At 62.0% G+C, this 166014-nt stretch carries 163 protein-coding genes and 4 pseudogenes (1 of these 167 cut by a window edge); 79 read left to right on the top strand and 88 right to left on the bottom strand.

Annotated features, from left to right (window positions below):
• The 8 genes and pseudogenes from ATN38_RS11485 to ATN38_RS11450 form a co-directional block, all read right to left on the bottom strand.
• Window positions 1–781: Clp protease N-terminal domain-containing protein (locus ATN38_RS11485; RefSeq protein ID WP_306300974.1), on the bottom strand; the 781-nt coding region annotated here is incomplete at its 3' end.
• Window positions 763–1092 (bottom strand): chaperone modulator CbpM, encoded by a 330-nt coding sequence (locus tag ATN38_RS11480; RefSeq protein ID WP_020971358.1) that lies wholly within the window; start codon window positions 1090–1092, stop codon window positions 763–765. The genes ATN38_RS11480 and ATN38_RS11485, both read right to left, overlap by 19 nt.
• Complete coding sequence (locus ATN38_RS11475; RefSeq protein WP_064113708.1) at window positions 1089–1994, bottom strand: DnaJ C-terminal domain-containing protein; 906 nt, start codon at window positions 1992–1994, stop codon at window positions 1089–1091. The genes ATN38_RS11480 and ATN38_RS11475 overlap by 4 nt, the downstream gene beginning before the upstream one ends.
• Before the next feature lie 6 nt (window positions 1995–2000).
• A complete protein-coding gene (locus ATN38_RS11470) occupies window positions 2001–2525 on the bottom strand; it encodes a nucleotide exchange factor GrpE (protein WP_064113709.1) in 525 nt (174 codons plus the stop codon).
• An 8-nt stretch (window positions 2526–2533) separates the two neighbouring features.
• Complete coding sequence (gene dnaK / locus ATN38_RS11465) at window positions 2534–4408, bottom strand: molecular chaperone DnaK (protein WP_218747998.1); 1875 nt, start codon at window positions 4406–4408, stop codon at window positions 2534–2536.
• 1072 nt (window positions 4409–5480) lie between these two features.
• Window positions 5481–5894: a heme-binding protein gene (locus tag ATN38_RS11460; protein ID WP_007735555.1), complete on the bottom strand. Its 414-nt coding sequence runs from the start codon at window positions 5892–5894 to the stop codon at window positions 5481–5483.
• A pseudogene (locus ATN38_RS11455) lies at window positions 5891–6022 on the bottom strand (DJ-1/PfpI family protein); the annotation flags it as partial. The pseudogene ATN38_RS11455 and the gene ATN38_RS11460, both read right to left, overlap by 4 nt.
• Before the next feature lie 85 nt (window positions 6023–6107).
• A complete protein-coding gene (locus ATN38_RS11450) occupies window positions 6108–7247 on the bottom strand; it encodes a glutathione-independent formaldehyde dehydrogenase (RefSeq protein ID WP_024487877.1) in 1140 nt (379 codons plus the stop codon).
• A gap of 350 nt (window positions 7248–7597) precedes the next feature.
• Between ATN38_RS11450 and ATN38_RS11445 the strand changes: the two genes are divergently transcribed.
• Window positions 7598–7894, top strand: a complete 297-nt coding sequence (locus ATN38_RS11445) for a putative quinol monooxygenase (protein WP_020971354.1) — start codon at window positions 7598–7600, stop codon at window positions 7892–7894.
• 328 nt (window positions 7895–8222) lie between these two features.
• Here ATN38_RS11445 and ATN38_RS11440 read toward each other — a convergent pair whose 3' ends face one another.
• The 7 genes from ATN38_RS11440 to ATN38_RS32715 all read right to left on the bottom strand — a co-directional run bounded on the left by ATN38_RS11440 (window position 8223) and on the right by ATN38_RS32715 (window position 15240).
• Window positions 8223–8495: a hypothetical protein gene (locus ATN38_RS11440; protein WP_020971353.1), complete on the bottom strand. Its 273-nt coding sequence runs from the start codon at window positions 8493–8495 to the stop codon at window positions 8223–8225.
• Between the two features lie 1334 nt (window positions 8496–9829).
• The gene (locus tag ATN38_RS11435) at window positions 9830–10357 is read right to left on the bottom strand and encodes an AAA family ATPase (protein WP_064445142.1); all 528 of its coding nucleotides are present in this window, start codon (window positions 10355–10357) and stop codon (window positions 9830–9832) included.
• A 365-nt stretch (window positions 10358–10722) separates the two neighbouring features.
• Entirely contained in the window at window positions 10723–10920 is a 198-nt protein-coding gene (locus ATN38_RS11430; RefSeq protein WP_020971351.1) for a hypothetical protein, read from the bottom strand.
• 188 nt (window positions 10921–11108) lie between these two features.
• Window positions 11109–11537 (bottom strand): limonene-1,2-epoxide hydrolase family protein, encoded by a 429-nt coding sequence (locus ATN38_RS11425; RefSeq protein ID WP_225989546.1) that lies wholly within the window; start codon window positions 11535–11537, stop codon window positions 11109–11111.
• An 8-nt stretch (window positions 11538–11545) separates the two neighbouring features.
• Window positions 11546–12682: a PDR/VanB family oxidoreductase gene (locus ATN38_RS11420; protein WP_218747997.1), complete on the bottom strand. Its 1137-nt coding sequence runs from the start codon at window positions 12680–12682 to the stop codon at window positions 11546–11548.
• Window positions 12679–13584 carry a metal-dependent hydrolase gene (locus tag ATN38_RS11415; protein ID WP_158170699.1) on the bottom strand — a complete coding sequence of 302 codons (906 nt, stop codon included), beginning with the start codon at window positions 13582–13584 and terminating at the stop codon, window positions 12679–12681. The genes ATN38_RS11420 and ATN38_RS11415 overlap by 4 nt, the downstream gene beginning before the upstream one ends.
• A 78-nt stretch (window positions 13585–13662) precedes the next feature.
• Entirely contained in the window at window positions 13663–15240 is a 1578-nt protein-coding gene (locus ATN38_RS32715; RefSeq protein WP_308256082.1) for a TetR family transcriptional regulator, read from the bottom strand.
• A 134-nt stretch (window positions 15241–15374) separates the two neighbouring features.
• On the opposite strand from ATN38_RS32715, the gene ATN38_RS11395 reads away from it, so the two are divergent.
• Window positions 15375–16235 carry a haloalkane dehalogenase gene (locus ATN38_RS11395; protein WP_218747996.1) on the top strand — a complete coding sequence of 287 codons (861 nt, stop codon included), beginning with the start codon at window positions 15375–15377 and terminating at the stop codon, window positions 16233–16235.
• 141 nt (window positions 16236–16376) lie between these two features.
• Here ATN38_RS11395 and ATN38_RS11390 read toward each other — a convergent pair whose 3' ends face one another.
• Window positions 16377–16553 (bottom strand): hypothetical protein, encoded by a 177-nt coding sequence (locus ATN38_RS11390; protein ID WP_218747994.1) that lies wholly within the window; start codon window positions 16551–16553, stop codon window positions 16377–16379.
• 29 nt (window positions 16554–16582) lie between these two features.
• On the opposite strand from ATN38_RS11390, the pseudogene ATN38_RS11385 reads away from it, so the two are divergent.
• From ATN38_RS11385 to ATN38_RS11375, 3 genes and pseudogenes are all read left to right on the top strand, one after another.
• Window positions 16583–17005, top strand: a pseudogene (locus ATN38_RS11385) (DnaB-like helicase C-terminal domain-containing protein); the annotation flags it as partial.
• 225 nt (window positions 17006–17230) lie between these two features.
• A complete protein-coding gene (locus tag ATN38_RS11380; RefSeq protein ID WP_218747992.1) occupies window positions 17231–18307 on the top strand; it encodes a DEAD/DEAH box helicase in 1077 nt (358 codons plus the stop codon).
• A complete protein-coding gene (locus ATN38_RS11375) occupies window positions 18304–20397 on the top strand; it encodes a helicase-related protein (protein WP_218748025.1) in 2094 nt (697 codons plus the stop codon). Before ATN38_RS11380 ends, ATN38_RS11375 begins: the two co-directional genes overlap by 4 nt.
• Before the next feature lie 498 nt (window positions 20398–20895).
• Here ATN38_RS11375 and ATN38_RS11370 read toward each other — a convergent pair whose 3' ends face one another.
• From ATN38_RS11370 to ATN38_RS11335, 8 genes are all read right to left on the bottom strand, one after another.
• Window positions 20896–21069 carry a hypothetical protein gene (locus ATN38_RS11370; RefSeq protein WP_218747990.1) on the bottom strand — a complete coding sequence of 58 codons (174 nt, stop codon included), beginning with the start codon at window positions 21067–21069 and terminating at the stop codon, window positions 20896–20898.
• Between the two features lie 614 nt (window positions 21070–21683).
• Window positions 21684–22121 carry a hypothetical protein gene (locus ATN38_RS11365; RefSeq protein WP_218747988.1) on the bottom strand — a complete coding sequence of 146 codons (438 nt, stop codon included), beginning with the start codon at window positions 22119–22121 and terminating at the stop codon, window positions 21684–21686.
• A 634-nt stretch (window positions 22122–22755) separates the two neighbouring features.
• Window positions 22756–23739 (bottom strand): nitronate monooxygenase family protein, encoded by a 984-nt coding sequence (locus tag ATN38_RS11360; RefSeq protein ID WP_218747987.1) that lies wholly within the window; start codon window positions 23737–23739, stop codon window positions 22756–22758.
• A gap of 80 nt (window positions 23740–23819) precedes the next feature.
• Window positions 23820–24956 carry a CaiB/BaiF CoA-transferase family protein gene (locus ATN38_RS11355; RefSeq protein ID WP_218747986.1) on the bottom strand — a complete coding sequence of 379 codons (1137 nt, stop codon included), beginning with the start codon at window positions 24954–24956 and terminating at the stop codon, window positions 23820–23822.
• Window positions 24953–26050, bottom strand: a complete 1098-nt coding sequence (locus ATN38_RS11350) for a hypothetical protein (RefSeq protein ID WP_218747985.1) — start codon at window positions 26048–26050, stop codon at window positions 24953–24955. The genes ATN38_RS11355 and ATN38_RS11350 overlap by 4 nt, the downstream gene beginning before the upstream one ends.
• A gap of 52 nt (window positions 26051–26102) precedes the next feature.
• Entirely contained in the window at window positions 26103–27059 is a 957-nt protein-coding gene (locus ATN38_RS11345) for an ABC transporter substrate-binding protein (protein ID WP_210377844.1), read from the bottom strand.
• 90 nt (window positions 27060–27149) lie between these two features.
• Window positions 27150–27923, bottom strand: a complete 774-nt coding sequence (locus ATN38_RS11340) for an ABC transporter ATP-binding protein (protein ID WP_256931619.1) — start codon at window positions 27921–27923, stop codon at window positions 27150–27152.
• A gap of 11 nt (window positions 27924–27934) precedes the next feature.
• A complete protein-coding gene (locus ATN38_RS11335) occupies window positions 27935–28807 on the bottom strand; it encodes an ABC transporter permease (protein ID WP_218747984.1) in 873 nt (290 codons plus the stop codon).
• A 233-nt stretch (window positions 28808–29040) separates the two neighbouring features.
• On the opposite strand from ATN38_RS11335, the gene ATN38_RS11330 reads away from it, so the two are divergent.
• The 3 genes from ATN38_RS11330 to ATN38_RS11320 all read left to right on the top strand — a co-directional run bounded on the left by ATN38_RS11330 (window position 29041) and on the right by ATN38_RS11320 (window position 31901).
• Window positions 29041–29931 carry a LysR family transcriptional regulator gene (locus tag ATN38_RS11330; protein WP_007735587.1) on the top strand — a complete coding sequence of 297 codons (891 nt, stop codon included), beginning with the start codon at window positions 29041–29043 and terminating at the stop codon, window positions 29929–29931.
• Window positions 29928–30854, top strand: coding sequence for a LysR family transcriptional regulator (locus ATN38_RS11325; RefSeq protein WP_007735588.1), 927 nt, complete (start codon window positions 29928–29930; stop codon window positions 30852–30854). The genes ATN38_RS11330 and ATN38_RS11325 overlap by 4 nt, the downstream gene beginning before the upstream one ends.
• 186 nt (window positions 30855–31040) lie before the next feature.
• Window positions 31041–31901, top strand: coding sequence for an acetylxylan esterase (locus ATN38_RS11320; RefSeq protein WP_065456473.1), 861 nt, complete (start codon window positions 31041–31043; stop codon window positions 31899–31901).
• Between the two features lie 63 nt (window positions 31902–31964).
• On the opposite strand, the gene ATN38_RS11315 is transcribed toward ATN38_RS11320, so the two are convergent.
• Both ATN38_RS11315 and ATN38_RS11310 read right to left on the bottom strand, forming a co-directional pair.
• The gene (locus ATN38_RS11315) at window positions 31965–32453 is read right to left on the bottom strand and encodes a hypothetical protein (RefSeq protein ID WP_065456474.1); all 489 of its coding nucleotides are present in this window, start codon (window positions 32451–32453) and stop codon (window positions 31965–31967) included.
• Between the two features lie 67 nt (window positions 32454–32520).
• Window positions 32521–33420, bottom strand: coding sequence for a LysR family transcriptional regulator (locus ATN38_RS11310; protein WP_136471073.1), 900 nt, complete (start codon window positions 33418–33420; stop codon window positions 32521–32523).
• 119 nt (window positions 33421–33539) lie between these two features.
• Here ATN38_RS11310 and ATN38_RS11305 point away from each other — a divergent pair, with 119 nt between their 5' ends.
• The 5 genes from ATN38_RS11305 (at window position 33540) to ATN38_RS11285 (ending at window position 38381) form a co-directional block, all read left to right on the top strand.
• A complete protein-coding gene (locus ATN38_RS11305) occupies window positions 33540–34766 on the top strand; it encodes an MFS transporter (RefSeq protein WP_136471071.1) in 1227 nt (408 codons plus the stop codon).
• 38 nt (window positions 34767–34804) lie between these two features.
• Complete coding sequence (locus ATN38_RS11300; RefSeq protein ID WP_218747983.1) at window positions 34805–36247, top strand: amidase; 1443 nt, start codon at window positions 34805–34807, stop codon at window positions 36245–36247.
• Window positions 36248–36318: 71 nt separating this feature from the next.
• Complete coding sequence (locus ATN38_RS11295; RefSeq protein ID WP_003943230.1) at window positions 36319–36837, top strand: MarR family winged helix-turn-helix transcriptional regulator; 519 nt, start codon at window positions 36319–36321, stop codon at window positions 36835–36837.
• A 121-nt stretch (window positions 36838–36958) separates the two neighbouring features.
• Window positions 36959–37459: a hypothetical protein gene (locus ATN38_RS11290; protein ID WP_007735596.1), complete on the top strand. Its 501-nt coding sequence runs from the start codon at window positions 36959–36961 to the stop codon at window positions 37457–37459.
• 10 nt (window positions 37460–37469) lie between these two features.
• Window positions 37470–38381 carry an NmrA family NAD(P)-binding protein gene (locus tag ATN38_RS11285; protein WP_256931618.1) on the top strand — a complete coding sequence of 304 codons (912 nt, stop codon included), beginning with the start codon at window positions 37470–37472 and terminating at the stop codon, window positions 38379–38381.
• Between the two features lie 42 nt (window positions 38382–38423).
• On the opposite strand, the gene ATN38_RS11280 is transcribed toward ATN38_RS11285, so the two are convergent.
• Window positions 38424–38669, bottom strand: coding sequence for a DUF3253 domain-containing protein (locus ATN38_RS11280; RefSeq protein ID WP_151098477.1), 246 nt, complete (start codon window positions 38667–38669; stop codon window positions 38424–38426).
• Window positions 38670–38777: 108 nt separating this feature from the next.
• Between ATN38_RS11280 and ATN38_RS11275 the strand changes: the two genes are divergently transcribed.
• Both ATN38_RS11275 and ATN38_RS11270 read left to right on the top strand, forming a co-directional pair.
• Entirely contained in the window at window positions 38778–39404 is a 627-nt protein-coding gene (locus ATN38_RS11275) for a class I SAM-dependent methyltransferase (RefSeq protein ID WP_021333254.1), read from the top strand.
• 115 nt (window positions 39405–39519) lie between these two features.
• Window positions 39520–39987: a hypothetical protein gene (locus tag ATN38_RS11270; RefSeq protein ID WP_058227801.1), complete on the top strand. Its 468-nt coding sequence runs from the start codon at window positions 39520–39522 to the stop codon at window positions 39985–39987.
• 18 nt (window positions 39988–40005) lie between these two features.
• Here the strand turns inward: ATN38_RS11270 and ATN38_RS11265 are convergent, their stop codons facing one another.
• From ATN38_RS11265 to ATN38_RS11255, 3 genes are all read right to left on the bottom strand, one after another.
• Window positions 40006–40443: an SRPBCC family protein gene (locus ATN38_RS11265; RefSeq protein ID WP_007735601.1), complete on the bottom strand. Its 438-nt coding sequence runs from the start codon at window positions 40441–40443 to the stop codon at window positions 40006–40008.
• Window positions 40444–40539: 96 nt separating this feature from the next.
• The gene (locus ATN38_RS11260) at window positions 40540–41226 is read right to left on the bottom strand and encodes a hypothetical protein (RefSeq protein ID WP_218747982.1); all 687 of its coding nucleotides are present in this window, start codon (window positions 41224–41226) and stop codon (window positions 40540–40542) included.
• Window positions 41223–42143 carry a LysR family transcriptional regulator gene (locus ATN38_RS11255; protein WP_210377839.1) on the bottom strand — a complete coding sequence of 307 codons (921 nt, stop codon included), beginning with the start codon at window positions 42141–42143 and terminating at the stop codon, window positions 41223–41225. The genes ATN38_RS11260 and ATN38_RS11255 overlap by 4 nt, the downstream gene beginning before the upstream one ends.
• 168 nt (window positions 42144–42311) lie before the next feature.
• Between ATN38_RS11255 and ATN38_RS11250 the strand changes: the two genes are divergently transcribed.
• From ATN38_RS11250 to ATN38_RS11240, 3 genes are read left to right on the top strand one after another with little or no spacing between them, the layout of a single operon-like run.
• Window positions 42312–43442 (top strand): YbfB/YjiJ family MFS transporter, encoded by a 1131-nt coding sequence (locus ATN38_RS11250; protein ID WP_256931617.1) that lies wholly within the window; start codon window positions 42312–42314, stop codon window positions 43440–43442.
• A gap of 45 nt (window positions 43443–43487) precedes the next feature.
• Entirely contained in the window at window positions 43488–44516 is a 1029-nt protein-coding gene (locus tag ATN38_RS11245; RefSeq protein ID WP_125052388.1) for a nitronate monooxygenase family protein, read from the top strand.
• Window positions 44513–45217, top strand: a complete 705-nt coding sequence (locus ATN38_RS11240) for a hypothetical protein (RefSeq protein ID WP_125052386.1) — start codon at window positions 44513–44515, stop codon at window positions 45215–45217. The genes ATN38_RS11245 and ATN38_RS11240 overlap by 4 nt, the downstream gene beginning before the upstream one ends.
• A 55-nt stretch (window positions 45218–45272) precedes the next feature.
• On the opposite strand, the gene ATN38_RS11235 is transcribed toward ATN38_RS11240, so the two are convergent.
• Both ATN38_RS11235 and ATN38_RS11230 read right to left on the bottom strand, forming a co-directional pair.
• Window positions 45273–47108, bottom strand: coding sequence for an acyl-CoA dehydrogenase (locus ATN38_RS11235; RefSeq protein ID WP_116057659.1), 1836 nt, complete (start codon window positions 47106–47108; stop codon window positions 45273–45275).
• 397 nt (window positions 47109–47505) lie between these two features.
• Complete coding sequence (locus ATN38_RS11230) at window positions 47506–48528, bottom strand: zinc-dependent alcohol dehydrogenase family protein (protein WP_030537173.1); 1023 nt, start codon at window positions 48526–48528, stop codon at window positions 47506–47508.
• Between the two features lie 134 nt (window positions 48529–48662).
• Between ATN38_RS11230 and ATN38_RS11225 the strand changes: the two genes are divergently transcribed.
• Window positions 48663–49559, top strand: coding sequence for a helix-turn-helix transcriptional regulator (locus ATN38_RS11225; RefSeq protein ID WP_029256657.1), 897 nt, complete (start codon window positions 48663–48665; stop codon window positions 49557–49559).
• Window positions 49560–49586: 27 nt separating this feature from the next.
• On the opposite strand, the gene ATN38_RS11220 is transcribed toward ATN38_RS11225, so the two are convergent.
• A complete protein-coding gene (locus ATN38_RS11220) occupies window positions 49587–50795 on the bottom strand; it encodes an MFS transporter (protein ID WP_256931615.1) in 1209 nt (402 codons plus the stop codon).
• A gap of 178 nt (window positions 50796–50973) precedes the next feature.
• Here ATN38_RS11220 and ATN38_RS11215 point away from each other — a divergent pair, with 178 nt between their 5' ends.
• On the top strand, window positions 50974–52059 hold the full coding sequence (locus tag ATN38_RS11215; protein ID WP_136471045.1) for a sorbosone dehydrogenase family protein: 1086 nt from the start codon (window positions 50974–50976) through the stop codon (window positions 52057–52059).
• Window positions 52060–52249: 190 nt separating this feature from the next.
• Entirely contained in the window at window positions 52250–52573 is a 324-nt protein-coding gene (locus ATN38_RS11210) for a DUF4259 domain-containing protein (protein WP_308256098.1), read from the top strand.
• A gap of 25 nt (window positions 52574–52598) precedes the next feature.
• On the opposite strand, the gene ATN38_RS11205 is transcribed toward ATN38_RS11210, so the two are convergent.
• The gene (locus ATN38_RS11205) at window positions 52599–53282 is read right to left on the bottom strand and encodes an SDR family oxidoreductase (protein ID WP_007735616.1); all 684 of its coding nucleotides are present in this window, start codon (window positions 53280–53282) and stop codon (window positions 52599–52601) included.
• A gap of 77 nt (window positions 53283–53359) precedes the next feature.
• Here ATN38_RS11205 and ATN38_RS11200 point away from each other — a divergent pair, with 77 nt between their 5' ends.
• Window positions 53360–53968 carry a TetR/AcrR family transcriptional regulator gene (locus ATN38_RS11200; protein ID WP_211097547.1) on the top strand — a complete coding sequence of 203 codons (609 nt, stop codon included), beginning with the start codon at window positions 53360–53362 and terminating at the stop codon, window positions 53966–53968.
• Between the two features lie 93 nt (window positions 53969–54061).
• Here ATN38_RS11200 and ATN38_RS11195 read toward each other — a convergent pair whose 3' ends face one another.
• Window positions 54062–55027, bottom strand: coding sequence for a hypothetical protein (locus ATN38_RS11195; protein ID WP_047272359.1), 966 nt, complete (start codon window positions 55025–55027; stop codon window positions 54062–54064).
• A gap of 283 nt (window positions 55028–55310) precedes the next feature.
• Here ATN38_RS11195 and ATN38_RS11190 point away from each other — a divergent pair, with 283 nt between their 5' ends.
• Entirely contained in the window at window positions 55311–56207 is an 897-nt protein-coding gene (locus tag ATN38_RS11190; RefSeq protein ID WP_007735622.1) for an SDR family oxidoreductase, read from the top strand.
• 39 nt (window positions 56208–56246) lie between these two features.
• On the opposite strand, the gene ATN38_RS11185 is transcribed toward ATN38_RS11190, so the two are convergent.
• Window positions 56247–56873 carry an FMN-binding negative transcriptional regulator gene (locus tag ATN38_RS11185; protein WP_030537447.1) on the bottom strand — a complete coding sequence of 209 codons (627 nt, stop codon included), beginning with the start codon at window positions 56871–56873 and terminating at the stop codon, window positions 56247–56249.
• Between the two features lie 79 nt (window positions 56874–56952).
• Between ATN38_RS11185 and ATN38_RS11180 the strand changes: the two genes are divergently transcribed.
• Together ATN38_RS11180 and ATN38_RS11175 are read left to right on the top strand one after the other, a co-directional pair.
• Complete coding sequence (locus tag ATN38_RS11180) at window positions 56953–58287, top strand: aminotransferase class I/II-fold pyridoxal phosphate-dependent enzyme (protein WP_223257969.1); 1335 nt, start codon at window positions 56953–56955, stop codon at window positions 58285–58287.
• Window positions 58288–58395: 108 nt separating this feature from the next.
• Window positions 58396–59100 carry an SDR family oxidoreductase gene (locus ATN38_RS11175; protein WP_042448150.1) on the top strand — a complete coding sequence of 235 codons (705 nt, stop codon included), beginning with the start codon at window positions 58396–58398 and terminating at the stop codon, window positions 59098–59100.
• 50 nt (window positions 59101–59150) lie between these two features.
• On the opposite strand, the gene ATN38_RS11170 is transcribed toward ATN38_RS11175, so the two are convergent.
• The gene (locus tag ATN38_RS11170; protein ID WP_042448254.1) at window positions 59151–59519 is read right to left on the bottom strand and encodes a hypothetical protein; all 369 of its coding nucleotides are present in this window, start codon (window positions 59517–59519) and stop codon (window positions 59151–59153) included.
• Between the two features lie 25 nt (window positions 59520–59544).
• Window positions 59545–60891 carry an APC family permease gene (locus ATN38_RS11165; protein WP_042922927.1) on the bottom strand — a complete coding sequence of 449 codons (1347 nt, stop codon included), beginning with the start codon at window positions 60889–60891 and terminating at the stop codon, window positions 59545–59547.
• A 146-nt stretch (window positions 60892–61037) separates the two neighbouring features.
• Here ATN38_RS11165 and ATN38_RS11160 point away from each other — a divergent pair, with 146 nt between their 5' ends.
• Together ATN38_RS11160 and ATN38_RS11155 are read left to right on the top strand one after the other, a co-directional pair.
• Entirely contained in the window at window positions 61038–61709 is a 672-nt protein-coding gene (locus ATN38_RS11160) for a DNA alkylation repair protein (protein ID WP_030537444.1), read from the top strand.
• A gap of 99 nt (window positions 61710–61808) precedes the next feature.
• The gene (locus tag ATN38_RS11155) at window positions 61809–62924 is read left to right on the top strand and encodes an ABC transporter substrate-binding protein (RefSeq protein ID WP_230691780.1); all 1116 of its coding nucleotides are present in this window, start codon (window positions 61809–61811) and stop codon (window positions 62922–62924) included.
• Between the two features lie 8 nt (window positions 62925–62932).
• Here the strand turns inward: ATN38_RS11155 and ATN38_RS11150 are convergent, their stop codons facing one another.
• Complete coding sequence (locus tag ATN38_RS11150; RefSeq protein WP_136471041.1) at window positions 62933–63877, bottom strand: GlxA family transcriptional regulator; 945 nt, start codon at window positions 63875–63877, stop codon at window positions 62933–62935.
• Between the two features lie 205 nt (window positions 63878–64082).
• On the opposite strand from ATN38_RS11150, the gene ATN38_RS11145 reads away from it, so the two are divergent.
• From ATN38_RS11145 to ATN38_RS11130, 4 genes are all read left to right on the top strand, one after another.
• The gene (locus ATN38_RS11145) at window positions 64083–64757 is read left to right on the top strand and encodes a DJ-1/PfpI family protein (RefSeq protein WP_136471039.1); all 675 of its coding nucleotides are present in this window, start codon (window positions 64083–64085) and stop codon (window positions 64755–64757) included.
• 34 nt (window positions 64758–64791) lie between these two features.
• Window positions 64792–65262, top strand: coding sequence for a DUF2269 family protein (locus tag ATN38_RS11140; RefSeq protein WP_003943264.1), 471 nt, complete (start codon window positions 64792–64794; stop codon window positions 65260–65262).
• A gap of 82 nt (window positions 65263–65344) precedes the next feature.
• Window positions 65345–66010: a HEAT repeat domain-containing protein gene (locus ATN38_RS11135; protein WP_192712704.1), complete on the top strand. Its 666-nt coding sequence runs from the start codon at window positions 65345–65347 to the stop codon at window positions 66008–66010.
• Window positions 66011–66023: 13 nt separating this feature from the next.
• The gene (locus ATN38_RS11130) at window positions 66024–67058 is read left to right on the top strand and encodes a HEAT repeat domain-containing protein (RefSeq protein ID WP_218747980.1); all 1035 of its coding nucleotides are present in this window, start codon (window positions 66024–66026) and stop codon (window positions 67056–67058) included.
• A gap of 44 nt (window positions 67059–67102) precedes the next feature.
• On the opposite strand, the gene ATN38_RS11125 is transcribed toward ATN38_RS11130, so the two are convergent.
• A complete protein-coding gene (locus ATN38_RS11125) occupies window positions 67103–67474 on the bottom strand; it encodes an SdpI family protein (RefSeq protein ID WP_047272349.1) in 372 nt (123 codons plus the stop codon).
• 375 nt (window positions 67475–67849) lie between these two features.
• On the opposite strand from ATN38_RS11125, the gene ATN38_RS11120 reads away from it, so the two are divergent.
• The 3 genes and pseudogenes from ATN38_RS11120 (at window position 67850) to ATN38_RS33370 (ending at window position 68790) form a co-directional block, all read left to right on the top strand.
• On the top strand, window positions 67850–68326 hold the full coding sequence (locus ATN38_RS11120) for a hypothetical protein (protein ID WP_083745013.1): 477 nt from the start codon (window positions 67850–67852) through the stop codon (window positions 68324–68326).
• A gap of 133 nt (window positions 68327–68459) precedes the next feature.
• Window positions 68460–68618: pseudogene (locus tag ATN38_RS33375) on the top strand (mini-circle protein); the annotation flags it as partial.
• 79 nt (window positions 68619–68697) lie between these two features.
• Complete coding sequence (locus ATN38_RS33370) at window positions 68698–68790, top strand: DUF664 domain-containing protein (RefSeq protein WP_370852753.1); 93 nt, start codon at window positions 68698–68700, stop codon at window positions 68788–68790.
• A 62-nt stretch (window positions 68791–68852) separates the two neighbouring features.
• Here ATN38_RS33370 and ATN38_RS11110 read toward each other — a convergent pair whose 3' ends face one another.
• Window positions 68853–69314, bottom strand: coding sequence for a DUF6389 family protein (locus ATN38_RS11110; protein ID WP_050654953.1), 462 nt, complete (start codon window positions 69312–69314; stop codon window positions 68853–68855).
• Window positions 69315–69670: 356 nt separating this feature from the next.
• Between ATN38_RS11110 and ATN38_RS11105 the strand changes: the two genes are divergently transcribed.
• Window positions 69671–70327 (top strand): response regulator transcription factor, encoded by a 657-nt coding sequence (locus ATN38_RS11105; RefSeq protein ID WP_030537435.1) that lies wholly within the window; start codon window positions 69671–69673, stop codon window positions 70325–70327.
• A 27-nt stretch (window positions 70328–70354) separates the two neighbouring features.
• Here the strand turns inward: ATN38_RS11105 and ATN38_RS11100 are convergent, their stop codons facing one another.
• Entirely contained in the window at window positions 70355–70729 is a 375-nt protein-coding gene (locus ATN38_RS11100) for a response regulator transcription factor (RefSeq protein ID WP_030537434.1), read from the bottom strand.
• Window positions 70730–70804: 75 nt separating this feature from the next.
• Between ATN38_RS11100 and ATN38_RS11095 the strand changes: the two genes are divergently transcribed.
• Window positions 70805–72631 (top strand): ATP-binding protein, encoded by a 1827-nt coding sequence (locus ATN38_RS11095; protein WP_030537433.1) that lies wholly within the window; start codon window positions 70805–70807, stop codon window positions 72629–72631.
• A gap of 120 nt (window positions 72632–72751) precedes the next feature.
• Window positions 72752–73573, top strand: coding sequence for an alpha/beta fold hydrolase (locus ATN38_RS11090; RefSeq protein ID WP_030537432.1), 822 nt, complete (start codon window positions 72752–72754; stop codon window positions 73571–73573).
• 111 nt (window positions 73574–73684) lie between these two features.
• On the opposite strand, the gene dmpG is transcribed toward ATN38_RS11090, so the two are convergent.
• From dmpG to ATN38_RS11075, 3 genes are read right to left on the bottom strand one after another with little or no spacing between them, the layout of a single operon-like run.
• Entirely contained in the window at window positions 73685–74713 is a 1029-nt protein-coding gene (gene dmpG, locus ATN38_RS11085) for a 4-hydroxy-2-oxovalerate aldolase (RefSeq protein WP_020909650.1), read from the bottom strand.
• Entirely contained in the window at window positions 74710–75654 is a 945-nt protein-coding gene (locus tag ATN38_RS11080; RefSeq protein ID WP_003943168.1) for an acetaldehyde dehydrogenase (acetylating), read from the bottom strand. Before ATN38_RS11080 ends, dmpG begins: the two co-directional genes overlap by 4 nt.
• On the bottom strand, window positions 75651–76478 hold the full coding sequence (locus ATN38_RS11075) for a 2-keto-4-pentenoate hydratase (RefSeq protein ID WP_007735684.1): 828 nt from the start codon (window positions 76476–76478) through the stop codon (window positions 75651–75653). Before ATN38_RS11075 ends, ATN38_RS11080 begins: the two co-directional genes overlap by 4 nt.
• A gap of 69 nt (window positions 76479–76547) precedes the next feature.
• Between ATN38_RS11075 and ATN38_RS11070 the strand changes: the two genes are divergently transcribed.
• Complete coding sequence (locus ATN38_RS11070; RefSeq protein WP_218747979.1) at window positions 76548–77309, top strand: IclR family transcriptional regulator; 762 nt, start codon at window positions 76548–76550, stop codon at window positions 77307–77309.
• On the opposite strand, the gene helR is transcribed toward ATN38_RS11070, so the two are convergent.
• Window positions 77271–79493, bottom strand: a complete 2223-nt coding sequence (gene helR, locus ATN38_RS11065; protein WP_007735685.1) for an RNA polymerase recycling motor ATPase HelR — start codon at window positions 79491–79493, stop codon at window positions 77271–77273. The genes ATN38_RS11070 and helR overlap by 39 nt on opposite strands.
• A 281-nt stretch (window positions 79494–79774) precedes the next feature.
• Between helR and ATN38_RS11060 the strand changes: the two genes are divergently transcribed.
• The 4 genes from ATN38_RS11060 to ATN38_RS11045 all read left to right on the top strand — a co-directional run bounded on the left by ATN38_RS11060 (window position 79775) and on the right by ATN38_RS11045 (window position 83447).
• Window positions 79775–80239, top strand: a complete 465-nt coding sequence (locus tag ATN38_RS11060; protein ID WP_225320190.1) for a hypothetical protein — start codon at window positions 79775–79777, stop codon at window positions 80237–80239.
• Window positions 80240–80541: 302 nt separating this feature from the next.
• On the top strand, window positions 80542–80778 hold the full coding sequence (locus ATN38_RS11055) for a CsbD family protein (RefSeq protein WP_003943084.1): 237 nt from the start codon (window positions 80542–80544) through the stop codon (window positions 80776–80778).
• Between the two features lie 143 nt (window positions 80779–80921).
• Window positions 80922–83090 carry a catalase gene (locus ATN38_RS11050; protein WP_003943216.1) on the top strand — a complete coding sequence of 723 codons (2169 nt, stop codon included), beginning with the start codon at window positions 80922–80924 and terminating at the stop codon, window positions 83088–83090.
• Between the two features lie 87 nt (window positions 83091–83177).
• Window positions 83178–83447 (top strand): Rho termination factor N-terminal domain-containing protein, encoded by a 270-nt coding sequence (locus tag ATN38_RS11045; RefSeq protein WP_003943161.1) that lies wholly within the window; start codon window positions 83178–83180, stop codon window positions 83445–83447.
• Window positions 83448–83504: 57 nt separating this feature from the next.
• On the opposite strand, the gene ATN38_RS11040 is transcribed toward ATN38_RS11045, so the two are convergent.
• Entirely contained in the window at window positions 83505–83810 is a 306-nt protein-coding gene (locus ATN38_RS11040) for a hypothetical protein (protein WP_007735689.1), read from the bottom strand.
• 160 nt (window positions 83811–83970) lie between these two features.
• Between ATN38_RS11040 and ATN38_RS11035 the strand changes: the two genes are divergently transcribed.
• The gene (locus ATN38_RS11035) at window positions 83971–85119 is read left to right on the top strand and encodes a glutamate--cysteine ligase (RefSeq protein ID WP_064113548.1); all 1149 of its coding nucleotides are present in this window, start codon (window positions 83971–83973) and stop codon (window positions 85117–85119) included.
• Window positions 85120–85196: 77 nt separating this feature from the next.
• Window positions 85197–85724, top strand: coding sequence for a CinA family protein (locus tag ATN38_RS11030; RefSeq protein WP_007735692.1), 528 nt, complete (start codon window positions 85197–85199; stop codon window positions 85722–85724).
• A 298-nt stretch (window positions 85725–86022) separates the two neighbouring features.
• Here the strand turns inward: ATN38_RS11030 and ATN38_RS11025 are convergent, their stop codons facing one another.
• On the bottom strand, window positions 86023–86874 hold the full coding sequence (locus ATN38_RS11025) for a PHP domain-containing protein (protein ID WP_073512494.1): 852 nt from the start codon (window positions 86872–86874) through the stop codon (window positions 86023–86025).
• 38 nt (window positions 86875–86912) lie between these two features.
• Entirely contained in the window at window positions 86913–87602 is a 690-nt protein-coding gene (locus ATN38_RS11020) for a TetR/AcrR family transcriptional regulator (RefSeq protein ID WP_007735696.1), read from the bottom strand.
• Between the two features lie 228 nt (window positions 87603–87830).
• Here ATN38_RS11020 and ATN38_RS11015 point away from each other — a divergent pair, with 228 nt between their 5' ends.
• The 3 genes from ATN38_RS11015 to ATN38_RS11005 are packed head-to-tail and all read left to right on the top strand — an operon-like array spanning window position 87831 to window position 91332.
• Window positions 87831–89201, top strand: a complete 1371-nt coding sequence (locus ATN38_RS11015) for an MFS transporter (protein ID WP_007735697.1) — start codon at window positions 87831–87833, stop codon at window positions 89199–89201.
• Window positions 89202–89215: 14 nt separating this feature from the next.
• Entirely contained in the window at window positions 89216–89680 is a 465-nt protein-coding gene (locus ATN38_RS11010) for a MaoC/PaaZ C-terminal domain-containing protein (RefSeq protein WP_003943225.1), read from the top strand.
• Between the two features lie 14 nt (window positions 89681–89694).
• Entirely contained in the window at window positions 89695–91332 is a 1638-nt protein-coding gene (locus ATN38_RS11005; RefSeq protein ID WP_064113550.1) for an AMP-binding protein, read from the top strand.
• Window positions 91333–91339: 7 nt separating this feature from the next.
• Here ATN38_RS11005 and ATN38_RS11000 read toward each other — a convergent pair whose 3' ends face one another.
• From ATN38_RS11000 to ATN38_RS10990, 3 genes are all read right to left on the bottom strand, one after another.
• Complete coding sequence (locus tag ATN38_RS11000; protein WP_225320185.1) at window positions 91340–91702, bottom strand: hypothetical protein; 363 nt, start codon at window positions 91700–91702, stop codon at window positions 91340–91342.
• 88 nt (window positions 91703–91790) lie between these two features.
• Entirely contained in the window at window positions 91791–92228 is a 438-nt protein-coding gene (locus ATN38_RS10995; protein WP_064113551.1) for a hypothetical protein, read from the bottom strand.
• The gene (locus ATN38_RS10990) at window positions 92225–92950 is read right to left on the bottom strand and encodes a TetR/AcrR family transcriptional regulator (protein WP_007735703.1); all 726 of its coding nucleotides are present in this window, start codon (window positions 92948–92950) and stop codon (window positions 92225–92227) included. Before ATN38_RS10990 ends, ATN38_RS10995 begins: the two co-directional genes overlap by 4 nt.
• A 100-nt stretch (window positions 92951–93050) precedes the next feature.
• Here ATN38_RS10990 and ATN38_RS10985 point away from each other — a divergent pair, with 100 nt between their 5' ends.
• Window positions 93051–93428, top strand: a complete 378-nt coding sequence (locus ATN38_RS10985; RefSeq protein WP_030537422.1) for a glyoxalase/bleomycin resistance/extradiol dioxygenase family protein — start codon at window positions 93051–93053, stop codon at window positions 93426–93428.
• Here the strand turns inward: ATN38_RS10985 and ATN38_RS10980 are convergent.
• Entirely contained in the window at window positions 93416–95032 is a 1617-nt protein-coding gene (locus tag ATN38_RS10980) for an AraC family transcriptional regulator (protein WP_064113552.1), read from the bottom strand. The genes ATN38_RS10985 and ATN38_RS10980 overlap by 13 nt on opposite strands.
• Window positions 95033–95137: 105 nt before the next feature.
• Between ATN38_RS10980 and fepB the strand changes: the two genes are divergently transcribed.
• Genes fepB through ATN38_RS10955 form a run of 5 tightly spaced genes read left to right on the top strand, consistent with a single transcriptional unit; the run spans window position 95138 to window position 99967 of the window.
• The gene (gene fepB, locus ATN38_RS10975) at window positions 95138–96151 is read left to right on the top strand and encodes a Fe2+-enterobactin ABC transporter substrate-binding protein (protein ID WP_007735706.1); all 1014 of its coding nucleotides are present in this window, start codon (window positions 95138–95140) and stop codon (window positions 96149–96151) included.
• On the top strand, window positions 96144–97202 hold the full coding sequence (locus ATN38_RS10970; protein ID WP_064113554.1) for an iron ABC transporter permease: 1059 nt from the start codon (window positions 96144–96146) through the stop codon (window positions 97200–97202). The genes fepB and ATN38_RS10970 overlap by 8 nt, the downstream gene beginning before the upstream one ends.
• Window positions 97199–98254: an iron chelate uptake ABC transporter family permease subunit gene (locus ATN38_RS10965; protein ID WP_082900930.1), complete on the top strand. Its 1056-nt coding sequence runs from the start codon at window positions 97199–97201 to the stop codon at window positions 98252–98254. Before ATN38_RS10970 ends, ATN38_RS10965 begins: the two co-directional genes overlap by 4 nt.
• A 24-nt stretch (window positions 98255–98278) precedes the next feature.
• The gene (locus ATN38_RS10960) at window positions 98279–99103 is read left to right on the top strand and encodes an ABC transporter ATP-binding protein (protein WP_218747978.1); all 825 of its coding nucleotides are present in this window, start codon (window positions 98279–98281) and stop codon (window positions 99101–99103) included.
• A 21-nt stretch (window positions 99104–99124) separates the two neighbouring features.
• Window positions 99125–99967, top strand: coding sequence for a siderophore-interacting protein (locus ATN38_RS10955; RefSeq protein ID WP_054188306.1), 843 nt, complete (start codon window positions 99125–99127; stop codon window positions 99965–99967).
• Window positions 99968–99984: 17 nt separating this feature from the next.
• On the opposite strand, the gene ATN38_RS10950 is transcribed toward ATN38_RS10955, so the two are convergent.
• Window positions 99985–101334 (bottom strand): lipase family protein, encoded by a 1350-nt coding sequence (locus ATN38_RS10950; RefSeq protein WP_064113558.1) that lies wholly within the window; start codon window positions 101332–101334, stop codon window positions 99985–99987.
• Window positions 101335–101627: 293 nt separating this feature from the next.
• On the opposite strand from ATN38_RS10950, the gene ATN38_RS10945 reads away from it, so the two are divergent.
• Window positions 101628–102269: a TetR/AcrR family transcriptional regulator gene (locus ATN38_RS10945; protein ID WP_058038428.1), complete on the top strand. Its 642-nt coding sequence runs from the start codon at window positions 101628–101630 to the stop codon at window positions 102267–102269.
• 82 nt (window positions 102270–102351) lie between these two features.
• Here the strand turns inward: ATN38_RS10945 and ATN38_RS10940 are convergent, their stop codons facing one another.
• From ATN38_RS10940 to ATN38_RS10920, 5 genes are all read right to left on the bottom strand, one after another.
• Entirely contained in the window at window positions 102352–103089 is a 738-nt protein-coding gene (locus ATN38_RS10940; protein ID WP_050654964.1) for an SDR family oxidoreductase, read from the bottom strand.
• On the bottom strand, window positions 103086–104561 hold the full coding sequence (locus tag ATN38_RS10935; protein WP_218747977.1) for an aldehyde dehydrogenase: 1476 nt from the start codon (window positions 104559–104561) through the stop codon (window positions 103086–103088). The genes ATN38_RS10940 and ATN38_RS10935 overlap by 4 nt, the downstream gene beginning before the upstream one ends.
• A 133-nt stretch (window positions 104562–104694) precedes the next feature.
• Window positions 104695–105879 (bottom strand): winged helix DNA-binding domain-containing protein, encoded by a 1185-nt coding sequence (locus ATN38_RS10930; RefSeq protein WP_064113559.1) that lies wholly within the window; start codon window positions 105877–105879, stop codon window positions 104695–104697.
• Entirely contained in the window at window positions 105879–106520 is a 642-nt protein-coding gene (locus tag ATN38_RS10925; protein ID WP_064113560.1) for a histidine phosphatase family protein, read from the bottom strand. The genes ATN38_RS10930 and ATN38_RS10925 overlap by 1 nt, the downstream gene beginning before the upstream one ends.
• 14 nt (window positions 106521–106534) lie before the next feature.
• Window positions 106535–107941, bottom strand: coding sequence for an FAD-binding oxidoreductase (locus tag ATN38_RS10920; protein WP_064113561.1), 1407 nt, complete (start codon window positions 107939–107941; stop codon window positions 106535–106537).
• A 140-nt stretch (window positions 107942–108081) separates the two neighbouring features.
• On the opposite strand from ATN38_RS10920, the gene ATN38_RS10915 reads away from it, so the two are divergent.
• Window positions 108082–108981 carry a LysR family transcriptional regulator gene (locus ATN38_RS10915; protein ID WP_054188300.1) on the top strand — a complete coding sequence of 300 codons (900 nt, stop codon included), beginning with the start codon at window positions 108082–108084 and terminating at the stop codon, window positions 108979–108981.
• A 22-nt stretch (window positions 108982–109003) separates the two neighbouring features.
• Here the strand turns inward: ATN38_RS10915 and ATN38_RS10910 are convergent, their stop codons facing one another.
• Together ATN38_RS10910 and ATN38_RS10905 are read right to left on the bottom strand one after the other, a co-directional pair.
• Window positions 109004–110083 carry a helix-turn-helix domain-containing protein gene (locus tag ATN38_RS10910; RefSeq protein ID WP_231915871.1) on the bottom strand — a complete coding sequence of 360 codons (1080 nt, stop codon included), beginning with the start codon at window positions 110081–110083 and terminating at the stop codon, window positions 109004–109006.
• Between the two features lie 9 nt (window positions 110084–110092).
• Entirely contained in the window at window positions 110093–111064 is a 972-nt protein-coding gene (locus ATN38_RS10905; protein ID WP_007735725.1) for an alpha/beta hydrolase, read from the bottom strand.
• Window positions 111065–111157: 93 nt separating this feature from the next.
• On the opposite strand from ATN38_RS10905, the gene ATN38_RS10900 reads away from it, so the two are divergent.
• The 3 genes from ATN38_RS10900 (at window position 111158) to ATN38_RS10890 (ending at window position 113618) form a co-directional block, all read left to right on the top strand.
• Window positions 111158–111751: a hypothetical protein gene (locus ATN38_RS10900; RefSeq protein ID WP_064113563.1), complete on the top strand. Its 594-nt coding sequence runs from the start codon at window positions 111158–111160 to the stop codon at window positions 111749–111751.
• Between the two features lie 161 nt (window positions 111752–111912).
• Entirely contained in the window at window positions 111913–112341 is a 429-nt protein-coding gene (locus ATN38_RS10895; protein ID WP_007735729.1) for a YciI family protein, read from the top strand.
• Between the two features lie 2 nt (window positions 112342–112343).
• Entirely contained in the window at window positions 112344–113618 is a 1275-nt protein-coding gene (locus ATN38_RS10890) for an RNA polymerase sigma factor (RefSeq protein ID WP_042922905.1), read from the top strand.
• A gap of 60 nt (window positions 113619–113678) precedes the next feature.
• Here the strand turns inward: ATN38_RS10890 and ATN38_RS10885 are convergent, their stop codons facing one another.
• The gene (locus tag ATN38_RS10885) at window positions 113679–114092 is read right to left on the bottom strand and encodes a hypothetical protein (protein WP_003942828.1); all 414 of its coding nucleotides are present in this window, start codon (window positions 114090–114092) and stop codon (window positions 113679–113681) included.
• Between the two features lie 154 nt (window positions 114093–114246).
• Here ATN38_RS10885 and ATN38_RS10880 point away from each other — a divergent pair, with 154 nt between their 5' ends.
• The 4 genes from ATN38_RS10880 (at window position 114247) to ATN38_RS10865 (ending at window position 117585) form a co-directional block, all read left to right on the top strand.
• Window positions 114247–114417, top strand: coding sequence for a hypothetical protein (locus ATN38_RS10880; protein ID WP_003943130.1), 171 nt, complete (start codon window positions 114247–114249; stop codon window positions 114415–114417).
• A 58-nt stretch (window positions 114418–114475) separates the two neighbouring features.
• A complete protein-coding gene (locus tag ATN38_RS10875; RefSeq protein ID WP_080961262.1) occupies window positions 114476–115168 on the top strand; it encodes a TetR/AcrR family transcriptional regulator in 693 nt (230 codons plus the stop codon).
• A 145-nt stretch (window positions 115169–115313) separates the two neighbouring features.
• Window positions 115314–116747, top strand: a complete 1434-nt coding sequence (locus tag ATN38_RS10870) for a lipase family protein (protein WP_218747976.1) — start codon at window positions 115314–115316, stop codon at window positions 116745–116747.
• A 139-nt stretch (window positions 116748–116886) separates the two neighbouring features.
• On the top strand, window positions 116887–117585 hold the full coding sequence (locus tag ATN38_RS10865; protein WP_030537402.1) for a type 1 glutamine amidotransferase domain-containing protein: 699 nt from the start codon (window positions 116887–116889) through the stop codon (window positions 117583–117585).
• A gap of 81 nt (window positions 117586–117666) precedes the next feature.
• On the opposite strand, the gene ATN38_RS10860 is transcribed toward ATN38_RS10865, so the two are convergent.
• The 3 genes from ATN38_RS10860 to ATN38_RS10850 are packed head-to-tail and all read right to left on the bottom strand — an operon-like array spanning window position 117667 to window position 120466.
• On the bottom strand, window positions 117667–118971 hold the full coding sequence (locus ATN38_RS10860) for an HNH endonuclease signature motif containing protein (protein WP_218747975.1): 1305 nt from the start codon (window positions 118969–118971) through the stop codon (window positions 117667–117669).
• A gap of 59 nt (window positions 118972–119030) precedes the next feature.
• Window positions 119031–119885 (bottom strand): alpha/beta fold hydrolase, encoded by an 855-nt coding sequence (locus tag ATN38_RS10855; protein WP_064113565.1) that lies wholly within the window; start codon window positions 119883–119885, stop codon window positions 119031–119033.
• Window positions 119882–120466: a TetR/AcrR family transcriptional regulator gene (locus tag ATN38_RS10850; RefSeq protein ID WP_230359246.1), complete on the bottom strand. Its 585-nt coding sequence runs from the start codon at window positions 120464–120466 to the stop codon at window positions 119882–119884. Before ATN38_RS10850 ends, ATN38_RS10855 begins: the two co-directional genes overlap by 4 nt.
• 116 nt (window positions 120467–120582) lie before the next feature.
• On the opposite strand from ATN38_RS10850, the gene ATN38_RS10845 reads away from it, so the two are divergent.
• Entirely contained in the window at window positions 120583–122016 is a 1434-nt protein-coding gene (locus ATN38_RS10845) for an amidase (protein ID WP_064113566.1), read from the top strand.
• Here the strand turns inward: ATN38_RS10845 and ATN38_RS10840 are convergent.
• The 4 genes from ATN38_RS10840 to ATN38_RS10825 are packed head-to-tail and all read right to left on the bottom strand — an operon-like array spanning window position 122013 to window position 123985.
• Window positions 122013–122648: a DUF5701 family protein gene (locus ATN38_RS10840; RefSeq protein ID WP_064113567.1), complete on the bottom strand. Its 636-nt coding sequence runs from the start codon at window positions 122646–122648 to the stop codon at window positions 122013–122015. The two genes, ATN38_RS10845 and ATN38_RS10840, sit on opposite strands and share 4 nt — an antisense overlap.
• Window positions 122649–122658: 10 nt before the next feature.
• On the bottom strand, window positions 122659–123303 hold the full coding sequence (locus ATN38_RS10835; protein WP_054188290.1) for a TetR/AcrR family transcriptional regulator: 645 nt from the start codon (window positions 123301–123303) through the stop codon (window positions 122659–122661).
• Window positions 123291–123554, bottom strand: a complete 264-nt coding sequence (locus ATN38_RS10830) for a hypothetical protein (protein WP_007730221.1) — start codon at window positions 123552–123554, stop codon at window positions 123291–123293. Before ATN38_RS10830 ends, ATN38_RS10835 begins: the two co-directional genes overlap by 13 nt.
• Window positions 123551–123985, bottom strand: a complete 435-nt coding sequence (locus tag ATN38_RS10825) for a hypothetical protein (RefSeq protein WP_054826733.1) — start codon at window positions 123983–123985, stop codon at window positions 123551–123553. The genes ATN38_RS10830 and ATN38_RS10825 overlap by 4 nt, the downstream gene beginning before the upstream one ends.
• A 140-nt stretch (window positions 123986–124125) precedes the next feature.
• Between ATN38_RS10825 and ATN38_RS10820 the strand changes: the two genes are divergently transcribed.
• On the top strand, window positions 124126–125454 hold the full coding sequence (locus ATN38_RS10820; protein ID WP_064075088.1) for a diacylglycerol kinase family protein: 1329 nt from the start codon (window positions 124126–124128) through the stop codon (window positions 125452–125454).
• On the opposite strand, the gene ATN38_RS10815 is transcribed toward ATN38_RS10820, so the two are convergent.
• From ATN38_RS10815 to ATN38_RS10805, 3 genes are all read right to left on the bottom strand, one after another.
• On the bottom strand, window positions 125435–126820 hold the full coding sequence (locus ATN38_RS10815) for an FAD-binding oxidoreductase (RefSeq protein ID WP_161120502.1): 1386 nt from the start codon (window positions 126818–126820) through the stop codon (window positions 125435–125437). The genes ATN38_RS10820 and ATN38_RS10815 overlap by 20 nt on opposite strands.
• Before the next feature lie 118 nt (window positions 126821–126938).
• Window positions 126939–130334, bottom strand: a complete 3396-nt coding sequence (locus ATN38_RS10810; RefSeq protein ID WP_218747974.1) for a BTAD domain-containing putative transcriptional regulator — start codon at window positions 130332–130334, stop codon at window positions 126939–126941.
• Between the two features lie 76 nt (window positions 130335–130410).
• Window positions 130411–131856, bottom strand: a complete 1446-nt coding sequence (locus ATN38_RS10805) for an MFS transporter (protein ID WP_218747973.1) — start codon at window positions 131854–131856, stop codon at window positions 130411–130413.
• Window positions 131857–132029: 173 nt separating this feature from the next.
• On the opposite strand from ATN38_RS10805, the gene ATN38_RS10800 reads away from it, so the two are divergent.
• The 4 genes from ATN38_RS10800 to ATN38_RS10785 all read left to right on the top strand — a co-directional run bounded on the left by ATN38_RS10800 (window position 132030) and on the right by ATN38_RS10785 (window position 136732).
• Complete coding sequence (locus tag ATN38_RS10800; RefSeq protein WP_058226809.1) at window positions 132030–132689, top strand: response regulator; 660 nt, start codon at window positions 132030–132032, stop codon at window positions 132687–132689.
• Window positions 132686–134380, top strand: a complete 1695-nt coding sequence (locus tag ATN38_RS10795; protein WP_218747972.1) for a two-component system, sensor protein — start codon at window positions 132686–132688, stop codon at window positions 134378–134380. The genes ATN38_RS10800 and ATN38_RS10795 overlap by 4 nt, the downstream gene beginning before the upstream one ends.
• Window positions 134381–134454: 74 nt before the next feature.
• A complete protein-coding gene (locus tag ATN38_RS10790) occupies window positions 134455–135132 on the top strand; it encodes a GAP family protein (protein ID WP_054188372.1) in 678 nt (225 codons plus the stop codon).
• Between the two features lie 25 nt (window positions 135133–135157).
• Complete coding sequence (locus tag ATN38_RS10785; RefSeq protein WP_030536200.1) at window positions 135158–136732, top strand: carboxylesterase/lipase family protein; 1575 nt, start codon at window positions 135158–135160, stop codon at window positions 136730–136732.
• 4 nt (window positions 136733–136736) lie between these two features.
• Here the strand turns inward: ATN38_RS10785 and ATN38_RS10780 are convergent, their stop codons facing one another.
• Window positions 136737–138695: a BTAD domain-containing putative transcriptional regulator gene (locus tag ATN38_RS10780; RefSeq protein WP_218747971.1), complete on the bottom strand. Its 1959-nt coding sequence runs from the start codon at window positions 138693–138695 to the stop codon at window positions 136737–136739.
• 114 nt (window positions 138696–138809) lie between these two features.
• On the opposite strand from ATN38_RS10780, the gene ATN38_RS10775 reads away from it, so the two are divergent.
• Window positions 138810–139688, top strand: a complete 879-nt coding sequence (locus ATN38_RS10775; RefSeq protein WP_003942926.1) for an alpha/beta fold hydrolase — start codon at window positions 138810–138812, stop codon at window positions 139686–139688.
• Between the two features lie 97 nt (window positions 139689–139785).
• Window positions 139786–140244, top strand: a complete 459-nt coding sequence (locus ATN38_RS10770; protein ID WP_218747969.1) for a hypothetical protein — start codon at window positions 139786–139788, stop codon at window positions 140242–140244.
• Between the two features lie 32 nt (window positions 140245–140276).
• On the opposite strand, the gene ATN38_RS10765 is transcribed toward ATN38_RS10770, so the two are convergent.
• Entirely contained in the window at window positions 140277–141254 is a 978-nt protein-coding gene (locus ATN38_RS10765) for an ABC transporter substrate-binding protein (RefSeq protein WP_003942949.1), read from the bottom strand.
• A gap of 244 nt (window positions 141255–141498) precedes the next feature.
• Here ATN38_RS10765 and ATN38_RS10760 point away from each other — a divergent pair, with 244 nt between their 5' ends.
• The 3 genes from ATN38_RS10760 to ATN38_RS10750 are packed head-to-tail and all read left to right on the top strand — an operon-like array spanning window position 141499 to window position 145397.
• A complete protein-coding gene (locus tag ATN38_RS10760) occupies window positions 141499–143052 on the top strand; it encodes an MBL fold metallo-hydrolase (RefSeq protein ID WP_003942885.1) in 1554 nt (517 codons plus the stop codon).
• A gap of 14 nt (window positions 143053–143066) precedes the next feature.
• Window positions 143067–143732 (top strand): YoaK family protein, encoded by a 666-nt coding sequence (locus tag ATN38_RS10755; RefSeq protein ID WP_003943143.1) that lies wholly within the window; start codon window positions 143067–143069, stop codon window positions 143730–143732.
• Between the two features lie 39 nt (window positions 143733–143771).
• Window positions 143772–145397 (top strand): sodium:proton antiporter, encoded by a 1626-nt coding sequence (locus ATN38_RS10750; RefSeq protein ID WP_218747967.1) that lies wholly within the window; start codon window positions 143772–143774, stop codon window positions 145395–145397.
• Here the strand turns inward: ATN38_RS10750 and ATN38_RS10745 are convergent, their stop codons facing one another.
• On the bottom strand, window positions 145398–145835 hold the full coding sequence (locus tag ATN38_RS10745; protein WP_007730272.1) for a DUF2867 domain-containing protein: 438 nt from the start codon (window positions 145833–145835) through the stop codon (window positions 145398–145400).
• Between the two features lie 53 nt (window positions 145836–145888).
• Here ATN38_RS10745 and ATN38_RS10740 point away from each other — a divergent pair, with 53 nt between their 5' ends.
• Window positions 145889–146461 carry a TetR/AcrR family transcriptional regulator gene (locus ATN38_RS10740; RefSeq protein ID WP_050654987.1) on the top strand — a complete coding sequence of 191 codons (573 nt, stop codon included), beginning with the start codon at window positions 145889–145891 and terminating at the stop codon, window positions 146459–146461.
• A gap of 179 nt (window positions 146462–146640) precedes the next feature.
• Window positions 146641–146769 (top strand): hypothetical protein, encoded by a 129-nt coding sequence (locus ATN38_RS32700; protein ID WP_003943237.1) that lies wholly within the window; start codon window positions 146641–146643, stop codon window positions 146767–146769.
• A 61-nt stretch (window positions 146770–146830) separates the two neighbouring features.
• Here ATN38_RS32700 and ATN38_RS10735 read toward each other — a convergent pair whose 3' ends face one another.
• A complete protein-coding gene (locus tag ATN38_RS10735; RefSeq protein ID WP_218747965.1) occupies window positions 146831–147715 on the bottom strand; it encodes an SDR family oxidoreductase in 885 nt (294 codons plus the stop codon).
• 56 nt (window positions 147716–147771) lie between these two features.
• Between ATN38_RS10735 and ATN38_RS10730 the strand changes: the two genes are divergently transcribed.
• On the top strand, window positions 147772–148098 hold the full coding sequence (locus ATN38_RS10730; RefSeq protein WP_019745900.1) for a helix-turn-helix domain-containing protein: 327 nt from the start codon (window positions 147772–147774) through the stop codon (window positions 148096–148098).
• A gap of 8 nt (window positions 148099–148106) precedes the next feature.
• Here the strand turns inward: ATN38_RS10730 and ATN38_RS10725 are convergent, their stop codons facing one another.
• The 7 genes and pseudogenes from ATN38_RS10725 to ATN38_RS32690 form a co-directional block, all read right to left on the bottom strand.
• Window positions 148107–149168 carry an alpha/beta hydrolase gene (locus tag ATN38_RS10725; protein WP_082845714.1) on the bottom strand — a complete coding sequence of 354 codons (1062 nt, stop codon included), beginning with the start codon at window positions 149166–149168 and terminating at the stop codon, window positions 148107–148109.
• Window positions 149169–149251: 83 nt separating this feature from the next.
• On the bottom strand, window positions 149252–150721 hold the full coding sequence (locus ATN38_RS10720) for a cellulase family glycosylhydrolase (RefSeq protein ID WP_058038483.1): 1470 nt from the start codon (window positions 150719–150721) through the stop codon (window positions 149252–149254).
• Window positions 150722–150801: 80 nt separating this feature from the next.
• The gene (locus ATN38_RS10715) at window positions 150802–152925 is read right to left on the bottom strand and encodes a phosphocholine-specific phospholipase C (RefSeq protein ID WP_218747963.1); all 2124 of its coding nucleotides are present in this window, start codon (window positions 152923–152925) and stop codon (window positions 150802–150804) included.
• 104 nt (window positions 152926–153029) lie between these two features.
• On the bottom strand, window positions 153030–154775 hold the full coding sequence (locus ATN38_RS10710; protein ID WP_207624044.1) for an Ig-like domain-containing protein: 1746 nt from the start codon (window positions 154773–154775) through the stop codon (window positions 153030–153032).
• Window positions 154776–154804: 29 nt separating this feature from the next.
• Window positions 154805–155947 (bottom strand): Ig-like domain-containing protein, encoded by a 1143-nt coding sequence (locus tag ATN38_RS10705; protein ID WP_030536192.1) that lies wholly within the window; start codon window positions 155945–155947, stop codon window positions 154805–154807.
• A gap of 269 nt (window positions 155948–156216) precedes the next feature.
• The gene (locus ATN38_RS32695; RefSeq protein ID WP_042922970.1) at window positions 156217–156726 is read right to left on the bottom strand and encodes an O-acetyl-ADP-ribose deacetylase; all 510 of its coding nucleotides are present in this window, start codon (window positions 156724–156726) and stop codon (window positions 156217–156219) included.
• A 585-nt stretch (window positions 156727–157311) separates the two neighbouring features.
• A pseudogene (locus ATN38_RS32690) lies at window positions 157312–158154 on the bottom strand (ADP-ribosylglycohydrolase family protein); the annotation flags it as partial.
• Window positions 158155–158232: 78 nt separating this feature from the next.
• Here ATN38_RS32690 and ATN38_RS10695 point away from each other — a divergent pair.
• The 3 genes from ATN38_RS10695 (at window position 158233) to ATN38_RS10685 (ending at window position 160575) form a co-directional block, all read left to right on the top strand.
• Entirely contained in the window at window positions 158233–158913 is a 681-nt protein-coding gene (locus ATN38_RS10695; protein ID WP_003943269.1) for an NUDIX hydrolase, read from the top strand.
• A 61-nt stretch (window positions 158914–158974) separates the two neighbouring features.
• Window positions 158975–160099, top strand: coding sequence for a dihydrodipicolinate reductase (locus ATN38_RS10690; RefSeq protein ID WP_218747959.1), 1125 nt, complete (start codon window positions 158975–158977; stop codon window positions 160097–160099).
• The gene (locus ATN38_RS10685) at window positions 160096–160575 is read left to right on the top strand and encodes a carboxymuconolactone decarboxylase family protein (protein ID WP_003943220.1); all 480 of its coding nucleotides are present in this window, start codon (window positions 160096–160098) and stop codon (window positions 160573–160575) included. Before ATN38_RS10690 ends, ATN38_RS10685 begins: the two co-directional genes overlap by 4 nt.
• Before the next feature lies 1 nt (window position 160576).
• Here ATN38_RS10685 and ATN38_RS10680 read toward each other — a convergent pair whose 3' ends face one another.
• The 5 genes in view from ATN38_RS10680 to ATN38_RS10660 are tightly spaced (at most 19 nt apart) and all read right to left on the bottom strand, a layout consistent with a single transcriptional unit that may run on beyond the window.
• Window positions 160577–161365: an SDR family NAD(P)-dependent oxidoreductase gene (locus tag ATN38_RS10680; protein ID WP_003942873.1), complete on the bottom strand. Its 789-nt coding sequence runs from the start codon at window positions 161363–161365 to the stop codon at window positions 160577–160579.
• Window positions 161355–163100, bottom strand: a complete 1746-nt coding sequence (locus tag ATN38_RS10675; RefSeq protein ID WP_218747957.1) for an amidohydrolase family protein — start codon at window positions 163098–163100, stop codon at window positions 161355–161357. Before ATN38_RS10675 ends, ATN38_RS10680 begins: the two co-directional genes overlap by 11 nt.
• A complete protein-coding gene (locus ATN38_RS10670) occupies window positions 163097–164758 on the bottom strand; it encodes a class I adenylate-forming enzyme family protein (protein ID WP_218747955.1) in 1662 nt (553 codons plus the stop codon). Before ATN38_RS10670 ends, ATN38_RS10675 begins: the two co-directional genes overlap by 4 nt.
• Before the next feature lie 19 nt (window positions 164759–164777).
• Complete coding sequence (locus ATN38_RS10665) at window positions 164778–165818, bottom strand: NAD(P)-dependent alcohol dehydrogenase (RefSeq protein WP_030536186.1); 1041 nt, start codon at window positions 165816–165818, stop codon at window positions 164778–164780.
• Window positions 165815–166014: the 3' portion of a serine hydrolase gene (locus tag ATN38_RS10660; protein WP_007730288.1), read on the bottom strand. Its footprint extends 955 nt past the window's final position; the window shows 200 of its 1155 coding nt (coding positions 956–1155); its start codon lies beyond the right edge, outside the window; it ends in the stop codon at window positions 165815–165817. The genes ATN38_RS10665 and ATN38_RS10660 overlap by 4 nt, the downstream gene beginning before the upstream one ends.

Below are 166014 nucleotides of genomic sequence, written 5' to 3'. Positions count from 1 at the left end.
CGAACTCGCCGCGGTACTTCGCACCGGCCACCAGAGAACCCATGTCGAGCGAGAAGATCGTCTTGTCGCGTAGGCCCTCGGGCACGTCGCCGCGGACGATCCGCTGGGCGAGACCCTCGACAATCGCAGTCTTACCAACACCGGGGTCGCCGATCAGCACCGGGTTGTTCTTCGTTTTCCGGCTCAAGATCTGAGTTACCCTGCGTATCTCGGCATCCCGGCCGATGACCGGATCGAGTTTGCCTGCCCGCCCCTCGGAGACGAGGTCGCGCCCGTACTTCTCCAATGCCTCGTACGCCCCCTCCGGGGTTGCCGACGTGACACGCTGATTGCCGCGCACCTTCGTCAGCGCTGTGAGGAAGGCGTCCCGTGTGACCCCGTGACTGGCGAGGACCCGCCCGGCCGCGCTGGCCGATCCTTCCTCGGAAAGGGCCATCACAAGATGCTCCACCGACACGTAGGAATCCTTGAGTCTCTTCGCCTCCCGCTCTGCGGCATCGAGCAGCTTGGCCAGACGCTGGGTGATCATCACCTGACCGGGGGTCACGCCGGGGCCGCTGACCTTCGGCCTACGCGACAGTTCACGATCCAGATCGGATCGAAGTGCTTCGACATTCGCGCCGGCCTGTTCGAGCAGTCGGGGCACCAGCCCATCCTGCTGATCGACCAATGCGAGCAGCAGGTGCTCTCCGTCGACTTCGGTGTGGCCCATTCTGGTCGCAACATTCTGGGCTTCCTGCAAGGCTTCTCGTGACTTTTCGGTCAAGCTGCCGGTGTCCATGAGGATGTCCTCCTTCTGCGGGCCGCTGTTTCGAGCCTTTCGATTCGATCCAGCAGATCGAGCACGAGCCCGATTGCCGAGTAGTTGAGACCCAGACCCGTCCGCAGTCGTTGGATGCGTGCGGCGTGGGTCACTTCGGATGGGTCGAACGACATCTCTCCGCCGGCGTAGCGGTGGGCGTCGAGCAGTCCGAGAGCCACGAGTTTTCGTGCCAGATCCGGGTGCAGGCCAGTACGTTCGGCGAAGGCGTCCGGCGACAATCCGGTACGGCGAACCAATACGTACTGAGTGATCGGCGTTGAGGTGCTCATGTCTCTTTCCTCGGATTGAAGTTCGATTCGGCGCCCAACTGCTCGAACAGTTCGCGTTCACGTGCTGTCGGTTTCGACGGAACCATCACCTTGATTTCGGCGTAGAGGTTGCCGTTGGCACCGCGCGGATTCGGCATTCCCTCTCCGCGCAGGCGCAGCTTCCTACCAGTCGAAGAGCCAGGCACCACTTTGACTTTCGCCTCTCCGCCCGGTGTGGGAACGACGACTGTCGACCCGAGAACCGCCTCCCATGGCGATACGGGAAGATCGACGTAGATGTCCCGACCCTGCACGCGGAACCGTGAATGCGGTTTGATCCGCACCACGAGGTACAGATCCCCAGGCGGCGCGTCACCGTTGCCTCGGCCTCCTTGCCCGGCCAACCGGATTCGCTGGCCGTCCAGGACGCCGGCTGGAATGTCGACGTCATACTGCCGTCCGTCCAGTCTGAGAATGCGTTTTCCGCCCTGATAGGCCTCTTCCAGAGCCAGTTCCAGTTCGGCCTCCTGATCGGCGCCGGGAATCGGTCCGAACCCACCGCCTCCGCCGAACATCTGCCCGAAGAGGTCTTCGAAGTCGACGGCACCCTCACCACCGACACCGTGGCCGAAGTGCACCCGTCTCCCGCCACCGCCGTACCCGGCGGCGTTTGCCCGCACCCGTTCGTCGTAATCCTCGGGTACATGCCGGAAGTCGTCACCGAATCGGTCATAGCGTTTCCGGGTGTCCGGGTCGGACAACACCTGATAGGCCTCGTTGACCTCCTTGAACCTGTCCTCCGCAGTGGGATCCTTGTTCACATCGGGGTGGTACTTGCGGGCCAGCTTGCGGTACGCCTGCTGAATTTCGTCGGTGCCGGCGCCCTTCGGTACGCCGAGTACTTCGTAGTAGTCACGGGCCATCGGTGCTCACCCCTCTGGGCGGCTGACGACCACCGCGGCGGGCCGCAACTGTCGCCCGTCCTCTCCATAACCCGGGCGCAAGACCTCGACCACGGTCCCGGACGGAAGGTCGGGTCGGGTTACCACACTGACCACTTCGTGGAGTTCCGGGGAGAACGGCACACCGGCCTCGTCGTGGCGCTCGAAGCCGAGTCGTGAGAGCACCTGTACCGCCTGGTCCCGGATCGCCTTCACACCTTCGACGACGGCCTGCGGATCGCTGCCTGCGTGTGCAAGCGCAAGCTCCAAGTTGTCCAGTATCGGCAGCCACGCCGCCGAAACCTTCGCTACTTCCGCGGCGCGTTCACGGTCCAGATCTTTGGCGTATCGCTTGCGCAGGTTGTCCAGATCTGCGACGGCCCTGCGCCAACGGTCCTCGAGTTGAGACAGCTCGTCTGCCGTCTCGGCGCGATCGGACTCGGTCTTGCTTTGATCCGTGTCGGCGCTGTTGTCAGTCGGCTCAGTCGTCGAATGATCTGCAGACATTTCCATCGTGCGCCTCAGCTTCGATCGAATTCGGCGTCGATCACGTCGCCGTCATCCGACGACGCAGCATCAGCGCCGCCTGCTTGCCCGTCGTCCGACTGGTCCGGCACAAGTCCGTAGAGCAGCTGTTGCAGCTCCGAGGTGAGTGGCTGAACCTCCGCGGGTGAAGCGCCGTCCTGCACGGCCTTTCGGGCGTCGGCAACCAGCATCTCGGCCCGCGCCTTCTCATGGGGCGGGGCACTGTCACCGAGTTCGGCGAGTCGCCGCTCCACTTGATACGCAACCGAATCGAGCCCGTTGCGCGCGTCGACCGCCTTGCGCAGCGCCTCGTCCTCACCCCGGTTCCGTTCGGCCTCCGCCAACATGCGCTCGACCTCACCCTGATCCAGGTTGCCCTGTTCACTGATCGTGATGCTCTGTTCCTTGCCGGTATCCTTGTCGCGAGCGGTGACGTTCAGGATGCCGTTGGCGTCGATGTCGAAAATGACTTCCACCTGGGCCTCGCCACGTGGCGCGGGGCGGATGTCTTCCAGCCGGAACCGGCCCAGCACCCGGTTGTCGGCCGCACGTTCGCGTTCGCCCTGCAACACCACGACGTCTACGGCGGACTGATTGTCTTCCGCCGTGGAGAACACTTCGCTGCGCCGTGCCGGGATCGTCGTGTTCCGCTCGATGATCTTCGTCATCACCCCGCCCTGCGTCTCGACGCCGAGGGACAGTGGGGTGACATCGAGTAACAACACATCGGAAACCTCGCCTTTGAGCACGCCTGCCTGGACTGCGGCTCCGAGGGCAACGACCTCGTCCGGGTTGACGCCCATGTGGGGGTCCTTGCCGCCGGTCAGCCGGCGAACCAGCGCCTGTACAGCCGGAATACGTGTCGAACCGCCGACCAGTATCACTTCGTCGATGTCGTTGGCGGCGACCTTGGCGTCACTCATGGCCTGCTTCACCGGGCCGAGGCACCGTTCCACCAGATCGGCAGTCAAATCCTCGAACTTCGATCGCATGATCGTAGTGGTGAGATGTTTGGGACCATTCGCGTCAGCGGTGACGAAAGGCAGGTTTACCTGGGCCTGGGTCACCGAGGACAGCTCAACCTTTGCCTTCTCCGCGGCCTCGAACAGTCGTTGCAACGCCTGCGCATCCTTACGCAGATCGATGTTCTCCGCGCGCTGGAATTCGTCGGCGAGGTAGTCCACCACGCGTCGATCGAAGTCGTCGCCGCCCAAGTGGGAGTCGCCGGCCGTGGAACGAACCTCGACTACCCCCTCTCCGACGTCCAGCAGGCTCACATCGAAGGTTCCGCCGCCGAGGTCGAAGACCAGTACGGTTTCGTGGGTCTGTTTGTCCATGCCGTACGCGAGTGCCGCAGCGGTCGGCTCGTTGATAATCCGCAAAACCTCGAGGCCCGCGATCCGGCCGGCGTCCTTGGTGGCGTTTCGTTGCGCGTCGTTGAAGTAGGCCGGAACGGTGATGACCGCTTCCTTCACCTTCTCGCCGAGGAACTTGCTCGCGTCGTCGACGAGCTTGCGCAGCACGAGAGCGCTGATCTCCTCCGGTGCGTATTTCTTGCCGCGCACGTCGAAGCGGGCCTCACCGTTGTCACCCGCTACGACGTCGAAGCTGACCGCTTTGGCTTCCTCGGAGATCTCGTCGTAGTGGCGTCCGATGAAGCGTTTCGCCGAGTAGATCGTGCCCTTCGGATTCAAGATCGCCTGCCGTCGGGCAAGCTGGCCCACCAGACGCTCACCGTTCTCGGTGAACGCCACCACCGAAGGCGTCGTCCGTGCTCCCTCCACATTGGAGATCACCACCGGCTCGCCGCCTTGCCAGCTTGCGATGACCGAGTTGGTTGTGCCCAAGTCGATGCCTACAGCAGTTGTCATGACTCAATTCCTTTCGATCGGCCCGGCCGTTGAGCAAGTGCGATTCCGCCCGCAACTTCGCTCGATGTCGGCAAGGACTTCGTAGTTCCCTGGTTTTGGCGAGTGGATTGGGTGAAGTCACGGAGACCGAGCGGGGCGCCGATAACGGCGCCCGACACCAATCCGTGGATGGCGGGCGTGAGGCTCGAGAGCGGCCGAGGGTAAGGGTTTCCGCCACTGTGCTTTGACATCACGCCCCTCAGCGTTGATGTTGTGGGGTTCGCCGGGCCTGTGTGTACTGACAGGGCCCGACCGCCGGTCAACCGGTTGAGCTCACGAACCACCCAGCCATGATGAGTCTTTTCGTCCACCTAAAGGGCGTCAACAACATTCGCCTGATGGGCGGGGCGCAACGGGGCAGTGGCGACCACACCTGCCCTTGATCGAAGATGCCCGCCGGAACCCGATCGAAGCGGCCATCGCATGAAACTCCGAGTATCGGCTTCGACACGAAAACTCGAGTGTCGGCCGCTACTGCGGTACGTCCACACTACCGCGGCGCATGCAAAAGGAGAACTCCCTTTGCGAAAGATCGTCACAGTCAGTGAACAGCAGCTCCGTTGAACCCGGACGAGATTCATTGTAGTTCTATCGAATCTCCTTGTGACAGAAAGGTAATGAGCCACTACTGGTCGGTTCCAATTGGTTGCGAGTAGGTGGCGCACACCCGCGTGCTGCACGGTTCAACGTCCCGTTCTGTGGCTGGTCAACAGACCGCTCAGGCGGGAGCTATTGCAATTCAACATGTTTCGGCCACCGTCACTACGGGACTTACGTGGTTCTCGTCTATTCCTGTGCTACATCCTTTGGCAGGATTTCGATCGAGGGGTCGGTTTGCTCTCGCCCCCGTGGTGGCGCAGGTGTGCCAGGTCTGGCCGTGGTTGTGTTCGTCTCGGCTCGGAGCCGCCTCAGGGATGCAGTACGACTTTGGTCCAACCGTCGTCGTGAGCGTCGAAATGCTGGTAGCCGGATTCGGTTGCGCCGAGCGGGCTTGGCCGGCGTCAATTCACCTGACGCGCGGATGAAACAGAGCTCACAGCGCCGCCACGGCCGCCTCGGCGACGGTCTTGTCCTGCTCCCCGGTGCCGCCGCTGACGCCGACAGCGCCCACGACCTGGCCGTTGTGCCGCAGAGGCACACCGCCTGTGAAGATCATGATGTGTCCCCCGTTGGAGGCGTGTATCCCGTAGAACTGCTCGCCCGGGCCCGCGTTGGCCGCGAGGTCCTCGGTCGAGACGTCTAATGCCCGCGCGGTGAACGCCTTGTTGATCGAGATGTCGATGCTGGCGATCCAGGCACCGTCCATTCGCACGTGAGCCACGAGGTTGCCGCCGGCATCGACCACCGCAATGTTCGACGGCGACTCGATCTCGGTGGCTTTGGCCTGTCCTGCGGCGATGACCCGCTGCGCATCGTCGAGGGACACCGAGGTCTGGTTCACGGTCATGACGCACCTGCCCCGAGCTTCGCGAACTGCTCGACGATGGCCTGACGGAACGCAGGAAGGTCGTCGGGCGAGCGGCTCGAGATCAGGTTCCCGTCGATCGCGACCTGTTCGTCTACGACTTCTACTCCTCCGGCCCCGTCGGCAGTCGGTATCGCTATCTGCTTGCCCTGCAGTGGAATTGGCATCGTTGTGCTCCTCTCGGTTCTGGCCGTGTCAGGGATGCAGGACGACTTTGGTCCAGCCGTCGTCGCGAGCGTCGAAGTGCTGGTAGCCGGATTCGGCTTCGGCGAGCGGGAGTTCGTGGGAGATGATCCAGGAGGGCTTTGCACGGTCTTCGTGGATGAGGTCGCGCAGTTGCCGGTTGTAGTGTTTGACGTTCGCTTGTCCGGTGCCGATCTTCTGGCCCTTGAACCAGAATTTGCCCATGTCGAAGGCGATCTTGCCGTTGCGCTCGAGTTCGTCGGGGCCGTTCTGGTCCTGGGGAAGGAAGATGCCGACCACCCCGATGTGGCCGGTGAAGCGCACCGAATCCACGAGCCGGTTCATCGTCATGGCGGCGTCCTCGTGGCCTTGCGGGTCGTGTGCCTGATAGCCGACGCACTCGCACCCCTTGTCTGCGCCTTTCCCGTTGGTTTGCTCGAGGACCTGCTCGACGGGGTCGCCCTTCGAGTCGTCGATGGGGACGACGCCGATCTCTTCGGCCAGGCGTAGCCGGTCGGGGTGGCGGTCGACGATCATCACCTTGCTCGCTCCCTGGATCATCGCCGAATACGCGGCCATCAAACCGACTGGGCCAGCGCCGTAGACCACCATCGAATCGCCGGGTTGCATGTCGGCCAGGCGGGTGCAATGCCATCCGGTGGGAAAGATGTCCGACAGCATCACGTAGTCGGTTTCCTTGTCCTGGGCATCCTCGGGCAGTCGCAGACAGTTGAAGTCGCCGAACGGCACTCGCAGATATTCCGCCTGTCCGCCCCAGAACGGGCCCATCCCCGCGAAACCGAATGCAGCGCCGGCCATCTTCGGATCGGGGTGCACCGTCAGGCAGAATGCAGTCAACCCTTCCTCGCAGTTTCGGCAGAAGCCGCAGCCGATGTTGAACGGCAAGCACACTCGATCCCCTGGCGATACTTTGACCACTGCATTGCCGACTTCGGCGACGATGCCCAAGTTTTCGTGGCCGAGGACCATTCCGGGCTCCAGATCGGTGCGGCCTTCGTACATGTGTAGATCCGACCCGCAGATGTTGGTGCTCGTGATCTTCACCAGCACATCTGTCGGATTCTCGATCCGCGCATCGGGCACGTCCTTGACGTGGACCTCTCGAGGCCCGTCGTATACAAGCGCTTTCATCGCGGCACTCCCTTGTCTTGTAGCTGCGGCTTTCCGGTTTATCTCGTCGGCCGCAGGCGTCCACGCGTGAGCGACCGACCGAATGAATCGTGCTGTTCGGGGAAGGTCCACGGCGCGCAGAAGTGAAGACCGCACCAAAATGTCGGCGCACCAACATTTTTCCTGCCATCGACGCAACTGCGGCTGCATCCAGGCATCGCATTCCCTTACCATGGAGTCTCCTCCTTCGGCTCCACGATCGCTAGGGGGTTGGGATCGGTTTCCTCGAACGGTGGGTTTGGGTACCTTCCATTAACCGATGGATGGTGTGATGCTTGACAGTGTTCACCACCTCGAAGAGGAGATCCGATATGGCCACCAAGGCGCTGCTGGTCCGACTTGAAGCGAAGCCCGGCAAGGAAGAAGCGGTCGAGGAATTCCTCCGATCGGCACTGCCGCTCGTCGAGCAGGAGCCCGGCACGAAACCCTGGTTCGCGGTGCGGTTCGGGCCCTCGTCGTTCGGCATCATCGACGCATTCCCGGACCAAGCTGCCCGCGAGACACATCTCAATGGTCCGGTCGGCAAGGCCCTCGGCGAACGCGCCGACGAACTCTTCGCTGCGCCGCCCGAAATCAGCTACCTCGACGTTCTCGCTGAAAAAGTCTGAACAACCGACTGGAAAATGTTTTGTCGATGCCGGTCACATTCGGTTGTGAATACAGTTGTGCCACAGCCATACCCGAATCACGGTAGCTTTGCCGGCGTGCGCGGCTGTGGCGTACTGTCCGTCGCTCGCTTCCACCCAGGTATCGGTAGATCACGAGCAGGGACTCAGTCGAGCCAACTCGCTACCCGTGTAGGAAGAGCATTTCAAACTCGTTTCATTGCAAAGTGTCTCGAGTTTGAGGTGACCTTCCTGGAGTGAAGTAGGACTCCTTGTTCTTGGAGGAGGGCTTAGTGGAGCACCACGGATCATCGAGCAAGGACGATTGGTGCTAGTCCTGTTGGAAAAGATGGTCATAGACGATGGCAAAGGTGAGGTCGGATGGATTCACCATCACCGTGCGCCGGTCACCGACCTGGGGTGGCACGTTACCTTTGGGCGCCTCGCAGTCAGCGTCGAACGTGTCCAAACCCGGGCCGCTGATACGGACGGTCAGTTCGGCGGTGTCTTGGCCCTCGTTGAGGTCCCGGATGCGGTTGACGGCGAAAATTTCTGCAGTCGCTGCGATACCGACGGTCCGGAATCGCTTTCCTCCCAGCGCCATCCATAGGTACTGACTGCAAGCCCGATTCCGATCGGGAAGGTGAAGACTCCCCACTACACGGCCGGTCGATCGAGTACGTCAACATCCCGGCGGCGAACCGATGAGTTCGACCTGCCGCGGTTTGTCCGTGTTCTTGTTGGACAAACCGACACCCTAAGTGAGGGGGTGGTTTTCGGGTGGCTGTTTCAGGATTGAAAAGCGGTGATGCCGCGTCCCCGTGTGGTTGGCGTCGGAGCGGTGTGAGCCCGGATTGCCGTGGACTGAATATTGTTGCAGTCGTTAGCTGTTCGCCGTTTGATGCGATCTCGTTGTGTGCGGTTTTGTTGGTTGCCGACCATATCATGTTGCCGTTGTTGCAAAGCGCCAGTAGGTGTTTGTTGGCATCAACGACGGCTGAGGTTGGAAACGACATGGACGATCTCCGCTGGCAAAGTATGTAAGGGGTGGTGGGTGCCCCTTGGAGCGCTCGGAATGCTCGTGGGAAGTCGCGGCCACACCTGTTGCCACAGAACCATGGCGATAGGTCACCTGTCGGGTCGGGGCCTGGTGCTGGAAAGGTTCGAACCTAGTCAACAGTTTCCGTCGGCAGTCACTCCCGGTCCTCGACACACTGGTGAATCCTGACACCCCGTGCCTCGTTCGTAGCTCCGTTGCTAACGGTTTCATCCCGTCGAGTCCAGGGAGAGGGGCAGTGTTGACCGACTGCTGGTGGATTGTTCTCAGCTGTCGAAAAGGCCATCTTTGCCCGGAATTTGAGCGCCAACTGTCGCGTAGTTTTTCGAAAGTCGCAGGTTGATCTGACAAATAGATCGGAATCTACAGCCGCCATCGCCTGAAGGTTGGACAAGAATCGGTCGTGGTGGGATTCGGGGCGAGCACCAGCGATTATGTCGATGTTGGGCGGCTGCCGAGCGGTTACGGTGTTCGTCGAATCAGTCTCGGAGCCCGACGAACATCCGGCCACGACAAGTGCGACCGTAGCGAGAATCGCAACAGTAAGGATGGGTACGCGGCGACTGTCACGCTGGACTTCCGTTTCCTCGGTTTCGCGAAAATTGCCAGGACAACCGGCTCTCAGAATTCACTCTGAGCCACGAGATGCCTGTTTTCGATACCTTCCGCCAGAGAGTGAGCCCGGGAACGCGCGTTGGTGAGCAGCGCTCTGCGGGGCGGCAAACTGAAGGGGCGTCAGCACCAGCTCACCCGAGAAGACGTACATCCCTTGCGATTTTAGAGACCGGCCAGCCATGAACCGAAGTTTCGCCAGGTCGATCATCACGAGTAACGATCAGTGCCAGCATCTTTCGAACGCACCCAGCTCGACGATTCCGGTGTCACTGCAAAGCCGAGAGAACCGTGTCGACCCGCCCACGGAGTGGGCCGTCAAGCTCGACAACTACCAGGGAGTCACACACCTGCATCGGATCGGCGTACACCAAATCCAGCAACGCGTCGTTCACCGCGCGCTGCAGCTCCGGCATCCCCACCGCAGGCAACTTCTGCACTGTTTCGACGGTAATCGGCACCACGACCAGCACGTCGAGAGTACGTAGCGCGGACCTCACAATCGCCGCCTCAATTTCTGCCTCCGGATCGACACCACACGCCGACAAGTACGCCAGGAAGTCGAGCGGCGTGCGATCGAATACAACACCAGAAGAAGGTGTAGTCAGCAATCGCAGTGAACGACGAAGCTGCGCACGGTAATCATCAGCCGAGGGCGGAAACTCGAACTCGCGCCCCTCCTCTTCGAGCACGAAATACGGTTCATCGACCCGAATGTGTCCCGCGAGGCGGCCACACAACTCGTCGACCAGCGTGCTCTTGCCGGTCCCGTGCGGGCCGGATACTCCAATACGCATTAGTGGGGCCCTCTCGAAGAAAGTTACGGAACTACTCGTCAGTTGAGCACCCGTCGAACGCCGGCTCAATACCGACCCCTGGATGCCCCGACCCGTCGACAATTCTCGTTGCACCTCGGTCGAGTCGTACTGAGGGTACAGAGGTGAGATCGGATCACCGTGGTGATCTGCTCGGAGTCGGTGGGCATCTTCGACGACTGCCTGCCCTCGGTAGTGGGATCTGCTGAACTGATCGTGCATCCCGAGAGCAGCAGTGCTGCAAGGGCTCCGCCGAGGAGGATCGATTCCACCGATCGCCGGCGGTAGTGGTTTATGGGTGGATTCACCGAAACTCCTTTATTCGTGAACATGTTGCGCCCGGAAAGTCATCCAGCCGGCGGCCAGAAGACAAACGCGGCGGACAGCAGAGCAAGGGTGAGGACCGCGGTGGCATTGGCGGCGCGAACAAAGACGTACTGCTCCGCATCCTCGGTGCCGAGACACAGCGGGGTCAGCTGCAAGGCCAGCGACAACATCCCGGTACCGAGCGCGCCGAGGGCGAACAATTGTCGAGCATCCATCATCGGTATCCAATCCCGTTGCAGTCCAAAGGAACAACGAGCTGGTCACATGCGCGAACGTAGACTCGGCGAGAGTTCTCCGCACCAGCGGCCGAACTCCTGAACCGAGGATGCAGTCGAGAAGCTGCAGGGGGAGATTTCAGCATCTGGTGAGGACTCCCCGGCAAAATGCGACACAAAACGTCGCTACTTCAGGTGGTTGGGCCGAATCGCAATCCGCGGAGCAGTCGGCGGTAGGAGAAGCGGTCGTCCCAAATGCGAAGCAGGCCGTTTGCGAATGTGTAGTGGCCGTCTACGTCGAGGTGCATGGCAAACCATCCGATGCGGATGATCTCTCGTCGCCGGGAGGACACGGTGTTGTGGTCGGTGGTCATCGTGAGCACTTCCACGACCTCGTACCTGGTGATCAGGCGAGAGACGATCGTGAGCGCCCGTTCGACGCGTTTGCTTCCACGCACGCTGGGCAGGCCGGTGTTGCGCCATTCGATGTCGGGATCGACGAGTGCGCGCACGGCATCGGCGTCCATTTCCTCCAGTGCGATCAGCAGGTCCACCACCCGCGATGTCAGTTGATCGTCGTTCAACAGGTACTCCGGTCGTCTGGAATTGTGTTTTCTCATCGGTGGATTCATGTGGTGACCGTCAGGCAGGGACTGTTGCTCCGCGAAACGCACAGGAGCATCTTGCCGGCGGCGCGCTCGGCTGGGCTCAACGAATTGTCACGATGATCGACGTCGCCGTCGCTGACGTGGACCATGCAGGTGCCGCAGAAGCCCTGACGACATGAATAGGGGGCTTTCGGGTTCACACGCAGCACCGCGTCCAGTGCGGTCTGGTCGGCGGCGACATCGATGACCTGACCGGTGCGAGCCAGTTGGATGCGGAAGGGTCGTCCATCGACGACCGGTGCGGCGGAGAAGCGTTCGGCGTGCACTTCCACACCGGGCTCGTTGCGCACACAAGCTGTGATCAGGTCCATCATCGGGACCGGACCGCAACAGTAGATCGCGTCGCCGCTTCGGACATTCGGCGGGAGAAGATCGCTCGCTGCGGGTAGGCCGTACTCGTCGTCGGTGCGGATGGTGACCCGCTCGCCGAACTGCGTCACTTCCTCGAGGAACGGTAGTGTGCGGCGCTCGCGACCGACGTACATCAGCGACCAATCCAGGCCCATGCGCTCCGCCTCGCGGACCATCGGCAGTATCGGTGTGATGCCGATGCCACCCGCCACGAAGTGAACGCGCTTCGCGCGCTCGATTCGCCCGGGTTCGACGAACCCGAACGCGTTGCGTGGACCGCGAACGCCGACGACGGTACCGACTGGCAACTCGTCGTGCACCTCGTTCGATCCGCCGCCACCATCAGGAATCCGGCGTACCGCGATCCGGTAGCAGCGTCGATCGGCGGGATCGCCGCACAGCGAGTACTGACGTATCCGTCCCGAGGGCAGGTACAGGTCGAGGTGTGCCCCGGGATACCACCGTTCGAGGTCGCTGCCGTCAGGTGCTCGCAGTTCGAGACTGACCACGTCGTTGTCGGTGGCCACCGTCGTGCGCTCCGACACCGTGAGCGTTGTCTTGTACTCGTCGATCCGGTTTTCCGGTGGCTCGTCGCGATGAATCAAGACCGCCAACTTGACCTGCGTGGAGACCAGGACGTCCAGAATGCGCAGAATCGAGTCGCGGCGCTTGCCGCGACGTAGGTCGACCGGGATCTCGCGGGGGGCCGGCCACCGCTGTGTGAGTTCGGGCGCGTTGGGTGTCATGTGTTGACCCGCTTGGCCGCTGGCGATTGCGCGACGTAGGCGAGGGCCTGGGCGGTGGACCCCACACTGTCGGGGTGAAATCCCGGCACGAACGTCGACACACCGCTCCAGAACCATTTCGATACACCAGGCACCAGTCCGCGGCGTCCGGCGCGGACGAATTCCAGTAGCAATCGTGGATAACCGATGTTCGGCGTGTTGGGGTCGTTGCGACTCAGATACATCGCAGCACGGAGCAACCACCCCAAAAAGATTGGCCACGTGATGATCATGGAGATACAGCGGCGAAAGTAGCCGACTCCGAAGTACGTGGCGACCTCGTGTGCCACGGCACGATGCTCGACCTCTTCGGCCCCATGCCACCGATAGAGGTCAAGCATCTGCGGATCCGCGCCGAATTTCTCCAAGTCCGCGTTCAACGCCCAGTCGCCCACGAACGCGAACATATGCTCCGAAGACGCGCAAATCCCGAGACGCTCGATCAGACGCTGCCGGACGGCCTGCGGATCGGAGTCGTCACCGATGCCCAAAGTGCTACGGAAGAAATACTGCATCTGGCGGTTGAACGGGGCCGGGTCGATCCCGTGCCGTGTGAACACCTGATTCATGACCTCGTCATGCGCCTCTGCGTGCAGCAGTTCTTGACCCATGAAACCGAGCATGTCCTCGCGAAGCTTCTCGTCGTGCACGTCCGGGAGGGCCTGCTCGAAGGCCTGGATCATCATCCGTTCGCCCTCCGGGATGACGAGGTTCATCGAGCTGAGGAGGTATGAGGCGATCGGCTCGTTCGGCAACCACACCAAAGGCGCTTTCTCCCAGTCGAAATCGACTCGCCGCGGACGGATCGCTACCCGGCCGGGCGGTGCGATCGGACTCTGTGTCAGTCCACTCGTAATTCGCATGACCACTCCTCATTCATAAGTACGCAACAGTACTTATGAATGAGCATGGCGATCTACCCTTGGCTTGTCAACACCGGACTACGAAGGGTCGGGCGAGAGATCCAGTACCCGTTCAAGGAAGGACATGATCGGCGCATGAAGATTCATGTACGAATTCGACCCGTCAACCACCTGGCGGTAGAACAACTCGTTGCAACCGCCGATCGCCGCGAGAAACACTTCACGCCCCGGGGCTTCTGAAGACTTGGACGAGTAGCCGACGAGCAATGCATCGGCGAGCAGTTCCACGTACTCGTTGCGCTTCGCCACCCCGGCCGGGCCGGCCACAGGTAGGTCCACCACCCAAGCTCGCACGAACTCCGGTTCGGACGAACACGTCTCGAGATACTTCTCGATGACAGCCGAAAGCTGTTCGTGTAGAGATAAATTGGCGGTCGAGCTTTGTGTCGAGGTGATGTTGGCGACGATCACCTCGATGCCGGCGTCGATCGCCGCGATCAAGCACGCTTCTTTGCTCTCGAACTGCTTGTAGAAAGCTTGGCGAGACACCCTGGCACGCCCGACGACATCGGCGATCGTGGTCGAGGCGATCCCCTTCTCCGCCGTCGACGAGATCACCGCACGCAGAATGCGATCGCGTTGCGCGTCTTGGACCTCGTCCACAGCCAGTCGGCCGCGGCCACGCGGCAACCCGGGGAGGTCACGATCGAACGATCCAGCCAGCCTGCGCATACCGAAATCGTAGCCCGCCTGGCGCCATCGGTTCTCTCGCTCACCACGTCTGTGGACCAACAGCCATGCGAGTGGGCCGATGTCGAGTGGAATTGCCCCTGAGGCAATCTCCCATCGCGACACGGTTGCGTCCAGTTCGTCGTTTCTCCGTGGTGGGGCTAATCCTGCGAGAGGAAGCACGACTACACGGTCATAGGTCTTGGCGCCGGCATTGTGCGAATTCGGCTCCATGAGTCCTGGTAGGCATGGGTCCGTGGCGGAAAATCGACGACGGGTCGGTCTAGGCACCTCGGTTACGTCGATCGGGTCGCACGAATCTCCGGCGGGGAAGGCTATGCCTCGCAAATAGGCGGCGAGGATGGATTCAGGGGATGTGCTCTCTTGGATGATCGTTCGCTGAAACACCAGCGCATCCGTGAGGGCGATCAACTCCTCGACTCGTTCGTTGGACTTTGCCAGACCTGCTCTGTCGAGAAGCATCGCTGTCACTTCTCGGCTTATGGCGTGAACCTCGGACTGGTTTGTCAGCCTTCTTCGAAGCAGTGGTTCGTCACCGAGTTCGAGAACAAGAGCGTAGCGCGCTTTCATGTCGTCGCGGCGGACCGAGAGTGTCTCGACAAGTTCGGTGATCACGCCCGCCAGACCAGAAATGCTCAGTTGGTGCTCATCTTGCGCCGTTGCATTGAGAAAGGCTGCAGCTTGTTTGGCGTCAGCTATCGCGCGTTCGGTAAGGGTGTTGACGATGAGTTCGAGGAGCGCGAGTCGGGTTCTTGCATGGTGCGAGGTCGCGCCCTGTGGGATTCCGGCTTCGATATCGACCACTCGGTGAGTGAGCGCGCGAACTCCGTCACGGGCAATGACGCGAATGGCGCTGGTGGCGATCAACTCTCGACGTTCATGGCTTCCAGTCGCTTGTGTAGACACGATTCGATGCTACAGGTGTAGCGTATCTAACACGCTGCTGCTACAGGTGTAGCGAAGATGGCATGCGTGGTATTCGAATACGCGCTGGGTCTACTGCGCGACGTGGAGAGATAGGTCGGACAAGGAGACACCACTTGATGATCGATTTCGTTCCAGACGAGAATGTGTACCCGTTCGAGTCGCGCTGGTTCGACTCGTCTGCCGGTCGGGTTCACTACATCGACGAGGGGACGGGTCCGCCGATTGTGTTCTGCCACGGCTCCCCTACATGGAGTTTCCTCTATCGGAAAGTCGTGGCGGGACTGCGCGACCGGTACCGGTGCATTGCGGTGGACTACCTGGGTTTCGGGTTGTCCGAGCGGCCGCAGAATTTCGGATACAGAATCTCAGAGCACACGACGATTTTAGGTGAACTGATCGACCATCTTCAGTTGGACGGCTTTGTCTTGATGGGGCAGGACTGGGGTGGACCTATCGGACTGGGCACGGCAACCGAGCGGGCAGATCGAGTCAGAGGGATCGTGCTGGGCAACACGGTGTTCTGGCCGATCGAGCCACTGGCCAATCAAGCATTCAGCGTGATCATGAGTAGCCGACCCATGCAACGCCGCATACTCGAACAGAATCTCCTTGTGGAGCGATTCTTGCTCGGGGAACTTGGCCGCACGCTAACCGAGGAGGAGGCTGACCATTATCGCAATGTGCAACCTACAGAGGAATCGCGGCGTGGACTCGCGGTCATGCCCAAGGAAATCCGTGCCGCACGAACACAGTTGGCCCAACTCGCCCAGGACGTGCCCGCGCTACTGGGGGACAAACCGGCACTCGCAGTGTGGGGGATGCGGGATATGGTGTTCCGTCGGAAAGCGTGTATCCCACGGATACGCGAGACGTTCACCGACCTTGACGTCGTCGAACTACCTCATGCGCGGCATTTCATCCAGGAACACGCACCCGGTGAAATCATCTCGGCCATCGCAAATCGATTCCCGTGAGTTGTGACAGTTGCAGGCTTCCGCTGAACTCAGAGTTCAGCTCTCGGCCCTCGAACAAATGACCACTACGTTGGCCACGATCGAGCTGCACAACGGCGTGGAACCGATTCGGTCGGTGGCATGAGCGGGCCGGGGTACGTGTCAGGTCCAGGCAGGGTGGATATCGCGCCGCACTGGAAGTCCGTTCCGTTCGGTGAGCGGGGCGGACTGCCACCACCAATCGGGATCGGAGTGAACGCCTTCGGCGGAGGTTCGTCCGGTGAGGGTGAGAAGTAGTTCGGGCGCGTCGGCCAACGTCGGGTCAATCCACGGAGCCACTCGCGACACTTCAGCAAACGGATCAACGCCCTGGCCTCCGAGAATCCGTGAAGCTCGTTGTCGTGGACTCACTTCACCTGTTCAATGCCCGTACCGTCCTGCCCTGCGAGAACCGAGAACGCAAGGTTGGGGAGGTTGTCCGGAAGTTGAAAAAGCTGGCGCTGGACTCGAACACCGCAGTAGTCGTCACTTCTCAGCTGTCCAACAATCCCGGCCCGCGGCAGCCGATACCAAGGCCGCCCACCCTCGCTGGTTTTCGAGACACTGGTTCCATCGCACACGTCGCGGACAAAGTCATTCTGCTGCACCGACCGGATACCTCCGATCGCAATGACCCCCGAGGAGGGGAGGCGGACATCATCGTGGCCAAGCACCGATTCGGTTCCGCCGTGACTGTGACAGTCGCACATCAGCTGCACTACAGCAGATTTGTCGACATGGCCCGTGGTTGAGCTTGTAGACGTCGAGATGCAGCGAAGTTTAGCCATGAACCGGAGGGCTGGCCCTGTGTTGCTGCCCGATGTGGAGTGTCGTCAGATCCGTGCCCACGGCGTCCAGAGCAGACGTATTCGAAGAACTCGCGTTGGCGTGTCTGGCGCAGAACCTGGTGTACGACGGGCGATACTGCGGGCCATTGATCTCTTTGAGAGCTATCTGAAGTGGTAGGAGATATGTCGATGTTCACCACCGCGAGTGTGTGGGCCACGCCGATCACAATCGCGGGCAACACGGTGAAGCAGCTCCTCGTGCCCGCCGGTGCACTTAATGTCGAACTGGCCGCCGACGGTGTTCACAAGGTTTTTAACGAGTACGGCGCATGGCTTGCCACCCGCGGCGTCGCTTCAGAGGACGGCCCTCTCGTTGCTTGCCTGCCGACACTCGGCGACAGCGGCCGTTTAACATGGATGGGTTCTCCTGCACTGACCGACCCGGCCGACGTTCTGGAGTCGTACAGAGGTGCAATTGGGTTTCGTAGCCACGACGAGGCAGGCAGTCTGCGCCGCCCGCAGATCGGTGCGCTGCACTCAATTGTGGGGTACCGTGCTTCGGGGGTGAATGACCCAGGAATCGTCGTAATGCCTACTGGGACAGGCAAAACCGAAACGATGCTCGCAGTTCTCGTCGCCGCACGACCGCGCCGCGTGCTCGTCATCGTGCCCACCGTCGCACTACGCGAGCAGGTCGCGTCGAAGTTTGAGACCCTCGGGGTCCTGCAGAAGTTCGGGATCGTCGGACGTGATGCGATGCGACCTACCGTCGGGCGCCTTGAACACGGGATTTCAACTGAAGAAGACGCGCTGCGGTTCGTTCAGGCCTGCAACATTGTGATCGCCACCCCGAATGCCCTCACCACCTGCACACACGATGCGAGACAGGTGATTCTCAATGCGTGCACCGATCTCATGGTCGACGAGGCGCACCATTCGGCGGCCCCGACATGGGCATCGATCATCGAAGCGTTCGGTGGTAAACCGACGCTGTTGTTCACGGCCACCCCGTTTCGCGAAGACGGACGCTCGCTAGCGGGCAGAATCATCTTCAGGTTTCCGCTGCGCGAGGCGCAGAAAGACGGCTATTACACCCGCATCGACTACCGGGCGATATTGAGCCTCGATGACACTGACCAAGAACTAGCGCAAATCGCCACTGAACGCCTGCGTAGCGATCTAGGGGCGGGCTACGACCACATACTTCTTGCACGCGTCGACTCGATCGCAGCAGCGAAGAAGATCGCCCAGATCTACGTGAGATAGCCGCAGACCTCGGTCCGAGAGCCATCCATCAAGGAGTATCCGGGGCTGAACGCCGCAACCTGTTCGCATCTCTCAGAGACAGAACTTGCCGCATCATCGTCTGCGTTGACATGCTCGGCGAAGGATTCGACCTACCTGAGCTCAAGGTCGGGGCGATCCACAGTGTGAGGAAGAGCCTGAGCCCGATGATTCAGTTGATTGGTCGGTTCACGCGAACCACGAGTGACAACAAGCTCGGAACAGCGTCGGTTTTCGTCATTCGCGGTCCTGCTGCCGCCCTCTCGCCGGTACGTGAATTGCTACGCGAAGACGTCGACTGGAACCTGCTACTTCACGACATCACCGAACGCAAAGCTACTCAGGCCGAAGAGCTCAGTGAGTTTGATATGTCGTTTACCGACACACCCGGAGACGTTCCTATCACGCTGCTACAACCCAAGGTCAGTACCGTCGCCCACCAAACACCCTCTGAAGACTGGGATCCGCGCGCGGCGCTTGCCGTCTACGGTGAGGCGAACGTCGTCGGTGGGGAAGTCGCGGTCGGCGCCGGAGACACTGTCGCGTGGTTGATTCTCGATCTGCGGTCTGAACCTCGGTGGGGTCGCGTACCTGGGCTCGAAGACCGCAAGTTCGAGTTGATCGTGATGTACTTCGATCGAGCGCGAAAACTGCTGTACATCCACGGATCGGCAACCTCCGATGACTACAGAGACCTCGCGGAAGCCGTCGTTGGTGAGGGCGCACGGGTGATCGCCGGCAACGATGCGTTCCGTGTCTTTCACGGCCTTGACCGGTTGATACCGAGCAACGTCGGTCTGAAGGACGTCCGCGATCATTTCAAGCGGTTCTCCTTGTTCGTGGGCAGTGACGTCAACGAAGCTCTCGATCCCACAGATAGTTACGGCAAGTCTCAGACGCACATCGCTACCTCCGGGTTCGATAGGGGGGAGCGGGTCACGGTCAGTGCCGCGGTCTCTGGGCGAGTCTGGTCGATGCGGTCTGCTAAGAACCTCAAGGATTGGGTTGACTGGTGCGATATCCAGGGCGGGAAAATGATCGATCCGAGTATCGGTGTTGCCGAGCTGTTCTCCAAACTCATTATTCCCGAACCGCTGGAGGCTCGCCCGCCACATGCGCTGCTAGGGCTCGACTGGCCGTGGGAGATTTACCTGGGCGCGGGATACACCCGAACGATCGAGTACGACGGTGCCGAGGTGCTGATGGCATACGCATATTGGGAAGTCGATGATTTCGAAACTGAGGGGCCGTTCAAGTTCTCGCTAGTGGCACCCGAGTGGCGGATCAAATACCAGGCGACGATCGAATCCGCACACCTTGTGTTCGAGGCGATCTCGGATGAAGCGACGACGTCAAGCCGCGGTCACTCAGTCCGCCTGTCCGTTTGGTTGAACAAAAACAAGCCCACACTGTTCCTCGCTGGTGACCGCATGATCGACGGTGACCGATACCTGGCGCCGCAACATGACCTGCCACCGATCGACCCGTCCCGCCTTACCGCCATCAATTGGGACGGCGTCAACTTCCGCGTCGAATCGCAGACCTCACAACGCAAACCGGAGTCAATCCAGGCATTCATGTCCTCCTACCTGCGTGCGGAGGAACAGTTCGACGTTCTCATCGACGATGACCGCTCTGGTGAAGCAGCCGACCTCGTAGGACTGCAGGTCGACCGGTCTGAACTTGTTGTGACGCTGGTGCATTGCAAATATTCGTCCGCAGTCATTCCAGGTGCCCGGCTGGCTGACTTGTACGAGGTGTGCGGGCAAGCGGTCCGCAGTGCGAAGTGGCGGCAGAAGGGCGCGGACCCGCTGTTGAGCCACCTCGCTCGCCGCGCGCGGGACTTCAAAGCGCGAACGGGGATATCTCCCTTCGAGGTGGGTAACCTCGCTCAGCTGACGCGCATTCAGGAACTAGCGCCGCTTCTGCGCCCGCGGTTCCGCATAGTCATTGCGCAGCCGGGCCTATCGATAGCGTCATGCAAGGAGGAGCACCTTCGCCTGATCGCAGGCGCGGACTCGTACGTGAAGGCGGTGACGAAGGGCGTGCTTGAGGTGTTCTGTTCTCCCTAGGATCCGAGCCGCCGCGGATGGATGCGGGAGGGTTTGCCGGAGTCAGTTGGGCTGCAAGTTCGGTCGAGATCTAAAGCTCGATCGACTTCCGTTGCCACGAGTACATTATCGACGCGTTTCGACTCGCCCGGGATCTGCCAAAGTTGCGCGGCGTGTCCTGTCAATTTGGTTGCATCTCGACAACTGCCACAGCTGTAGATACCGGATCTAAATGAGGGATTCCGGGCCTATCTGTTTCGTAGTTGCGATAGTTTCGTTCTGGTGTCTACCGGTGGAAATGCTTCGCGTATTGCGGGCTTTTCGACCGAGCCAAGCCGTTGAAGGACTACACCTCGGATGAGCTGGATCTGTTCCTCTACGCAGACGGTGTGGTTCCCCCATCCCGACCCGCGTTCCGAATTCGGCGCGCTTCGATGGTGTCATCACGCGTATGTGTGACGTCTACTTGAGAACCGACTTGCCAAATGTCGCAGAAGGTGGCGCAGGAGTTGGACCGCGTCACCACTGAACGGATGTGACTGGAGTGCCAGTTGCGCGTGTCAACGCCGCCGCTCGCGCGGTAATCGAGCGCGCGGCGTCCGGTGTTGCTGCAACCTGGTCTGTCAACCGTTCGAGCAGTCCTGCGGTCAACGTCGCGCGGGGAGTTGTCGAGGTGTCGGTCCATGTGGTCATGACTGCGTACTCCTGAGATGTGGGGGCGATCCGACGTGTCAGCGAACGGACAACTGACCGGCATATGCAGAGCGGCCTGGGACGAGGTCGTGGAATCGAACATGATCGTGCGGATAGGCCGGAGTGCGCGAAGATCGTCCGACATCCGGCCGTCTCCGACTGTCAAATCGACCCCACTGGGAAACACCGATGTTCCGCTGGCGCGGATGTTGGTTTGGTTGAGAGTCGATAGCCAGGCTCCGTTGTGGAGACTTTCATTCCCTCTTCGAACTGCGTCTGCTTAGGGGTCGGTGCCGATAGGGAGGCTGTGACTAGTCGTCGCCAGGCATGCTCGTGTCTGCGGAAAAGGTCATCTTCGCCCGGAATTTCAGCGACAGCTGTCGCTGAAATATCGGAAATCGCAGGTCGATCGGACAAGTAGATCCGGAACCTACAATCGTTGTCGAGATGCAGCGCAGATTAGCGAGACACGCCCCGCAACTTTGACGGGTCTCGGGCGAGTCGCCGAAGTTCGTCAAAGTATGTGCGTCTGACCGCGCGGTCGGTCGAGGTGGCGGGGAAGAAATTGGCGGAGCAAACCATTGATGGTTTCGTTGCCGCCGCTATGCCTCTCGTCAGGCAGGCGTAGACGGCGCGTGATCGTCGAACTCATCGCTCTTGGCGGCATGCTTGGCGCGAAGGGCCTCGAGTTGGGCAGACTTGGCCGCGGCCATGCGTTCGCGGGTGGCGGCGGTACGAGCCGGAGTCGGTGCCGGGGCGGGGTCGACGAGGTGGTCGTCGATGTCGGGGGAGGACGCCCCGGGAGGCGCGGGGACCTCGACGGTGCGCATCGCCTGGCCCAGCAAGATGAACGGGAGGATGAAGACCCAGAGGAAGATTCGGTACTCGCCACCGTGGAGGAACACGGCCAGGTAGAAGCCGTAGCTCAGGAACGCGGTGCCGATGAGACCGTTGATAACGCGGCGGCCGGGGTGCAGTTCGGAGGTCACCAGCGCCAAAACGATCACGCCGATTCCGCTGACGAACAGCGCTGTCACATAGAAGCCGAACACGTATTTCTCCCGTCACGAGCAGATAGAAAACGATGATCAGCCTAGATCACCGGCGCCGGGACCTTTAATGTTTCGCTAATCTTCGCTGCATCTCGACAGTACAAATGCAGGCTGAGCCCAACCTCAACTTCTGAAGGTTGGAGTTGCGTGCCAAAAGGCTGTCGTTGAGGGTCTAGTTCGGTCGGGGTGGTTCGTAGCTGGCGATCTTGCGGAGGCGATCGATCTTCGCCAGCACGAGGTGGTGTAGCGACGTGCCGGTAGGTGTGAGTTCGCGTGGCCCGCGACTGGTAACTCGTGTAAAGACATCGGTTCCGAGCTCTTTGGCAAGGTAGGTGTATTTGGGTGGATCGGACCCGAACATCGCGGCAGTGACGCGATCGAGCTTGTTGTGGGCGCTGTCGCGAATTCGCAGAGTCGTAGTGCTGCAATCCTTTCGCCGGCGAGTGCGAGATGGAGCCTGCTGCTTCCGTCAGTAGAACGGTTTCTGGCTTCGGCCCACCCCATCAGTGACGCCGCATCGGCTCGTGCGAGTGCAATCGTTGCGGCACAACACGATGCATGCGTGTCGTGTGTGACGGCAGGGATCATTCTCGAAGCACTGGCCGACGGTAGCGCTCAGCGGGTTCGGACGTAGTCAGGCGCTGACCGGGTCCAGGAGGCCGGTAAGCCGTCCGGCAATCAGTGCTTCGGCCTCTGTGACAATTCGTTCCACCAATTCACCCACTGTGGGGATGTCGTGAATCAATCCTTGCACAGTGCCAGCCGTCCAGATGCCAGCCTCCTGGTCGCCGCTGTCGAACACCGCTCGGCCCCGCGCACCGGCAACAAGATGTCGAACGTCTTCGAATTTGCCACCACTGGAGAGAATTTCGACAACTTCTTGGCTGATGCTGTTGCGTGCTACCCGTGCGGTATTGCGTAGTGACCTGAAAATCAGTTCCGTGTCGACCTCCGAGGCAGCGACTATCGCCTCTTTGATGTTGCGGTGAATCGGAGACTCCTCGGTGCACATGAACCGGGTACCCATGTTGATGCCGTCGGCGCCAAGCGCCAGGGCGGCCACCAATCCTCGCGCGTCGGCAAATCCACCGGACGCGATCATGGGAATGCTGATCCGCTCTGCTGCTGCAGCGATGAGGACGAGACCCGGAACGTCGTCTTCTCCTGGATGCCCGGCACATTCGAACCCGTCGATGCTGATGCCGTCGACACCGAGGGCTTGGGCTTTGACCGCGTGGCGGACGCTGGTGCACTTGTGGAGAACCTTGATGCCTGCGCCGTGAAAGTGTGGCAGATGGGGTGCTGGAGACGAGCCGGCCGTCTCGACGACTTCCACTCCGCAGTCGATGATCACGTTGCGATACTCATCGTAGGGCGGAGGTGTGATCGTCGGGAGGATTGTGAGGTTGACCCCGAAAGGTTGATCGGTGAGCTCGCGCGTTCGGGATATTTCTCGGGCAAGATCGTCAGGTGTCGGCTGTGTCAGGGCAGTGAGCATGCCGAGCGCGCCGGCGTTTGCAACTGCCGCTACGAGTTCTGCTCTCCCCACCCATTGCATGCCGCCCTGCACGATTGGGTGGCGAACTCCGAATGTCTCGGTAAATGCGGTGGTCAGCACTGGACATCTCCTCGATGGTGCATGGCAATCTGTTTGTCAGTTACGTTGGTGCAAAGTCAATTTCGACCCGAACGGCGCATTCAGCGCGTCGATGTTGTCCACTCGTTCAAGGCCGGAACCTGTGAAAGTTCAGTTCGTGCCATCGGAGGTTCGGCGCGATAGGGCATGGCAGGCGTCAAATACTGTTCGCCATGTTCGTTGGTGCCGGGGATGAAGGTACGGTTCGCAATCACATCGTCGGCGCAAATTACCTGGTCGTAGTCACGCACAACTGCGGCAACCACTCCGGCCGCAGTGAGATGCTCTACCGCTTCCGCGGCGCTACGGTGGCACAGCTGCTTCTCGATCGTGGCGACGAGGTCAACACGGTTTTCCACGCGCAGAGCGTTGGTGGTGAACCGCGGGTCGTCGGCCAACTCCGGTAGGTCGATCGCCTTGCACAGTTCGATCCATGCGCGCGGTTGGTATCCGCTGATCACCAGCTCGCCGTCGGCGGCGCGAAAGACGTCTGCCGCCGGTGCGACGCTTGGTTGTCCGTTCCCTTTGCGACTCATGGGCTTTCCGGATACCTGCCACTCGATCCAGTTGGCGGTCTGCAAGTGGATTGCGACGTCCAGCAGGGAAACTCGGACGGACGATCCTTTGCCGGTGCGTTCGCGCCGCAGTAGCGCTGCCAGTACCGCTTGAGCGACAACGTAGCTCGTTGCATGATCTATGACCGGTGCGCCCACACGTTGTGGCGGGCTATCCGCCTCACCCGTCACCGACATCAGTCCGCTCTCTGCTTGCGCAGCGATGTCGAGCCCCGCGCGGGTGGCGGACGGGCCTTCCGCCCCGTACCCGCTCACCGAGACGGCGATGATTTCCGGTCGCAGGCGTTGGAGTTCGGCAGAGGAGAATCCCAATCGATCGAGGGTTCCCGGGCGAAGATTGTGCAGCAAGATGTCGCTCGACGCGATCAGATCCCGAGCTCGCTGCAGATCGGCGGAGTCTTTGAGGTCGAGGCAGATTGAACGCTTTCCACGGTTGTACCCGTAGAAGATGCCGCGCGCGTAGTCGGCGTCGATTTGTCGGGCCGGTTCACCACCTGGAGGCTCGAGCTTGATGACCTCGGCGCCGAGATCGGACAACTGCTGCCCGGCGCTGGGTATTGCGATCAGTTGACCGATCTCCACTACTCGGACACCTGCCAACGGCAGGTCTACTTCGTCGGTCATCGAATGATCTCCACATGAGGCGAAGTGACATCCTCAGCGGGCTCCAGGCAGCGCGCCAACAAGATGCCTTCGGTGTGGTTGCAGGGGTTCAATCGATTTCTGTCACCTTCTACTCCCCCGATTCGGATTGTCACGGTTCCATCGTCATTGCGCTCGAAGTGCGCGTCGTTGAGATTGACGGTGTGGTCGCGGTACTCGAAGGACTCGAACCAGTGGTTGTACAGCATCACTCCGAAGTAGGTGCAGTCCGGGAGAGTGAATGTAATATCGACAGCAGTAGCGTCTTTCAGTGACCACCAGCCGGCAACGTATTGGTTGGAGCTGGTGCCGTAGAAGTCTCCCCACCCTCGCTGCTCCGAGGTCACGCGAATCTCGTTGGGAGACTGACTGAGTGTTTCGATGAGCTGAAGACTGCGTCGAAGGCTCACGTCCATGCCACGAGCAAGTTTCGTGAGGCGCTGGGTCAGCCACGCCGTGTCGAGATCGGGGCGTGCACCAGGCGGCGGGCCGAGGCGCTCGATGTGGAGAACGGGATCGATCTCCGCGTTACGCGTCTTGTGATACACACGCACTACAACGTCGAAGCAGCGCTCATCCAGCCGAATGCCGCTGCGCCCCTCCAGCTCTTGTGCGACGAAGATCTCGAAGTTGCCGTCCGCGTCACACACCTTGTCGTCGATGACGATGTTGTCGGCGACCCGGTCGGTCCCAGACGCGCCGACACGATTGGCGAGAACGGCGACGTACGGCACTGTGCCACGGTTACCGTGAATACGGTATGTCTCGTTGGGGTCGATCATCGCAGTCCAGTAGTCGACGTCGATGCCGTCTCCCCAGAACTTTCGCATCGGTGACATCAGGGTGAAGAGTTCAGGCCGGAGTACGTCTTGGCGCTCGATGTTCATCTCGGCGAGGTATCCGAACAGACGAAGTGCGTGCCGTACACCTTCGGCGCTGTCCAGCGGCGATCCGGTAGCGGCAGCGGTCGAACCGAATGTCGCAAGGCTGTCGGTGACTGCAGACCAAGCCTCGGTGAGCTGCCGGCGATCGTGCTGGGATTCGGATTGTGTTGACTGGTCAGCGAGTTGTGTCATCTTTTCTTCTCTCTCGTGGTAGACGAACTGGATTGTGTATGGGAGGCGTTGGTCAGCAGAGGGGGTCGAAAGGGACGTCTGCGTCGGACTTGCCCGAGGTCTGGTTGTTCACCCATGCGACGTTCTGGGTCCATCGGTCGGCTGAAATCTCGACCGGCCAGAGGGTCTTCTGCGAAGCCCACACCTGGTTGGCTTTGTCAGCAGGAACATTCATTCGCTCGGTGAGAAGTTGAGCTCCTGCTTGCTCGTTCGCGGGATCGGCTATCCACCCTGCTGCGGCCTCGAGCGCAGCACACACGGGGGCAGCAGCATCGGATTCAGCGAATGTGGCTGTCGTGACGAGCACCGTGCCCAGGCCGTATGAACTCACGCCGTCAGAGCCCACCGGGTCTACTTCTGTAATCGCCGTCATCGGAATTCCTTGAGCATCGAATACGGCCTGGCTGGCAGCGGTGAGAACGGCGGCATCTATGTCGCCCTTTCGTGCGAGTGGTATCTGACTCGCGGTGGGTGCCGCTGCGATGAATTGCACCGTGGAGGCGTCGATGTTTCTCTCTGCGAGAAGCTGATTGACGAATTGCTCGGCCGCGCCGCCACGTGACGGTATGGCGATCCGCTTGCCGGGCAAATCCTCGATGGTGGTGATGCCGCTGTCTTTCGTCACGGCGATGGCAAGATCGATCGACCCGTAGGGGGACAGTGGCCGCAGACTCTGCCCTTGCTCTATGGCCGGCACGACGGTTCCGGGTGCACCGACCGCGAGATCGGTTGTACCGCCGATGAGACCGCTGATGAGTTCGGGCCCGTTCTTTCCGTCGATGAGCTCGACGTGGAGGCCTTCCTTGTCGAACATTCCTTGTTGGACAGCGACGTAGACAGGCAGGGACAAAGCACTCGCAGGGTAGACCCCGATGGCGACGCTACCGTCGTTCGGCCGCCCTCCCTCTCCACACGCGGAAAGCAGTAGGGCCGCTGCAATGACTGTGCCGACAAAAGGTCGAAGTTTCATGGGATTCCTGTTCCTTGATGGCTGGGCGCATCAGAAATCAAGCTGAGTTGGCTGGGCGCATCAGTAATCAAGCTGAGTTGGCTGGGCACATCAGTGGTCGAGCTGACCACGTAGCCGGTTGAAGATTTCGATGTATCGAGGTTCGGCGGTGAGGGTTTCGAGTTCGCGGGGGCGTTCGATGTCAATGCTGACGTCGTCGATCACTCGGCCGGCCCCGAGCAGCAGAACGCGGTCGGAGAGACAGATGGCTTCACCGAGGTCGTGGGTTACGAAGATGACCGTCCGGCCGACCTCGGACTGCCAAAGCTCGAGGAATTCGCGCTGTACTTCGACGCGGGTTTGCGCATCGAGGGCGGCAAACGGCTCGTCCATCAACAAGATGTCCGGATCCAGAGCCCACGTCCGGGCCAACGCGACACGCTGGCGCATCCCTTGGGACAGCTGCCAAGTCCACAGCTGTGACGCCTCGGACATTTGAACGGCCGCAAGCCAGCGCGCGGATTGAGTTCGTCTCTCCGCCTTGGGTACTCCCCTCAATTCGAGACCGTACTCCACGTTCTTCTGCGCTGTTCGCCACGGGAACAGCGCATCTCGGGCCATCATGAAGCCCATCCGAGAACGAGCGTCGAATGGTGTTGTGCCGAGGACCTCGGTTTTGCCTTCCGTCGCGTCCACCAATCCAGCGAGCGCGTTGAGCAGAGTGGTCTTTCCGCAACCGCTCCTGCCGACCAAGCTCACGAACTGTCCGCGAGGGATGGTGAGGTCGAGATTGTCGACCACAGTTTTCGTCGACCCGTCGGGTGAGGGGAAGGATATCGTCAGTCCGTCGAGTTGTACGGCGGGTGTAATCACGTTGGTATCCATGATGATTCCTGTCATCGTCGAGCCGGCGGCTGCCACCGAAGGAGGTAGCGCTCGGCGAAGTTCATTACCTGGTTGAGGACGACTGCGACGATTGCGAGAAGTATGAGGATCGCGTAGACCGCTTCCATCCGGAACTGGGCCGAGTAGATCGACACAAGCTGGCCCAGCCCGTCCCGTGACGAGATCAGTTCCGAACCGACAACGCCAAGTAGCGAATAGATCAGCCCCAACCGAAGACCGGCAAAAATGCCAGGTGTTGCGACGGGGAGGAGGATGTGCCAGAACACCTGTGTCTTACTGGCATTCAGGACAGTGGAAAGTCGGAGCCATTCGTCGTCCACCGACTTCACACCGGCTCGTGCACTCGAGCAGACGATGAAGAAGACGAGTGTGAACGCGAGAGCGACCTTCGCCGTCATCGTGATCCCGAAGATGACGATAAGCAGAGGCGCCAGCGCAAGACGTGGCATGGCATTCGCCGCATCCAGGAACGGACTCATGATGCGTTCGAGGGTCGGAAGCAGTCCGAGAGAGAGTCCGACCGCCACCCCGACTGCGCTAGCGAGGATCCACGCGATCACGACGGCAGTCATCGTGGCACGCAAGTTCGACGAAATCTCGCCCGACTGCGCCGCTGCGGTGAAGTAGGCCCAGGCCTCGCCTGGCGTTTTGGCCAGAACTGGCTCGATCCAACCTTGCGATGCGACGAGCTGCCACGCTCCGAGTAGGACCAGAAGCAGCGCGACCTGGGCCAGTCGTACCCCGATGGTGAGTCGCGTACCGGATCGACGCTGTCGAGCGGGCTTCGGCTCAGAGCGCGCCCGCCTCACGGAACGGAGCGACGTAGCACCGGATGGCGAACTTGCGGTGATGGTTTCGGTCATTTCGGCGCCTCCTCCGTTGTGCTCGCAGGCGGCGATTGGTGCTCGACAAAAGCAGACGGGTGCCTCTGGTCGAAGCTCCCCGGGTTGTTGCTCACTGCGTTCATATGTGAAGCAGATCACGGGATTCTTCTTCCCGTCTACGCCACATTCGAGAGGTATGCCATAGGGTTTCCCTATGCCTGACGGGCGCAAAATCGGGCGCGCGCGATGACTTCCACGAGAAGGGAACCCCAATGGACCGGCGTCATCTGGAATACTTTCTTGCCCTTGCTGATCGGGGCAGCATTTCCGCTGCTGCTCGCGGACTGGGGGTCAGCCAGCCGACAATCTCGGAGGCTCTGGCCAGGATGGAGAAAGAGTGCGGCCTGACGCTCGTCCGCCGTGGATCGCGGGGAGTCACCCTGACCGACGCTGGACGCGATCTCACAGGTCCGGCGGCCCAAGTACTTCGGGCATACCGGGATTTGGATCACGCTTTGCATCCATTGAACGTCGTGCAGCGGGGTCGGCTGACGGTCGTGTGTCCGCGAACATTGGCGCGTGATCCAGCGGCCACGGCCCTGGGTGCGTTCAAAAGAAAGTTTCCGAACGTTGCGGTGACGATGCTCAGCAACGACACCGACGGAATCGGAACGGTGGTCGCCTCGGGTCAGGCTGATATTGGGCTCGGGGTGGACGAGGTGTTCGACGAGGGCGTTGAACGTATCCTTCTCGGCCGGCAACAAATCGTTGCGCTGGTGCCGGCCGCACGAAGTGAAGGCGAGGGGGCAGCGGCGTTGACGGATCTGTTGCGAATCGGATTGATCACCAGCCCGCGTGACGATGTCACTCGGCGACTGTTGGCGGAACGCCTGGGCGAAGGCACTGTGGACGAGGCGGTGGTTGCGGAGACTATCTCTGTGGCTTCGATGATCCCACTTGTACGCGCGGGAGTCGGTGTCGCTTTCCTTCCCGAATCTGTCGCCGATACAGTCGGAGAAGGTGTGGTGCTGTGTCGTACTCGGCCCCCGCTCACTCGTGATATCTGGATGTTCCACGGTTCGACGCCATCGCCTGCGGCACAAGCGTTTATCGAGACGACCAGCCGATTACGTGACGAAGGTGGAATGGGGAACGCCGGATGAGCAAGTTCGGAGAGTCCGCCACCCCGCGAATCGATCCGCGGCAGCTACAAGACTTCCTTGCCGTCGTCGAACACGGCAGTATCACGGCGGCAGCGGCAAATCAGTTCACGGGAACATCGAGCGTCTCTCAATCAATTGCGCGGCTCGAAAGACGGGTCGGAGGACGGCTTTTCAATCGAGGCCGGACCGGCGCGACGCTGACTGCGCGCGGACGGAATCTCATCGATCCAGCACGCGAAGCGCTGGCCGCGCTCGACCGATTAGTGGTCGAGCGCGAGTTCTTACTGTCAGCAGTCCCCCACCTCAGTGTTGCCACGACAGCGAGCCTTGCGGACGATCCCGCAGCGGTACTGCTCGGAGCGCTGCGCACGGAGGTGCCGAACCTGAGGATCACCATCTCGGATCCGCCTGGGTCGTCCGTGGCCGATGCGATTCATCCGGTCATGGCAGGCACCGCTGACGTGGCAATAATGGAGTCGCCGCCCACCGGTGTTCCCGGGACGCGCACGGTGCGCCTTCCGGACCACAAGTTGCGGCTCGTCTGCCCGCCCGGTACCCCGCCACCGGTGGACGGGGTATTCATCGGCGAAGATCTCATGCGCATCGGCTTGGTTGTCGCACCACGGTTCGAAACTTCCGATGTCTATCGCCATCTGCGGTCGATCGAACCGCGAATCGACCACGCATTCGTGATGAGGTCACAGCACCGCGATGCCTTCGCGGATTTCGCGTACGAAGGGATCGGTGCTGTCATCCTCGAACTCTCCAGTGCCGAGCGAGCATCCGAACGCGGGTGCACTGTGGGCGAGATATTCGAACTGCCCCCACGGAAGATCGCAGCCGTGGCAAGGGACGGCCAGAACACGCAGATCGTCGAACATTTCCTACGGCTGTGTGCCGAGCAATCCGCGCGGAAGCCGTAGGCCGAGGCGATCTCGACCTTGCGCTCTGGGTATTCGCGTCGCCCGGGCATCCACCGAGAACGATGATTTTGTCCACAGACACAACACTTCTGGGATAGTCCGTTTCCTGAAACAAAGCCGACGGGTTGCCTTCCCGTGAATATGTAATACACGTCACTCCGGATCAACTTCGAAAGGTTGACTTTCATGCGAAAGTCTCTGAAACATTTCGTGAATGCTGCAGCGGCGGTTGCGTTGTGCGCGACGCTAGGACTCACGGGCGCAACCGGAACAGCGGCTGCCGATGCGCCCGGCATCCCGAGCGTCGGGCACGATTGGGCGAGTGCAGGGCCGTACACCCCGAACGTCTCGATCGGGCTGGTGCACACTCTGTACTACCCGCGCCAGCTCGGCGCGCGCGGCGAGAAGCACCCTGTTGTGATCTGGGGCAACGGGACCGGTGTGCTCCCCGGTGCGTACACCTCTTTGTTGCGCCACTACGCCAGCCACGGATTCATCGTGGTCGCCGCCAATACCCCGGCAAGCAACTTCGCCATCACCATGCGGTCGGGAATCGACCTCATCGCGGACAAGGCGGCCAGCCCGTCGAGCGTCTTCTTCGGCAAAGTCGACCTGGAACACATTGGTGCGGTGGGGCACTCGCAGGGCGGGTCTGCGGCGATCAACGCGGCGATCGACGACCGCGTCGACACCGCCGTCGCGATCCAGCCGGGCCCGCTCAATGATGTCGATCTCATCGACGAGCCGGTTCTCTATCTGGCCGGCCAGGCCGACGCAATCGTTTGGCCGGCGATCGTGCGGGCGATGTACGAGGACGCCGACCACGTGCCTGCCGAGTATCTGGAACTGCGCGGCGCCACGCACTTCGGTACGGCGATCACCGGTGGCGATATGCGCGGGCCGAGCACGGCGTGGCTGCGGTACTGGCTACTCGACGATCCGAACGCCCGCACCGAGTTCTTCGGAGCGAGCTGTGGATACTGCACTGACACCCAGCAGTTCTCCGATTTCGACCGCAACGATCTGGCCATGCAGATCCCGGGGTGACGGTCAGATCCGGAGTTGTCGAAGACGAACAGCCTTCCAATCAGGTCGGCGGAGTCGCGAAGCTCAGATGACGACGTAGCCGTACATTCGTTCGCCCTGAGCCACAGCTCTGGTCGCTAGTTCGGCGAAGGCGGTCAGGAACGGCACTGAGTCCTCCGACGGTTCACTCGTCTCGTCGATTGCCCAGGCCGCCGCAGCGGCGGCGACACCGTCAGCGTTCAATTCCGCTAGTGCATCGCGTAATTCGTCGGTAACCGTGAGCACGAGGGTGTCGCCGTCGTCGCTCATTGCGACGAGTTTCCCGCAGCGTGGACCTTTTGCTACCTCGTCGTAGGGGCGAGCGGTGAGGGCTGCCTCCAGTCGGCCGAGCGCGACAACTGGATCGACGCCTTTCGCCTGCAGAACTGGAGTCCCACTCGCAGCCAACTGGATCCGCGGGCGAGAAGCTGCGTTCGCCTCCATCACCTCTGGTTCCAAGTCGACGAGTCCCTCGAGGGCAGAGGTGGCATGCTCATCCGTGCGCGCGGTGAAGTAGTCGGTGATCGCAGACATGGCGCGATCATCTCACACACGATGCATCTCAACGCCCCGGACTCCTTCCGCGACTTACTGATCGACGTCAGGAGGGACAGGTGTGTGCTTCCTCGATTGCTTTCGCGAAAGCGCGAAGTCGTGGGCTTTCGAGATCGGTACGCCACACGAGACCCAAAGCAGATTCGGGTAATCCGTTGATCGGTACGAATGTGATGTCCGAGCGCTGGCTGTATGCAGCGGTTGCAGCGCAGAGGATGAGGCCGACCTGACTGAATGCGACCTGCGACAGGCCTTCCTGAACGGTGCTCGCCCCACCCTGCGTGGTAATCGTGGCTCCGCCCGGCGTCGTGCTCGGGGAATTCACACGCTGCCAATAGTCGGGGGCGGGGCCGGTGATGGGTACGAGACAGATCTGCGCCAACTGCTCGGCGTCGATCACGCCCAGTTCGCTGAACGGGTGATGGACTGAGACGGCGAGGGTCTGGGGCTGTCGAGAAAAGACGAGCCCGGTTGTCAGTTCCGGCTCATCTACGGGGAGAAGGGCCACTGCCGCATCGATTCGCCCGGCGAGTACATCACTGAACGGATCACCCAGGGGTAATTCTTTGATGGTCACGCATGTTTGCGGATGTTGTATCTCGAAACGAGAGACAGCAGCCGCGATCGAATCGTAAATTGCTCCTTGGAAACCCACCCGAAACGGCGTCGGCGTGTTGCGTGCTCTTGACTGAGCGTCCTCGATTACTCCGACAAGCGCACGATGCGCGGGAGCCAACGACGCAAGAAAATCGGCACCGAATTCAGTCAGGTGCACGCGGCGACTGGTGCGCGCCACCAGGCTGGTGCCGATACGACGCTCCAACGCGCTGATCAGCTGACTCACTCGGCTCTGGGAGATGAACAGCCGCTCGCCGGTGCGACCGAAGTGCAGTTCTTCAGCGAGAACGAGGAAGCACTCGATCTCACGCATCGGGGGCTCCGACATTTTCACTCCGACCTTCGACTCATTCGACCACTCCATCATGGCTCATCGATGAATTGAGCTAATGGTTGGATGAGCGATTCGCCGTTGATCCTTCGGCGTGCAGGAGCTTCTCTGGTTACATGCCCCACTCCGCATCTGCACAGAACAGCCCTGCGTCCACGTCCTCAACCCACGCACACACCATTGAGAACCACTGGGCTGCGGTCGCGCTGATCGCAGCGTCCACCTTCATCGTTGTCGCGGCAGAGATGATGCCGGTCGGGCTACTCACCCCGATTGGTGCTGCTCTGGTGGAAAGTGAAGGGACCATAGGACTCTCACTGGCCATTACCGGATTGGTGGCAGCGGCCTCTGCCCCGTTTGTGCCCATCGTGACCCGGCGCTTCGATCGTCGGTCGACGCTTATCGTTCTGATGCTTGTAGTCGCAGCGGCGAACGCCCTCACGGCCCTTGCTCCGAGCTTCGTTGTCCTCGCTGTGGCTCGCGTCCTTCTAGGCGTGAGCATGGGCGGAGTCTGGGCACTCGCCGCAAGCCTGGCTCCCAGGTTGGTGGAGACCAGATCCGTCGGGTTGGCGACCACGATCATCTTCAGCGGAATCGCTGTTGCCTCAGTTCTCGGTGTCCCTGCTGGGACGTATATCGGGGCAGTCGCCGGATGGAGCGTGGCGTTCTGGACTCTCAGCTGCGCCGCGACGCTGATCGCGATCGCCATGATCGCTGTCCTACCCACGATGCCAGCTGATCGGGCCTTGTCGCTCGGGAGTCTCGTGGCGGCCTTTCGGAACCCAGGAGTCCGGGTCGGATTTGCGATTACTGCGCTCATCGTCACCGCTCATTTCGCGGCGTACACCTATGTGCGTCCGGGGCTGGAGTTCTTCGCAGGGTTGAGCCCTGCACAGATCGGCACGATGCTCTTGATCTACGGGGCTCTGGGCGTCGTCGGCAACTTCATTGCCGGGCCATCTGCAGCCAAGTCTCCGAAGACTGTGGTCGTCATCCTCAGCGCGGGAGTAGCGGTCACACTCGCCCTGTTTCCGATCTCGGCTACCACCTTGATCGCAGCTGCTCTGCTCATGGCGGCTTGGGGCCTCTTCTACGGTGGTGTATCGGTGAGTACTCAAACATGGATCGCACAAGCAGCTCCCGTTCACCGCGAGGCCGCTTCTGCTCTGTGGGTTGCAGTCTTCAATGCAAGCATCGCCCTCGGCGCGTTCGCGGGTGGACGCATTCACGACCACTCCGGTTCCGAAACGGTCTTCTGGACAGCCGCGGGAATCGCAACTCTGGCAATGCTGCTCGCGACATTCCGCAATCCCGTCGTGGCAAAGCGCGAACTGACAACCTAGTCGCCTACACAAACCTTCATAGAGGCAGGACAACAGATATGCACCAGACACCCGCTTCGGCATTCATGGATGTGGCCGAGTTGCTCGAACGCTACCGGGACAAATCGCTTTCTCCGGTGGACGTGCTCGAGTCCACCATCGAACGTATCGAGGCGCTCAACCCAACCTTGAACGCAGTGGGACACACTTTCTTCGCTACTGCACGAGTACAAGCGAAGTCAGCGGAACGCCACTACGCCCGCGGCTCGGATGTCAGCCTTCCGCTCGCCGGTGTTCCCGTTGTGGTGAAAGAGGATGAAGCGGTACAAGGCCAACCTTGGACTCAAGGGTCCAAGGTCTATGAGGATGTGATCGCCACTCACACTTCCACTTTCGTGCAGCGAATCATCGACGCCGGTGCGATCGTCCACGCGCGATCGACGGCGCCCGAATTCTCCTCGGCCGCGTTCACACAGTCCGAGTTGTGGGGCGTCACTCGCAATCCGTGGAACACGAAATACTCCTCCGGCGGGTCTTCCGGTGGATCGGCAGTCGCACTTGCCACGGGGATGACGCACTTGGCTACCGGTTCCGATGTTGCAGGATCGATCCGAACTCCGTCGTCTCTCAACGGAATTGTCGGGTTCAAGCCACCGCATGGCCGTGTCCCCGTTGATCCGCCCTTCAATCTCGATCGCTACTGCCACTGCGGTCCGATGGCTCGCACCGTAAGTGATTGCCTCACACTGCAGTCGGTCATCGCGGGACCGACCTCCACTGACATCGCCTCGCATGTACCGGCATCGCCGCTGTCCGGCCTCGCAACGCATTCGTTGACAGGAATGCGTATCGCCGTGATCCCCGCGTTGGGTGACTGGCCGGTTGATCCGGACGTTGCCGCCAACACCGCCAAGTTGGTGGACACCCTCACTGCGCTGGGCGCACGCGCGGAGATCATCGAAGTCGACTTGTCACGCGCTGCAATCATGCGTGCGGCCGCCATTCACTACGATCACGTGTTCGGTGCATCGATCTCCGCCGAAGCGTCCGCGCACCCCGACAAAGTCACGGAGTACGCGAAGGAATTCGCCCGATGGGCCCGCCGCATCCGTGGTGACGCGACTTTCCTCGACGGACTCGCGATCGAAGCCGAACTGTATTCGTCGATCGGATCCCTGTTCGACACCTATGACGCGTTGATCACTCCGGCAGTGGCGACGGAGGGCTTTCTTGCCGGCGACGACTACGTGGGGCACGGAATCAATGTGGCTGGAACAGAATTGGAGTTCTACCTCGAGGCTGTACCGGCCATCACCTTCAACATCCTGAGTAGCTGCCCGGTGCTGACAATCCCCACCGGTTTCGCTCGGAACGGAATCCCCACGGGCACACAGATAGTTACGCGACCGTACGACGACCAAACGGCCTTTGCGATTGGTCTCGCTCTCGAGAAGGTCCTGCCCTATCCCGGCAATCACCCGGACTGCCATGCGGCCCCGTAGGAATTGTTCGGCGTTGACACGCGCTCTGGTGGAGGGTTGACCAGAATGTAGTTAGGTGCCATATTAGTTGCATGGCAGTGGACGGAACCGATCACGACTCACCCACTTTGGATCAGGCGCGGCGGCAGTTGGAGCACTACGGCCTCGGGTCCGATCCGCAGGCGGTGCTGGTTGCGGTGCGGCTGATCTCGGCGGGCGCGCGGCTCGGTCGAGCGACCGAGGTTCACTTCGCGAGGTATGGGCTGTCGACCGGCCGTTACCGACTGCTTGCGGATCTGGAAGACCACGACGGGGAGAAATCTCCCTCACGTCTGGCGGCTGATCTCGGCGTCTCGCGGGCCACGGTCACCGGCTTGGTCGATGGGCTCGAGCAGGAGGGTTTGGTCGCTCGACGTCCGTCCGCGGAGGACGGGCGTGGTGCGGTGGTCGTCCTGACTGCTCGCGGCGCTCAGCGTTTACGTGACATGGCGCCCGAACACTTTGCTCGTCTCGAGGAAATGGTCGACGAGCTCACTGTCGACGAGCGAGCGGTCTTTCTGGATCTGCTCTCGCGGGTCGTTCGCGGTATCGGTGCGCTGACTGCGGAGTAGTCGACTGGGATTACAAGTATTCGCGTAGCGATTCGAATCGTCGTCAATTCTCGACAGAGACTTCTCTCTTCATGTCCAAATAGTTAGCCACCTAATTATAATCGGAAAGTTGGTCTCCTTCATGTCCGGACTCACCCCACCGATCCGTCGCGAAAACAAAAGGGAGATAACCGATTCCAATCGACTCGACCCGGTTGCCGATCGTCGCGGCGCACGACCTTTCATCCTGTGGAGAGAGGTGCTGGTCGCCTACCTTGCCCCTGCGCTGATGGCGGGTGCGGGCGGAGTCGCATCCGGCCAATCGGGCCTCACGATGGCGGCATTTACGTCCATCGCGGGCACGTCGGCAGTGGTGGCGTTGCTGATCGGCTCCTGGCTGCTGCGTCGCGGGAGGTCACGGCCGTGGACCACGGCCCTGCCTCGCATCATGGTGGCGGCAATTCTTGCCGTCGGAGCCGCTGTGATTGCTGGTCTCGTCGGGTGGTTCGCCTCCCGTTGGCTACCAGCTCACACGAGCGTGGTCGACACTGCTTGGCTTGCTCGCCTGCAACTCGATCTACCGATATCTGCCGCTGTCGCTGCCGTCATCGTCAGCTGGCGATGGCGCCGTCAGAATCCCTGACAGACAACACATGTCAACGATCCCCGGCTTCCCGGGGAAGACCGAAAGGAACACGATGATCGTCATCATGGGAGCGTCCGGAACCACAGGCGGCGCGTTGCTACACAGTCTCGCATCCTCGGGTGTGCCGAGCCGAGCGCTGTCCCGCGACCCGGACAGGCTGAGCGCCCACCTCGGCGACTTGGCCGACGGTTTGGTCGAAGTAGTGCCGGCCGATGCCGCAGACCCAACTTCGCTACGGACGGCTTTCGAAGGGGCCGAACAACTTTTCCTCGCTATGGCCAACGGCCTCGAACAGGTCGAGCTCGAGACGCGTGTGATCGACATCGCCGCCGAGAGCGGCGTCGAACACATCGTCAAGATCTCCGACCCCGCCGCCGCGGCCGACTCCCCCATCGCTCTCTCCCGCGGCCACCACGCTGTCGGTGAACACCTGCGCGCATCCGGGATCCGCCACACTCTGCTCCGCCCTTATGCGTTCATGCAGAATCTGTTGCTCCTGGCTCCGGCGGTGGCTGCGCAGGGGGTGATTCTGGGCGCGATGCGGGACGCGCCGTGCAACTGGATCGACTGCCGAGACATCGGTGACGTCGCCGCGGCCGTGCTCACACGCGCCGACCTCGCCGGCGGTACCTACGTCCTGACGGGCAGCGAGGCAGTCGGCTACGGCGGCATCGCCGATGCTCTGACCCGCATGCTCGATCGCCCCGTCCAATATATCGACCTGCCACCGCACGAACTGCGGCAAAACCTCGTCGATCATGCCCACATGCCTCCGTGGCTGGCCGAGCACATTCTGGAGATCCAGCAACTTGCCGTCTCGCGCCCGGAGTCACCCACCGACACGGTGGCACGTGTCCTGGGGCGTGAGCCACGAAGCCTGGATGCGTTCCTGCGTGAGCATCTGGACCGTTTCCGCTGATTCACGCTGCGAGAGCAGTGCCGCCAGAAGTCACGCGGTTGATCAACGAGCCCACCGAATCCTGATCGGACCTCGTACGGATTCCGGGTCGACGACTTTGCCGCCTTGGGTGATCTGCACTTCGCCGTGGGCCACCATGTGGCGGGCAGCCTCTCGGACGGGTTCCATCAGCGGACGCCAATTGTCGGGTGCTGCTGCGCGGGCCACGTCGGAGGGGCAGATGCTCGACTCGGCCGATCGGGCATTGAGTAGTTCGCGGATCTTCGCCGCCAGTTCTTTCTCTTCCACCGTATGACCTCAGTTTCCGGTCGTGACCGTAGGCCTTCAACAGAGTATGAACCTTCGGTTCGGCGAGTTGTGGCGAAGGAATGGTGCACATCGATAATTATTGACGGCGTGGAGAATTCGAGTGCAACGCGCCGCGACGTAGTCCGAAAGTCGTATTCGGCCAGATCCCAGGAGTACACGGACCTCTTCGGCTCGATGGATTCGACGCACGTATCTGATCGGGACCTGGTGACCAGCTGGGCCGCCACTTTGACCGGCCCCGTACTCGACGCCGGGTGCGGGCCGGGGCAGTGGACAGACTTCCTGGCCCAGAGCGGGCTGGCTGTGAGCGGGATCGATCTAGTGCCCGAGTTCGTCGAACGAGCCCGCACCCGATACCCCGATCTCTCGTTCGAGGTCGGGGGCTTCGAGGCATTGGACGCGAAAACGAATTCACTGGGCGGCGTGCTGTCCTGGTACTCGCTCATTCACCATCACCCGCAAGATATCGAGGCACCGCTCGCTGAATTCGCGCGCGTGATCCGCCCAGGTGGTGGGTTGCTGGTGGGCTTCTTCGAAGGCACAACGGTAGAGCCTTTTGATCACGCCGCGACGACTGGTTATCGATGGCCGGTGACCGAACTTGCCGAGGTGCTGGTCACAGCGGGTTTCGACGTGATCGAGACCCATACCCGGACGGGGAGCGGCTACAGGCCGCACGGCGCAATCACTGCCAGCCGGCGCGGCGTCGAATAGCGGATCGAGACAGGGCGAGCAATTCTCTTTCATTCATTTCGTGTGAGTGGTGTGCTGGATGAGTCACTTCCCGGCTTTTTCAGCACCGGATCATCCACAGTTGAAAGAAGGCGCCATGACTACGATTCATCTTCACAAGACGACCACTGCGACGCCCGAACAGGTCCTTGCCGGCCTGACCGACTTCGGCCCGGGCCGTGAGGAAATCTTCGGCCGCAGTGCGGACAGCTACCTGAAAGTGCACCAACAAGGACCCCACGATGCTGATGTCACCGAGGGCTCCAGTGGTATCTGGGAGCGTCTGCACTACGACTGGACCGACCCGCACCGCGTCGTGATGACAACCACCGACTCCAACCTGTGGGGCGGGGCGTCGAGCCATACCTACACGCTGACCCGGCAACCGACGGGTCTGACCGATGTCGACGCCGTCGTGGTCCGGGACGGCAAGAACCTCAAGGGAAAGCTCCTGGCGTCGGTACTCGGACTCGTCGGCACCCAAGTGCTGGGAAAGTCGTTCACGAAGTCCATCGATGCCATCGAAGCTCGCAACGGTGGCGCGGGCGGCGGCAACACACAGTGACAAGAACCTGACGGATTGTCAGAGCGCTTCGAGGGCCTCCGTCATCTTCTTCACCGTCTCCGGTGCCACTTTGGCTTCGAATCCCGCCTTCAGGAGAGGCGACGCAATCTTGGCGGCACCGTTGAACTCGACGTTCGCGTGATATTCGATCTCGGTCGAGTTCGGACCCACCGAAGTCAAGGTGATGTCGTCGGTACTGGTGGCAGTCTTGTTCTTTCCTTCGAGAACAACGTGATTCAGCTCGTCGGTCACCAGCGTGTACGTCAGTTCCGTGGTGACGCCGAACAGCTTGGACACGTTGTGCCATTGGGTTCCGACGCCGACAGGACCGTCGGAGATCTGCGTGCAACTCTCGGTGCCCGGATCCCACGTCGGCGCATTGGCGAAGTCGCGGAGAAACGCCGCAGCCTTCTCGATCGGTACCTCGGCGGTGAATTTGCGGGTGACGTCAACCATGCGGTGGGCCTTTCGGTTCATTTTTCGGCGGTAGTGCCGCGGTGAGAGTTCGTTCCGACGCCCGGGCTACCCAAACTCGACGAAGGGTAACCACCTTCAGAGGACTGCGCGGTCCAGTGGACGCGGAAGCGGATCGAGTGCGCCGGTCTCGCGCAGGCGCTCGTACGCCCGAACGACCCCATCGACGGCCCCGATCTGTAGCAACACGCCGCCCGGTAACGCGGCAACGCCTGCTGCCAGGTCATCCGGGATCGCGTCAGCGCGAGCGGACGAGAGGTAGCCGACTCGTCCGATCACGGGATCACCGACGCGATAGTCGGACTCGTCTTCGAGAGCGTCGAGGATGTTGTCGTCGGTGACGTCTCCGAAATCCGGTTCCCACACCGCGGCGAGCATCCGAAGTAGTTCTGTCTCAGGAACTTCGGCGGCGTCCGGCGCGCTGACAGCGAGAATCATCGACTGTAGGACGATTTCCGGTTCGCCGCCCGCCAAGCCGGAGAGTTCGAGCCCCCATTCGGGCCCTCCACTGGCTACGAGCCTCAATCCGATTCCCAGACGATCCGACCAGTCTTCGGCGGCCTGCGCGTTCTCGAGGGCCTGTGCCAACTGGTCGACGGTCACGGCAGTAGCAGGTCCAGCGGAATGGATCTGTTGCCACGACCCGTCGACCACCTCGGGCAACAGGAATTCGACTTGCTCCAACGTCCGACGCCACCGGGAGGCCACGGCCTGCACCGATTCCGGCCGTCGTCCCCAGAAAACTCGAATAGCGCGTCGTGTCATCGAGTCCTCCGGTAAGGATCGTCCATGGGTAGCCATCTCCCGTCCTCGTGGATTCCGAGATCAGTGACGCCGCGGGTGAGAGCGTCGACGGCCGCGAGAACGGCAGGGCGCGTTTCGTTCTCACGACACAGGAGTGACCACGTCCAGATTGCCGCCGGGTCGATCATCGGGCGTGCCGTGAGATCGCTCGGCAGCGTGATGGTCTGCCCTTTGGGCGAGTTGACGACCGGACGGCCGACGGCACGGACGTGATCGAAGAATGCCGGACCGGTGATACCACCGTCGTTGATGCGCAGGATCTGTGCGCCGGTATCGCGAGCGAATTCTTCGGCGTAGACGTTCCACGAATACCAGGAGGTGGTGTCGTCGTCGACGAGTACGACGACGTCGCGGGCTCGCACCGGTGTGGTGTCCTCTCCGGTGGAGACCGCGTACAGCCGATCCGCACCGAGCAGTCTTGCGCTCAGAGCATGTTGGGCGACATCGGTTTTCCGCACCCAGGCGATCGCCAGGTCGAGGCTGCCGTCCGCTACCCGCGCGGCCTGCGCGTGCGAAGGCACCACCCAGGCGTCGACGTGCAGTTGCGCGACCCCTGAAGTGCGCGCGATCAGATCCGTGGGGAGCCAATTGACGTAGCCGATCCGGACGGGCTCCGCTCCGGACAGACGCTCCGCGCGGCGTCGCAGATTCTCGGCACTCTCGAGTAGCGCACGGACATCAGGGAGCAGGGCCGCGCCGGCTGGCGTCAGAGCGACGGAACGGCGGTCGCGGACGAACAGCTTGACGCCGAGGTCGCGCTCGAGTGCCATGATCTGCTGCGACAATGACGGCCCGGCTATCAGTAGCCGCGCCGCGGCTCGGCCGAAGTGCAATTCCTCGGCGACGACCTCGAAATATCTCAGCTGACGCAGCTCCACGATCCTTCATGCTACGTGCGGTGGGAGGTTGTGCCTATCAGTCAGGAGCAAAGCGGTCGTGGCGGTTCGGCGCGGCCGGGGCACACGATAAGACCATGACCACAATCCACAACGGCGTCCCCCCCGCGAGCACACGCTGTCCAAGCTGCCGCTGCGCTGGCGGCGAGCATGGGAATCGGTCGATTCGTCTACACACCGATTCTGCCGTTGATGCACACGCAGGCCGGTCTGTCCGCCTCGCTCGGCGCAACCCTGGCGACGGCGAACTACGTCGGGTACCTCATCGGCGCGCTCGCGGGAATCCTCATTCCCGGCGCGGTGCGCTCGGCAGCGGTGATGCGTACGTCGTTGGTGGTCCTCATCGCGACTTTGGCGCTCATGCCCACTACCCACGACGGATCCATCTGGTTCGCCCTGCGGCTCGTCGCAGGCATTGCCAGTGCCCTCGTATTCATGATCGCCGTCAGCGCTTTGCACGCGCACCTTCGGGGGCAGTCCCAATTCCTGGCCGGATGGGGATTCGGCGGAGTTGGGTTGGGTATCGCCCTGTCCGGGGTCCTCGTGTTCGTCGTCCGCTTCATCGGTACCTGGAGTACAGCCTGGCTGGCATCTGCGGCCCTTGCAGTGGTGTGTGCGGTCGCCGCCTGGGGATTGACGCCGGAACCGCGTCCGATCATCACACCGGACGCGCCGGGAACTCCCAGTTCCCAACGCGGGTTCACTGCCTTGTTCATCAGTTACTTCCTGGAAGGCATCGGCTACATCATCGCGGGCACGTTCCTAGTTGCCGCAATAGATCTGGCCGCTCCGCAATGGGTGGGCAGCGGTGCCTGGATAGTGGTCGGGTTGGCCGCATTTCCGTCATGCGCCCTGTGGGCTTGGCTCAGCCTGCGTTGGTCGAAGCCGACTCTGCTTCTCGTTGCCCTGTTGATTCAGGCAGTGGGCATAGCGCTTCCTGCTGTGATCGGAGGCGTCGGCCCCGCACTGATTTCAGCTTTCCTGTTCGGTGTCACCTTCCTTGGTATCGGGTCAATTGTGTTGGCAATCGGCGCGCACCTGCAGTTCCCACGCGCCGTGGCGTTCCTGACCGCTGGATACAGCGTCGGTCAGATTCTCGGCCCACTCGTTGTCACTCCGTTGCTGCGAGACGGGTATCGCGACGCTCTGCTGTTGGGTGCGGCCGTCGTCCTGGGCGCGGCAGTGGCCGCCGCGGTTTTGCGGTTCCGATTCCCTTCCGATCTCGATGCGGACCCTCGGACGGCCACCTCGACTGAGGAGGTAGTTTTTGATGTCAGATGACGAAACCGCCGGAGCACTACCCGACGTAGGACTGGAGATGTTCGAATGAGCGCACTCACAACCGATCTCGACCTGAAGGTCCCTGTCATCGCAGCCCCCATGGCCGGCGGCGCTTCCACACCGGCACTTGTTGCTGCTGCCTCTCGCGCAGGCGGTCTCGGCTTCCTCGCCGCCGGGTACAAGACGCCTCAGGCTCTGTCCGACCAGATCGACGCCGTGCGCGCCGAGGGAGTGTCCTTCGGTGTCAACGTCTTTGCGCCCAACCCGGTGCCTGTCGATGTCGATGCCTACCGTGCCTATGCCAGGGCGATCCAGGTCGAGGCGGATCGCTACGGCATCACACTGGCTGACGGTGAGCCGGTCGAAGACGACGACTACTTCGAGGACAAGATCGATCTGCTCCTGGCCAGCCCGGTTCCGGTGGTCAGCTTCACCTTCGGCTTTCCCGCACCCGGCGTCATCAAGGCGCTGCGCGCTGCCGGTTCACTTGTCGTCCTCACTGTGACTTCGGAGGCAGAGGCGCTCCTTGCCGTCGACGCCGGTGCCGATCTGCTTGTGGTGCAATCGTCGGCTGCCGGCGGCCACTCCGGAACGCTCACTCCCCTGCAGGTTCCGGCAGAAACACCGATCACCGAACTTATCGCACAGATCCGTCATCGCACCTCTGTTCCGCTATTGGCGGCAGGTGGACTGGCGACCTCCGCCGACGTCGCTGCAGCCTTACGTGCCGGAGTGGACGCGGCAGTCGTCGGTACTGTGCTGCTGCGCACCGAGGAGAGTGGTGCCTCGGCTCCGCACAAGGCAGCTCTGGCCGACACGTCCCGCGGGAACACGGTCGTCACAAGAGCTTTCACGGGACGTCCTGCACGGGCGCTTCGGAACGAGTTCATCGATCGCTACGACGCACAAGCGCCCATCGGGTATCCGGCCATCCATCACCTGACCAACCCGATGCGCAAAGCCGCTGTTGCGCAGGCAGATCCCGAGCGAATGCACCTGTGGGCCGGTACTGGCTATCGCCACGCGACGGAGGAACCAGCCGGGGTAGTGCTTTCGCGATTGGCTAACCTGTGACGGCGCGGACACCGAACATCACATTGCCCGAGGTAGTGACATACGACGGGCTGCCCAGGTCCGCCGGTGGTGCACACTCGCTTCGAGTCAAGCGCCCCGACGTGGCATTTCAACGCCTGCAGACATTTCTGGAAGCCTGCACCGAACCAGTGTCGTTGCCGTCGTGGACATTAGAGATCCGCCAGGGCGGGCCACCCGCGCCGACCGCGCAATTGACAGAGCTTGCCACCGGGATCTTCGGTGGGCCCCGCTACAAAGCGCAAACCCATACCGAATGGAACGTCCCACCTGGTTCTGTCAACGAAGCGCTCGATGCCCTCGTTGGTTCCGATGCGGTCACAACCCACGGACGTTCTTTGGCGGCACTGACCTGCAGCACGCCCGTACGCCTGATCGACCCCAACACGCGCGCGCCGTACCCCGACATCACCCCCGACGCGTTCGGCCGTTTTGCCGTGGATGGATACGGCCGGACTCTGGGTGACTCAGGCATACGCGCAACCCTTGGCAACGCGGCATCCTCACTGTCCCTGTGGCTCAACCTGCCAGCAGACGAACGGTTGTCGTCCGGTGCTCGTCACCTACAAGACCATCTCCCGTTCCGGCTGTCCGCGAAGCACTGGCGTCTCTGGCGGCCGAACCGGAGCGCAGACTCTTATCGTTCCAACAAGATTCCGTCGCCGGTTCACGACCGCGTTTGAATCACGCAGCAAGCATTCCGAGTTGCGCACCACCCATACCGCGCGTGGCACGTTGTCAGAATGCGTCTTCCTCGAGTTCCATGATCTCGTTGTCGAGGGAACCCAGGATTTCTTTGGTCGACGCCAGGACGGGCAGGATGTTCTTGGCGAAGTACGACGCGATCACCACCTTGCCCCGATAGAACGACCGGTCCTTTGCCGACGCGTCACGGTCCAAGGCTGCCAACGCGACTTCCGCTTGCACCAACAGGCGCCATCCGATGAGCAGGTCGCCTACCGCGTACAGAAAGCGCACCGAGCCGAGGCCTATCTTGTACAACTCGGAGGGTTGGTCCTGGGAAGCCATCAGATACCCGGTGAGCGTCCCGGCCATCTCCTGCACGTCGGTCAAGGCGGTCTCGAGTAGGACTCGCTCGGCCTTGAGTCGACCGTTCCCGGCCTCACTGTCGATGAACTCTCGTATGCGACCGGCTACGTGAGCGAGTGCAACGCCGCGGTCGCGTGCGATCTTTCGAAAGAAGAAGTCCTGCGCCTGGATCGCCGTGGTGCCCTCGTACAGGGTGTCGATCTTGGCATCGCGGATGTACTGCTCGATGGGGTAGTCCTGAAGATAACCGGAGCCGCCCAGGGTCTGCAGGCTCTCGGTGAGCAGTTCGTAGGCCTTCTCGGAGCCGACGCCCTTGACGATCGGCAGCAGCAGATCGTTGACCCGCGCCGCCAATTCGGCATCCGCACCCGAAACCAACTCGGCGACATCGGCATTCTGGTGTGCAGCGGTGTAGAGGTAGACCGCTCGGAGGCCTTCGGCGTAGGCCTTCTGCATCGCCAGGCTGCGTCGGACGTCGGGGTGGTGCGTAATGGCCACGCGGGGCGCGGTCTTGTTTGTCAGCTCGGTGAGGTCTGCGCCTTGAATTCGTTCTTTTGCGTACTCGAGGGCGTTGAGATAGCCGGTGGACAGTGTTCCGGTAGCCTTGGTGCCCACCATCATTCGAGCATTCTCGATGACCTGGAACATCTGGGCGATACCGTTGTGGACATCACCCACGAGCCAGCCGACGGCAGGAACGTCCGTCGCTCCGAAGGTGAGCTCGCAAGTCGGGGAAGACTTGAGGCCCATCTTGTGCTCGACGCCGGTGACGTACACACCGTTGCGCTCTCCCAGTTCAAGTGTGTCCGAGTTGAAATGGGACTTCGGAACGTAGAACAGGCTCAAACCTTTGGTTCCTGGACCGGCTCCCTCGGGCCGGGCAAGCACCAAGTGGAAGAGGTTCTCGGCCGTGTCTCCGACGTCGCCGCCGGAGATGAACCGCTTGACGCCCTCGATGTGCCACGTGCCGTCCTCCTGCGCGATTGCCTTTGTTCGGCCTGCGCCTACATCGGATCCGGCGTCTGGTTCGGTGAGCACCATCGTTCCGGCCCATCCGCGCTCGAATCCTTCTTTGGCCCAGTGTTTTTGCTGTTCGTTTCCGATGGTGTAGAGCACGCTCGCCATCAGTGGACCCATGTTGAAAAAGCTTGCGGATCCGTTTGCCGCGACCAACATTTCGCCGATCGCCCAGACCAACGGCGCCGGAGCAGGTACACCACCCATGCCTTCTGGTAGGCCGAGTCGCGACCAACCGGCTTCGTTCACCGCCTCGACCGTCTTGCGTAGAGGTTCCGGGACCACAACTGCGTGATTGGGTGCGTCGAATTCGACAGGGTTTCGATCCGCGTCGGCGAAGGACGCGGCGACCGGTCCTTCTGCCAGCCTCGATACTTCCGCAAGAATGTTGCGCACGGTGTCGGTGTCGAGGTCCCCGTAAGCGCCGGCATCCAGCAGTTCGCCGATCCCGAGTACCTCGAACAGATTGAACTCGATATCACGCACGTTGCTTTTGTAGTGACCCATTGTTCTCCGACCTTGGTTCGTCAGCAATACGATTCGTCAGCAGATACGGCTCGTCAGCAGTACACAAGAAAGCCTGCCCCACAAGGAATTCAGTACGCAACCGTAGGTAGAGACGAGTGCCGTTGCTACAAAGTAGCGCCGAGTCGCTCTCATTGAAACATTCACTCGTACAATCGGTTTCCGCTGGTGGGGGCGCATATCAGTCGCGAAGCATCCGCTTGGGTCAAAGCAGCTGCGCACCAATCGAAGTGCCCGTCCTCACCTTCGGCGTCATACGCATTCGGTGTGATCAGTGAACATGCTGATCGGTAGACCAAGAGCGCCTCTCGTTGGTAGCCGAGACGTTCCTCGACCGGCGTGTAGAGCCCAGTTCTGTCTCGTGAGCCTTTGGTATCGGTCAGAGGGTGAGTAGCACTTTGGTGGCGCGCCGCTCGTCCATCGCCCGGTAGCCTGCGGCGGCGTCCTCCAACGGGAGAGTGAGGTCGAAGACGATGCCTGGGTCGATCTGGTCGGTCATGATGAGCTCGATCAGTTCGGGTAGGAATCGCCTGACCGGCGCGGGACCGCCGAGCAGGCTCACCGTCGCGAAGAACAGGTTCATGCCGTCGAGTTCGACGCCGTGGGATACCCCGACGTAGCCGACATGTCCGCCGGGGCGGGTAGCTCCGATAGCCTGCATCATCGATTCTTGGGTACCTACGGCTTCGACGGTCGAGTGGGCGCCGTAGCCGCCGGTGAGTTCCTTGATCTTCGCGATGCCCGCGTCGCCCCGCTCTTCGACGATGTCGGTGGCGCCGAATTGTGTGGCGAGTGCCTGCCGGTCGGCGTGACGTGACATGGCAATGATCCGCTCGGCGCCGAGTTGTCTGGCAGCGAGGATCGCCAAAAGCCCGACTGCGCCATCGCCGACGACGGCGACCGTTTTGCCAGGTCCGGCTTCCGCAGCTACGGCGGCGAACCAACCGGTGCCGAGTACGTCGGAGGCTGCAAGGAGGCTGCGGGCCTGCCGCTCGGTCGGCTCTCCGTGGACAGGGACGAGGGTGCCGTCCGCGAGCGGGATGCGAGCGTATTCGGATTGGGTGCCGACCGAGCCCATCATGACCTGGTGGATACAGCGAGACTGAAAGCCGGCCTCGCAGATTTCGCAGGTGTTGTCCGACGCGACGAACGAGCCCACGACGAAGTCCCCAACTTCGATGTCGTTGACGTCGGGGCCGACCTGTTCGACGACGCCCACGTATTCGTGTCCCATCGGCGTCGGGCCATTCAGCTCTTCGATGCCGCGGTACGGCCAGAGGTCGGAACCGCAGACGCAGGTGGCTGTAACGCGAATGATCGCGTCGGTCGGTTCGACGATCACCGGCGCTTCGATCTCTTCGACCCGGACGTCGCCGGGGGCATGCATGACGACAGCGCGCATGACGTGACTCCTCACCATCGGTTTTCTCGTGTCACTTCAACCTGATCATGATTCGGCGGCGTGCGGGAGTCCCACGCGATAGTGGTACTGCGAGGGACTCCCTCGCTACCGGTCACTGACTTAGGCTCGATGGCATGGACGATCGAGCGCAAGTACGCGAATTCCTGACCTCGCGGCGCGCCCGAGTCACGCCCGAACAAGTTGGACTTCCGGCCGGATCGAACCGCCGCGTGGACGGTCTACGTCGAAGTGAAGTGGCAACCCTCGCCGGCGTGAGCGTCGAGTACTACACCAGGCTCGAGCGCGGAGCGATCAGCGGCGCATCGCCGGGTGTACTCGACAGTATCGCGAAGGCCTTACGACTCGACGACGCCGAGCGCGCCCACCTTTTTGATCTCGCGCACGCGGCAAGCCCGGTAGCCAGGCCCCCGCGTCGGCGAAATGCGAAGGGCTGGAAGCCCCATCAGAGCCTGCAGTGGGCGCTTGATGCAGTCACCGCGGGACCCGCTTTCGTGCGGAACGGTCGCATGGATCTTCTTGCTGTCAACCCACTCGCGCGTGCGTTTTACAAGGACCTGTACGACATGCCGGGGCAGCCCCCGAATATCGCGCGCTTCACGTTCCTCGACGAAAGGGCTTTCGAGTTTTATCCGGACTGGAACGCGTTTGCCGAGGTGACCGTCTCGATTCTGCGAACCGAGGCTGGGCGAGATCCTCACAACAAGGAATTGCACGATCTGATCGGTGAACTCAGCACTCGGAGTGAGGAATTCCGGCGTCGGTGGGGCGCGCACGACGTCCGCCATCACGGCACCGGATTCAAGACTTTTCACCACTCCGCCGTGGGGGAGCTGACGCTTGCCTTCGAAGGTTTGGAGATGGCCGCCGAGCCGGGGTTGACGCTCACGATCTACACCGCAGAGCCGGGATCGCCGTCCGCGGAACGGATGCAGCTACTCGCCTCGTTGGCAGCCAGTGAGAATGCGGACTCTGCTCCTCACGTGTCGGAGCGGTCGCTGACGGACGGCTGACGAACTGCGCGACGGTTGATCGGGTCGTCAGTTGACGACTTCGACGGTGGTGCGCTTCGTGCGTTCCTTGCGCAACAGGATCATCAGCGGCAGAAAGTAGAGAGCGGCAACGCCGGTGCCTACCAACACCGGCCCAGTGGCACCGAGACTCGAGGCGAACGCAAACCCGGCGATCCAGGAGCCGACCGCCGTGCCCAGATTGAACGACGAGGTGCTGAGAGCAGAAGCCATCGTCGGCGCCTGATCGGCATAACGCACAGCCATCCCGATCAGGATGGGATTGGTCGACATGCCGAACAGTCCCAGCATGACTACGAGAATCACCGTCACGATCACGTTCTGCGAGAAGAGGCAGAGCGCCCCGAGTACGAGAAACGTCATCGCTGCCGAGACGAACAAGACCCCGTACTGATGCTTCGCACCGAGTCGACCGCCGAGATTGGAGCCGACGAACGCACCGAGTCCGTAGCCGACAAGCACTAGCGGCACTGCCGACGCAGCAAGTCCCGTGTTCTCGGTCAACAGCGGAGAGATGAAGCTGTACGCCGCCAGCGACGACCCGCACACGACGGCGCAACCGGACAGAACGAGCCAGATGCGTCCGTCCCGTAGGCTCGCGATCTCCGCTCGCCAGGACGGCACCGCACCGGAGTCGGTGTCGGCGGGTACCAATCGGTGGACGACGGCCGCGGCGACGAGTGCGAGGGCGGCGAGGGCCCAGAAAGGACCACGCCACCCGATGCTCTGACCGGCCAGAGCGCCGAGCGGAACACCGATGACGTTCGCGAGCATGCCTCCACCCAAGACGATGCCGAGCGCGCGCGAGGAAGACGCCGGGCCGGCCGCTTTTGCTCCGACCACTGCGGCGACTGCCCAGAATGCGCCCGTCGCCACGGCTGTGAGGAAGCGGGCGCCGAGAATGAGTCCGAAGTTGGACGAGAGCGCGACGATGACGTGTCCGATCGCGAAAACAACCAGCGCCGAGCTCAAGGTCACGCGTCGAGGAAACCTGAGTGTCAAGATCGCCATCGCCGGCGTGCCGACAATCATTCCGATCGCGAAGACGGTGATCATCAGGCCGACGTTCGCGATCGACGTACCGAGGTCACCCGCGATCTCGGGAAGAATGCCGGCGACGACGAATTCGGTTGTACCCATCAAGAAAACTCCGACGGCCAGCACGTAGATCACGAGCGGCAGGCGGCCGGTTTCTTCGACGGTCGGGGCGGAAATCATGAGGTGGTCAGTTCTCTTTCTGTTGACGACGCGCATGTCGTGGCGCACCCGTCCAGGGCATCACGCCCGTCGCCTGCGAGGGAGTCCCGGTCGTTGGGGGTACTCGAAGGGACTCCCGGTGTGACCGATTGCGCGCTACCGTCGGCGCAAAGACTGCCTGAACCCGGGAGGCGCGCCCATGACACGACGACAGATCCGGGGGCTCGGCGCCGCCGTGCTTGTCTCGGCCTTGATGACTGCTTGCAGTACCGAGGACGCTGAGGGGCCCGGTCCACAGGCAAGCACGACAACACGATCGGCGCCCGCCGCGGCCTTCGGTGAACCCGAGACCGTCGCCGACGGCTTGGACGCGCCCTGGTCGATCGCATTCCACGGCGATACACCACTAGTCAGTGAGCGCGACAGCGCGCGAATCCTCGAACTCGACGCCGGCGGAAACAGCCGCGAGGTGGGAGTGGTCGACGGCGTCAGCCCAAGAGGTGAGGGCGGTTTACTAGGGATCGCAGTACGTGAAAACCGCCTGTACGCGTACTTCACCGCGAACGGGGAGAACCGGATCGAACGCTTCGACATCATCGGTGCTCCGGGGGAATTCGCGCTCGGGCCGGCCGAGACGATTCTCGACGGGCTCGCTTCGGCCAACTACCACAACGGTGGTCGCATCGCGTTCGGCCCGGACGGGATGCTGTACGTGACCGTCGGTGATGCCGGTAGTCGAGACAGAGCTCAGGACCTCGACTCGATGTCCGGGAAAATTCTGCGCATGACTCCGGATGGTGATGTGCCGCAAGATAATCCGTTTCCGAACTCGTTTGTCTACAGCTACGGCCACCGCAACTCCCAGGGCATTGCCTGGACCGAGGACGGCACGATGTACGCCAGCGAGTTCGGGCAGGACACCTGGGACGAACTCAACCGGATCGAAGCCGGTGGCAACTACGGGTGGCCCGAGGTCGAAGGGATTACGGGTGAAGACGGATTCATCGACCCGCTCCAACAATGGTCACCGGATGATGCCAGCCCCAGCGGAATCGCCATCCACGACGGCTCGATCTACATTGCCAACCTTCGTGGTGAGCGACTCCGCATTGTGCCGTTGGCTGACCCCGCGACCGCCGATGAGCAGTTCGTCGACGTATACGGGCGCCTCCGTGACGTTGTAGTCGCACCGGACGGGTCGCTGTGGATACTGACGAACAACACCGACGGTCGTGGCGACCCCAACCCCGGTGATGACCGCATCCTTCGCGTGCCGTTGCGCTGATGTCGATTTCCGGCGAACGCAGTACTTCCAGCCCGAGGGTCCTGGCCGAAGCCTGTGATTCACTAATATCTTTACGACAGATGCGCCGGGTACGGATCGGAGAGACAGCATGGGGACTTGGGGTTCAGGACCTTTCGACAACGACGTAGCGGGCGACCTGCTCAGCGCAGTATAGGCGGGTGACTACGACATCGACGATTACGCTAGCCACCCCGATGGCGGTTATCTCGATGCCGATGATGCTCAAACAGCAATCGCCGTCGCCGAGATTCTTGCGGTTGCGCACGGCGTTGCGCCGAAGCCTGTGCAGCTGGATGGAATTGACGCCGCCGGGTACGTCAGCACCTTGAGCCCGGAGCAGAAGAGTTGGGTCCTCGCCGCACTCGAGCGTGCAGTTTCCGACAGCGACACTTCGGAGTTGTACGAGTTGTGGGAAGAGAACGGTCCGGAAGACCTCGCAGCTTGGCGGGCACCGATCCTGAGCAGATTGGCCAGCCTCAAAACGGTGGGGTAAGCGTCACTAGTCTGCAGTCCCTTGCTTACTCGGAGTTCGACGAGGACAGACTCCCCTTGACGTACCGGGTGGTGTCGTCAGCGAGGATCTCGGCGAGCCCGCTTTCGATACCGTCCAGTGCTTGCGCGGCGACATCGGCAGGATCGATCTTCTGTTCGGCGGGTACGCCAGCGGCCATGTCGGTATCCATGTATGCGACATGCAGTGCCGATACGGAGATTTTGCGCGGCGCAAGTTCTTCTCGAACGGCGTCGGTCATCGCCCAGGCCGCTGCTTTCGACGACGCGTAAGACCCGAGCGCGGCTGGATGGAACCAGGACAGCACCGACAGAACATTGAGTATTGTTCCGCCGTCGTTGTTTTCGATGACAGGAGCAAACGCCCGGGTCACGGCGAGCGGGCCGTAGAAGTTGACGTCCATCTCTCGTCGAATGTCATCGATGTCGCCCCCGATCAAGGGCGCCGAGGTAGAGATACCTGCGTTGTTGACCAGCAAGGTCACATCCGATGCGATTTGCGCGGCGGCGGTTATCGATTCGGCGTCCGTCACGTCCAACCTCAGGGGGATGACGCCGGGTAGATCGACAGTTTCCGGATTGCGCGCAGCCGCGTACACCTTTGCGCCGCGCTCGACGAGTCCCGCAGCCAGATGGCGTCCGAGCCCGCGATTGGCTCCTGTGACGACCGCAACCGTCTTGTTCAGGTCCATGATTCTCCCAGTGTTGTGATTGCTCGTGACGTTTAGATTATGAATCAAATCTAAGTGTCGGCTAGGATAGATGTCAAGTGAAATCCAAACTGGAAGGCGTTGTGATGGGCCGCGTATCGCAGCAACAAGCGGAAGAGAACCGTCGGCGCGTCGTGGAAACCGCAGCCCGACTGTTCCGAGAGAAGGGCACTCACCTCAGCGTCGCCGACCTGATGAAGGCGTCGGGGCTGACCCACGGTGGCTTCTACAAGCAGTTCGCGTCCAAGGACGCTCTCATCGACGAAGCGACCACCCACGCCTTCAAGGAACTGGCTCAGCTGCATTCTGCGGAACTCGAAGAGCATGCAGGGCAACGTGACTCCGCCCGAAAAGCTTTGATCGATACCTATCTCTCGGTGGCGCATCGCGACAACCCGGCAGACGGATGCCCCGCTGCTGCGCTCGCCGCCGACATGGCGCGCGAGCCTGCAGACAGCGAGGCCCGTCGGGTTTACACGGAGGGAGTGGGGGATTTTGCCGCAGCTCTTGCCGACGACGAAGCTGTCGGTCTCCTCCGGCTCTCCACCATGCTCGGTGCACTGGTTCTTTCGCGAGCTACCAAGGGTTCCCCGCTCTCCGAGGAAATTCTCGATTCCGCGCGCGTCGAACTGATCAGAGGGCTTCGAGAGCCGCTGTCATCTTCTTGACGGTCTCGGGTGCCCTGGCCGCGAATCCCGCTTTCACGAGGTCCAGTGCTCGCGGTTCCGAGAGTCGGACTCTCGATATGTCGATTGAACGCTCTAGTTGATTCCGACGACTTCCTGGGCGATCGCTGCGAGTCTTGCCTGGGCAGCGGATACGACGCCGTGTCGGTTCTTGTGCGCTTCCTCGTACGCAACGATGTCCCGCACCTGTGCGGCGTCGGTCAGTTCCTTCACAGCGGAGACGGCTTGGGTGACGTTGAGTTCGTCGAAGTCTTCGATGGGAAGTTCAGTGGGGTCGAGTAGCCCACTCGACTTCCGTACCGAACGGAAGACGTCGGCGGCACCGTCAGCACCTTCTCGGCGAGTGACCTTCTCAGCCGTGGCGATGGCCGCATCCCTACTGGCCGAGAGTGTTTTCACAGTCACGTCACCGGCATATGCGCCCCAGCTGATCAGCTCACCCAGTACCGGCGGTGAGGTGCGAACAGCGTCGATGGCACGGTCGAGACTGCGGGTGGACCAGGAGACCGGAACGTTGACCAGCCGTATCGCCGCGCCGGTGGCAGCTTGCATCGGTGTGCGGCGCAAAGCTGCCGGTCCACCGAGTGCCTCTTCGGCCAAGACAGTCGTGAGCCAGTCCACGGTCGCGGAGTGTGCAGCGATGAGGCGGTCGGCCAACGCCGCGACGGTCTGATCGCCGCCGGCAGTGGCCAGGGCCTTGAGGTAGCGGGAACGGTCGAGGAGTTGATGTTCGAGCGCAAGGTCTCCCAATACCGCTTCGTCGAAGGGCTGAGCCTGTTCGACCATCGCTTTCACTCCGGCTGTCGCGCGTCCGAGGAACGGACCGACCAATTCCGGCACGCCCCCCAGATCGCGAACAGTGGACTCTATGGAACTCGCCCTTTCACGGCCGTTCTCTGCGTTTTCCGTCAATTCGCGTCGAACAGCCTCGGTTCTGGCCTGTGCGACGCGCGTTTCGGCGACCTGGATCTCGGTGTGCGTCAGACCGAGGAGGATGCGTAACTGGGTGATCAAGGCGGACGTGGTTTCGGAGTTGCTCATATCGGGGTCGTCCCTTCGTCGGTGCGGGCTTTACGTGATGTTCAGCTTCTGCTCGACGAGTGCTCCGCGGGTCGCGGAGCCACCGCCGCTACGCGGGCTACCCCGACCTACCGCGTAGTAACCACAACGAACAAGTGGGGTCGACGCACCGAGATCGTCGGCGCCAGGACGAGTGAGATCCCGGCCACCCCGAGGTTTCGATTTCTATTCGGTGGGAAGGAGGCATGTGCAGTGCATCCATCCAGAAGCCCACGAGAAACTGCGTCACCTGAGGAGTATCGATATGCCGGACCAGTACGCAATGCAGGACCCGACCACGCGGTTCCCCGCTCCTGTGCGTGAGCGGCAGGCGGAGATCGCACATCCCGGTCTCACCGCAGACATGATTTCTCCTCCCGACCACGGTGAAAACACCTATCGAGGAAGCGGTCGACTCGAAGGAAGGCGTGCGATTGTCACCGGAGCGGATTCGGGCATCGGACGTGCGGTCGCGATTGCATTTGCCAGAGAAGGCGCGGACGTTGTCCTGAGTTATCTCGACGAGGAAGAACAGGACGCTCGGGAAACCGCTCGCTGGGTCGAGGAGGCAGGTCGCAAAGCCGTCTCGGTGCCGGGAGATCTCCGAAGCGAGGAACACTGTTCTGCTTTGGTCGAAACCGCGGTGCGTGAACTCGGCGGACTCGACATCTTGGTGAACAACGCCGCGTTTCAGATGGTGCAGATGGGCGGCATCGCCGATATCACCACCGAACAATTCGACCGTGTGATGAAAACCAACCTCTACGCACTATTTTGGCTCTCCAAAGCAGCGATCGCGCAGATGGAGCCCGGATCGACGATCGTGAATACCTCGTCCATCCAAGGTGCGTCCCCGTCGCCCGAGCTGCTCGATTACGCCACGACAAAGGCGGGCATCATCGACTTCACCAAGGGACTGGCCGCCGATGTCGCACGAAAGGGAATCAGGGTCAATGCCGTTGCACCTGGACCGATTTGGACGCCACTGATTCCGGCTACGATGCCCAAGGAGAAGTTCGAGACGTTCGGGGACGACGTTCCGCTCGGGCGGGCAGGTCAGCCGGCCGAGCTTGCTCCCGCCTATGTATTTCTCGCCTCTGGCGAATCCAGTTACACCACTGGGGAAGTCATCGGCGTGACGGGTGGAAAACCGCTCACCTGAATGTGCGACTAGACAAGGCGTACGACGACGGCGTAACGGTCAACCGTTGTCGAGGCCCGCGGCGACCATCGCTGCGGCGGTCTCTCGTTCGGAGAATGAGCCCTTCTCCAGACCCCGGATGACGCCGGAGCGATCAGCGGGGGAACGGTTTTGATTCAACTTCGCTTTTCCGTAGACACGGGCCACGTGCAGTTCGATCCCCACAATCCCTCGCAGCTGCGCATCGACGAACTGCGGCGGCGCGTCGGTGACCTTCCATTCGTTCTCACGGCCGGATTCATGTCGAGCTGTCAGTGCGGTGACGTGCGCACGCAGCCACTGCTCGTCGTCGTGCGCAACCAGTTGGCCGTAGACGTAGAGAACTTCGTAGTTCCACGTCGGGACGACCTTCCCGTGGACGCTCTTGCTCGGGTAGAACTCGGGGCTCACGTAGGCGTCGGCGCCGGGGAGGATCACCAGAGACTCCGATGTCCCGGTGTATCGCCAATGCGGATTCGTCCGGGCGAGATGCCCCTCCAACACGTTTCCTTCGGCGTTGTACAGCAGTGGCATCGACGTGACTTCGAGGGTCTCGGGGCCCGGTGTGACCAGGTGTCCGAATCCACCGGCGTGGAGAGAGTCGGCGACCGCGTCGTCGGAGAGGCGGAATTGTCCGGGCAGAATCATGTGTCTCCTCACAGATTTTTTGTCATGTGACAATGTGTCACAGCGTGGAGGTTTTGTCATGTGCTAATAGAGTGAGCCTGTGACCAGCACTGTGGCGGACCAGGTGAGGCTCTATGTCGTCCGCGGGACAGCGGGCGAGATTTCCGAGGGCATCCGCAATCTCATCAGTGCTGGGGTACTGGCTCCAGGGGATGCGTTGCCGCCCATACGGGCCTTGGCCGACGATCTCGAGGTTCACCGGAACACAGTTGCCGGAGCCTATCGCTTGCTCGTGGCGGCGGGAGTTGTGGAGACACAGGGCCGGCGCGGCAGCTTCGTGCGAGCCATACCGTTCCTGGAAGGAGAAGGCGGTATCGCTCTTCCTGGCAGCGTGGATCTCGCCAGCGGAAATCCTGATCCGGCATTGCTGCCTGATCTCAGAGCCTCGTTGGACCGGACCACTTACACGCCCCGGTTGTACGGCGCCGCAGCCACCGAGCCTCTACTCGATTCCTGGGCACGTTCCTCGATCGAGGACGAGGTTCCAAGGCCGTGCTCGATCACCATCACCAACGGTGCCGTTGACGCGGTCGAGCGACTGTTGACCGCTCATTTGACCCGAGGTGACGCCGTCGCGATCGAGGATCCGTGCTTCCTGGCGAGCATCGGAACGCTCAAAGCCAACAGCTTCCGAGCGGTACCGATGGACATCGACACTTCGGGTATTACCCCGCAAGGGCTGCTGCGTGCTCTCGAAAGTGGTGTGCGCGCGATTATTTGCACCCCTCGTGCGCACAACCCCACCGGGGTCAGCATGAGCGCCGACCGAGCGGCGATTCTCGGAAGCATCCTGGCCGAGTTCCCTCACGTTCTGGTAATCGAGGACGATCACTTCTCTGCCGTGTCCAGCAATCGGTACTGTCGGCTCGCTCCGATGAGCACGACGCGGTGGGCGCTTGTTCGTTCCGTGTCGAAATTTCTCGGGCCCGACCTGCGCGTGGCAGTGGTCGCCTCGGACCTCGACACCGGCATTCGGCTGAGCACTCATCTCCGGTCGGGCGCCAACTGGGTCAGTCACCTGCAGCAGCGCTTGAGTGCTGAACTGCTGAGTGATCCGACGGTGATCGACGGCCTCGCCAATGCTCGCGCTGTCTACGAGCGCCGTCGAACCCTTCTGAAATCTGCACTGTCAGAACATGATATCGAGGTTCCTGACACTTTCGACGGACTCAATGTCTGGGTTCCGCTGGATCGGGATTCCGAACCGATTGTCGAGCGACTCGCCGAGTCTGGCTGGCTCGTGCGGGACGGAAGTCAGTTCTCGGCGACGCCGGGTCAGTGCCACCGGGCACTTCGTGTGACCGCCTCCACCATCACCTCTGACCAAGCACGCGAGTTCGCCAGTGCCCTGGCTGAAATATTGGCGAGCCCGTAGTTGTCCAGCTGCACTACGGTGCGAATCTGAGTCTCTCGCTTCTCGACGAAACTACCGGCGACGGCTGGATCGATAGGATCGGTTCGAGCGACGACGAAGGGTGTAATTGTGGCGAGGGCGGTTGTTGTCGGTGCGAGCCGAGGTCTCGGTCGTGCTTTGATCGAGGGTCTGAGGAGCGATGGCGACGAAGTTCTCGGCATATCGCGTCGGCGTCCTGACGGGTTCGACGTCTCCGAGTGGATCGAAGCCGACCTGACCGATCCTGTTACGGCAGCGAATTCGATCGATCAGGAGCTTGTCGGTGGTGTAGATACCCTGATCTGCAACGTCGGAATTTGGGAAGGGGATGCCTTCACTTCCGATTATGCGTTCACAGATCAATCCGATGTCGAAATGCTCGAAATGATCAACGCCAACATCACGGCCACAATTCTCCTGCTCAAGCGCCTGATCCCGAGAATGATCGGCCGTCCTCGACCTCGGATCATCTTGACCGGGTCCACCTCGGGACTCCCGCGAAGCGGTAGGCCGGAGGTTGCGTTCGGTGCATCGAAGTTCGCGATCAACGGCATTGCCGACGCGTTGAGAGAGGGCTACCGGAAGGACAGACTCGCAGTGACTGTCCTTCATCTCGGATATCTCAATACAGAAGACGGACTCGACGTGCCCCGAGACGTCGCTGCCGCCAGGGGAGAGGGATCTCTGGTCCCGGTACATGACGTTGTGGATACGGTGCGCTCGATCTCGAGTTTGTCGTCTTCGACGTCAGTGCGGGAAGTAGTCCTCACTGCGATCGACGATCCGCGATTCTGATTTGCGGCTGTCGACTCAATCTGGTTGCTGAACAGACGTATTCAGAGAATCTAAACCCCGATCAAGAAGTAAGCTCCGGTCAGATACGTCAGGGTGAGGCCCGCCAAGGTCCACGCCATGTACGGCCGGATGTAGAGGCGCCGCAGGCGGTGCAATCGCAGGGAGGCTCGCAAGAACGCGCCCACGGTCCCGAGCAGCAACATCAGGCTCGGGACGAAGACCGCCAGTCGGCGATCCTTCTGTGAGCACAGCAAGGTGTCGGTACCGAAGCATTCGCCCCGCCGGGAGCCCAACCACACGATCGCGATAACCAAAACCGCGGTAGCCAGAACGACTGACACGCCGTACGTCAGGGTTCGCCTGTTGATCTTTCGCTCTCGACGCTGAATTACATCTGACGCGTCAGAACTGTCGGTCATCACACCGGCTCCTGTACATCGCACCTCACTTCGTGGATCGGCGGTGGGAGAGGGCGTACAGCACTACTCCGACGGCCAAGAGTAATGATGCGCGTAACCACGTCGCAGCGCTCTGCTGGGTGAGCAACGCAACGCACGTACCGAGAGCGAGGATCGGGAAGATGATCGGCGTTCGGAAGTGTTTGTGTTGCACTGCGTCACGGCGCAGAACCAGGACGGCGATGTTGGTGCTGATGAATACGAAAAGCAGCAGGAGTACCACCGTCTCCGCCAGGGCTGACAGCGATCCGGTGACGCAGAGAGCCATGGCAACTGCTGTGGTCGCGATAATCGCCACCCAGGGGGTCCGTCGCTGCGGCAGTACCCGAGCGAAGACGCTCGGGAGCAAGCCTTCCGATGCCATCCCGTATGTCAGCCTGCTCGCCATGATCATTGTCAGCAGTGCGCCGTTGGCGACGGCGACCAACGCGATCAGGCTGAACAGGCGAGGCGGAACGCCGACGTCGGCAGCTGACACAACTTCCAGCAGTGGCCCGGAGGATGCGGCAAGTTCGTCGGCGGGCAGGACCACCGAGACAGCCAGGCCGACAAGGACATAGGCGGCGCCGGCTGTCAGTAATGCTCCGAACAGTGCGCGTGGGTAGACCTTGCTCACGTTCTTCACTTCTTCGGCGACGTTCGCGGACGTTTCGAAGCCGACAAAAGAGTAGTACGCGAGGAGTGCCGCAGCCAGCACCGCGAGTGCAGGCGATCGGCTGTCGTCGAACTCCACGACGCGGCTCAGGGTTCCGTCGCCGCGCCCGAGAACTATGCAAGCGAGGACGACAACGAGGACGAGCCCGGTGACCTCCACGACTGTCATGACGACGTTGGCGCGCATCGACTCCTTGATGCCTCTGGCATTGAGAAGTCCCACCAGGAGCAGGAAGACGAGCGCCGCTGGAACGGTTGGGACGTCGATGAAGGCTTTGAGATAGTCGCCCGAGAATGCGAGGGCGAGTCCCGCCGCACTGGTTACGCCGGCCGCCAGCATCGAGAAGCCGACAAGGAACGAGATCAGTGGTTTCCGATACGCCCGTTGGGCGAATACTGCTGCGCCGCCCGCTCGCGGATATTTGGTGACCAGTTCGGCATACGACGTTGCTGTCAGCAATGCCATGACGAGCGCTACGAGCAGTGGTACCCAGACGGCTCCACCAACTTCACCGGCGATGACGCCCACCAACGCGTAGATGCCGGCACCCAGAACGTCTCCGAGGATGAACACGAAAAGGAGTGGGCCGGTTATAGCCCGAGTGAGAATGTTCTTACCGCCGTCTTCATCTCCGCCTGCGGTTTCGTCCACGTTCTCAGCACCCGCGGCGCGTCGCATATGCAAGGTTCGTCCTGTCTTCATGGTGGCGTGCCGCCACCTCAGGAGCAGTCATGTACCCATTGGCCGAGGTTTCAAACGTAGGTCGCCCGCCTTCCCGTGCTTTGCTTGTAGGGGAATCGCAGAAGTAGTGACTGGAGGACGAAGTGGCCGAAACGACGGTTGCCGCGGTGATGGACGAGTTGGCTGCTCTCGAAGATCCGAAGGCGCGTGCGGTGAACGAGAAGCACGGTGACGATCACGGTGTGAACCTCACAAAACTGCGCGCTGTTGCGAAGCGATTGAAGACTCAGCAGGAACTCGCACAACAGCTTTGGGCGACGGGCGATACCGCGGCGCGATTGTTGGCCCTTTTGATCTGCCGCCCGAAGGCGTTCGAGCGTGACGAGTTGGATGTCATGTTGCGAGAGGCCCGCACTCCGAAGGTGCAGGACTGGCTCGTCAATTACGTGGTGAAGAAGAACCCGCATGCCGAGGAGTTGCGGGTGGCCTGGACCGCTGACCCTGATCCTGTGGTCGCTAGCGCCGGGTGGGCTCTGACCACCGAACGTGTCGCGAAGAAGCCCGAGGGACTTGACCTTTCAGGGCTACTCGACGTCATCGAGGCGGAGATGAAGGATGCTCCTGACCGCCTGCAATGGGCGATGAACCACTGCCTGGCTCAGATCGGGATCGAACATGCCGAGTACCGCGCCCGGGCAATCGAGATCGGTGAGCGACTGCGGGTGCTCGAGGATTACCCGACTCCACCGAACTGCACCTCGCCGTTTGCGCCCATCTGGATCGCGGAGATGGTGCGACGACAGAGGGCAAAGTAGAGCGCACGACAACTGAGGATAGGGTTACCTTCGTGCTACGTTAGGCGCCGTCACCCGCTCGGGGTGTCTGAGCAGGTCGATCGACCGGGAGGTCCTGGCGTGGCGAGAATTTTGGGACGAGGGCTGTCAGAGCGACGAAGTGGTGGCAGCCGTGTCCGCCGGATGGTAGCCGTCGTGGCGGCGTGCGGGCTGGCGGCCGGAATGGCGGCCTGCAGCAGCAACGGCGACAAAGACAGCACCGACGACAAAGACAGCACCCGGACTTCATCCGCAGTCGACGCCGCGTTCCCGGTGACGATCACGTCGGCCCTCGGCACGGCCGAGATCAAGGAGGAGCCCAGGCGGGTCGCAACCTGGGGATGGTCCAATCAGGACGCCCTCCTGGCGCTCGGTGTCGTCCCGGTCGCGATGCCCACTTTCTCCGGACCTCAGTACGGGGCCGACGCGCAGGGCATTCTGAAGTGGGACGCCGAGGCACTCGACAAGCTCGGTGGCGAGCAGCCGATCTTGTTGTCGGGTGACGGAACGGGCGAAGCACCTGTCGAGCAGTTCGCCAAGGCTGAACCAGATCTCATCTTCGCCCCGTACTCCGGGCTCACTCAGCAGGAATTCGACGCACTGTCGAAGATCGCGCCGGTGGTTTCCTTCCAGGACGAGCCGTGGACCGCGTCGTGGCAGGACCAGGTGACCATCGCTGGTCAGGCGCTGGGTAAACAGGCCGAGGCCGGCACGCTCATCGACAAGACCAACGCCGCGATCAGCGCGACGGCTGCGAAGAACCCTGCGTTGCAAGGTAAGACCGTCACCATCGGACTCCCGAACAGTCCGAGCACCTTCGCGGTGAGTAAGAACGCCGACGTGCGTGTCGAGTTCCTCGAGCAGCTGGGTCTGAAGAACGAGCCGACGATCCAGCAGGCCGATCCCGCCAAGGATCCCGAGGCCGTGTACTTCGAGCTGAGCACCGAGCAGGCGCCGCTGATTGCGTCTGACGTGCTGTTCGTGGTGGCCTACGACAAGGACTCTCTGAACGCGTTCCTCGCCGAGCCACTGGTGGCAGCTCAGCCGGTGATCGTCGATGGGCGTACGGCATCCACCAAGGACTTCAGCGTCGACAAGAACTTCGCGTTCGGCGGACTGACGGTCCTGACCATCCCGTACATCCTCGACGACGTCGCCACAGTTCTGAACACCGCTGCCGGCAACGTCAAGGGCTGACCGGCCCGCTAGCGGGAAGTTCGAAACTGTGTCCGGTACCGCTGTGGGCTGGTGCCGACCAGGTCTCGGAAGCGTTCGCGGAACGTGGTGACGGCATTGAATCCGACTTGTCCCGCAACACGTTCGATCGAGTGGTCGGTAGTCTCGAGCAGAAATTGCGCTTGGCGGAGCCGCGCCTGATGGAGCCACTGCAACGGCGTCGTACCGATTTGTTCCTGGAATCGGCGGTTGAGCGTGCGAGTGCTCATCGTTGCCTTGGCCGCGATTGTCGTGATGTCGAGTTGCTCCCCGAGGTTCTCTTCCATCCAGTTCAGTAGTGGTCGAAGGGTTGTCCCGCTGGGTACGGGAGGCTCGTGAACGATGAATTGTGCTTGCCCTCCGGCACGTTCGAGCGGCATCACACTCAGCCGCGCCGTGTCGGCGGCGACCGCGGACCCGTAGTCCTGACGGACCATGTACAGACACAGGTCGAGTGCGGCCGCGGCGCCGGCGGAAGTCAGGACGTGCCCGTTGTCTACGTAGAGAACGGCGGCATCGACGTCGATGGCCGGGTGCCGACGCGCCAACTCCGACGCAGCCGCCCAGTGCGTCGTCGCGCGAAGTCCGTCGAGCAGGCCTGTATCGGCGAGGGTGAATGCGCCGACGCACAGTGAGGCGATGCGCGTGCCGCGATCCGCGGCAGTTCTGAGGGCTTCGATGATCTCGGGGTCGATCGGCACATCGAGATCGGCGGTGCCCGGGATGATGATCGTGCTGGCCTGGGCGAGACGTGACAGTCCGTGCGGTACGCGCATCGTGAACGTTCCGGTCTCCACCTCCTCGGTGAGCGCGCACACGGCGGTCCGGTAGGCCGGTGCGCCTGAGGGAAGCCTGCATCGTCCGAAGACTTCGAGGGGTGCTGCCAGGTCCATCGGCACCACTCCGGGCAACGCGAGAACTGCAACGTCATGCATGTCTGAAACGTAGCGTATGTGGCGCGAGATTCTGTGATCTCGTGTCGTGAAATATCCTCTCAACTGGTATTTCACAGAATATGTGAGGTTGGCTGAAAGCCGTCGAAGGTTGGCTTTCAGCCGTCGCCGCAGGGGTCAACTTCCTCCTACTGTCGTAGGAACAGCGAAGCGCACAGGAGCGCGTCGCACAAAATCGGAGGTTGCAGTGCACGCGCAGATCGTGTTGTTCGACGGATTCGATCCCATGGATGTCGTGGGTCCGTACGAGGTGCTCTACGCCGGGGGTCTCGCCAGCGGTGGGGCGTTGAGTGTCGAACTCGTCAGCGCGGAGGGGCCTCGGACCGTCCTGAGTGGAAGTGGTGAACTCGCTATGACCGCCACTGCAAACCTCGATGTCGAACACGCGGATCTGATCATCGTTCCCGGAGCATCGGGTCTCTTCGAACCCGATGCGGACCAGCCGGGCACCAGTTTGCCGGAAAGACTCGCGGCCACAACGGAAACCGAACTGCCTGTCATGATGCGGCGTGCACTCGACGATCCTGGTGTTCTTGTTGCGACCGTCTGTGGAGGATCTTTGGCGCTGGCGATGGCGGGGCTTCTCGAAGGGCGCCGCGCCGTGACACACCATCTTGCCGTGGACGCACTGGCGGCCGGCGGCGTTATTCCGATCCAGGCGCGAATCGTCGACGACGGTGACCTGATCACCGCCGGCGGTGTGACATCCGGTCTCGACCTTGGCCTGTACCTGTTGGAACGATGCCTCGGGCCCCGGATAAGTCTCGAGGTCGAAGCGCTCTTCGACTACGAGCGTCGTGGAACGGTGTGGTCGGCCAAGGGCGCCGAGCCTGTAATCACCTTCGCCCCGGACGCTGCGTGAATACGCTTGTGCGTACCGAAACGCGAGAAATCCCATGACCGGAATCCTGCTGTCCCTCCACGTGATTGCGGCCATTCTTGCCATCGGCCCCGTCGCTGTGGCGGCGAGTATGTTCCCGGTGGCGAGCCGCGCCGCGCTCGCCGATCCGGACAGCGCCAGTGTTGCGACGACGGGCATGCTGCATCGCATCGTTCGGGTGTATGCCACGATCGGCGTTGTCGTTCCGATGCTCGGTGTCGCCACCGCCGTCAATCTCGGAGTGCTCGGTGACCTGTGGATCCTCACCTCGATCGCACTCACCGTCGTTGCCGCCGTGATACTCACCGCGGTCGTGCTTCCCGCCCAACGGCTGACAATGGCGGCGATCGAAGGAACCGGGTCCGTTGTGGATGTCGCAACGCGGCTCACCCGTCGACTGGGCACAGCGACGGGGATCTTCAATCTGCTCTGGGTCGTTGTCGTCGTGCTGATGATCTTTCGGCCAGGATCGACAACCGGCGTGTGATCCGAGGCGATATTTCCCGTGTCGGAGACAGCGACGCTTGACCTTGACACAGTGACAAGGACTCCAATGGTCGACGAAGGAGGTGGTTGTCGTGAACACAACCAACCATGGTGGGCAGAATGCTCACCTCGTCGACGCATTGGCCGCGGCTGATCCCTCGGTTCGGCTGCGCGCCGCGCTCGCTGTCGGCACGCGCCCGGACCCTGAGCTGACGGATGCCCTGATCGATCGGTGCGCCGTCGAGCCGGACTTCTTCGTCCGCGACATGCTGACCTGGGCATTGTGCCGCTTGCCGGCCGAAATTACGGTGCCGAGGCTGATCCGTGAGCTTGGGTCCGATGGTTCGCAAGCCCGCAGTCAGGCGCTCCACACCTTGTCCAAGATCGGCGATCCGATCGCGTGGCCCGAGGTCTCTGCGCTGGTGCACGACCAGGACGACGAGGTCGCGCGCAGTGCGTGGCGCGCCGCAGTGGCACTCGTGCCGGCAGGAGTCGAGGGTGCATTCGCAGCGGATCTGGCGACCGAACTCGGGCGGGGTGAACTGCAGATGCAGCTCAGTCTGAGCCGTGCTCTGACCGGGCTCGGCGAGGCTGTACTCCCGGTGCTCGACGCGGCCGGAATGAGCCCGAATCCGCGTGTCCGGGCGCATGCTGATGCTACAAAGCAACTCTGGCACGACCCCGACGGTGGGTTCGCACTCTCACACGAGTTGGCGAAGCGCGTCGCGGCAATCGGCCCGGACGCGTAGGAAGGGGAGACGGATGTTGATCGGCGAGGTCTCGCGGCGTTGTGGTGTCAGCACACGGATGCTGCGTCACTACGACACCTTGGGACTGGTGAAGCCGACGGGCCGCACGTCCGGCGGTTACCGGGAGTACTCCGCCGACGACATCCGTCGACTCTTCCACGTCGAGAGCTTGAGGACGTTGGGGCTCTCGTTGAACGAGGCCAAGCGTGCACTGGACGAACCCGACTTCGCGCCGGCCGATTTGGTGGGTGAACTCATGCAACACACTCGGCAACGGATCGCGGCGGAGGAGGAATTGCTGACCAAACTCGAAAGGGTCGACGCATCCGCCCCTTCGGAGTGGGATGACGTCCTGCGCATGGTCTCGCTGTTGCGTGCACTCGAATCCGAGTTCGCTGCCCACCGTCAGCAAGCGATCCTGTCGCAGGATGCGAATGCGGCATTGCCCGTCGACGCACTCGTCGAGGCCATCCTGTCGGAGAAGGATGCCAACGTGGCCGGAGCGTTGCAGTGGGCGTTGGCGAGGACCGAAGGTGCGGGCCTTGCAGGTCTCACAAAGGGGCTCGAATCGGAGGACGTCGAAGTTCGACGCCGCGCGACGTCGGCCATCTCCGGGATCCACACCGAGGAAGCAACTCGGGCGCTGAAGCGAGCTCTCGATGATTCGGACGCGATAGTCCGCGCTGATGCCGCTCTCACCCTCGGATCTCGCGGAGAGGCCGTCTCGATGCCCGCTCTCCTCGAGATGGTCGCCGACGGGCGACGCGACGTCGAGGCCGGAGAGGTGCTCGGTCTTCTCGCGGAGCACTCACCGACAAGCGGTGAGGTCGTCGATGCCGTGCAGGCAGGGCTCGACGGCACTGACGACGCCCCGACGAGGTTGCGAATCACGCAGGCACTCGCTGAGATTCCCGGCGCGGCGGCCCGGGAAGCGCTCGCCCGGCTGACACGCGACGACGACAAGACGGTCGCGTCCACGGCAGCCGCGATCCTCGAGATGCGGGACCGTGGACCACGCCGGCGCGAACGACCGCGTATCGGGAACTGAAATCGGAGAACTAGGGCACCTCTGACAAATGCGGGCCCGGGTGGTCAGCGCCGCAACGATTTTGCCGCGGCGTTGCCCTTCAACGCTGCACAGAGCAGGACAAGGAGCACCGCTAGAAACACGACTGTTGAGGCGACAGCCGACACCACAGATCCGAAACCTGTCACGACACCGATAGCGACCTGCATGCACAGTCCCACTACGGCTGTCCACACCGTCCGGCGTAGAAGGGGCCACGCAATCCGATGGGCCAATTGCCACGCCTCGGGGCTCGAGATCGTCGCCTTCGTGCGTATGCCGACAACGGGATTCGGTTCATCACCGACGACTCGCGGAAGAATCCCGGCAACGAACGCGAGGACAAGCGTCGACGACGACAGCGAGGCCGTCAGACCCAGTAAGTCAGGCGATCCCACCCGTCCAGCCCCCCTGTCGGCAGATTTGACACAGCGGACATTCCAGTCTGGGGTGCCGCTGGGACACATCCGACTGTATGCGAACGAATGTATGTACTGCTGATCGGGTGACGCACTTTCAGGCTTTGTCGGATGAGCAGTGGACTCGATCTCGGACTAGTTTTCAGACAAGCCCTAGTGTGGATTGCCTAGGCAAAAAAGGTTTCCCGCCGGATCCGCCAACACGTGCCGGATGATCCGCCCGAATCAAGTCGAGGTGAACCGTATTCCTTTGGCTGTGAGCCTGATCCATCTCAGGCAAAGCCTCGAAGCTGCTGCGCACCCGCTGCGCGGTGATCAACGGATATGGTCTCTCACGTGGTGGATCAACGGCGAATGAGTTTGCGACGCAGGTACCTGAGCCTCGGTCTTGGCGAACTGGCCGCCGCGGGAGTGTTTGCCGCCGTGGCTGTCAGCGTCGTGATGCCTCGGCTCGAAGGTCCGAAAGACTCCGCGGCGCTGTGGTCGGCGCTGGCCCCAATGCTCGTGGTTCTCGTGCAAGCGGGTGTCTATTGGCTGCTTGCCCGAGGCTGGGTCGAGCAGGCGCCGATGCCTGCCCGCCTCGCGGCGCTCTACCGTGTGTTTCGGGTCCTCGACATTGTCGTCTTGGCGGTCGGTCTCCTCGGCGTGCTCATTTGGCTACCAGATCATTTCGTCACTGCGGCGGCCATCATGGTGGTGTGGGCTTTCGGCGTCGTCGAATACGTCAATTACTTCGTGGCCCGTCTCGCTTATCCGCTGCGGCGGTGGCCGTTCGAGGTCGGCAAGTGGCGGACGCCTCAACATGTGCGCGACCTGCATTCGGCGCGGTGATACCGGCAATTAAGCCGGCCTTTGCCGCAACGGCAAAATTTGATGCGGGATCGGCGTGAGTTCGGAAGGATCGGTACTGCCTATCCAGGAATGAAGCCTCTTCGTCGTTCTTCACCGAGGAAGGAGATCCACCATGGCAACGTCGCGTCGGAGCCGCCGTGATGTCCCACCGCCCCGGACAGGGATTAGCGAGACCGATACGCTGCGCGCGTTTCTCGACTACCTGCGTGATTCGATCGCTGCCGAGGTTGAAGGTGCTCCGGAACCTCAGGTGCGCACCACAATTGTTCGGTCGGGAACAACCTTGCTCGGGCTGGTCAATCATTTGACCTTTGTCGAACGATCGATGTTTCTCGCCGAAAACGTGACGGATTGGAAAGCGACGTTTCAGCGAAGAGACCGGGCGCCATGCCGGGCACGCTGACATCCTCCGCGAACTTATCGACGGTTCGACCGGTCGGTGACATCGCAACATCGATCACAACAGTGGTTCGAAGTCGTCCGTCTCGCCGACAGCTTCCGCGCTTCATTGAGGCGAATGTCCACTACCGAAATCGGGGCCCACAGGTATCGGGTCGGTCGCTCCGTCGGGAGTTGTTACTTCCCAGTGCAGTTCGGATGCAGTCGGGGGAACGAGCGCGCCGATCCACTCGGCACCGACACCGACGATAACTTTCTCGAGTTCCGTGCGTGACCACTCTCGCGGACGAGTGGGAACCGGTGGCTCCCAGCCTTCCTCACCCCAGATCACGCTGAAAAGCTCCCGCTCGTCGCCGATCTGCTGATTCAAACTGAACGCATCCGGATCGTCGAATCGCGCCCAGACGCCGAAAGTGCCCTCGCCGTCCTGGTCCACGGAGACGTCGATGACAATGCCTTCGGCATGTGCTGTCGCCGCGGCGCGCATCGCCGCCAGCCGGCTTTCGACTACCGACGATGTGGTGTCGAGGACGGACCTCAGCGAGTCACGGTATTCGGTAGCTTCCACGGACTCAGAATATAGAACTCGTGGCTTCGAGCATGGTGGTATCGGGTCTTGGCCGAAATGTGGAGCGATGACGAGACCTGGGGGACTCGCAGTGCATCTTCGTGTCAAAGGATAACCATTCGCCTGCAAGCATTTTCGGAAATCGATAGGGTTTGGCTTGTATTGATGTGGGGAGACTCGCAGCGTTGAGTGCGGAATCTGCGCACGACGGTTTCGCTCCTCGAGATCAGAGCGGTGAAGGTGGCATATGTCCGTTATCTTTTAAGCGGTGGTCCCATCTCCGGCCGCCACGCACTTGCGAGTGCGGACTGCAAGTGGAAGGCGGCCCTCGTGCAACAGGTATCGAGCCGAGTCTTGTGACGGCCCTGCGAGTGGTCATCGCCGACGACGACGTGCTCCTACGGGAGGGGGTGGCCAGCCTGCTCACTCGGGCAGGCCTGGAAATCGTCGGACAGGCAGGGGATGCGGACGAACTGCTGACACTGGTCGACGGGCAAAATCCGCAACTGGCCATCATCGACATCCGGATGCCACCGTCACACACTTCGGAAGGGCTCGACGCAGCGCTGCGTATAAGAAGAGAGTTCCCCTCCGTTGCAATGCTTTTACTGTCAGCACATGTCGAGGTCGATCATGCGTTGGAGCTTCTCGACGGAGGGAAGGGGATCGGGTACCTCCTCAAGAGTCGAGTGACCGACGTAGACGATTTCGTCGCGACGCTCGACAGGATCGCAGCCGGCGCCTCGGTCATCGATCCCGCTCTGGTCTACGAATTGGTGGCGGCCAGGCGACGTGACGACCCGTTGGCGGCACTTAGCGTCCGCGAGCGAGAAGTGCTGACGCTGATGGCAGAAGGCCTGTCGAACGTGGGGATAGGGCGTCGGCTGTGGATCACCGAGGGCACCGTCGAAAAGCACGTGCGGAGCATCCTCACCAAGCTCGATCTGGAGAGTACCGCCGACGACCATCGCCGCGTGCGCGCAGTCATCATGTATCTCGATGCCGTCAGCTGACGGGTGTCTGCGTTTGAATCGGCACACTCATCCTTGCGAAAGAATCCGCGCAATCGAGTCTGCGGACAGTTCGAACTTCGAGAGGAATCCGATGGCTGAACTCGATTCGACAAGATCGGCGAAGTCTTCTTCGTCGTGTGTCGACACAAGGATGATGGCCGGCGTCGGCGCCAAACCGGCGGCGTGGAGAATCTCCACCACGTCGAATCCGCTTTCGAAACCGAGGTCGATGTCCACCAGGACCAGGTCGGGGTGGGTAGCTTCGGCCACTGTGATGGCCGTGCCGAGGCTGGATGCGGTTCCGACAACCGTCATACCCGCGGCCTCGAGCACTCGTCGTGCAGCGGTGCAGAATGCATCGCTGTCGTCGACGATGAGGCAGCTCCGGTCGGAAGACTTCACCCTGTCAAGGCTGTCAGACGTCGGCGCACCCGGCATTACCGCTACCCGTAATTTCTCGGGGAACCCGGGCGTCCGATGACTTCGTCAGTTCCGTTGCGCGGCCGTCTCGTCACGTCCGTGCTGCGTCCGAGCGCTCCTCCCCTCGGTTGGGGCATCGCCCTGGCTACGGGATTGATTGTCGTGGAGATTCTTCTCGTTCTGATGTTGAAGCGGATTGCACCCGAGAATGCGTTCGGCGCGGTTTTTCTTTTCGGTGTCCTCGTCGTTTCGGCAGGCTGGGGATTTCGGCTGTCAATTGCGACGGCGGTTGCCAGCACTGCCGCGTACGCCTACATCCACGTCGTCGAAAGCCGTGAAAGCCTTGTACCGGCAGTGGTGGTTTTTCTCGTCCTGGCCTTGCTGACCAACGTTCTCGTCGGTCAGTCACGTCTTCGCGCCATGGAATCGGATCAGCGTCGTCGTGAGGCGGATCTGTTGGCTGCGCTGGCTCGGACGATGCTTCGGACGTCGAATGTAGTGGAGATGCTTGACGACGCGAGCGTGCGATTGTCCGCCGTGCTCGACCTGCCCGCGCCGTATGCGAAGTTAGGGCCCGCGGATGCCCCGGTGGGGCGCGGGCAGAGGCGGATCGTTCTACGGGATGGAGCCTGTGTCGCGGGTTCGCTACTTGTACCGGCAGAGTTGACCCAGGCCGATGCTCGCCGCGTTCAACGAATCGTACCGTCGCTCGAGGCCCTGCTTGCCGCTGTGCGAGATCGCGGGGTACTTCTCGAACAGACTCTCGCGTTGGCGCGTCAGCAGGCTTCACTGCGACGCGTAGCGACACTTGTTGCCTCGAGAGCCGAACCCGACGATGTCCATCATGCTGTCGCCGCGGAGTTGGCCGACGGACTGGACATCGAACACGTGTCGGTCGTGCGTTACGACGACGACGACTACTTCACAATTCTCGCTGCGCGGGACGATACTACAACCGGAGAACGATTGATCCCGGGTGAACGCTTCCCTGTCGGTGGATACAACGTCTGCACGATCGTCGAGACTTCGGGTGCGCCGATTGCCATCGACTTCACCACTGCGACAGGGGCGATCGCGGGGAGGCTGCGCGGACGCGGGTTGCGTACGGGAATCGGGGTACCGATCAACGTCGACGGTCGGACGTGGGGAGCTGTAATCATCGGCGGTACGGGACGTGTTCTCGCGAGTGACGTCGAGGACCGGTTGACCGACTTCGCAGACCTGCTCGCAACCGCGGTCTACAACGGTGAAACCAGGCGCGAGCTCACACGGTCCAGGGCGCGCGTCGTGGCTGCAGCCGACAAAGCCCGCCGAACCATCGAACGTGACCTGCACGACGGGGCGCAACAGCGGATCGTCACTCTCGGGATGGAGTTACGCGGCGCTCAGGCCGCAGTTCCCGACGGATTCGATGAGCTGCGAATCAGCTTGGCCCGCACCGTTGAGACACTGGCTCAAGTCAATACCGATCTTCGTGAACTCTCGCGAGGGATTCACCCGGCGATCCTGTCCCGCGGGGGTCTCGCGCCGGCGCTGAAGACTTTGGCTCGCCGCAGTCCGATCCCGGTCGCGCTCACAGCCGAGATCGTCACTCGACTAACCGATTCTGTGGAAGTCGCGGCGTACTACGTTGTCGCTGAAGCGCTCACCAACACCGCGAAATATGCCGACGCGTCCGTGGTTACGATCGCGGCCGTCTCGCAAGAGGGTCGTCTGGACCTCACCATCAGTGACGATGGCAAGGGGGGAGCAGACGCCGAAAGCGGTTCGGGTCTGATCGGGCTGCAGGACCGCGTTGCCGCGGTTGGAGGAACTCTGACGATCTCGAGCCCGGTCGGTGGTGGCACCACCATCACCGTTCGCATCGATCCCTCTACCAGTTAGCCGGTAGTGGGTTCCCCGGGTAGCGCTCCCCCACAATGGAAGCCAGCAGCGACGACATCGCTCCTGAAGTGGACGAATGTTCTTGTTACCCAACGAGAACCTTTCGCCCAGGAGGACATCATGCCGTACATCACCACTTCCGACGGAACCGAGATCTACTACACCGAACAGGGCGCCGGGAGGCCTGTGCTGCTCAGCCACGGTTGGCCCCTCTCCTCGGACGCCTGGCAGTTGGAACTCAAGGTGCTCGCCGACGCCGGTTACCGTGCCATCGCACACGACCGTCGCGGCCACGGCCGGTCCTCGAAGACCTATCAGGGCAACGACATGGATACCTATGCCCGTGATCTGGCTGAACTCGTCGAAGCGCTCGACCTCCACGATCTGACGCTCGTCGGTCACTCGACCGGAGGCGGCGAGGTCGTTCGGTACGCAGCGCAACACGGCGCAGGGCGTGTTGCCAAGGTGATCACCGCCGGCGCCGTTCCGCCGATCATGGTGAAGTCGGAGAACAACCCGGAGGGCACACCGATCGAAGCGTTCGACGACATCCGGTCCGGAGTTCTCACCGACCGTTCGCAGTTCTATCGCGACATCGCCGAGCCGTTCTTCGGCGCAAATCGCGAGGGGTCGAACGTGTCCCAGGGGGCGAAGGACGATTTCTGGCGCCAGGGAATGCTGGTCAATCTGGCAGCTGCCTACGACTGTGTCAAGGCGTTCTCGGAGACGGACTTCAGCGAGGACTTGAAGGCGTTGACCGTTCCCGTCTTCATTGCGCAGGGTGACGACGACCAGATCGTTCCCATTGGCGCAGCCGCCCTCAAGGCAATCGAATTGGTCAATGACGGCACATTGAAGATCTACAAGGGTGCGCCGCACGGAATCTACGGCGACTACCAGAAGGCTTTGGACGCAGACATTCTCGACTTCATCGCCAAGTAAGCCATTCAGCCCAGGCCGGTGGTGACCGTATGGTCACCACCGGCCTTTACGCGACAGAGTCCCGCCCTCGTCCGGAGACGGGACTCGGGTGTCAGCGAACTCGGCAGCGCGTCAGACTGCTTCCTTTGTCGCCTGCGCTGCGAGGGTGAGCGCGATGTCGACGATCATGTCCTCCTGACCACCCACCAGACGGCGGCGTCCAGCTTCGAGCAGCAGTGTGCGAACGTCGATTCCGTAGCGCTCCGACGCAGCTTCGGCGTGGCGCAGGAAGCTCGAGTACACGCCGGCGTAGCCGAGAGTGAGGGTTTCGCGATCGACGCGGACCGGCCGGTCCTGCAGCGGTCGGACGATGTCGTCGGCGGCATCCTGCAGGGCGAACAGGTCGCAGCCGTGCTCCCACTCCTCGATGTTGGCGACGGCGATGAAGGCCTCGAGGGGGCAGTTGCCGGCACCGGCGCCGTGACCGGCAAGCGAAGCATCGACGCGGGTGACGCCGTTCTGCACTGCAACAACGGAATTGGCAACCGAGAGCGAGAGATTCTCATGGGCGTGGATACCGATTTCGGTGCCCTCGTCGAGGATGTCGCGGTATGCACGAACACGATCCGCGACGTCGTTCATCACCAGACGTCCACCCGAGTCGGTGACGTAGACGCAGTGCGCGCCATACGATTCCATCAACTTGGCCTGCTTGGCCAGTTCCTCGGCAGGCGCCATGTGGCTCATCATCAGGAAGCCCGAGACGTCCATGCCGATCTCGCGGGCGGTTTCGATGTGCTGCGCGGAGACGTCGGCCTCGGTGCAGTGCGTGGCAACGCGAACCGAGCGCACACCGAGGTCGTAGGCATGCTTGAGTTCACTGATCGTGCCGACACCCGGAAGTAGCAGCGTGGTGAGACGAGCGTGCTCGAGTACCTCGGCCGCTGCTTCGATCCATTCCCAGTCGGTGTTCGAGCCGGGGCCGTAGTTGAGCGAGCCGCCGGCGAGGCCGTCACCGTGTGCTACTTCGATCGCGTCGACGCCGGCAGCGTCGAGAGCTGTGACGATCCGCTTGACGTCGGTGGGCGAAATGCGGTGGCGGACAGCGTGCATGCCGTCACGAAGGGTGACGTCCTGGACGAAGATCTTGCGGTTGCTCACTTGGTTGCTTCCTTCTGCTGGGCGATGCGCTCCGCGATCTGCATTCCGGCGGACGTCATGATGTCGAGATTGCCGGCGTACGCAGGCAGGTAGTGTGCCGCGCCCTCGACCTCGAGGAACACCGACACCTGGTGGGTGGGGCGATTGCCGTCGACGAGCAACGTCTCGACGGGCTGGTCGGCCGGGATCTCGGTGATCTGGACTTCCTGCTTGAGCCGGTAGCCGGGGACATACGCGGACACGTCGCCGACCATCTTCTCGATCGACTGACGGATCTCGTCGTGAACAGCCGGGTCCGGTGCGTCGACGAGGCAGAAGACCGTGTCGCGCATGATGAGCGGCGGCTCAGCGGGGTTGAGGATGATGATGGCCTTGCCGCGACGAGCGCCGCCGACTGCCACGATCGCCTCGGACGTGGTCTCGGTGAACTCGTCGATGTTGGCGCGCGTTCCGGGACCGGCCGACTTGGAGGCGATGGATGCGACGATCTCCGCGTACGCCACCGGGACGACCCGAGAAACAGCGGCAACCATCGGGATGGTGGCCTGGCCGCCACACGTCACCATGTTGACGTTGGGTGCGTCCAAGTGCTCGTCCGCGTTGACAGCCGGTACGACGTACGGTCCAATCGCGGCAGGCGTCAGGTCGATCATGCGCTTGCCGAGGGGAGCTAGCCGCGCGTTGTTGGCCACGTGAGCCTTTGCCGAGGTGGCGTCGAAGACGATCTCGATCTCGTCGAAGTTCGGCAGACCGACAAGGCCTTCGACGCCTTCTGCCGTGATCGGCACGTTCAGACGCGCCGCGCGAGCGAGGCCGTCGGACGCGGGGTCGATACCGACCATCGCGCCCATCTCCAGGTAGTCGGAGTTGCGCAGCACCTTGATCATCAGATCCGTGCCGATGTTGCCCGATCCGATGATCGCGACCTTGACCTTGCTCATGCGTTGTCCTCTTCGCTGGAGAAACTGGTGGTGACGGAACCGAGCCCGGAGACGGTCACGGTGACTACGTTGCCTGCGGTGACCGGTGCCATGGGGCCGAGAGCGCCGGACAGGATCACCTGCCCTGCGGTCAGCGGCTGCCCCAACTCACGTGCAGTGCGGGCGAGCCAGACGACGGCTTCGATCGGATCGCCCAGGCAGGCGGTTCCGACGCCGGTGGACACCTCGGTGCCGTCGACGGACATCGACATGACGACGCCGGCGGGTTCCACCTCGTCGAGGGTGCGTCGTTCGGTTCCCAGGACGTACACGCCCGAGGACGCATTGTCGGCGACGGTGTCACCGAACTTGATGTCCCACGACTCGATGCGGCTGTCGCAGATCTCGATCGCGGCGACGGCGTAGTCGATCGCACCGCGCACCTGCGCACTGTCCAGCGGTCCGTCCACGAGGTCGGCACCGAGCACGAAGGCAACTTCCGCTTCGACCTTGGGCTGGATCAAACGGCTCATGGGGATGGCGCCGCCGGCGGGGAACTCCATGTCGGCGTACAGCACGCCGAGGTCGGGCTGGTCGACACCGAGCTGCTGCTGGACTGCCACCGAGGTCAGGCCGATCTTGCGGCCTACGACCACGGCCCCCGCCTGCCGACGGATTTCGTCGACGCGGCGCTGGACGGCATAGGCGGCGACGAGGTCGTCGGCGCCGATCAGATCGCGCACGGGCGCGCAGGGAGTGCCGCTCGCGATGGCGGCTGCGAGGCGGTCCGCAGCAGCTGCGATGTCGGTCTCGCTAGCTGTACTGGTATTCGTGGGCTGGCTCATGGCCACTACTTTCGCCGCGGCACCGAGATTGCGCCAGGGAACTGTCTCACTCAGCGATACGCTGGGGAGGTGACTGGCAGCGCAAACCTCGACACCGTGCTCGGCAAGGCGGTGACGATCCTGCGCGCCTTCCGGGCCGACGACCACGTGTTGCCTCTGGCCACCCTGGTCCAGCGGACGGGCCTGCACAAGGCGACGGTGCACCGCCTGGCCAACGAACTGGTCGCGAACCGGCTACTCGACCGTATCGACGGTGGCTACCGGCTCAGCGGCGGCCTCTTCGAACTCGGCATGCTCGCCTCTCTCGAACGTAGCCTCCTGGAGATGGCGATGCCGTTCCTCCAGGACCTGTACGAGCGGACCCACGAGACAGTCCACCTGGGGGTCCGTGACGGCCACGACGTCGTATACGTCGCGAAGATCGGCGGACACCGGCAAGCCAACTCGCCGTCCCGGACCGGTGGCCGGATACCGCTGTATTGCACCGCAATCGGCAAGGCGCTCCTGGCATTCTCCGACAACGAGTTTCGCCGCGAGGTGCTGTCGGAGCCGATGACGCGCCGGACCCCGCACACAATTGTTGCGCCCGGCATTCTCAACACCCAACTGAACCGAGTGGTCGAGACCGGTATTGCGTTCGAGCGCGAGGAATCAGCGCCGGGTCTCGCATGCGTTGCGGCGCCGGTATTCGGAACCAATGACAAACCCGTCGCGGCCATCAGTGTCACCGGTCCCACCAGTCGCTTCGTCCCCGAGAGCCAGGTGTACTACGTGCGCGCTGCTGCCGAAGGCCTACACAGCACGATCGCTCGCCGCGAACGATTGCGGTGATCTGGCCGTCCCGACCCGGACGAGCCCGGTCAATGCGTGCGGCAATGGCCCCTCGTGTAGGACGCCGAGACGTTGGGTCGCGCGGGTGAGGGCGACATAGAGTTCAGACGCACCGCGTGGGCCGTCGGCGATGATTCGCTCCGGTTCCACGACGAGCACGGCATCGAACTCGAGGCCCTTCGTTTCCGAAACCGGCACAGCGCCGGGCACACTCGCAGGTCCGATGACGACGCTCGTACCCTCGCGTCCGGCCTCGTCCTGATTGAATTCGTCGATGGCGGAGGCTAGTTCGTCGGCGGAGATTCGCTTGGACCACGGTTGGACCCCGCAGGCGCGGACGGACTCGGGTGGCTGGACGTCTGGCGCGAACTCGGCGAGCAAGGCGGCGGCGACGCTCATGATCTCGGCGGGGGTGCGATAGTTCACCGACAGGGATCGGTAGATCCAGCGGCCGGGGACGTACGGCTCCATCATCGTCGCCCACGAGCGAGCACCTGCGGGTGAACGTCGTTGCGCGAGATCACCTACTACCGTGAAAGACCGGTCCGGGCAGCGGCGCATCAGGACTCGCCAGTCCATCTCGGACAGCTCTTGTGCCTCGTCGACCACGATATGCCTGTACGTCCAGTCTCGGTCAGCAGCAGCGCGTTCGGCGAGCTCCCGGGTATCGCGTTCGACGAAACGATCCGCCAGGTCCTCGGCGTACAGCATGTCCTGGGCGAGGAGATGATCCTCGTCGTCCATCAAGTCTTCACGACTGATCATCATGTCCAGCACGCCCGCTGCATACGCAGCCTCGTCGCGGCGTTCACGTTCGGCACTCTGGTCGACGGGCTTGTCCCGGCCGAGCATGTCCACCAATTCGTCGAGAAGCGGAACGTCGGACACCGTCCAGGCATCGCCCTCTCGGCGCAACAGTGTCTCGTCTGCGCCTGCCTTGCGTAGGCGTTCTGGCGAAGTAAACAGTTGTGTCAGTAGCTCTTTCGGTGTCAAGATCGGCCAGAGTGCGTCGAGTGCGGCGGCAAACGCGTCATTCTCCGCCAACTCTGCGGTCAGATCTGCGCGCACTTGTTCCCAGGCTTCACGGTCACTGCGTGTCAACCATCCCTTGCCGATCCGCGCTATCGCCCGCTCGGTCAGTGCCCAGGTGACGATTTCGGTGAACACAGTGCGAGCGTCGTTGTGGGGGAGTCCGCTCGAACGAGCTTCTTCTCGGGCCCACTCCGCAGTTTCGGCGTCGATTCGCACTGTGACGTCCGCCAATTCGATCAACAAAGGGTTCTCGGGCAATCGCTGATGATCGGCAATCGCTGCGCCGAGAACGTCCAGGATCTTCAGCGAGCCTTTGAGCCCAGCGGCCTCAGGAGCGTCCTCGGCGGTGACGCGTAAACCCGGAACGAGATCACCGGTGGTCATGAACACCACGTCGGACTCGCCCAGCGAGGGCAGTACGCGGCCGATGTGGTTCAGGAACGCCGGGTTCGGCCCGACCACGAGGACGCCGTGACGTTCCATTCGCTCTCGCTGCGTGTAGAGCAGGTAGGCGACGCGGTGCAAGGCGACGACGGTTTTCCCGGTACCGGGGCCACCTTCGATCACCAGCACCCCGGGGTGTTCGAGTCGGACGATGTCGTCCTGTTCGGCCTGGATGGTCGCCACGATGTCCCGCATTCCCTCACCGCGGGGTGCATTGACTGCTGCGAGCAAGGCGGAATCGCTGTGGGTGTCGTGTTCTGCGCCGTCAGGGCGCCCGAGTACCTCGTCGGTGAAATCGACCACGTGTCGACTGCGTGTGTGGAACTGACGGCGTCGACGCATGTTCTCCGGGTTTGCAGCGGTGGCAACGTAGAACGGGCGAGATGCCGGCGCCCGCCAATCGAGCAGCACCGGTTCGTAGTCGTTGTCCGCATCGAGAAGGCCGATTCGGCCGATGTACGAAGTCTCACCCGACAGCGAGTCCAACCGGCCGAAGCACAGGCCGTTGTCGGCTACGTCCAGCCTCTTCACCTCTTTGGCGAGCGCGCGCACCTCTGCATCGCGTTCCATGAGTGCTTCGCCGTTTCCGCGCAGAGCGGTGCTGTACCTGCCCTTGACTCGGGCGCGCTCCGCATCGAGGCGTGCGTAGAGCGCCTCCACATAGTTCCGCTCGGATCGCAGTTCTTCTTCGTATCCCTGGGTTGGCACGTGCCCTCACTTCCGCTGGCTGTTCCGATCCCGTAGTGGGTCGTGCGGGATCGGAAGAGCCATTCTGCGGCACTACCCGGGCCTTGCCGCAAGGCCCCCGGTGCGATATACATTGATTGTGGAAGGGAGTGTCGATCCTCCCTCGGCTTTTTCCCACAGATCCTCTCGCGACCCCCCAGCCTGATGCACGGCTCCCAGCCTGGTCGATGTTTGGACCCCGAGTGTCACGGGTACAAATCCAGTGACCGGTGTTCCAAAAACGGTTCCCCTCATGAACTTACGTGGATCGAGGGATTGTGAAGGCGATACTGGCAACGGCCGCGAGCATCCTTCTGGTGGTTGCCTTGGCCGTCGCCGTCTTGCTTCTCCTTTCCGGATCACCGCGCGAAGGTACTTCGCACGAGCTCGCCGATACGGTTCACACGATCGGTGGGAAGCCGACAACCTGCACCGAGTTGTTCGGTGAAACATGCAGCTTTGCTTTGCAGTCGGACTACAACCAGTGGGGACAAAACCTCGAGGGTTTTGTCAATGCCGGGACCCTCGGACCTTTCGCCCGCAGTATCGGCTTCGTGGCGGAGGCGAAACTGAGCTTGCAGGCATGCGAGGTCAGCGCAACCGCCGGGCGGACGATTCTCGATTTCTACACTCTCGCCGAGATCGACCACCCCACGGCCACCACCACCGACCTCTTCCCCTTCTGGAACGAGTCCCGCCAATTCCTGTGCCCGGTAAACAGTTTCTGAGAATGCTGTTTGCTATTTGAGATGTTCGAGACGCATCGCTCGCTCGGAGCCAGGTTGGGCGCAAGCGCGCGAATCGTGGACAGCGTTCCGCCCACGGGGGGATCGGTCTGTAACTGGCTCATGAGCACTGAATAACACACGAGAGTGAACGGCACTCCCCTCGGTGGCCGCTTCTTGTACGCGTTGCGGCGTGTCGGTGCACGGATGTTTATGCGAATTTCGACGGGGTAGGGCCTTCTGTGGGGGATTCCTACCTGTGTGGGATCCCGGAGCAACAATCCGAAACGTATTGGAGGGTCAACGTGCCAGATGACAAGAGCGGTCCCAGCGAGGGAATCAAAGGCGTCGTAGAGGACGTCAAGGGTAAGGCCAAGGAAGCCGTGGGTGCGGTTTCCGGAAACGACAGTTTGACCCGAGAGGGCCGCGCCCAGCAGGACAAGGCCGAAAGCCAGCGAGAAGTCGCGAAGAAAGAGGCAGAAGCCGAGAAGGCTCGCGCAGAAGCGGCCGCGGACGAAGCGCGACAGAAGTCCGAGCAATAGCCCCTGACGCACTCGTCACCCTCGGCCTGGGATTGATCCCAGCCGGGGGTGAGTCGTGGCTCCGCGTTCAGTTTGAAATCTCTACTTACATAAGGCGTAACAAGATTCTTGCGCCCAGCATGACGATCAAGAGGAGCTGTTCGATGCCTTCATCTCAGTCCGTCCCAGGTGCACCGGCCCCGAAAGCGCCGGACCTGAAAGAGCCGGTCAAGCCTCGACAGCCGTTGCCGCCCAAGGATGACCAGCGGCAGCCGGAGGTGCGTACCGTCGCGGGTGCCGAGGAGAAGGTGAAGGGAAATGGTCGCGGCCAGCGGGGGGAGTACCTCACCACCGCAACCGGTACACGTCTCTACGAGACCGACCACTCACTCACTGCCGGCGAGCGTGGCCCGACTCTTCTTCAAGACCACCACCTGCGTGAGAAGATCACACACTTCGATCACGAGCGAATTCCGGAGCGCGTCGTCCACGCCCGCGGGGCGGCCGCACACGGAACGTTCCTGGCGAATGGCGCGGCCGAAAACATCTGTAAAGCATCGGTGTTCGCTTCCGGTGCTCGAACCCCGGTGTTCGTGCGGTTCTCGACGGTGCTGGGTTCACGAGGTTCGGCGGACACCGTACGCGACACACGCGGTTTCGCCACCAAGTTCTACACCGACGAAGGTGTCTTCGACCTGGTGGGCAACAACATCCCGGTGTTCTTCATCCAGGACGGCATAAAATTCCCGGACATCATCCATGCCGCGAAGCCCCACCCGGACCGCGAGATCCCGCAGGCGCAGAGCGCGCACGACACATTCTGGGATTTCGTGTCGCTGCACACCGAGGCCACGGCGCACACATTGTGGAACATGTCCGATCGCGGCATCCCGCGCTCCTATCGCATGATGGAGGGCTTCGGTATTCACACGTTCAGGCTCGTGAATGCCGACGGCGAGACGAATCTGGTGAAATTCCACTGGAAGCCGGCCGCCGGAGTGCATTCACTCGTGTGGGAGGAAGCGCAGATCGCCGGCGGTGTGGATCCGGATTTCCATCGACGCGATCTTGCCGACGCCATCGAGGCGGGCGCATATCCGTCCTGGGATCTGGGCGTGCAGGTGTTCCCTGATACCGAAGACGAAATGTTCGAAGGCATAGATCTATTGGATCCCACCAAGATCGTGCCCGAAGAACTCGCGCCGGTTCAGGTCATCGGAACGATGACACTCGACGCCAATCCGACGAACTTCTTCGCCGAGACCGAGCAGGTTGCATTCCATCCGGGTCACTTGGTTCCGGGTGTCGACATCACCAACGATCGTCTCCTGCAGGCACGTTTGTTCTCGTACCTCGACACCCAGATCACGCGACTCGGTGGCCCCAATTTCGATCAGATCCCGATCAACCGGCCTCACGCGCCTGTCAACGACATGCTTCGCGACGGCTTTCATCAGGACGGTGTACATACCGGAGTTGCGCCGTACCATCCCAATTCGTTGGACGGTGGGTGCCCGTTCTTGGCCTCGGCGGAGAGCGCGGCCTATATCGAGGTGCCCGAAGAAGTTTCAGGGCGAAAGGTGAGGCAGGCGCCGGCATCGTTCGACGATCACTTCTCGCAAGCTCGACTCTTCTATCGCAGTCTCTCCCCTGTCGAACAGGAGCACGTCGCGCAGGCGTATACCTTCGAATTGGGTAAGTGCTACGAGGAGAACATCAAGACCCGGAATCTGGGCATCTTGGCAAATATCGACGCGGGTCTCGTGTCGATCGTCGCAGGGGGGCTTGGCCTTCCGGTTCCCGAACCGACCGAGCCGTTGAGTGATCCGGAGCTCAGCCCTGCACTGTCCCAGGTTGGTGCGGAATGGCCGGTAGACGGAAGGATCATCGCACTACTGGTCGATGAGAACTCCGATCTCGAAACGGTTGTCGCCGTTCGAGACAAGATCTTCGACGCCGGCATGGTGCCGCTGATCCTCGGCCCGCACGGCGGAACCATCGGGGACGGTGACGACGCGGTGACGGTGCAGCGAACGTACCTCACAGCTCGTTCGATCGAATTCGATGCAATCCTGCTGAGCGGCGACGTTTCTCGAATCGGCGAGGGCAAGTTGGATCCACGGGTGGAGACTCTGCTGAACGAAATGTATCGTCACAGCAAGGCAATTGGTGGTTGGGGAGAGAGCATGAGTGCGCTGGCTGCGGCCGGTATCGACGAGTCTGCATTGGGAGTCGTCGTCGATGCAGACGCGGAAGGAGCGCTCGCCTCGCTGGCTCAGCTTCTGAAGACGCACCGCGTGTGGGGGCGTTTCGAGGTGCCGCCTACATCCTGAGTGCCGACGTACGTTCGAACCTGCGGTGTGGCCGAATTGCCAGTTCGGCCACACCGTCGGAGTGAAGACGAGTGAAGGGACGAAACAGTGGCTCGCAAGGACTCACAACCTCAACTCAAGGATCAAGAACTCTACGAAGAGCTACGCGAGAAGGGCGATTCCAAGGAGAAGGCGGCCCGAATCTCCAATGCGGCCGCCAATCGAGGGCGGTCGAATGTCGCCAAGTCCGGCGGACAATCCTCGCCGTACGAGGAGTGGACAGTCGACGAGCTGAAGAAACGTGCCAAGGAACTCGATCTGCACGGCTATTCGAAGCTGAACAAGGGTGAGCTGATCGAGCAACTCCGCACTCACTGAGCTGTGTTCTGCTCGAGTCGTATTCTGCTTGTGCAGAATACGACTCGAGCGGTCGGTTCAGTGCCCTTCTTGATCGAAGAGTTCCTGACCTTCCAGTCGTTTGACCCGTCGGTGTTCCATCAAGATGGCCAGTGTTCCGACGATGAAGGACACCACGCACACGACGCCGGCAATGACTGCCCAACCACGAAATCCGTAACCTGCTGCCACCAAGGTCAATCCGAGTGTTGCCAGACCCAGCCCGATCAGCAGGTATCCGGGATAGTTGCGACCGTCGCTGATTGCCTCCCCTACGTGCGATCGATTTGTGTGTTCGTCATCTACCGGTGAACTTTCGCTCGCGTTTGTCACGGCACACTCCATCCTGAGCTCATGAAGACTTGCGATTCTTCGCTCGTCGTCGGTTCACAGGGCAACTACCCGATCGGCCACTGGATGAAACGGTTGGAGTAGTGCCGAAAGGGGTAGAAGGTCGTACGCTCGAAGTATCGGATGTGGATGAAAACCGGTGCGAGGAAGCCCTATGAACGCGAAGCCGACTCCCGACATATTCTCGGTAGGTACACCGACTCTCGGTGTCGAAGAGGAGTTCTTGCTCTGCGATCCGCAGACTGGACATCCCACTCTGCGCAACTCCGAGGTTGCTGCCGCCGGGCGGGAACTCGGTATCTCGCTGCAACTCGAACTCACGCGCTGTCAGGTGGAGACGTCTACGTCGATCGGAAACCATATTCGTGATCTTCGTGATCAACTCTGTGAGTCGCGTGCCGTCACCGCCGACGCCGCTGCCCGTGTGGGTTGTCAACTCATCGCAGTCGGGACGCCGTTCTACGATCCGCCGGTGGACGAGATCACTCAAACGTCGCGATACCAGCGAATGGCCGGTCAATTCAGAGCGATCACCGAAGGTGTGATGTGTGGTTGCCACATTCATGTCGGTGTGGAAGATCGAGAACGATCGGTCCAGATCATCAACCATCTGCGCCCATGGTTACCGACCTTGTTGGCACTGACGGCGAACTCTCCGATCAGCGCCGGTCGCGATACCGGTTATGCGAGTTGGCGTTACGTTCTGTTCGGCCGATGGCCCAGTTCGGGTCCGCCGCCCTACTTCGAGTCCGTGGCGCACTACGAAGATGCTGTTGCAGCAATGCTGGAGACAGGGGTCATTCTCGATCCACACATGGTCTATTGGGATGTGCGCATGTCGGATCACCTTCCCACCGTGGAGATTCGGATCAGCGACGTGCCCGCCACCGTGGAGGAGACGATGACTCTGGCCACACTGGTGCAGGCACTCGTCGGTACCGCATCCGCCGCGATCACGAAAGGTGAAGCAGCGCCTGCTGTCGATCACGAGCTACTCCGCGCGGCTTGCTGGCGGGCGGCGCGTGACGGACTCGACGGGAGGTCGCTCGACGTGGAATCCGTGCGCTTGCTGACTGCACACCAGGCGGTTCGGCAATTGGTGGATCACGTCGAACCTGCGTTGACTGCATTCGGAGAATTCGAGCAGGTCACGGCCTCCTTGGGCAAGGTGTTCAGTAACGGAAACGGGGCGATCGTGCAGCGCCGTGAACTCACGCGTCGGTCACGTGTAGCTGATGTGATCGAGGAGTGCGCTCGACGCACTTTCGAAGGGTGCAGTTCGCAAGGGGGCAGTGAGCTGTAAGGCACGGTTGGAATGGGCATTCGAGAACTTTCAATGTCTTGTCGAAGTCACCGATCGGACTGCAGGAGGAGGAACATATGAATGGCGATCCACGACCCGAGCTTCCGTCGGACAAGGATCTCGACGATATGTGCAGGCAATTGGCTGCGGCAGTAGAGGAACACGGTCTGTCGGTGGCGACGGCGGAATCGTTGACTGCCGGGAACATCGCCGCACATCTGGGAAAGGCGCCGGACGCCGGATCGTGGTTTTGTGGTGGGATCGTCGCGTACACCCGCGAGGTGAAACATTCCGTACTTCATGTTCCGGACGGGCCAGTGGTCTGCGAAGAGGCAGCCAGGGTCATGGCGCACAGCACCGCCACTCTGATGGGTGCGTCGCTGGCGCTGGCCGTCACCGGTGAAGCCGGCCCTGATACCCAGGAGAACGTTCGACCCGGAACTGTGTGGTTCGGAGTCGTCGACCATGGGACCGCCGAAACGGAGAAGCAGGTTTTCTCGGGCGACCCCGAAGCTGTCCTCGGTGCAACTGTCGAGCACGCGATCCAACTACTTCTGCGTCACGCATCCGGTCGCCACACGCCGAGTTCGAGAGTTGTGAACTAGTCGAGTTTTCAACTCTTCGAACGGTTCTTCTTGTGACGACCTGTGTGTTTCGCAGGCGCCTGCGCGGTTGGAACCAGATGACCGTCGGCCGTGTATTTTTCGACTACGAGGTTCTTGCTGACTCCTCGGTTCGCATCCACTGCGCAAGTGATTGCTTCCTTGTCGGAATTGAAAGGTTCCTCGGTCGAAGAGCCGTCGGGCATCGTGATTTTGTACCGATCCATACATCGACTATTGCGGGTTGATCCGTCTCCGACAACCCGAGTTCACGGAAATATCGGTCTGGGAATCAGGCGGATCAGCGGGTCCAATACTCTTCGGGACGTTGACCCGGACGGAATCCGTAGTGCGCGAGCATCGCGGTCGCTTCCGGAAAATTGGCTGCCAGAGCTTCGGGCACATGTGCATCGCTGCCGAATGTCACCGCTTTACCTCCCTCTTCGCCCCACCATTGGGGTATCCAGGGCAACAGCCGACGGGTGTTCATCTCGAGGATCCGGTCGCTGTCGGCGATGGCGCGCATCGCATTTCGGAATCCCTCTTCGAATCGACGGGGATCGAAAGGTCCGGCACTTTCGATCGGCCATGCACGCACCGCGTAGTCGATATGGGCGAACACCTCGAAGGTCCGAGAGCCAGCCACCATACGCGGGATCTCATCGAGGTATGCCCACATGACTTCGTCGGCACTCCACTTTCGAAACAGAGTGTTCGGTTCACTCCGATCGTCGCCGACTTCGAGCGTGTGCAAGGAACCCAATACCCGGTCGATGACACCGAGATCAAGGAGGTGCGACGCCTGCGCTTCGTGCAGGTGCGGTTGTCCGAACTCGACGCCGGTGAGTATCCGCAATTCAGGAAAACGGTGTCGGCATCGTTCGATGCTGTCGAGATAGCCGTCGACGTCGAGGATCGGTGCGCGGACATAGCCGTCGGTGCTCAGCAGGTGATGTTGATGGGGCATCAGATCTGCGGCGGTTGTGCGCCACCGAGCATCGAAGTCGAGATGCTCGGTGAACACCAACGCCGGCAATCCGATTGCTTCGGCACGCGCGCAAGTCTGTTGCATTCGTCCGGATGCGTGCGACAGCGGTCCGCCGGTGTCCCACGACCACTCGCTGTGAACATGACTGTCCGCGGGTAGTTGCATGTTCAGTTCGTACCAGAGCCGGGAGTTTCGAGGGGCGGTTAAAGCTCGGACTGTCGCGCGAATTCGCTCTGTGCAGTGGTTCCCCAGATCTCGGAGGACTGAGTCTCGGGCTCGCTGTCCAGCTTTCGGACGTCGTGAATGAACTCCACACCGTGCAGTTCGTCGGACGGAACCGACAGAAGCTTGCACGTGGTGCTGACGAAGAATCGCTGGACATCTTCCAACTCGAGACGCCCACCGGGCCGGTACCAATGCGCGACCCCGGTACACATCTCGAGTATCGCGAGTCGGCTCAATGCCAGATCTTCGATGTCGAAGGCGCCCACGCGTTGTCCGCGTTCGAGGATCTGTCCGAAAAGTTGCTCGTACTCGTCGCGCAGGGTCTGCAACTCGATGCGGTTGTCTCCGGTCAACCCGCGCATCTCGTACTCGGCGACGCGGGCAGTCAGTTGGTTGACGGCGGTAATGCCGACGTGTGACGACACCAGGCCGGCGAGCTGGACTACGGGATCGGCGCTTCGGCGCATTGCCCGCTCTCCCGACTGCGTCAGCTCGTCGAGGCAGGACCGAATGATCGAGGCCAACAGTGACTCTTTGCTGCCGACGTAGTGGTAGAGCGTTGCCGAGTTGATGCCGGCTTCGGCTCCGAGCTCACGAATGCCGGTGGCGGCGAATCCTTTCGTCGCGAACAGCGTGACTGCCGCCCGTTGAACGCGCCCCAGGTCCATGATCCTCATTTCGGTTGGTTGCCCAATCATGCTAGCATCGCCGCCGAAATCGACCGGCTGTCAATCAGTCGATTGATAGCTGTTTGTGAACTGGCAAATTGCATCTCAACTAATCAATCGATCGATTGAAATACGCTTGACTGTGCCCTGGGTCACTGCATAGTCTCCTTGTCGAGCCTCCCTCTCGGTGCGAGAGCTAACAGGGCACTCCATACAAGGAGCAATGACATGAACGACGCGAATCCCCCATCTCCCGCAACTGTCGACAGGCCTGCCCTGCGGCGTGTGGCCGGATCGGTTCTGGTCGGCACCACGATCGAGTGGTACGACTTTCAGATCTACGGCGCCTCCGCCGCGTTGGTCTTTGCGCCGCTGTTCTTTTCGGGCGCAGACCCCGCGCTGGCGACAATTCTTTCCTTCGCCACCTTCGCTGTCGGCTTCCTGGCGCGGCCACTCGGCGGTGTTGTGATGGGCCACTTCGGCGACCGCATCGGACGCAAGAAGGTCTTGGTGCTCGCACTTCTCTTGATGGGAGCAGCGACGTTCCTGGTCGGCGTCCTTCCGACCTCCGCCCAGATCGGTGTGTGGGCCCCGATTCTTCTCGTATTGCTGAGACTGATTCAGGGCTTCGGCGTCGGGGGTGAGTGGGGCGGTGCAGTTCTGACTGCTGTGGAATACGCACCCAAGAACCGCCGCGGTTTCTACGGCAGTATGCCGCAGGTCGGTGTGCCTGCTGGCCTTCTGCTGGCGACGGCCGTCATGTTCGGCACCAAGGCGCTCACCGGGGACCAATTCCTGGTGTGGGGGTGGAGAATTCCCTTCCTGCTGAGTATCGCGTTGGTCGCCGTCGGGCTTTACATTCGCACCGCGTTGGAAGAGACTCCCGCATTCGCTCGCGTGAAGCAGCAGAACACTGCGGTCAAGATTCCGATGGTCGACGCGTTCAAGAACTACCCTCGTCAAATCATTCTTGCCGCAGGTTCGATGATCAGCACGGGCGCTTACTTCTACATCCTCAACACCTACAGCCTGACCTACGCCGATCAGTTCGATCTGCTGTCCGGAAACCTCATGCTCGGAGCGGTCATGGTGTCCGCGCTCGTTGCAGTCATCTTCATTCCGATCTTCGGTCAACTGTCCGAAAAATTCGGCCGACGCCGGATCCTGATGGTCGGCATCACCGGCATGGGAGTGTGGGTCTTCGTTGCATTCGCCGCGATAGATACCGGCAACTTCTGGATCACCACCGGCGCATTGGCAGTCGGCGCATTCATGCTCAGCATCTCGTACGGGCCGCAGGCGACGTTCATCGCGGAACTGTTCGACGCACGGGTGCGGTACAGCGCAGCGTCCATCGCTTTTCAGATCGGGGTGCTCTTGGGTGGTGCAATCGCGCCGATGGTTGCCGCCATGTTGGTTCGCGCAACCGGTGGATCGCTTGCGGTCGCTGTGTATATCGCTGCCCTGTCTGTTATTTCGCTGATCAGCGTCTACTTCGTCCGTGACACCGACCTCGACGAAGGAAGTCGCGACATGTACATCGATGACAACGGGGCGTATCTGCCGCCGGTCGATCAACGCTCCACGGTTGTCAACTAATAGAGGAAACTTCAATGATCACAAAGAGTTTCGAAGAGATCTCTGTCGGAGACATTGCGGTGACGGACCCGCGGGTCGTCACCGAAGACTATGTGCGAAGTTTCGCCGACCTCACCTGGGACCGCCATCCCCTTCACCTCGACCCCGACTACGCGCAGCAGACGCGCTTCGGTCGCCAGATCGCCCACGGTGCCCTCATGTTGTCCACCTTGCTCGGTCTGGTGGAGTTGGACCCCCGTTACCTGCAGTGCTTCTACGGGCTCGATCAGGTCAGATTCCACCGGCCGACTTACCTCGGCGACTCGGTGCATGCGGTGTCGGAAGTGCTGTCGGTGCGCCCTCGCTCGGACGGTGAGACCGCGATCGTGACGTCGAAAGGCTCACTCGTCAACCAAGACGGAGACCTTGTCTTCTCCGGCGAATTCTCATTCCTGGTAGGCGAGACCCATTCCCTCGACCTCGAAGTGGGTGCTCGGTGAGTTCTCGGCGGCATATGTCATGGTGGCAGGACCTCGAAGCAGAACACTTCGAATGGGCTGTGCCAGAGCACTTCAACATTGCGCACGCATGTGTCGATGTACAGAATCCCGATGATCTGGCCCTCGTCGTAGACACCGGTGGGCACTGGGCGCGGTACACATTCGGTGAAGTCGCCACGATGAGCCGAAAGTTCGCGACCGTGCTCGCGGATCTCGGCCTGGTCTCAGGCGATCGCGTCGGTGTGATGGTCCCACAGGGAATCGAGGTTCTGGCGACACATCTGGGCGCCTTCCGATCCGGAATGGTCACCGTTCCACTTTCGGTCAAGTTCGGATCGGATGCGTTAGTACATCGGATGCGTGACTCCGGCGCGAAAGTTCTTGTGGTCGAGAAGGACTGCTATGAAAGAGTTGCCGACGGAATCGGTGAGATGCCGGGTCTCGAAGCCGTAATCGTGGTCGGAAGGCTCGATCGGCTCTCCGATTCGACGCCCGTGCAAATCCTCGATTTCCACAGCCTCGTCGACGATGCCGCAGAAAGTAGTGAACTGGTAGCCACGGGCCCCGATTCACATGCCATCATCATCTACACCTCAGGGACGACCGGGAATCCGAAAGGCGCGCTCCACGGGCACCGAATTCTCCTGGCGCACATGCCCGGTATGCGGACGGCGTTCGACAATGCTCCGCAGCTGGGAGACGTCTTCTGGACGCCGGCAGACTGGGCCTGGATCGGTGGTTTGTTCGACGTACTGTTCCCCGCACTTGCGTTGGGGTGCCCCGTAGTTGCGACGCCCGACAAATTCACGCCTTCGCGTGCGGTCGAGATTCTGAGCCGTCACAAGGTGACGGGCGCCTTCATTCCTCCCACTGCCCTCAAGCAGATGCGAAGCATCGGCGTCGACAAGACTGCTGCGCGTGGTATTCAGCTGCGGGCATTGGGAACCGGTGGTGAGGCACTCGGTGACGCGCTGCAAGCCTGGGTTGCGAGCACTCTCGGCGTAGCTGTCAACGAGTTCTACGGGCAGACGGAAATGAATCTGACCATCGGCACGTCGCGGTCGAAGTGGAGTCCCGCCAGCGGTTCGATGGGCCGCGCCTTCCCCGGCTTCGAAGTCACCCTCCTCGATCCACTCGGCGAGCCGGTCGAGATTGGTGAGGTAGGCGAGATCTGTGTGAAGGCAGGCAACCCCGGACAGTTCCTCGGATATTGGAACCAGCCGTCGAAGACCGATGAAAAGGTGTACGACGGTTGGATTCACACCGGTGATCTGGGTCGGACTGATGACGCCGGGAACTTCTGGTACCAGGGACGTGCCGATGACGTCATTTCGTCCGCGGGGTACCGAATCGGCCCCGGAGAGATCGAAGAGTGCCTGCTCTCGCACGACGAGGTAGCCATGGCAGGTGTCATCGGTGTTCCGGATCCGTTGCGCGGCGAAGCGGTTCACGCTTTTGTCGTACTGTCCGAGGGGTCGAACTCCTCGGAGGAGCTCCGTTCGGAGTTGCAGACCCACGTGAAAAGTCGCCTTGCTTTCTACCAGTACCCGAGGGAGATCACGTTCATCGACAGCTTGCCGCTCACCACTACCGGCAAGATCCTCCGACGTGAACTCCGAGCGCTGGCCACCTCCGCGAACGGACTCGGCTAGCAGAGGGCTACATGTTGGGTAGGACCACGACGAAGAACCAGCCGCTCAGTGCCAGACCGATGAATCCGGTGAAGAGGCCGACTATTGCATCCCATGGCAGCTGGCGGGCATTCGAGAGCAGATGCCCGCCAGACTTCTTCGGGTGACGTCGGAGCGCGAAGATTCCTGTTGTGATCGCGCCGACGCCCAGCAGGATGCCGAAGCCGAAAGCCCAGAACAGGAGTACCGACAGCGCGCCGAGCATCTCAGACCGCTCACTCCAGCGTGCGATGCGCTGTGTTTCGGTGGGCGGAGGCCACTTGTGTGAAGGCGACAGAGCTGCTCCGAAACGGCGGGTGTGGTGACGAATTGACTGGTCGCTGAGAAACATTGTCCACCACGCCTGGAGTTGAGTCGATGTGCCGCTGGTATGTACTCGTCTACCCCGTCTTCGCGGATGTATTCCGCTGATTTCGAGGCTAGGTGGTTGCCGCTTCTTCCCAGGAGTTTCCATTCCACACGATGGAGATGGGGTATTCGTTGTTGACCCCGTTTTCCCAGTAGTCGATGACGCCGTGGCGCTCCGATTCGAGTTCGATCCAGCCGATGCTGAATCCCCCTCGAAGTACGCGTTGAGCCCGGCGGTCGATCTTGTCCAGGGAACTGCAGAGTCCTCGCACGCGGGAGTCGATCCAGCCCGCAGAGGCATCAAGAACGGTGATCTCGACGATGCTCGCGTCGCTCAGCGGAATCTCGATGAGAAGCTCGCCGGAATCTCGTACCTCTCGAGTCGATCGATTCTCGTAGGCGTGCAACAGCTCTCGCGGTTCGAGCACCGAAGGGTCGCCGTCGGACCGTCGAGACCAACCGAAACGCTGCACGGACACATTGTCTCCCACGAATTGCAGGAATGTCATTCGATGTGAATGAGGCCGTCCAGGGCGTCCAGTACCCGGTCCAGCCCGAACTCCCAGGCCGCCTCGGGGCTGTACGGGGAGTTCTTGGCCTCGCCGGCCGCCCCTCCGACTCGCTGCGCCAGCGGGAAGTCGTCGCCGAGATAAGCAGCCAGACGCTGGTTCCAGGACGACCACACCTCGGCCATGTCGGCTGCTCGGGGGTCAGGGCGCCGCGCTTGCGCCGAGGATCGGGCGAAGTCGGCGACAAATGTCAGGGCGGAGTCCCGGTCGATGTCGCTCAGTCCCGTGCCGTCGAAGGCGTGAAGTTCGTGGTCGTACTTCGCGATAGTTCCCGGACCCAACGCGGAGCGCTGATCGGAGATGTCCAGGAGCCACCAATGCTCCGTATAGAGGGCAAGTTCTTCCTCGGCGACCCGACGCACACGTTGGCGCCAGGTCATGTTCCCGTACGGCAGGAGTGGGCTGTGTCCGTGTACGGCGTCGACCATGAGCACCAGCAGATCGTCGCGGGATCCGACGTGGGTGTACACCGCCATGCCCGAGATTCCGAGTTCGGCGGCCAATCGGCGGACCGTCACGGCGTCGAGGCCGTCGGTATTCGCGACGGAGATCGCGACGTCGACCGCCTGTGAGGTGGTGACCTTCGCTCGCGGGCCGCGGGTGCCACCCTTCGGCGCGAGGGGGTGATCGCGCCAGAGCAGGTCGATCAGTTCGCGTGCCATCAGTCGTCTCCAGAAATCGGGAATACCTCAACGGTGGTATACCTTATACGGTGCATACTGTATGCACTGCATAAGGTTTATCGATCATGGGAGGCCCACGATGAAAATCACCAGCACTGCTCTGTCCTTGAACGTCGCCGACACCGACGCATCGGCAGACTTCGCGAAAACCCATTTCGGTTTCACCGAGGCCATGGCCGATGACGGCTTCGTTTCCCTGAATCATCCGGATGCCGGGGTCAACGTGGTCTTCCTGCGCACCGGGCTCGGGACGTTCAAGCCCGACTTCGTCGCAGGTCCGGCCGGTCAAGGCTTGCTCATTGCATTCGTGGTCGACGATGTCGACGCCGAGTTCGCCCGCATCGCTGCTGAAGGTGCCTCCGTCGTCACCGAACCGGAGACGGAACCGTGGGGTGAGCGTTACTGCCAGTTCGTCGACGCCAACGGAATCGTGTGGCAACTCGTTCAGTGGGTGTGAAGAACCCGAGCGCTCGGCTCCGCGGCGCGCGGCACAGAACGTAACCAGAGGGCGCGTTCGACGGACTGGGCTTGGAAGCGCTGCGGTGAGATCCCGTGCGCAGTGCGAAACGCTCGGCTGAATGCGGGCAGGTGCGCGTAACCCAGGTTCCTCGACACCGTGCCGGGTGCAACCCCGAGTTGGAGTTGGGTGCGTGCCTGGGTCATCCGTGAAAGCGATCGCCACTGCGGATACGTGGTGCCGGTTTCGATACGGAACTCCCGGCGCAGCCTGGCCGCGTCGGTACCGAACTCTTGCGCCCACTCGTCCAGAGTGCGAGGGTCGGCCGGGCGGGCGGCGGTCGTCGCTGCCAGTCGTGTGGCAATCGAAGCGGCGGGCGAGGTGTTCGAAACCGGTTGTGCAAGAGGGCCGGTGGCGATGATGTCGAATGCCATGGCGCTGTCGTGGCCGCGCGGGCGCAAGGGCGTGTAGGCGGCGACGAAAGTGTGCAGCAATGCCAACTCGTCAGCGGGGGAGAACTGCACGGTCTCGAGGGCGTCGGCAGATACGGTCGACCCGTTCGAGGAACGGAAGCCGAGCGGCAGAAGCAGTGAACCAGTCGGAACCGTGACGGTATTGAGGACGCCTGCAGGAAGAATCATGGCCTCTCCGGTGCGCAGTTCCCAGCTGCGGTCCGCGACGTCCACCCGGGCTTGGCCTCGGTAGACCCACACGGCGACGTGGGCGCCGTTGACGCGCGGCCACGTCGCATTGGCCGGTATCGGCGGCGCTGTTTCCCCGGGCTGCCTGGTCTCTGCGAGCATGCGGACCAATGCTTGATCGTTGTCGGTGTCCACGCTGCGATCGGTTGGACCGGAGAGGGCCCGGCGGCGATAGTCGCTCGGGCTCTCTCCCATCTGGGACCGGAACGCACGCGTGAATCCGCTGCCCGTTTCGAAGCCGACTTCGTTTGCAATCCAACCGATCTCGCGGTCCTGCTTCAGGTACTCCAACGACGCGGCGATCCGAGCTCGAAGCCGCCAGCGCGTGAAGGTGAGGCCGGTTTCTTCCACGAAGTATCGCTGGAGCGTTCGAATGCTGATCCCGGCACGCTTCGCGAATTGTGCCTCGGTGTCGTCGGTGCCAGGTGTTCGCAACAGGGCGTGCGCGATCTCGAACGCTTCCCGTGATTGCGGCAATTGCGGCAGCGAGGTGGCCCCGTCGTCGGCCCGGGTAATCATTTCGAACAAGGACGACGGGTGTGCAGCGTCGCCGCGCAGATAGCCCAGGTTGTGAACGAACTCGTGGATCAGTCTGTCTTCCCATCCGGGCGGAACGCGCAGACGCGTCACGGTAGCCGGCCCGGCGCTGACGCCGTTCGAGGGCGGAAGCAGGATGGGAAACGCGACGGAATCCGAGTCCGTCTCCATCGAATATCGCACGCCCGCCGGGATCCACAACAACTCGCCTGCCGGCACCTCGTAGACGGTCGATCCGGTCCTGACGCGTCCACTGCCTGCGAGAACCCAGAACAACAGGGGTGAGCGGCCGATGCTTGGCTCGGTGCGGCAGGCGCGGATCGGCCCCAAGTCGATTGCGTCCGACCTTCCCGATAGTGGTAACACGTTGGCGCTCCTGGACAACCCTTGCGACTTAAGTATGGCTAACTTTACCTCTGCCGACTGCGTTCGCAGCGGCGCACTCTCGTATCTTCAGAAAGCCACATACTCATGCGCAGATCTCTACGCCCGACGGCGGCAGTACTCGCCGCGGTCGTCGCCCTCGCTCTTGCCGGCTGCTCGAATTCGTCAGGTAGTGACACCGGAACCGAGGGCACCCAGGAAACCTCCGGGGCCACCGAGGGCTGGCCGCGCACCGTCGATCACGGCGGCCGCAGTACCGAGATCACTGCAAAGCCGACTCGGATCGTGTCCACCTCGCCGTCGTTGACCGGCACGCTGCTTGCGATCGGAGCGCCGGTGGTCGCGAGTGCGGCGACAACGCCGTCGGGAATGACCGATGACCAGGGGTTTTTCTCCCAGTGGTCGGGCGTGGCGGCTGATCGTGGCGTCGCGGTGCTCTACCGAAATCTCGAGCTGGACCTCGACGCGATCGAGACCTTCGAGCCCGATCTGATCATCGGCTCCGCTAACGGCGGCGACTCGACACTCGATGCCTACTCACAGCTGAGCGACATCGCACCCACTGTTCTTCTCGACTACGGCGCCAGCTCCTGGGAGGAGCTCGCTGATCAGCTCGGGACTGTCACCGGACTCGAGAGCGAGGCCGCCAAAACCGTCGACGAATACGACAGCTGGGTCACCACCCAAGCCGCGAAGATCAAACTTCCCGAGCAGCCGGTGACGGCACTGGTCTACATGGGTGCCGACGGTGTCTGGACGTTCCGAGCCGACAGCCCGCAGGGCAATCTGCTGGCCTCGCTCGGCTTCACCTATGCCGAGCCCGCCGAGCAGTTTGTCGCTCCGGACAAGCGGGGTGCCTCCGGCGTCGCGATCGTCAGCTCCGAAAACATGTCTGCCGCACTAGACGGGGCGCAGACGCTGTTTGCCGTCTCGATGGGGCCCAAGGACGTGGAGAAGCAACTCGCGGCCGACCCGCTCCTTGCGAATCAACCTGCGGTCAAGGGTGATCGGGTATACGCGATGGGAACGGCAGCCTTCCGTCTCGACTACTTCAGTGCAAAGCAGACGGTCGAGTCGCTGGTGTCCACGTTCGGTGGATGACCGCGTGGGCGTTTCTGCGCAGTCCCGGACCGAAGCGCCACTGCGGTCCGGGACGGCCGCGCGTGCGGGGTTGTTGGTCCTCGTCTCCATCGTTGTAATCGTGCTGGCATCCGTCGGCGGACTCGTCATCGGCTCACGCAACATCCCCGTCTCCACTGTCCTCGATGCAGTTCTTTCCTACGACGCCGGTAACAACGAGCACCTGATTGTGATCGAATCACGTTTGCCTCGAACAATTCTCGGGCTTGTGGTCGGGGCCGCGCTCGGACTGGCCGGCGCGCTGATGCAGTCGATCACCCGCAACCCTCTGGCCGATCCGGGACTACTCGGTGTGAACGCCGGAGCATCAGCAGCAGTCGTGATTGCGATTGCCTATCTGGGGGTGACTTCGGTCGGCGGCTATCTGTGGTTCGCGCTTGCCGGCGCGGCCGTTGCCTCGGTAGGTGTGTACATGTTGGGGTCGGCGCATCGCAGCGCCGCGACCCCAGCGCGCATGGCGCTTGCCGGTGCCGCTGTTGCGACGGCGATCACGGCTCTCACCAGCATGGTTCTCATCAGTAACGAGGCCGCATTCAATCAGTTCCGATTTTGGGCAGTGGGTTCGTTGCAAGGCCGCGGCGGAGACGTGATTGTCACTGTTCTGCCCTTCGTCATCGTCGGTATCATGTTGTCGTTGTTGCTGATTCGTCCACTCAACGCAATCGCGCTCGGCGAGGATGTCGCCAAAGGGCTCGGTGCCAGCACCGGACCCGCACGGGTCGGATCCGCTGTCGCAGTCATCCTGCTGGCAGGGGCTGCCACTGCGGCGGCTGGACCGCTCGGATTCGTGGGCCTGGCTGCACCGCACATCGTGCGCGGTGTCGTCGGGCCGGATCTGCGATTTCTTCTGCCGTGCGTGCTCGTTGTCGCCCCGGCATTTCTGCTCTTGGCCGACGTTCTCGGTCGCGTTGCCACAGCGCCGGGAGATCTGCAGACGGGGATCGCCGTGGCGGTGCTCGGTGGCCCCTTGTTTGTTGCGCTCGTGCGCTCGCGGCGGGTGGCGTCGCTGTGAATGCGATTGCAGCACAGCCGGTTCCACCGCTGTTCCGCGGTTGGGTGGTTCGAATCGGGTCGTACTCGTGGCGGATAGTTCCGCGAGTGCTGTTCGTAACCGTGACAATCAGTGCGGCATTGGCGGCGCTCTCGTTTGTCGCGCTGATGTATGGAACCCTGGATCTGTCCTTGGGCGAAGTATGGCGTGCCCTGCACGGCGAAGGCGCCCCAGCGGCGGTTCGGTCCGTCCAGAATCGCAGGCTGCCGCGGCTGATCACGGCGATCGGCGTGGGCGGAAGCCTCGGTGTGGCCGGCGCGGTTTTCCAGACGCTTTCGCGCAATGTTCTCGGATCGCCGGACATCATCGGTTTCACCACCGGCGCTGCGACTGCAGCCGTGGTTCAGATCGTCTTCTTCGGAGGCGGGGTACTGCAGACCGCGGGCGCCGCTGTTCTCGGCGGCATGCTGACGGCGCTTCTGGTGTACGCGCTGGCACGCAAAGACGGCGTCAGCGGCGGTCTTCGACTCGTCCTGGTCGGTATCGGCGTGGGCGCGATGCTGAGCGCCGTGATGTCGTTCCTGGTGGTGCGTGCGGATATCGACGACGCCACCGTTGTGCAGCAGTGGACGGCCGGCTCGCTGACCGGGCGCGGTTGGCCACACGCGGTCAGTGTTGCGATCGCCGTCGGTGTTCTCGTTCCTGCTCTCGTCGTGGTGTCCCGGCGCGTCACCATGATGGAGATGGGCGACGACGCAGCGTCCTCGCTCGGGATCTCCGTGGAGCGATACCGATTTGCCGGCATTCTGCTTGCGGTCGCGCTCACCGGCGCGGCGACCGCGGCCACCGGCCCCATCGCATTTGTGGCGCTCGCCGCTCCCCAGATCGCACGACGGTTGGCACGGCGCAGCGGTGTTCTTGTCGCGACTTCCTTCCTGCTAGGCGCAGTTCTGCTGGCGGGCGCCGACTTGATCGCGCAAGCGGTCGAGGTCGGTCTCCGCACTCCTGTCGGTCTTGTCACCAGTCTGCTCGGTGGTGCCTATCTGATCTGGCTGCTCGCTCGTCAGGCCTGAAAAAACTCGCTATGAAAGAGATTCATGACTACTGCCACCCCAACATCGCGGCTGCGCGCCGAGAAGATCGAACTACGGTACGCCGATCGAACCATCGTGGACGAGTTGAGTCTCGAGATCCCCGATGGAGGGTTCACCGTCGTCGTCGGACCGAACGGGTGCGGCAAGTCGACATTGTTGCGTGCGCTCGGCAGAATGCTGACACCTCGATCGGGTCGTGTTGTGCTCGACGGTAACGATATTCGGTCCTATCGAACCAAAGAAGTCGCCCGGCGAATCGCCCTGTTGCCACAGTCCCCGCTCTCGCCTGGAGCGATCAGTGTCGCAGACCTCGTATCCCGCGGCCGATATCCGTATCAGAGCATGCTGCGCCAGTGGTCACCCGAAGACGAGCATGTTGTCTCCGAGGCTCTGAATGAAGTCGGAATGCGATATGCAGCAGACCAATTGGTGGACGAGCTGAGTGGGGGACAACGTCAGCGGGTATGGATCGCCATGACGCTTGCGCAGCGCACCCCGGTGTTGTTGCTCGACGAACCGACCACCTTTCTCGACATCGCACACCAGATCGAGGTTCTCGACCTCTGTTCCCAACTCCACCAGTCCGGTCGAACATTGGTCGCGGTCCTGCACGACCTGAACCTCGCGGCCAGATATGCCACGCACGTAGTTGCCATGCGGTCCGGAAAAATTGTCATGCAGGGCAGTGCCTCGGACGTCCTCACCCCTGAGTTACTGCGCGAAGTCTTCGACCTCGAGGCGCTGGTTCTCGAAGACCCGGAAACCGGACGGCCACTTGTTGTTCCGCGTGATCGAAGACCTGTCAGTCAACTACCCGTCCACAACTGAACCACCGATCAGGAGATATCAATGACTACCGCATCTCGACCTGAAGAAACTGAAACGTCTGCGTCGGCAAAGGCGCCACGCGGAGAAGACCACGACCGCGGTCTCAACGACGTGGTTGCCGTCGTCGAACGCGTCGAACGGCCGACCGAGAGCATCTTGCGCATCGCCGTCCAGTTGACTTCGTCGGCGGACGACCCGAATTGGTTGCGGCCCAACGTCGCATTTCGCATCCAGCTGGGTCCGCACTACGACGACGTCTCTCGTGTCTACACGGTGCGCACCTTCGATGCGTCGAGCGGTTCGATGACCTTCGACGTAGTGCTGCACGGTCACACCAGCCCTATGATGCGCTGGGCCGACGACCGTCGTGTGGGTGACACGTTCTCGCTCACCGGTCCTCGCCCGCACTTCCTCGTTCCCGAGATCGCTGGTCGCCGCGTCGCACTTTTCGCCGACGACACCGCGATACCTGCCCTCTATTCGATTCTGCTTCAGTGGCCCGAGGGACTGACCGGCGTCGGCTGGGTCGCCACCGGTGACGCCGAGGCTTTCGCGGAACTGCCCGTGATCCCCGGCCTCGAGCTGCACCATGTCGAAGATGGACTCGCCGAGTACGCCCTCGAACTCGATAACCCAGGAGACTACGCGGTGTGGGGTGCAGGGGAACGGGACGAGATGCGAGCCATTCGAGCGCATTTCCGTAAGACAGTCGGCCTGGCGAAGGACGATGTAGTTGTCTTCGGGTACTGGAAGCGAGGGGTCAGCACTACCGAGATAGATCAGAACCGACTTCGGAACTACACGAGCATCCTCGAAAACGGCGGCACGCTCGCAGACATCGACGATCTGGCAATCGGTATCTGATGCGACTGTTGGATTTGTCAGCCCGCCGCGTGTTCTTCCGGCGCCAGGGAATTGCCCGGTGCGATGTTCGAGCAGTTGTTCGGCAACTGACTTCCGTTGAAACGGTCGTTGAGCCAGGTGATGGCGCCGGGGAGCCACAGCGCGCCACCCGGAACGTGACTGATGGTGTCGTACTGGTCGTACTGGATGGACAAACCTGCGTCGCAATAGCGAGTGGCGAGTGAGCGGACGTCCCCGGCAACCATGACTCCGTCGCCAGGGCCGACGCCCGGTCCACCTGGCTGGGTGCCCTCGAGGGCTCCGTTTGCGGCTTGAGAGATGAACATCGGGATGGTGGGTATCGGCGCGTTGCCCATGTTGATCTTGTTGGCGACGTCGACGTACTCGGGCACCGAGTTGGGGTTCGCATACTCTGGTTTGGCAAGGTCCTGCCAGGTCACCCCCGGGTACTGCAGGATGACGTTCCCGATCGAGGCATCCTCGATCCGAGGTAGGAGTTCGCGTCCGCGATCGCCGAGATACGGATCGAAATCTATGTCGTAGGCACGGGCAAGTCCGACGACTGCCATCCCGACAACGCCTGCCCAACCGATGCTTCCGTTTGCGTACCGGAGGTTGTTTGCCGGGTTGACCAACAGACCACCCTGGGCGGCGCCGATCAGGTCCTCGTTGATGTCCGGGGCGTAGTCCGGAGCGAGGATGGACGCCCAGTTGGTGGCGATTGCTCCACCCGAGTATCCCATCAGACCGATCTCGGCTGAGTCGGAAATACCTGTCTCGGGAGTGTTGCGAGCGGCACGGAGGGAGTCGAGAGTCATCATTCCGTATTCGGGTCCCGCCGCGAAGTCCGCGTTCGGGCCCTCGGTGTCGGGAATGACGACGGTGTAGCCCAGCGCCAGTAGAGGACCGAACATGACGGCTTCGCCGGAAGCGAGAGTCCCGCCGAAGGCGACATTGCGCCCGCTGGCGGTAAGGCTGCCGATCGGGGTGTCCCCCGCGATTGCTCGTGACGGCCCGTCTTCCGGGTTCAGTGAATCGTAGGCCGACTGGAACGAGACAACTTTGTCCGGCTGGGCATTGGGTGGTCGAAGAATCGATGTGACATTCGCAGACGGCCGGCCGAGAGCGTCGGTCGACCGGTACAACACCTGTACGGCTTGCAACGGGGTAGGAATGTTGACGACGTGATAGGGCAAGGTTCTCGTTTTGAGCACGGCCCCAGGCTGATACGACGACAGCGGTGCCGAACCGTTGTACTGATAGAAGGAATCCGCCGACGGTTGCGCGGCGACAGTAGGTGCTGTGATGCCTGTGAGTGCAATGGCTGTCAGCGCCACCGCTCCCTGAAAGAGAATCTTTGATGCCACGATCGACCCTTCGGTTTCGTATGTCTCTCGGTACTTGACGGGCTGATGTGATGACGACCACACGCTATCTTACTTTTGAGTAATAAACGAGAGTCTTGCGCTGGTTGTTTGAATCATGCATGGACGCAATATGATTGAGATCTTTGAAGTGGCCTTGCTAATTCTGCTCAGGATGCCATGTGTACGATACGACTAGTAGCTGTCGCGACGAACTGCTGCCTTGGGCTGTTCCGGGTCGTCCGATTCCGGGAAATGTTCTGTGCTGCACGGTCTTGAAGGACGAAGGAGTGGACATGGGTAAGCGCGCTCCCGATGACGGCGTGTTTCGAGACTCGGCCGGCGCCCAGGCTGGACTGCTCACTCCTCCGAGCGGTGCACGTAGCGAGGCGGCCCACGAGAAGGCCCTTCGGTCAGCGGAAGCGCTTCTGAAATCCGGGGGAATGAAGGCGGCGACCATCGATGCGATCTCCGAGCAATCGGGCGTCAGCAAAGTCACGCTGTATCGGCACTGGCCGTCGCGGCAGGCGATCGCCGCTGAAGCGTTCGGTGTGCTCATGGCCCGGCACTTGACGTTTCCGGAGACCGACAGTGCGCAAGACGATTTGAACGATTACCTCGAGGACATCGGAAGGTTCTACCGAGGTCCACTCGGGTCGATCTTTGCCGAACTTGTCGGCGCGTGTGCCAACGACCCGACGACGGCTGCATACTTCCGTACCTTCTTCCTCGACGAACGTCGTCGCGGCTTCGCCGAACTGATTCGACGATGTGTTGAGTCCGGATACTTCCGCGACGACATCGAGATCGAGGAAGCGATCGATCTCTTCTTCGGTCCCTTGATCTACCGGATGTTGGTGGGGCACGCGAGTATCGACGACAACACGGTGCGCTCGATCATCGATCATGCGGTTCGTGGACTCCGGAACGGTGTCTAAAGGGAATATTCGCTGAAATCCTTTGTGCTGGAGAGGGTACTGCCCTCTCCAGCGTTGCGCGATGTGTGTCAACTCGGCACTGTCAGCTGAGCATTTTCAGCACGTTCTGGTACTCACCGTTGATCTCGGCATGACGAAGTGGCTTGGCCGCTTCGACCACAATCTCTGTGGCGTTGTCGTCAGCTTTCAGTAGAGCAATGGTTTCTTCGATGTAATCATCAAGGGGTAGAGCCGATTCAGAGTTCTCCTGGTTCATCAGTGTGGTGCGGACGCCCGGTGGGATGAGTTCGATGCACTGGATCGAAGTATCGGCGAGTTGAACGCGCATGCTCTCGGTGAAGAGATGAACGGCAGCTTTCGTGGCGTTGTACGTGGGCGTGATGGGAAGTGGGACGAAGCCGACGGCGGATGACACAGTGGCGATGGTGGCGGTCGGCTTCGTCAACAGATGCGGAATGAACTGGCCGACCAGTCGAATAGTCCCGAGTAGGTTCGTCGTGATCGTTCGTTCGGCGACGTCGAGGAAGTCCGGGTTCTTCAGGTCCTCCGGGTACATGATTCCCGACATCGTCACAAGGACGTTCAGATCGGGAAAGTCCTCCGTTACGGATTCATACGCCGTTCGAATGGATTTCGGGTCGTCCACATCGATGACGACCGTGCCGATGCCCGAGTACTTGTCCGAGATCTCTTGCAGCAGAGCGGATCGCCGCCCACCGATGATTACTTTGTTCCCCTCGTTCTGCAGGCCCACTGCAAGTGCGAGTCCGATACCGGAGGTTCCGCCGGCAATGAAGATGGTATTTCCCGAGATATTCAATGTGTGTTTCCTTGGTTTGTCGTGGGCGTCGACGTGGCGACAGTGATGGATTTGAGTTGGGTGTATTCGTTGAGCGTCTCGAGGCAGAACTCTCGCCCGAGACCGCTTTCCTTGAATCCGCCGAAGGGGACGCCGCCTCCCAGATTGAAGTACTGATTGATCCAGACGCAGCCCGCATCGAGACGGTCCGCGGTTTCCATGGCGTTCTTCAGGTTCGAGGTATAGATCCCAGCAGCGAGTCCGTATGGAGTGTCGTTGGCTTCTGTGATCACTTGCTCGTAATTGTTCCACTTGAGGACGCACAAAACAGGCCCGAAGATTTCGTCCTGCGCAATTCGCATCGAGTTCGTGACCTCCAGAATTGTCGGTTCGACGAAGTTTCCGGCTTCGAATCCCGGCACTACTGTTCGGTTGCCGCCGGTAAGTACTTGTGCGCCTTCTTCGATTCCGGAATTGATCATCGAGATCACACGATCGGCATGTTCCTTGTGGATCAATCCACTCAGTTCGGTGTCCTCCTCGAGTGGTGGCCCGACTCGCAATGATCGGAATCCTGCGACGAGTTTTTCCACGAAGGCGTCATAGATATCCTCGTGGATGAAGAGACGTGTTCCGGCCAGGCAGGATTGGCCGTTGCACATGAGGACACCCGCGGTGGCATCGGCGACCACTCCATCGATGTCCTCGATATCAGGAAACACGATGCTGGGACTCTTGCCGCCGAGTTCGAGAGTGGTCGAGATCAGCCGTGAGGCTGCGGCGTGTGCCACGAGTCGGCCGACTACGGTGCTTCCGGTGAAAGCGAGTTTGCTGACTTTCGGATGACCAATCAGGGCTGCGCCGGCCTCTTCGCCGAGGCCGGGTACAACATTGAGAACGCCTTTCGGGAACACTTCGGCGGCGATCCTCGCCAGTTCCATGACTGAAACACAGGCATTTTCATCAGGTTTGAGTACGACGGTGTTTCCGGCAGCGAGAGCGGGAGCAATCTTGAATGCCGTCATCACAACGGGATCGTTCCAGGGAATGATCTGTCCGCACACGCCCAAGGGTACCCGTTTCGCAACCAGATACCCCGAGGCCAATTCGCGGCCGAAACCGTGGTGCGCCAACGAAACTGACGCAAAGTATCGTAGGTGCGACACTGCGGCCCGATAGTCTTCTCGCATCTCCCTGATGTGTCGCCCGGTGTCCATGCACTCGAGTTGGGCAAGCTCTTCAGTTCGTTCCTCCACCAGTGCGGCAAACTGCAAGATTTGTGCGGACCGTTCTTCGGTCGTCAGGCCTGCCCACGCCGGAAATGCCCGTCCGGCGGCTTCGACCGCATCATTGATTTCTTCTGCCCCGCATCGGGACAGTGTGGCGAGCAGAGCGCCGGAAGCGGCGTCACGCGCCTCGAAGGTGGATGTGCCGATGGCTCGGAACGTTCCATCGATGTACGCACCGTATTCACGAACTGCTTGACCTTCCATGGATCCTCCTAGATCGGTCAATCGGTGAAGTTCGAAGTGTACTGTACGTTTCGTACACTTGTCGATGGTTGCCTTGCCGCGCATGGATGGCGTTAGCAGAAAGAACAGCTAGAACAGTGTTCTGGTCACATCGTCAAGGCGTGGCTTCAGCAATTTCAGCCGCCTGCTTCATAGCCCGTGAGACGTACCCCGTGCCGATTCTGACGCCGCCCAGCCACTCAGTGAGGCGCGCCGCCTCGGCATCGAGAGAACGTCGCGCAGACGCTGACACGGTCTCGAGCAATCGAACGTGCACCACACCGGTTTCGTCTTGGATCCAGCACCCAACGACGCGACCGTCGACCCAAGCGGTGGTGCCGGCATTACCGCGGGTGTCGAAGAGTTGGTTGCGGTGCGGGCCGAGGTAGAAGTCACGGTTCTTCCACCCCATGATTGTCGGGTCGAGCACCGGTAGGAGTGCGACCCAAGGACCTGGATCAGACACCGTGGCGACGTCATCCGGTAGCAGCCAGCCGGTGTCGCCTCCGTCGAGTGAGACTGCAACGGCGTCGAGTTCGGCGAGGGCGGCCCGGACGACCGTCTTCGTCGAGCCCAGCCACCAGACGATGTCGTCTTCCGTGCCCGGTCCGAAGGTGTAGAGCCAACGGCGGACTATTTCTCGATAGCCGTCTGCAGATTCGAGATCGACGGGGGCGTCGTCGAGCCAGTGTCGAGTGAGAGTCCACAGTGGGCGTGAGACGGGGAAGCGGGCGGTGTTGGTGCCGCGCATGATGTCTGCGGTTGCCCCGAGATGCGTGAGAACCCTGGGTGCCGACCAGATTTCACCTGCCGAACCCTCGACCTTGACGTCTGTCATCGGCACGGCCTGACGAATCTCTACCGCTGAAAGCCCTTCAGGCCTATCGGTGAGCAACTTCAGCACTTCCGTCCGTGCGCGATCGAGCCAGTCGTTGCCGTCGACGGCGAGTCCGGCCTTGACGACATCCTTGGCCATTCGTGCCCGCTCGGTGTTCGCGACGCGGGCGGACGCACTCGACCACGCGGCCGGCAGCAAGTCGCGGGGAAAGGTGAAGAGTGTGCGGCGCATTGCCAATTGCTTCACGAGACTGCGTTGGTCGTACAGGGCGCGGTCGACGTCGGCGGCGTCCACGGACCGAACCCTCGCCCAGCAAGACAGATAGACCGTCGCTGACTCGGTGGCGTGCAGTACCGTCATCGCCCGCGTGGCAGCTTCCGGCGAATCGACGTGAAACATTGGCTCCAGCGCATGACGTACTCCTATGCGAGCACGGCGTTCGTCGTCGGAGACATGGCGCATCAGGCCATCGTGCCACAGTCCAGGTGCGTCGTATCAGCTAGTTGCACGAGGGTTCGGTTGCGCCAGTAGTCGTCGTGTCGGAGATGTGTGATTGCACCCGGGGTGGTCGCGAAGGTCGCAAATCCTGCGGCGTCGACGGGAATCTGTAGCCAGGCGGAGACGACGAATGTGTGTGCAAAGCCGTGGGTTACGACGATGTGATCGTGATCGAGATCGTCCATCAGTTCGCACATGCACTCGTGAACCCTTGATGCGATGTCGCGGCGGGTCTCGGCACCGGCAACGGGGCCACGGTGATCGAGGCGGTTGTTGTCAGGGGCCGGGACCTGCCGCTGGGCCAGCCACGAGTTCGGGCGTCCTTCGGCTTCTCCGAAGCTGATTTCGCGCAATCGAGTGTCTGTTGTCGCCGGAGCATCGAGTGTCCGGGCGATGATCGTGGATGTCTCGGTGCACCGTTCGAGGTCGGACGAGGTGATGCGGACCGCGCGCGAAGTTCCGGTGCGTCGTCGTTTCAGTGCTTCGGCGATCAAACCTGCATCGCGCCGACCAGCGGGGGTGAGAACCGAATTGTGCCAACCGCCGACTACGTCCTGCGCTGTGTGTTCGGCATGAGGATGAGTGACGACGTAAAGTTCCTGCACGAGACCCCTTTTGCTTACCCGACTTTTTCCGGCAACAGTATTCCAGGGTTGAGGATTCCACGGGGATCCCAGGAGGATTTGATCAGCTGCATTGCGGCGATGTCGGTTTCAGTGCGCCCCAGCGATATCCACGGCGACTTCGCGCGGCCTATCCCGTGCTCGGCGCTGATGCTTCCATGGTGGGCGGCGACGAGTCGGAACACCATATCGGTCAGTTCGTGTGCGACCCTCGGCTCGGCATCCAGAAGGTTCACATGAATGTTTCCGTCGGCGAAGTGCCCGAACAGGATTGGCCGCACGAGGGGGAATCGTTGTGCCAGGCTTTCTCGGAGGTTGTCGATGAACATTCCCATCACGGACAAGGGGACGGAGATGTCGAGCTTGACTACCGGCGTCGTCGACGACGCGCTGATGCTTTCGGTATGGCTTTCCCGCAGAGTCCACAGTTTTCGAGCCGGCCCAGGCTCGACCGTCGCGTCCTCGATGAGGTCGGCAGAGTCGGAGAGTACTTCGAGGAGCGACTCTTCCGTTTCGCGCGGTGATGACACCTCGATGAGTGTGTACATCGGTGAAGGGGTGCCGAACGGGCGACGGGCATCGGTGTGTGCGCAGACGAGGGAGATGCCGTCGTCGGTCATGATCTCGGCGGCTTCGACGGTCAATCCGCTCTGACGCACGCGATTACACAAATGAAGCGCTTGATCGACTTCGCGTACACCCGCGAGCACGACCTGGGTGTCGGTCGCCGGGGTGACCAGCTTCATCAGGACCTTGGTGATAACTGCGAGCGTTCCCTCGCTGCCGGCGAGAAGTCCTGGAATATCGTATCCGACATTGTCTTTGACGAGTGGAGTCCATCTACTCAGCACCGAACCGTCCGCGAGCACGGCTTCGATACCGAGTATCTGTGCGCGTGTATTTCCGTATCGGACCATGCGCGTCCCACCGGCGTTGGTTGCGACGATGCCGCCGAGTGTTGCGGATTCCTTTGATGCCAAATCGATTCCGAAGCGGAGACCGTGTGCAGATGCGGCCAGGTCGGCGCGAGCAACGGTCACGCCGGCGCCGGCCGCGATTGTCCGACCGATGGGGTCGACGGCTTCGATCGTCTCCAGACGTCTGGTACTCAGCACCACGGACCCAGCCGAGGCGATCCCACCACCGACCAGTCCGGTGTTGCCGCCTTGCGGTGTGACGGGAACCCCCGCGTCGAAGCATGCTCGAAGAACCGCAGACACTTCGGAAGTGTTGCCGGGGCGGATGACCGCGATCGCGTCGCCGATCCAACGTCCCGTCCAGTCACGTGTGTAGCCCTCGATCAGTTCGGAATCGGTAAGGACATGCGTGTGGCCGACGATCTCCGCGAGGGCGTCGAGAAGCCTCGCGTCTGTTGTAGGTTCAGTGAGTGTTCGGGGGTTCATGTGCAACCTTGTGATCGTTCGGGTGACAATTTTCGGGAGACAGACGGTGGATCAACGTGAACTCGATCCTCCGACCTCAGGTGATGCCGTGTCCAAGACCAAGTAGTGACACCACCATCTGTTTTTCTTATAATCGCCGTATGAACCTGCAGCGTGCCCGTTATCTGATCGCTCTGTCGGATCATGGGAGCTTCACTCGAGCCGCTGCGAACGTCCACGTCGCGCAATCGGCCCTCAGTCAGCAGATCAAGGTTCTCGAGCGCGAACTCGGAGTGCCGCTGGTGGATCGTCGGGGTCCGCAGTTCACCTTCACGGAAGCCGGCAAGGTGGCGGTACGAGAGGCGCGCTTTTTGATCGGGTGTGCGGACCGGGCTGTCGAACGAATTCGGTTGGCCGCGCGCGGTGTGGACGGAGAACTGCGCATCGCGTACACCCGTTCGTGGGCGGGCGGCGCAGTCGCGGATCTGGTCAGCACCTATCGAAGGCTCTACCCGGGCGTCGAAGTTGTCGTTCATCGTGGCACTTCGGCGCAGACTGTCGACCTCGTCCGAACCGGAGCCGTCGACATCGCGGTTGTTCGCCCGCCGCTCGATGAAGACGATCGAGAACTTCCCCTGATCGTCCTCGACACCGAACCTATCCTGGTCGCTGTTCCCGTGGATCATCCGTTCGGAGATCGAGCGACGCTCGAACTCGGAGATCTGGTGGACGTCCCCGTTGTGTTCTGGCCGGAGGCCAACGCCCCGGGGATGTATTTGCGTACGCTCGAACAACTTTGGCCAAACGGGGCGCCCAGCATCGTTCGATTCGAGGCCGACGACGAGCAGGTGCTGCATGCCGTCTCGGACGGGGTGGGTATTGCGCCGATCCCCCAGGGCAGAGCGCGGATGCTCCGCATCCCGGGTGTCCATCTATGTGAGATCGCCGGTGAGCAACCAACTCTCGACGTGGCAGTGACCTACCGCCCGGATAATCCGAATCCGGCGCTTGCGCCGTTTGTTGCGCTCGCTCAACGCGAAAGATCGTCAACCACTGCGTAGTGCCTGTGATGCGCGGTGGGTCCTATCCGCCATCGAGGACCAGCATCATGGCCGTTGCGCGTGCTCGGTTCTCGATGGAATCGACGTGGAATCCGACGTGCTGGGACAGTTTCGCCAATCGGTGCGCGACGCTGCTGTGGTGAAGATGCATGGAATCTGCTGCGGCCCTCAAGGTTCCGGACTGCAGGTATGACCTCAAGGTTTCGAGTAGTTCTAACCCCTGTTTGGTATCGCCGATCTCTTCGGCACGAACCAGATCCGGTATTCGCGAGTGATCGATGTGTGGTCCCGGCGCCAAGAGGTTGAGGGCGCCGAGATCGTCGGCGTTCACGATCGGTGTTGTTGCCGACGCCTGTGTACGAGCGAATCGTGCAGTGCTCAGTATTGTGCTCACTTCGGAAGCGGGAGCAGTCAAAGATATTCCGGCGCGAATGAATGACGACAGCGCGGCCTCGGACAGCTCGGGTGTCGCCGCGAACGAACCCGTCACGAGATTCAGATACTCGCCGTCAGCGTCTATCCCAGTGGCTTTGCCAGGTTTGTAATCTGGCGAAATGACAAGGTGTGCAGCACCTTCGGCCGTGCCTGAGACTGCCTTGGTTGCCATTACACGGACTGGGGTATGGGGTTCGATACCGAGACCGGCGCAGGAGGTGAGCACCGCGAGTTCATCCATCGGGAACAACAGATTTCGAGTGTGCTCGGCTTCGGTAGGCAGGCGTCGCGGTTGCAGAATTATCGCTGCGGTCAGGGCCATCCGGTCGACGAGCATTTCGTCGAGTGGCAAGCTGGCCCCGGGTCGTTCGATCCATACCGTTCCGAGAACCTCGTCGTCTACGGCAATGTTTCTGGTCATGCTCGGTGGGAGCTGAGGATCGGGTGACCAGCGGCCGCGCGGATCGCAACGGCGCAAATTCTTCTTGCTTCTGCCGCGCTCGACGATCTCGATACCCACGATGCAGTCCGCCAACTGCGCGCTCGCACGAAGCAAAGACGCGGTGTCGGAGCCGTGCCGCACGAGGGCGTCGAAGTAATCGATGACACGTACCAGGCCTGCCGAGTCTGCATCGAGCTCGGCAAGCCGGTACATCAGTCCTTGCATCTCGCAACGCTACGAGACCGGCGAGAGCGAACGCAACCCTCTCCTGAGCGCAGTGAGGGCTTCGGCGGCACCTCTTTCGCTGACCGCGGCGGTCGCGACCAGTGCCGACCCGTGAAAGGTTCCGGGGAAGGAGTGCAATTCGACGCTGACTCCCGCTTGCAGCAGCCGAAGGGCGTATTCGATTCCTTCGTCGCGGAGCGGGTCGAGTTCCATGGTGGACAGGTAGGTCGGCGGCAGACCGGTGAGGTCGGTAGCCCGGGACGGCGCAGCGTAAATGGACACGTCAGGATCTTCGGGACCGGAATACGACTCGCCGAGATAGTACTTCCACGACAGGATGGCGTTAGGGCGGTGCCACAAGGGGGTGTCGACGAAGTTCGTCATCGAGACCGTCGCCAGACGGTCGTCGAGTTCAGGGATTTCGAGGAATTGGAAGGCCACGGGCACAACGCCCTCGTCACGGGCTTTGAGGACAGTGCCTGCGGCCAGTCCACCGCCTGCGCTCTGCCCTCCCACTGCGATGCGGCGTGGATCGACCCCCAGCTCCTCGGCATGGGCGTGGATGTAGAGGAGTGCGGCGTAGCAGTCGTCGACGGGGCCGGGGAAGGGGGTTTCGGGGGCGAGGCGGTACTCCACGTTCGCAACGGCGAATCCGAGTTCCCGCGCCACCTCGACGCAAAATGGATCGCTGGATTCTGCGGTGCCGATTGCGAATCCGCCGCCATGGATCCAGAGCAGAACGGGGACAGGGCCGGCAGTGTTGTCCGGGGTGAAGAAACGAATCGTGACCTCCGGATCGCCGTCCAGGCCGGGTGCCGACAGTTCACGAAGCGAGACTCCGTCGAATGACAGGTCGGCCAACATGGTGCCGACCAGAGCGTCGTAGGTGGCCCGTGCGTTGGGGAGGTCAGCGAAGTCCACCTTCGGGAGCATGGTGAGTGCCGCGGCGAGTTCGGGGTCGAGAGTCGGGAATGTTGTCATGCACCCATCATCGAGCCTGAATGTGGCCTACGTCACCAGCGGATTGTAGGAAATCGGAGAGTCTCCCTCCGACACCCGTCGGATCTCCCTAGGATGACGCCGGTGGACAGGGTACATCTCGGGGTGGGTTCGAGCGATTCGAAAAGTGGGGCACGGATTGGTGGACGACCTCCGCAAGTTTTCGCTGGTCAGGCGATTCTGCGGTCGCACGAGTACCTTCTGACGCTCGAGGCACACACGGCGCCGTGGCTCGGCGCGCGAGAGCTTTCGGTCTTCATCCGTCGAGGTTTCTCCATCGGCGACGACGACCTCGAATACCCGGACATCGGGGTTAGGGCAGTCCTGCACCCCTCGTCGTCACGAAGTGCGGAATCGGCGGGCAGCCATGCGGGCCTTGGCAGCGCGGCGTTGATCAGGATTCCATCGGACGACGAGGTGATGCCGTTGGTGTTGATAGCTCCGCAACCGGTGCTCATTCAGAACGAACCGTCCTACGCCGATGCCGTCGAGGCAGATGGACACAGCTTCCTGTTCCAGATCAACGAAGAGGGGTGGCCGGTGGTTGCCGAGTCCCACCCCGATTTCGTAGAGGAGTACCTATTCGGTTACGGGTCGGTGTATTTCTACGGGAGCTCTGACGCGACCGGGCTCGTTCGCGAAGTTGTGCCGGGATTTCTCGACTTCTGACCGGCCCGACGGCCCGTCCGCCGATACCGTGGGCAGCGTATCGCGACCGGCGGTTATGTCCTCGGAAAAATTGTTTCGGAAGTTTGTCGATCGGTGAGTGCGCCGTTCGACGTGTAAGCAGAGGGACCGAACAGAGCGGTCCACGAACGAAGGAGATTCTCATGAAGTACATGCTGATCATGCGTTCCACCGATGAGGCTATCGAAGCATCCAAGGACATGGACTTCGACGAGATCATCGCGGCGATGGGGCAGTACAACGAGTCCCTGATCAAGGCAGGTGTCTTGCTGGCCGGTGAGGGACTGGCGATGGAGGAGGGATTCATCGTCGATTTCGAGTCCGATCCTCCGCTGGTCTCCGACGGCCCGTACGGGGAGACGAAGGAGTTGTTCTCGGGATTCTGGATCATTCAGACGTCGACCAAAGACGAAGCCTTGGAATGGGCGAAGCGCTGCCCGCTCGGGCCGGGAAGCAAGCTCGAGGTACGCCGCGTGAGCGAGATGTCAGACTTCGATCAGGACAACGAGTACATCCAGAAAGAGGCCGGCTGGCGTGAAGAGCTCGGTACCGATCGTCCGGTCGCAGGCTGACCATGACCGACGAGGCGGTGCGAGAAGAAACGAGAAAGGCTGTCGACGCGGTCTGGCGTATCGAATCCGCGAAGATTGTCGCCACGTTGACTCGCACCGTCGGAGATCTTGATCTCGCCGAAGATCTGGCCGCGCAGGCTCTGCTCGAAGCCGTCGAGCAGTGGCCCGCGACGGGGGTTCCGAGAAACCCCGCTGCCTGGCTGACATCTGTGGCGACACGACGAGCGATCGACGGGTGGCGACGACGTGAGAGGTTGGACGAGCGCTACGCCCACTTTGCGCGTGAACTCGAGAACGACGCTTCACATTTCGACGACGTCAGCTGGGATCCGGACCGCATCGACGACGATGTCCTTCGCCTGATGTTCATCGCCTGCCATCCCGTGTTGAATCGAAAAGCGCAGGTGGCGTTGACGCTTCGGGTGGTGGGCGGTTTGACCACGGAAGAGATTGCGAAAGCGTTCCTCACGCCGACGGCGACGGTGCAGCAGCGGATAGTCCGCGCGAAGAAGGCGCTGACCGCCTCGAAAGCGGTTTTCGAAGTTCCAGGGCGAGAAGAGTTTTCGAGCAGATTGAGCGCGGTCCTCGGAGTGCTGTACCTGGTGTTCAACGAAGGCTATGCAGCCAGTTCCGGGGACGAGTGGATGCGGGCGGAGCTCAGTGCTGAGGCTCTGCGGCTCGCGCGAATACTCGCCGAATTGGTCCCCAGGGAGTCCGAGGTACACGGCCTTGTCGCTTTGATGGAGCTGACAGCCTCGAGATTCGGCGCTCGGACAACCTCGACCGGTGAACCCATCCTGCTGGCTGACCAGGATCGGACGAGGTGGGATCGCCTACAGATCTCACGTGGGCTTGCCGCGCTGGAACGAGCTGACGCCGTCGGGCGTGGACGAGGCCCGTACGGCCTGCAGGCGGCGATTGCCGAATGTCATGCGCGAGCAGCAACTTTCGAAGACACCGATTGGAAGAAGATAGTGATCCTCTACGAGGCTCTGGCGCAACTGGCGCCATCGCCCGTGGTCGACCTCAATCATGCGGCGGCGGTATCCATGGCATACGGTCCTGGCCCTGCGCTCGAATTCGTCGACAAGCTTGTCGCTTCAGGTGAACTGGCCGACTACCACCTGCTTCCCAGCGTTCGGGGGGAGTTGCTCAGTCAGCTCGGCCGATCCGAGGAGGCTAGAACCGAACTCCTCGAAGCGGCTCGGCTGGCCGGGAACGAGCGTGAGCGCGCTGTGCTGGTCGCGAAAGCCGATGCGCTGCTGCCGGATCGGTAGTCACGCGATTGTTAGTCACGCGATTGTTAGTCACGCGATTGTTAGTCACGCGATTGTTAGTCAGGGCTGAGTCGGATCATCATTGGGCACCATGGGCGGCATCCCGACTCCGTAGGGATCGAGCATGTCCGATACACGTCGACCCCACCGTTCATGCGCGGACTGACGGGTCATTCCCGCTGCGCGGCCGATGGTTGACCATGTTGCGCCGAATCTACGCAGGCTCATGACGCTTGCCGTCGAATCGATACCTGCGGCCAGCTGAATCCGGAAACAGGCCAACTGCCACGCCATCTGACGCTGCGCCGGGATGTCGGTGTCCTGTTCTGCCTCCCACTCAGGGCTGCCAGGTAAAGGATCTGTTCCGACAATCTTGTCTGCCTGAGTGCCGGCCTCGGTGATCGCGGCGTTGACCGTGGTGATCGCGGCGGTCTCGATCTTCGCAGTCAGGGCGCGTTCGATCAGGTCTTCCATGAGAAGTTCTCCTTTCGTCAGGACTAGCCTGACAGGCGCTGTTGAATTCTGTCAAGAATCCCCTGACAGACTTTGAGTTTAATTAATGCACGATTTATTTGTGTACTATCTAAATAGTCTCCGGTTCTGTTGACCGTCGTCGAAGGGGTTGCTGGTGAAAATCGTGGTTTTGTCGTTCCTGGTGGCATTGACTTTGATAACGGTCGGAATCATCGCCGCGCGCAACCGCAGCACTCGACCTGCCGTGACCGGGGCAGTTACTGCGGCGTCAACGGTTCTCGCTGCCGCCTGGACACTTTTTGCCGTGGCCTTCGTATTGGCCTGATCGTGCTGCAGTGCCGATGCGCCGGTAGTGGTGGTGAAGGAACTTCGCAGCAGGTCAGATGCGTTTTGTGTGCGGCGCGATGCCGCATAGTCTGGCAGACGTGGCAATCGCTGAAACAGACAGAAACTACGGCGGAAGGTCGGTCGCGGCTCGCAAGGCCGAACGCCGTTCCCTCTTTTTGAATGCTGCTCTCAGCGTGTTTGCAGACCAGGGGTATGCCGGAAGTTCGGTGGCGGATATCTGCGCGTCCGCGAGTCTGGCCAGAAGGCAGTTCTACGACGAGTTCGGTAGTCGCGAGGATCTACTCCTCGCGCTGTATGACCAGATTCAACTCGACGCCAGAATTGCAATGGTCGACGCACTCGATGCAGAGCCTTCGGTCAATCTCCGTGACAAGGCAGCGACGGCCATGGCCGCCTTCGTCGAGTCGGTCGGAAGTGACCCACGACGCGCACACGTTGCCTTCATCGACGTCGTAGGTGTCAGTCCCCGGGTGGAAAAGCATCGTGTGGACCAACGTTCGGTCTGGGCAACATTTTTCGAGTCGATCATCAAAGGGATCGTGGGCGAAGATTACGAACCGCCGGGTGGTTACCGGTGGGCGTCCACCGCCTTCATCGGCGCGCTTACCGCGCTGGTGCACCAGTGGAGCACTGCGGAGCCTCGTCCTCCCGTGTCGGTACTGGTCGATCTGATGACGGTGCTCTTGAATGCGTTGATCGACGACGCGCCCCTTCACGCCGACGAATAGGTCACGAACACCAGGGGATTGTAATCCGGCCCACAACGCTCTACTCTCGTCCTCAATGTGTTAGACACTCGCATCTAACTTGTGTGCTCGTGATGAGAACTGCGGCAACACAAGGCAATCTGTGCTTTTCCGGGGAGGAATTGGTATGGGACGACGCTGGACAACTGACCGACAACGCGGGGGCCTCGCAATTGCCGTGATTGCAGTAATCGGGCAGATCGGACTTTCGGCACCTGCCTCAGCGGCACCGGACGAAGCTGTTCCCGCCCAAATTCAGGTCCAGCCTGCCCTGCCGCCTGCGGTTGCACCGCCTTTGCCTGAACTGGACCAGGCCTTCTATGAACCGCCTGTCGAGGTCGTCGAATCCAAGCAACCGGGTGAGATCATCGCCGCTCGTGCGGTGAATCTCGGTACTCTCAACCTGATTCCGACCAACGTGGATGCGTGGCAGATCTCGTATCGATCCAATAATGCTGCGGGCGAGGCGATTCCTGCTGTCACCACAGTGATCAAGCCGCGTGGCGACACTCGCGATGGAGGCCCGCGCCCGCTGCTGTCCTTTCAGATGGCAGAGGATTCACTCGGAAACTACTGCGCACCTTCGTATGTCATGCAGCAAGGCGCGTTGCCGTGGCTGGTGACGGGCGCTGCGACCGGTGGGGCTCAATTCCTCGAAGTGCAGGCGGCACTGGCGCAGGGTTGGGCATTGTCGGTGCCCGATCATCAGGGACCCAATTCTTCCTTCGCCTCCGGCCCCGTCGCGGCCCGGATCACGCTCGACGGTATCCGTGCTGCTGAGAACTTCGAACCCATGGAGCTACAAGGGCGGTCAACGCGCGTAGGGCTGCTCGGCTACTCGGGTGGATCGATTCCTACCGGTCACGCAGCTGAAATACGGCAGGCGTACGCGCCGGAACTGAATATCGTCGGAGTCGCCGAAGGTGGTGTTGCCGCGGATCTCGGCGCTTTGCTCGACAATGCCAACAACGCTCTAGGGGCCGGGATCGTCGCTGCCGGTGTAATCGGAGTGAGCCGAGAAGATCCTGAACTTGCAGGCTTCATCGATCAGCACATAAACCCTGCCGGCCGAGCGCTTTTCGCTGCCAAGGACAACCTGTGCATGCTCTGGACGTCGGCTGCAGTGCCCTTCCTCAATATCAAGGGCTTCCTCGATGTCCCGGGAGATCCCGTCCAACACCCCACGGTGAGAGCTGCGCTCTCCCGAGCTGCCATGGGTAAGTCTGTTCCTGACGTGCCGATGTACATTTATCAGTCGAATCCCGACTGGTTGGTGCCTGTTGGCCCGGTGAACAAACTTGTCGATACCTATTGCCAAGATCCTTCTGCGAGTGTCGTTTACACCAGAGACCACTTCAGTGAGCACGTCAGCATGGAAGTCGTCGCATTGCCGAGTGCTCTACTGTGGCTTCGTGATCGGTTCGCTGGTGTGCCTGCTCAGCAGGGATGCAGCACCTTCGACGCTGGATCCATGGCGCTTGATCAGAGGACCTGGCCAGTCTGGGTGGATGCGGTTGGTGAACTCGTCGCAGGACTGTTCGGCAAGCCGATCGGGACCTGACGGGTGACGTGATTCTGCGGTGGTGAGGAATTCTCACAAGGGCAGCGTGTTGCACTGACTGGACGTTATTTCATTGATCGGGCCTTGAAGATGGTGTCTTGTCACCAATGGGTTCCTTTTACCGACGAAAGGTTGCGCGATGACAAAGCTGTTGTTTGCGGTCACTTCTGCAGATCACTGGACGCTGAAGGACGGAACACCCCACCCGACCGGGTACTGGGCGGAAGAACTGGTCGAGGCGCATCGCGTTTTCGTCGACGCCGGCTACGAGATCGTGATCGCGACGCCTGGCGGTAAAGCTCCCGTTGTGGACGAGGGAAGCCTGGCGCCCGAGGTGAACGGCGGGCAAGAAGGCGCCGACCGTATGCGCAAGTACATCGCCGATCTGCAGCCGGTGCTCGATTCGCCGGAGATTCTGGAGAACGCCGATGCTGCCGATTACGACGTGGTCTTTGTACCGGGTGGGCACGGACCGATGGAGGATCTTGCGGTGTCGGCATCCTTCGGTGAGCTTCTCGTGAACTTCTTGGACGCGGACAAGGTGGTCTCGGCGGTGTGTCACGCGCCGGCGGCACTCCTGCCGGCCCAGAGACCCGATGGAAGCTGGCTGTTCGACGGCTATCAGCTGACCGCGTTCACCAACGAGGAGGAGACGCAGGCTGGTCTGGCGGACAAGGCTCCGTGGCTGCTCGAAACTCGCCTACGCGAATTGGGCGGCAAATTCTCGAAGGCTGAGGCGTGGTCGCCTTATGTCGTGGTGGACCGCAAGCTCTACACCGGTCAGAATCCGGCGTCGTCACGGCCTCTCGCCGAGCGGATTGTCGCCGACTTGGGCTGAGCATGTCTTTTGGCGCCGCATCGAGGTCTCCTCGATGCGGCGCTGGTCCGTGTTCTGTTGTCGCCGAGGAGGTTTGACCTCTCAGGTTTTGAAGGTGGTGTTCGCCGGTCGCGGGTGCTGCCCGGGGTCGATCGAGGGTGGCGGGACGAACCAGGGTTTGTTGTCGGCGCCGATTCGGATCACCCATTTCCCGACGAACCCTGATTTCCGGTGCATCAACCGATGATGTGAACGGCACAGCAGGACCAGGTTGTTCATCACCGTCGGGCCACCGTTCGCCCAGTGCTTAATATGGTGCGCATCCGTCCAGGCGGGCACACATGAACACCCCGGGAACGCGCAGCCCCTGTCTCGGGCGATCAACGCCACTCGCTGTTCGGCGGTGACCAACCTCTTTCCTGGTTTCGCATCCAAGGGCGCGCCGTGACTGTCGAGCAGGACGGTGGAGAGGAAACAATCACATCCGAGGAGTCGGGTCTGCGACACCGAGAGTGGTCCGAGCCAGGGCATGTGCCCGACATCAAGATCCGACACAGCCATTCCACCACCATCGGGCGAGGGTGTGGCGGCGCAGTCTCGGTGCTCAGCGAGATCGCGGGCGTTGATGTGCACGTTCACGTGCGGGCGCTGACCACCGTCGGTGCCGGTTTTGGCGCAGTCGAGGTACCGGCGGATCAGTTCGGTGAACCCGTCGGCCGTCCGCTTGGCCGCCGACCGAGAATCCGGGGTTCCGTCCGGTGCCGGGGTCGGCATCGTCAAATTCGACAACGCCGACAACAACATTTCACCGGTGAGGGCATCGAAATCACCACGCACCACCACCCGACCGTTCAACGTCGACGCGATCCGCAACTCATTGAGATCGACATCCTCGGCGGGCGGGATCTCATCGGATTCGAACACTCGCTCCAAGGTCGCGATCACGTTCCGCACCTTCGTGGTCGTCGCCTCCACCCCCGACGCAGCAGCCAACAACAGGTCGATGCACTTCGGGAGTGCTTCCTCCGGCATGCCTTTCGGTGGTGATTCACAGAACGCCACGATCAACACCGCGTGCTCGAACGAGCAATCCCCATCATCGAAGCCTGCCGCCACCGCCGGAAACGGCCGCAAAGCTGCACCCAGGGCGGCGATCTTCTTCCCGTCCCGAACCTGCAGCATCGTGTTGGCCGCCAACCACGCACCCACCCCGCGGCTCGCAATCACCTGATCATCCGGGCGCAACGACAACTCGTCCACCACCGCCACACGAACGGCCTCGAGGCGCAGAATCTCCGCACTCGCCTCGACAGCAGCAGCACGCAACTCAGCAGCAGACAACTGCCACAACCGTCCGCGTAACCCCACCGCAGAACCAGACACCACATCCGACAACAAGACACTCATTGAATCCCCCGATCCCCTCCCCAAAGGATAATCGAACACACGTTCGAGTCAAGAGGGAATTAGGCGAGGGCGCGAAGGAGTGGAGTGGGGTCGGCGACGACGAACAGATGGCCGCCTCCGTTGATCTCTTCGAAGCGAGAGTCGGGAATCAACGAGTGTGCCCAGCGGGCTACTTCGACGGGTACGTTTCCGTCGTCGGTTCCGTGTAGGAAAACCGTTGGTACCGAGATCGATTGGAAGAGTCCAGGCACCTCGTGGCGATACCGAGCCAAGTCGACAACCCCTGCGGATCCACCCTGTGCGATCCCTTCGGATGAATCCAACTGGAGAGCGGGGCGATGTACCTCGTCGGTCATGACTGCCTGATCGGCGGCCGGCCAGATCGAGACTGAGTCGCTGCGTAGCTTGGAGAACACTCCGGTTCCTGCGAGCATTGCGCCGGCCACGCGGGGAGCCCAGTTGGCGGCAAAGTACAACGCAGATACCAGTTTTATTCTGCGTCGCAAAGTATCTCGCGGTGCCCCGGGGATCATGGCGCACGCCAGCACCAGTTTCGAGACTCGTTCGGGAACGGCTGCAGCGACTGCGAGCGCGTAACCGCCGCCTCCGGAGAAACCCATCAGTGTGGCCGAGCCCAACTCGAGGTGATCGACCAGGGTGACGAAGTCGTCGTCCCAGGAATGAAATCCCTTGTCCGTGTACGGATCCGTGCGTCCGAAGCCGGGTCGGTCGGGGACTATCAGCCGTATGCCTGCCGTCGAAGACGCGTTGTGGAGTGAGAGCCCTTCGTATCGGCTGCCAGGTGATCCGTGGGCCACGACTACCGGGTGGCCAGTCGGATCGCCGTACTCGCAGAATGCGATACGACGCCCCAACGCGTCGCGAATTTCGGTTGTGGTCACGCCGCTCGTCATGATGTGGTTCCTTGCTGCGCGATCGACGCCACACCGTCCAGGATGAGGGCGACTCCGAACTCGAACCTTCGGGTGGGATCGTGATGAAGTGCGAACACCGATGCCTCGCGTCGATCGGCAGGTGCGCTGTCGAAAGCGCCGCGTCCCAATTGAATTGCGACGTGTCCGGTGACGAAATCATGCAGCGCGCCGTATGCGTACGTGGCCTGCTCGTCCTCGAGGCCTGCCAAGGAAAGGGCGCTCACGACTCGGTGGGCGGTATCGTCGGCCCCGGGTGCTTCCAGTGATGCCTGCCGATGGGCTTCCAGGACCAGGGGATGGCGCATCAGGAGGTCGTGGAGGCCGTAGGCGAACGTGCGGGCAACCCCGCGCCAGTCGGTCGGCCAGTCGATCGACGAGACGGCTTCGCCTACGAGAGTCGAGATCAGATCTCGCCTCAAGGCGTCGATGCCGCCGGTTGTGCGGTGGACGGACATCGGCGATATGCCGAGTCGTTCGGCGAGCACTCGAAATGACACCGCATCCAGGCCGTCCGTATCGGCGATCTCTGCCGCGGCATCAAGAATCTGTCTGTGACTCAATGCTTTTGGTCGACCAGCCCTTGCAGAGCTGGTGGATTCGGATACCATGCTGACAACAATAGCGATACGCGTATCGAAATTACAAGTGTCCATCGACCTCCAAGGAGCGCTGCCCGATGACCGATCTCCATCAACTGTCCGCCGTCGAACTTGCCGGTGTTATCGCCGCCAAACAGGTCTCGATTCCCGAAGTCACCAGGTACTTCGTCGACCGTGCGACCACTTCCGATGACGTCGGCGCCTTCACGACGATCGCCGGGGAGCACGCAGTCGCCCTCGCCGAACAAGCGCAGCGCAGGTTGGACGAGCGGGACGCCGGGCCCCTTCCGCGCCTGTTCGGCGTTCCGACGGCAATCAAAGACCTCGACGCAACGCGCGGCATTCGCACGACCTTCGGATCGGCGCTCTTTCGCGACTTCGTGCCGGACGCTGACGACGAGATCGTCGAGGCGATCCGAGAAGGTGGGTTGATCGACATCGGTAAGACGACGGTGCCCGAGTTCGGGGCAGCCTGTTACACCGAGCCGGAAGTCGCTCCGCCTGCTCGCAGTCCGTTCGATCGCACGCGGAGTGCCGCCGGCAGCAGTGGCGGCGCTGCTGCCGCCGTCGGCGCTGGTCTGGTGCCGTTTGCGCAGGGAAGTGACACCGCCGGTTCGTTGCGTTCGCCGGCAAGTACGTGCGGAGTGGTGGGCCTCAAGCCGAGCCGCGGTTTGATCACGATGGGCGTGGCGGGGCATGACAACTTCGGATTTGCGAGCAAGGGGCCGATCGCCCGGACAGTTCGCGATACCGCTGCGCTGCTGGACGTTCTGGCGACGCGACCTGGCGCCGGAACTATCCACCCGTCTCGGCCGAAGTCGTTCGAAGAGTTCGTCGTACAGGCTGGGGGAGTTCGGGCTCGCCCCTTGACCGTCGCTCTTGCTCACGGATCGGTCTCCGGCGGAGCCGTGGATGCGCAGCTCTCGGCTGCTGTATCGAAGGTTGGGTCTGTGTTGGAGGGTCTGGGTCACAACGTGTTCGAGCGACCGCAGGCTCGCGATGACATTTTCATCGATGCTTTCGTCAAGATGTTCTCGTCTTTGGCGGGAACCAAGCCGATCCCGGAGGAGTACGAACACCTTCTGCGTCCGATAGTGCAGCACTTGCGAGTTCAAGCAAACCAGGTGTCTTCGGGTGAGCTGGCCGCGGCAATCGGTATTGTTCAGGCCTGGGCGCGGCGATGGAGTCTCGACTACGCCGACGCCGACCTTGTTGTCACTCCGACTGTGACGAAGCCGCCGCTTGCGATCGGGGAGTTGCGCAACGACGAAGATCCCGCGACCGAACTGATCGACATGGTCGCTTTCACCGGAAACACCGTCGTCGCCAATGCAACCGGTTTCCCGTCGATCAGTCTGCCACTCGGTTGGACGGAAGACGGCGTTCCACTCGGCGTGATGATCTCGGCGAAATGGGGTTGCGACGCGGAATTACTTTCTGCCGCTGCAATGCTCGAGGCCGAGATGCCGTGGAAGGATCGGTACCGATTCGACCGCGCAACCGTGCTCTAGTTCGGGAGCGGTACCCGGTCGCTCGCCGATGCGAACCCCAACCACGTGTGGCGGTTACCCCACCAGCACCACCCGACTTTCGGGGCGTTGCGGTTGTCTTTGCCGTCGCGACCGGTTCCGTTGCTGATCCACACGGCGGGAGTTCTGGTGTCGAAGGATCCGTCAGGTTTGCGCAGTCGGGAGCCGATGGTCATGAAACACTTTCCGCGTTCGAGAATGTCGGGGCGCTGCAACAGCCAGTGGATGCCTTCGGTAAGCGTCAGCGGCGTACGGTCTGCGTCGACGATTGCGGGCAATGCTTCGTCCGGGCTCCAGTTGGCCAGGTGATCCCCGCGGTCGACTCCACTGAGCAGATGTAATGGGCTTTCGGGCAGCGTTGACTGCTCGGTGGGGGTGAACAGATCGACGTCCGCCATGTCGACGACTATGAATCCGCGCTTGTTCTCGAGCTCGAGCAGCGGAGTCAGAACTGAAGCCGGAGCCAGTTTTTCGTGCACGGTGAGTAGTCCGACATCACCGTGCCCGGTTGCGGCCTCCCTGACATCGCCGGCAGAAAGTCCGGCCATCTCGTGAACACCGAGTTCGATCAATCGCTCGGCTTGCTGATCGATGGGCGGGAGGTCGAAATGCATATCTGCGATCCTACCGATCGTGAGCAGAGCGATCGGAGGGTTCGGCCGCGAGGGAAGTCGGCCACGCAACGCCCAACGCGCGCATGATGAACGGGACGGTGGTCGCTACGACGGCGTCCACTCGGTCGCCGGCCATGAGCATCGGGCGTCGGCTTTCCACGCAGGCGAGGATGAGTTGCGCGGATGCGGCAGCATCGGAATCGACAAAGACACCGGCGTCGACACCTTCCTGGACGAGCTGTTCGACCAGAACCGACAGCGGGACAATATGTTCGAGGAAACTTTCGCGATCCTGCGCTGACAACAATTCGACCAACGCGATTCCTGTGAATCGTTGCAGTGAGAACTCGACGAGTGTCAGTTTGACGAGGATTTCGAGTCGGTCCACAGGATTCTCGCGGTCCGCGAGTTCACGCTCGGCCAGGAGTAGGAATCTATCCATCTCGCGGGTGGACCAGGCGAGCAGTAACGCGGATTTGTCGGGGAAGTAGTTGTACACCGCTGTCCGCGAGACGCCGGCCGCCTGGGCCACCGTCTGCAGCTTCACGTTCTGCCAGCCCTGCTCGTGAAGTTCGCGAATGAACGCGTCCAACATGGCTTCTCGGGTGGCGATTTTGTGCTCAGCGGTTGTCGCACCACCGGTCAACTTCGGCATGGTCGATCCTCCTGGGTCTGATTCACGGTCACGGGGAGGTCGAACAGGTCGGCAACAAGGCGCGGATCACCTTGCCACATCGAGACGGGTGCGAGCATCATCTGCTGCGCGATCGAGCGTACGGATCGGCAGACCTCTTGCTCTTCGGCGAGTGTGAGCGTCGTGCGTTTGCGCAATCGCTCCATCTCCGCGGTAGTGAGATCAGTGATCCATTCCTCAGCTGCAAGCGAGAGGGGTGAATCCGGTGTCACGACCGATCCAACTCGGCACTGGAGAACCGCGAAGTCATCACGGACAGCGTGATGACGGCGACGACCGAGACGGCGTGTGCCGCCGCCAGCCAGAGCGACTCGGGTGCGTGTTTGTGAAGGGTGGGCGCCATCAGCATGGCCATGAGGAGGGCGAGACTCGACAACATCGCGGGACCGTTGGGGCGGCCGACAAGCAGGCTGACCAGAAGAACGAGCGCGACGACGCTGCACGCCACATCTACAGGCGGGTACGTGGCCGGAACGATTCCGCTGACAGTGTCGGTGAAGTTCAGCCCGATCGACACCAATTGTGCGAGACCTGTCGCGCCGGCCAACCAGGCCGTCCAACGCAGTCCGTGGAGTCCGGCTTTCCGAATGCCGGTCAGGGTTCCTTCGGCGGATTCCCACGCTTCGGACGTCGGTGTTGTCACGGCTACTCCTTTTTATGACGAGGTGTCGTCATAAAGTAGCAGTGCGCGATCGCGAGATTCTTGCCGGTAGGTGACTGGCCTGCTTCGAAGGGATAGCGTCGAAGTACCGGCCGAAATGACAATCGCGGGGAGGTGGCTCGATGACGACCTCTGCCCACACGGATCGGCCCTCGTCGAAACAGAGTTGGTTGGCGCGCGCAGCCTTCGCGGCCCTGGTTCTTGCAGTCGCGGTGCTCCTGATCTTCGCCGGACTGAAAACCTTGACCATGCTGATCCTGGGAATCGGTGGGGTGGTCGTGTGCGTCGTAGCCGTGTACTGGTTTCTGACCACCCGCGGATTCCTCCGCTGGCTCTCGTTGGCCGTGGCGGTTCTGACGCCGATCGTGGTGCTCACCTTCCTGGTCCGAGAACGCCTCCTGTGGGTGGTGCTCCTTGCGATCGGGTTGTTCGTCGTAGCCGGTATCTTCGCTCGCACCGCCTTGGAGGGGGAGGAGAAGGAATTGCCGGTTGTCGAGCGAACTGCACCGCCGCCCGTCAAACCGTTCTTCGTGATGAACCCGAACTCCGGCGGTGGCAAGGTCGAGAAGTTCGACTTGAAACGCAAGGCCGAGGAACGGGGGGCCACGGTCGCACTGCTCGAGGGGCCCGAGAAGATCGACGTGACGGCCTTGGCCAGGCAGGCGGTCGCGGACGGCGCCGACCTACTCGGTGTTGCCGGTGGCGACGGAACGCAGGCACTGGTTGCTGCTGTCGCGGCCGAACACGACCTGCCCTTCCTCGTCGTCAGTGCGGGAACGCGCAACCACTTCGCCGCGGATCTGGGGCTCGATCTCGAGGATCCATCTCGGTGCCTCGACGCGCTCGTCGACGGCGTCGAGGTCACGGTGGATCTGGGAAACGTCGGCGGTCGAACTTTCGTCAACAACGCATCGTTCGGGGCGTACGCCGAGGTAGTCCAGAGTCCGGAGTACCGCGACGCCAAGACCAGCACCTTCTTGCAGATGCTCCCGGATCTCCTCGCCGGACGTGCCGGAGCGGTGCTGACCGCGCGCTCCCCGAGCGTGTCCGCGGTGGGTCCACAGGCTGTGCTGGTCAGCAACGGCCCGTACGAGATGAACGACCTGGCGGGGCTCGGTCATCGGCCGCGATTGGACCGGGGCACTCTCGGAATCGTCGCGATCTCCGTCAGCAGTGCCCGTCAGGCCATCGGGTTGCTCCATCGGGCGCATCAACACGGTCTGGCTCAGGGCACCGGATTCGAGGTGATCGTCGACGCCGACACCGACGAGATTCCGGTCGGCGTCGACGGCGAGGCGCTGGTGATGCCAACTCCGGTCAGATGCACGGTCAGTCCGCAGGCGCTGAGGGTCAGAGTCCCCCGAGATCGACCGGGTATCCGTCGCCCCCGGCACGCCTGGGATCTGGTCCGGTTGCGAGAGTTGGCGAAGTTCAGGAGATCCGGCGCATGACCTGACCGACGGCCAGGACTCCCTGCGGATCATGCGTGTCCGCCAAAGCGCTCAGCCAGTGAGCGGTGTCCTCGTCGTAGGTGCGGGCGATCTTCTCCGGGTCGACGCTCGGCGCGAAGTTGGGCAGTGCATGCCCGTTCGTCCATGGCGCCATCGTTCGTCCGAGAGTCTCGGCGTGCGGGACTACCGCGTCGACCATCGGTGGGGCAAGAACTCCGACGGTGAACAGCGAGAAGGCAGCGTCACGATGGCAGAAGGCGCTGCGGTGCTCAGGTTCCCGTGCGAGGGCGCCCCCGAGGAGACGTAATTCGACGACGGTTTGGGGTGAACCGGATCCGGGGCCGGCAGCGGCCAGCAATGCGTCGACGGCCTCGTGTGACAGCTCGTTGGTCAATGCCGTGGATTCGTGCGTCGGCATCGGGTCGACGGGATCGGCGTGCACTGCCCCGAGGGCGGCATAAGGCAGCACACCGACTGCGTCGATCAAGGGCGTTGCGATTGAACGGATTCGGTCGATCAGTGACTTGGCATCGGATTCCTCGGCAAGACTTGCAAATCTGACCGCGACGGTGAGCCTGCCGGCCAGCGGTGGCGGAACCTGTGGAAGGGGTGGAAGTTGCAGAAAGGCAAGAGAGGTCGAGCTGTGCTCAGGCAGGTCGGCGCACCAGTCCAGCCAGGCGTGCGCGACCGCGCTTGCATCTGCGCCGTCGAAATAGAGTGCACCGCCGTAGAAGTGGGTGACCGGTAGTAGGTCGATCTCGATGGCTGTGACAATGCCCAGTGTGGCCTTGCCGCCGCGCAGTCCCCAGAACAATTCGGCATGTTCGTCGGGGGTGACATGAATGAGTTCGCCACTGCCGGTGACGATGTCGAACGAACGAACGTGATCCGACGAGAGCCCGTACGTGCGCACCATCGGGCCGATGCCGGCGCCGGTGAGGAAGCCGGCGACTCCGACCGTGGGTGAAGAACCTGCCAGTGGCGCCAAGCCGTGGGGTGCGGCAGCGTCGATGACGTCCTGCCAGATCAAGCCCGCGCCGATTCGGGCAGTGCGGTTTTCGGGGTCGACGACGCACTCCGTGAGCCTGCCGGTGTGGACGAGGAGAACGTCACTGCCGAGAGGGACCGCGCCGTGGCCGGTGCGCTGAACACCGACGCGCAGACCCAACTTCGCCGCGAATCGCACCGTTGCGACAATGTCTTGCGCGCTCTCGACTGCCACCACAGCGCCAGGCGCGACGGGAACCGCTGCATTCCACGGAATCGCCAACTCGTATCCCGTTTCGCCAGGCAGGGAAACGGAGCCGGTCACCTCTGCGCGCAGTGATTCGACCGCGGCGTCGAGCGTGGGGGTTTGAAGGTTCATGGTCTTCCTTTCCTCATCCGTCTTTCGGTCAAGGGAAGGATGTCCGAACAGGCTTGGGTGGTTCTTGACGTATGTATCCCGAGCGGATCCAAGTTTTATCCAAGCGCATTCTCGCAGTTCAGGGCCATGTCGATCGCGCTCGTTCAGCTACGCCCCGCATGCCGAGTGTCTCCGATTCGGCCGCCACTTCCGTCAGCTCCCGTTCACGTTCGGCGGACGGCTCTCGGAGCTGCGCCCGAAGCAGTCGACAGCGCAGCAGTGTTGGTGCTCCGCCGGAGCCAGTTGCGATCTTCTCGGCCTGATCCAGGAGAGTCGATGCCTGCTCGACGTGACCGAGAAGCGCGTGCAGACGCGCGGAGGCTTCGGCGACCGAGCCCAGTTCACCGACATGGCCCACCGTTGCGATGCAGCCGGTGTGTGGCGAGAGTAGGTCGATGAACGTGTCGGCGTATTCGACCAGTTCCAGATCTGCCACGACGCGTGCAAGTAGTGTCTGGTGTCCCAATGTCGTCCACGTCTGTGGCCCGCGATTGATCAGCCACTTCTTGATGCCTTCGGAAGTGGCCTCGCGCTCGCCTCGGGCGGCGTCGATGGCGATGGTCCACGAATCAGGTTCCACGACACCGGGATCAGATTCTGCCAACGCACCTCGCTCCCATTCCAGAGTGTTGAACGCCAGATCTGCGCTGCCAGCCGTGTACAACTCCGTTTGCAGATGGATCTGCCTGGCCGTCTCGTACTGCCGGCGGGCTTGCGCGAAGTCTCCGTACCATTCGGCGAGAGTTGCTTCCATCCAGCGTAATTGGACCCGAACCACCGGGAGTCTCAGTAGCTCGCAGCCGATGATCCCCTGCCTGACGTGTTTGACGGCGGCATCGACATTGGCCAGATTCATCTCCGTCATGCTCGCGACGGCGTGTGCGACGACGCTGTCGACACGCGATTGTTGGTGCGGCAGTTCGAAAAGCTCGCGCAGTAGGCGCATGGACTCCGCGCTGTGCACCGCGACTCCGGAGAAAAGCAGAATCCGTCCGAGCAGCGCGTCCGCGATCACATCCGGATCGTCGAGTTCGCGGGCGATGTCGAGAGCACGGGCGCTCCATCGATTCGGGATCTCGGCTTCGGGGTGGTAGCAACTTCCCACCGCCAGCGCAGCAAGAACCCGTGCGTGAGCTGACCTGTCGTTCTCGACCAAGGGCTCGACCGCCGCGAGCCGTTCGAGCAGTGGTCCCGGATCGGTACCGTAGGAAACCCACGGCCACGCACCGGCGGCCCGAAGTAATGCGCCTGCCAGTCGTCCGACGGCGGAGGTTCGCCCCTCCCGAACAGCCTCGAGGAGACCGGCATTGACGACGTCGAGAACTGTCTGCCCTCGACCTGCGCGGGCGAGGGCCTCGACTCTGGCCACCAGCAGGTCGTCCCGATCGTCAGCGGATTGCTGGGACACGGGAAGTAAGTCGAACGCGCGGACAGCTGCCTCCCACCACTCGGCCGCGGTCTCCGAACTCCACCGATCGGTCGCATCCTGAGCTGCAGCCGTGCATGCCTCCAGAACGACGAGTGGATCGACCAGGGGAAGTGCTGACATCAGATGTTGCGCGCGGCGGCTCAGCCGGTCCGGATCGGAGGAATTTTCGAGCACTTCGGCAACTCGGGCATGTATCCGCTGGCGACGAAGCGTGGGTATCGCTTCGAGGACTTCGTCTCGGAGAAGGCCGTGAGCAAAGACGTAACCGCCGTTTGCCGAGTCCGCGACGATGATTCGTTCATCAGCAGCCGCGTCGAGATGGTCGGCGAGAGTGTCGACATCGAGACGGGTGGCTGCGGCCAGTGTGTACACCTCGATGGCGTCGCCGATAACTGCGGCAACCCGAAGAGCGTGCAACACTGCCGGTTCCACTGCGGCAAGCCGTCGACCGAGGACAGATCGAACGGCGACGGGGATGCCGTCGCCCAGTCGCTCGTTCCGGGGAAGCCTGGCGTACTCCGAGACGAACAGCGGGTTGCCGCCGGTTCGTTCCGCCAGGGTTCGCGCCTCCGCGTCGTCGAGCGTGTCCCCGGAGACGCACCTTGCGAGTGTTGCAACCTCGCCCTGCGCGAGCGCCGGCACAATCATGGTTCGGTTTCCTTCGCCGTGGAGTACGGCTTCCTCGAACTTGCGCACCGCCGGCCCGACTTCCGAGTCTCGGAGCGTCGACACGAACCAGACTCTGGCACTGGTCATTGCGCCGACCAGGTAGGTCAGGCAACGAAGGGACGTGGGATCGGCCCATTGAATGTCGTCGATGACGACGGTCAACAGTGCATCTTTCGCCGCAGCTTCGATGGTGGTGCGAACCCGTTCGTAGACGGCAAATCTCGCTTCGTCCGGATCGATGTCCGTCGGCGGCGTCAGTACGAAATCGGCGTCGGCTCCGAGTTCCCGAACCAGTCGGCGGATCGGCCACCACGGCGGCGTTCCGTCGTCCTCCGGGCAACGTGCCCAGACGGTGGCTCCTCGAATGGACGTTGTTCTCGACGAACACTCCTCGGCGAATCGTGTCTTGCCGATGCCGGCGGGGCCGGTCAAGATCAACCAGCGAGGTGAGCCACGGCGAACGTCGTCGAGCATCTTGTCGGCGACAATCGTCTGAGCGTCGCGCCCGACGAACAAGCGTGAGGAGTCCGTCTCGGGCATCGCTGCTACGGCTGGGGGAGAAGCCGGGACCGACACTTGTTCGGCCCCCGTCCATCCCGGAGTGCGCGGCCAGGCGGCCAGGCCGGGTTCGTGGCGCAGGATCGCGCCTTGCAATGCTGTCAGCTCCCCGCCGGGCTCCAGTCCCAGCTCGGCGTCGAGCCGAGACGCGTGTAATCGAAACTGTTCCAAGGCTTCCGGTGACCTGCCCGCCCGATGCAGGGCAACCATTCGCAGCCAGCAGGTCCGGTCGCGGAACGGGTACTCGCCACAGAGTTGAGCAGCTTCGACCAGCGCGGGTGCCAGGCGCCCCAGAGCCAGAAGCGCCGTTATCCGGGTCTCCCGGCACTCGGTCCGCACTTCCTCGAAGGCTGCGGCTTCCACCTCCACCCAGTGCGCGTCGTTCAGGTCGTCCAGAAGCTGCCCCCGGACCGAGGCGAGGGCACGGTCAGCGGTCGTCAAAGCCTCCTGCCACCGTTCGTTCTCAGCGTGTTGTCGCGCCGTTTCGGCGTCGTCGAGAAACACCGACAGATCGACGTCTGCCGGAGCGACCTCGAGGACATAGCCCGGCGATTGACGCACTATCGGTGACGCCGTACCGGTTTCGACGCGTAGCGCTCGGCGCAGGTTGGAGATATACGCCTGGATGCTTGCCATCGCACTCGCCGGTGCGTCGTCGTGCCAGAGAGCATCGATCAGCCGGTCGGTGGAGACGACGCGACCACGGTTGAGCAGTAGAACGGCAAGGACCGTTCGTTGTTTTCGAGGGCCCAGATCGATCACGTCGCTCGTCGCCGGACCCCGTGCGACCTCCAACGGCCCGAGCAGTCGATAGATCATCCGTTTCCCCTCGTACCTGCGGACGCAGGACGGTTCGATTCTAAGGAGCGAAATTCATACATGCAGGACAAAACGGTCAACTAGTTCTCGTCAACATCTGCTCGGATTCCTCGGAGAGAGTCTGGTTGACGCTGGTAGTGCGCAGCGTCGCCGCACAGACCAACGCACCGAGAGCTGCGATGAAGGCTGCGACAAACAGTGCCAACCGAAGTCCACCGACAAAGTCGTCCGGTGGTCCGCCGGGCAGCATCGACTGCGCCGGAAGGAAGGCGCCGAGCACGGCAACCCCGACTGCGATGCCGGTCTGCCGGAACGCGTCGTTGATCCCTGCGGCCAATCCGGAATGGTTCGAAGTGCTTTCGCCCAGAACCAACCCACTCATGACGGGGTTGAACACCCCGGCCCCCACGCACGCGACAACAAATCCGGGAAGTATCGCGTACGGCGAACTGGTCACGTCGACGACGGTCATCATGACCAGCCCCACCGAGACGAGTAGAAGCGAGCACGTCAACGAGACCGAGACGGGGATGCGCCCGTCCAATTTCGCGGTGGCGCCCGCGACGACGAACATCGCTATCGTCGCCGGTAGATACACCAGGCCGGCGTCCACGGGAGACAGATGCAGCACGTTCTGCAGGTAGATGGTCGTGTAGACGAACACCGCGAACAGGGAGGCGGAGATCGAGAACGCTGCGATCTGCGCTCCGGCGAAGGCCCGATTGGCGAGCAGATGTGGGGGCAGCATGGGCTCGGTGGTACGAAGCTCGTGCAGGGAGAAACCGATCATGGCGGCCGCGGCGATCACCGCGGCGATCATCGGCTGCGGCTCGAACCACCCATCCTCGTTACCGCGTAACAAACCGAACACCAGAGCTGCCAGGCCGGTGGACACCAGAATCTGCCCGGGCACGTCCGCGCGGCGAGGCCGAGGATCGCGTGACTCGGGAACCCACCGCACCGTCATCGCCAGTGTGATCAACCCGATCGGAACGTTGATCAAAAAGATTGCGCGCCAATCCAACAACTCGGTGAGCAACCCGCCCACCAGTGGGCCGACGGCAAACGCGCCCCCGATCGTGGCGCCGTATGCAGCCAGAGCAGTCGCGCGCTGGGGACCCTTCTCGAACACGTCCGCCAGCAAGGCAAATGAGCAGGCGAAGAGTACGGCACCGCCGATACCCTGAGCGGCCCGCGCGAGGTCGAGCACCCAGATGTTCGGCGCCAGAGCGCAGAACAGAGATGCCGTGGTGAACCACAGAATGCCGATGATGAAAACATGGCGTCGACCCCGTCGGTCTGCCCACGATCCGGCGCTGAGAACCACCGTCGCCAATGCCAGCGTGTACGCGTCGATCACCCATTGCAGGGCGCTGACTCCGGTATCGAGATCGGATGCGATCGACGGCAGGGCGGTGTTGACGACGGCGATGTCGAGCATGAGCATTGCGGTGCTCACGCATACTGCCAGCAAAGTGGCTCGTCGTACTGCGGTGTTCTTCGGGGTGATCGGTGCGGTCATGGCCCGTCCTGATGGTCGAAGGGGTGTGTACTCGGAACACCCTGCGCTCCGACGCTTGGGACATATCGGGCGAAATGCTTGGAACCCGCATGGTTGATAACTGCCGTGTTACTCGGAATCCGTCACCACCTGCTCGGTCGAATACGCACTCTCCCAACGGTTAATCTCTGGTCATGGAGACCAGCCAGTGGGTGCGACGGGTGTTGGTGGTGGAAGACCAACCACTGATGCGTGCGCTCGTCGGTGACACGCTCACACACGCCGGGTTCGTGGTCCGTACGGCCGGATCGGCGGTCGAAGCGCTCACGGAGTTCGACGGATTCGATCCTGACCTCTTGGTCACGGACATCGACCTTGGCGTGCGGCCGAACGGCGTCGATCTCGCGAACATCGTCACCGTGAAGGCTCCGCATTGCGCGATCGTGTTCCTGACGAACTACCCCAACGCATCGACAGCGCCAGGTTCTGCGGGTGTGCCGCCGAAATCGCTGTTCGTGGACAAGGCGGCTGTCCAGTCGGCGGATCAGTTGATCGGCGTAGTGGAGGCCGCGTTGACGGAAACCGAGCCACCGGCGCTCGGGAGTGATCCGGACTCCGCCTTGTCGAGCCTCACCAGATCACAGCTCGATCTTCTGCGTTACATCTCGCTCGGGTGGTCGAACAGCGCAATCGCAGCGCATCGTGGGTCCTCGATCCGAGGTGTGGAGAAGCTCATCGCGCGCACTCTCGAGAGCCTGGGATTGACGCACGATTCGTCCACCAATCCGCGAGTGCTTGCTGCGAGTATCTTCATCCGCCATTTCGGTGTGCCCGAAGTGACCGACTCGGTGTGAACCCGCGCGAGTGGTGGCTTCGACTCGGTGATCGGAACATCGTCACCAAGTGGTCCTGGATTCTGACGCTGCCGTTCGCGGTGACCGTGATGGCCAACTACTACCTGTGTACCGGGGTGCGCGAAGTAGGCGTGATGGCAGTCGGCGCCTTCGCGACCCACTGCGTCGTCGGGCTGATGCTGCTGATGGCGAGGGCTGTTCTTGCAGCACACCGATCGCAGCTCGCAGCCCTGGCCCTGTTCGCAATGATCGGCGCGATCCGCCCGTTCGTCCTCGACGCGATCACCCGCTCGCTCGAACTCCCCGTCGACCCCAGACCGATGCTCGTCCGGGTGGGACTCAACGTCGTGTGCAGCGTTGTCTTCTTGTCGTTGACCGCCGTACTGGTAAGCGCTCTCCGTGACCGCCTCGCGCTGCAACGGAGTTTGAAGGTTGCCGGGGCCGCCGTCCAACTCCAACAGACCCGGGATCGATTCCGCCTCGACCAAACCCGTGCGCAGTGTCGGCGAGAGCTCGAGCGCAGTATCGAGACAGTCATGCACGCGGTTGCTGAAACGGAACTCGAGGGCGTACGAGGAGCAGCGCTCTTGAAGCGAATCTCCGACGACGTGGTTCGCCCGATGAGTCATCGACTGTTCCGGGAGATTCCCCCGATCGAATCACCGACGCCGACTGTGCGGCTGACGGCGAGAGATCGACTGATCGGCGTCGTACGCAGCGTTGAACCGGCGCCACTGTACGTACCGGTGTTCGCGTACACGGCACTGGTGACCGTCTACCTGCTCACGACTTACGGCGTGACGTTCACGGCGGTCCAGCTCGGCGTCGGTTTCTGGCTCTTCGTCGGTGGCAATGCGTGCGCTCGCCGAGTTGTCAGCAGCGGAGACGGCCCTCTGAGACGGATCGCGACTCTTTCTGCGGTGTACTGCTCGAGTGCGCTGATCAGCAGTACCGCGACGTGGCTGCTCCTGACGGTGTTCGGCCGTACCCCGACTTTCTATCTCTCGTCGATGGCCGTCTACCCGTTGGTTGCGCTGTCCGTCTGCCTGATCAGGGCTGCGGATACGCAGCGTCAGGACGAGGAGCGTCAACTCCGCAGCGCCCTGAGCCGGCAAGCGCTCGATGCAGCTCGTATCCATGCCGAGCTCATGCACACCCGACGCGGACTGGCCAGGTTGTTGCACTCGTCGGTGCAGGGCGAACTCGTAGCGGCCGCATGGTCTTCGGGCAGCGTTGCCGGTCGCCCAGTCGATGTTGCGGCAACCATTGCCCACATTCTCGACGGCTTGGAAAGCGACCTGTCTGCGTCATCCGATCAGCCGGCTGACTCCGATGCCCGAAAGCGTATCGATGATCTTGTCACGGTGTGGCGCTACGCAATTCCGGTCGTCAGTCACGTCGACGACGAAGTCTGGGCGGTGATCGGTTCCGGCTCCGCTCGGCTCGACAGCGTGGTGGAGATCCTGTCGGAGGGCCTGACCAACGCCGTGAAACACGGTGCAGGAGGGCCCGTCTCCCTCGAGGTGACACTCTCCGATGCTCGGGCGGTAGTAGTGCGGATCAGTTCGCCGGGTCGGCTGCCGGTGGCTCGGGACTCAGGGATCGGGCTTGAATCGCTCGCCGGTACGGTAACGTCCCTCGAACTTGTCGAAGAGGAATACCGGGTGGTCCTCACAGCCGTGCTTCTGTGACACCGTGAGTGGCGATGTCGTGGAGGCCGAACGTTTCGCCAATGGCCGGATTGGCCGCTTGTACGGTCGCAGAAATGGAATCGATTACTGCGCAGCTCATCCCACTCGCCACCGGCGTCGTCATCAGCCCGATTCCTCTGGTTGCGATCATCGCGATCCTGCTGTCCACTCGGGCGAAGGCAAATGCATTCGCGTACACCGCGAGCATCGTGCTGGCCGCGACAGCGATCACAGCAGCGACGGCACTCTCGACCACCGGAGTGGAATCGAAGTCCAGCGGCAGCGCGCATACCGTCCAGACGGTGTTCGCCGTCGTGTTCACTGTCGGTTTTCTGGCGCTCGCGTACTCGAGTTGGCGTGGCCGTCCGAAAGACGATGCCGAGCCGGCGATGCCGTCGTGGCTGGCACAGATCGACTCGATGCAACCGGCCAAAGCTGCGGTTCTGGGACTGTTGTTGACCGTACCCAACGCGAAGAACCTGCCGCTCGAACTCAAGGCAGGTTCGATCATCGGTGGCGGGCACCTCGGCTGGGTATCAGTGGTCGCGTACTCCGTTCTGTTCGCGGTAGCGGCGTCCATCGCTTTGATCGTGCTGTCAGCATTGGCTGCCGTGCCCCCGGCGAAGGTGACCGATGCACTGAGCGCCACCAAAAGCATTCTGATCCGCCACAATGCAGCAATCATGACCGTTTTGTTCCTGATGCTGGCAGCATTGGAACTCTCGCACGTTGTCGAAGCCCTGTCGAAGTAGCAACTTGTTTTCGAGGAGAAATCGAATGACGATCACACCCAGCGAAGCGCCGGTAGTCGAGACAACGTACGGGCCGGTTCGAGGATCGACGGAAGGCTCGGTGTCGAGTTGGAAGGGGATTCGTTACGCGGCACCTCCGGTCGGTCCGCTGCGATTTCGCGCGCCGGTTCCGCCGAAGCCATGGACCGAGGTCCAGGACGCAACAGAATTCGGGCCGTGTGAGCCGCAAAGTCGACTCGCGATGATCCCGCTCGGTGAGAACGTTCCGATGGACGAAGACTGCCTGTTCCTCAACGTGTGGGCACCGGGCCCCGTCGGTTCTGATGCGCCGGGTAAACCGGTGATGGTCTGGATTCACGGCGGAGCGTATTTCCGCGGAGCGTCCAGCCAACCACTTTTCGACGCAACCACATTGGCTGAGAACGGCGACGTTGTCGTCGTCTCGATCAACTACCGCATCGGTGTGTTCGGCTTCGTCGATTTCTCGTCCTTCAATTCGAGTGAACATACCTTCGAGCCCAATGTCGCTCTCCGCGACATGATTGCAGCGCTGCAATGGGTTCAAGGCAACATCGCGGCTTTCGGTGGCGATCCCGACAAAGTGACGTTGTTCGGCGAGTCGGCAGGTGGCGGCGCGGTGACGACGCTGATGACCGTCCCGTCCGCTCGCGGCCTGTTTCATCGCGCTATTGCCGAAAGTTCGCCCGCCACTTCGGTGTACGGTAGTGAACGTGGTGAGATCGTCGCGAAGCTGTTTCTCGAGATCTTCAGCGGCGGAAGCGATCTGGGTCTGTTGCGGTCCACGTCTGCCGAAGACTTGATCGGGCCGTCAGACGAACTGTTTGCTCGCGTCCCCCAGGAGACGCCTGGCACTTTGGCGTTCGCGCCGATCGTCGACGGTGATCTGCTCCCTGACTACCCGGTGCGCGCGTTCCGTCACGGCAATGCACACCCGATTCCGCTGATCATCGGAACCAACAAGGACGAATCTTCGCTCTTCCGGATGATGAAGTCGCCGTTGATGCCGATCGATCCCGTCGTGATCACGTCGATGTTCGCGGAGATCGCCGACGAGCATCCAGGACTCGAGCTACCGGATCATTCTCAAATCGAAGGCGCGTATTCGGGACTGTCCAAGCTGGGCGCCGGTCTCGGTTTGACCCGTGATTTCGGATTCCGGCTGCCTACGTTGTGGATCGCCGAGGCGCACAGCAAGGTTGCGCCGACGTGGTTGTATCGCTTCGACTACGCGCCGCCGATGCTCAAGGCGCTGAAGATCGGTGCGACCCACGGCACCGAACTTGCCTACGTCTTCGGCAACATCAACCACGGGGCACGAGACATTACCTACAAGTTGGGTGGCTTGAGCGCGGCACGTCATGTCTCTGAGCGCATGCAGGCGAGGTGGTTGGACTTTGCCAGAGCTGCAGGCGATTACGACGCCGGGGACGATCGCGAACTGGGTGCGGACCCGGGGTGGCCCACTTACGACACCGACACACGCTCGACACTGTTGATCGACAAACGCGATGCCGTCGTCGCTGATCTCGACCGCGAGATCCGGGAGGCGTGGGGTGAGACGGTGATTGCATTCACCTGACGGTTCAGCCCTGCTCCAATTCGGCCAGGTAGTGCGAGACGGGTCCTACGGTGAGCATTCCGCTTCCGGCGCCGGCTATTTCGGCGGCGGCAGGTAGGAGCGCCGCTCGCGCACGCTCCTTGACTCGACGGTCGCCGACCGCAGTCGCCGCTGCGGCAGTCAAGCACCACAGTGCCTCGGAGAGTAGGTCTTCGGGCGGGTCCGGCAATGCCTCGACGGCCTTCGCTGCTTCGTTCGTCTGCCCCTGTGCGATGAGCAGGTGTGGCCGGGCCCAGGGTTCGTACGGGCCCCACTGCGTGGTCGGGTCGAAAATCGCCGGCAGTCCCCGCCATACGCGGAGGGCGAGAATTGCGAGAGGGAGTATGCCGTCCGCGAGACCCGGCATGCCGGCATCGGAAAGATTGACCGCCGCAGCTTCGTACAGCTTCTCGCAGTGCGCGGCCTCCGCGCCGGCAGCGGCAGTACGCATAGCGCGAAACCAGGTGGTGAACACCGCTGCCAACGGGCGTTCGTGACGTCCGGCCAATCGATCAACGGTCTCGGCATGTAGCTCGGCTGCATCGAATTGCCCAAGGGCGCTGAGGGCTTGCATGCGGATCAGATGGCCGAGGATCTCGAAGGTAGCCAGGCCGTGTCGAATGGCGAGGTCGACCAGTTCACGGCCGATGTCGTCGCGCTCGGAGGCCAGACCGTTAGTCCAGAACGTCTGCATGAACAATCCGTTCAGAGCGAAGGCCAGGAGCCCTGGATCGTCGAGAGCGCGACCGATCTGTACTGCGGCACGGGCACATTCGAGACCGTGATGACCGGGCAGTCCGCGCGATTCGAGTGCGATTGTCGCCAACAGTCTCGCCCGAGCGGGTTCGTTGCCGGCCGGAAGTCGATCGAGAGTGCGCTGAGCGGCCTCGACGATCTGCGTAGCCTGCCGAGGATCGTCGGATCGCGTCCAGATCCCGGGCACGTCGTAATTGCCGATGATCCGCGCGGTGAGTTCGACGTCGTCCAATTGTTCAGCGGCGCCGATGATTGTCAGTCGTTGGTTTCGGGCAGTCTCGAGTCCGCTTCCGCCCGCAACTGCCAAACTTCGGAGGAGGCCGACGGTTGACTCCAATCTCGATTTCGATCCTGCCGCTACGGTCCGGTCGTACGCTGCCGAAACCTGACTGAAGATCTGTTCTGCCCCTACAGGATCCAGGCGGGTTTCCCGGCGGAGAATGTCGGACTCGAGGTCGTTCAGTCGTGGACCAGGGTCGATGCCCAACTCTTCGGCGAGTAACTTCCGTGCGCGACGTAGGACTGCCAGAGCATCGCCTTGACGATCGGACCGGTACAGCGCCAGAGCGAGTAGTCGCCAACCCTCCTCGCGCCAAGGGTGTTCCGTCACGTGGGCATCCAGATCGGGAATCGCTTCGGCAGCTCGCCCGAGATCGAGCTGCGCGGATGCCAAGCGTTCGACGGCAGTCAGACGCAGTTCCTCCAAGCGCGATCGCTCCGTTCGGGCCCAAGGCTCGTCGGCGAACTCCGCGTAGGCCGGCCCTCTCCACAGTTGCAGCGCGGTTCGGAGCAGTTCGAGTGATTGCGCCGGCGTCGAATCTGCGGCTTCTCGCACCAGTCTTTCGAATTCCCAAGCGTCGACCGCGTCGGGTGCTGCATGAAAGGCGTAACCGGGCCCTTCGGTGACAATGACTTTCGGCTTCTTTCGCGGCGCGCGATCCGGTTCGAGCGCACGCCTCAATGCGGAAACGAACGTACGTATTGCGCTGGTAGCGCCGGACGGAGGATCGACCCAGAGGTCGTCGACAATCACGTCCACGGGAACAACACGTCCGCGGGCGACGACGAGACGAGCGAGGACCGCTCGGTGTCGTGGACCCTTCAGATCGATCTGGTGTGAAGACTCGTTCCACGCGACCACGGGTCCGAGCACTCCGAAAGCCGGGGCTTCAAATGTGTGGTCTCGCATTTCCCCACGCTATCGCGCTCATCGAACGCTCATCGACTGCGGCGAAGCTGATTGCCATCACCCCGACCTGCCATCACCCCGAACTGCCATCACCCCGACTAACGAGAGCGATCGATGACTATCACCATTCCAGGCTTCGACTACCAGCAGATTTCCACAGCAGACGGAGTACGACTCAACGTCGCGGTCGGCGGAAGCGGAACACCACTCGTCCTTCTGCACGGCTTCCCTCAGACTCACCTCATGTGGCGTCACGTAGCCACTGCCTTGGCGTCGGATCACACCGTCATCTGCCCGGATCTACGCGGATACGGAGCCAGCGACAAACCGGTCGAGGAAAACCCGGACACCTACTCCAAACGAACAATGGCTGCCGACATCGTCGAGGTGGCCAGGAAATTGGGACACGAGAAGTTTGCCCTCGTCGGCCACGATCGTGGCGCACTGGTTGCCGTCAGAGCGGGGCTGGATCATCCGGATGTGATCACGCAACTCGGCTCGCTGGACGTGCTCCCCACCCTGGATATGTGGGACATCCTGCATGGATCGAATGCTGCTGTGGCGTTCCATCTCTATCTCATGGCTCAGCCACCTGGTCTTCCCGAGCAGATGATCAGCGCCAGCGCCGATGCGTTCTTCGAGTACTTTCTCGACGTGTGGACGCAGAACCGCGAAGCGATTCCGGTAGACGTGCGGGCGGAATACCTGCGCGCCTCACGGGAGGCGGTGCCGTCGATCGTTGCCGATTACCGGGCGTCGGCAGGCATCGACATCGAACACGATCAGTCCGATCGGGAGGCGGGCAACCAACTGCACATGCCGGTCACGGTCATTCAGCAGGACTGGGGCTCGATGCTCGGCTACGACGCCGAGGCCCTGTGGAAAGCGTGGGCGCCCGATCTCGAGCACCGCACGCTGTCCGCAGGTCACTTCATGGCAGAAGAGGCGCCTGCCGAAGTGGTCGAGGCGATCCGGACCCTACTCGAGAGGTAGTTTTGACGCTTCTCGGCTGTCGAGGTACTGGCGAGCGCATCACGTGCGTCGCGAATGGACGAGGGGGATCGATGGGTTTCTCGCTGCACTTCATGCGGTGACGAAGGACGTGCAACTCGATGTTGATCGGGCGGCGGTCGCCGCTTTCCTCGATCAGCACGGGCTGCGCGTGGTCGAGAGCCCGTACGGAGGCGAGATCGTCGACCGTGACGACAGGGCATTGACGATCGACGGGGCCTTCTCCGACCTTCATCTCGACTCGCTCGAGCAGAGCGATCCACTCAGTGGTGGAATCTTCCACGCGACGCTGTCGCCTGCCGAGTGCGCGTTCGTCTACGACCTCTGCGCGGCGGCTGGGTTCCTGATCGTCAACCCTCAGGGTGACCCGACGTTTCTCGTTCCCCAGCGCAATCACGAGCCCGACGACGTTTCCGAGTTGGAGGACGTCGTCTGGGTCGACAGCGCCGAGGAACTGGCGCGGGCGCTCACCGGTGGTTTCCAAGCGTTCCGCGAGTTTCGGGACCGCGTGACAGGACGAGCCGCCGGTGCCGAATGATCGGGGCCCGTCGGGTTGACGAAGGTCGGGTTCTACCGCTTGACCCCGGCCGCCAAGTCGTCGACGAGAACCTTGGCGGTCAAGGCGTATCCCGCGGCCTTGTAGTAGTCGAAGGGAATCACTCGACCAGCCTGCGCGGCGGGCAGACGCTGCCACGTCGGCGAGGTGTACACGCTGCCGGAGGCGCTGCGATCCAAGGCGAAGATGACGTCGGCTTCTTCGAGACGGTTGAACTGCTCCGATCCGAGCATCACGCGAAGGTCGGGGCCTTCACGGAGCACCTCGAATCCCAGGTCCTCGGCGACGGCGGTGCGGAAATCGTTCTGGAACCACGCGATCTGATCCTCCGCGGCGGCGACGAAGGCAACCTTCTTGCCGGCCATCAGCGGTTCGACGGTCGGGCGGACCTGAGCTACATGGGCGTCGTACTCGGCGAGTACTTCTTCGGCGCGATCGCTGCGCCCGATGCCGGTGAGGAAGTCCGACATGACCTTCCGCCACTCCGGGGTGAAGTCCTTGCCGACGGGCAGGACCGGTGCGATCTGCTGCATCCGGTCGTTGCCGTACGACCCGGTGTCCCACCAGCCGGCGCTGAGGACGAGAAGGTCTGCGCCGAGAGTCGAGATGTATTCGAAGTTGGGATCCGAAGCACCTTCGGCGAAGATCTCGACACCCGTGGCATCCGGGACCTCACGGCGTAGATGTTCGGCTGCGCCGGTCGGGTAGGCGGTCACCGGGTATCCGGCGAGGATCGACAATTCGAGGCCGTCCCGCGGGTCGAGGGCAACGACGTTCTGCGGGTCCGTCGGAATGATCAGCTTCTCGTCGCCGCGCGTGAACTCGAAGGTCTCCGCGTTCTCGGGCGTCGAACTTTCCGTGCTGCCGCAGGCGGCGAGAAACGCGGCCGCAGCGACGCCCGCGCCGACGCCGAAGAAACCGCGTCGCGTCAGGTTGTCCACGATCGCCCAGTAGTCGCGATCGGTCGTGGAGGGAGAAAGGAGTCGAGTCATGCTTGTTAGGTTAGCCTTAGGGGCTGTCTTCGGGAATGCTGAAACAGCTCCCGCGAACGCCAATAAATACGGCGAACACGCCAGCACAGAGAGTGTTGTCCGCGTCACCGGCAGGTCTGATTCACAACCCACTTTCGACCTCTGACGTGCATGACGTCACAACCGGCCGCCTCCTCGATCGCGATTTGGCCCTGATCGCGCCGACTATGCTGAGTTGACCAGCAGTACGATTTCGGAGGTTGCAATGCAGATCACCAGCGTCGGCCACGCAGGATTTCACATCCAGACCGAGGCCGGATCCATCCTGTGTGATCCATGGGTGACCCCGACGTATTTTGCGTCCTGGGTGCCGTTCCCCGACAACACAGAGTTGGACTGGGACGCGCTGGGCAATTGCGACTACCTCTACGTCTCGCACCTGCACAAGGACCACTTCGATCCGAAGAATCTGATCGCGCACGTCAACAAGGACGCCACAGTCCTGCTCCCCGATTACCCGGTGCCGGACCTCAAGCGTGAACTCGAGAAGCTCGGCTTCCACAAGTTCTTCGAGACGGAAGACTCCGTCAAGCACACCGTCAGCGGTCCCAAGGGCGATCTCGACATCATGATCATCGCTCTGCGCGCTCCCGCGGACGGTCCGATCGGTGACTCGGGCCTCGTCGTCTCGGACGGGGAAACCACCTGTTTCAACATGAACGACGCCAGGCCCGTCGACCTGGACCCGCTGACCGACGCCTTCGGGAAGGTCGACATCCATCTGCTGCAGTACTCGGGCGCGATCTGGTACCCGATGGTCTACGACATCCCGAAGGGCACCAAGCGCAACTTCGGCAAGCAGAAGCGTCAGCGTGGCATGGACCGCTGCCGCAACTACATCTCCCAGGTCGACGCTGCCTGGGTTGTCCCGTCGGCCGGCCCGCCGGTCTTCCTCGACGACGACCTGCGTTACCTCAACGACGATCACGGCGACGAGGGAAACATCTTCCCCGACCAGATCACGTTCCTCGAGCAGATGCGCATCAACGGCAACGATCGTGGTCTGCTGATGATCCCCGGCTCGGCCGTCGAACTTCGCGGAAGCGAGAAGGTCGCGCTGACGCATCCCATCCCGGACGCAGACGTCGACAAGATCTTCTCCAACAAGGCCGAGTACATCGAGAAGATGGCGCAGAAGATGGCACCGGTCATCGCCGCGCAGAAGGCCACGTGGGCTCCGGCCGAAGGCGAGCCGCTGCTCGACGGTCTCAAGGCCAAGTTCGAGCCGATCATGGCTCAGTCCGATCTGATCTGCGACGGAATCGGCTACCCCGTCGGACTCGTGATGGGAGAGGAGACGGTCGTCCTCGACTTCCCGAAGCGGATCGTTCGTGAGCCCATCGACGGAGAAGGTAAGTACCGCTACGGCTTCCGCATCGCTCCCGAACTGGTTCGCACCGTTCTGCGCGACGACGAGCCCGACTGGGTCAACACCATCTTCCTGTCGACACGCTTCACGGCGTGGCGCATCGGTGGGTACAACGAATTCCTCTACACGTTCTTCAAGTGCCTCACCGACGAGCGCATCGCGTACGCCGACGGCTGGTTCGCCGAGGCCCACGACGACAGCGCGTCTATCGAGTTGGGCGGGTACGAGATTCAGCGTCGTTGCCCCCACCTCAAGGCTGACCTGTCGAAGTTCGGTGTTGTCGACGGCACCAACCTCACCTGCGATCTGCACGGCTGGCAGTGGGATCTCGAGACCGGCCGCTGCAAGACGTCCAAGGGCCACGAGCTGCGCACCAGCAAGCTGAGCTGAACCGAGCTCGTCGGGTGACGGGATACAGCAGGTCGCTGATCGGCCTGGCGACAGCGCTCGCCGGGTTGGCCGGTTACGTCGACGCGCTCGGATTCATCACGCTCGGTGGGCCTTTCGTTTCGTTCATGAGCGGCAACATGACGCAGGCGAGCGTCGCATTTGCCGACGGGGTGTGGTCGACCGCGAGAGTTGCCGGCGGAATCATCGTGCTCTTCCTCCTAGGAATCGCGCTGGGAACCGTCGTCACCCACTTCACGGAGCGCTATTCGGTCCGGGCTCGCAAGGTCACGGTGCTCGCGGTTGTAGCCGGGCTGCTGTCCATCGGTTCGGTGATGAGCAGCCTCGACGTCACCCCCGGCGCGATCTCGGCGATGGCCTTGGCGATGGGAGCCGTCAACTCGGTGTTCCAGCGCGACGGCGAGGTGACGATCGGTGTCACGTACATGACCGGTGCGCTGGTCAAGATGGGCCAGCGTCTGACCGGAGCCTTTCTGGGTGGCCCGAAGTGGGCGTGGCTGCAGCACTTCGGGATGTGCGCGGGGTTGATCGCGGGCGCGGTGGTCGGTGCGCTCGTTCATCGGTGGATCGGTCTTCACGCTCTGTGGCCCGCATCGGCGTTCACGGTTGTTCTGATCGCCGTTGCCTGGCAGGTCTCGCCCCCGTCTCCGGCAAAGGTGTAGAAAGAGCCAGACACAAATCCGGGGGTACAGGGGGAAGCAGTGGATGCTCTGATCATCGTGGTGCTCGGACTGCTCGGAATCGTCGCGGCCTCGACGCTCGGAGCGCGGATCGGAGTCGCAGCACCGTTGATTCTGGTGATGGCCGGGATCGTTGTCAGCCTCTTACCATTTGTCCCAGCAGTGGACATCGACCCGGAATGGATTCTGGCAGGCGTGCTTCCGCCACTGCTGTACTCCGCCTCGGTCTCGATGCCGTCGATGGAGTTTCGGCGTGAGTTCGGCGCCATCGGTGGGCTTTCCGTTCTGCTCGTGGTCGTGAGTGCGCTTGTTCTCGGTGTGTTCTTCTCCTGGGTGATACCAGGACTCGGTATCTGGTGGGGCATTGCACTCGGTGCGATCGTGAGCCCGACGGATGCCGTCGCGACGTCCATCGTCAAGAAACTCCCGGTCTCGCCGCGGGTGGTGTCGATCATCGAAGGCGAAAGCCTGCTCAACGACGCCACCGCTCTGGTTCTGTTGCGTACTGCCATCGCCGGGGCCGCCGCATCGGTGTCGCTGTGGAGTGTGTTGGGCAAGTTCGCTTTTGCCGTCGTCGTGGCCGCGGTCATCGGAGTTGTCGTCGGCAAGGTCAACCTGATGGTTCGCGCCCGTGTCACCGATTCGACGGTCAACACGGTCATCTCGTTCACGGTGCCGTTTCTGGCGGCGATCCCCGCCGAAGAGTTGGGTGCGTCAGGGTTGGTTGCTGCAGTCGTGGCCGGGCTCGTCACCGGCTACGACGCTCCTCGGAAGCTGTCACCGCGACACCGGTTGTCCGACTCCCAGAACTGGCGCACAGTCGAATTGGTCCTCGAAGGTGCGATCTTCCTGGTGATGGGCCTCGAACTCTCGTCGATAGTCGACGATGTCCGGGTCGACCACGAGGGCATATCCACGGCGGTCTTCGTGGCGGCGGGTGCACTGTTCCTCACGATCTTGGTGCGGGCTCTGTACGTGGCCCCGCTCCTGCGAGCGCTCCAAGCGCGGGCGAATTTTCGTGAACGCATGAAACCCAGACTCTCCGACATCGCGAATCGCCTCGACAATCCCGAGGATTACCCGCCAGACGAACGACGCAGCAGGCGCCGGGCACCTTCGGCGAATCAGATGGAAAGGTTCAAGGTTCGGGTTCGGCGGACGGTTGCCGATATCGACTACTACCTTGCTGCGCCGTTGGGATGGCGTGAAGGCACGATCGTCATCTGGGCCGGCATGCGCGGGGCGGTCACTCTGGCTGCAGCGCAGACTCTGCCGGAAGACACCCCGAGTCGATCGCTCCTGATCTTGGTTGCGTTCCTGGTGGCAGCAGGCTCGTTGATCCTTCAGGGAGGAACGTTGAAGCGCGTCGTAGTGGCGACCGGTCCGGCAGCGCAGGACCTCACCGAATCCGAACTAGACGAGCATCGCAGGTTGCTCGACCTCCTCGAAGATGCTGCTGCGAGTGTCGTTCCGCCAGAGGGTCGGTCGAAGAAGAGGATCCGCCTCGACGTGATCGACGCGCAGCGTCAGGCACTGCTCGACGCACGTGACGATGGCGTGTTCGACGCACGGATGCTCGGATCGGCACTTGCCGCGCTGGATGCCGATCAGATCAGCCTCGAACTCAAGGGCGGTCCGGACGGTTGATCACGTGCACAGTCTCTTTCGAGCGGACGTCATCATTGCCCGCGTGATCACGCCGTGCAGTACCTGAACGGGTGCGAAGTAGATTCGGCCCGCGCGGTTCTTCAGCTCCACGGCGGTGACGACGTGCAGGAGGCCGGCGTCGTTGTCGGCCTGAACCGAGGCGACGAATCGTAGGTGTTTCTCGTCCGCTTCGATGAGGGCCTCGCCGTCGGCGATCTTGTCGACGGCAAAGGTGTCGGGGCGTCCCTTGGCGATGCCGAGCAGTCCGACTATCCGCTCCCTGAGCCAGAACATCGCGAGGACGGGTGCGGGGACATTCCTGACGTCGAAGACTGCCTGCGCCCACTCCTCGGATGTATGGGTCGGAACAGACGGGATGGTGATCGTGGTGGCTTCTGCCCAGTCCGGTGCAGGCATTGCCTTGAAAGCGAGTGTCATTTCGTCCTCCGTACGATGCCGTATGGAACTTACCCATACGGTACCGTACGGAGGTGACGAATGCCCGCGCCCGACTCTCTCGCGACCAGTGGATCGATGCAGCTTTCCAGGCTCTGACAAGCCATGGGCCTGATGCAGTTGCAGTGGAAAAGGTGGCGCGCACGCTCGGATCGACCAAGGGTTCCTTTTATTGGCACTTCGCCAACCGCGACGAATTGCTGCAAGCTGCGCTCGGCCGGTGGGAAGTTTTGGCAACCGAGAGACTGATCTCCTCCGTCGAGTCCTCTGGTGAACCGGCGGAGGTGAGGTTGCGTCGTCTGGTGGATTCGGTCACGACCGGATTGGCCGGTCGCCGTGCGGAGTTGGAACTGCTTGCCGGGATCGGCCATCCTTTGGTTTCGGCGGCGGTTCGACGTGTCACCGAGCGTCGAGTTACCTACATCGTGACGTTGTTGGTCGATCTGGGGATGGACAGGCAGAAAGCGGAACATCGTGGCGTACTTGCCTATTCGATGTACCTGGGGCAGATGCAATTAGTACACAGTGCGCCCGATGTGGTTCCTGGCAGCGGTGCGGACGCTCAGGCGCTCGCCGACGAGTTCGTGAACATGGTTCTGGCCAGGTAAGTCCGCCGTCGAACGCAGCGTGATCTGCGCATCACCCTGCGCTTTCAGGTGAGGGACCACACATTGCGCGTAACCCATAGTTACAGATACTTTGAGGTCAGCTGAAGTGGGGTGCCGGATATGTCGACATTTCCCGGAGGCGCAAAACCGTTTCACGACAGGAAGAAAGGTGACTCACCATGAGCGTTGTGCTTATTTCGTTGCTGGTCGCCGCTGGACTCACCGTGCTGGCCACCAGTGACGGTGCCGGTCTGGACTTCGGGAGTCGGCAGCTGAACCGCCAGTTGAAGACCCGCACGCACCGGTAACCCCGGAAATCGGCCGGCTCCACGCGATACTTCGCGGAGCCGGCCGTTTGCGTTGTTCCGGTCAGTTCACTCCGAGATCTACCAGCCAGGCCCGGGTGCTGCGGGCGACGATGCCCAAGGCAACGGCAGAACCCGTCGCGGAGTCGAACGCGACGCTGTCGGCAGATTCGAGTCCCGTGTAGAGCTGGGAAACCCCGACTGCTGCGCCCGCTCCGATGATCGGCGCAATCGACGCACCGAAGGCGTCGGGCGTCACGGCTTCGAAAGTTACCGCGCGCGAGAAGTGTTCGGCGAATGCCTCGGCCAGTTCGATGCCGGTGATCGCCGGAATCTGTCCGATGTCGACCGCGTCCGGTGCTACGTCGAGAGTCAGGGCCGCAACGGCTGCATCAGCGACGTCGAGATGTGAACTCCATGCGACCGCGAGATCGGCACGTAGTGGGTAACGCAGGACCCCTTCGTCTTTCACCCCCGACAGCATGGTGGGCAGAAGAAGATTCTCGAGGAACAAACGCGGGGTCAGGACGGTCACCGCGATACCTTCGGCGCGGAGTCCGTCGACGAGCTCGGAGAGAACGGGTGTGTTGGGACCGGCAAGCGGCGAAGTAGCGTCGCGGGTCACCGTGCCGCTGGTAGAGATCACGAACCGCGAAGGACCTGTCACTCTTGCTGCTGCCAGAACGTTGTGGGCGTAACCAGCTAGCGTCTCGGTGTCACCGGCGAGTGGCAGGTGGAAGAACACCCCGTCTACCCCGCGATAAGCGTCGGCGAGAGAGTCGACTGACGCATTGTCCGCGACAACGGTGTTCGCACCCTCGAACGTCTGGTCGGGGTTGCGGGTGATTGCTCGGACTTCGGCACCTGTCGATCCGGCGAGAGCCGCGACCAATCCCGCGAGAACGGGAGAACCCTGTGCGCCGGTGGCGCCATGCACTGTGTAAGTCATGACGCCTATAGTTCAGATTGGGAACCAGTTACTTCAAGTGAACTAATGGGGAATCGATGAGTGAATCAGGTCACGTGCTTCCGGAGTGCGGCGTCGCGCGCTTTCTGCTGGTTCTGGACGGACCGTGGGCAACGCTGATCGTTCGTGAGCTCACGCACGGCCCGATGCGCTTCACGGAACTACGACGCGCATTGCCCGGCATCAGTCCCAGGACACTTTCCGCCAGACTCAAGCGATTCGAGGAGTTCGATCTGGTGACCCGGACTGCCTACGCCGAGGTGCCGCCGCGAGTGGAGTACGAACTCACCGCGACGGGGATGGAACTGCGCTCCGTGCTCGAAGCGATGGTCGAGTGGGCGGATCTGGCACTCCCCGTTTCGTGACCCTGCCCTCAGTGCGGGCCCGAAAGTCCAACCCGCAGAGCGCCGCAGGCCTCGAACATCGCATCTTGACCGGTATGGCCGACACCGGTGGTGTTGACGAAGGCATGGATCAATCCATTGTGACGCCTGAGTGCAACCGGGACTCCGGCCTCTCGCAGCCGGTTCGCGTATTCCTCACCCTCGTCGCGTAGTGGGTCGAAACCGGCGACGGCAACGTACGCGGGCGGTAGGCCGGCCAGGTCCGGAGTGAGCAGCGGTGAGACTCGCGGGTCGAGAGCCGAAGCGCCGCCCGACAGGTAATGGGCTGCATACCAGTCGAGTTGGGCGTCGGTGAGAAAGAAGTCGGTGCCGAACATCTTGTGCGAAGGGCGCTTCGACGAAAGGTCCACCCAGGGGAAGAAGAGCAGTTGGAATACTGGTTTGACGTCGTCTTCGGTCGTGGACTGCGCGACGACGGCAGCCAGGTTCCCGCCCGCGCTGTCTCCGCCTACCGCAATGGATTTCGGATCTGCACCCAGATCTGTGGCATGCTCGACGCAGTACCGGAATGCGGCGACGGCGTCATCGACCCCGGCGGGGAACGGGAACTCCGGCGCTAACCGGTAGTCCACCGACAACACACTGACCTCGCCGTGGCGGGCCAGGAAGCGGCACACACTGTCGCCGCTCTCGAGGCTGCCGAGGACGAACCCGCCGCCGTGGAAGTACACCAAAAGTGGAGCGGGCGTTGAGACTCCGGCTGGGCGATACAGCCGAGCCGGAATCGCGTGATCCCCGGCCGGGATCTCGAGGTCACGTACCGTCTCGATGTCGATGGGCGTACCGCCGAACAGTCGCGATTCGGCGTCGATCTGAGCCCGTCCCTCTTCGACCGGAAGATGCTCGAAGCTCGTACCTTCGACCGCTGAGAGCAATCTCAGCGCAAGCTGGATCTCGGGGTGCAGAGTCTGCCCGTCGATCTCCTTCGGCTTGCCACCGAGAATGCGCTGCGCGCCGGTCGGTAAGGCGCCGACGACATCGAGCACCACCCGCGCAACACGATCTTGGACAGACATCTTCTCCGTGGACATACTCGCCTTCCGTCGGCTGATCACCCGTCGCTTGTACGTTACGAAAGAACTGGACAAATATCCAGGAATCTCGACGCTCGCGATCAGCTTGCCGGCGTCACCGTGACTGTGACGGGGCCCGCGTCGTCCGCGGTTTCCACTGTGAGAAGACGGCTTTGGGGGTTCCAGTTCACGATGTCGGCGCCCGCGACGTCGACGCCGCCGGGAAAGCCGCTTTCGGGTAGGTAGATCTCGGTCGGTGCCGTCACTGCGGGGTTCGGGGTGAACGTCAGCTGAAGGCGGTCAACGGTCGAGGACCATTCGGTGGGTGTGCCCGCGACGGCACGCGGATACGGCTTGTTCAGGGTGTCGACGAGGAGTGTCTGCGATCCGTCCGGCAGGTACGGGCCCCAAGGACCTGGATCACTGGACCAGTAGGAGACACCCGCGCCGAGTTCTCGGGCGGTCGTGTAGACGCGGTCGATGTAGTCGGTTGCGCCGGGCAGTGTTGTGTCGAGCCCGAATTCGCCGAGAATGATCGGAACGCCGCCGAGTACGTTGCCTGCGATGTGTTCGACGCTGTCGCGCCAGGTGTCGATGGTCGCGTCGGTGAGTGTGCGTGAGAGGCCGGAGTATCCGTCACCGAGGTCGAGGGGCAGCGGGTACAGGTGTGGGCAGTAGGCGATTCGCTGTTCGCCGGCTCGTGGGTCGTTGATCTTCGTGAGCCCGCTGGGGACACCTTGGTTGACGCCGACGGCCTGCGGGGCCACACACACCCAGCTGTCCTGATCAACTTCCCTGATGGCGTTGGTGGTTCGCTGATACAAGGCAGCGAGGGGCCCACCTTCGAAGGCGGGGCCTTGGAGGGAACCGCCCCACGGCTCGTTCATCAGGTCGTATGCCACGACGGTGTCATTGCCTGCAAAACGTTCGGCCACCGCCTGCCAGGCGTTCGCGTAGTGCTCGACCAGTTCGGGATGTTGGCCGGTGGTGTTCCAGAAGTTGTCGAATGCACGCATCACACCGGGTTGGACGTAGTACAGCTCCCACCGGTCTTGAGGGCTGACCGGAAGGCCGTCCATGTAGGTCGCCCAGGCCGGCGCGCCGTTGCCGATGTTGCCGGCGCCGTTGCCACTGTTGCCCTCTGGTGTGATCGCGCCGGAGTAGACGTCCTGATGCATGTCGAGCATGACCTTGTAGCCGCGCTCGGCGTACCAGCTGACTCGGTCCTCGACGCGGTCCAGATATTCCTGGTCGTACTGTCCCGGCTCTGGCTCCACCGAACGCCAGGAGATCAGGAAACGCACGAAATTTGTTCCCATGTCGGCATGTTCGCGCTCGAGATCGGCTTCGGTGAACTTCGGCATGCCGTCGGGTGCGCTCTTTGCGCTCGACGCCGTGTTGAACCCTCGCAGGATCAAGGAGCGCCCGGCGTCGTCGGTCAGGTACGACGGTGGCACCGACGTGCCATCGGCGCTCCCCGACGTGGGCAGGCTGCCCTGAGCCGCGGCAATTCCGCCGCCCAGTATCAGTGAGCCCGCGACTATCAGTGCGGAGAGCGGGATACGACGCACGGAAACTCCTTCTGGGTGTGTGGATGGATTGACTTGTCCGAATGGGGATTCGGCCCTGGGCTTGAACGCTCGGTGTCGATTCACGTCGGTTGGCTTACGCTGGTCCGCCCGTTTTCGATGTGTCCGACGAGCACGCGCTTGAATTCAGGATCTTCGTCGACCGTCACGGCGGCCTGATACCAGCCGTCCACCGAACGCACCGTCCACTGAGAGTGTGCACCGGCAGCGAGTTTGCGCCGGTTTCCGTCCACATTGACCGTCAGTGCACGACTTCCGGAATTGGTCGCCGTCAGTACAAGCGTGCGCGTCCCTGCGTCGACAGTTGTCGAGACCTCGAGCGAAGCTGCCGCACTGTCTGTAGCTCCGCCGAACTCGCGCCTGAAACCGTTGGGACCCAACAGGGTCAGGCTGTAGACGCGATCACTGAGCGCAACGGTGTCGTCGACCTCACCGACGACGTCGTAATGCCGTGGCTCGTCGAACTCACCTGCGTACGGGTACATGGCCAGGTGCGTTGATGCGGCGCCGGTATTGACCAGATGGACCGCCAACGAGCCGGTTTCCGGGTTCACCGTCGTGTAGGCGTCGGGTTGATAGGGAAGTGCCCGTGCTGGTCTAGTGCCGCTTTCCTGCAGAGGCATTCTCTGTTCGGTGGGCGGGGTCGGTGTCCACCGCGGTTCCAGCGGCGGAGTGGGTTGCGGGCGCGCCAAAGTCGGTCGACTACGCGGGTTGGCGAAGTCGAACGCCGACGTCAGGTCGCCACTCACCGTGCGTCGCCACGGGTCGATTTCCGGTTGCGTGATTCCGAACCGCGTCTCCAGGAACTGCGTGACGGACGTGTGGTCGAACACTTGTGAACAAACGAAACCGCCAACAGTCCACGGCGAGATGATCGTCATCGGCACCCGCGGGCCGAGACCGAGCGGCTGATTACCGACCCATTCGGCTTCGACCGAGCGCGGTGGTCGAGGTGGCGGTACATGGTCGAAGTACCCGTCGTTCTCGTCGAAGTTGACGATCACGGCCGTCTTCGCCCACAGATCCGGATCGGACGCGATGACGTCGAGTACTTGATAGAGCAGTGTTGCGCTCGCCGCAGGTGACGAACCCGATGGATGCTCCGAATCCACCTCGGACGGAACGAGATAACTGACTTGCGGCAGTCGGCCCGACTCGACGTCCTTCCTGAACTCGGCGGCCAGTGTGCCGGGCCGGGATCGGTACAGCGCGCGATCGTAGAGTTGGCGATCAGCAGGCGACAGTTGGTCTGCAGCATTCTCGAGGGCCAGTACCGCTGCGTCCTGGACCGGCGCCGGCATCGACGGCAGGGCGAGATAGAACCCGGCCAAGGTCTGGATTTCGTAGGGGAGCAGGCTTGGCCGACCAAGCAGCCCTGCCGCCACTTTCTTGAAGGCAGTGAAGTATTCGAGGTTGTTGTCTCCGAAGTTGTCCCACTCCTGGTAGGTCTTCCAGGAAATGCCGGCGGACTGCAACCGCTCGGGAACCGTCGTCCATCCGTAGCCGGCGTGCCAGGGGTTGTAGGCCGCATTGGTTACAGCTCGTCCCCCGGGACCGGGTGGATCCGAAGGCAGGACCGACTCGGTCGGATTAGGCGAAAGTGGCTCGTATCCGGTGTATCCAGAGACCCAATAGTTCCGGTTGGGGCTCGTCGATGTCGGTACGGAGCAGTGGTAGGCGTCGCAGATCGTGAACGCGTCCGCCAGTTCGTAATGGAACGGGATGTCTTGCCGGTCGTAGTACGCCATTGTCGTACTGGTTTTTGCCGCGATCCAACCGTCGTGCCAGCCGTCGGCGAGTGCGGCATGTCCGCCCGCCCAGCTGTGGTCGAGTCCGGTCACGTTCTGGGTGTCCATGCGTTGTGCCGCAGCGGAATCGCGGATGGGGAAGGGGAGCACAGGACCGGTAGGACCGGGTTGTTCGAAGACGCTGTGGCCGCCGCGCAGACGCAGCGCATTCGGATCCCCGAATCCGCGAACACCCCTCAGTGCGCCGTAGTAGTGATCGAAAGATCGGTTCTCCTGCATGACGAGGACAACATGCTCGATCGAATCGAGCCCGCCGGAGTTGACGGGTGTCGCCAGTACACGCTGAAGCGACGGCGGGAGAAGGGAAGTAGCGGCGACTGCAGTTGCACCGACCCCGGCGGCGAGAAACGACCGTCGAGAAAGAGAATTCCTGGACACTTGTGCTCCATCGATAAATCAATCAGTTCTATGACCACGGCCGCAACAGGCTGCTGCCGCTGCTCCGAATCGGTGCAGCGGCAACAGCGTCGAGAAGAATTCGATCAGGAACCGAAGAGACCGCCCAGTGAACCGAGGCTGCCCGAACCGCCGTTCCCGCCGTCGTCAGGCGCAGCAGAAACCTTGACGACGGATTCGTCCGACGCGGACTGTGTGAATCCACTTCGCCCGGCGTATGACGCCTTGATCCGATGATCGCCCGTCGATGCGAAAGTGTGCGTCAGTCGCGCCACTCCATCGACTCCGACGACAACGGGCTGTCCGATGGGTTGGTCGCCGTCGTAGAACTGAACCGAGCCCCCGCCGGGGTTGGGGGTGACCGTCGCGGACAGTTCTGCCGCGACATTCTGCTTGGTCGTCGCGGGAGCTGCCAGTGAGGTCGAGGTGGTGACATCGGACGGTGCGGGATCAGACACGGTGACCGTTTGAGCGGATGCCATCGACGGCATGAATCCTGTTGCGCCGGAGTAGTAGGCCGAGACGGCATGAGATCCAGCCGAGGTGAAGGCATGTTCCAGAGTGGCTTTGCCGTCAGCGCCCACCGGGATCGGAGCGCCGATATCTGCAGCGCCGTCCTTGAACTGGAGAGTGCCACCGGCGGGTGTCGGCGTGACCTGCGCCCTCAGCGACACCGATATGCCCGTCTTCGCATCGGTAGGAACGTTCACGGCAGTGTCGGTCTGCTTGACGACAGGTGCGGCAGTCACCGTGACCATTGCCTCGGTCGAGTTGGAACTCTGGAATCCGTTGACTCCCTGGAACGTTGCGGAGACCCGCGCGGTTCCGGCGGTGAAGAAGGTATGCGGTAGCCGGGCAGTGCCGTCGGCGCCCGGAGTGACCGGTGTACCGACGTCGGCGCCGTCCACCCTGAACTGCACGTTTCCGTTGACCGGAGCCGGATCCACCTTTGCGACAAGCTCGGTCGGTGTGCTGGCTTGGATCGAGCCGGGCATCTGGATTGTGGTGGTTGTCGGTTGGCTGACGTAGATGGTGGTCAGGGCCTGCCCACCGGCGTTGAGGCCGGAGTTCCTGTTGTCCCGCGGGGAGCAGTTGTAGCGCTCCCAGTAGTTGACTGTGAAGACATCCTTTTCGCGCTGGACGAATGTGAGCGCATTTCGGTCGTCGTCGTAGTTGGCGGAACCGGGATCGGAAACCCTCAGCGAAGGCTTGATCTCGGTACCGGCCGCACCGGCTTTGACCGTGACGTCGACTGCGGGGAGTCGGAACTTGGTGTTGGCACCGACGATGATGCCGTCACTCGATCGAACTGCGGAGGACGGACCGTTTCCGGTGGTTCGATTCGATCCGGAGATACGCAGGTGCGTACCGGATGCCGATGGATTACCGCCGTCGTCGATCCGTGTGACTGTCGGAGTGGCACTGTCGGATCCGAGGCCGTACGCACTGTCCGCCACAAGCTGGGAACTCACGAATTCGACGCCGGACGGGATGTCGAAGTCGTACTTGATCCGGGCCCAATGCACGACTCCACGGCTGGCATGGCCGCCGCTGTTTGTCTTCATCTCGTTCGGCTGCACGCGGTAGGTGACGGTCTCACCTGGTGCCGCGGTGGTCGGCGCGGTGATGGTGACTCCCGAGCCGAGTGTCTCGTTGAACGTGATCGGGCTTGCCACACCGTCCATCTCGCGCACATGGCATGCAGTTGTGAAGGCCACGCTCTTGGTCTCGGGGGCAGCAGAGGCGATCCCGCCGCCGACGATGGAGAACAAGCCGCCGGCCAGTACCGAGACGGTTGCAATCGCAGAGCCGCGTAGGAGTTTCGAGTTCATCGTCGAATCCTGGTTTCTGTTCACAGTTTTCACGACCCGAATCCGGGGGTACCAAGGCTGCCGAGGCTACCGGTGCCAGGCTCGGGCTCGGACGGTTCGACGACGTTGATCGTCACGGCGCCCGACATCGACTCCATGAAACCGGCCGATCCCGTGTAGTACGCCGTGATGTTGTGGTCGCCCGCTGTTGTCATCGTGCGGTTGGCCTTCGCGACGCCGTTGACGACGGCCACCGGAGCGCCGAGGTCGACCCCTCCGTCACGGAACTGCACTGTTCCTCCCGACGGCCACGGAGTGACCGTTGCCGTCAGTTCCACGGAGTCACCGACGACGGCCTTACCGGGTGCGTCGATTCGCGTCTGTGTCTGAGCGAGGCTGGAGTCGACGTTGATCACGGCGAGCGGCCGGCCGCCGGCGTTCAATCCGGCCGAACGATTGTCGCGTGGTGAGCAATTGGTGGTCAGCCAGTATTTGACGCCGCCGAGCAGGGTCTCCTGCTGCAGGAAGGTCAGGTAGTTGGCGGCACTGTCGTAGGAACCCGAGTTGGAGTCGGACACGCGCAGCATGGGCTTGATCTGGGTGCCGACAGCCCCTGACGTGACGGTGACGTCGACTGCCGGGAGCTGGAACGTCTTTCCTCCACCGACCTCGATTCCGCCGCCGCCGTTGTCGTCGGTGTTGGGTCCGTTGCCCGCCGTGATGTTGTTGCCGGAGATACGAAGATGCGTCCCATTCGGATCGGGTGAACCGGCATCGTTCACCCGCGTGATCGTCGGGGCGACCCCACCCAGATTCGAGCTGGTGCCGGCCACGATCTGCGCCCCCACGTAGGAGGTGCCTGCAGGGATGTCGAAATCGAACTTGAGACGCGTCCAGTTCACGACGGACCTGAGGTCGTAACCGTCCTTGGGGACCGTCATCGGCTTGGGCGCGAGGCGGTATGTGAAGGTGGAGTTCGGCGGGACCACGGCCGGCGCACTGATCGTGACGCCGGAATCACGCGTCTCGTTGTGCGTGATCGGTCCGGGGAACTGCCACCCGTGGCACGATGCCGTGAACGGAAGGTCCACATCAGCGGCGGACGAGACTCCGGCTCCGCCGATCACGAGGGCAACGCATCCGGTCAACGACGCGGCCACCCCCACTCCTCGGCGCATCAACGTCGACACCATTCACATTCTCCTTGAGTAGCGCTCGACAAGATCGAGCTCTCGGCTTGAAGCCGGGTCCGGTAACCGGCCTCGAGCTGACAGAGAATCGAATGCGTCTCGTCGTTTGCTCACCACCAGCTCAAACCCTGGAGAGGAGTAGAACACAGAGCGAGCCGCAGAATATGCGATTCGGACAAATTGTTGGACAAACGTCCAACCGGTGAAATTTCTCCACTTCTCCGACCGCTCTGCAGTGCTTTAACGTAGCGTGAAGTGGGCCCGGTAAACGGTCAGGCGATCGCGCGGCGCATCAGGTCTGCCGTCTCCTTGTTGAATGCGACCAGTGTGACCGTCTCGACCTCGGTCTTCGCCGCGCGAATCGCTGAAACGGCCTGTCGGACGGCATCTTCCTTCGGCCAGCCGTAGACCCCTGCCGAGATCAACGGAAAGGCGACGGTACGGGCGCCGATCGAGTCGGCCACGGCGAGGCTGCGGGTGTACGCCGACCGAAGCAGACCGGAACGGTCCTCGGAGCGCGAATACCTCGGGCCGACGGTGTGAATCACGGCCTTGGCGTGCAGCTTTCCGGCGGTGGTGGCTACGGCCGCACCCACCGGCAGGCCGTCGGGAAGGCTGGTGTTGCGCAATACCTCGCAAGCCTTCAGGATCTCCGGTCCCCCGGCACGGTGGATCGCGCCGTCGACACCGCCGCCGCCGAGGAGCCTGGAGTTGGCCGCATTGACGATGGCGTCGACGGTCAGCGTCGTGATGTCACCTTCGACGACTGTAATAGCGGGCATGGATCCTCCTGTGTATCCGACGGCTGTGTGTCCGACGGACGCGTTTCCGACTGCCGTGTTCCAGAGTTCACGCTTCGGGCGAGCCCACGGCATAGCCGAGCGTACGTCGTAGGGGTCACGTCCGATCAACATCGAGTATCGCGCTGCAACCGACGGCGTGCGACTGTGCGCCTGAACGCAATGGAGGAGTACGCGCTTTCCCTCGGCCCGCAACGCCTGGACGGTGCGCGCTGCGTCGTCGAGAACGAACTCGAGGTTGGCGTTGGAATCGTGACCGTCGTCGACCAACCAGAACTCGACGTGATCAGGGGCGACCTGTCGTGTTCCTGTGCGGCACAGGCTGACCACGGCGTCGTAGTCTGCAGTGGACACCGCATCGACGCCGCCGAGCATGACGCCGTCGTCGTGCGGGTGCGTCGTCAGGTGGTGGGTTCCGCGAAACCTCGAGTAGTCGAGTTCTGCCGTCGACGGCCATCCGTTCTTGTCGTCGGTACCGCCGCGAGCGGTCTTTATTGCCAGGCGAATCAGATCGGAGGAACGGTATCCCGGCCAGCCATGCATGATTCGGCGCCAACGGGCGGGAACCGCCGACGCTCCCCAGCGGGCGCCGAGGAGGCCACCCGCGATGGCCGCCGTCGTGTCGGTGTCCCCGCCGGCTCTTACTGCTGCTTCCAATGCGTACTGGAGGTGGCGAGCATCGCCATTGTCCGTGGAAGTGATTGCCCACCAAGCAGTTTGAAGTGCATGCACCACCCAACCGTTCTTGGAGAAGTCCTGCGGGTTCCCGGTTTCGGCCTGATCGAGCAGCGGGCCCCAGTATTCGGCGACGTCCTGATCGGCAACGGAGAGGAAGCCGCGAACACCGTCGAAGTTGCCGGCGACAACGGCATGGTGGATGGCATGGGTCCACAACTCGCACGCCTGTCCGGCACGCGGGTCGTCGTGCGTGAGTGAACTGATCCGGTGCGCTGCCGACCTGGCACCTTCTGCATCGTCCAAGTAGGAGAGGGCGACGGGAGCAGTCCGCATGAGCGAGCCGTTGCCGGCCTTGCGGCCGCTGATCGCCCGCGCACGATCCGCCATCGCCGCTGCGCTTTCGGAGCGGACGGACAACACTGCTCGCGTCTGGTTGCCGATGTCCGCGGGCTTCGAGTCGTACCACCGGATGAACTGTGCTGCAATGGCATCGAGACCGTCAGCGCTTCCGATGTCGATTCCGGTAGCGGCCACCTCGGCGATCGCAACTGCCATCGAGGTGTCGTCGGTCCACTCTCCCGGCGCCCAGTCGAACGGGCCGCCACCGATCATGTCGATCGTGACCTCGGCCTTCGGGTAGGTGAATTCGTAGCCGGCGCCGAGTGCGTCTCCTGCTGCGGTGCCGAGCAGAACGCCGGCCGCTCGATCGGACTGCTGTGCGGTGAGTTTCATAGCCACCTCTTCGGTTCGCGATGATCGTTTGATCAACTTTGCGCTAACCATAGATCATGTTTGAGATAACATGCAAGGGTGAATAAATGGACAGACACGAGCGGCAAGGGATTGACGGACTATCCGCGTCCGTCTGTGGCAGTGGACGTCGCGGTGCTGACGTACAGCGGTGGATCTCTGAAAGTTCTGGTGGTTCGGCACCGTCTCGGTGCACTGGCGCTACCGGGAACATTTCTGCACGAACGCGAATTGCTCACGGCCGCAGCCGATCGTGCTCTGTCGGTCAAGGCAGAGTTGGCCCAGACGAGCTTCCACCAGTTGGCGATCTTCGACCGACCGGACCGCGACGACCGTGGATGGGTTTTGTCGGTCGCACACACGGCTTGCCTACCGGAATCGGCACTGCCCGATTCGGCGCTTCTCGTCGATGTGTACGACGACGAGGCAGTGAGCGGACTCGCATTCGATCACGCCGACATGGTGCGACTCGCGGTCACGGACCTACGCACGAGGTATGCGTCGTACGTGGATCCGGACGGATTGTCGGGCGGGACGTTCACCGTCGCCGAACTTCGGGGACTCTACGAGGTGATCTTCGATCGTCCGTTCCAGAAGGACAGCTTCCGCCGGCAGGTGTTCGACGCGCTCGAAAGTACCGGCGAGATGAGCAGACCAGGTAACGGCCGACCCGCCGAGACGTACCGGAGGCGGGGTGACGGCGCACTGACTGCGCAGGCAATGGCATTTTTGACCGGATGAAGTGAAACGAATTCTTGCAGTTCTGCTGACCTGACTCGCTGAGCTGGGTAATGTCCGATTGATGGGTGCAGTTTCGAATGAAGCCGAGTCCAAGATTCCGACTGTCGTGTGGGGTACCGGCAACGTCGGGCGTGCATCGATTCGCGCTGTGACAGCCAATCCGGCCCTCGAACTTGTCGGCGTCATCGTTGCGAACCCCGAGAAGGTCGGGCGAGACGCCGGTGACCTCGCCGATCTGGGAGTGCACCTGGGCGTCGCGGCTACCGACGACGCCGATGCCGTGCTCGCAGCGTCTCCCGGCGCGGTGGTCTACGCGGCGTCCGGCGACATTCGGCCCGACGACGCGGTTGCCGACATCACGCGGGCACTGGCCGCCGGAGCTGTGGTGGTCACGCCGTCGGTATATGCGCTGTACGACCCGAAATCTGCGCCTCCCGAACTTCGTGATCCCGTCGAAGCTGCTGCCAAGGCGGGCGGCGGCGCTCTGTTCGTCTCCGGTATCGACCCAGGCTGGGGCAACGACATCCTGCCGATTCTCGTCAGCGGGCTCGGGGGGACAATCGACCAGATCCGGTGTCAGGAAATCTTCGACTACACGACCTACGAACAGCCGGATTCTGTCCGCTACCTGATCGGGATGGGTCAGCCGATGGACTACGAACCTCCCATGGTCGCGCCGACCGTACCCACCATGGTCTGGGGCGGGCAGATTCGGCTCATCGCGCGGGCACTCGGGGTGGAACTCGACGAGATCCGCGAGACCTTGCTGCGCCGCCCGCTCGAGGAAACCGTGTCGACCGAACATATGGGGGAGTTCGCGGCCGGCACCCAAGGCGCACTGCGATTCGAGGTTCAGGGAATCGTCGGCGGGGAACCCCTGATCGTGATCGAACACGTCACGCGTATTCATCCGTCCTGTGCCCGCGACTGGCCGCTCCCGCCCGACGGCGGCGACGGCGCGCACAAGGTGATCGTCGAAGGACGACCACGAATCGAGATCAACGTCGAAGCCACCGATGAAGGTGGAAATCGCGCGGCCGGTGGAAATGCCACGGCCGTAGGACGTCTCGTCAACGCAATTCCCTGGCTACGTCAGGCTGAACCCGGTCTTTACGACGCGCTGGACGTTCCGCTCACACCCGGCGTCGGCAAGCTCGGTGCCCGAAACTCGGAGGTACTCACATGAATATCGACATACCCGAAGGCAAGAATCCGATCGGCTACGTGTGGGGAGAGATGGTCCCCGGCATCGGACCCGCGGCCGCCGGGTTCTCCCAAAAGGTCTACACGGACGGCACTCTCGGACTCCGCGAGTTCGAGGCGGCCAGGCTTCGGATCGCTCAGATCAACGGGTGCATCTTCTGTCAGGACTGGCGCACCGAGCGTGACGGCGAGACTGTGGAGTCGACTTTCGATCAGTCTGTCACCGACTGGCGCACCACCGATGCCTTCGACGACAGGACGCGCCTCGCTGCCGAATACGCCGAGAGATACGCCCTCGACCACCACGGGCTCGACGACGAGTTCTGGGAACGTATGACAGCTCACTACTCCCAGCGAGAAATCGTCGAGTTGAGCATGTGCCTCGGATCGTGGTTGGCCTTCGGCAGGCTCAACCACGTCCTCGGCCTCGATACTCAATGTGTGTTGCCCGGCAACTGAACTAGTTGCCCAGCGTCGTCAGATCCGGGTAGTTCGAGACCTCCCAGCCGCCGTCGACGACCAGACTGGTTCCGGTGATGTACGAGGCGTCTTCGCTGGCGAGATAGAGGCAGGGGCCCGCGATCTCGTCGGGAGTTGCCGCTCGGGACATGGGGATTCGGCTGAGAAACATGTCGCGGGCGGGTTCGTAGTTCATGACCGGCGCGACCAGTGGCGTGTCGACCAGGCCGGGTAGAACGGCATTGACCCGGATCCCCGACGCAGCCAGTTCGATCGCGGCATTCTTGCTGAACATCTCGACTCCGGCTTTGCCTGTCGCGTATGCGCTCCCGTAGGGGCTCGGCACGTGCGCGTTCAATGAGGACACGTTGACTATCGCACCACCGCGACCGTGCTCTCGGATATGCCGCGCTTCATGTTTGGTGCAGAGGAAGACGCCCTTCTGCACCAGGTCGATGGTGAAGTCCCAGTCGGCCTCGTCGAGGTCGACGATCTGCCCCACCCTCGACGCACCGGCAACGTTGAAAGCCAGATCGATACCGCCGAATTCCGCCGCCGCCGCGGCAAGGGCCTCGGCAACATCGGATTCCTTGGTGACGTCAGTGGGAACGGCGAGGAAAGCCCCGCCCTGCTGGGAGGCTATCTCTTTCAAACCCTCTGCAGCGATGTCGATTCCAGCTACCTGTGCGCCTTCGTCGATAAGCCTTAGTGCGATGGCTGCACCGATACCTGATGCTGCTCCAGTGACGACTGCTGTTTTCCCGGCAAATCTGGACGTGTTAATGGGCACCTGCTTTCAAGAACTTTCCGGTTCGGCGGTTGCCGAGAACGGGTGCTGCTTCTCCGTCGCCGAAGACGTACTCGCCGCCGACGAACACTGCGGTGACGGTCTGGTCGTTGCGATTGACCATGCGGGAGAGGTTGTCGTACTCCACAACCGGGCTTTCCGCATAAGTGTCGAGCGAATCGTCGAGATGAGCGGGATCGATCACAACCAGGTCGGCGCGATCACCTAATCGAAGGTGCCCGGCATCGACGTCGTACCACTCGGCGAGTTCACCGGTGAGACGATGCACCGCTGCCTCGACGGTCATGAACGGACGGCCGACCTTTTGGGCATCGTAGACACGTCGTAGTAGGCGTAAGCCGAAGTTGTAGAACGCCATGTTGCGCAAATGCGCTCCGGCGTCGGAGAACCCGAGTTGGACGCCATTGTCCTGGGCGAACTTGTCCAGAACCTCCGGCCGGTGGTTCGAGATGGTTGTGCGCCAACGCACTTTCGTGCCGTGTTCGAGGACCAGATCCAGGAATGCATCGACAGGGTGGAGGCCGCCACGTTCGACGCCGACCTGCCCGAAGCTCTTGCCGACCAGGGATTCGTCGGGGCAGGACACGATCTCGGCGTCGAAGAAATCGCGATGCCAAACTTTGACACCGAACTTCTGGTCGTAGTCCTTGCGGAATTGTCGACGGTAATCCTCGCTCTGCATGAGGACGTTGCGTTCCATCTCGTCGGTCAGATGCAGTGCTGCAGCGCCAGATCCGAACTCCTCGAAGACAACCAGGTCGATGCCGTCGGCATATACCTCGAAGGGAACTGGCAGGTGCTGCCAGCGCAGGTCGCCGCCGAGTCGATTGACCAAGTGTGCCAGTGGGCCGAGTATCACCACGGCCAACTTGTTGGACTTGATGTCGGCCGCCGAAAGCATGCTCGTCTTGAGTCGCTTACGCCAGATACCCGCGCTGGAGAACGCCATCGCTCCGGTACTCATCGGGTTGGAGAGGTCAGGTCCGGCCTGAAATACCCGTCCCCGACGGCGCAGGATCGCATTGAGTCGGCGTCGTTCTTTCGTGGTTGCATACGTCGACGGCAGCGTGCGTGAGCGGCAGGTCTCGCCGTCGAGTTTGTCGAACAACAATTGCTGACTGGACATCCCGACGAATCCTGCGTCGAGAGCTTCGGTCAACTGTGCTTCCATCGACGCGAGTTCGGCGTCTGTGGGATGGACGTCCTTCCTGGTAGCACGATCCAGTCCCATCTCGGCGGCCCGCATATCGGAGTGTCCGATGAAGGCTGCAATGTTGGGACCTAGCGGAAGCGCCTCTAGTGCAGCAACATACTCGCTCGCAGAGTTCCAGGTCTTGGCACGGTTGAGTGCGTCGACGACGTGCTTACGCGGAATTGCCTCTACTCTGCCGAAGAGATCACCCGCGTCGGAGGGGCTGGCGTGAATGGTGGACAGGGAACACGATCCGACAAAGATCGACGTGACCCCGTGTCTGAGAGATTCGCTCAGTGCCGGGCCTTCGAGGATCTCGACGTCGTAGTGAGTGTGGATGTCCACGATGCCCGGGATCAACCACTTGCGCCTCGCGTCGATTACACGGGGACAGTCGGTTTCGTCGAGTGGATCGAGGGAGATGGCAGTAACCAACCCATCGCGGATACCCAGATTGCGGACAGCTGGTTTGGCCCCGGTGCCGTCGAACCACAGACCGTTGTTGATCACGGCGTCGTAGGTCATGAGAGAACCACCTTTGCACGTAACGTTTTTCCGGTTGCATTGCGGGGCAGAGGAGTTGTGCTCAGTTTCCACTTCACCGGCACCTTGAAGTAAGCCAGTCGTTCGGCGACGTAGTCGCGTAGTTCTTCTTCGTCGGCGGCTCCCTCACTCCGCAAAACGACGACGGCTGCAACTTCTTGGCCGAGGTCTGCCGAATCAATGCCGATCACAGCGCATTCGAGTACGGCGGGATGCTCGTCGATGGTCTGCTCGATTTCGAGAGGGTAGACGTTCTCGCCGCCGCGCAGGATCAGATCGGATCGGCGACCCGTCAGGCGGAGCCGGCCGTCCTCGAACACTCCGAAGTCGCCGGTTCGGAGCCATCGATCAGGACCGATAGCGGCTGCAGTCGCGGTCTCGTCGTTCCAGTACCCCAACATCACATAGGCGCTGCGCGCACAGATCTCACCTTCCTCGCCGTCGGGGACTGCAACACCGAAGGGGTCGCGCACCTCCACGCTCACCCCGATGATCGGCCGACCGAGAGTTCCGGGGAACGCGGCAAGTTCCGGTGGTGTGGCAACTGAAATGCCGGTGGAGGATTCGGTGAGCCCGTAGCTGTCGACCAAGGTGTGCTGCGCAAAAGGCAGGCGTGCGCGCAGGCGGTCCTGCAAGGCCGGAGATGACGGTGCAGACGCGAGTGCAAAAGCCCTCAGTGAGGTCAGGTCGTACTTCTCGAGACTGCCGTACTCGAGGAGACGGGTTGCCATGGTGGGTACGACCGCCCAGTTTGTGACCTTCTCGCGTTCGACGAGGGAAAGGACTTCGTCGACGTCGAAGGCGCCCTGATGGATGACCACCGCTCCGCCCGTCGCGAGTCGTGGGATCGCCAGGTTATGCAGGCTTGCAATGTGAAACAGCGGCGCGGTCAGCAGATACCGCAAGTCACTCGGTCGGCCGTCGCTGGGTTTGCCGGTGAACGCCGCAGCGAGGCGATCGCTGTAGCGGTGGTAGTCGATGACGGCCAACACGTTTCGGTGACTGTGAACAGCCCCCTTGGGGCGGCCGCTGGTTCCGCTCGTGTACAGGATGACGGCCGGATCGTCCTCGTTGACGGACGTGCGGGGCAGTGCAGAACCCGAATACTTCTCCATCAAGGTAGGTAGATCTTCTTCCATCGTGAGCACGGGAACATCGGTGTTCAGTTCGGAAAGAATCTGCGCGCGTTTGGCGTCGGCGATCACCACTGTGGGGGTGGTGTGATCGATGCCGTACGCCACCTCGCGGGCCACCCACCACGAGTTGAATCCGACGGCGATGGCACCGAGGGACTGAGCCGCCCAGAAGGTCATCACCCATTCCGGCGTATTGGCAGCAAGTATGCCGACCCGATCACCCTTGCGGACGCCGTACCGCTCGCGCAGCGCCGTCGCCAATGCTGCTACGGCCTCGCCGTGCTCGAGGTAGCTGAAGCGTCGGTCCTTGGTCACCAGATAGTCGCGTGATCCGTAGTCGAAGGATGCAGCGAGCACGTCGCCGAGTGCCTTGTCACGGTTCTTCATGACGGGCATCGAACTGCCCAGTACATCCTCGACTTGCATCTCGAAAGGACCACCGGGGCCGGTCAGCCCGGCCATGACGGACGCGATGAATGCTTGTGTATCAGCGGAAGTAGTCACGTGAAGTGCCTTTCGAAGATTAGGGTACGAGCACTGCGCGTCCGGTGACCTTGCCGTGTTCGAGACGGTCGAGTGCGTCGCGGGCATCAGCGAGGTCGAAGCGGGCTACTTCTACCGTTACCAGACCGGCCTGTGCCAGGGCGATGGAATCGACGAGGTCGTTTCTGGTGCCGCCGTACGACTTCCGGATCGATGCGCCCCACGGCCAGCCTGGTCCGCCGGCAGCTTCGGCAGTGATTCCGGGGTTTCCGCCTCCGAGACCTACCATGCGATACGCGCCGTTCGGCGCAACCGCTTGAACGGACATCTGTGCAGTTGCGTCGATACCGACGAAGTCGAAGATGACTTCTGCGCCTCTGGCCGATGTGAGGTCGAGGATGTGCTGCGCGGTGTCCGGTCCCGATTCGAGCGTGATGTCGGCGCCGCAACGTTTGGCGAGATCGAGTTGATCCTGTCCGACATCGACGGCGATGATGCGCACGGCACTGATTGCGCGAAGTATCTGTACTGCAACGTGACCGAGTCCGCCGACGCCGATCACGACGGCGGTGGCACCGGGCTGGAGATGTTCGCGGGCACCGCGAATGGCGTGGTAGCTCGTCAGTGCCGCATCGGCGAGAGGTGCGGCCTGCAGGAAGTCGAGGTCTCCGATGGGTACGAATGAGCGAGCCGGGATCTTGACGTACTCGGCCATCCCGCCTTCGGGACCAAGCCCGGGGCAGGGCGGCATCGCGGTGCGTCCAGCGGCGAGGCACATATTCTCGTTGCCGCTCATGCATTCTCGGCACTGTCCACATGACCAACAGAGGTAGACGACGCCACGCTCTCCGACGGAACGGCCGTCGACGCCACTCCCGACGGCTTCGATCGTTCCGGCAATTTCGTGGCCGATAGTCAGCGGTTCTTCGCGCATCTTGTACGGAAAGTGCAGGAGATGGAGATCGGAGTGGCAGATTCCAGCTGCGCCCACCCGAATCAGTAGTTCCGACGGGCCGATCTCCGGGACCGGCACGTCGTTGATTTCCAGGAGCCCGGGCCCCATGAGCTGGGCTGCCTTCATGAGCTGACCTCGCTGACCTCGGAGTTGTATGCGGCGCTCAGGTACGCGTTGCTGCGGTCGGATCCGATCAGGCCCGGTGCCATCTTGTTCATGACGTAGGCGAAGGTCATCCGTCGGTCCAGATCGTTGACCAGCATCGAGCCGCCGATACCTGCCCACCAGCAGGTGCGTCCGTCGGGAATCAGTGGCGCGGTAA

The organism is Rhodococcus sp. FH8 (assembly GCF_019266085.1).
Classification (GTDB): Bacteria; Actinomycetota; Actinomycetes; order Mycobacteriales; family Mycobacteriaceae; genus Rhodococcus_F; species Rhodococcus_F qingshengii.
Note: the sequence above shows the minus strand (reverse complement) of the source record. Positions and strands in the feature narration are given on the sequence as shown.

What these genes read in the sequence shown, in the direction of transcription:
- ATN38_RS11480 (WP_020971358.1), bottom strand. Translation starts at nt 1,092, where the DNA reads ATGAGCACCTCAACGCCGATCACTCAGTACGTATTGGTTCGCCGTACC.
- ATN38_RS11475 (WP_064113708.1), bottom strand. Translation starts at nt 1,994, where the DNA reads ATGGCCCGTGACTACTACGAAGTACTCGGCGTACCGAAGGGCGCCGGC.
- ATN38_RS11470 (WP_064113709.1), bottom strand. Translation starts at nt 2,525, where the DNA reads ATGGAAATGTCTGCAGATCATTCGACGACTGAGCCGACTGACAACAGC.
- dnaK (WP_218747998.1), bottom strand. Translation starts at nt 4,408, where the DNA reads ATGACAACTGCTGTAGGCATCGACTTGGGCACAACCAACTCGGTCATC.
- ATN38_RS11460 (WP_007735555.1), bottom strand. Translation starts at nt 5,894, where the DNA reads ATGACCGTGAACCAGACCTCGGTGTCCCTCGACGATGCGCAGCGGGTC.
- ATN38_RS11450 (WP_024487877.1), bottom strand. Translation starts at nt 7,247, where the DNA reads ATGAAAGCGCTTGTATACGACGGGCCTCGAGAGGTCCACGTCAAGGAC.
- ATN38_RS11445 (WP_020971354.1), top strand. Translation starts at nt 7,598, where the DNA reads ATGGCCACCAAGGCGCTGCTGGTCCGACTTGAAGCGAAGCCCGGCAAG.
- ATN38_RS11440 (WP_020971353.1), bottom strand. Translation starts at nt 8,495, where the DNA reads ATGGCGCTGGGAGGAAAGCGATTCCGGACCGTCGGTATCGCAGCGACT.
- ATN38_RS11435 (WP_064445142.1), bottom strand. Translation starts at nt 10,357, where the DNA reads ATGCGTATTGGAGTATCCGGCCCGCACGGGACCGGCAAGAGCACGCTG.
- ATN38_RS11430 (WP_020971351.1), bottom strand. Translation starts at nt 10,920, where the DNA reads ATGATGGATGCTCGACAATTGTTCGCCCTCGGCGCGCTCGGTACCGGG.
- ATN38_RS11425 (WP_225989546.1), bottom strand. Translation starts at nt 11,537, where the DNA reads ATGAGAAAACACAATTCCAGACGACCGGAGTACCTGTTGAACGACGAT.
- ATN38_RS11420 (WP_218747997.1), bottom strand. Translation starts at nt 12,682, where the DNA reads ATGACACCCAACGCGCCCGAACTCACACAGCGGTGGCCGGCCCCCCGC.
- ATN38_RS11415 (WP_158170699.1), bottom strand. Translation starts at nt 13,584, where the DNA reads ATGCGAATTACGAGTGGACTGACACAGAGTCCGATCGCACCGCCCGGC.
- ATN38_RS11380 (WP_218747992.1), top strand. Translation starts at nt 17,231, where the DNA reads ATGTTCACCACCGCGAGTGTGTGGGCCACGCCGATCACAATCGCGGGC.
- ATN38_RS11370 (WP_218747990.1), bottom strand. Translation starts at nt 21,069, where the DNA reads ATGACCACATGGACCGACACCTCGACAACTCCCCGCGCGACGTTGACC.
- ATN38_RS11355 (WP_218747986.1), bottom strand. Translation starts at nt 24,956, where the DNA reads ATGACCGACGAAGTAGACCTGCCGTTGGCAGGTGTCCGAGTAGTGGAG.
- ATN38_RS11350 (WP_218747985.1), bottom strand. Translation starts at nt 26,050, where the DNA reads ATGACACAACTCGCTGACCAGTCAACACAATCCGAATCCCAGCACGAT.
- ATN38_RS11345 (WP_210377844.1), bottom strand. Translation starts at nt 27,059, where the DNA reads ATGAAACTTCGACCTTTTGTCGGCACAGTCATTGCAGCGGCCCTACTG.
- ATN38_RS11340 (WP_256931619.1), bottom strand. Translation starts at nt 27,923, where the DNA reads ATGGATACCAACGTGATTACACCCGCCGTACAACTCGACGGACTGACG.
- ATN38_RS11335 (WP_218747984.1), bottom strand. Translation starts at nt 28,807, where the DNA reads ATGACCGAAACCATCACCGCAAGTTCGCCATCCGGTGCTACGTCGCTC.
- ATN38_RS11330 (WP_007735587.1), top strand. Translation starts at nt 29,041, where the DNA reads ATGGACCGGCGTCATCTGGAATACTTTCTTGCCCTTGCTGATCGGGGC.
- ATN38_RS11325 (WP_007735588.1), top strand. Translation starts at nt 29,928, where the DNA reads ATGAGCAAGTTCGGAGAGTCCGCCACCCCGCGAATCGATCCGCGGCAG.
- ATN38_RS11320 (WP_065456473.1), top strand. Translation starts at nt 31,041, where the DNA reads ATGCGAAAGTCTCTGAAACATTTCGTGAATGCTGCAGCGGCGGTTGCG.
- ATN38_RS11315 (WP_065456474.1), bottom strand. Translation starts at nt 32,453, where the DNA reads ATGTCTGCGATCACCGACTACTTCACCGCGCGCACGGATGAGCATGCC.
- ATN38_RS11310 (WP_136471073.1), bottom strand. Translation starts at nt 33,420, where the DNA reads ATGTCGGAGCCCCCGATGCGTGAGATCGAGTGCTTCCTCGTTCTCGCT.
- ATN38_RS11305 (WP_136471071.1), top strand. Translation starts at nt 33,540, where the DNA reads ATGCCCCACTCCGCATCTGCACAGAACAGCCCTGCGTCCACGTCCTCA.
- ATN38_RS11300 (WP_218747983.1), top strand. Translation starts at nt 34,805, where the DNA reads ATGCACCAGACACCCGCTTCGGCATTCATGGATGTGGCCGAGTTGCTC.
- ATN38_RS11295 (WP_003943230.1), top strand. Translation starts at nt 36,319, where the DNA reads ATGGCAGTGGACGGAACCGATCACGACTCACCCACTTTGGATCAGGCG.
- ATN38_RS11290 (WP_007735596.1), top strand. Translation starts at nt 36,959, where the DNA reads ATGTCCGGACTCACCCCACCGATCCGTCGCGAAAACAAAAGGGAGATA.
- ATN38_RS11285 (WP_256931618.1), top strand. Translation starts at nt 37,470, where the DNA reads ATGTCAACGATCCCCGGCTTCCCGGGGAAGACCGAAAGGAACACGATG.
- ATN38_RS11270 (WP_058227801.1), top strand. Translation starts at nt 39,520, where the DNA reads ATGACTACGATTCATCTTCACAAGACGACCACTGCGACGCCCGAACAG.
- ATN38_RS11265 (WP_007735601.1), bottom strand. Translation starts at nt 40,443, where the DNA reads ATGGTTGACGTCACCCGCAAATTCACCGCCGAGGTACCGATCGAGAAG.
- ATN38_RS11260 (WP_218747982.1), bottom strand. Translation starts at nt 41,226, where the DNA reads ATGACACGACGCGCTATTCGAGTTTTCTGGGGACGACGGCCGGAATCG.
- ATN38_RS11250 (WP_256931617.1), top strand. Translation starts at nt 42,312, where the DNA reads ATGGGAATCGGTCGATTCGTCTACACACCGATTCTGCCGTTGATGCAC.
- ATN38_RS11245 (WP_125052388.1), top strand. Translation starts at nt 43,488, where the DNA reads ATGAGCGCACTCACAACCGATCTCGACCTGAAGGTCCCTGTCATCGCA.
- ATN38_RS11235 (WP_116057659.1), bottom strand. Translation starts at nt 47,108, where the DNA reads ATGGGTCACTACAAAAGCAACGTGCGTGATATCGAGTTCAATCTGTTC.
- ATN38_RS11230 (WP_030537173.1), bottom strand. Translation starts at nt 48,528, where the DNA reads ATGCGCGCTGTCGTCATGCATGCCCCCGGCGACGTCCGGGTCGAAGAG.
- ATN38_RS11225 (WP_029256657.1), top strand. Translation starts at nt 48,663, where the DNA reads ATGGACGATCGAGCGCAAGTACGCGAATTCCTGACCTCGCGGCGCGCC.
- ATN38_RS11220 (WP_256931615.1), bottom strand. Translation starts at nt 50,795, where the DNA reads ATGATTTCCGCCCCGACCGTCGAAGAAACCGGCCGCCTGCCGCTCGTG.
- ATN38_RS11215 (WP_136471045.1), top strand. Translation starts at nt 50,974, where the DNA reads ATGACACGACGACAGATCCGGGGGCTCGGCGCCGCCGTGCTTGTCTCG.
- ATN38_RS11205 (WP_007735616.1), bottom strand. Translation starts at nt 53,282, where the DNA reads ATGGACCTGAACAAGACGGTTGCGGTCGTCACAGGAGCCAATCGCGGG.
- ATN38_RS11195 (WP_047272359.1), bottom strand. Translation starts at nt 55,027, where the DNA reads ATGAGCAACTCCGAAACCACGTCCGCCTTGATCACCCAGTTACGCATC.
- ATN38_RS11190 (WP_007735622.1), top strand. Translation starts at nt 55,311, where the DNA reads ATGCCGGACCAGTACGCAATGCAGGACCCGACCACGCGGTTCCCCGCT.
- ATN38_RS11185 (WP_030537447.1), bottom strand. Translation starts at nt 56,873, where the DNA reads ATGATTCTGCCCGGACAATTCCGCCTCTCCGACGACGCGGTCGCCGAC.
- ATN38_RS11170 (WP_042448254.1), bottom strand. Translation starts at nt 59,519, where the DNA reads ATGACCGACAGTTCTGACGCGTCAGATGTAATTCAGCGTCGAGAGCGA.
- ATN38_RS11165 (WP_042922927.1), bottom strand. Translation starts at nt 60,891, where the DNA reads ATGCGACGCGCCGCGGGTGCTGAGAACGTGGACGAAACCGCAGGCGGA.
- ATN38_RS11150 (WP_136471041.1), bottom strand. Translation starts at nt 63,877, where the DNA reads ATGCATGACGTTGCAGTTCTCGCGTTGCCCGGAGTGGTGCCGATGGAC.
- ATN38_RS11140 (WP_003943264.1), top strand. Translation starts at nt 64,792, where the DNA reads ATGACCGGAATCCTGCTGTCCCTCCACGTGATTGCGGCCATTCTTGCC.
- ATN38_RS11130 (WP_218747980.1), top strand. Translation starts at nt 66,024, where the DNA reads ATGTTGATCGGCGAGGTCTCGCGGCGTTGTGGTGTCAGCACACGGATG.
- ATN38_RS11120 (WP_083745013.1), top strand. Translation starts at nt 67,850, where the DNA reads ATGAGTTTGCGACGCAGGTACCTGAGCCTCGGTCTTGGCGAACTGGCC.
- ATN38_RS11095 (WP_030537433.1), top strand. Translation starts at nt 70,805, where the DNA reads ATGACTTCGTCAGTTCCGTTGCGCGGCCGTCTCGTCACGTCCGTGCTG.
- ATN38_RS11090 (WP_030537432.1), top strand. Translation starts at nt 72,752, where the DNA reads ATGCCGTACATCACCACTTCCGACGGAACCGAGATCTACTACACCGAA.
- ATN38_RS11080 (WP_003943168.1), bottom strand. Translation starts at nt 75,654, where the DNA reads ATGAGCAAGGTCAAGGTCGCGATCATCGGATCGGGCAACATCGGCACG.
- ATN38_RS11075 (WP_007735684.1), bottom strand. Translation starts at nt 76,478, where the DNA reads ATGAGCCAGCCCACGAATACCAGTACAGCTAGCGAGACCGACATCGCA.
- ATN38_RS11050 (WP_003943216.1), top strand. Translation starts at nt 80,922, where the DNA reads ATGCCTTCATCTCAGTCCGTCCCAGGTGCACCGGCCCCGAAAGCGCCG.
- ATN38_RS11040 (WP_007735689.1), bottom strand. Translation starts at nt 83,810, where the DNA reads ATGGAGTGTGCCGTGACAAACGCGAGCGAAAGTTCACCGGTAGATGAC.
- ATN38_RS11035 (WP_064113548.1), top strand. Translation starts at nt 83,971, where the DNA reads ATGAACGCGAAGCCGACTCCCGACATATTCTCGGTAGGTACACCGACT.
- ATN38_RS11030 (WP_007735692.1), top strand. Translation starts at nt 85,197, where the DNA reads ATGAATGGCGATCCACGACCCGAGCTTCCGTCGGACAAGGATCTCGAC.
- ATN38_RS11025 (WP_073512494.1), bottom strand. Translation starts at nt 86,874, where the DNA reads ATGCAACTACCCGCGGACAGTCATGTTCACAGCGAGTGGTCGTGGGAC.
- ATN38_RS11020 (WP_007735696.1), bottom strand. Translation starts at nt 87,602, where the DNA reads ATGGACCTGGGGCGCGTTCAACGGGCGGCAGTCACGCTGTTCGCGACG.
- ATN38_RS11015 (WP_007735697.1), top strand. Translation starts at nt 87,831, where the DNA reads ATGAACGACGCGAATCCCCCATCTCCCGCAACTGTCGACAGGCCTGCC.
- ATN38_RS11010 (WP_003943225.1), top strand. Translation starts at nt 89,216, where the DNA reads ATGATCACAAAGAGTTTCGAAGAGATCTCTGTCGGAGACATTGCGGTG.
- ATN38_RS11005 (WP_064113550.1), top strand. Translation starts at nt 89,695, where the DNA reads ATGTCATGGTGGCAGGACCTCGAAGCAGAACACTTCGAATGGGCTGTG.
- ATN38_RS11000 (WP_225320185.1), bottom strand. Translation starts at nt 91,702, where the DNA reads ATGTTTCTCAGCGACCAGTCAATTCGTCACCACACCCGCCGTTTCGGA.
- ATN38_RS10995 (WP_064113551.1), bottom strand. Translation starts at nt 92,228, where the DNA reads ATGACATTCCTGCAATTCGTGGGAGACAATGTGTCCGTGCAGCGTTTC.
- ATN38_RS10990 (WP_007735703.1), bottom strand. Translation starts at nt 92,950, where the DNA reads ATGGCACGCGAACTGATCGACCTGCTCTGGCGCGATCACCCCCTCGCG.
- ATN38_RS10985 (WP_030537422.1), top strand. Translation starts at nt 93,051, where the DNA reads ATGAAAATCACCAGCACTGCTCTGTCCTTGAACGTCGCCGACACCGAC.
- fepB (WP_007735706.1), top strand. Translation starts at nt 95,138, where the DNA reads ATGCGCAGATCTCTACGCCCGACGGCGGCAGTACTCGCCGCGGTCGTC.
- ATN38_RS10960 (WP_218747978.1), top strand. Translation starts at nt 98,279, where the DNA reads ATGACTACTGCCACCCCAACATCGCGGCTGCGCGCCGAGAAGATCGAA.
- ATN38_RS10955 (WP_054188306.1), top strand. Translation starts at nt 99,125, where the DNA reads ATGACTACCGCATCTCGACCTGAAGAAACTGAAACGTCTGCGTCGGCA.
- ATN38_RS10945 (WP_058038428.1), top strand. Translation starts at nt 101,628, where the DNA reads ATGGGTAAGCGCGCTCCCGATGACGGCGTGTTTCGAGACTCGGCCGGC.
- ATN38_RS10935 (WP_218747977.1), bottom strand. Translation starts at nt 104,561, where the DNA reads ATGGAAGGTCAAGCAGTTCGTGAATACGGTGCGTACATCGATGGAACG.
- ATN38_RS10930 (WP_064113559.1), bottom strand. Translation starts at nt 105,879, where the DNA reads ATGCGCCATGTCTCCGACGACGAACGCCGTGCTCGCATAGGAGTACGT.
- ATN38_RS10920 (WP_064113561.1), bottom strand. Translation starts at nt 107,941, where the DNA reads ATGAACCCCCGAACACTCACTGAACCTACAACAGACGCGAGGCTTCTC.
- ATN38_RS10915 (WP_054188300.1), top strand. Translation starts at nt 108,082, where the DNA reads ATGAACCTGCAGCGTGCCCGTTATCTGATCGCTCTGTCGGATCATGGG.
- ATN38_RS10910 (WP_231915871.1), bottom strand. Translation starts at nt 110,083, where the DNA reads ATGCAAGGACTGATGTACCGGCTTGCCGAGCTCGATGCAGACTCGGCA.
- ATN38_RS10905 (WP_007735725.1), bottom strand. Translation starts at nt 111,064, where the DNA reads ATGACAACATTCCCGACTCTCGACCCCGAACTCGCCGCGGCACTCACC.
- ATN38_RS10900 (WP_064113563.1), top strand. Translation starts at nt 111,158, where the DNA reads ATGACGCCGGTGGACAGGGTACATCTCGGGGTGGGTTCGAGCGATTCG.
- ATN38_RS10895 (WP_007735729.1), top strand. Translation starts at nt 111,913, where the DNA reads ATGAAGTACATGCTGATCATGCGTTCCACCGATGAGGCTATCGAAGCA.
- ATN38_RS10890 (WP_042922905.1), top strand. Translation starts at nt 112,344, where the DNA reads ATGACCGACGAGGCGGTGCGAGAAGAAACGAGAAAGGCTGTCGACGCG.
- ATN38_RS10885 (WP_003942828.1), bottom strand. Translation starts at nt 114,092, where the DNA reads ATGGAAGACCTGATCGAACGCGCCCTGACTGCGAAGATCGAGACCGCC.
- ATN38_RS10875 (WP_080961262.1), top strand. Translation starts at nt 114,476, where the DNA reads ATGCGTTTTGTGTGCGGCGCGATGCCGCATAGTCTGGCAGACGTGGCA.
- ATN38_RS10870 (WP_218747976.1), top strand. Translation starts at nt 115,314, where the DNA reads ATGGGACGACGCTGGACAACTGACCGACAACGCGGGGGCCTCGCAATT.
- ATN38_RS10865 (WP_030537402.1), top strand. Translation starts at nt 116,887, where the DNA reads ATGACAAAGCTGTTGTTTGCGGTCACTTCTGCAGATCACTGGACGCTG.
- ATN38_RS10860 (WP_218747975.1), bottom strand. Translation starts at nt 118,971, where the DNA reads ATGAGTGTCTTGTTGTCGGATGTGGTGTCTGGTTCTGCGGTGGGGTTA.
- ATN38_RS10855 (WP_064113565.1), bottom strand. Translation starts at nt 119,885, where the DNA reads ATGACGAGCGGCGTGACCACAACCGAAATTCGCGACGCGTTGGGGCGT.
- ATN38_RS10845 (WP_064113566.1), top strand. Translation starts at nt 120,583, where the DNA reads ATGACCGATCTCCATCAACTGTCCGCCGTCGAACTTGCCGGTGTTATC.
- ATN38_RS10840 (WP_064113567.1), bottom strand. Translation starts at nt 122,648, where the DNA reads ATGCATTTCGACCTCCCGCCCATCGATCAGCAAGCCGAGCGATTGATC.
- ATN38_RS10835 (WP_054188290.1), bottom strand. Translation starts at nt 123,303, where the DNA reads ATGCCGAAGTTGACCGGTGGTGCGACAACCGCTGAGCACAAAATCGCC.
- ATN38_RS10820 (WP_064075088.1), top strand. Translation starts at nt 124,126, where the DNA reads ATGACGACCTCTGCCCACACGGATCGGCCCTCGTCGAAACAGAGTTGG.
- ATN38_RS10815 (WP_161120502.1), bottom strand. Translation starts at nt 126,820, where the DNA reads ATGAACCTTCAAACCCCCACGCTCGACGCCGCGGTCGAATCACTGCGC.
- ATN38_RS10810 (WP_218747974.1), bottom strand. Translation starts at nt 130,334, where the DNA reads ATGATCTATCGACTGCTCGGGCCGTTGGAGGTCGCACGGGGTCCGGCG.
- ATN38_RS10805 (WP_218747973.1), bottom strand. Translation starts at nt 131,856, where the DNA reads ATGACCGCACCGATCACCCCGAAGAACACCGCAGTACGACGAGCCACT.
- ATN38_RS10800 (WP_058226809.1), top strand. Translation starts at nt 132,030, where the DNA reads ATGGAGACCAGCCAGTGGGTGCGACGGGTGTTGGTGGTGGAAGACCAA.
- ATN38_RS10790 (WP_054188372.1), top strand. Translation starts at nt 134,455, where the DNA reads ATGGAATCGATTACTGCGCAGCTCATCCCACTCGCCACCGGCGTCGTC.
- ATN38_RS10785 (WP_030536200.1), top strand. Translation starts at nt 135,158, where the DNA reads ATGACGATCACACCCAGCGAAGCGCCGGTAGTCGAGACAACGTACGGG.
- ATN38_RS10780 (WP_218747971.1), bottom strand. Translation starts at nt 138,695, where the DNA reads ATGCGAGACCACACATTTGAAGCCCCGGCTTTCGGAGTGCTCGGACCC.
- ATN38_RS10775 (WP_003942926.1), top strand. Translation starts at nt 138,810, where the DNA reads ATGACTATCACCATTCCAGGCTTCGACTACCAGCAGATTTCCACAGCA.
- ATN38_RS10765 (WP_003942949.1), bottom strand. Translation starts at nt 141,254, where the DNA reads ATGACTCGACTCCTTTCTCCCTCCACGACCGATCGCGACTACTGGGCG.
- ATN38_RS10760 (WP_003942885.1), top strand. Translation starts at nt 141,499, where the DNA reads ATGCAGATCACCAGCGTCGGCCACGCAGGATTTCACATCCAGACCGAG.
- ATN38_RS10745 (WP_007730272.1), bottom strand. Translation starts at nt 145,835, where the DNA reads ATGACACTCGCTTTCAAGGCAATGCCTGCACCGGACTGGGCAGAAGCC.
- ATN38_RS32700 (WP_003943237.1), top strand. Translation starts at nt 146,641, where the DNA reads ATGAGCGTTGTGCTTATTTCGTTGCTGGTCGCCGCTGGACTCACCGTG.
- ATN38_RS10735 (WP_218747965.1), bottom strand. Translation starts at nt 147,715, where the DNA reads ATGACTTACACAGTGCATGGCGCCACCGGCGCACAGGGTTCTCCCGTT.
- ATN38_RS10730 (WP_019745900.1), top strand. Translation starts at nt 147,772, where the DNA reads ATGAGTGAATCAGGTCACGTGCTTCCGGAGTGCGGCGTCGCGCGCTTT.
- ATN38_RS10725 (WP_082845714.1), bottom strand. Translation starts at nt 149,168, where the DNA reads ATGTCCACGGAGAAGATGTCTGTCCAAGATCGTGTTGCGCGGGTGGTG.
- ATN38_RS10710 (WP_207624044.1), bottom strand. Translation starts at nt 154,775, where the DNA reads ATGAACTCGAAACTCCTACGCGGCTCTGCGATTGCAACCGTCTCGGTA.
- ATN38_RS10705 (WP_030536192.1), bottom strand. Translation starts at nt 155,947, where the DNA reads ATGGTGTCGACGTTGATGCGCCGAGGAGTGGGGGTGGCCGCGTCGTTG.
- ATN38_RS32695 (WP_042922970.1), bottom strand. Translation starts at nt 156,726, where the DNA reads ATGCCCGCTATTACAGTCGTCGAAGGTGACATCACGACGCTGACCGTC.
- ATN38_RS10690 (WP_218747959.1), top strand. Translation starts at nt 158,975, where the DNA reads ATGGGTGCAGTTTCGAATGAAGCCGAGTCCAAGATTCCGACTGTCGTG.
- ATN38_RS10685 (WP_003943220.1), top strand. Translation starts at nt 160,096, where the DNA reads ATGAATATCGACATACCCGAAGGCAAGAATCCGATCGGCTACGTGTGG.
- ATN38_RS10675 (WP_218747957.1), bottom strand. Translation starts at nt 163,100, where the DNA reads ATGACCTACGACGCCGTGATCAACAACGGTCTGTGGTTCGACGGCACC.
- ATN38_RS10665 (WP_030536186.1), bottom strand. Translation starts at nt 165,818, where the DNA reads ATGAAGGCAGCCCAGCTCATGGGGCCCGGGCTCCTGGAAATCAACGAC.